The organism is Providencia sp. AGC89 (genome assembly GCF_053543535.1).
Genome location: NZ_JBIXLP010000060.1, coordinates 230,687 through 461,372, shown reverse-complemented (window position 1 = coordinate 461,372; position 230,686 = coordinate 230,687). Strand labels below are relative to the sequence as shown.

At 40.2% G+C, this 230,686-nt stretch carries 225 protein-coding genes, 3 tRNA genes and 1 pseudogene (2 of these 229 cut by a window edge); 144 read left to right on the top strand and 85 right to left on the bottom strand.

Going from position 1 to position 230,686, the window contains the following annotated elements; translation table 11 throughout:
* The 11 genes from nuoC to nuoN form a co-directional block, all read left to right on the top strand.
* Nucleotides 1–1,420, top strand: partial view of an NADH-quinone oxidoreductase subunit C/D gene (gene nuoC / locus ACIPUA_RS10530; protein ID WP_370661202.1) — the 3' portion only. 383 nt of this gene lie to the left of the window's left edge; 1,420 of the gene's 1,803 nt are visible here — the last part of the coding sequence; the start codon falls outside the window, past its left edge; it ends in the stop codon at nucleotides 1,418–1,420.
* A 2-nt stretch (nucleotides 1,421–1,422) separates the two neighbouring features.
* Entirely contained in the window at nucleotides 1,423–1,962 is a 540-nt protein-coding gene (gene nuoE, locus ACIPUA_RS10525; protein WP_042844444.1) for an NADH-quinone oxidoreductase subunit NuoE, read from the top strand.
* Entirely contained in the window at nucleotides 1,959–3,317 is a 1,359-nt protein-coding gene (gene nuoF / locus ACIPUA_RS10520) for an NADH-quinone oxidoreductase subunit NuoF (RefSeq protein WP_042844442.1), read from the top strand. The genes nuoE and nuoF overlap by 4 nt, the downstream gene beginning before the upstream one ends.
* A gap of 98 nt (nucleotides 3,318–3,415) precedes the next feature.
* Nucleotides 3,416–6,139: an NADH-quinone oxidoreductase subunit NuoG gene (nuoG, locus tag ACIPUA_RS10515; RefSeq protein WP_173424803.1), complete on the top strand. Its 2,724-nt coding sequence runs from the start codon at nucleotides 3,416–3,418 to the stop codon at nucleotides 6,137–6,139.
* Nucleotides 6,139–7,116, top strand: a complete 978-nt coding sequence (nuoH, locus tag ACIPUA_RS10510; protein ID WP_042844440.1) for an NADH-quinone oxidoreductase subunit NuoH — start codon at nucleotides 6,139–6,141, stop codon at nucleotides 7,114–7,116. Before nuoG ends, nuoH begins: the two co-directional genes overlap by 1 nt.
* Nucleotides 7,117–7,130: 14 nt before the next feature.
* Nucleotides 7,131–7,673, top strand: a complete 543-nt coding sequence (gene nuoI, locus ACIPUA_RS10505) for an NADH-quinone oxidoreductase subunit NuoI (RefSeq protein WP_042844439.1) — start codon at nucleotides 7,131–7,133, stop codon at nucleotides 7,671–7,673.
* Between the two features lie 12 nt (nucleotides 7,674–7,685).
* The gene (nuoJ, locus tag ACIPUA_RS10500) at nucleotides 7,686–8,228 is read left to right on the top strand and encodes an NADH-quinone oxidoreductase subunit J (RefSeq protein WP_048607509.1); all 543 of its coding nucleotides are present in this window, start codon (nucleotides 7,686–7,688) and stop codon (nucleotides 8,226–8,228) included.
* Nucleotides 8,225–8,527: an NADH-quinone oxidoreductase subunit NuoK gene (gene nuoK, locus ACIPUA_RS10495; RefSeq protein WP_008910727.1), complete on the top strand. Its 303-nt coding sequence runs from the start codon at nucleotides 8,225–8,227 to the stop codon at nucleotides 8,525–8,527. Before nuoJ ends, nuoK begins: the two co-directional genes overlap by 4 nt.
* Nucleotides 8,524–10,380 carry an NADH-quinone oxidoreductase subunit L gene (nuoL, locus tag ACIPUA_RS10490; RefSeq protein ID WP_449059646.1) on the top strand — a complete coding sequence of 619 codons (1,857 nt, stop codon included), beginning with the start codon at nucleotides 8,524–8,526 and terminating at the stop codon, nucleotides 10,378–10,380. The genes nuoK and nuoL overlap by 4 nt, the downstream gene beginning before the upstream one ends.
* 19 nt (nucleotides 10,381–10,399) lie before the next feature.
* Complete coding sequence (gene nuoM / locus ACIPUA_RS10485) at nucleotides 10,400–11,920, top strand: NADH-quinone oxidoreductase subunit M (RefSeq protein WP_042844434.1); 1,521 nt, start codon at nucleotides 10,400–10,402, stop codon at nucleotides 11,918–11,920.
* 6 nt (nucleotides 11,921–11,926) lie between these two features.
* A complete protein-coding gene (gene nuoN, locus ACIPUA_RS10480; RefSeq protein WP_042844432.1) occupies nucleotides 11,927–13,387 on the top strand; it encodes an NADH-quinone oxidoreductase subunit NuoN in 1,461 nt (486 codons plus the stop codon).
* A gap of 56 nt (nucleotides 13,388–13,443) precedes the next feature.
* Here nuoN and ACIPUA_RS10475 read toward each other — a convergent pair whose 3' ends face one another.
* Together ACIPUA_RS10475 and ACIPUA_RS10470 are read right to left on the bottom strand one after the other, a co-directional pair.
* Nucleotides 13,444–14,454 (bottom strand): alpha-xenorhabdolysin family binary toxin subunit B, encoded by a 1,011-nt coding sequence (locus ACIPUA_RS10475; protein ID WP_449059645.1) that lies wholly within the window; start codon nucleotides 14,452–14,454, stop codon nucleotides 13,444–13,446.
* An 11-nt stretch (nucleotides 14,455–14,465) separates the two neighbouring features.
* Complete coding sequence (locus ACIPUA_RS10470; RefSeq protein ID WP_042844430.1) at nucleotides 14,466–15,674, bottom strand: alpha-xenorhabdolysin family binary toxin subunit A; 1,209 nt, start codon at nucleotides 15,672–15,674, stop codon at nucleotides 14,466–14,468.
* A gap of 655 nt (nucleotides 15,675–16,329) precedes the next feature.
* Here ACIPUA_RS10470 and ACIPUA_RS10465 point away from each other — a divergent pair.
* The 6 genes from ACIPUA_RS10465 (at nucleotide 16,330) to menE (ending at nucleotide 23,465) form a co-directional block, all read left to right on the top strand.
* A complete protein-coding gene (locus tag ACIPUA_RS10465) occupies nucleotides 16,330–17,664 on the top strand; it encodes an isochorismate synthase (protein ID WP_449059644.1) in 1,335 nt (444 codons plus the stop codon).
* Nucleotides 17,665–17,783: 119 nt separating this feature from the next.
* Entirely contained in the window at nucleotides 17,784–19,457 is a 1,674-nt protein-coding gene (gene menD / locus ACIPUA_RS10460) for a 2-succinyl-5-enolpyruvyl-6-hydroxy-3-cyclohexene-1-carboxylic-acid synthase (protein ID WP_129466094.1), read from the top strand.
* Nucleotides 19,457–20,221, top strand: a complete 765-nt coding sequence (gene menH, locus ACIPUA_RS10455) for a 2-succinyl-6-hydroxy-2,4-cyclohexadiene-1-carboxylate synthase (protein WP_449059643.1) — start codon at nucleotides 19,457–19,459, stop codon at nucleotides 20,219–20,221. Before menD ends, menH begins: the two co-directional genes overlap by 1 nt.
* Before the next feature lie 12 nt (nucleotides 20,222–20,233).
* Complete coding sequence (menB, locus tag ACIPUA_RS10450; protein WP_449059642.1) at nucleotides 20,234–21,091, top strand: 1,4-dihydroxy-2-naphthoyl-CoA synthase; 858 nt, start codon at nucleotides 20,234–20,236, stop codon at nucleotides 21,089–21,091.
* Nucleotides 21,091–22,062: an o-succinylbenzoate synthase gene (gene menC, locus ACIPUA_RS10445; protein ID WP_042844424.1), complete on the top strand. Its 972-nt coding sequence runs from the start codon at nucleotides 21,091–21,093 to the stop codon at nucleotides 22,060–22,062. The genes menB and menC overlap by 1 nt, the downstream gene beginning before the upstream one ends.
* On the top strand, nucleotides 22,050–23,465 hold the full coding sequence (menE, locus tag ACIPUA_RS10440; protein ID WP_449059641.1) for an o-succinylbenzoate--CoA ligase: 1,416 nt from the start codon (nucleotides 22,050–22,052) through the stop codon (nucleotides 23,463–23,465). Before menC ends, menE begins: the two co-directional genes overlap by 13 nt.
* Nucleotides 23,466–23,499: 34 nt before the next feature.
* Here the strand turns inward: menE and ACIPUA_RS10435 are convergent, their stop codons facing one another.
* Nucleotides 23,500–24,942 (bottom strand): catalase, encoded by a 1,443-nt coding sequence (locus ACIPUA_RS10435; protein WP_042844421.1) that lies wholly within the window; start codon nucleotides 24,940–24,942, stop codon nucleotides 23,500–23,502.
* Nucleotides 24,943–25,276: 334 nt separating this feature from the next.
* Here ACIPUA_RS10435 and ACIPUA_RS10430 point away from each other — a divergent pair, with 334 nt between their 5' ends.
* A complete protein-coding gene (locus ACIPUA_RS10430; protein ID WP_042844420.1) occupies nucleotides 25,277–25,819 on the top strand; it encodes a YfaZ family outer membrane protein in 543 nt (180 codons plus the stop codon).
* A gap of 186 nt (nucleotides 25,820–26,005) precedes the next feature.
* Here ACIPUA_RS10430 and ACIPUA_RS10425 read toward each other — a convergent pair whose 3' ends face one another.
* Together ACIPUA_RS10425 and tyrP are read right to left on the bottom strand one after the other, a co-directional pair.
* Entirely contained in the window at nucleotides 26,006–26,932 is a 927-nt protein-coding gene (locus ACIPUA_RS10425; protein WP_042844419.1) for an Rpn family recombination-promoting nuclease/putative transposase, read from the bottom strand.
* 267 nt (nucleotides 26,933–27,199) lie between these two features.
* Nucleotides 27,200–28,408, bottom strand: a complete 1,209-nt coding sequence (gene tyrP, locus ACIPUA_RS10420; protein ID WP_042844418.1) for a tyrosine transporter TyrP — start codon at nucleotides 28,406–28,408, stop codon at nucleotides 27,200–27,202.
* A gap of 412 nt (nucleotides 28,409–28,820) precedes the next feature.
* Between tyrP and ACIPUA_RS10415 the strand changes: the two genes are divergently transcribed.
* On the top strand, nucleotides 28,821–30,161 hold the full coding sequence (locus ACIPUA_RS10415; RefSeq protein WP_048607497.1) for an anaerobic C4-dicarboxylate transporter: 1,341 nt from the start codon (nucleotides 28,821–28,823) through the stop codon (nucleotides 30,159–30,161).
* 78 nt (nucleotides 30,162–30,239) lie between these two features.
* Here ACIPUA_RS10415 and yfaE read toward each other — a convergent pair whose 3' ends face one another.
* The 4 genes from yfaE to ubiG form a co-directional block, all read right to left on the bottom strand.
* Nucleotides 30,240–30,503, bottom strand: a complete 264-nt coding sequence (gene yfaE / locus ACIPUA_RS10410; RefSeq protein ID WP_449059640.1) for a class I ribonucleotide reductase maintenance protein YfaE — start codon at nucleotides 30,501–30,503, stop codon at nucleotides 30,240–30,242.
* A gap of 2 nt (nucleotides 30,504–30,505) precedes the next feature.
* Nucleotides 30,506–31,642: a class Ia ribonucleoside-diphosphate reductase subunit beta gene (gene nrdB, locus ACIPUA_RS10405; protein WP_042844414.1), complete on the bottom strand. Its 1,137-nt coding sequence runs from the start codon at nucleotides 31,640–31,642 to the stop codon at nucleotides 30,506–30,508.
* 11 nt (nucleotides 31,643–31,653) lie between these two features.
* A complete protein-coding gene (nrdA, locus tag ACIPUA_RS10400; protein ID WP_042844413.1) occupies nucleotides 31,654–33,945 on the bottom strand; it encodes a class 1a ribonucleoside-diphosphate reductase subunit alpha in 2,292 nt (763 codons plus the stop codon).
* 358 nt (nucleotides 33,946–34,303) lie between these two features.
* Entirely contained in the window at nucleotides 34,304–35,026 is a 723-nt protein-coding gene (gene ubiG / locus ACIPUA_RS10395; protein WP_181468593.1) for a bifunctional 2-polyprenyl-6-hydroxyphenol methylase/3-demethylubiquinol 3-O-methyltransferase UbiG, read from the bottom strand.
* 290 nt (nucleotides 35,027–35,316) lie between these two features.
* Here ubiG and gyrA point away from each other — a divergent pair, with 290 nt between their 5' ends.
* Nucleotides 35,317–37,932, top strand: coding sequence for a DNA topoisomerase (ATP-hydrolyzing) subunit A (gyrA, locus tag ACIPUA_RS10390; protein WP_105881096.1), 2,616 nt, complete (start codon nucleotides 35,317–35,319; stop codon nucleotides 37,930–37,932).
* Between the two features lie 161 nt (nucleotides 37,933–38,093).
* A complete protein-coding gene (rcsC, locus tag ACIPUA_RS10385) occupies nucleotides 38,094–40,937 on the top strand; it encodes a two-component system sensor histidine kinase RcsC (RefSeq protein WP_449059639.1) in 2,844 nt (947 codons plus the stop codon).
* A 68-nt stretch (nucleotides 40,938–41,005) separates the two neighbouring features.
* Here the strand turns inward: rcsC and rcsB are convergent, their stop codons facing one another.
* Both rcsB and rcsD read right to left on the bottom strand, forming a co-directional pair.
* The gene (gene rcsB, locus ACIPUA_RS10380; RefSeq protein WP_004259923.1) at nucleotides 41,006–41,656 is read right to left on the bottom strand and encodes a response regulator transcription factor RcsB; all 651 of its coding nucleotides are present in this window, start codon (nucleotides 41,654–41,656) and stop codon (nucleotides 41,006–41,008) included.
* A gap of 1 nt (nucleotide 41,657) precedes the next feature.
* Nucleotides 41,658–44,357, bottom strand: a complete 2,700-nt coding sequence (gene rcsD, locus ACIPUA_RS10375) for a phosphotransferase RcsD (RefSeq protein ID WP_449059638.1) — start codon at nucleotides 44,355–44,357, stop codon at nucleotides 41,658–41,660.
* Between the two features lie 212 nt (nucleotides 44,358–44,569).
* On the opposite strand from rcsD, the gene ACIPUA_RS10370 reads away from it, so the two are divergent.
* The 3 genes from ACIPUA_RS10370 to ACIPUA_RS10360 all read left to right on the top strand — a co-directional run bounded on the left by ACIPUA_RS10370 (nucleotide 44,570) and on the right by ACIPUA_RS10360 (nucleotide 46,077).
* A tRNA-Ser gene (locus ACIPUA_RS10370) sits at nucleotides 44,570–44,657 on the top strand.
* Nucleotides 44,658–44,662: 5 nt separating this feature from the next.
* Nucleotides 44,663–44,738, top strand: a tRNA-Thr gene (locus ACIPUA_RS10365).
* 169 nt (nucleotides 44,739–44,907) lie between these two features.
* Nucleotides 44,908–46,077, top strand: coding sequence for a tyrosine-type recombinase/integrase (locus ACIPUA_RS10360; protein ID WP_449059637.1), 1,170 nt, complete (start codon nucleotides 44,908–44,910; stop codon nucleotides 46,075–46,077).
* Here ACIPUA_RS10360 and ACIPUA_RS10355 read toward each other — a convergent pair.
* The 3 genes from ACIPUA_RS10355 to ACIPUA_RS10345 form a co-directional block, all read right to left on the bottom strand.
* Nucleotides 46,074–46,271, bottom strand: a complete 198-nt coding sequence (locus ACIPUA_RS10355) for a helix-turn-helix transcriptional regulator (RefSeq protein ID WP_449059636.1) — start codon at nucleotides 46,269–46,271, stop codon at nucleotides 46,074–46,076. The genes ACIPUA_RS10360 and ACIPUA_RS10355 overlap by 4 nt on opposite strands.
* 130 nt (nucleotides 46,272–46,401) lie before the next feature.
* Nucleotides 46,402–46,563: a hypothetical protein gene (locus ACIPUA_RS10350; protein ID WP_449059635.1), complete on the bottom strand. Its 162-nt coding sequence runs from the start codon at nucleotides 46,561–46,563 to the stop codon at nucleotides 46,402–46,404.
* 4 nt (nucleotides 46,564–46,567) lie between these two features.
* Complete coding sequence (locus tag ACIPUA_RS10345; protein ID WP_449059661.1) at nucleotides 46,568–47,953, bottom strand: SNF2-related protein; 1,386 nt, start codon at nucleotides 47,951–47,953, stop codon at nucleotides 46,568–46,570.
* Nucleotides 47,954–48,012: 59 nt separating this feature from the next.
* On the opposite strand from ACIPUA_RS10345, the gene ACIPUA_RS10340 reads away from it, so the two are divergent.
* On the top strand, nucleotides 48,013–48,717 hold the full coding sequence (locus ACIPUA_RS10340) for a hypothetical protein (RefSeq protein WP_449059634.1): 705 nt from the start codon (nucleotides 48,013–48,015) through the stop codon (nucleotides 48,715–48,717).
* Nucleotides 48,718–48,720: 3 nt separating this feature from the next.
* Here ACIPUA_RS10340 and ACIPUA_RS10335 read toward each other — a convergent pair whose 3' ends face one another.
* From ACIPUA_RS10335 to ACIPUA_RS10320, 4 genes are all read right to left on the bottom strand, one after another.
* Nucleotides 48,721–48,990 carry a VRR-NUC domain-containing protein gene (locus tag ACIPUA_RS10335; RefSeq protein WP_449059633.1) on the bottom strand — a complete coding sequence of 90 codons (270 nt, stop codon included), beginning with the start codon at nucleotides 48,988–48,990 and terminating at the stop codon, nucleotides 48,721–48,723.
* Nucleotides 48,974–49,201: an ANR family transcriptional regulator gene (locus tag ACIPUA_RS10330; protein WP_449059632.1), complete on the bottom strand. Its 228-nt coding sequence runs from the start codon at nucleotides 49,199–49,201 to the stop codon at nucleotides 48,974–48,976. The genes ACIPUA_RS10335 and ACIPUA_RS10330 overlap by 17 nt, the downstream gene beginning before the upstream one ends.
* Nucleotides 49,202–49,268: 67 nt before the next feature.
* Nucleotides 49,269–49,805: a hypothetical protein gene (locus ACIPUA_RS10325; protein WP_449059631.1), complete on the bottom strand. Its 537-nt coding sequence runs from the start codon at nucleotides 49,803–49,805 to the stop codon at nucleotides 49,269–49,271.
* Between the two features lie 130 nt (nucleotides 49,806–49,935).
* Entirely contained in the window at nucleotides 49,936–51,993 is a 2,058-nt protein-coding gene (locus ACIPUA_RS10320) for a DNA polymerase (RefSeq protein ID WP_449059630.1), read from the bottom strand.
* Nucleotides 51,994–52,012: 19 nt separating this feature from the next.
* Here ACIPUA_RS10320 and ACIPUA_RS10315 point away from each other — a divergent pair, with 19 nt between their 5' ends.
* Nucleotides 52,013–52,660 carry a hypothetical protein gene (locus ACIPUA_RS10315; RefSeq protein WP_449059629.1) on the top strand — a complete coding sequence of 216 codons (648 nt, stop codon included), beginning with the start codon at nucleotides 52,013–52,015 and terminating at the stop codon, nucleotides 52,658–52,660.
* Nucleotides 52,661–52,674: 14 nt separating this feature from the next.
* Here ACIPUA_RS10315 and ACIPUA_RS10310 read toward each other — a convergent pair whose 3' ends face one another.
* Both ACIPUA_RS10310 and ACIPUA_RS10305 read right to left on the bottom strand, forming a co-directional pair.
* A complete protein-coding gene (locus tag ACIPUA_RS10310; RefSeq protein ID WP_449059628.1) occupies nucleotides 52,675–53,226 on the bottom strand; it encodes a DUF2815 family protein in 552 nt (183 codons plus the stop codon).
* A gap of 15 nt (nucleotides 53,227–53,241) precedes the next feature.
* The gene (locus tag ACIPUA_RS10305) at nucleotides 53,242–54,375 is read right to left on the bottom strand and encodes a DUF2800 domain-containing protein (protein ID WP_449059660.1); all 1,134 of its coding nucleotides are present in this window, start codon (nucleotides 54,373–54,375) and stop codon (nucleotides 53,242–53,244) included.
* Here ACIPUA_RS10305 and ACIPUA_RS10300 point away from each other — a divergent pair.
* From ACIPUA_RS10300 to ACIPUA_RS10290, 3 genes and pseudogenes are all read left to right on the top strand, one after another.
* Nucleotides 54,329–55,111, top strand: a pseudogene (locus ACIPUA_RS10300) (baseplate J/gp47 family protein); the annotation flags it as partial. The gene ACIPUA_RS10305 and the pseudogene ACIPUA_RS10300 overlap by 47 nt on opposite strands.
* Nucleotides 55,108–55,767 (top strand): DUF2612 domain-containing protein, encoded by a 660-nt coding sequence (locus tag ACIPUA_RS10295; protein WP_181468581.1) that lies wholly within the window; start codon nucleotides 55,108–55,110, stop codon nucleotides 55,765–55,767. The pseudogene ACIPUA_RS10300 and the gene ACIPUA_RS10295, both read left to right, overlap by 4 nt.
* 4 nt (nucleotides 55,768–55,771) lie before the next feature.
* Complete coding sequence (locus ACIPUA_RS10290; protein ID WP_449059627.1) at nucleotides 55,772–57,202, top strand: phage baseplate protein; 1,431 nt, start codon at nucleotides 55,772–55,774, stop codon at nucleotides 57,200–57,202.
* 30 nt (nucleotides 57,203–57,232) lie between these two features.
* Here the strand turns inward: ACIPUA_RS10290 and ACIPUA_RS10285 are convergent, their stop codons facing one another.
* The 3 genes from ACIPUA_RS10285 to ACIPUA_RS10275 all read right to left on the bottom strand — a co-directional run bounded on the left by ACIPUA_RS10285 (nucleotide 57,233) and on the right by ACIPUA_RS10275 (nucleotide 60,042).
* On the bottom strand, nucleotides 57,233–58,771 hold the full coding sequence (locus ACIPUA_RS10285) for a phosphoethanolamine transferase (RefSeq protein ID WP_181468579.1): 1,539 nt from the start codon (nucleotides 58,769–58,771) through the stop codon (nucleotides 57,233–57,235).
* A 119-nt stretch (nucleotides 58,772–58,890) separates the two neighbouring features.
* Nucleotides 58,891–59,811, bottom strand: a complete 921-nt coding sequence (locus tag ACIPUA_RS10280; RefSeq protein ID WP_449059626.1) for a lipopolysaccharide core biosynthesis protein RfaZ — start codon at nucleotides 59,809–59,811, stop codon at nucleotides 58,891–58,893.
* A gap of 105 nt (nucleotides 59,812–59,916) precedes the next feature.
* Nucleotides 59,917–60,042 carry a hypothetical protein gene (locus ACIPUA_RS10275; RefSeq protein WP_272537537.1) on the bottom strand — a complete coding sequence of 42 codons (126 nt, stop codon included), beginning with the start codon at nucleotides 60,040–60,042 and terminating at the stop codon, nucleotides 59,917–59,919.
* A 117-nt stretch (nucleotides 60,043–60,159) separates the two neighbouring features.
* Here ACIPUA_RS10275 and ACIPUA_RS10270 point away from each other — a divergent pair, with 117 nt between their 5' ends.
* Nucleotides 60,160–60,597 (top strand): hypothetical protein, encoded by a 438-nt coding sequence (locus tag ACIPUA_RS10270; protein ID WP_181468577.1) that lies wholly within the window; start codon nucleotides 60,160–60,162, stop codon nucleotides 60,595–60,597.
* A 598-nt stretch (nucleotides 60,598–61,195) separates the two neighbouring features.
* A complete protein-coding gene (gene lpxL, locus ACIPUA_RS10265) occupies nucleotides 61,196–62,119 on the top strand; it encodes an LpxL/LpxP family Kdo(2)-lipid IV(A) lauroyl/palmitoleoyl acyltransferase (RefSeq protein ID WP_048607488.1) in 924 nt (307 codons plus the stop codon).
* 522 nt (nucleotides 62,120–62,641) lie between these two features.
* Here the strand turns inward: lpxL and gltP are convergent.
* Both gltP and ACIPUA_RS10255 read right to left on the bottom strand, forming a co-directional pair.
* Nucleotides 62,642–63,949, bottom strand: a complete 1,308-nt coding sequence (gltP, locus tag ACIPUA_RS10260) for a glutamate/aspartate:proton symporter GltP (protein ID WP_048607486.1) — start codon at nucleotides 63,947–63,949, stop codon at nucleotides 62,642–62,644.
* 485 nt (nucleotides 63,950–64,434) lie between these two features.
* Nucleotides 64,435–65,100, bottom strand: coding sequence for a GntR family transcriptional regulator (locus ACIPUA_RS10255; RefSeq protein WP_042844405.1), 666 nt, complete (start codon nucleotides 65,098–65,100; stop codon nucleotides 64,435–64,437).
* A 403-nt stretch (nucleotides 65,101–65,503) separates the two neighbouring features.
* Here ACIPUA_RS10255 and ACIPUA_RS10250 point away from each other — a divergent pair, with 403 nt between their 5' ends.
* From ACIPUA_RS10250 to ACIPUA_RS10230, 5 genes are read left to right on the top strand one after another with little or no spacing between them, the layout of a single operon-like run.
* Nucleotides 65,504–66,745, top strand: a complete 1,242-nt coding sequence (locus tag ACIPUA_RS10250) for an NRAMP family divalent metal transporter (protein WP_449059625.1) — start codon at nucleotides 65,504–65,506, stop codon at nucleotides 66,743–66,745.
* 14 nt (nucleotides 66,746–66,759) lie between these two features.
* Nucleotides 66,760–67,536 carry a LamB/YcsF family protein gene (locus tag ACIPUA_RS10245; protein WP_449059624.1) on the top strand — a complete coding sequence of 259 codons (777 nt, stop codon included), beginning with the start codon at nucleotides 66,760–66,762 and terminating at the stop codon, nucleotides 67,534–67,536.
* Nucleotides 67,536–68,342, top strand: a complete 807-nt coding sequence (locus ACIPUA_RS10240) for a putative hydro-lyase (RefSeq protein ID WP_042844401.1) — start codon at nucleotides 67,536–67,538, stop codon at nucleotides 68,340–68,342. Before ACIPUA_RS10245 ends, ACIPUA_RS10240 begins: the two co-directional genes overlap by 1 nt.
* 9 nt (nucleotides 68,343–68,351) lie before the next feature.
* Nucleotides 68,352–69,956 carry a 5-oxoprolinase subunit B/C family protein gene (locus ACIPUA_RS10235; RefSeq protein ID WP_048607482.1) on the top strand — a complete coding sequence of 535 codons (1,605 nt, stop codon included), beginning with the start codon at nucleotides 68,352–68,354 and terminating at the stop codon, nucleotides 69,954–69,956.
* A complete protein-coding gene (locus ACIPUA_RS10230) occupies nucleotides 69,934–71,694 on the top strand; it encodes an acetyl/propionyl/methylcrotonyl-CoA carboxylase subunit alpha (protein WP_449059659.1) in 1,761 nt (586 codons plus the stop codon). The genes ACIPUA_RS10235 and ACIPUA_RS10230 overlap by 23 nt, the downstream gene beginning before the upstream one ends.
* Nucleotides 71,695–71,735: 41 nt before the next feature.
* Here ACIPUA_RS10230 and ACIPUA_RS10225 read toward each other — a convergent pair whose 3' ends face one another.
* The gene (locus ACIPUA_RS10225; RefSeq protein ID WP_048607480.1) at nucleotides 71,736–72,005 is read right to left on the bottom strand and encodes a hypothetical protein; all 270 of its coding nucleotides are present in this window, start codon (nucleotides 72,003–72,005) and stop codon (nucleotides 71,736–71,738) included.
* Between the two features lie 361 nt (nucleotides 72,006–72,366).
* Between ACIPUA_RS10225 and ACIPUA_RS10220 the strand changes: the two genes are divergently transcribed.
* On the top strand, nucleotides 72,367–72,909 hold the full coding sequence (locus ACIPUA_RS10220) for a DUF924 family protein (protein ID WP_042844397.1): 543 nt from the start codon (nucleotides 72,367–72,369) through the stop codon (nucleotides 72,907–72,909).
* Between the two features lie 75 nt (nucleotides 72,910–72,984).
* Here the strand turns inward: ACIPUA_RS10220 and ACIPUA_RS10215 are convergent, their stop codons facing one another.
* The 5 genes from ACIPUA_RS10215 to ACIPUA_RS10195 form a co-directional block, all read right to left on the bottom strand.
* On the bottom strand, nucleotides 72,985–73,578 hold the full coding sequence (locus ACIPUA_RS10215; protein ID WP_048607478.1) for a TorD/DmsD family molecular chaperone: 594 nt from the start codon (nucleotides 73,576–73,578) through the stop codon (nucleotides 72,985–72,987).
* Nucleotides 73,579–73,835: 257 nt separating this feature from the next.
* Entirely contained in the window at nucleotides 73,836–74,612 is a 777-nt protein-coding gene (locus ACIPUA_RS10210; RefSeq protein ID WP_042844395.1) for a dimethyl sulfoxide reductase anchor subunit family protein, read from the bottom strand.
* Between the two features lies 1 nt (nucleotide 74,613).
* Nucleotides 74,614–75,231, bottom strand: a complete 618-nt coding sequence (locus ACIPUA_RS10205; RefSeq protein WP_042844394.1) for a DMSO/selenate family reductase complex B subunit — start codon at nucleotides 75,229–75,231, stop codon at nucleotides 74,614–74,616.
* Between the two features lie 11 nt (nucleotides 75,232–75,242).
* The gene (locus ACIPUA_RS10200) at nucleotides 75,243–77,672 is read right to left on the bottom strand and encodes a DMSO/selenate family reductase complex A subunit (protein WP_449059623.1); all 2,430 of its coding nucleotides are present in this window, start codon (nucleotides 77,670–77,672) and stop codon (nucleotides 75,243–75,245) included.
* A 300-nt stretch (nucleotides 77,673–77,972) separates the two neighbouring features.
* The gene (locus ACIPUA_RS10195; RefSeq protein WP_042844392.1) at nucleotides 77,973–79,223 is read right to left on the bottom strand and encodes a mechanosensitive ion channel family protein; all 1,251 of its coding nucleotides are present in this window, start codon (nucleotides 79,221–79,223) and stop codon (nucleotides 77,973–77,975) included.
* 331 nt (nucleotides 79,224–79,554) lie between these two features.
* Here ACIPUA_RS10195 and ACIPUA_RS10190 point away from each other — a divergent pair, with 331 nt between their 5' ends.
* On the top strand, nucleotides 79,555–80,079 hold the full coding sequence (locus ACIPUA_RS10190; protein WP_048607476.1) for an anti-virulence regulator CigR family protein: 525 nt from the start codon (nucleotides 79,555–79,557) through the stop codon (nucleotides 80,077–80,079).
* 439 nt (nucleotides 80,080–80,518) lie between these two features.
* Nucleotides 80,519–81,367: a D-amino-acid transaminase gene (locus tag ACIPUA_RS10185; RefSeq protein WP_129466357.1), complete on the top strand. Its 849-nt coding sequence runs from the start codon at nucleotides 80,519–80,521 to the stop codon at nucleotides 81,365–81,367.
* 26 nt (nucleotides 81,368–81,393) lie between these two features.
* Here ACIPUA_RS10185 and ACIPUA_RS10180 read toward each other — a convergent pair whose 3' ends face one another.
* The 3 genes from ACIPUA_RS10180 to ACIPUA_RS10170 all read right to left on the bottom strand — a co-directional run bounded on the left by ACIPUA_RS10180 (nucleotide 81,394) and on the right by ACIPUA_RS10170 (nucleotide 84,086).
* The gene (locus tag ACIPUA_RS10180; protein ID WP_042844391.1) at nucleotides 81,394–81,969 is read right to left on the bottom strand and encodes a cysteine hydrolase family protein; all 576 of its coding nucleotides are present in this window, start codon (nucleotides 81,967–81,969) and stop codon (nucleotides 81,394–81,396) included.
* A gap of 94 nt (nucleotides 81,970–82,063) precedes the next feature.
* On the bottom strand, nucleotides 82,064–83,425 hold the full coding sequence (locus ACIPUA_RS10175) for a sensor histidine kinase (RefSeq protein WP_048607474.1): 1,362 nt from the start codon (nucleotides 83,423–83,425) through the stop codon (nucleotides 82,064–82,066).
* Nucleotides 83,415–84,086, bottom strand: coding sequence for a response regulator (locus tag ACIPUA_RS10170; protein WP_042844387.1), 672 nt, complete (start codon nucleotides 84,084–84,086; stop codon nucleotides 83,415–83,417). Before ACIPUA_RS10170 ends, ACIPUA_RS10175 begins: the two co-directional genes overlap by 11 nt.
* A 170-nt stretch (nucleotides 84,087–84,256) precedes the next feature.
* On the opposite strand from ACIPUA_RS10170, the gene ACIPUA_RS10165 reads away from it, so the two are divergent.
* Complete coding sequence (locus ACIPUA_RS10165; RefSeq protein WP_129466086.1) at nucleotides 84,257–84,499, top strand: hypothetical protein; 243 nt, start codon at nucleotides 84,257–84,259, stop codon at nucleotides 84,497–84,499.
* Between the two features lie 207 nt (nucleotides 84,500–84,706).
* Here the strand turns inward: ACIPUA_RS10165 and ACIPUA_RS10160 are convergent, their stop codons facing one another.
* Nucleotides 84,707–84,964, bottom strand: coding sequence for a DinI-like family protein (locus ACIPUA_RS10160; RefSeq protein ID WP_042844385.1), 258 nt, complete (start codon nucleotides 84,962–84,964; stop codon nucleotides 84,707–84,709).
* Nucleotides 84,965–85,200: 236 nt separating this feature from the next.
* Here ACIPUA_RS10160 and ACIPUA_RS10155 point away from each other — a divergent pair, with 236 nt between their 5' ends.
* On the top strand, nucleotides 85,201–85,734 hold the full coding sequence (locus tag ACIPUA_RS10155) for a GNAT family N-acetyltransferase (protein ID WP_129466085.1): 534 nt from the start codon (nucleotides 85,201–85,203) through the stop codon (nucleotides 85,732–85,734).
* A 9-nt stretch (nucleotides 85,735–85,743) separates the two neighbouring features.
* Here the strand turns inward: ACIPUA_RS10155 and ACIPUA_RS10150 are convergent, their stop codons facing one another.
* Both ACIPUA_RS10150 and ACIPUA_RS10145 read right to left on the bottom strand, forming a co-directional pair.
* Nucleotides 85,744–86,172: a GNAT family N-acetyltransferase gene (locus ACIPUA_RS10150; protein ID WP_449059622.1), complete on the bottom strand. Its 429-nt coding sequence runs from the start codon at nucleotides 86,170–86,172 to the stop codon at nucleotides 85,744–85,746.
* 526 nt (nucleotides 86,173–86,698) lie between these two features.
* Complete coding sequence (locus ACIPUA_RS10145; protein ID WP_042844382.1) at nucleotides 86,699–87,223, bottom strand: hypothetical protein; 525 nt, start codon at nucleotides 87,221–87,223, stop codon at nucleotides 86,699–86,701.
* A 398-nt stretch (nucleotides 87,224–87,621) separates the two neighbouring features.
* Here ACIPUA_RS10145 and ACIPUA_RS10140 point away from each other — a divergent pair, with 398 nt between their 5' ends.
* Nucleotides 87,622–87,954, top strand: coding sequence for an MliC family protein (locus ACIPUA_RS10140; RefSeq protein WP_042844381.1), 333 nt, complete (start codon nucleotides 87,622–87,624; stop codon nucleotides 87,952–87,954).
* 234 nt (nucleotides 87,955–88,188) lie between these two features.
* Here ACIPUA_RS10140 and ACIPUA_RS10135 read toward each other — a convergent pair whose 3' ends face one another.
* Nucleotides 88,189–89,724, bottom strand: coding sequence for a phosphoethanolamine transferase (locus ACIPUA_RS10135; protein WP_449059621.1), 1,536 nt, complete (start codon nucleotides 89,722–89,724; stop codon nucleotides 88,189–88,191).
* Between the two features lie 594 nt (nucleotides 89,725–90,318).
* Here ACIPUA_RS10135 and ACIPUA_RS10130 point away from each other — a divergent pair.
* Together ACIPUA_RS10130 and ACIPUA_RS10125 are read left to right on the top strand one after the other, a co-directional pair.
* On the top strand, nucleotides 90,319–90,627 hold the full coding sequence (locus tag ACIPUA_RS10130) for a hypothetical protein (protein ID WP_254178443.1): 309 nt from the start codon (nucleotides 90,319–90,321) through the stop codon (nucleotides 90,625–90,627).
* Between the two features lie 577 nt (nucleotides 90,628–91,204).
* Nucleotides 91,205–92,383, top strand: a complete 1,179-nt coding sequence (locus ACIPUA_RS10125; protein ID WP_449059620.1) for a hypothetical protein — start codon at nucleotides 91,205–91,207, stop codon at nucleotides 92,381–92,383.
* A 412-nt stretch (nucleotides 92,384–92,795) separates the two neighbouring features.
* Here the strand turns inward: ACIPUA_RS10125 and ACIPUA_RS10120 are convergent.
* The 3 genes from ACIPUA_RS10120 to ACIPUA_RS10110 form a co-directional block, all read right to left on the bottom strand.
* Nucleotides 92,796–92,872: transfer RNA gene (locus ACIPUA_RS10120), tRNA-Pro, on the bottom strand.
* Between the two features lie 73 nt (nucleotides 92,873–92,945).
* Entirely contained in the window at nucleotides 92,946–94,661 is a 1,716-nt protein-coding gene (gene yejM, locus ACIPUA_RS10115) for an LPS biosynthesis-modulating metalloenzyme YejM (RefSeq protein ID WP_042843396.1), read from the bottom strand.
* A 21-nt stretch (nucleotides 94,662–94,682) separates the two neighbouring features.
* Entirely contained in the window at nucleotides 94,683–94,910 is a 228-nt protein-coding gene (locus tag ACIPUA_RS10110) for a YejL family protein (RefSeq protein ID WP_004911940.1), read from the bottom strand.
* Between the two features lie 242 nt (nucleotides 94,911–95,152).
* Here ACIPUA_RS10110 and yejK point away from each other — a divergent pair, with 242 nt between their 5' ends.
* Nucleotides 95,153–96,154, top strand: a complete 1,002-nt coding sequence (gene yejK, locus ACIPUA_RS10105; RefSeq protein WP_042843397.1) for a nucleoid-associated protein YejK — start codon at nucleotides 95,153–95,155, stop codon at nucleotides 96,152–96,154.
* A 136-nt stretch (nucleotides 96,155–96,290) separates the two neighbouring features.
* Here yejK and rplY read toward each other — a convergent pair whose 3' ends face one another.
* The gene (gene rplY / locus ACIPUA_RS10100; RefSeq protein WP_217008343.1) at nucleotides 96,291–96,572 is read right to left on the bottom strand and encodes a 50S ribosomal protein L25; all 282 of its coding nucleotides are present in this window, start codon (nucleotides 96,570–96,572) and stop codon (nucleotides 96,291–96,293) included.
* A gap of 165 nt (nucleotides 96,573–96,737) precedes the next feature.
* Nucleotides 96,738–98,495: a DEAD/DEAH box helicase gene (locus ACIPUA_RS10095; protein ID WP_042843400.1), complete on the bottom strand. Its 1,758-nt coding sequence runs from the start codon at nucleotides 98,493–98,495 to the stop codon at nucleotides 96,738–96,740.
* Nucleotides 98,496–98,718: 223 nt separating this feature from the next.
* Between ACIPUA_RS10095 and rsuA the strand changes: the two genes are divergently transcribed.
* The 3 genes from rsuA (at nucleotide 98,719) to ACIPUA_RS10080 (ending at nucleotide 101,652) form a co-directional block, all read left to right on the top strand.
* The gene (gene rsuA / locus ACIPUA_RS10090; RefSeq protein ID WP_449059619.1) at nucleotides 98,719–99,426 is read left to right on the top strand and encodes a 16S rRNA pseudouridine(516) synthase RsuA; all 708 of its coding nucleotides are present in this window, start codon (nucleotides 98,719–98,721) and stop codon (nucleotides 99,424–99,426) included.
* Nucleotides 99,427–99,444: 18 nt separating this feature from the next.
* Complete coding sequence (locus ACIPUA_RS10085) at nucleotides 99,445–100,629, top strand: Bcr/CflA family multidrug efflux MFS transporter (protein ID WP_042843402.1); 1,185 nt, start codon at nucleotides 99,445–99,447, stop codon at nucleotides 100,627–100,629.
* A gap of 681 nt (nucleotides 100,630–101,310) precedes the next feature.
* Entirely contained in the window at nucleotides 101,311–101,652 is a 342-nt protein-coding gene (locus tag ACIPUA_RS10080; RefSeq protein WP_042843404.1) for a hypothetical protein, read from the top strand.
* Between the two features lie 280 nt (nucleotides 101,653–101,932).
* On the opposite strand, the gene mepS is transcribed toward ACIPUA_RS10080, so the two are convergent.
* Nucleotides 101,933–102,517: a bifunctional murein DD-endopeptidase/murein LD-carboxypeptidase gene (mepS, locus tag ACIPUA_RS10075; protein WP_449059618.1), complete on the bottom strand. Its 585-nt coding sequence runs from the start codon at nucleotides 102,515–102,517 to the stop codon at nucleotides 101,933–101,935.
* 704 nt (nucleotides 102,518–103,221) lie between these two features.
* Entirely contained in the window at nucleotides 103,222–103,821 is a 600-nt protein-coding gene (locus tag ACIPUA_RS10070; RefSeq protein WP_048607453.1) for a YrbL family protein, read from the bottom strand.
* 326 nt (nucleotides 103,822–104,147) lie between these two features.
* Between ACIPUA_RS10070 and ACIPUA_RS10065 the strand changes: the two genes are divergently transcribed.
* A complete protein-coding gene (locus ACIPUA_RS10065; protein WP_042843408.1) occupies nucleotides 104,148–104,492 on the top strand; it encodes a hypothetical protein in 345 nt (114 codons plus the stop codon).
* A 120-nt stretch (nucleotides 104,493–104,612) separates the two neighbouring features.
* Here ACIPUA_RS10065 and yeiP read toward each other — a convergent pair whose 3' ends face one another.
* The 3 genes from yeiP to ACIPUA_RS10050 all read right to left on the bottom strand — a co-directional run bounded on the left by yeiP (nucleotide 104,613) and on the right by ACIPUA_RS10050 (nucleotide 107,180).
* Nucleotides 104,613–105,185, bottom strand: coding sequence for an elongation factor P-like protein YeiP (yeiP, locus tag ACIPUA_RS10060; RefSeq protein ID WP_042843409.1), 573 nt, complete (start codon nucleotides 105,183–105,185; stop codon nucleotides 104,613–104,615).
* Between the two features lie 151 nt (nucleotides 105,186–105,336).
* Nucleotides 105,337–106,581 (bottom strand): tryptophan permease, encoded by a 1,245-nt coding sequence (gene mtr, locus ACIPUA_RS10055; protein ID WP_042843410.1) that lies wholly within the window; start codon nucleotides 106,579–106,581, stop codon nucleotides 105,337–105,339.
* 161 nt (nucleotides 106,582–106,742) lie between these two features.
* Complete coding sequence (locus tag ACIPUA_RS10050; protein ID WP_129466077.1) at nucleotides 106,743–107,180, bottom strand: nucleotide triphosphate diphosphatase NUDT15; 438 nt, start codon at nucleotides 107,178–107,180, stop codon at nucleotides 106,743–106,745.
* 164 nt (nucleotides 107,181–107,344) lie between these two features.
* Between ACIPUA_RS10050 and fruK the strand changes: the two genes are divergently transcribed.
* A complete protein-coding gene (fruK, locus tag ACIPUA_RS10045) occupies nucleotides 107,345–108,280 on the top strand; it encodes a 1-phosphofructokinase (protein ID WP_042844300.1) in 936 nt (311 codons plus the stop codon).
* 95 nt (nucleotides 108,281–108,375) lie between these two features.
* Here fruK and nfo read toward each other — a convergent pair whose 3' ends face one another.
* Both nfo and ACIPUA_RS10035 read right to left on the bottom strand, forming a co-directional pair.
* On the bottom strand, nucleotides 108,376–109,221 hold the full coding sequence (gene nfo / locus ACIPUA_RS10040; RefSeq protein ID WP_449059617.1) for a deoxyribonuclease IV: 846 nt from the start codon (nucleotides 109,219–109,221) through the stop codon (nucleotides 108,376–108,378).
* 100 nt (nucleotides 109,222–109,321) lie between these two features.
* Nucleotides 109,322–110,401 (bottom strand): YeiH family protein, encoded by a 1,080-nt coding sequence (locus ACIPUA_RS10035; protein WP_048607451.1) that lies wholly within the window; start codon nucleotides 110,399–110,401, stop codon nucleotides 109,322–109,324.
* A gap of 193 nt (nucleotides 110,402–110,594) precedes the next feature.
* On the opposite strand from ACIPUA_RS10035, the gene yieE reads away from it, so the two are divergent.
* The 10 genes from yieE (at nucleotide 110,595) to dld (ending at nucleotide 123,471) form a co-directional block, all read left to right on the top strand.
* A complete protein-coding gene (gene yieE, locus ACIPUA_RS10030) occupies nucleotides 110,595–111,458 on the top strand; it encodes a DNA-binding transcriptional regulator YeiE (protein WP_042843414.1) in 864 nt (287 codons plus the stop codon).
* A 282-nt stretch (nucleotides 111,459–111,740) separates the two neighbouring features.
* On the top strand, nucleotides 111,741–113,231 hold the full coding sequence (locus ACIPUA_RS10025) for an amino acid permease (protein ID WP_071548173.1): 1,491 nt from the start codon (nucleotides 111,741–111,743) through the stop codon (nucleotides 113,229–113,231).
* 253 nt (nucleotides 113,232–113,484) lie between these two features.
* Nucleotides 113,485–114,624 carry an ABC transporter substrate-binding protein gene (locus tag ACIPUA_RS10020; protein WP_042843416.1) on the top strand — a complete coding sequence of 380 codons (1,140 nt, stop codon included), beginning with the start codon at nucleotides 113,485–113,487 and terminating at the stop codon, nucleotides 114,622–114,624.
* Between the two features lie 100 nt (nucleotides 114,625–114,724).
* On the top strand, nucleotides 114,725–115,735 hold the full coding sequence (locus ACIPUA_RS10015) for a FecCD family ABC transporter permease (RefSeq protein WP_370661204.1): 1,011 nt from the start codon (nucleotides 114,725–114,727) through the stop codon (nucleotides 115,733–115,735).
* Entirely contained in the window at nucleotides 115,729–116,517 is a 789-nt protein-coding gene (locus ACIPUA_RS10010; protein WP_094301210.1) for an ABC transporter ATP-binding protein, read from the top strand. The genes ACIPUA_RS10015 and ACIPUA_RS10010 overlap by 7 nt, the downstream gene beginning before the upstream one ends.
* Before the next feature lie 260 nt (nucleotides 116,518–116,777).
* Nucleotides 116,778–118,799, top strand: coding sequence for a ligand-gated channel protein (locus ACIPUA_RS10005; RefSeq protein ID WP_048607446.1), 2,022 nt, complete (start codon nucleotides 116,778–116,780; stop codon nucleotides 118,797–118,799).
* A 360-nt stretch (nucleotides 118,800–119,159) separates the two neighbouring features.
* Nucleotides 119,160–119,372 (top strand): hypothetical protein, encoded by a 213-nt coding sequence (locus ACIPUA_RS10000; protein ID WP_042843419.1) that lies wholly within the window; start codon nucleotides 119,160–119,162, stop codon nucleotides 119,370–119,372.
* The gene (locus ACIPUA_RS09995) at nucleotides 119,362–120,747 is read left to right on the top strand and encodes an APC family permease (RefSeq protein WP_042843420.1); all 1,386 of its coding nucleotides are present in this window, start codon (nucleotides 119,362–119,364) and stop codon (nucleotides 120,745–120,747) included. Before ACIPUA_RS10000 ends, ACIPUA_RS09995 begins: the two co-directional genes overlap by 11 nt.
* Nucleotides 120,748–120,893: 146 nt before the next feature.
* Nucleotides 120,894–121,568 (top strand): hypothetical protein, encoded by a 675-nt coding sequence (locus ACIPUA_RS09990; protein ID WP_129466073.1) that lies wholly within the window; start codon nucleotides 120,894–120,896, stop codon nucleotides 121,566–121,568.
* A gap of 163 nt (nucleotides 121,569–121,731) precedes the next feature.
* Nucleotides 121,732–123,471: a D-lactate dehydrogenase gene (gene dld / locus ACIPUA_RS09985; protein ID WP_048607443.1), complete on the top strand. Its 1,740-nt coding sequence runs from the start codon at nucleotides 121,732–121,734 to the stop codon at nucleotides 123,469–123,471.
* A gap of 55 nt (nucleotides 123,472–123,526) precedes the next feature.
* Here dld and sbcB read toward each other — a convergent pair whose 3' ends face one another.
* Entirely contained in the window at nucleotides 123,527–124,954 is a 1,428-nt protein-coding gene (sbcB, locus tag ACIPUA_RS09980; RefSeq protein ID WP_449059616.1) for an exodeoxyribonuclease I, read from the bottom strand.
* Nucleotides 124,955–125,287: 333 nt separating this feature from the next.
* Here sbcB and ACIPUA_RS09975 point away from each other — a divergent pair, with 333 nt between their 5' ends.
* Nucleotides 125,288–126,571 (top strand): oligosaccharide MFS transporter, encoded by a 1,284-nt coding sequence (locus ACIPUA_RS09975; RefSeq protein WP_449059615.1) that lies wholly within the window; start codon nucleotides 125,288–125,290, stop codon nucleotides 126,569–126,571.
* Nucleotides 126,572–126,694: 123 nt separating this feature from the next.
* On the top strand, nucleotides 126,695–127,027 hold the full coding sequence (gene tmaR, locus ACIPUA_RS09970) for a PTS system regulator TmaR (protein ID WP_042843427.1): 333 nt from the start codon (nucleotides 126,695–126,697) through the stop codon (nucleotides 127,025–127,027).
* A 138-nt stretch (nucleotides 127,028–127,165) separates the two neighbouring features.
* Here the strand turns inward: tmaR and ACIPUA_RS09965 are convergent, their stop codons facing one another.
* Nucleotides 127,166–127,858, bottom strand: a complete 693-nt coding sequence (locus ACIPUA_RS09965; protein WP_042843428.1) for a helix-turn-helix domain-containing protein — start codon at nucleotides 127,856–127,858, stop codon at nucleotides 127,166–127,168.
* Nucleotides 127,859–128,065: 207 nt separating this feature from the next.
* Here ACIPUA_RS09965 and ACIPUA_RS09960 point away from each other — a divergent pair, with 207 nt between their 5' ends.
* Genes ACIPUA_RS09960 through ACIPUA_RS09950 form a run of 3 tightly spaced genes read left to right on the top strand, consistent with a single transcriptional unit; the run spans nucleotide 128,066 to nucleotide 131,765 of the window.
* Nucleotides 128,066–130,396 (top strand): molybdopterin-containing oxidoreductase family protein, encoded by a 2,331-nt coding sequence (locus tag ACIPUA_RS09960; RefSeq protein WP_449059614.1) that lies wholly within the window; start codon nucleotides 128,066–128,068, stop codon nucleotides 130,394–130,396.
* A gap of 2 nt (nucleotides 130,397–130,398) precedes the next feature.
* Nucleotides 130,399–130,947: a 4Fe-4S dicluster domain-containing protein gene (locus ACIPUA_RS09955; RefSeq protein WP_173424793.1), complete on the top strand. Its 549-nt coding sequence runs from the start codon at nucleotides 130,399–130,401 to the stop codon at nucleotides 130,945–130,947.
* Between the two features lie 2 nt (nucleotides 130,948–130,949).
* Nucleotides 130,950–131,765 (top strand): dimethyl sulfoxide reductase anchor subunit family protein, encoded by an 816-nt coding sequence (locus tag ACIPUA_RS09950; protein ID WP_048607437.1) that lies wholly within the window; start codon nucleotides 130,950–130,952, stop codon nucleotides 131,763–131,765.
* A 215-nt stretch (nucleotides 131,766–131,980) separates the two neighbouring features.
* On the opposite strand, the gene ACIPUA_RS09945 is transcribed toward ACIPUA_RS09950, so the two are convergent.
* Entirely contained in the window at nucleotides 131,981–132,271 is a 291-nt protein-coding gene (locus tag ACIPUA_RS09945; protein ID WP_042843432.1) for a putative quinol monooxygenase, read from the bottom strand.
* Nucleotides 132,272–132,493: 222 nt separating this feature from the next.
* Between ACIPUA_RS09945 and ACIPUA_RS09940 the strand changes: the two genes are divergently transcribed.
* Nucleotides 132,494–132,784 carry a colicin E1 family microcin immunity protein gene (locus ACIPUA_RS09940; protein ID WP_048607436.1) on the top strand — a complete coding sequence of 97 codons (291 nt, stop codon included), beginning with the start codon at nucleotides 132,494–132,496 and terminating at the stop codon, nucleotides 132,782–132,784.
* A gap of 18 nt (nucleotides 132,785–132,802) precedes the next feature.
* Here ACIPUA_RS09940 and ACIPUA_RS09935 read toward each other — a convergent pair whose 3' ends face one another.
* Both ACIPUA_RS09935 and rne read right to left on the bottom strand, forming a co-directional pair.
* Nucleotides 132,803–133,174, bottom strand: a complete 372-nt coding sequence (locus ACIPUA_RS09935) for a colicin-like pore-forming protein (protein WP_301538071.1) — start codon at nucleotides 133,172–133,174, stop codon at nucleotides 132,803–132,805.
* A gap of 202 nt (nucleotides 133,175–133,376) precedes the next feature.
* Nucleotides 133,377–136,667 carry a ribonuclease E gene (gene rne, locus ACIPUA_RS09930; RefSeq protein ID WP_048607433.1) on the bottom strand — a complete coding sequence of 1,097 codons (3,291 nt, stop codon included), beginning with the start codon at nucleotides 136,665–136,667 and terminating at the stop codon, nucleotides 133,377–133,379.
* 540 nt (nucleotides 136,668–137,207) lie between these two features.
* On the opposite strand from rne, the gene rluC reads away from it, so the two are divergent.
* On the top strand, nucleotides 137,208–138,167 hold the full coding sequence (rluC, locus tag ACIPUA_RS09925; protein ID WP_449059613.1) for a 23S rRNA pseudouridine(955/2504/2580) synthase RluC: 960 nt from the start codon (nucleotides 137,208–137,210) through the stop codon (nucleotides 138,165–138,167).
* A 55-nt stretch (nucleotides 138,168–138,222) separates the two neighbouring features.
* Here the strand turns inward: rluC and ACIPUA_RS09920 are convergent, their stop codons facing one another.
* Nucleotides 138,223–138,807: a Maf family protein gene (locus ACIPUA_RS09920; protein WP_129466068.1), complete on the bottom strand. Its 585-nt coding sequence runs from the start codon at nucleotides 138,805–138,807 to the stop codon at nucleotides 138,223–138,225.
* Between the two features lie 143 nt (nucleotides 138,808–138,950).
* On the opposite strand from ACIPUA_RS09920, the gene yceD reads away from it, so the two are divergent.
* The 22 genes from yceD to umoD all read left to right on the top strand — a co-directional run bounded on the left by yceD (nucleotide 138,951) and on the right by umoD (nucleotide 160,257).
* Entirely contained in the window at nucleotides 138,951–139,475 is a 525-nt protein-coding gene (gene yceD, locus ACIPUA_RS09915; protein ID WP_048607428.1) for a 23S rRNA accumulation protein YceD, read from the top strand.
* A 12-nt stretch (nucleotides 139,476–139,487) separates the two neighbouring features.
* Nucleotides 139,488–139,658: a 50S ribosomal protein L32 gene (rpmF, locus tag ACIPUA_RS09910; RefSeq protein WP_006660802.1), complete on the top strand. Its 171-nt coding sequence runs from the start codon at nucleotides 139,488–139,490 to the stop codon at nucleotides 139,656–139,658.
* Between the two features lie 12 nt (nucleotides 139,659–139,670).
* Entirely contained in the window at nucleotides 139,671–140,711 is a 1,041-nt protein-coding gene (gene plsX / locus ACIPUA_RS09905; protein WP_071548163.1) for a phosphate acyltransferase PlsX, read from the top strand.
* Between the two features lie 9 nt (nucleotides 140,712–140,720).
* Entirely contained in the window at nucleotides 140,721–141,671 is a 951-nt protein-coding gene (locus ACIPUA_RS09900) for a beta-ketoacyl-ACP synthase III (protein ID WP_042844304.1), read from the top strand.
* Between the two features lie 18 nt (nucleotides 141,672–141,689).
* A complete protein-coding gene (gene fabD / locus ACIPUA_RS09895) occupies nucleotides 141,690–142,622 on the top strand; it encodes an ACP S-malonyltransferase (protein WP_071548162.1) in 933 nt (310 codons plus the stop codon).
* A gap of 7 nt (nucleotides 142,623–142,629) precedes the next feature.
* Nucleotides 142,630–143,364, top strand: coding sequence for a 3-oxoacyl-ACP reductase FabG (fabG, locus tag ACIPUA_RS09890; protein ID WP_048607423.1), 735 nt, complete (start codon nucleotides 142,630–142,632; stop codon nucleotides 143,362–143,364).
* A gap of 155 nt (nucleotides 143,365–143,519) precedes the next feature.
* Complete coding sequence (gene acpP / locus ACIPUA_RS09885; RefSeq protein WP_042843441.1) at nucleotides 143,520–143,756, top strand: acyl carrier protein; 237 nt, start codon at nucleotides 143,520–143,522, stop codon at nucleotides 143,754–143,756.
* Nucleotides 143,757–143,833: 77 nt separating this feature from the next.
* Nucleotides 143,834–145,084 carry a beta-ketoacyl-ACP synthase II gene (gene fabF / locus ACIPUA_RS09880; protein ID WP_042843442.1) on the top strand — a complete coding sequence of 417 codons (1,251 nt, stop codon included), beginning with the start codon at nucleotides 143,834–143,836 and terminating at the stop codon, nucleotides 145,082–145,084.
* 150 nt (nucleotides 145,085–145,234) lie between these two features.
* Entirely contained in the window at nucleotides 145,235–146,065 is an 831-nt protein-coding gene (pabC, locus tag ACIPUA_RS09875) for an aminodeoxychorismate lyase (protein ID WP_166685754.1), read from the top strand.
* Between the two features lie 52 nt (nucleotides 146,066–146,117).
* Nucleotides 146,118–147,140 carry an endolytic transglycosylase MltG gene (mltG, locus tag ACIPUA_RS09870; RefSeq protein WP_042843444.1) on the top strand — a complete coding sequence of 341 codons (1,023 nt, stop codon included), beginning with the start codon at nucleotides 146,118–146,120 and terminating at the stop codon, nucleotides 147,138–147,140.
* Between the two features lie 7 nt (nucleotides 147,141–147,147).
* Nucleotides 147,148–147,774, top strand: coding sequence for a dTMP kinase (gene tmk / locus ACIPUA_RS09865; RefSeq protein ID WP_042843445.1), 627 nt, complete (start codon nucleotides 147,148–147,150; stop codon nucleotides 147,772–147,774).
* A 29-nt stretch (nucleotides 147,775–147,803) separates the two neighbouring features.
* Nucleotides 147,804–148,796, top strand: coding sequence for a DNA polymerase III subunit delta' (gene holB / locus ACIPUA_RS09860; RefSeq protein WP_042843446.1), 993 nt, complete (start codon nucleotides 147,804–147,806; stop codon nucleotides 148,794–148,796).
* A 12-nt stretch (nucleotides 148,797–148,808) separates the two neighbouring features.
* Complete coding sequence (locus ACIPUA_RS09855; protein ID WP_042843447.1) at nucleotides 148,809–149,600, top strand: metal-dependent hydrolase; 792 nt, start codon at nucleotides 148,809–148,811, stop codon at nucleotides 149,598–149,600.
* Between the two features lie 48 nt (nucleotides 149,601–149,648).
* The gene (hinT, locus tag ACIPUA_RS09850) at nucleotides 149,649–150,002 is read left to right on the top strand and encodes a purine nucleoside phosphoramidase (RefSeq protein ID WP_048607414.1); all 354 of its coding nucleotides are present in this window, start codon (nucleotides 149,649–149,651) and stop codon (nucleotides 150,000–150,002) included.
* Between the two features lie 18 nt (nucleotides 150,003–150,020).
* Complete coding sequence (locus tag ACIPUA_RS09845; RefSeq protein ID WP_042843449.1) at nucleotides 150,021–150,419, top strand: YcfL family protein; 399 nt, start codon at nucleotides 150,021–150,023, stop codon at nucleotides 150,417–150,419.
* Nucleotides 150,416–150,994: a penicillin-binding protein activator LpoB gene (gene lpoB, locus ACIPUA_RS09840; RefSeq protein ID WP_042843451.1), complete on the top strand. Its 579-nt coding sequence runs from the start codon at nucleotides 150,416–150,418 to the stop codon at nucleotides 150,992–150,994. The genes ACIPUA_RS09845 and lpoB overlap by 4 nt, the downstream gene beginning before the upstream one ends.
* A complete protein-coding gene (locus tag ACIPUA_RS09835) occupies nucleotides 150,987–151,859 on the top strand; it encodes a phosphotransferase (RefSeq protein ID WP_042843452.1) in 873 nt (290 codons plus the stop codon). Before lpoB ends, ACIPUA_RS09835 begins: the two co-directional genes overlap by 8 nt.
* A gap of 54 nt (nucleotides 151,860–151,913) precedes the next feature.
* Nucleotides 151,914–152,936, top strand: a complete 1,023-nt coding sequence (gene nagZ, locus ACIPUA_RS09830) for a beta-N-acetylhexosaminidase (protein ID WP_042843453.1) — start codon at nucleotides 151,914–151,916, stop codon at nucleotides 152,934–152,936.
* 1,379 nt (nucleotides 152,937–154,315) lie between these two features.
* On the top strand, nucleotides 154,316–155,668 hold the full coding sequence (locus tag ACIPUA_RS09825) for an OprD family outer membrane porin (RefSeq protein ID WP_042843454.1): 1,353 nt from the start codon (nucleotides 154,316–154,318) through the stop codon (nucleotides 155,666–155,668).
* A 39-nt stretch (nucleotides 155,669–155,707) separates the two neighbouring features.
* Nucleotides 155,708–157,327 carry a bifunctional metallophosphatase/5'-nucleotidase gene (locus tag ACIPUA_RS09820; RefSeq protein WP_129466064.1) on the top strand — a complete coding sequence of 540 codons (1,620 nt, stop codon included), beginning with the start codon at nucleotides 155,708–155,710 and terminating at the stop codon, nucleotides 157,325–157,327.
* Nucleotides 157,328–157,737: 410 nt separating this feature from the next.
* Nucleotides 157,738–159,042: an NAD(P)/FAD-dependent oxidoreductase gene (locus tag ACIPUA_RS09815; RefSeq protein ID WP_042843456.1), complete on the top strand. Its 1,305-nt coding sequence runs from the start codon at nucleotides 157,738–157,740 to the stop codon at nucleotides 159,040–159,042.
* A 618-nt stretch (nucleotides 159,043–159,660) separates the two neighbouring features.
* Nucleotides 159,661–160,257: a UmoD family flagellar biogenesis regulator gene (gene umoD, locus ACIPUA_RS09810; protein WP_042843457.1), complete on the top strand. Its 597-nt coding sequence runs from the start codon at nucleotides 159,661–159,663 to the stop codon at nucleotides 160,255–160,257.
* A 74-nt stretch (nucleotides 160,258–160,331) separates the two neighbouring features.
* Here the strand turns inward: umoD and mfd are convergent, their stop codons facing one another.
* On the bottom strand, nucleotides 160,332–163,775 hold the full coding sequence (mfd, locus tag ACIPUA_RS09805; RefSeq protein ID WP_449059612.1) for a transcription-repair coupling factor: 3,444 nt from the start codon (nucleotides 163,773–163,775) through the stop codon (nucleotides 160,332–160,334).
* Nucleotides 163,776–164,052: 277 nt separating this feature from the next.
* Here mfd and lolC point away from each other — a divergent pair, with 277 nt between their 5' ends.
* The 3 genes from lolC to lolE are packed head-to-tail and all read left to right on the top strand — an operon-like array spanning nucleotide 164,053 to nucleotide 167,196.
* Nucleotides 164,053–165,255: a lipoprotein-releasing ABC transporter permease subunit LolC gene (gene lolC / locus ACIPUA_RS09800; RefSeq protein ID WP_042843460.1), complete on the top strand. Its 1,203-nt coding sequence runs from the start codon at nucleotides 164,053–164,055 to the stop codon at nucleotides 165,253–165,255.
* On the top strand, nucleotides 165,248–165,949 hold the full coding sequence (lolD, locus tag ACIPUA_RS09795) for a lipoprotein-releasing ABC transporter ATP-binding protein LolD (RefSeq protein WP_042843461.1): 702 nt from the start codon (nucleotides 165,248–165,250) through the stop codon (nucleotides 165,947–165,949). Before lolC ends, lolD begins: the two co-directional genes overlap by 8 nt.
* Nucleotides 165,949–167,196 carry a lipoprotein-releasing ABC transporter permease subunit LolE gene (lolE, locus tag ACIPUA_RS09790; RefSeq protein ID WP_042843462.1) on the top strand — a complete coding sequence of 416 codons (1,248 nt, stop codon included), beginning with the start codon at nucleotides 165,949–165,951 and terminating at the stop codon, nucleotides 167,194–167,196. Before lolD ends, lolE begins: the two co-directional genes overlap by 1 nt.
* A gap of 55 nt (nucleotides 167,197–167,251) precedes the next feature.
* On the opposite strand, the gene ACIPUA_RS09785 is transcribed toward lolE, so the two are convergent.
* Together ACIPUA_RS09785 and ACIPUA_RS09780 are read right to left on the bottom strand one after the other, a co-directional pair.
* On the bottom strand, nucleotides 167,252–167,803 hold the full coding sequence (locus tag ACIPUA_RS09785) for a class IV adenylate cyclase (protein WP_449059611.1): 552 nt from the start codon (nucleotides 167,801–167,803) through the stop codon (nucleotides 167,252–167,254).
* A gap of 168 nt (nucleotides 167,804–167,971) precedes the next feature.
* Complete coding sequence (locus ACIPUA_RS09780) at nucleotides 167,972–168,460, bottom strand: TIGR00645 family protein (protein WP_042843464.1); 489 nt, start codon at nucleotides 168,458–168,460, stop codon at nucleotides 167,972–167,974.
* Nucleotides 168,461–168,871: 411 nt separating this feature from the next.
* Here ACIPUA_RS09780 and cobB point away from each other — a divergent pair, with 411 nt between their 5' ends.
* A complete protein-coding gene (gene cobB / locus ACIPUA_RS09775) occupies nucleotides 168,872–169,705 on the top strand; it encodes a Sir2 family NAD+-dependent deacetylase (RefSeq protein WP_042844305.1) in 834 nt (277 codons plus the stop codon).
* 48 nt (nucleotides 169,706–169,753) lie between these two features.
* On the opposite strand, the gene ACIPUA_RS09770 is transcribed toward cobB, so the two are convergent.
* A complete protein-coding gene (locus tag ACIPUA_RS09770; RefSeq protein ID WP_042843465.1) occupies nucleotides 169,754–170,464 on the bottom strand; it encodes an SDR family oxidoreductase in 711 nt (236 codons plus the stop codon).
* A 387-nt stretch (nucleotides 170,465–170,851) separates the two neighbouring features.
* Between ACIPUA_RS09770 and pepT the strand changes: the two genes are divergently transcribed.
* Nucleotides 170,852–172,087: a peptidase T gene (gene pepT / locus ACIPUA_RS09765; RefSeq protein ID WP_042843466.1), complete on the top strand. Its 1,236-nt coding sequence runs from the start codon at nucleotides 170,852–170,854 to the stop codon at nucleotides 172,085–172,087.
* Nucleotides 172,088–172,180: 93 nt separating this feature from the next.
* On the opposite strand, the gene ACIPUA_RS09760 is transcribed toward pepT, so the two are convergent.
* The 9 genes from ACIPUA_RS09760 to rluE form a co-directional block, all read right to left on the bottom strand.
* Complete coding sequence (locus ACIPUA_RS09760; RefSeq protein ID WP_042843467.1) at nucleotides 172,181–172,780, bottom strand: LysE family translocator; 600 nt, start codon at nucleotides 172,778–172,780, stop codon at nucleotides 172,181–172,183.
* 343 nt (nucleotides 172,781–173,123) lie between these two features.
* Nucleotides 173,124–174,248, bottom strand: coding sequence for a ribosomal protein uL16 3-hydroxylase (locus tag ACIPUA_RS09755; protein WP_042843468.1), 1,125 nt, complete (start codon nucleotides 174,246–174,248; stop codon nucleotides 173,124–173,126).
* A gap of 262 nt (nucleotides 174,249–174,510) precedes the next feature.
* On the bottom strand, nucleotides 174,511–175,968 hold the full coding sequence (gene phoQ / locus ACIPUA_RS09750; RefSeq protein ID WP_173424794.1) for a two-component system sensor histidine kinase PhoQ: 1,458 nt from the start codon (nucleotides 175,966–175,968) through the stop codon (nucleotides 174,511–174,513).
* A gap of 1 nt (nucleotide 175,969) precedes the next feature.
* Nucleotides 175,970–176,644 carry a two-component system response regulator PhoP gene (phoP, locus tag ACIPUA_RS09745; RefSeq protein ID WP_048607402.1) on the bottom strand — a complete coding sequence of 225 codons (675 nt, stop codon included), beginning with the start codon at nucleotides 176,642–176,644 and terminating at the stop codon, nucleotides 175,970–175,972.
* 251 nt (nucleotides 176,645–176,895) lie between these two features.
* Nucleotides 176,896–178,266, bottom strand: a complete 1,371-nt coding sequence (gene purB, locus ACIPUA_RS09740) for an adenylosuccinate lyase (RefSeq protein ID WP_042843471.1) — start codon at nucleotides 178,264–178,266, stop codon at nucleotides 176,896–176,898.
* 17 nt (nucleotides 178,267–178,283) lie between these two features.
* Complete coding sequence (hflD, locus tag ACIPUA_RS09735; RefSeq protein ID WP_042843472.1) at nucleotides 178,284–178,910, bottom strand: high frequency lysogenization protein HflD; 627 nt, start codon at nucleotides 178,908–178,910, stop codon at nucleotides 178,284–178,286.
* A gap of 2 nt (nucleotides 178,911–178,912) precedes the next feature.
* Nucleotides 178,913–180,016, bottom strand: coding sequence for a tRNA 2-thiouridine(34) synthase MnmA (gene mnmA / locus ACIPUA_RS09730; RefSeq protein WP_042844306.1), 1,104 nt, complete (start codon nucleotides 180,014–180,016; stop codon nucleotides 178,913–178,915).
* Nucleotides 180,017–180,156: 140 nt separating this feature from the next.
* A complete protein-coding gene (locus ACIPUA_RS09725) occupies nucleotides 180,157–180,606 on the bottom strand; it encodes an NUDIX domain-containing protein (RefSeq protein ID WP_042844307.1) in 450 nt (149 codons plus the stop codon).
* The gene (rluE, locus tag ACIPUA_RS09720; RefSeq protein ID WP_181468562.1) at nucleotides 180,599–181,258 is read right to left on the bottom strand and encodes a 23S rRNA pseudouridine(2457) synthase RluE; all 660 of its coding nucleotides are present in this window, start codon (nucleotides 181,256–181,258) and stop codon (nucleotides 180,599–180,601) included. The genes ACIPUA_RS09725 and rluE overlap by 8 nt, the downstream gene beginning before the upstream one ends.
* Nucleotides 181,259–181,801: 543 nt before the next feature.
* Here rluE and icd point away from each other — a divergent pair.
* Complete coding sequence (gene icd, locus ACIPUA_RS09715; protein WP_131680733.1) at nucleotides 181,802–183,055, top strand: NADP-dependent isocitrate dehydrogenase; 1,254 nt, start codon at nucleotides 181,802–181,804, stop codon at nucleotides 183,053–183,055.
* A 122-nt stretch (nucleotides 183,056–183,177) separates the two neighbouring features.
* Here the strand turns inward: icd and ACIPUA_RS09710 are convergent, their stop codons facing one another.
* The 12 genes from ACIPUA_RS09710 to ACIPUA_RS09655 all read right to left on the bottom strand — a co-directional run bounded on the left by ACIPUA_RS09710 (nucleotide 183,178) and on the right by ACIPUA_RS09655 (nucleotide 189,373).
* Entirely contained in the window at nucleotides 183,178–184,311 is a 1,134-nt protein-coding gene (locus ACIPUA_RS09710) for a phage integrase Arm DNA-binding domain-containing protein (RefSeq protein ID WP_140178369.1), read from the bottom strand.
* Complete coding sequence (locus tag ACIPUA_RS09705; protein ID WP_181468559.1) at nucleotides 184,286–184,537, bottom strand: excisionase; 252 nt, start codon at nucleotides 184,535–184,537, stop codon at nucleotides 184,286–184,288. The genes ACIPUA_RS09710 and ACIPUA_RS09705 overlap by 26 nt, the downstream gene beginning before the upstream one ends.
* Nucleotides 184,537–184,743: a hypothetical protein gene (locus ACIPUA_RS09700; RefSeq protein WP_226693439.1), complete on the bottom strand. Its 207-nt coding sequence runs from the start codon at nucleotides 184,741–184,743 to the stop codon at nucleotides 184,537–184,539. Before ACIPUA_RS09700 ends, ACIPUA_RS09705 begins: the two co-directional genes overlap by 1 nt.
* Before the next feature lie 72 nt (nucleotides 184,744–184,815).
* On the bottom strand, nucleotides 184,816–184,989 hold the full coding sequence (locus ACIPUA_RS09695; RefSeq protein ID WP_195698853.1) for a hypothetical protein: 174 nt from the start codon (nucleotides 184,987–184,989) through the stop codon (nucleotides 184,816–184,818).
* Nucleotides 184,986–185,156 (bottom strand): hypothetical protein, encoded by a 171-nt coding sequence (locus ACIPUA_RS09690; protein ID WP_192575037.1) that lies wholly within the window; start codon nucleotides 185,154–185,156, stop codon nucleotides 184,986–184,988. The genes ACIPUA_RS09695 and ACIPUA_RS09690 overlap by 4 nt, the downstream gene beginning before the upstream one ends.
* Nucleotides 185,150–185,743, bottom strand: coding sequence for an HNH endonuclease signature motif containing protein (locus ACIPUA_RS09685; protein ID WP_239979076.1), 594 nt, complete (start codon nucleotides 185,741–185,743; stop codon nucleotides 185,150–185,152). Before ACIPUA_RS09685 ends, ACIPUA_RS09690 begins: the two co-directional genes overlap by 7 nt.
* Complete coding sequence (locus ACIPUA_RS09680; RefSeq protein ID WP_226693444.1) at nucleotides 185,740–185,970, bottom strand: hypothetical protein; 231 nt, start codon at nucleotides 185,968–185,970, stop codon at nucleotides 185,740–185,742. Before ACIPUA_RS09680 ends, ACIPUA_RS09685 begins: the two co-directional genes overlap by 4 nt.
* 25 nt (nucleotides 185,971–185,995) lie before the next feature.
* A complete protein-coding gene (locus tag ACIPUA_RS09675; RefSeq protein ID WP_195697286.1) occupies nucleotides 185,996–186,175 on the bottom strand; it encodes a hypothetical protein in 180 nt (59 codons plus the stop codon).
* Between the two features lie 44 nt (nucleotides 186,176–186,219).
* On the bottom strand, nucleotides 186,220–186,720 hold the full coding sequence (locus tag ACIPUA_RS09670; protein WP_042844832.1) for a siphovirus Gp157 family protein: 501 nt from the start codon (nucleotides 186,718–186,720) through the stop codon (nucleotides 186,220–186,222).
* Nucleotides 186,720–188,756 carry a hypothetical protein gene (locus ACIPUA_RS09665; RefSeq protein WP_239979078.1) on the bottom strand — a complete coding sequence of 679 codons (2,037 nt, stop codon included), beginning with the start codon at nucleotides 188,754–188,756 and terminating at the stop codon, nucleotides 186,720–186,722. Before ACIPUA_RS09665 ends, ACIPUA_RS09670 begins: the two co-directional genes overlap by 1 nt.
* Before the next feature lie 12 nt (nucleotides 188,757–188,768).
* Nucleotides 188,769–189,101: a hypothetical protein gene (locus ACIPUA_RS09660; protein ID WP_239979079.1), complete on the bottom strand. Its 333-nt coding sequence runs from the start codon at nucleotides 189,099–189,101 to the stop codon at nucleotides 188,769–188,771.
* Nucleotides 189,102–189,223: 122 nt separating this feature from the next.
* Complete coding sequence (locus ACIPUA_RS09655) at nucleotides 189,224–189,373, bottom strand: hypothetical protein (protein WP_239979080.1); 150 nt, start codon at nucleotides 189,371–189,373, stop codon at nucleotides 189,224–189,226.
* Between the two features lie 458 nt (nucleotides 189,374–189,831).
* Here ACIPUA_RS09655 and ACIPUA_RS09650 point away from each other — a divergent pair, with 458 nt between their 5' ends.
* The gene (locus ACIPUA_RS09650; RefSeq protein ID WP_272677171.1) at nucleotides 189,832–190,038 is read left to right on the top strand and encodes a hypothetical protein; all 207 of its coding nucleotides are present in this window, start codon (nucleotides 189,832–189,834) and stop codon (nucleotides 190,036–190,038) included.
* 34 nt (nucleotides 190,039–190,072) lie between these two features.
* Here the strand turns inward: ACIPUA_RS09650 and ACIPUA_RS09645 are convergent, their stop codons facing one another.
* Complete coding sequence (locus ACIPUA_RS09645; RefSeq protein WP_239979082.1) at nucleotides 190,073–191,230, bottom strand: type I restriction endonuclease; 1,158 nt, start codon at nucleotides 191,228–191,230, stop codon at nucleotides 190,073–190,075.
* A gap of 9 nt (nucleotides 191,231–191,239) precedes the next feature.
* On the bottom strand, nucleotides 191,240–191,932 hold the full coding sequence (locus ACIPUA_RS09640) for an XRE family transcriptional regulator (RefSeq protein ID WP_239979083.1): 693 nt from the start codon (nucleotides 191,930–191,932) through the stop codon (nucleotides 191,240–191,242).
* 105 nt (nucleotides 191,933–192,037) lie between these two features.
* Between ACIPUA_RS09640 and ACIPUA_RS09635 the strand changes: the two genes are divergently transcribed.
* From ACIPUA_RS09635 to ACIPUA_RS09445, 39 genes are all read left to right on the top strand, one after another.
* Entirely contained in the window at nucleotides 192,038–192,247 is a 210-nt protein-coding gene (locus tag ACIPUA_RS09635; RefSeq protein ID WP_239979084.1) for a helix-turn-helix domain-containing protein, read from the top strand.
* Between the two features lie 111 nt (nucleotides 192,248–192,358).
* Nucleotides 192,359–192,814 (top strand): toxin YdaT family protein, encoded by a 456-nt coding sequence (locus ACIPUA_RS09630; protein ID WP_239979085.1) that lies wholly within the window; start codon nucleotides 192,359–192,361, stop codon nucleotides 192,812–192,814.
* 17 nt (nucleotides 192,815–192,831) lie between these two features.
* On the top strand, nucleotides 192,832–193,056 hold the full coding sequence (locus ACIPUA_RS09625; RefSeq protein ID WP_166264698.1) for a hypothetical protein: 225 nt from the start codon (nucleotides 192,832–192,834) through the stop codon (nucleotides 193,054–193,056).
* Between the two features lies 1 nt (nucleotide 193,057).
* A complete protein-coding gene (locus tag ACIPUA_RS09620; protein ID WP_371007004.1) occupies nucleotides 193,058–194,002 on the top strand; it encodes a replication protein in 945 nt (314 codons plus the stop codon).
* Nucleotides 193,992–195,410 carry a replicative DNA helicase gene (locus ACIPUA_RS09615; protein ID WP_239979086.1) on the top strand — a complete coding sequence of 473 codons (1,419 nt, stop codon included), beginning with the start codon at nucleotides 193,992–193,994 and terminating at the stop codon, nucleotides 195,408–195,410. Before ACIPUA_RS09620 ends, ACIPUA_RS09615 begins: the two co-directional genes overlap by 11 nt.
* A 52-nt stretch (nucleotides 195,411–195,462) precedes the next feature.
* Nucleotides 195,463–195,636 (top strand): palmdelphin, encoded by a 174-nt coding sequence (locus ACIPUA_RS09610; RefSeq protein ID WP_213914360.1) that lies wholly within the window; start codon nucleotides 195,463–195,465, stop codon nucleotides 195,634–195,636.
* A gap of 2 nt (nucleotides 195,637–195,638) precedes the next feature.
* Nucleotides 195,639–195,869: a hypothetical protein gene (locus ACIPUA_RS09605; protein ID WP_105881078.1), complete on the top strand. Its 231-nt coding sequence runs from the start codon at nucleotides 195,639–195,641 to the stop codon at nucleotides 195,867–195,869.
* Complete coding sequence (locus ACIPUA_RS09600) at nucleotides 195,866–196,162, top strand: hypothetical protein (RefSeq protein ID WP_105881077.1); 297 nt, start codon at nucleotides 195,866–195,868, stop codon at nucleotides 196,160–196,162. The genes ACIPUA_RS09605 and ACIPUA_RS09600 overlap by 4 nt, the downstream gene beginning before the upstream one ends.
* The gene (locus ACIPUA_RS09595) at nucleotides 196,155–196,688 is read left to right on the top strand and encodes a hypothetical protein (protein ID WP_213914324.1); all 534 of its coding nucleotides are present in this window, start codon (nucleotides 196,155–196,157) and stop codon (nucleotides 196,686–196,688) included. The genes ACIPUA_RS09600 and ACIPUA_RS09595 overlap by 8 nt, the downstream gene beginning before the upstream one ends.
* 404 nt (nucleotides 196,689–197,092) lie before the next feature.
* Nucleotides 197,093–197,266: a DUF7167 family protein gene (locus tag ACIPUA_RS09590; protein WP_239978835.1), complete on the top strand. Its 174-nt coding sequence runs from the start codon at nucleotides 197,093–197,095 to the stop codon at nucleotides 197,264–197,266.
* 10 nt (nucleotides 197,267–197,276) lie between these two features.
* Nucleotides 197,277–197,531, top strand: a complete 255-nt coding sequence (locus ACIPUA_RS09585) for a hypothetical protein (RefSeq protein ID WP_239978834.1) — start codon at nucleotides 197,277–197,279, stop codon at nucleotides 197,529–197,531.
* Complete coding sequence (locus ACIPUA_RS09580) at nucleotides 197,524–197,778, top strand: hypothetical protein (RefSeq protein ID WP_239978833.1); 255 nt, start codon at nucleotides 197,524–197,526, stop codon at nucleotides 197,776–197,778. The genes ACIPUA_RS09585 and ACIPUA_RS09580 overlap by 8 nt, the downstream gene beginning before the upstream one ends.
* A gap of 83 nt (nucleotides 197,779–197,861) precedes the next feature.
* Nucleotides 197,862–198,200 carry a hypothetical protein gene (locus ACIPUA_RS09575; RefSeq protein WP_449059610.1) on the top strand — a complete coding sequence of 113 codons (339 nt, stop codon included), beginning with the start codon at nucleotides 197,862–197,864 and terminating at the stop codon, nucleotides 198,198–198,200.
* 76 nt (nucleotides 198,201–198,276) lie between these two features.
* Nucleotides 198,277–198,870, top strand: a complete 594-nt coding sequence (locus tag ACIPUA_RS09570; protein WP_449059609.1) for a DUF1367 family protein — start codon at nucleotides 198,277–198,279, stop codon at nucleotides 198,868–198,870.
* 11 nt (nucleotides 198,871–198,881) lie between these two features.
* Nucleotides 198,882–199,196, top strand: a complete 315-nt coding sequence (locus ACIPUA_RS09565; protein WP_226693456.1) for a Ref family recombination enhancement nuclease — start codon at nucleotides 198,882–198,884, stop codon at nucleotides 199,194–199,196.
* Nucleotides 199,197–199,230: 34 nt separating this feature from the next.
* Nucleotides 199,231–199,782 carry a DUF1133 family protein gene (locus ACIPUA_RS09560; protein WP_226693457.1) on the top strand — a complete coding sequence of 184 codons (552 nt, stop codon included), beginning with the start codon at nucleotides 199,231–199,233 and terminating at the stop codon, nucleotides 199,780–199,782.
* Nucleotides 199,783–200,080: 298 nt separating this feature from the next.
* Nucleotides 200,081–201,097: a nucleoid-associated protein gene (locus ACIPUA_RS09555; RefSeq protein WP_226693458.1), complete on the top strand. Its 1,017-nt coding sequence runs from the start codon at nucleotides 200,081–200,083 to the stop codon at nucleotides 201,095–201,097.
* A gap of 2 nt (nucleotides 201,098–201,099) precedes the next feature.
* Nucleotides 201,100–202,311, top strand: coding sequence for a hypothetical protein (locus ACIPUA_RS09550; RefSeq protein WP_226693459.1), 1,212 nt, complete (start codon nucleotides 201,100–201,102; stop codon nucleotides 202,309–202,311).
* Between the two features lie 81 nt (nucleotides 202,312–202,392).
* Nucleotides 202,393–202,806 carry a putative holin gene (locus tag ACIPUA_RS09545; protein WP_147675574.1) on the top strand — a complete coding sequence of 138 codons (414 nt, stop codon included), beginning with the start codon at nucleotides 202,393–202,395 and terminating at the stop codon, nucleotides 202,804–202,806.
* Nucleotides 202,806–203,174 carry a hypothetical protein gene (locus tag ACIPUA_RS09540; RefSeq protein WP_226693460.1) on the top strand — a complete coding sequence of 123 codons (369 nt, stop codon included), beginning with the start codon at nucleotides 202,806–202,808 and terminating at the stop codon, nucleotides 203,172–203,174. The genes ACIPUA_RS09545 and ACIPUA_RS09540 overlap by 1 nt, the downstream gene beginning before the upstream one ends.
* Nucleotides 203,171–203,560, top strand: a complete 390-nt coding sequence (locus tag ACIPUA_RS09535) for a M15 family metallopeptidase (protein ID WP_226693461.1) — start codon at nucleotides 203,171–203,173, stop codon at nucleotides 203,558–203,560. Before ACIPUA_RS09540 ends, ACIPUA_RS09535 begins: the two co-directional genes overlap by 4 nt.
* Nucleotides 203,557–203,934, top strand: a complete 378-nt coding sequence (locus ACIPUA_RS09530; RefSeq protein ID WP_226693462.1) for a hypothetical protein — start codon at nucleotides 203,557–203,559, stop codon at nucleotides 203,932–203,934. The genes ACIPUA_RS09535 and ACIPUA_RS09530 overlap by 4 nt, the downstream gene beginning before the upstream one ends.
* Nucleotides 203,819–204,079: an Rz1-like lysis system protein LysC gene (gene lysC, locus ACIPUA_RS09525; protein ID WP_425054109.1), complete on the top strand. Its 261-nt coding sequence runs from the start codon at nucleotides 203,819–203,821 to the stop codon at nucleotides 204,077–204,079. Before ACIPUA_RS09530 ends, lysC begins: the two co-directional genes overlap by 116 nt.
* Nucleotides 204,080–204,140: 61 nt before the next feature.
* Nucleotides 204,141–204,719 (top strand): hypothetical protein, encoded by a 579-nt coding sequence (locus ACIPUA_RS09520; protein WP_226693463.1) that lies wholly within the window; start codon nucleotides 204,141–204,143, stop codon nucleotides 204,717–204,719.
* A 313-nt stretch (nucleotides 204,720–205,032) separates the two neighbouring features.
* Complete coding sequence (locus ACIPUA_RS09515; RefSeq protein ID WP_226693464.1) at nucleotides 205,033–206,028, top strand: terminase small subunit; 996 nt, start codon at nucleotides 205,033–205,035, stop codon at nucleotides 206,026–206,028.
* Complete coding sequence (locus ACIPUA_RS09510; RefSeq protein WP_226693465.1) at nucleotides 206,006–207,313, top strand: terminase large subunit domain-containing protein; 1,308 nt, start codon at nucleotides 206,006–206,008, stop codon at nucleotides 207,311–207,313. The genes ACIPUA_RS09515 and ACIPUA_RS09510 overlap by 23 nt, the downstream gene beginning before the upstream one ends.
* Nucleotides 207,314–207,316: 3 nt before the next feature.
* Nucleotides 207,317–208,702, top strand: a complete 1,386-nt coding sequence (locus ACIPUA_RS09505) for a DUF4055 domain-containing protein (protein ID WP_226693466.1) — start codon at nucleotides 207,317–207,319, stop codon at nucleotides 208,700–208,702.
* Between the two features lie 3 nt (nucleotides 208,703–208,705).
* On the top strand, nucleotides 208,706–209,818 hold the full coding sequence (locus ACIPUA_RS09500) for a phage minor head protein (protein ID WP_449059608.1): 1,113 nt from the start codon (nucleotides 208,706–208,708) through the stop codon (nucleotides 209,816–209,818).
* 116 nt (nucleotides 209,819–209,934) lie between these two features.
* The gene (locus tag ACIPUA_RS09495) at nucleotides 209,935–210,699 is read left to right on the top strand and encodes a DUF6651 domain-containing protein (protein ID WP_449059607.1); all 765 of its coding nucleotides are present in this window, start codon (nucleotides 209,935–209,937) and stop codon (nucleotides 210,697–210,699) included.
* 92 nt (nucleotides 210,700–210,791) lie between these two features.
* Nucleotides 210,792–211,925, top strand: a complete 1,134-nt coding sequence (locus ACIPUA_RS09490) for a P22 phage major capsid protein family protein (protein ID WP_449059606.1) — start codon at nucleotides 210,792–210,794, stop codon at nucleotides 211,923–211,925.
* A 44-nt stretch (nucleotides 211,926–211,969) separates the two neighbouring features.
* Complete coding sequence (locus ACIPUA_RS09485; RefSeq protein WP_449059605.1) at nucleotides 211,970–212,140, top strand: hypothetical protein; 171 nt, start codon at nucleotides 211,970–211,972, stop codon at nucleotides 212,138–212,140.
* 9 nt (nucleotides 212,141–212,149) lie between these two features.
* Nucleotides 212,150–212,542, top strand: coding sequence for a protein singed (locus ACIPUA_RS09480; RefSeq protein ID WP_449059604.1), 393 nt, complete (start codon nucleotides 212,150–212,152; stop codon nucleotides 212,540–212,542).
* 2 nt (nucleotides 212,543–212,544) lie between these two features.
* Complete coding sequence (locus ACIPUA_RS09475) at nucleotides 212,545–212,931, top strand: glutamate 5-kinase (RefSeq protein WP_449059603.1); 387 nt, start codon at nucleotides 212,545–212,547, stop codon at nucleotides 212,929–212,931.
* A 1-nt stretch (nucleotide 212,932) separates the two neighbouring features.
* The gene (locus ACIPUA_RS09470) at nucleotides 212,933–213,346 is read left to right on the top strand and encodes an HK97 gp10 family phage protein (RefSeq protein WP_449059602.1); all 414 of its coding nucleotides are present in this window, start codon (nucleotides 212,933–212,935) and stop codon (nucleotides 213,344–213,346) included.
* Entirely contained in the window at nucleotides 213,343–213,738 is a 396-nt protein-coding gene (locus ACIPUA_RS09465; protein ID WP_449059601.1) for a phage tail terminator-like protein, read from the top strand. Before ACIPUA_RS09470 ends, ACIPUA_RS09465 begins: the two co-directional genes overlap by 4 nt.
* 8 nt (nucleotides 213,739–213,746) lie before the next feature.
* Nucleotides 213,747–214,679 carry a phage tail tube protein gene (locus ACIPUA_RS09460; RefSeq protein WP_272657004.1) on the top strand — a complete coding sequence of 311 codons (933 nt, stop codon included), beginning with the start codon at nucleotides 213,747–213,749 and terminating at the stop codon, nucleotides 214,677–214,679.
* Nucleotides 214,680–214,731: 52 nt separating this feature from the next.
* Complete coding sequence (locus ACIPUA_RS09455) at nucleotides 214,732–215,166, top strand: hypothetical protein (RefSeq protein WP_272519504.1); 435 nt, start codon at nucleotides 214,732–214,734, stop codon at nucleotides 215,164–215,166.
* An 83-nt stretch (nucleotides 215,167–215,249) separates the two neighbouring features.
* Complete coding sequence (locus tag ACIPUA_RS09450; protein WP_449059600.1) at nucleotides 215,250–215,498, top strand: hypothetical protein; 249 nt, start codon at nucleotides 215,250–215,252, stop codon at nucleotides 215,496–215,498.
* Nucleotides 215,499–215,567: 69 nt separating this feature from the next.
* Nucleotides 215,568–215,798, top strand: coding sequence for a hypothetical protein (locus ACIPUA_RS09445; protein WP_449059599.1), 231 nt, complete (start codon nucleotides 215,568–215,570; stop codon nucleotides 215,796–215,798).
* On the opposite strand, the gene ACIPUA_RS09440 is transcribed toward ACIPUA_RS09445, so the two are convergent.
* Nucleotides 215,775–216,659 carry a TIR domain-containing protein gene (locus tag ACIPUA_RS09440; RefSeq protein WP_449059598.1) on the bottom strand — a complete coding sequence of 295 codons (885 nt, stop codon included), beginning with the start codon at nucleotides 216,657–216,659 and terminating at the stop codon, nucleotides 215,775–215,777. The two genes, ACIPUA_RS09445 and ACIPUA_RS09440, sit on opposite strands and share 24 nt — an antisense overlap.
* Before the next feature lie 144 nt (nucleotides 216,660–216,803).
* Between ACIPUA_RS09440 and ACIPUA_RS09435 the strand changes: the two genes are divergently transcribed.
* The 9 genes from ACIPUA_RS09435 (at nucleotide 216,804) to ACIPUA_RS09395 (ending at nucleotide 230,252) form a co-directional block, all read left to right on the top strand.
* Nucleotides 216,804–217,304, top strand: coding sequence for a hypothetical protein (locus ACIPUA_RS09435; RefSeq protein WP_449059597.1), 501 nt, complete (start codon nucleotides 216,804–216,806; stop codon nucleotides 217,302–217,304).
* A gap of 62 nt (nucleotides 217,305–217,366) precedes the next feature.
* Complete coding sequence (locus ACIPUA_RS09430; RefSeq protein ID WP_449059596.1) at nucleotides 217,367–220,855, top strand: tape measure protein; 3,489 nt, start codon at nucleotides 217,367–217,369, stop codon at nucleotides 220,853–220,855.
* A 121-nt stretch (nucleotides 220,856–220,976) separates the two neighbouring features.
* Nucleotides 220,977–221,762 (top strand): hypothetical protein, encoded by a 786-nt coding sequence (locus tag ACIPUA_RS09425; RefSeq protein WP_449059595.1) that lies wholly within the window; start codon nucleotides 220,977–220,979, stop codon nucleotides 221,760–221,762.
* A complete protein-coding gene (locus tag ACIPUA_RS09420; protein WP_449059594.1) occupies nucleotides 221,753–222,148 on the top strand; it encodes a hypothetical protein in 396 nt (131 codons plus the stop codon). The genes ACIPUA_RS09425 and ACIPUA_RS09420 overlap by 10 nt, the downstream gene beginning before the upstream one ends.
* A gap of 66 nt (nucleotides 222,149–222,214) precedes the next feature.
* Nucleotides 222,215–222,679: a hypothetical protein gene (locus ACIPUA_RS09415; RefSeq protein WP_449059593.1), complete on the top strand. Its 465-nt coding sequence runs from the start codon at nucleotides 222,215–222,217 to the stop codon at nucleotides 222,677–222,679.
* A complete protein-coding gene (locus ACIPUA_RS09410; RefSeq protein ID WP_449059592.1) occupies nucleotides 222,676–223,176 on the top strand; it encodes a DUF1833 family protein in 501 nt (166 codons plus the stop codon). Before ACIPUA_RS09415 ends, ACIPUA_RS09410 begins: the two co-directional genes overlap by 4 nt.
* 9 nt (nucleotides 223,177–223,185) lie before the next feature.
* Nucleotides 223,186–223,566, top strand: a complete 381-nt coding sequence (locus ACIPUA_RS09405) for a nitrite transporter (RefSeq protein ID WP_449059591.1) — start codon at nucleotides 223,186–223,188, stop codon at nucleotides 223,564–223,566.
* Entirely contained in the window at nucleotides 223,563–226,655 is a 3,093-nt protein-coding gene (locus ACIPUA_RS09400) for a host specificity factor TipJ family phage tail protein (RefSeq protein WP_449059590.1), read from the top strand. Before ACIPUA_RS09405 ends, ACIPUA_RS09400 begins: the two co-directional genes overlap by 4 nt.
* Before the next feature lie 66 nt (nucleotides 226,656–226,721).
* Nucleotides 226,722–230,252, top strand: coding sequence for an SGNH/GDSL hydrolase family protein (locus tag ACIPUA_RS09395; RefSeq protein ID WP_449059589.1), 3,531 nt, complete (start codon nucleotides 226,722–226,724; stop codon nucleotides 230,250–230,252).
* 226 nt (nucleotides 230,253–230,478) lie between these two features.
* On the opposite strand, the gene ACIPUA_RS09390 is transcribed toward ACIPUA_RS09395, so the two are convergent.
* Nucleotides 230,479–230,686, bottom strand: the 3' portion of a protein-coding gene (locus ACIPUA_RS09390) for a hypothetical protein (protein ID WP_449059588.1). The gene runs 71 nt beyond the window's last position; 208 of the gene's 279 nt are visible here — the last part of the coding sequence; its start codon lies off the right edge, out of view; it ends in the stop codon at nucleotides 230,479–230,481.

The window sequence follows — 230,686 nt, the reverse complement described above, 5'->3', positions numbered from 1 at the left end:
GGTTTCGCTGTTCCCAAATGCAAATTGGCATGAACGTGAAGTGTGGGATATGTTTGGGATCACCTTCCAAGGTCACCCAAATTTACGTCGCTTACTGATGTCGCCAAGCTGGGAAGGTCACCCACTGCGTAAGGATTATCCTGCGCGTGCAACTGAGTTCGACCCCTTTGTTCTGACTAAACAGAAACAAGATCTGGAAATGGAAGCTTTAACTTTCAAACCAGAAGAGTGGGGCATGGCACGTGGAAATGAAAATGAAGATTTCATGTTCCTGAACTTAGGGCCAAACCACCCATCATCACACGGTGCATTCCGTATTGTACTGCAACTTGATGGTGAAGAAATTATCGACTGTGTGCCTGATATCGGTTACCACCACCGTGGTGCTGAGAAAATGGGCGAGCGCCAGTCATGGCACAGTTACATTCCTTACACTGACCGTATTGAGTACCTCGGTGGGTGTGTGAATGAAATGCCATACGTGTTAGCCGTTGAAAAATTGGCTGGCATTGAAGTGCCTGACCGCGTAAAGACCATTCGCGTCATGCTGTCTGAATTATTCCGTATTAATAGCCACTTGCTATACATCAGTACTTATATTCAAGACGTCGGCGCAATGACACCTGTATTCTTTGCGTTTACTGACCGTCAAAAAGTGTACAACGTGATTGAAGCTATCACTGGGTTCCGTATGCATCCAGCTTGGTTCCGTATTGGTGGTGTTGCACACGACTTACCGCGCGGTTGGGAAAAGTTGCTGCGTGAGTTACTTGATTGGCTGCCGAAACGTTTAGAGTCTTATGTCACGTCTGCACTGAAAAACTCCATCTTAAAAGGCCGTTCTATTGGTACAGCAATGTACAACAAAGAAGAGGCATTGGCATGGGGTGTGACAGGTGCGGGTTTACGTGCTACAGGCGTTGATTTTGACGTGCGTAAATGGCGTCCATATTCAGGTTATGAAAACTTTGAATTCGATATTCCTATCGCTCACAACGGTGACTGCTATGACCGTGTGATGATCAAAGTTGAAGAGATGCGCCAGAGTATCCGTATTCTTGAGCAATGCTACAAGAATATGCCAGAAGGCCCATTCAAAGCCGACCATCCATTGACGACGCCGCCACCAAAAGAGCGTACGTTACAGCACATTGAAACCCTGATTAACCACTTCTTGCAAGTGTCTTGGGGGCCAGTGATGCCTGCGAATGAATCATTCCAGATGGTTGAAGCCACGAAGGGGATCAACAGCTACTACCTGACCAGTGATGGCAGCACGATGAGCTACCGTACACGTATTCGTACGCCAAGCTATGCCCACTTGCAGCAAATCCCTGCGGTTATTCGCGGTAGTTTAGTTTCAGACTTAATCGTCTATCTGGGTAGTATCGATTTTGTAATGTCGGATGTGGATCGCTAACCATGCATAATGAACATGATAAACACAATCAACTCGATGTGGTGAATGTATTCGAACCCCAAGCTCATCATGGCTTTGTTTTAACTGACGAAGAGCGTGCAGAAATAGAAGGTGAGAAACATCACTATGAAGATGCGCGAGCAGCATCTATCGAGGCACTGAAAATTGTGCAAAAAAACCGTGGCTGGGTTGAGGACGGTGCGATCTATGCTATCGCTGACGTCTTAGGTATCCCCGCTAGTGATGTTGAAGGTGTGGCAACATTCTATAGCCAAATCTTCCGTCAACCTGTTGGACGCCATATTATTCGCTATTGCGACAGTGTTGTTTGCCATATTACTGGTTATCAGGGTTTAGAAGCTGAAATCATTAAACAGCTGAATATTCGCCCTGGCCAAACAACAGCCGATGGTCGCTTTACATTGCTGCCAACCTGTTGCTTGGGTAACTGTGATAAGGGTCCGACGATGATGATCGATGAAGATACTCACAGTTATGTGCAGCCTGAAAATATTCAAAAATTACTGGAGCAGTATCCATGACAAATTCTGTTAATCCAGTGATCCGTACTGCTGAAACTCATCCCCTAACATGGCGTTTGCGTGATGACAATCAGCCTGTTTGGTTAGATGAGTACCGCAGTAAAAACGGATACAAAGGTCTTGAGCGTGCGCTCAAAGGCATGGCACCGGATGAAGTTGTTAACCTTGTCAAAGACGCTGGCCTGAAAGGGCGTGGTGGTGCGGGGTTCTCAACAGGCCTGAAATGGAGCCTGATGCCAAAAGACGAAAACATGAAACTGCGTTATTTCTTATGTAATGCGGATGAAATGGAACCGGGCACCTACAAAGACCGCTTATTGATGGAGCAACTGCCTCATTTGTTAGTTGAAGGGATGATCACGGGAGCATATGCACTAAAAGCTTATCGTGGTTATATCTTTCTACGTGGTGAGTATGTTGAGGCAGCTCAACACTTGCGCCGTGCCATCGAAGAAGCGAAAGCTGCGGGCCTGTTAGGAAAAAATATCCTCGGTTCGGGGTTTGATTTCGAGCTATTTGTGCACACCGGTGCTGGGCGTTATATCTGCGGTGAAGAAACTGCACTGATTAACTCTTTAGAAGGTCGTCGTGCTAACCCGCGTTCTAAACCACCATTCCCTGCAACATCAGGTGCTTGGGGTAAACCAACTTGCGTAAATAACGTTGAAACTATCTGTAACGTGCCGGCTATTTTAGAGCATGGTGACCAGTGGTACATCGATTTAAGCGCAGGTAAGAGTAAAGACGCGGGCACTAAATTAATGGGCTTCTCTGGGCGTGTGAAAAATCCGGGTCTATGGGAATTACCATTTGGTACAACGGCACGTGAAGTATTAGAAGATTACGCAGGTGGTATGCGTGATGGTTTAAAACTTAAAGCATGGCAGCCGGGTGGGGCAGGGACAGACTTCCTGACCAATGACCACCTCGACTTACCAATGGATTTTGAAAATATTGCCAAAGCCGGTAGCCGTCTTGGTACTGCATTAGCAATGGCGGTTGATCATGAAATCAACATGGTTTCGTTAGTTCGTAACTTAGAAACCTTCTTTGCACGTGAATCCTGTGGTTGGTGTACGCCATGTCGTGATGGATTGCCGTGGAGCGTGAAAATTTTACAAGCACTGGAAAAAGGCGAAGGCCAACCGGGTGACATCGAAACATTAGAGCAACTTTGCCGTTTCTTAGGTCCGGGTAAAACATTCTGTGCTCACGCACCGGGAGCAGTCGAACCGCTGCAAAGTGCCATCAAATATTTCCGTGATGAATTTGAAGCGGGTATCTCGCAAAAAGATCTGCGTAACATCGTGCAGATTGCGGGTATCCAACCAAACCTGCTCAAGCAGCGTTGGTAATTATTTAGCGATTGAGCAACCGCTAAAGAGATTTTTCACGAAGAACGTATTTTTGATTAACGCCTGCTTTATGCGGGCCTTTGGGAAGCATGCTGACTATGGCTACAATATATGTAGACGGCAAAGAATATGACGTAAACGGGTCTGAAAACCTGTTACAAGCCTGTCTTTCTCTCGGGCTAGATATTCCTTATTTTTGCTGGCATCCGGCGCTGGGAAGCGTTGGCGCTTGCCGCCAGTGTGCGGTTAAGCAATATCAGAACGCGGATGATACTCGCGGTCGCCTAGTAATGTCTTGTATGACACCGGCAACGGAAGGTACCTACATCTCAATTGATGATGAAGAAGCCAAACAATTCCGTGAAAGTGTTGTGGAATGGCTGATGACCAACCACCCTCACGACTGCCCAGTCTGTGAGGAAGGCGGTAATTGCCACCTACAAGATATGACGGTGATGACCGGTCATAATATGCGTAAATATCGTTTTACGAAACGTACACACATTAACCAAGACTTAGGGCCGTTCATTAGTCATGAAATGAACCGCTGTATCGCTTGTTACCGCTGTGTGCGTTATTACAAAGATTACGCAGATGGCACGGACTTGGGGGTTTATGGGGCACATAACTATGTGTATTTCGGTCGTACAGAAGACGGTACGCTAGAAAGTGAATTCTCAGGTAACCTAGTTGAAGTCTGTCCGACAGGGGTCTTTACCGATAAAACGCACTCTGAGCGCTATAACCGTAAATGGGACATGCAATTTGCCCCGGGTATCTGCCAACAGTGCAGTATCGGTTGTAATACTAGCCCAGGTGAGCGCTATGGTGAAATCCGCCGCATTGAGAACCGTTATAATGGTTCAGTAAACCACTATTTCCTATGTGACCGCGGTCGTTTTGGTTATGGCTATGTCAACCGTAAAGACCGTCCACGTCAAGCTGTGCTAAATAAAAATGGTGTAAAACAGGTTATATCGGCTATTGAGGCAATGCAAAGCGGTGCGCAAATTATCAATCAAGCGAAGAAAGTGATTGGTATTGGTTCACCACGTGCAAGCATCGAAAGTAACTATGCGTTACGAGCACTTGTCGGTGCAGAAAACTTCTATTCAGGTGTTTCTTCGAGTGAGCAACGCCGTTTAGCGCTGATGCAAAATATCCTGCAAAATGGCGGTATCTATACGCCAACACTGCGTGAAGTGGAGGGTTACGATGCGGTGCTGGTACTGGGTGAAGATTTAACTCAGACAGGTGCGCGTATGGCGTTATCTGTACGTCAAGCGGTGAAAGGTAAAGCACGTGAAATGGCGGCAGCGCAAAAAGTCGCTGACTGGCAAATCGCGGCAATCATGAACATTGGTCAACATGCGAAATACCCACTGTTTATCACCAATGTGGATGATACCCGCTTAGATGATGTCGCCGCATTTAATTACCGTGCTCCTGTGGCTGACCAAGCACGTTTTGGTTTTGCTATTGCCAACATGATTAATGGCGATGCACCAGCAGTGAATGACTTACCTGCAGACCTCAAAGCGAAAGTTGAAACTATCGCACAAGCGCTTTCAAGCGCGAAAAAACCACTGATTATCAGTGGTAGCCATAGTGCTAGTGAGGCGATGATCCAAGCCGCGGCTAACGTGGCATTTGCACTAAAAGCGAAAGGTGCGCAGGTGGGCTTATCTTACTTAGCCTCTCATGCAAACAGTTTTGGTTTAGCAATGATGGACGCACAGCCATTAGACAGCGCATTAGCTCGCATTGAAGCGAACGAAGCGGATGTGGCTATCGTTATCGAAAACGACCTGTACCGTCATAGCAATGTAGATGCGGTTAATAGCGCATTAGCGAAGCTGAAGCATTTGATTGTTGCTGACCATCAGCAAACCGACATCATGGATAAAGCAACATTAGTTCTGCCAGCAGCAAGCTTTGCTGAAGCAGACGGTACGTTGATTAACCAAGAAGGTCGGGCACAACGTTTCTTCCAAGTCTTCGACCCAACTTATTACGACAAAGCTATCGTGATGAACGAAAGCTGGCGCTGGATGCATTCATTGCAAACTGAAGCACAGGAACGTGATGCAGACTGGTCGCAACTTGACCATGTGATTGCTGATTGTGTTGCTACACTGCCACAATTTGCAGGCATTGTTGATTCTGCACCAAAAGCCTCTTTCCGTATCCGTGGTCAAAAACTGGCACGTGAACCTCATCGTTACAGTGGTCGAACAGCGATGCTGGCCAACCAATCTGTTCATGAGCCTCGTCAACCGCAAGATATTGATTCTCCATTTGCTTTCTCAATGGAAGGGAACAACAGCCCAACGGCACCACGTCAGCAAATTCCATTTGCTTGGGCGCCGGGTTGGAACTCACCACAAGCGTGGAATAAATTCCAAGCAGAAGTGGGGGGCCATTTGTTATTTGGTGACCCAGGTGTGCGTTTGTTCAATTCAACAGAAAGTAAATTGGCTTACTTCACTGATATTCCAGCAGCTTACCAAGCGACTGAAGCTCAATGGGTGGTGGCGCCGTATTACCATCTGTTCGGCAGTGACGAAATGTCACAGCGTTCAGACGTGATCCAACAGCGTATGCCTGAGCCTTATATCATGCTGAATGCGCAAGATGCAGAGTCACTTGGTTTGACAGCAGGAACAAAAGCTGAATTTAGCCATGCAGGTCAAGCATTTAACTTAACTGTACGCCTCAGTAATCACCTATCGACTGGTCAAATTGGCTTACCATTAGGGATGCCGGGTATCGCACCTGTTCTGGCTGGCGTGTCAGTCAATAATCTGCGGAGGGGAGCATGATGGATTGGATTTCTCCTGAAGTAATGGAAGTCCTTATTTCCATACTTAAATCTGTCGTCATTTTATTGGTTGTTGTGACTTGTGGAGCCTACATGAGTCTGGGAGAGCGCCGTATTCTCGGTCTGTTCCAGAACCGTTACGGCCCTAACCGTGTTGGTCCGTTTGGGATGGGCCAGTTAATCGCGGATATGTTCAAAATGCTGTTTAAAGAAGACTGGATCCCACAGTTCGCGGATAAGAAAATCTTTACGCTAGCGCCAGTTATCGCATTTTGCTCATTATTCCTTGCATTCGCCATCGTACCTGTTAGCCCAACTTGGCACGTGGCAGACCTGAACATTGGGATTTTATTCTTCCTGATGATGGCGGGTCTAGCGGTGTATGCGGTGTTATTCGCTGGTTGGTCAAGTAACAATAAATACTCTTTATTGGGGGCGATGCGTGCGTCAGCACAAACCGTGAGTTACGAAGTGTTCTTAGGCCTTTCTTTAATGGGCGTGGTTGCACAAGCAGGTTCATTCAACCTGATTGATATTGTTAACTCCCAAGAAGGCATGTGGAACATCATTCCTCAGTTCTTCGGCTTTGTAACTTTTGCGATTGCAGGTGTTGCGGTATGTCACCGTCACCCGTTTGACCAACCAGAAGCAGAGCAAGAGATTGCGGATGGTTATCACGTTGAATACTCAGGGATGAAGTTCGGTCTGTTCTTCGTTGGTGAGTATATCGGTATCGTAACGGTCTCTGCTCTGATTGTGACGCTGTTCTTTGGTGGCTGGCATGGACCATTCTTGCCGTCATTCTTGTGGTTTGCGATTAAAACTGCGTTCTTCATGATGATGTTTATCTTGATCCGCGCTTCTTTGCCGCGTCCACGTTATGACCAAGTGATGTCTTTCGGTTGGAAAATTTGTCTGCCGTTGACACTGCTTAATCTGCTGGGTACCGCAGCAGTGATTTTATACAACGCTCAGTAAGGGGTGATTGAACCATGACATTAAAAGAGTTATTGGTCGGTTTCGCCACCCAAGTACGTAGTATTTGGATGGTCGGCCTACATGCGTTCGATAAACGCGAAACGCAAATGTACCCAGAAGAGCCGGTTTATCTACCACCCCGTTACCGTGGGCGTATCGTATTAACACGCGACCCTGACGGTGAAGAGCGTTGTGTAGCCTGTAACTTATGTGCGGTGGCTTGCCCTGTGGGTTGTATCTCACTGCAAAAAGCTGAACATGAAGACGGCCGTTGGTACCCCGAGTTTTTCCGCGTGAACTTTTCGCGCTGCATTTTCTGTGGCTTGTGTGAAGAGGCTTGCCCAACTACGGCAATCCAATTAACACCTGACTTTGAAATGGCCGATTGGAGACGTCAGGATCTGGTTTACGAAAAAGATGACCTACTCATTTCAGGTCCGGGTAAATATCCTGATTATAACTTTTACCGTAAATCGGGTATGGCGATTGCAGGTAAAGACAAAGGTGAAGCGGATAACGAAGCGAAACCGATTAACGTCAAAGACCTGTTGCCATAAGGAGCGATATTCATGGAATTTACATTTTATATCGCCGGCCTAGTTGCCATATTAGCAACTTTGAGGGTGATAACTAATACCAACCCGGTGCATGCACTGTTGTATCTGGTTGTTTCTCTGCTGGCTCTGTCGATGGTGTTTTTCTCTCTCGGTGCGTATTTTGCTGGGGCTTTGGAAATCATCGTTTATGCAGGAGCCATCATGGTCTTGTTCGTATTCGTCGTCATGATGCTTAACTTAGGTCGCTCAGTGCAAGAACAAGAGCGGGCTTGGTTAACACCAAAAAACTGGATTGGTCCCGCGGTGTTGTCTGCCGTATTACTGGCCATCTTAGTTTACGGTATTACCTCTTTGTCTTACGAAGATGGGATTAAAGGTACCGTGATTGGGGCGAAAGAAGTGGGTATAAGCCTATTCGGGCCTTATGTTCTAGCTGTTGAGTTGGCTTCATTGCTATTACTGGCCGGTTTAGTTGTCGCATTCCACGTTGGGCGTGACCGTAAAGAAAACGGCGCTGACCTTGTCAGTGTACGTAATGCGGAGGAGCAAAAATGATACCTCTTCAACATGGTCTGATTTTAGCAGCGATTTTATTTGTAATGGGACTGAGTTGTCTCGTTATTCGCCGCAATTTGCTTTTCATGCTGATCGGACTGGAAATCATGATTAACTCTACTGCTCTGGCATTTGTTGTTGCAGGGAGTTTTTGGGGGCAGCCAGACGGCCAAATTATGTATATTTTGGCGATTACATTGGCTGCAGCGGAGGCGAGTATTGGATTGGCGTTGTTACTGCAACTCCATCGTCATCGTCAGAACCTGAATATTGATAAAGTCAGTGAGATGCGCGGATGAACCTACTCTATTTAACTATTCTGTTGCCTCTACTTGGGTCGGTGTTACTTGCCTTCTCTCGCGGACGCTGGTCAGAAAACGTTTCTGCCATTATAGGTGCGGGGTCGGTCGGCTTAGCGGCGCTCGTAGCACTTTATGTTGGCAATGAATTTTTAGCTCAACCTGTTTTATCAAATGGTGGATATGAACCATATTCACAACAACTTTGGACTTGGATGTCGGTTGGTACTTTCAACATTCCATTTACCTTAGTCCTTGATGGTCTGTCTCTTACCATGCTGGGTGTGGTAACGGGGGTGGGCTTCCTTATTCATGTGTATGCCTCTTGGTATATGCGTGGCGAGGAGGGTTACTCACGTTTCTTTGCCTACACTAACCTGTTTATCGCGAGTATGGTGGTTTTAGTTCTCGCCGATAACATGATGCTGATGTATCTCGGTTGGGAAGGGGTAGGGCTGTGCAGTTATCTGCTGATTGGTTTTTACTATACCAATCCAGACAACGGTAAAGCTGCGATGAAAGCCTTCTTCGTGACCCGTATTGGTGATGTGTTCCTTGCCATCGGTATGTTTATTCTGTGGAATGAACTGGGCACGCTGAATTTCAGCGAAATGGCAGTATTAGCACCTCAGAAATTTGCTGAAGGTTCGAGTGCTATCAACTGGGCTACCTTAATGTTATTAGGTGGTGCAGTCGGTAAATCAGCACAGTTACCATTGCAAACATGGTTGGCTGATGCGATGGCAGGCCCAACGCCTGTTTCTGCATTGATCCACGCCGCAACCATGGTGACCGCGGGTGTTTACTTAATTGCACGTACACATGTTCTGTTCCTGTTAGCACCTGAGGTTTTACATTTAGTGGGTGTCGTTGGTGCGGTCACATTAGTACTAGCTGGTTTTGCCGCATTGGTACAAACGGATATCAAACGTGTTCTTGCTTACTCAACCATGAGCCAGATCGGTTATATGTTCTTGGCTCTGGGAGTACAAGCTTGGGATGCGGCGATTTTCCACCTGATGACACACGCTTTCTTTAAAGCGCTATTGTTCCTCTCAGCAGGTTCGGTGAGCCTCGCATGTCACCACGAACAAAACATCTTCAAAATGGGTGGGCTACGTAAGCAAATCCCATTCATTTATGCTGTGATGTTAATCGGCGGAAGCGCACTGGCTGCATTGCCATTGTTTACCGCAGGTTTCTACAGTAAAGATGCAATTTTGTGGGGTGCGCAGCTTGATGGGCAAACGGTGTTGTTATGGGCAGGTATCCTTGGTGCATTAATGACTGCAATTTATACCTTCCGTATGATTTTCATCGTGTTCCACGGTGAAGCAAAAATCAAAACGCACAAGGTTAAAGGCATCACTCATACATTGCCACTTGGCATTCTGGCTATCCTTGCAACGTTTGTTGGTGCATTAATTCACCAACCATTAGAAGGGGTATTCCCTGCTGAAGCCGTGGGAAGTGAAGACGGTAAAGTCTTACTTGAAGCGATTTCTGGCGGGTTTGCAATCGCGGGTCTGTTGATTGCTATATTCCTCTATCTATTCAGACGTTCCATTGTTGATGCTATCGCGAAAACAGCAGTTGGCCGCTTTTTCAGTGCATGGTGGTACCAAGCATGGGGATTCGACTGGCTGTATGACGTAGTCTTTGTGAAACCTTTTAAAGGTATTGCATGGCTATTGGAGAGCGATCCGATTAACTCACTGATGAATATCCCTGCACGCTTATCAAGTTTAGCGAATAAAGGGCTTGCTGTGAGTCAAAACGGCCAGATCCGTTGGTATGTTGCCTCATTGGGGCTGGGTGCAGTGCTGATTCTTGCTCTGCTGCTTTTGGTTTAATTAAGGGACACATTGCGCCATGCTATTACCTTGGCTAATACTTATTCCCTTTATCGGAGGCCTGCTAAGTTGGCAGGCTGACCGGTTCAGTCACCGCGCTCCACGCTGGATTGCGCTGGCGACAATGGGATTAACACTTATTCTTTCTGTGCAATTGTGGTTACAAGGGAACTATTCTCTGGTTAATCCACAAGGCGTTCCACAATGGCAGTCTATTTTCTTTATGCCGTGGATCCCAGCACTGGGAATCAACATTCACTTAGCGATTGATGGTTTGTCACTATTAATGGTCGTATTGACGGCTATTATGGGCGCGTTTTCGATTCTGAGCTCATGGAGTGAAAACCAAAAGAACCAAGGTGCATATCACTTTAACCTGCTGTGGATTATCACAGGGGTGATGGGGATTTTCACTGCGGTTGACTTGTTCTTATTCTTCTTCTTCTGGGAGATGATGCTGATCCCGATGTATTTCCTAATTGCCAATTGGGGGCACAAAGGGTCAGAGAGTAGAAAACATATCAACGCAGCTACCAAGTTCTTTATTTATACGCAGGCGAGTGGTTTGATTATGTTAGTGTCCATCATTGGATTGGCACTGGCACACTTCAACTCAACAGGCACATTAACATTCAATTACGACCAACTGTTAGGCACACAAATGTCTAGTAGCGTCGCATTTATGTTGATGTTAGGTTTCTTTATTGCTTTTGCCGTTAAAATGCCATTAGTGCCATTCCACGGTTGGATGGCGGATACGCAAGAACAATCCCCAACCGCAGGTTCGGTGGACATTTCTGGTATTATGCTAAAAACCGCGGCTTATGGTTTGTTACGTTTTACTTTACCACTGTTCCCAGAAGCTTCTATCCAGTTCACGCCAGTTGCGATGACACTGGGTGTGATCAGTATCTTCTACGGTGCATGGTTAGCGTTCAAACAAACCGACATTAAACGTCTGGCGGCATACAGTAGCTTATCCCATATGGGGTTTGTGACAGTAGCGATTTATGCAAGTTCAGTGTTAGCGTACCAAGGTGCTGTGATCCAAATGATCACCAACGGCCTGTCAGGTGCAGCGCTGATTATCATCAGTGGTCAACTGTATGAGCGTACACAAACGCGTGATATGCGCATGATGGGTGGGTTGTGGAAACGCATTAAATGGTTACCAGGAATGTCCCTGTTCTTTGCCGCGGCAACGTTAGGCATGCCAGGTACAGGTAACTTCATTGGTGAGTTCATGATCCTGTTCGGTAGCTTCAGCCAATTCACATTAGTGACCTGCATTATGGTATTTGGTGTGGTGTTTGCTTCTATCTACTCGTTGTGGATGATGCAACAAACTTACTATGGCACACCAAAATCAGAAAAAGAAATGAAAGGGTTAACTGCGCGTGAATTCGGTGTGCTGCTGGCTCTAGCTGCTTTACTGGTTATTATCGGTTTCTATCCACAACCAATTTTAGATACTTCAATTGGTTCAATGGAAACATTGCATAACCTGTATTCTGCTTCACTTACAACATTAGGGCTGTAATTCGCCATGACAATAACTCCTCAAGAACTGATCGCAATATTACCACTGATGATCGTCGGGTTGACGGCAGTGGTTGTGATGCTGTCCATTGCGTGGCGACGCGATCACCTGACCAGCGCCGCGCTGACAGTATCTGGTTTTATTATTGCGTTGCTTTCACTGATTTGGGTGGCTGATGGCTACCTGATGGATGTGACTTCGCTTATCCGTGTTGATAACTTTGCACTATTCTACAGTGCATTAGTCTTAGTTGCAGGTATCGGTACTAGTATCTTTGCTTACCATTGGCTAGAAGGCTTTGGTGACAATAGAGATGAGTTTCACCTTTTAGTCGCTATTGCTGTGGCGGGTGGTGTGCTGTTATCTATGTCAAACCATATGGCGTCAATGTTTATCGGTATTGAACTGATTTCATTACCATTGTTTGGCTTAGTTGCTTATACCTTCGAACGTCGACGCACCTTAGAAGCAGGGATTAAATACATGCTGTTATCCGCAGCAGCGTCTTCATTCCTGTTATTTGGTATTGCATTACTGTATGCAGAGTCAGGCAGTTTAAGCTTTGCAGCGGTCGGTCAAAGCTTATCTGACAGCCAAATCCATGCGCCATTAATTATGATTGGTTTTGGGATGCTGATTGTGGGCTTCGGTTTTAAATTATCGTTATTCCCATTCCAGTTATGGACACCAGATGTTTACCAAGGTGCTCCTGCGCCAGTATCGGCATTTTTGGCAACAGGCAGTAAGATTGCTATCTTTGCCGTGCTAGTGCGTATTTTTATGGAAGCGCCAGTGACCAATAGCGACACTTTATCGATTGTTATCTCTGTCATTGCCATTGCCTCTATTTTATTTGGTAACTTGTTGGCAATTAGCCAAAAAAGTGCAAAACGCTTACTAGGTTACTCATCTATCTCTCATATGGGGTATTTGTTGGTAGCACTTGTTGCTTTACGTACCGTACCGGAATACGCCCAAACAACCATCGCTATTTACCTTGTAGGTTATCTATTTGCAAGTTTGGGGGCCTTTGGGGTAATCAGTATCGTTTCCAGCCCTTACCGTGGTGATGACCAAGATGACTTCAGTGCGTTCCGTGGCCTATTCTGGCACAAACCTGTGTTAGCAACGGTCATGACTATTATGATGCTATCACTGGCAGGTATTCCAATCACATTAGGGTTTATTGGTAAATTTTATGTGATTGCATCCGCAGTGAAAGCTGAATTATGGTGGTTAACTGGAGCTGTGGTGGTGGGTAGTGCAATAGGTTTGTATTACTACCTACGCTTTATGGCAAGCCTATATAGCCGTGATGCAGAACACGCAGAACGTTATACAGGCCCTGAAAAAGCGACATTGGGTACTGTGGTTGCCGTTATTTGTGCCATTGCAGTTATTGCATTTGGGGTTTGGCCACAACCACTTATCGATATCACATCAACAGCTCTTGCTGTGATTAACTGACGGTTAAACACATCATGTTGATGAAAACCGGTTACCTCAACAGTAACCGGTTTTTTTTAATCTGGAAGTTGCAATTGGTATTGATATTCCACCTCATTTAAATAGGTCATAAATATCTTACTTGCGACATGAATATGCGGCACATTCAGCGTTTGTTCAGATACATGTTCATTAATAAAGTCGCACCAAGACTCTAAATAGTTCCTCAGCAGGTTAGCTTGAGTAATGACTGACTGTACATTTAGAACGATAGTGGAGATTTCTTCTGATAGACTGATGAGCTTAGACACCCTGAAAATATTCGTATCAATCGCATTCATTTCCCCTTTCAATTCGATTATTAGGTCACTTAAATAGAGCCTAACATCAACAAGTTGCAGAAATTCTAAACCGTCATCAACCACAGCTAAGAGGTTTTTAATATAGCGTAGAGCCATCTTTAAAATCTGTTTTTTGTTTTTCGGTATGTCAATAGAATCTATCGATTCTTGATTTAAAAAGTATTTTTCAAAGAAATCGGTAATTTTTGTTTTTAAAATAATATCTTCAGCGGCTTTAATAATAGAGTGTTGTTGATTAACCTCATTAATTTTCATTTGAATATTTTTTTTGGTGGAGCTTAACAACCCTTTTTGGTTATTATATTCTTGAAGTTTATTCTTATTTGGCTTATCAATATTAAATGTTTGCAATGAATCGGTGGTGAATCGTATTTTATAAATGAATTTTTCTAATTCTAATTTTAGTTCAATGAGGTCTTCTATAAAACCAACTGTTAATATCTTATTCTTTAAATTCTCAATGTTATCAAGGTGATGGTTGTCATTATTGTTTTCATTTAAATCATTAAATATTATATAATCTAATTTTATTTTTATAATTGGGATTGAATTTCTAATAAGTTGATTAAGACTTTCTGTTTTAATGGCGATTTTATTTATTTTATCATAAATAACATAGTCATAATTTTTAATATTCTTATTAAAATCAATGATGCTATTTGATATACATCTTAATTGGTATACATCAATGGAGGGCAATACAGGGATTTCGTTGTTATCATGCATATTCGTACCTTTTATTTAGAAGTGTTGTCATTTATTTGTAATTCATCAAATAATGTAATTAAATGAACTGAGTATTCTTGTATTTTATTCCAAGAGCTGATAACACGTTTAAATTGGGAGATAAACCTGATTAGTTTGTCTGCGTTATTAATTCTTTGAAAAACTTCAATTGATTGAGTAACTTCAGTTAAAATAACCAACCACATATAGTCTAAGTGGTCGATGGCTAGCCTCGCATCCTTGATAAACCCTTCAATTTTATGTAGGTTAATTTGCATATCAAACATCGTTTTTTGGATGAGTTTTTCTTGGTTAATTTTAGTGTTGATTTCTTCTATTTCTTTTAGGATGTTATTCCTTTTTATTCTTATGACTTCTGCTTTTGAACCAAAAATGCTGCTTGTAATAATAAGACCTATCACCCCACCAGCAAGCCCTGTAAAACAGAGTTTCACAAAATGGTTATATTCCTGATCAAGTTGCTGAACCTCATTTTTTTTAATTTCAATCATTTCTTTTAAGAAAGGTTCTGAGCTTTCATTATTACTTGGGTCAAGTTGCTGATAGAGACCTTTAATATTGAACAGTAATGATTCAACATGCTCGAAATTAGAAAGGTACCCCCCTGTAATATATGCCCTAAAATCAGATACGATATTTTTTATTTTTATCGTTTTAATTGACTGGTTTTTTATATCACTTTTAATTAAATTTAAAATGCTTACAAGCTCAGTCGCAATTTGTTGGTCATCGCTTTGATAAATGATTTCATCAAGTTTATTTTCTGCTAGGTCATCCAAATTATCAGACACTCTTTGTAAAATTGGCATGTGATTAATATACTCAATGACCTCATTACCAGTCTGAATGATATTTCGGCTAGTGAGTGAAAGATTAACAGATTGTTCTTTAACATGTTGTTCAACGTTATCCCATGAATTAGCATGGTCGCGAATATTTATAATTGCCGTGGCTATATCATTAGAGTTAATAGGTAATACAGTTGAATCGGTAATGCCAAACCATTTTAAAATATCAGGTTTTTTCAATGGTAAAGAAAGGGCAAATTGTACATGCTGATGGATGTTGAGTAAATCTTCTAAAGTAAAAATGCCTGCAGACCGAGTGGAAAGTGAATCTTGATTTGTTAATAATGCTAATGTTGCATTACCTATATTTTCTTTTTCGATAATTCGGTCGTAATTTTCATGTGTATTCATTATTAATTCCAATTTAATTAAGTTAAAGGAGAAAGTTGAATTTAGTATTAATAACTATAATTATGATTGTAATACCGGTTTATAATGGTCAAGTGATGAAGATTTTATAACCATTAACCTACAAGAAACTGGAAAAAAGGTTGATAATAAAAAATGAAAATCAGAGACAAAAAATAATTTATAGCTATAAACAATAATATTCTGTTAAACAAACTCCCATTAAATGGGAAAGAGAGGGTTGTTACCTAATACAAGGCAATATTCATTCAAAGGGGAATTCCTGATGGAATTGTTAATTTAATCCTGAAGGTAAATATTGGGGTACAAGATGTTTCAAAATGAAATAGACAAAGGGGGAAAGTGCCAATGGTTTAACCATAGTCAGCAAAAGATAAAATGACTGTTATCAATAGATTAAATTAATATGTAATCACCTAATATATATAATAAACTATACTCATAAACTGAGAGATTTAGCGGTCAACAAGTAACAACATGAATGTCTTAAATTCAACCCTTTTATACTGTCTGTGTGATCGCTGGTGGTTATTTGGTGACATGGTGCTTACTGTGGGTCATCAATGTATTAAAAAATTACATTGCGCTATATAATAATTCAAAGTGAATCTGTGTGATGTAGCTGTAGGGATCGAAAGTGGCATATAAAAAAATTGATAAAGTGATAACGGAAATTTTGGATCATTTGTCTACATTGACACTCAAAACGAAAGAGCATACTCGTCTTACTTGGCAACTGGATGGGCAACTTACTTTTCCAGGGCTTCCATGGTTATCTGAGCAAAACTGTTATCCGCAGTTCTATTGGTATCAAAGAACTGGCGCACAGGAGTGCAGCGCGATTGGAATGGTGAAATCATTTCATTCGATTGATGATGCACAAGCTTTTTTATCGCAACACCCTGAAAACCCGGATATGCGTTTGTGGGGGCTAAATGGTTGGAATGCAGTCGGGGAAGGTATTCCCGAAACCTTAAAGCAACAGGCCACGTTTTGTTTTTTGCCTCGTCTTGAGATCCATCGATTTCGTTCAAGCGTTCATATAAGCGTCAATATAGATGGGGAAGAAGACCGACTGAATGCACTCAGTTTTGTACAACAATTAACGTTAACGGCTGAAACGACATTAGCTCTTACAGCAGATATTATTGCGCAGGAACATATTCCTATGCGTGATGAATGGTGCCGTTTATTAAATTGTGCAATTGAGGATATGAAAGCAGGGAAAATGGAAAAAGTGGTGATGGCACGAGAGACTAAATTAACCCTGTCTGAACCGATTGCAGTCGCTGAACTTTTATCAAAAAGCCAGCAGGTTAATCATCATTGCTACCATTTTATGATGGCTTTTAATCAGCATTCAGGGTTTATTTCTTCTACGCCTGAACGTTTATACCTACGTCAAGGTGAGCAGCTTAATTCTGAAGCCTTAGCGGGAACGGTGGCAAATGACCCTGATGATGTTATTGCTGCTGAATATGCAAAATGGCTAATGGAAGACAAAAAAAATCAACATGAAAACCTCGTTGTAGTTGATGATATTTGCCAGCAGTTACAAGGTGCAGTGACAGGGGTCGACGTTTCTAGTGCGAAAGTCATTCGTTTAAGAAAAATTCAGCATCTTTACCGTTCGATAGTTGCAACTCTCGTCACGCCTTCTGATAGTGACTGTTTACAACGTTTACAGCCAACCGCTGCTGTTTGTGGGCTACCCAGAAATGTTGCGCGGCAATTTTTGGCTAAAAATGAACCTTTTTCACGTGGTTGGTATGCGGGAACAGGTGGGTTTATTAGTCTCAATAAAAGTGAGTTTGCGGTGTCTTTACGTTGCGCACAAATTGAAGGTGAGCATGTTTCTCTGTATTCAGGAGCCGGTATTGTGAGTGGTTCAGACCCTGAGCAAGAATGGATAGAAATAGAGAATAAAGCGGCTGGGTTAAAATCTTTATTTGGAAATAACGAAAAACCATAAAGTAAAAGTGGTTATTTTCTTTTTATTTTCAATTAGTTCATCAAAAATTGTCCTGAGATCAAGAAATTTTTCTTAGTCAGTTTAAACTGATTGATAATTAATAATTTGCTGAGCATATTATGTCTAATTCTGCTTTTAATATCCGTTGGGCTGAAGTGATTATTGAAGCGCTTGCTCGTCACGGTATGAAACATATTTGTATTGCGCCAGGCTCACGCTCTACGCCTTTGACTCTTGCGGCAATTAATAATGCAAAATTACACTGCCATACGCATTTTGATGAGCGTGGTTTAGGGCATTTGGCCCTAGGTTTAGCGAAAGCGAGCAATGAACCCGTTGGTGTTATTGTCACCTCAGGCACTGCTGTCGCTAACCTTTATCCTTCATTAATTGAAGCGGGCTTAACGGGGGAGAAAGTTATCTTCCTGACCGCAGATAGGCCTCCAGAATTAATTGATTGTGGTGCTAACCAAGCTATTCGCCAAGCCCATATTTTTGCTTCACATCCCGCTCAGTCATTAATGTTACCGCGCCCAACGCGCGATATTTCAGCCAAATGGCTGGTGTCAGCGGTGGATAACGGTATGAATCAACTCCATCATGGCGCTTTTCATATTAATTGCCCATTTGCTGAGCCGCTTTACGGTGAAAGTGAAGGCGATTATGAATGGCAGCAGACATTGGGTGACTGGTGGAACTCAAATCATCCATGGCTAAGTGAACCCTTAACTAATTCTGTTGCGCTCGTAGCTGATTGGTATTTTTGGCGACAGAAAAAAGGGGTTGTTATTGCTGGGAGAATGAATGTAAATGAGGGTGAAAAGGTCACTAAATGGGCTGAACAATTGGGGTGGCCAGTATTAGGTGATGTATTATCACAAACAGGGCAACCTTACCCTTGCGCAGATTTATGGCTTCAACACCCCGATGCTATTCGTATTTTAAAGCAAGCAGAATTAGTCGTGCAGTTTGGCTCAAGCCTGACAGGAAAACGGTTATTGCAGTGGCAAGCGAGTTGTGAACCACAAGAATACTGGGTAATCGATACAATTCCACAGCGCTTAGACCCTGCAAATCATACTGGTCGCAAATTAACATGCTCAATTAAAGGTTGGTTAGAAAACCACCCCGCACAACCACGCAGCTTATGGTGTGAGGAGCTTGTTACCTTAGCGCAGAAAGCACAACACTACGTGCATCAACAGTTAAGCGAGCAATTTTCAGAGGCCGCCATAGCGCATCAGTTGCCCGAATTATTGCCATCTCGCGGGCAGTTATTTGTTGGCAATAGCTTAATCGTACGCTTAGTCGATGCTCTAGCTCAATTACCGATGAACTACCCTGTGTATAGTAATCGTGGCGCAAGTGGCATTGATGGGCTGATTTCAACAATGGCGGGAGTGCAGCGAGCAACGGCAAGGCCAACGCTCGGGATTGTTGGGGACCTTTCTGCATTATATGATTTAAATAGCTTAGCATTATTACGTTCACCTTCAGCACCAACTGTTCTGATTATTGTGAACAATAATGGTGGGCAAATTTTTTCTATGTTGCCCACACCGGAAGAGGCAAGAACAAACTATTATTGTATGCCGCAAAACGTGAGTTTTGAACCTGCCGCAAAAATGTTTGGTTTACAGTACTGCGCCTCAACGGATTGGCATTCGTTGAAAGAGACTATCCAGCAATTTTGGCACAATCAGCACGGTACATTACTTGTGGAACTGGTGGTTGATAGCGATGAGGGTGCTCGTACTTTAAAACAATTAGTCAGCGATATCTCGGAGTTATAATGCTGTCAGCTCAACGTTATCACACGAATGCTTCAGGCCCTTGGTTAGTGTGGTTACATGGGCTACTGGGCAGCGCAAATGATTGGCTTCCAGTGATTGAGCAATTCAATAACTACCCATCATTAGCGGTCAATTTGCCGGGTCACGGCGCGTCGAAATCGGAAACTAATCATGGTTTTTTGCATTTTGACCAACAACTTAGTGCTGTATTACAGTATTATCAAATCCATGAATATTACCTAGTTGGTTATTCATTAGGTGCCCGCCTTGCAATGCATTTTGCCTGTTATCATCAGCCAAAGGGGTTATTAGGCTTAGTGATAGAAGGGGGGAATGTTGGTTTGAGCAGTGAGCAAGAACGGGTAGAGCGCAGAGCAAATGATGCTGCATGGGCACAGCGTTTTCGCTGCGAACCGATGAAACAAGTTTTGGATAGCTGGTATCAACAAAACGTGTTTGCTGACTTATCACTACTGCAACGCCAACAGTTAGTTTTATTACGCCAACAAAATAGCCCACAAGGAATTGCTGATATGTTAGAAAATACATCATTAGCAAAGCAACCTTTTTTGGCTGACAAATTGCACCAACTGGGTTGCCCTTATCGCTATTTCTGTGGCGATAGAGATCAAAAGTTTCGAAGCGTTTCGCAACAATACGCTTTGCCGTTAACGCTGATTGAAAATGCAGGGCATAATGCTCATCGGGAAAACCCAATAGGTTATGCGGCTGCACTTCACCATTTTTTATCACAATGTGGTTAAAGGAATCTGATAATGATTTATCCAAGCGAAGAAAAATTATACGCGCCAATTGAATGGCAAGATTGTTCTATAGGGTTTGAAGATATTCGATATCATAAATCTCCTGAAGGGATTGCAAAAATTACGATTAACCGCCCTGAAGTGCGTAATGCTTTCCGCCCACAAACTGTGAAAGAGATGATCCAGGCATTATCTGATGCACGTTATGATGACCAAATAGGCACTATTATTTTAACTGGTGAGGGTGAAAAAGCTTTCTGTGCAGGGGGCGACCAAAAAATTCGTGGTGACTACGGTGGGTATCGCGATGAAAGTGGCACACACCATTTAAATGTCTTAGATTTCCAACGCCAAATACGTACCTGTCCAAAACCAGTTGTGGCGATGGTCGCCGGTTTCTCTATCGGCGGCGGTCATGTTTTACATATGATGTGTGACTTAACTATTGCGGCTGATAACGCCATATTTGGTCAAACGGGCCCTAAAGTTGGTTCATTTGACGGTGGCTGGGGCGCATCGTATATGGCACGTATTGTTGGGCAGAAAAAAGCACGTGAAATTTGGTTCCTATGCCGCCAATACAATGCACAGGAAGCATTGGAGATGGGGCTAGTCAATACTGTAGTTCCTTATGCCGATTTAGAAAAAGAAACGGTACGCTGGTGTCGTGAAATGCTAGAAAATAGCCCGATGGCATTACGTTGTTTGAAAGCTGCCTTGAATGCAGATTGTGATGGCCAAGCTGGCCTGCAAGAACTGGCGGGTAATGCAACAATGCTATTTTATATGACAGATGAAGGTCAGGAAGGGCGCAATGCTTTTAACGAAAAACGCGCGCCAGACTTTTCTAAATATAAGCGTAATCCATAATGCGTAAAGCCACACTCTATTCGTTCAGCCTGCCAATGGAGGCAGGCGTCATCCTTCGTTATCAGCGTTTAAAAACTCGTGATGGGTTATTAGTCTGCTTAAAAGAGGGCGATAACGAAGGTTGGGGGGAGATTTCCCCTCTACCAGAGTTCAGTTCAGAAACATTAGAACAAGCAACCGCCGAAACTATTGTTCGATTGAATGAATGGATAAAACACGGCAAAATTTCTGAAAGTCTATTGCCTTCTGTTGCATTTGGTTGCAGTTGTGCACTTGCAGAATTGACTGGTGAATTGCCTGAGTCAGCGGATTATCGCAAAGCTCCTTTATGCAGTGGTGACCCCGATGATTTAATTCTAAGCCTTGATGCGATGGATGGTGAAAAGGTGGCTAAGGTCAAGGTTGGGTTATATGAAGCGGTACGTGATGGAATGGTCGTTAACCTATTATTAGAGGCAGTACCCGAGCTTAAATTGCGTTTAGATGCTAATCGGAGCTGGACTCGTGCGAAAGCTGACGGTTTTGCGAAGTATGTTAATCCTGACTATCGAAGCCGTATTGCATTCTTGGAAGAGCCCTGTAAAACCCGTGAAGAATCGTTGAAATTTGCAATGGATACGGGGATTAACATTGCTTGGGATGAAAGCGTGCGTGAAGACGGCTTTAAAGTCGAAGCGCAGGAAGGGGTTGCGGCAATTGTGATTAAACCAACATTGACGGGTAGCCTTAATTATTGCCGCTCTTTAGTTGAGGATGCGCATCGTTTAGGCTTACAAGCTGTGATTAGCTCATCCATTGAAAGCAGTTTTGGTTTAACACAATTAGCGCGTGTTGCACAGTGGTTAACACCAAACACTATTCCTGGTTTGGACACCGTTTCATTGATCCAATCGCAATTGATCCGTCCTTGGCCCCAGTGCGAAATAGCTGTTCAGCAACTCGATGAATTAACGGTCGTATGGCAGAGTTAATCCATTTTAATGACTGGCCTTGGCAACATTGGGCCAGTCTTTACCCCGACTCAATCGCATTATTGACGGATTCTGAGCGTATTACTTGGAAAGCCTTAAGCCAACAGGTCACCGACCTTGCCAATTACTTTTCAATGCAAGGGGTCAATCAAGGGCAATGTGTTGTCTTACGAGGTAAAAACTCTGTCGAATTGTTGCTAAGCCAGTTAGCTCTTATTGCTTGTGGTGCAAGGGTGTTGCCTCTTAACCCGCGCCTACCAGAAAGGTTATTAGGGGAACTATTACCACACCTTGATGTGAGTGCTGCTATTGATTTTACTGGTGAATCAGGTGTCTTAGCTGAGTATCGAAACTTAGATTATCAGCAGTATTACCATTTTATTGATGATAATGCTTTTCAGACAGTTGATTTTTTGACCGCATTAGAACAACCCGCAACACTCATATTAACTTCCGGCTCAACCGGCTTACCAAAAGCCGTCGTTCACAGTGTATTTGCCCACTTATGTAGTGCAAAAGGGGTTGTCAGTGTGATGAGTTATCAACAAGCGGATTGTTGGTTGCTTTCTTTGCCGCTATTTCATGTTTCAGGACAAGGTATTATTTGGCGCTGGCTACTCCAAGGGGGCAGTTTAGCGTTGAAAACCTCACCATTGGCCGAAGCCTTGCAGGATGTTACGCACGCATCCCTAGTTCCAACACAATTATGGCGTTTATTAAACGAAGAAACTGCCAGTCAGCTTGTGTTAAAAGAAGTTTTGTTGGGGGGGGCGATGATACCTACGACACTCACAGATTTAGCAGAAAGCCGCGGAATTGCTTGCTGGAGTGGTTATGGGATGACTGAAATGGCATCCACTGTTTGTGCTAAACGTGCAAATGGTAAAAAAGGTGTCGGCTTACCATTAAAAGGTAAGCAAGTACGTATTATTAATGATGAAATCCAAATCAAGGCAGATAGCCAAGCAATAGGGTATTGGTTTGATGGTGAGGTCAAGCCATTAAACTGTATTGACGGCTGGTTTAAAACCAATGATAAAGGCGCTTTTACTGAAGGTGAGTACCAGATATTCGGTCGATTAGACAATTTATTTATCAGTGGCGGTGAAAATATTCAACCAGAAGATATCGAATCCGTCATAAACTCTCACCCTGATGTCAGCCAAAGTTTTATTATTCCTGTTGATGATGAACAATTTGGTCAACGGCCAGTCGCAGTCATTGAAATTAATGAAACAACGGATTTAAATAAACTGGCAGATTGGTTGAAAGATAAACTCGCCTCCTATCAATATCCTACAGCGTTTTATTATTTAGCTCCTGAGCTGAAAGCTGGCGGGATCAAAGTTTCTCGCCAACAAGTAAAACACTGGCTATATACAAAGGCAGTGTTTAGTCATTAAAAAGTGGCAGGGATTCTCCTGCCACTCAAGCGAATTATTTTTTCAGAGCGTTTAATGCTTTTTCCACGCCTGCACCATACTCAGGGTGAACTTGTTTAAATAACCCAATTTGGCGTATTTGGGTTTCTTCTGTTGCGTCAATCAGTTCCCCCGCAATACGTTTAAACATTCTTTGATGTTCTGCATCATCCAGTAGTTCATACAAGGCGCGAGGCTGGCTGAAATAGTCTTGGTCTTCACGATGATCCCAATGGTCAGCAGCACCTTCGATAGATAATGGCGGCTCACTGAAATCCGGTTGTTCTTGGAATAAGCCTGCTTCATTTGGCTCATAAGTGACATTATTGCCACTATTGCCATCCACACGCATAGCTCCATCACGATGGTAATTGTGGAATGGGCAGCGAGGCGCGTTTACAGGGATTTGGTGGTGGTTGACGCCAAGGCGGTAACGGTGCGCATCGCCATAAGAGAATAAACGCCCTTGTAACATTCTATCTGGTGAGAAACCAATACCCGGGACGATATTTGCTGGGCTGAATGCTGCTTGTTCGACATCAGAAAAATAATTATCTGGGTTACGGTTAAGTTCAAAATAGCCAACATCAATTAATGGGTAATCCTTATGTGGCCAGACTTTAGTTAGGTCAAATGGGTTATAAGGAACTTGCGATGCTTCTTTCTCAGGCATGATTTGAACTTGTAAGTTCCAGCGAGGAAAGTCACCTTTTTCAATAGATTCAAATAAATCACGTTGTGAGCTTTCTCTATCTTTACCGACTAATTGTTCTGCTTGCTCATCAGAGAGGTTTTGGATGCCTTGTTGGCAGCGGAAATGGAATTTGACCCAAAATCGCTCGTTATCACTATTGATAAAGCTATAAGTATGGCTACCAAAACCGTGCATATGACGGTAACTTTGAGGGATGCCTCGATCACTCGCATCAATGGTCAATTGGTGCAAAGATTCAGGTAACTGAGAGAAAAATGCCCACTTATGTTCCATAGTACGTAAATTAGAGCGTGGGTCGCGCTTAACCACGTGGTTTAAATCAGGGAATTTCAAAGGGTCACGGAAGTAAAAAACTGGGGTATTGTTACCAACCATATCCCAGTTACCTTCTTCTGTATAAAATTTCAGTGCAAAACCTCGGATATCACGTTCTGCATCTGCGGCGCCACGCTCACCTGCAACGGTAGAAAAGCGGGCAAACATTTCGGTTTTTTTTCCAATTTGTGAGAAAATTTTTGCCCTTGTGTAACGGGTAATATCATGTGTCACCGTAAAGGTACCGAATGAGCCTGAACCTTTTGCATGCATGCGTCTTTCTGGGATCACTTCACGGTCAAAATGAGCCAGTTTTTCTAAAAACCAAACATCCTGTAATAACATAGGGCCGCGTTTACCCGCGGTCATGACATTATTATTATTGGCGACGGGAGCGCCAGAAGCGGTAGTAAGCCCTTTCTTTTTCATCAAAATACTCCTAATTCTGGATTAAATGACTACACAAACCTAACTAATAAGTTAATCTTTTGTAAAAAAATAAAATCATTACTACAATGAACCTATAAACCAGTATAATTACCATGGTATTAATAATCTAATTAATATGACCAATTACTGTGATTAACATGGCAATAGTGGTATTCATATTACTGTTATTGAATGATATACCTTTGATTTGATAAAATTATTTGAGAATTTGTCGTATTTTATGTATAGCTTGAGTAAATCTGAGTAATAAAGACTGAGGATTACGTAAAATTCGCGTAGTATCCGCATGTAATAATTTGAAGAGGATAAGATAATGCGCAAAGTATTGTTATTAGCAGCGGCCATGTCGCCATTTTTTGTTGGTACTGCACAGGCAGTTTCAGTTAGTGCTCAAGCAGGTAAACATTTTACGGAATTGTCCGCTGGGTTGGGTAACCCAAATGCCGGTTTAGCGTTTAATGGTTCTTGGGCGCGCAGTGACCATGATGGTCAAATGGGGAGCCTCGGCGCTACATTTGGTTTGCCAATTGGGCCTTTTTCTGCTCATGTTGGTGGTAAAGGGTTATATTTATCGCCTGATAACAATAGTAATGGTGCTGCATTAGCTGTTGGTGGTGGGGTAAATTGGCAAGCTTTGCCTTCATTAAATATTTATGGTGAAGCTTATGGTGCTCCTGAGCAACTGACATCAGGTAGCAAATCGTACGTAGAAGCTAAAGCGGGCGCACGTTACACGGTATTCAAGCCGCTATCTATTGATGCTGGGTATCGGTTAATTGAAATGAAAGGTAGCCATGGCAACAACAGTGATAAAGTTGCAGATGGTTGGTATGTGGGAGCAGGGCTTTCATTTTAAAACTTTTCTCGTATTTTAATCAGTTCCTAATCCGGGATTAACCCCTTAGATTGGGAACTGATAATTCCACCTTATTTTTTATTATCATAAATATTCTTTATTTAAAAGCCGCTTGAAACAAAATAATAACTAAGCTTATTTATTACGATGTTGCTCACATTGCACATACTAATAGCTGTTAGAGGGTTACTGTAATGAAACCAGTACTTCACGGCTTAACCCCGTGCTTTCCATAATAATTTCTAGGCTAACCCCTTGTTTAAGTAAATTACTCGCCAAAACAATTGTTGCCTCTTCACGCCCTTTTTCTCGCCCTCGCTCAATGCCTTCAAGTAGACCTTCTTGGCGGCCTTTATCCTGTAACCGCTGTGCAATATTCATTATAGTTTCCTTATGTTTTTCGGTTTGCTCCCCCAATGCCTGCACAATATGTTCGAAATTAGTGGAGTCCAACGCAATGAACAAATAATTCAAGATAGTCACGATATCATTATCGCTATTATAGTGTTGATTAAGTGCCTGTGCCAAGAGCGGCAGAACTTGCTGAAATTCATCCCGTAAATACTTATGTTTCATCGCCAGCTCCATGACAGCGACTTTCCGATGATTAACCAATTGACTATCCTCTATTACCGTGACATCTACCAATGGGAATGGCTGTGTGTATAGCCCATTAGCGATATCTGGGAGTGTAAAACAATCCGTCCATAATTGCGTATAGGGGTATGGAGACCGCCCACCGTGATAAAAAAGAACTGGCACCACAAGAGGGGGCGTCTTATTACCTTGTTGCAGATGTTGGTTCATCGCTAAAAACGCATAATGCATTAAACGCCAAGCCATAAGTTTATCTGGGGTTGACTGGTGTTCGACTAAAAGATAAAGGTAACCTTTTCCGTGGGTTGTTTGCACTGAATATAAAACATCGGATAAACGTGAGCGCAGTTGTTTATCAATAAATGAAGAGTTAGTTAGGGCTAGCGTATTAAAATCACATAATGACTTAATATGATTAGGGAGGTGAATATCAAAAAAGTCTCGGGCATTCTCAATTTTCGTCATAAAGCCTTTAAAAGCGGCATCATGTGCAGTAGATATCCGTTTTTTCTGCATCCAATTATCCTTATTGGCAGCCAATGATAACAAGCAGTAACGTCACTACACCACAATAGAATAAGCAGACAAAGTTGTCTGCTCGGTATTATTTACTGATAAGGGGTGATATTTTGGAGGTAAATTTTAAGAGGTGTATTAACGCAGAGTAAAATATAGGAATGATGAATGATTGGGTTAATGGATAAAGGTAATAACAATAAAACTCAATCCTGAGTAAAAGACTTCAAATGGCATGATATTGAAGTCTTTTACTTTATCGAGAGCTTACCCAACGTTTGGTAAAAAACCAGCAACAATAGCAAATTGGATAGCGATGACAGCGATACCGCAAAGTAGCACTAAACCTAATATTGGTGTGCCACCCTTAACTTGGTATTCACCTTGCGTTTCAACTTTACGCACCCGTAAGGTTAAGAGCGCAGGGATAATCAGTGCAAGAACAGACAGTGCAACAGCAGCATAAGTTAAGGCCTGCACGAAACTGCTAAAAAATAAGGCAGCTAACAGCGGCGGTATGAAGGTTAATAAACCTGTTTGAATGCGACCAAATAGGTGGTTACTGCGCTTAAATAGGTCGGCAAGATAATCAAATAGGCCAAGGGCAACACCTAAAAAGGAAGTCGCTAAGGCTAAATCCATAAATAAACTAACAGCGATATTTACACGGGGTGTAGCCACAACATCACGGATTGCAGTCAGTAGCCCGTTTAGGCCAGATTGTTGCGCAAGGATCCCGATAAACGTATGAGAGGGAATTGACCCAAGCGTTGCGATTTGCCACAGAATATAGGCGACTAGTGGGATAGCACTACCCGTAATAAAAATCATACGTAATTTACGCACATCACCATTCATATAGTTCACCAAGCTAGGCACGCTTCCATGGAACCCAAATGAAGTGAATATAACGGGCACGGCAGCAAGAAGTAGGCCTTTTTCAACTGGCATTGTGCTTAAGTTAATAGCTTCGGCATGGGGCATCATCACGACTAACATAATCACTAAAAAAACAGTTTTTGCAGTGAATAAAATTCGATTAATAAAGTCTACAGAGTGGGTGCCTATGCAGACAATCGCACCCCCGATAATTGTGAACGCAATAATGGCAGTATCCGTCGAAATGTTAATACCCCACCATGAAGAAAAACTGTCTGAAATTAGAACACCGGCACCGCCAATATATGCAGTCGTTAAGGCGTACATTAATAACAGCATACTGAGGCCTGTTACTATTTGCCCTGTGGGACCTAGATATTTCTTAGCAACAGACCCTAATCCCATGTTGGCTGGGTTATGTTGATATACTTCAACTAATAGCAATGAGGTATAGCTCATTAACATCCACAAACCAACAAGCAAACAGACGATGCCTGTGAAACCGACACCTGCAGCAGCAAGTGGCATTGCCAGCATCCCAGCCCCTATTGTTGTTCCTGCAACGATTAACACACTGCCAAGCGTACGATTCTTCACAAGTTCCTCTAATTGAAATTAATTTATTAATAAGTGCAGCAGATTATGCGATCGCACGTGCGCTGTCAAATGTAAATTACAGGTGGTGTATATATATATTTACACCTTAAATTTAGTTGAGACTAAAAGAATAGCTAAATAAATACAGGTTAATTAAATGAAAAAATAATGAGAGATAAACGTAAATTCAAAGAGGAGGCATATGTTAAAAAATAGAGGGTAATTAATTGATTTTTCTATATGGACTAATTAACTGGGCAGTATGGCAGTTACTTAAGGTGAATTGTGTGATGGGGCTATAACAAAAGCATAAAAAATAAAATTAAATTGATTTTGAAATTATCATAAATCAAATTAATGAATATAAATCATCCGGATAATATAGGCAGACATATCTATAAAGGATGAAACTATGGACTTCATGATACAACTTGCCATTATCCTTGTTTGCTTGTTTTACGGAGCAAAAAAAGGTGGGATGGCGTTAGGGCTTTTGGGTGGTGTTGGTCTCGTAATTTTAGTTTTTGGGTTTGGCTTACCGCCAGGAAAACCGCCTGTTGATGTTATGCTTGTTATCATTGCTGTTGTTGCCGCATCAGCAACGTTACAAGCATCAGGCGGTTTAGATGTCATGCTGCAAATTGCAGAACGATTACTACGGAAGAACCCTAAATACATCTCTATTGTCGCACCATTTGTGACATGCATTTTAACCATTTTGTGTGGTACAGGGCATGTTGTTTATACTATTTTACCTATCATTTATGATGCAGCGATTAAAAACAATATTCGTCCAGAAAGACCAATGGCTGCAAGTAGTATTGGTGCACAAATGGGGATTATAGCTAGCCCTGTATCAGTGGCTGTTGTTTCACTCGTTGCAATGTTAAATGGGGTGACGATAAACGGGCAATCTCTTGAATTTCTAGATTTATTGGCCATTACTATCCCATCAACATTATTAGGTATTTTAGCTATTGGTATCTTTAGTTGGTTTAGGGGGAAAGATCTTGATAAAGACCCCGTATTCCAAGAGTTTATTTCTGTCCCTGAAAACCATGATTATGTATATGGTGACAGTGTGACATTACTGGATAAAAAACTGCCTAAAATTAATTGGGTAGCGATGTGGATTTTCCTAGCATCTATTGCAGTCGTTGCATTATTAGGCGCTTTTTCTGAATTAAGACCACTAGTGAATGGTAAACCACTTTCTATGGTATTAGTGATCCAGATGTTTATGTTATTGGCAGGAGCGCTAATTATTATCATCTGTAAAACTAATCCAGGGCAAATATCGAAGAATGAAGTTTTCCGCTCAGGGATGATTGCTATTGTCGCGGTATATGGTATCGCATGGATGGCTGAAACCATGTTTGGTGCACACATGGATGAGATCAAAGGAACACTTGGTTCTTTAGTTAAGGATTTCCCATGGGCATATGCGGTTATTTTACTATTGGTGTCTAAATTCGTTAATTCACAAGCAGCGGCATTGGCAGCGGTTGTGCCTATCGCATTAGGAATTGGTGTTGACCCTGCTTATATTATTGCTTCTGCGCCAGCTTGTTATGGTTATTATATTTTACCAACTTATCCTAGTGACCTTGCAGCGATTCAATTTGACCGCTCAGGAACAACACGTATCGGTAAATTTGTTATCAACCACAGTTTTATCTTGCCGGGGTTAATTGGGGTGGGCGTCTCTTGCGTATTTGGCTGGGTATTTGCCGCTTTATATGGTTACCTATAAACCGATAGCAATCTCATAAGATGAAAAGCGATTGCATGGAAAGTCAATTACCATGCAATCGCTAACGATATTAAACTATCAACCAATTTCAATGTCAGAAAGCGGGTGGCAACAACAAGGTAATATTTCACCTTCTTGAACAAATGCCAAAGGTTTACTCTTATAGCCGACTTTTCCACGTAATAACATCACACGACATGAACCACAGTAGCCTTCACGGCATTGATATTCGACAGGAACACGACTATCTTCGAGAGCTTCCAATAAACACGAATGGATTTCAGTATGGAAGGGGACTTGAACACCCTGCGTTAATCGCAGGGTGATTTTATGGCTAGCCATAATTACAGTTCGAAGTCGCTCAGGTCGTCGGTATCGACTTGAGAGTCAATTTGACCAACTAGGTAAGAACTAACTTCAACTTCTTGAGGTGCGACCTGTACGTTATCTGAAACTAACCATGCGTTAATCCATGGTATCGGGTTGGAGCGCCCTTCGAAAGGTAATTTCAAACCTACCGCTTGCATACGGATATTAGTAATGTATTCAACGTATTGGCATAAAATATCTTTATTTAAACCAATCATTGAACCTTCACTAAATAGGTAATCAGCCCACTCTTTTTCTTGTTCCGCTGCTTGTACGAACAAGTCGTAGCATTCTTGTTCACATTCCGCTGCAATTTCTGCCATTTCAGGGTCATCTTGACCTGAACGCAATAGATTAAGCATGTGTTGAGTACCGGTTAGGTGCAACGCTTCATCACGCGCAATTAGCTTGATGATTTTTGCATTCCCTTCCATCAGTTCACGCTCAGCAAAAGCAAATGAACAAGCAAAACTAACATAAAAACGGATGGCTTCTAGGGCATTGACACTCATTAAGCACAGGTAAAGTTGCTTTTTAAGTTGGCGTAGAGAAACGGTGACTTGCTTGCCATTACAATTATGAGTGCCTTCACCAAACATATGGTAGTAGTTAGTCATTTCGATTAGGTCATCATAAAAACCAGAAATGTCTTTTGCACGCTTTAAAATTTCTTCATTTTCAACAATATCATCAAAAATGATGGCAGGGTCATTTACGATATTACGAATAATATGCGTATAAGAACGTGAGTGAATAGTTTCAGAAAATGCCCACGTTTCTACCCAAGTCTCTAACTCAGGAATTGAAATTAATGGCAACAGAGCCACATTTGGGCTGCGACCCTGAATAGAGTCAAGCAGCGTTTGGTATTTCAGATTACTGATGAAAATATGCTTTTCGTGTTCTGGCAATGCATTATAGTCAATGCGGTCGCGCGACACGTCAACTTCTTCTGGTCGCCAGAAAAATGACAGTTGTTTTTCAATCAGTTTTTCAAAAATAGGGTATTTTTGCTGATCATAGCGTGCCACGTTAACCGGCTGGCCGAAAAACATCGGTTCCAGCATTTGGTCATTTTTCTTCTGTGAAAACGTTGTATATGTATGTGACATAACCATTCCTATTAAATTTTACACGCGCCGCCTTCGCAATCGGAATCTGCTGACTCAACAACTTCTTCCAGATCACCTTGCACATCTTCCGCGCCATCGCGGGTGTTGTGATAGTAAAGTGTTTTCACACCAAACTTATAGGCGAGCAATAAATCTTTTAGCAATTGGTTCATTGGTACTTTACCGCTCTCGAAACGAGTTGGGTCATAGTTTGTGTTTGCAGATATCGACTGGTCGATAAATTTCTGCATGATACCAACGAGTTGTAAATAACCGCTATTTGAAGGCATTTGCCATAACAGTTCATAAGCACTTTTAAGATTTTCGTAATCAGGGACGACCTGACGTAAGATGCCATCTTTAGATGCTTTAATACTGATGTAACCACGTGGCGGCTCAATACCATTGGTTGCGTTTGAAATCTGGGATGATGTTTCAGAAGGCATCAAAGCAGATAATGTAGAGTTACGCAGACCATGTTGTTTAATGTCTTGGCGAAGTGCTTCCCAATCATAATGTAAAGGCTCATTAGTTAACTTATCGAGTTCTTTTTTATAAGTATCGATCGGTAACACACCTTGTGCATAAGTGGTTTCATTGAACCATGGGCAAGCGCCTTGCTCTTTTGCTAGTTCATTTGAGGCTTTCAACAGGTAATATTGAATTGCTTCAAAGGTTTTATGCGTTAGATTATTTGCACTGCCATCGGAGTAACGAACACCATGTTTTGCCAAATAATAAGCATAGTTGATCACGCCAATACCTAAGGTACGACGGCCCATAGACCCTTGCTTCGCTGCAATAATTGGGTAATCTTGATAATCGAGTAGGGCATCTAACGCACGGACAGCTAACGTGGCTAATTCTTCTAACTCATCAAGGCTTTCAATTGCACCTAAGTTGAAAGCAGAAAGTGTACATAGCGCGATTTCACCATTTTCATCATTAATGTTATTTAATGGTTTTGTCGGTAATGCAATTTCTAAACACAGGTTCGATTGACGAACGGGTGCAACTTGTGGGTCAAATGGGCTATGTGTATTACAGTGGTCAACGTTTTGAATATAAATACGACCAGTAGATGCACGCTCTTGCATCATTAATGAAAATAGCTCAACGGCTTTTACGGCGGTCTTGCGAATATTTTCATCTTGTTCATATTTCACATACAAGCGTTCGAATTCTTCTTGATCGGCAAAGAAAGCGTCATAAAGACCCGGCACATCAGATGGGCTGAACAACGTGATATCTTGGTTTTTAATCAAGCGTTCGTACATCAATTTATTTAACTGAACGCCGTAGTCCATATGACGAACACGGTTACCTTCAACACCACGGTTATTTTTTAGAACCAATAAGCTTTCAACTTCTAAGTGCCAGATTGGGTAGAATAATGTTGCTGCACCACCGCGGACGCCACCTTGAGAACAAGATTTAACCGCTGTTTGGAAGTGCTTATAAAATGGTATACAGCCAGTATGGAATGCTTCACCACCACGAATAGGGCTACCTAATGCACGGATACGCCCTGCATTTACACCAATTCCTGCACGTTGTGAAACATATTTGACAATGGCACTTGATGTGGCGTTGATAGAATCAAGGCTGTCTCCACATTCAATTAGAACACAAGAACTAAATTGACGAGTAGGTGTACGTACCCCAGCCATAATTGGCGTAGGTAGTGAAATTTTGAAGGTAGATACGGCATCGTAGAAACGGCGAATGTAATCAAGACGTGTTTCTTTTGGGTAATGTGAAAATAGACAAGCCGCAACTAATATATATAAAAATTGCGCACTTTCGTATATTTCACCAGTTACGCGGTTTTGTACTAAATATTTGCCTTCGAGCTGTTTAACCGCAGCATAGGAAAAATTCATATCACGCCAATGGTCAATAAAACTATCCATTTGCTCGAACTCTGCTTCGGAGTAGTCTTCCAGCAAATGCTTATCATATTTCCCCATTTCAACGAGGTGTTTTACATGTGCATACAGTGCTGGTGGCTCAAATTGGCCATAGGCTTTCTTGCGTAGGTTAAATATCGCAAGACGTGCGGCAAGATATTGATAATCTGGTGTTTCACCAGTAATCAAATCGGCTGCTGCTTTGATCATCGTTTCGTGAATATCAGAAGTTCTGATCCCATCATAAAACTGAATCTGTGAACGTAACTCCACCTGAGAAACAGATACGTTACTGAGGCCTTCAGCAGCCCAGGTTATTACCTTGTGGATTTTATCGAGATTAATGCGTTCTTTATGTCCATCACGTTTTGTGACTAACAGACTCTGGTTCATGAGCAAATGCACCTTGGTTGAACAACAAATAGTGTAATGCAAACATAAAAAAGCCCATGGTTAAATGCCATGAGACTAGTTGTGTTATGTTTTGCCTTACTACTATATGTAGTAGTTTGTTGAGAATACCATAACAAGATAATGTTAATATGCGATTTTATCAAGTGAACAAATTGCGGGGTTCTTGTGGATAACTGGTTGGATAAGAAAATAGATCATGTCGGTAAGCTGCATGGTAAAAGGAACTAATAAAAAAAAAGCTTCCGACATGAGGACTAAAATAAATTTTGTAAATTGCGATCGTTTGCTGCTTTCTTAAACGTACTGCTTGCGATTTATTCTTTTCGCGACTAACAGACTATTCGCTGATCGTGTGCAGCATATAATTGACATCCACATTTGGGCCAAGCCAAAATTTATCAGTCATAGGGTTATAGTGCAACCCTATGATATGTTTATCTTTTAACTGTGTTTCATCGACCCAGCTAATCAATTCTGATGGGCGAATAAATTTATTCGCATCATGAGTCCCTTTGGGGACCATTTTCATCACATACTCTGCAGCAACAACTGCCATCAACCAAGCTTTTTTATTACGATTAATAGTAGAAAAAATAACATGGCCACCTGGTTTAACTAATTTTGCGCAGGCTCTGACGACAGATTGTGGGTCTGGCACATGCTCTAGCATTTCCATGCAAGTTACAACATCATAGGCTTGAGGGTGTTTATCCGCATGTTGTTCAACCGTTTCTTGAACATATTCAACAGGAATACCTGACTCAAGCGAATGCAAACGTGCAACCATTAAAGGTTCCGCGCCCATATCTAGGCCAGTAACCTCAGCACCTTCACGCGCCATACTTTCTGATAAAATGCCGCCACCACAGCCTACATCAAGAATTTTTTTACCGAAAATCCCCTCTACACGTTGCATGATGTACCCTAAACGTAATGGGTTAATACGGTGTAAAGGGGCGAACTCGCCTTCTAAATCCCACCAGCGGGACGCGATGGATTCAAATTTTTCAATTTCTTGTTTATCGACATTAAGATACGCTGGGGTTTGGGTATCACTCATTAAAGAAGCTCCTATTTTGATCCTATTACCCGATAGACCTATTATTGATAGCCTGATTTTAATAGGGGAGGTGATAGGCGCCCGTTTATTATTGAAGGTTAAAATGCAGACAATAACTGAGTTATCGCAGCTATTCATTGCAGAACCTTCAAGTTTCGGACACATAAACTTAATTTTCCGCTATTATACATAGCTTGAAAGACAAATACCCGTCTCTTATTTTTATTAAATTGGCGAATTGTGGTATAGTTCTACTCTTTGAATCCGAAGTTATGAGGGACAGTGGTTCCATGAGCGAGATTGCCAGAGAAATCACACCAGTTAATATCGAAGAAGAGCTTAAAAGTTCGTATTTGGATTATGCAATGTCCGTTATTGTCGGCCGTGCACTTCCGGATGTTCGAGATGGACTGAAGCCAGTACACCGCAGAGTACTATTTGCGATGAATGTATTGGGAAATGATTGGAATAAACCCTATAAAAAATCTGCCCGTATAGTCGGGGACGTCATCGGTAAATACCATCCACATGGTGATAGCGCTGTTTATGAGACTATCGTTCGTCTTGCACAGCCTTTCTCTATGCGTTACATGCTGGTGGATGGTCAAGGAAACTTCGGTTCAGTTGATGGAGACTCAGCTGCGGCAATGCGTTATACGGAAATCCGTATGGCGAAAATTGCTCATGAGCTACTGGCTGATCTTGAAAAAGAAACCGTTGATTTCGTTCCAAACTATGATGGAACAGAGCAAATTCCTGAAGTAATGCCAACGAAAATCCCTAACCTTTTAGTTAATGGGTCGTCAGGTATTGCTGTTGGGATGGCAACTAATATTCCTCCTCACAATTTAGGGGAAGTTATAAATGGTTGTCTTGCCTATATAGAAGATGAAGATATCAGTATTGAAGGTTTGATGGAGCACATACCGGGCCCAGATTTCCCGACTGCTGCCATCATCAACGGTCGTCGTGGTATCATCGATGCATATCGTACAGGGCGTGGTAAGGTTTATATCCGTGCTAGTGCAGAAGTCGAAGTCGATGAGAAAAGTGGCCGTGAAACCATCATTGTCAGCGAAATACCTTATCAAGTGAATAAAGCTCGCTTGATTGAAAAAATTGCTGAACTAGTCAAAGACAAACGTGTTGACGGTATCAGTGCATTACGTGATGAGTCAGATAAAGACGGCATGCGTATTGTCATTGAGGTAAAACGTGATGCGGTGGGTGAGGTTGTCCTAAACAACTTGTATTCATTAACTCAGCTGCAAGTTTCTTTTGGCATTAATATGGTGGCTTTACATCAAGGCCAACCAAAAATACTGAATCTAAAAGATATTATTGCTGCTTTCGTTCGTCATCGTCGTGAGGTTGTTACACGCCGTACCATTTTTGAACTGCGTAAAGCACGCGATAGAGCTCATATACTTGAAGCGTTAGCGATTGCATTAGCGAATATTGACCCAATTATCGAGCTGATCCGTAAGGCACCAACGCCAGCAGAAGCCAAAGCAGGGCTGATAGCAAGGTCTTGGGACCTTGGTAATGTGGCTGCGATGCTAGAGCGTGCAGGTGATGACGCGGCTCGTCCAGAATGGTTAGAAGAACAGTTCGGTGTTCATGATGGTCAATATTTCCTTACTGAACAACAAGCACAAGCTATTCTTGATTTGCGTTTGCAAAAGTTAACGGGTCTTGAGCATGAAAAATTACTCGAAGAATACCGTGAACTTTTAATTCAAATTGAAGCTCTGTTATTTATTTTGCGCAGCCCTGAACGTTTGATGGAAGTTATTCGCGAAGAATTAGAAATTATTCGTGATACATATAATGACCCTCGACGTACTGAAATTACCGAGAATACCGCGGACATCAATATTGAAGATTTAATCAATCAAGAAGATGTGGTCGTTACGTTATCTCACCAAGGTTATGTGAAGTATCAGCCTCTGTCTGATTACGAAGCACAGCGTCGTGGAGGGAAAGGTAAATCGGCAGCGCGGACGAAAGACGAAGACTTTATTGAACGCCTCTTGGTTGCCAATACGCACGATACCATCTTGTGTTTCTCAAGTCGTGGTCGCTTATACTGGATGAAGGTTTACCAATTACCAGAGGCCAGCCGTGGTGCTCGTGGTCGTCCAATCGTTAACTTATTACCACTTGAACAAAACGAACGCATTACAGCTATCTTACCTGTACGAGAGTACGAAGAGGGCTACAACGTGTTTATGGCGACTGCAAGCGGTACGGTGAAGAAAACGCCTTTACAAGAATTCAGCCGTCCAAGAAGCGCAGGTATTATTGCGGTTAACCTAAATGAAGGTGATGAACTCATTGGTGTTAATTTGACCGATGGCTCAAATGAAGTCATGTTGTTCTCTGCGCAAGGTAAAGTGGTTCGCTTTGCTGAAGATGCAGTAAGACCGATGGGGCGCACTGCAACAGGTGTTCGTGGTATAAAATTAATGGATAACGATAAAGTTGTCTCTTTAATTATTCCTCGAGGGGAAGGCCATATCCTGACTGTAACAGAGAATGGTTACGGTAAACGTACTGAAGCAGCAGAATATCCAACAAAATCACGTGCAACTCAAGGGGTTATCTCCATTAAAGTGAGTGAACGTAACGGGAATGTAGTTGGCGCCATTCAAGTCGATGACACTGACCAAATCATGATGATCACTGATGCAGGGACGTTAGTTCGTACTCGAGTGTCAGAAGTCAGTATTGTTGGTCGAAATACTCAAGGTGTTACTCTGATTAGAACTGCCGAAGACGAAAAAGTTGTTGGCTTACAGCGCGTTGCTGAAACGGAAGATGATGAAGGTTTAGATGATGAAAATGTAGACGAAAACACCATGGAAAATGGTGTGGATGATGCAGACATCAATGAACAAGATTAATCATTTCGTTTAATCTACTCAACGGGCAGCCGATCACGCTGCCCGTTTTACTTTTCTAATTGATATCTCTCATGGTTTTTATTACTTTTCATGTTTATCGCTTTTTTATCATGTGATCGAGTATAATTAACGGTCATGGTATCGAATATACAGGAAGGCGCTTGAGATATTTACCCTCGTTTAAAACATCACTTAGACTCTCTCGAGATTTATTTCGTATCCTCGGCTTGATGTTGTGGGGGATGGGCGTTTTTATTACTTTATTTTTTCTTTATTCACAATTCAATGAGTATAAATCTGACATACGTCAGCAATTTTATTCAGGGCATGAGAATCTTCAGGCTTATATTCAACAAACCGGTGCGACCTTAAATTCTATTCAGTCAATGACTGAACAATATAAAACTAAATTACAAGAGTCTGGGAATGGAAAGGCTACATCTACAAGTTTTATGGATTTGCCTAGTGCATCAAACTATTCTTTTTATAAATTAAACGCCGATACAGATTGTGATTATTTTAGGAATAGAGCTGAAAATTATTTACATGCTTTCGAACAATTAAATTATTTCTGGAAGGATAGTATTGCGGCTCCACAAGCCTTAAATCATGTATTTTTAGTCGGTTCAAGAAGTTATTGTATGGTGGATTATCCGATCCGTTCTACAATATCCGATATTGAGATATTGAAAAAAGTGAGTTATGAGAGTGTACGCACCTATCAGGGACTAAGGCTGAGAGGCAAAGAGCGTAATTTGTTCACTATTGTGCATGGCGCTCAACCCGATAACGGCCAAGTCTATCTAATTCAACCTGTTAATCATAAAGAGATGTTGCTTGCTTTTATTGGTTTAGAACGCTCAATCAATTTGAATCAATTTAATATAAGTAAAAATAAAGCAGTTGAAATATTGATGGTGAATAATTATAACCAACCTGTTTTATATTCACCGGTAGATATGAATCCTAAAAGTTCAGCACTGTTGAATATCGCAGAGCCTTCTTTTTTTGGCTTTAATTCTGATTATTCAAAATTAATTTTTAAGAAGCGTTTAGCCCCTTCTCAAGTAACGGTTATTTTCTCAATAGCAACATCTCAAATACTCGCGAGCTTAGAAGATACTATCTTCTACGGGGTAATACTTAATATTTTTACTGGTGGGCTTATTTTCTTTCTAATCTGGTTGTTAGAAAGAAAAATGTTGGAGCCAGCTGCGAATACCGCTATTCGCCTCGAAGAACATGAACAATTTAATCATAAAATTGTGGCCTCCGCGCCTGTGGGGATCATTATCTTACGGTTAACGGATGGTGGCAATATTCTAAGTAATGAGCTAGCTCATGATTATTTTCGCTTATTAAGTGATGATGATAAGCAGCGGATTTTGACAATTATTCGCCAGAAAGCGAGTAATTATATTGATGTTGTGACAACAAATGGTACACATTTACAGATCAGCTTTGTGAATTCTCGTTATCAAAATGAAGATGTCGCGATTTGTGTTTTAATTGATATCAGTATCCGTGTGCAAATGGAGAAATCATTGCAAGATATTGCTGATGCTGCAGAGCAAGCTAACCATGCAAAATCGATGTTCTTAGCAACGGTAAGTCATGAATTAAGAACACCGCTATATGGGATCATCGGTAATATTGAATTATTGCAACGTTATGAGTTATCCGAAAAAGCAACGCGTTTAGTGTCCACAATGGATAATTCTTCTTCATTACTGTTGCAAATCATCAGTGATATTTTGGATTTTTCTAAAATTGAATCTAAACAATTGAAAATAGAAAATAAACTTTTTAATTGTCGGGAAGTATTTGCATTTGTATTAGCTAACTATTTGCCATTAGTGACCAAGAAAAAAATATCGTTGTATTCTTATATTGAGCCTGACATTCCTGATTTAATTCTCAATGATTCAGTACGGCTACAGCAAGTGGTTTCTAATATTGTTAATAACAGTATTAAGTTTACGGAATCTGGTTTTGTACTGTTGTATGTTTGGAAAGATGAGAATTATTTGAAGGTCGAAATCCGAGATTCAGGGATAGGCATGACTCAAGCAGTGGTGATGCAATTATTTGACCCATTCTTTCAAGTACATGACCAAAACAATACCGGACACAAAGGAACAGGTTTAGGTTTAGCTATATGTGAAAAACTAATCAACCTAATGGATGGTGATATAGAAGTTAGTTCCCAAATAGGTCTTGGAAGTTCATTCACAATACGTATCCCACTTTATGGGCAAGAGTACATTAAAAAAACGGTTCCCGATTATCGTACAGGCTATCGTATTGCTATTTCGTGCCAAAACGAATTCTTAATGAATTTCCTATCACGGCTATTAGCACATGAAAAATTTATAGTAGTAACTAATAACTCTATCGACAAAACAATCGATTATGACCTGTTGATAACCGATTGTGAGCATAAAGGGGAAGTGAGAAGCACTCATCATATTCAGTTGTCGAGCTTCTACGCAGGTGATCTTTATGAAGCAAAATCAAATGAATGGGTTTATAACACATATCAATTAGATAAGTTACCCGTATTAATTGATAAAGTTATTATGAAAACCGTTGAGAATTCACAGAAAAATGTTAGCTCGAATGAGCAACTAATGGCAGATTTTTCTTTGGGTGAATACCATGTACTTATTGTTGATGACCACCCAATCAATCGGATGCTTTTGAGTGAACAATTAGCCAGCATCGGCTTTACAACGGGTACTGCAGTGGATGGATTAGATGCACTGAAATACTTAGATAGCCATCATGCTGATATTATTTTAACGGACGTCAACATGCCAAATATGGATGGTTATCAATTGGCAAGAGAGTTACGCCGCTTAGAATATAATTTACCTATTGTTGCACTAACAGCGAATGCGATGGCTGAGGAAAAACAACGCTGTATCGATGCGGGTATGAATGATTGTTTATCAAAACCAACCACTATTGCTATTTTGCGCGAGACATTGACCCGTTTTTGCTGAAAAATGAATGGAGTAAAAAATAAAAACCCGTAACCGGGTTTTTATCGTGTAGTAAAAGAACTTAAATATTACTCTGAAGGCGAGTTATCAATGCTGACAGAAGAAAGATAGTTCAGTAAGGCAATATCATTTTCAACGCCTAATTTCAGCATTGCTGATTTTTTCTGGCTACTAATTGTTTTGATACTACGATTAAGCTTCTTAGCAATTTCAGTGACTAAGAAACCTTCAGCAAATAAACGCAGAACTTCACTTTCTTTTGGCGATAAGCGTTTATCACCGTAACCACTCGCATTGACTTTTTCTAACAATTTACTCACACTTTCAGGAGTAAACTTTTTACCTTTCTGTAAGGCCGCTAATGCTTTAGGTAAATCTGCTGGTGCGCCTTGTTTTAACACTATACCTTCGATATCCAGTTCTAGAATTGCACTTAGAATGGCTGGATTATTGTTCATGGTGAGAACAATAATTGAAAGGTCAGGATAATGGCGTTTAATGTATTTGATTAACGTAATACCATCGCCGTATTTATCACCTGGCATAGATAAATCAGTAACTAGAACATCAGCGTTTAAGCGTGCTAAGTTATTAATTAAAGAGGTTGAGTCCTCAAATTCACCTACGATATTCACCCATTCGATTTGTTCAAGTGATTTTCTGATACCGAAAAGAACAATAGGGTGATCATCGGCAACAATGACATTTAGGTTATTCATCTTATTGGTTACCTTCTGGCATTAGTTTTTTGACTGAATTATCCAGCATGCTAATGCATTTTCTTATTTCCAATCCGTTTTCATCTGCTATATAACGCTCTAAATCTTCACAAATTTTATGAAGAACTGTGAATTCGAGCATAGCAAAAACTCCTTTTAAACGATGTGCAGTGTTTTTCAATTCGGTCAAATCCTCAACACTTTCACTATTATACAGTTTATTAATATCTATCGGTACTGTTGTTATGAATAAATCTCGATATCCACTGTTAGCTAAAACTAATTGATAACTTTTAATTGCATTTTCCATTTCTCCATCAGGGTTAGATAATGAAGTTTGAGATTCAACCTCGTTAGGTTCTGGTAAGCGTGAACATTCATCTTCGCTATCCGAATTTTCGATAAGTAATGAAATTGCACTAATAAGCTCATCAGCAAAGTTATAATTAACCTCTATGTAGTGAGGTTGCAACTCGTGCATTCCAGAAAGATTACCATTAATTTTGATAATGTGTTCAAAACATTCTTCATTATTATCAGTGATCAACAGATCCCAATCCGTATGCGGAGAACTTTCATTTAAATCAAGAAATTCTGCGCCATAATTGGCTAAGGTATTTCTGATAATACGCGAAATATCTGCATTATGAATATTTAACCGCACGTAGACATCCTCTAATAAAGCAGGATAATCCTTAACAAGGAGTTCATTGGTCGCTGGAAGTGTAATCTCATAATGTGTGCCTATCGCATCGCTAGTACGAATCGAAAATGTCCCATTCATCCTCTTTACCAATAACTTACATAAATAAAATGTCATACCAGAACGAGTGAAGTGAGATGAATTTAGTATTTTCCCAAGAAAAGGACTTTGCAAGTTATTAAGTTCTTGGTTACTAAGCCCTGAACCACTATCTCTAATGTTAAGTAACACGACTCTTTTTTCTGAATCATAAGATAGCGTGAAAGATATCTTCCCAAAAGAGGTTGTTGCAATAGAATAATCCCAAATGAGTTGTATTAGATGCTGTAAATAAGCCAAATTGGTTTCAATTAATGAATCAGGATTGATATTGTTATGAAAATAAAGGGCTAACCCTTTATTATTAAGACGCGATAGGTTTTGTTTCAAAAACTGATTAACGACATTTGCAATCGAAATTTTTTCACTTTTTAGTGGAGTTGTTTCTGATTCTAGCTGATTTAGCAACCCTATATTTTCAAACCAACGGTTAATATAAAATAGCTGACTTTCTATTTCTAAAACAAATTTTTGGTTATTTTCATCTGAAATTTTAGCTAATTTAGTTAATTGGTCGTCAACTTGGATGAGGGCAGGAAGTATTTCACTACACATATTTTCAAATACAACCTTGCGCATTTGGATATTCTTTTTATATTCACGGTTGGCTAGTTCTTGGCGTTTTTGAGTGAGAGCTTCCTTGTCTTTATCTACAATAATAAACATGACAGTATTTGCTTTGGTTGCACTTTCAACAAGTACGATCTCATAAACAATATTTTCAATCGAAACCTGAATAACATCATGATTTTCGATTGCCATCTCTTTTATATGAACCAAATCCATTGAAGGTAGTAATTGATTTGCAATGTTATTGCTAAGGATTTTTTTGTTGGCATTAAAGTCGTAGACTAAAATACCATAGGCAATATGGTTAATCAGGGCATTGTTTAGCGCTTCGTTAAAATGGAGTTCTTGTAGCATGTTGGTATTGGGAGAAATAAGCCGTTTACGAATAAAAGCCATGATCAACAAAGCAAGGAAAATCATGATGAGCATGCCTGTCATTAACCAAAGGTTAAAGCTCACCATATTAAAAATAATGTTTTTTAATGAAGTATGATAATAAAGCTGATAGCTAGTCCCTTCAATAGGTTGCGAAAATATTAGGTTTGTTCCAACCCAAGAGGTATGAGACTCATTACTGCCAGTACTTGATGGGCGTGTATTAATGGTGAAAAAATCCCCATTAAGGCTTGCTGGGATCAGCGAATTAATGGAAATATCAAACGAAATAACACTGGTTAGCTGCCCTGGAGAGTTGAACATCAAGCGATAAGTATAATAGAAGAGGTTATCTGGAGAATACTTTTGTATATTAGATATAATTTCTCGTCTATCTAACAGTGTCGATTGAGTCAACATATCCGCACGCTTTTCTTCAGCAGTTAGAGTCAGATAGCTTTCCTTAAAACGTAGTTCAGGCTTAAGTATTGAATGAGTAGTTACTAAAACTAAAGTATTATCTAGCCCATTAAGATAATACATTGAGTTATATTCATTGCGTGCACCCCAGACAATCTCCATATAATCAGCTAGCTTAGTGGCTAATACATTATTCGCTTTTTTATTATTCCCAAATACAATCGCATCAATAGTTTGGTTTGCACTACTTAACCAAAAAATATCATGGCGCATTTCTGTCACGGAAAGTTTATCTATAGCAGTGGGAGTTGTTTTATCATTGGCAAGCTTATAAATGTGGCTAGCTTGGTAGCGGTAGTCTTCGATTTGATACGCTAACCTAGTGGCCATACTACTTAATGAGGTCTGGCGGTTTTGCACCCATGCTTGATAGTAGTTAAATAGTGATAAAAACAGCATCACAATTAACAACAGAATAAACGCAGCAAAAATACGTGAAAGAGTGCTTGGTTTTAATGATGATTGTTTGTACATACTGTAGCGTGCGTTCCCATAGGCTAAAAATTATTAGGTTAAAAATCATACGCCTAGAGAAATGATAGACACCGATTTTGCACAGATATTACCATTATTTTTCGCAAATAGAGAGTAATTGAGTGAAGATTAGCCAAACGAAGTAAAAAAATCAATTTTTTTACTTTCAGGGGTAGACAAGGCGTCGGGATTCCTCCATAATCGCGCCCCATGGAGAGATGGCCGAGCGGTCGAAGGCAGCGGTCTTGAAAACCGCCGATGGGAAACCATCCTAGAGTTCGAATCTCTATCTCTCCGCCATATTCGCCGGCTTAGCTCAGTTGGTAGAGCAACTGACTTGTAATCAGTAGGTCACCAGTTCGACTCCGGTAGCCGGCACCAAATAAGAACCCGTTATTTTCCATAGTAATATGAAAGATAACGGGTTTTTTCTTATTTTAATTAAATTTAACTGTGTTTTTATCCAGTAAATTCCAGCCTAATCCGTTGCAATCGTCTGCATAAATGGGTACAAAGATGGGTATCTGAGTTAGGAAACTGGGTACCTATTATGAAATTATCCGCTCGCCAAGTAGAAACTGCGAAACCTGAGATAAAAGACTATAAGCTTTCCGATGGTGCAGGGCTTTTTTTACTTGTTCGAACCAATGGCGCAAAATATTGGCGTTACCGCTATCAATTTGCGGGTAGAGAGAAAATGTATGCTATTGGTGTCTACCCTGAAATTACTTTAGCAGAAGCAAGACAAAAACGTGACGAAGCAAGACGTAAAGTCTTAGACGGTGTTGACCCCGTTAAAGCTCGGCAAGTTAAAGCTGTTTCTGATGTAGAGAACACATTTCGAAAATTATCGATTGAATGGCACGAGTTTAAAAAATCACGTTGGTCAGCAGGGTATGCTTCGGATATTCTCGAAGCATTTAAGATGGATATTTATCCGGTTATCGGTGATTTGCCTGTTGATAGCATTGAACCTATTTATGCTCTGAAAGCTTTATCTGCGATAGAGCAACGTGGCGCCACTGAAAAAGCGAGCAAAGTTAGGCGTTGGACAAGTGAAGTATTTAAGTATGCAATTGCAACGGGTAGAGCGAAGTATAACCCAGTCGCCGAATTGAAAAGCGCAATGAAAGGGCATGTATCTAGCCGTTTTCCTTTTTTGACAGCTAATGAACTACCAGATTTTTTATCGGCGGTGTCTGATTATAGTGGTGACCCAACTACGGTACTGGCAACACGAATATTAATGCTTACTGGGCTAAGAACGGCAGAGCTAAGATTTGGCGAATGGTCAGAAATAGATTTTGATGCCCGGCTATGGTCAATTCCTAGAGATAAAATGAAGAAAAGGAAAGATCACCTTGTTCCTCTGTCTGACCAAGTAATTGTTTTATTGAAAGAGTTAAGTCGATTATCGGGCCGCTTTAAATATATGTTCCCTAATCGTTCGGACCCAATGAAGGTGATGAGCGAGAACACTATTAATGCGATGATAAAAAGAATAGGTTGGGAAGGTCGAATTGTTGGGCATGGTTTTCGTCATACAATGAGCACCATTCTAAACGACCAAGGGTTTCCCGCTGATTGGATAGAATTACAGTTAGCTCACGTTGACAAGAATGTTATTCGAGGAACATATAACCATGCCCAATATTTAGAAGGGCGGAGAGAAATGTTGCAGTGGTACGCAGATTATATTGATAAGCTTTGTTTGATTTAAGATGCAGTTCGTTGTTGTTTCCATTCATTAATTTCCTTTCGTAACCAGCGTGCTGCACGCACACCAATTTTATGTTGCGAGGGGAATTCTTTCCGTTTGATCATTTCATAAATAGTCGATTTTTTTAGAGTCACTAATTTTTCGACTTCCCTCATTGTGAGTAAATCGTCGTCACGTTCTTTAGCTTCAATCATGTTAGTATCCTATTTACTTATTATCTAATTTAAATAATTCAATGATATTTGCATCAGGGCAATATTCTTTAACGAGCTCGATTTGCTTTTTGTCTTTGGTAAAGTTTAAGCCCCGAGCGTTCCGATATTCTCAAGCGTAGGGGATAAGTTGTTGGTACTTGAGCAGTTCATCACATATTCTATAAATCAGCTCGGCAGGGAATGAAATATAGTCATCATCCATACTGTTCATGGCATCGCGTGATTCATACTTAATTTGCCGTGTAGCTTTAATTAGCTCATCTTTTTTCACGGTATTATTTCCTCTTCATTGCTTCTAAAAGAAGGTCTTGTATTTCGCGCTTAGAATTACGGCGTTCCATAACAACTTCATCCATAGTTCCCGCTGCGATAAGATGGTGAATAAATACAGGACGGTTATAACCAGCTTGAATTTGTCGAGTAGGGCCGATACGTTCAATGATTTGTTGGTATTGTTCCAAATCCCACCAATGTGAGAAAAAGACCAAAATATTCCCACCATCTTGCAAATTTAAGCCATGTCCGGCACTAGCAGGGTGTGCAAACAGAATCGATATTTTGCCTGCGTTCCAATCGCGTAATGTTTGGGGATCAGCATCTAAATTCTTGCCTTTAGGAAAGGCTTTTAATAGGCGTTCTAGGTCATGTTTCCAGTGATATGCAACGAGAATTGGCATACCGCCTGATTCGCTAATAATACTTTCCAACGCCTGAATTTTGGCATCGTGCAGTTCGACCCAATTTTTACTGTCATCGGTATAGATAGCGCCACTGGCAATTTGCAAACATTTTACCGTCTTAGCCGCTGCATTTAGCGCTTCAATGCCTTCATGCTCCAGCTCAAGAAACATCTCTTTTTCCATTTCTTGATATTGTTTTCGGGCTTTGGTTGGAAGTTCGAGTTTAATGATATTGTGGATAGGCTCTTCAATATCAAACCAATCAGCGGCATCTAGCGATATCGTGACATCTCTTAAAGCGTCTTGCATTTGTTCTTGAGCAAAAGGCCAAGGCTCTAACTTAGACCACTGTTGACCGGGGAATTGAATGTTATTGAACCAGCGAGAAGTAAAAGCGCTATAGGTTCTACCTAAGCGTTGACCTTGGTCGACAAACCACGCTTGCCCCCACAAATCAATCAATCCATTAGGGGAAGGTGTTCCTGTCAAATTAACCCATCGATGCACATGTTTGTGAGCCACTTTCGCCAGTGTTGCAGCACGTTTGCCTCCTTTACGAAGTCTAAACGACTTTAGCCTTGTACTCTCATCCGCAATGATGGTCCCAAAAGGCCAATGTTCACCAAATATTTCAACTAGCCAAACTAAGTTATCGTAGTTAATGGTAAATACACTGGCATTGGTATTTTTGATAGCGGTCATACGTTCTTTGGAAGTACCAATAATCGGTTGAACATCAATATTACGTAAGTGATTCCATTTAACCGCTTCATCTGGCCATGTTGAACTTGCTACCCGTAAAGGCGCAAGTACTAAAGCCGGTTGGGTTTCACTCCCCGCCATAAACAAATCTTCTAAGGCGGTGAGCGTTGCTACTGTTTTGCCCATACCCATACCCGCCCAAACATTTGAGCGTTTAATATCAATTTCGTGGCTGAGGATGAAATTTTGGTAGGGGCGTGGGATAAAGTTTTTAGATATCATAAGATAATCCAGTTATAATTTATAGTAACTATTTTATTTAATATGGAAGTGGATATATGTCTGGACGGTTTCAATTAATTAAAAGTGAAGTCCCGCTAATAACTCTAGTTACAGCGATGTCTTATTTTTTAATTTATTTTTATCACTATGGGTATGCTGACTTTTGGGGGTATCCTAAAGAATTTATTTCTATCGATATTTCATCTATATTAAGTGTAGGTGTTGGCTTTTTTTCGGCGCTACTTATAGCATTTTTTAACTTGAGATTTTTTTCTGAAAGTCCTAAACCAACTTTTCTGGAGGGCGCGATATACTCATCTATGGCGTTAGTTGCCATCTGTTTTGTATTTGGGTATTATTTATTTAGAATTAATGATGACTTCTATAATAGTAAAATATTATACCTATGTGTTTTTTTTATAGTTATAACTCCCTTTGCTTTTTATGGTTCTTTTAAACAGTTTTTTTCTGAAGAAAGAAATAATATATTTGTTTATATATCTTGTTTATTCTGTTTAATGGTCTTATTTTCTTATTCTGTTGGGTGGGTTTTCGCGTTATCCAAACCTGATATATATTCATATGGTGGAGGTACATTAATTTCGAGATATGGAGATTATTATGTTGTTGGCTATTGCAATAAAGAAAAAGCTAATTATGAATTAGTATCAATAAATACTCCACTTAAATTAAAACCACTATTGCATGAGGGAAAGGAACAGATAAAAATTTGTTTCAGGAATTCAACGATAATTCATTGATAGTTATAAAATTCTAGTTAAATCCTTACTATCCAAAACGACAACCTGAAACCCTAATGCAAAAAGCCTCGCGTGTTCCCTTAGTTGATCGGGGCGGGGCTTTTCACCGGGGGCCTTACACTCAACAAAAATGATTTTGCCATCGGGCAAAAGTACGATCCTATCTGGCACACCTCGACGGCCCGGTGAAGTAAATTTATAAGCGATGCCACCGGCTTTTTTCACTTCATTTACTAAATGCCTTTCGATTACATCTTCACGTACTTTGCTCATTACTAGTGCCTTTGTACATTTCGCGTTTAAGTTGTTTCATACAAAAATCAGAGCGTCGCTCACTCCAAATTTGATTGTTTCTTGCCCGTGCAAGTCGGTGTGCTTGTAACCAAGCGGTAGCCGCCTCAAAGTATTTACCCGCTTGCTCAAGACGAATAGCATCCCGAGCCGCGCGGAAATACAACGGGCTATCGTTGTTTTTGAAGGTCATGAAGATATTTCCTGAATTTTAGGTATAAAAAACCCTGCAATAGCAGGGTGATACAGACGATGTGAAATTAATTAATTGGAATGGCATTTACCGAAAATACAGCTTCTTTTCTGAGTTCTTCTAATTTTATATCTACGGTATTTTCGTGACCAATTTGCAGTGTTAAATATATTTTTTCATTTATACTGATAGGTAGTGCTTTGAATGGGTATTTTTTATATTCAGATAGATTTTCCGTGCTCATGGATAACAACTTATTTATTTGTTTTTGATTAAATGCATAACCTAGTGGTACTTTAACGAGTAGATTCGGTGCCCCCCGTATCAAGCAAATACAATCAAACATATCTAAATGCCCATCAGCTATAAAAAAAGGTTTTTTTATAGGACTAAAATTTATATTTCTCTCAGCTAAACACTCTTCCAAGATATTGACAAGGTTAGACCAATCACTATGAATATCTGTACCGCAATAATTCATAGAGTTGCGAAACTGTTTCTCAGATAAATATTTATCATGCGTATAAACATTACTTATGTGCTCATGTTTTTCTTTTAATTTTTCATTGGATAATGTACTAAATTGTTTTTTTAAATCGTTCATATGGATATTTCCTTAAATATTATTTTATATTTAATTTATATTGAGATGTATAGGATTGTTTTCAAGTGTCAAGATGAATTAAAATATTATTATTTATAATAATCTAACTTAGTTGTCATTATAATAAAGGTTAATCCTTCCTATAATGATAAGCCTCAAAGCCCCCGGCACTAAGTGGAAGGTCTAAAGCCCATTCGGGGTTAGCGGCGAGTAACTCAGATAAGTGCTCATGGTTGAATGCAGGGTTATCGAGTGCCTCGGTCAACACCTCATCGTGAACAGTGAGCACAATGTCATAACCGTGATCTTCAATTGTAGGCATGTTACCTGCGAGAACATCACGCGCTGCAGCTTGGGTTACGTTCTCCACCAATTTCCCACCGTAGGTTTTCAAACGCTGCCATTTGCGGCTATAAGGGTTAACGCCCATATAGCTGATTTGACCGTTATCATTACGTGGGGATGGGTAGCAAACCGCACGACCCGAAGGTAAAACGATACGTAACCATGCTTTATCGCGTCTAACTTTAAGCTTACGGCAAGAAAAGGTGATCCCCGGAGACGCAATCGCCCGACGTACGGTATCTTCTAATTCGTACCAGAAAGAGACGGTTTCAGGATGCGCATTACGCCACATGCGTTTTAATGAATCGCAGGTGATAAACACGGTTTCACTCAGGCCGTATGTTTTCTTGGTTTCAACCGATTTTTTATACCAACTGAGCGCATCGTGTTTAACCTTTGGTGGAATATTAGATAATGCAGCTTCGGCAAGTTCATCTAAATCTAAACCATAGGTGAGGGCGAATGTTAAGAATGCCGCGACACCGCCGCCGTACCCTAAGCCTAATTCCATTACTTTACCGATTTGGCGCATATGCTTATCAACATCTTCGGGGCTAATATTGAATGCTCGAGCATAGGCTAATTTATAGAGGTCAGCGCCGATACCTTTATCGAATTCACTGAACGCAGTAATCTTCCACGCTTCACCGGCTAACCAAGCGAGCGTACGGCCCTCGATATTCGAAAGGTCAGATACGACAAGTTTTTTACCCTCTGGTGCCATAATGCAACCGCGCAAAGCCGAACTGGTCAGTTGCATAATGTCATCATAAATGAGGTCGGCACATCCTGCTTTTAACGCTTCAATACCGTTATCAATGGTGTCTTGGTCAAGTGTTGGTCTTGGTAAATTTTGCGGCTGAAACAAGCGACCCGCCCAACGCCCAGTACGTGAAGCACCGCAAAATTGCAATGTTCCTCGCAAGCGACCGTCTGAACTCACACCATTCATCAGCGCTTTATATTTACTGGTGCTAGTGGTACTCGCTTGTAATCGTATGGCTAATAGCTCACGTAACGGCAAAGGAATATCCGGATCATTGATACGACGCTCTAATGTGCTTTTTTGCATATCAGGCAGGTCAACACCAAAAGCGGCAGAGATATGTTGTAGCAGAGCATCACGCTGTGTTGCCGCTTGTACTTCATTATCTGTCAAATCTTGGGTAAGTTTGGCTAAGCGCTTTTGTTCAATATCAACCGCTTCAATGGCTGCGGTGGCTAATTGAATATCCATACACACACCGCGATCGTTAATTCGTTGGTCACGGTGCCAGTGTTCTAACTCATTGCCGCGATAGTTCCAACTTGGTAGGCGGCGGTGTACTTCGCGCATAGCTTCGATATCTAGCCCTGCGTAAGCAACAAAACGTTTCCATTCTTCGGGATGCGTTTTGTTGGTGGCGCGGCGTAATGCTGAGTTTTTAGGGCGAGGCTTACAAAATAGCTGTATTAATGCTTTACCTTCTTTATCTTTGGCCTTATCCAAAGGAACACCAAGCACTTCGCATAATGCGCCTAAAGCACCGGGTAAACCGTGCGCTAGTGCTTGTACCATGGTATCGCGCCAGCGGCTAACATCAATTTTAATACCACTATGATTAAGCATCGTGCGGTCAAAATGGCTGTTATGTGCATAAATAATAGTGTTAGGGTCTGTTAACGCTTGCTTTAATTCAGTAGGCATAGGGGATTTATCTGTAATATCCCAAATGTTAACGGAATCATTGTTTAAAGCCCAAGCAAAAAGCATAATTTCAACAGTTTCCGCATAAGAATGCGTGCCGTATTTAATTGGCTTTTCACTGAATGTCTCGAGGTCGAGCCAGAGTATATTTTTCATAATTTATAGGGGGATTGGTATGGAGTTAAATATTCAAAATATAGGTGTTTTAGTCGCCGCAATATCTGGGGTGATTGTTATTTTTAATTACATTAGAAAAGGATTTTACTATCTTGATAATAAAGAACTAATATTAGCTTTGGATTTGATAAGTAAAGATAAAGATGTAATAAATGGTGAAAATAAAAAGTATATAGGTGAAATGGTTAATTATTATGTTTCAAGGCTAATAACAGGGGTTTATGATAAAGAAAAAAGAACTTATTTGTTACGGTTAATTAATTACAATGCTGGTTATGACTTGGTTTCGAAATTAAAAAATAAAAAAATAAAATTGGTAGAGCTGGATGGTATGGTTAAAGTTCATATTGATGGGAAATATAAGATTTTTAGAATTATATATTTAGTTTTTGCAGTACTATGCGGTATTATCATGTGCTACACATTATATTTTATAGTGACAGACCTTGTTATCGGTACTGATTTTAAAAAGTTTATATTTTTAAATGTTATGCTGTTTATTTTAGAAATCATAGGCTTATTAAGTTGGAAAGCATATCCTAGCATTGAAACTATAAATTATTTAAATGAAGAGCTAGAAAGTATTCATGCAAATGCAAATGCAAAGATAGAAAAAATAGAGCCTCCTATGGAATCTACATGCTAGGAGGCTATCTGTATTTAAATCAATGATTCTTCCTCTTCGGCGACACTTAAGTCGTCGAAGTCATCTTCACTCGCAACACCGCCACCTGCGAAGGCGTCACCATCACGGAAGAACTGAACCCCACCAAGTGAAGCTGAAATGCCTTTGCCTTGGTTGTCATATGCAAAAATAGTGATAGTTGCGTTGACGTAGCAGCCGGAGTAAGGGCGACCGTCTTGTGCGGTTAACGGAGTGCGGTCACGGTCAATAACCAATGGTCGCGCTTTGTTACTTGCACCGATGTACATATGGTCTGCATAGCCATCATACTCAATTTTCTCGTCACCATCGCGGAAGTTAAAGCGCATTGAGTTACCGCGAATGGACTTGAGAACCGCATCAGCTTTGGTTCCCCATTTAGCCGTAGCCACTTGCTTAATGGCATTTTCAATCGCTTCGATTAAATCCGTGCGGTTTTTCGGGATAAGAAACGTTCCACGGAATTTGTAATCGCCTTGCCCGTTAACTTGGGTTGCTTCGAATAAATCAGGGAATGCCAAACGGATGTTGGATAATTTAACTTTCATATTAGGTACCTTTAATTAAATGAGGTCAGCGGCGAGTGACTCGTCGGTCACATCGTCGAAATCGTTTTCTGGGTTGATGACAAGAGCAGGACGTGGGTCTGATTCGAATGTAACGACAGGCTTACCTTCAGCTCGGGTAATGAGCGACTCTAATTTTGTCCAGCGGCGAGGGTTATCCTTCTTGATTAGCTTTTCGGCTTGAGTTGGACTAATCAACTTCATGCTGTACATTTCTTCGCGCTTAAGCCTAAAACCTTTTAATGTGGCTTCGGCTTCGGTTTCATCACCCCAAGCGCGGTTACCTAGTTTACCTGTGACCAGTTTTAAGCCCGGTACGGTATGCCCTGCATTAAGTTCATCAGCGACACGAGCACGTAGGTTCTTACAAAAGCTTTCAACAAAATCGAGGCCTTTGTAAATTTCGGCTAACTGCGAGGGCTCAAGTACAGTAATACGCTGTGGTGCTTCGCTAAGTTGACCCTCAAGTGGCGCGGTTAAATCAACAAAGTCACCTTTCACCAGCTCAAGAGCGTGTTGTGCTTCGGCTGCACATAAACCGCCTTTGGCCTTGCAAAATCGACACTGTTTTTCACCAGGGTTAAAACAGGTTATTGGTAGAGTATCAGCACCCTCGCACTCGGCAATTGAGCAGACAACAACGGCTTCCGCAGCGGCTTCTTTTGCTCGTTCACCAAAAGCAATTAGCTCATCAACTGTTAGCGCCCATTCTGAAACGTGATTTAAGCGTGGCTGGTGGATGAACAGACGAACTGTTTTGAAGTCATAGAGCATACTGAATTGGTCTAAAGCACCTAAGGCATAAAGCTGTAGTTGCTCATTATTTTCAGCATCAACCTTAACGCCTTTGCCGTATTTTAAATCGTGAATTTGCAATTCATCAGGGGTTAAAATAACAGCATCAGCGGTACCGAATGAGTTCTCAACACCAATGACGTCAGAGAAATCAACTCGCTGTTCGACTAGTAATTCTTTACCTGTGGCTAGTGACCAAACGGTTTCAACATATTGTCCAACAGCTTCTACCATTTCCTCATCAACTCGAGGTGTTCCAGCTTTAAGTAAGGGGTATTTACCAAGGTAAGACGGCACCGCTACAGGCGATATGCGTTCCCTTGAGACTGGTGCAATTGAATGTGGTGTTGGACAGCTTGATAAAGTGGCCAGTTCAGTGCTTGGCTGGGAAACAGTGAATAACCCGACCTCTGCGATGTTAGGGCGAACTGAAGAGTCTGATTTGCATGCCCGACGCAGACGCAAACAAACATTGGCAAGAAATACGGTGAGTGTCGGAGAGGCGATTACATCAGCACTCTATGAGTTGGAAGGCGTGCGTTTTTTGGCATTCAGGGAGAACTATGGCGATACGCCAGTCATTATCGACGGGATCACCTTGGTGCCTCATAGCGTTTACGTTTGTGTTGAGGGCGGCGATAAGAATCAGATTGCGCAATCCTTACTGAGAACAAAAACACTCGGTGCGGCCTTTAACGGCAGTGAAGAAGTTGAGGTACTGGAGAAAATTAGCGGTCAAACGTACCCTGTGAAATTTGATAGAGCAAAAGAAATCGTGTTGTTTTGCCGGGTAACAGTAAAAAAAGCCACGGTGGATGCTCAGACTATTATACCCAAGGCGGTCGAGTCCTGGTCAAATGGTGATGTCGAGGGCGACGGTGGCCTAGTGGTTGGTCGTGATGTTTCCCCCTTTGAAATTTCAGCCGGTATTAACACCGTAGAGCCAAGACTGTTTATTGCACGCGTGGAGCTTTCAACAGATGGTAAAGCCTGGTCATCTGATAATTACACGATAAAACTCAATGAAGTTGCTCGAATAAAAGGCAGTGCTGTACAAGTGGTGATCGTATGAAATCAGTACAATTATTTGATTTTCATTCGGATTTATTAAAAGCCATTCTTTGGCAATATGAAGATGCAGACAATTTAAAAGCATTAGCTGGTTACAAATCTGCTTATTTTGATAAGTCGACAGTGCAGTTTTGGCGTAACTGGTACCGTGATGTTTTTAACATCGATACAGCGAATGAGTTCGGGCTCAACATCTGGTCACGTATCCTCGATGTACCGTTAGGGATTGATGTTCCGCCGAGTGATAAAACGAAAGTAGGGTTTGGTTTTGGTAAAAAGAAAGCCAATTTCAAAGCTAATTTTCGGCGTAATTCGGATTACAGGTTGTCACTGACGGTAGAGCAAAAGCGGCTGATTATCCGCATGCGTTATTTCAATCTCACTCAAAGCCCTACAGTGACCAATATTAATGAGTTTCTGCGGCGATTTTTCTGGCAAGCAGACAGCAAAGTCTTTGTGTTAGATCCGCTAGACATGACTTACATGTATTACGTCTTCAACTACAACCCTGACGAACGTCTAAGGCTTTTGCTAGAAAACTTCGACCTCATGCCGCGCCCATCGGGTGCTGGTGCCAAATATCGCATAGTAACGAAGAAATCCTTCGGCCACGGAAAATTCCGCAAAAACTTCCTGAGCAGTAATTTCGGAGCATAAAACAATGACTAAAATTTTTAAAGTTCCCTTTGCAACACAAGGGGATCGAACTTTTATTCCCAATGAAGTGCAAGCCGATGGCGCAGTGTCTTACACGCAAGGCTATGGATATGACTATGAGCGTGACCAAGTTTCAGATCCAGCAGCTAAGGATATCGAACGTGAAAAAATGAACGGGATATTTCACGATATCACCGAGGCGGTTGGGGAAGTTCAGATGTTCGGGGTATCAAAGTGGAGCGAAGAGGGTAAACCATACCCAATTCGCTGCTTAGTTCATCATAAAAACAAAGTGTGGCAGTCCAAAGTTGAAAATAACGAGGTAGAGCCCGTTGCCGGCGCTCAATGGGCTGAATTAAAAGCTGATTTAACTGCTGGTGATATCAATGTTTATAACAAGACAGAATCAGACCAACGTTTTCAACCGCTAGGTAATTATCTAGTTGCGGGATATAGCTACTCTAAGCAAGAGTCTGATACCAATTTCCAGCCAAAAGGCAATTATGCGCCAGCAGGTAATTATGCTCTGAAAGGTGATAGTTACACTAAAGCAGAAGGGGATGGACGCTATCAGCCGAAGGGAAATTATCAGGCTGATGGTTATAGTTATTCAAAAACAGAAACTGATGGAAAGTATCAACCAAAAGGCAGCTATTTAGCGGCAGGTTACAGCTATTCTAAAACTGAGAGTGATGGCCGATATCAACCAAAAGAGAATTACCAGCCGTCAGGAGATTATGCAACTAATTCGGCACTAACCAGCGGATTAAATACAAAACTCAATACAAGTAATGTAGCTCAGGGAACAGGGAGTTCAACAGCCAATGTAATGAGTCAGAAAGCGGTTACCGATGCCTTACAAAATGCCGTTAATCTCAATACTATCTACCCTGTCGGTATCGTAGTTTGGTTTGCTCAAAATAAAAACCCTAATACTTTGTTTCCTAATACTAAATGGCAATATATTGGTGAAAATAAAACCATTCGGTTAGCTTCGTCGAGTGGTAACAATGTCTTATCTACAGGTGGATCTGACTCGATAACTTTAAATGCATCTCAAATGCCAGTACACAACCATAGTTTCTCAGGCACGACTGCTTCCGCTGGAGGTCACACGCATTCGCGAGGTACGATGAACATAACTGGTGCATTTGCATTAGGTGGTGGAAAGTCAGAAGGTGAAGCCCCCGGATTTGTGGAAGGTGCATTTAGTAAAACTACACGTACATTAAAAGTGAATACTGCGTCTGGCACAGTGAATAGTTCTGTTTCGCAAGTTAATTTAGATGCGTATAAAACGTGGAGTGGAGAAACTTCAAATAGCGGGGCTCATACACATACGATAACAGGAGCGATTGGCAACGCTGGTGCTGGCTCGGCAATAACAGTAACTAACGCATATATCATGTTGATGGGATGGTATAGAATTAGTTAATGGAAATGGGGCAATTGCCCCATTTAATATTTATAGATGAGGAATTATATCATTAGGTAATTTATCAAAACTGACTACATTATTTTTAAAATTTAAAATACTGTCGCTAAATTTGCAGTCTTGATTTGAGATAAATTGACAGTTAGCTTTTTTATACAAACTAATACCAAGCCACTCAGAGTAGAGAGAAAGAAAGTTCATGCCACTGATTCGTGCGGTAATGAACTCTCTATTTACATCATTATAAGATGTAATAAAAAAAGGAACCGCGTAGTTTTCTTTATATTCATCCCCGTGAATTAAATCGAGTTTAGATGGCATGTCTCTATTTGAGAAAGAGACACCGTGATCGGCAAAATACATCATAGACCATCGTTCATTGCTTAACTTCAAATCATTGTAAATGGTGCGCAGTAAGCGATCTGTATTCTTCACTGATTTAACGTAGCAAGAAACTCGGTTACTAAGATAGAAATCATCATACTGATTGTTTGTTCTTTCACAGGCTGGCGTGTGGCTTCCCATTAAATGAACAACGATCAGCTTTTTACCTTTCACTTGTTGCTTAATAGCTGTATCAATATAAGGGATAAGTTCGTTATCATTTTCATTAGATGTGAAAGAACCTTTTTTGATAAAAATTGGGTTATCTGCTCGCTTGCCTATGCTGGCAATAGGAGTATCTGCACCACTGATGGAGCCTTGGTTCGAGATCCAATAGGTATAAAAACCGGCTTTTTTAGCGAGGGTAATGATGTTGTTCTGAATTTTCACATGCTCTGAAATGGTGTGTGTTAAAGACGGAACTGTGGATGGTGCAGCTGATATATAATTAGTGAAAATATTCCCATTTACTTTATCTAAAAACGGGGTGTTCTCTAATTCAAATCCATAGGAATGTAGCAAGTCTTTTCTAACACTTTCGCCGATAACAATAACATAAGTATCATACTCTCCAGCGCTGGTTAATTTTGGGTAATCATCATCTTTAGCTAGCATTTCACTAATGCGCTTGTGCTCTTCAATTGTTGAAGAGATGGCTGCTACTGATTGCTTTAAAAATTTAACTTCTGGAATGCCTGTATCTAATAATGAAAAATGATGATCGCTAATGGCTGTCTTTATAGGCGCTTGAAGGAAAATAATAGTAAAAATTGAAATAAAGACTAGTCGAAATTTATTTGAAATTTCAAATCTGAAACGGGTCGAAGCATAACCAAGCAGTAATATGAGAAATGACACTGCATAGTAGTAATAGGGGATATTAGAAACAAATTCGAATGATTCTTTTCTATCGGTGTATAGCATTGCTGTTGCAATATTGAAGCTCGGCTCGCCGTATAACATGGCTGTTGGGTAATAAATTGCGGCGATAAATGCTAAAAGGATTATGGATGTTAGGTATATAAATTTATTGGCGTTTACGGCGAGCAATAATAAAAACACAGCGAATGCATAGATAGCCTTAAATTCATATCCAAGAGCAATATGCGACAAACAAACAAAAAATAATAAAATACAGAAATTTAGAATGTTAATCTTCTTTAAATTTTGTAACGCAAAGCGCATTTAACTTATCTCACTTGGTAATTATCTTTTGTGATCATAGCGTTAATGCAAAGGCGCTGCAATGGTAAAAAAAGACAATCACATATAGCTACAAGCAATGTGCGAATCGCTTACTTATCTTAATTTTCTGTGCTTTTATTCTTCATTAACGCATTAATATTTTCTTTTTGAAAAGAAGTAATCGCACTATTAGGCGATAAATTAATAACGTTAACTCCAGCTTCCGCAAGGAAATGTGATGCGGAATTAAAGGCATTTTGGATTGTAATGAAATGATGGTCTAACGATGTTGGAAGCATATTTGAACGATTTTCATAAAACCGAGGCTTATCGAAATTATTCATATCTAAGCCGACAAAGTACAATTTTTCATAACCTAGAGAATATCCGATTTGCAACGCAGGATAAGCTACAGTGCCATAATCAAAAACGAATTCATTTATGTTAGATGAAAAGCCATAACCATTAAACCAATAGTGGTTATCGGATATGTAATCTTCATTAATTACTTTTTTCTCATCCATAAATAAATAACCTATACCACCAGTGATTAAATCTAATATCTTAAAAGAGCAGTTTATATCAGAAAAATCAATGAGTTTTAATATTTCGTATAAAGATAAGTAGTTGCAAAACAATGTTATTTCATCATCACTAACAATTTTTCTCACTAAATCGATTCTTTTGTTAACAAATGATTGGTCAATGATACAGTAAAACTGGAATTTAATTTCAGGGAGGGAGATTGCACCATTTACACCGAGAAAATCGTATTGCTCTTGGTCAAAGAAATCGGTAGGTACCTCATTCACGGATGGGCCGGTAGTCACAATAATCAATTTTTTGTGTGTTTTTGAGCTAGCAGGAAACATGTTTATCTTTAAACTTTTATTTTTATACGTAATTTCCGTTGTTTCATTGTTTTTATTTCTAGAAACATCAAATAAATACCAAATATTTTTATTATGGTGGTATTTTTTACTGCGAAACAGTCGGTACAGTGTTTTTAAAAACCAAGTTTTAAGCTTGTTTTCTGACATGTGAATGCTCATATGGATAATGAATATACTAATGCTTTATGCGGTAAAAAATTTCATTTTAGAGTATCAAATTATTGAATCAGAACAACGTATGAAAAATGCGGTTTAATAATATTTCTCATCATCTGTTTTAGTGCCACTGATAGTCAGTGACTGTGACGAACTCATGGCGACACGTAAACTCAATGGACCAAATCGCTCACCAATTCTTTTTATGATTTGCTCTTGCAGGGCATCACGGGTTCTATCGTTAGGCTTTTGCTTTAATTCTTTGACTTATAAATAGCCTTGCGAGAACATATTGAAATATTCAATTATTTTAAATATTCGATAGTAAGGGGGAATACTATGTTTTGTCGAATGGTATCATTGGTAGCGGGAATTCTTTTAAGTGGCTGTGTGTCTTCAGGAGTACCCTTTAATGAACCTGAAGAACGCCCGAAAAAGGTAGATATACCAACAAAAGTATTAACAATTAAATTGGACATCGGCAAAACAAGTCAACAGGAAACGATAGAACAGCTAGGAGTGCCAACTGACACTTCGTCATATGACGCTAATCTTTATGGTGAAAATATGAACGTACAGGAAAGTCATGTTGGAAAAAACTATGAGTATAAGGTCTGTGAAATGAGTCAGGCAGAAAAGACCCGTATTGTGATAAAAACGCTACAGATAGACAGAAATGCACCTGATTTGGAATATATTGTTGCATGCGGGACTACAAGGGAGAGAATATCGTTATCTTTCTTTGATGGAAAATTGAGCCAATATTCATACTATTAAGCTTTCTGTGTTCGCATGTTTTTGGGTATCTAGTTGGGTATCTTATTCATCGTTCATAAATCATTTCATTATAAATCAATAAATTAAAACCAACAATATTACTCCGGTAGCCGGCACCAAATAAGAACCCGTTATCTCTCAACCAGATAGCGGTTTTTTTCTTGCTTGTCATTCAGGTCATTCTACTGCTTTAAATAGTCGATGGGACATATTTGAGCCATCACAGAACATTAGCTTGTCGACCTTCATTGCATACTCAGTTAGATGATTTAGTACTAAATAGGTATCGCTTCCCACTCTCATTTTTCCAACGTTAGCCGTTGGTGCCTCATATTTCCTCTAATCACTGCCATGCTTTAATATGAGTAGGTAAAAACTATTAGTGTTTATCTGGTAAAAGTATAACGTGAGAAAATATTTGGTTGCTTATTCATAGCTGAGGGTAGTGTTTATACGGATTATTGATATAATACTCACTGTTTAAGTCAGCTTATATTGTTGTGGCATTCATTCGTTATGGCATTCATGTTGAATTTAACAGACGAAATGCAGTCTAAAATAGCGTGCATTCTGCAAAGGCGAAGTATTGGGAGATATAATGTACGCCACAAACCCGTTTTCACTGAAGTTGTTCCATCCAAAATATGCAGTAACATGGTTAGGGGTATCTCTTTTATATTTATTGGTACAGTTACCTTATACATGGCAAGTTTGGTTAGGGGCCTTCTTGGGGAAAAACTCAAGGTATTTTATTAAGCGAAGAGTCTCAATTATAAAGCGTAATTTAGAATTATGTTTTCCAAATAAAAGTAAAAAAGAAATTGATGATCTAGTCACCGAAAATTTAAAATCATTAGGTATTGCTCTATTCGAAACTGGAATAGCATGGTTCTGGAGTGATACAAAAGTTAAAAAACTGTTCCAAGTTAAGGGAATGTCAAATTATTTGGATGCAGTGGCCAAAAATAAAGGTGTGATTATTGTTGGTGTGCATTTTATGTCGCTAGAGCTAGGTGGTAGGATCATGGGGCTCTGTTTTCCTGTTAATGCGATGTACAGGCCACATAACAATAAAGCAATGGAATACATCCAGACTCGAGGCCGCTGTCGCTCCGGCAAAGGAATGATTGACCGGAAAAATCTCAGATTCATGGTTCAAGAATTAAAAAGCGGTAAAGCAATATGGTTTGCTCCAGACCAAGATTTTGGTAGAAAAGGAACTATCTTTGCCCCATTTTTCTCGGTTAAACATAGTTCCACATCAAAAGGGACATCAACCCTTGCTCAACTGTCACATTCGCCAACTCTTACTGTTACGTTATTAAGAAATAAAAGCGGCGTTAAATATGACTTAATACTGGGAAAGGAAATACTTGGATATCCGACGACAGATGCTTTGCTGGATGCTACAACGATTAACTCAGTGTTAGAAGCTGAAATAAGAAAGGCTCCTGAGCAGTATCTTTGGGCTCATAGGCGTTTTAAAACTAGACCTGAAGGGGAGGCTTCACTGTATTTATAAATTTGCTATTCAGTAAATTTAAATCAAACAGTGAGATAACCTGTTTAAATATTATGATTAGTAAGTGGTGAGTATTTTTTGATGCTATTAAAGCAAACCCACCAAATATATGACTAATGATTTTATTGTAAGAAAGCCTCGTATTATACGAGGCTTTCTTATTAGAACCAGTTGTGTAGTAATAAAAATGATAATGAAAATATAAAAAGTACCATAAGATGCTGGAGTAATTTTAAAAATAAAAGGAATCTTCTTAATTGGTTCATTCTTTCCTGCTTGTACTAATTAAAAATGACTTATTTAGCGTAGTAAAGAAATGAACAAAAAACGAATATAAAATAATTTTTTTGAAAAAGTGTGATGTAAATTAAATTTTATTAAGTAAGAGATAAGTATAAATAACTAAATTAAGCAAGTTTTATAAGGGATTTATATTAGTTGATTAATGGTGATATAAAAATAATAAAAATGCTCTCTATAAATTAATATAAAGAGCATTATCCTTTTTATATATTGAAATGGCTAAAAGGATTGTTCATATTCAAGTGCTTTTTTCTTATCATATTTGTGTTCCCATTTTGCAACTACTAGTGCAGCAAGAGCATTACCTACCACATTAAGGGCTGTCCGGGCCATATCAAGAATACGGTCGACACCAGCGATGAATGCAAGGCCTTCTAATGGGATACCCACACTGCCTAAGGTGGCGAGAAGAACAACAAATGATACACCAGGAACCCCTGCAATCCCTTTAGAAGTGATCATTAATGTGAATACAAGTATTAATTCTTGCCCGATAGAAAGCTCAATACCATAGAGTTGGGCAATAAATATCGCAGCAATACTTTGATATAATGTTGAACCATCTAAATTGAATGAATAACCAATTGGAATGACAAAACTGGTAATCGATTTTGGTGCCCCATATTTTTCCATTTTATCCATAATACGAGGGAGTACTGTTTCAGAGCTTGCTGTTGAATAAGCAAGCAATAATTCGTCTTTTAATATTTTCATTAAGGTGAAAATATTTATTCGACAGTAACGAGCGACTAAGCCCAATACAACCACCGCAAAAAATATAATTGCGCAGTGGACAAGTATGACTAATTTTAATAGTGGGACTAATGATGAAAAGCCGAAATTAGCGACAGTAACTGAAATTAAGGCAAATACACCGATCGGGGCATACATCATGATCATGTTAGTTACACGAAACATGGTTTCAGAAAAAGTCTGTAGCACATCAAGTAATGGTTGTTTTTTCTCTAAAGGCAAAGAAGAAAGCCCTAAGCCAAATAAAACAGCAAAGAAAATGACTGGAAGCATATCACCACTTGCCATTGCTGAAAAAATATTACTAGGAACTAAAGTCAGGATAGTATTAATAATCCCTGAAGGGTGGCTTGCAACTTCTTGGGTTGTTTTTTCATACTGGGATATATCGACTTGTGTTAATTGTGACATATCAATACCAACACCGGGTTGGAATATATTGGCGAAAGAGATCCCGACAATAATAGCAATGGTAGTAATAACCTCAAAGTAAACGATAGTTTTAAACCCAAGGGACCCTAGCTGCTTTGTATTTCCAACCCCGGCTATCCCTACTATTAGAGTAGAAATAACAATAGGAACAACGATCATTTTAATTAATTGAATAAAAATCTTACCAGCTGGAGACAGAATATTCAGAATAAGCCAATCTTTGTATTCAGTATTATCATGTAAAAGCGCCCCAGCAATAACGCCTAAAATGAGAGCTACCAATATTTGCCACCCTAGGCCAAATTTAAATGGTTTCTTTTTAGTTACTTGGTTTAATGTCATAGTGGAATCTCATTATATAAATAATATTTATGTATATGCTTTTTTATTATCATAAATTTTATAACCAATATTCGATAAAACTACAACTATTAACTCGAAAAAATAGAGTGATTACATTGGGTGATTTATTTCATTATGTATATTTTGTTATTATTTTATGTATAAACAAGTAATTGTGTAAAAATATATGACTAAATGTATCTTTTAAGGAAAGGGAGATGTTAGAGACGTGTGTTGTATTTAAGTAACTATTGGTTATTATTTTTTTAATTAATTATGTTATTAATGTTAATTAATTTGTCATAAGACTTAATTATGGGAAGGTAATGACTTAAAGTGTTTGATTTGTTGCAGGGAATAGAAAATATAATATAAAAAATAAATTTGAGGATAATTATTAATTAACAATTAGTTTTTGGCGATTATCTAACTGCTGAAAAATTAATCGAATCTATGTTGTATTATCCCGTAAAAAATATTCTGCATTAATTTGTTGAGGATTGGCTGCGCTTATATGCTGCAAGTAATGTGCGCTCTGATAAATCAAGGTAGCTACGTAGGGCACTGGCTGCTTCTACATTACGACCAGAGTCTAATAATTCAAGAATAGATTGGTTTTTATCAATATAAGGGGCATAGAGAATTTTGGGGTCATTAAGGTGACCAAATGCTAAGCGTAATTCTGCTGAAACATTACGATACAGCTTAATTAGGCGTTCGCTATCTGATAACTCGACAATCGCGGTATGAAACTGCATATTTGCGGTTCCTACACCAACCCAATCTTCTATTTTTTCATGCTCACGTGCACAGCTGACTGCCTCTTTCATTTTTTGAACTGCGGGGTGTAAAGCATATGCATGAGTGAGTGCGTCACACTCGATTAAGCGGCGTACTTGATAGATGTCAATAATAGCAGCCATATCAGGCACAGAAACAAATACGCCCCTATTTGGTGCGTAGGTGAGTAAGCCTTCTTGAGTGAGAACCCTAAACACTTCCCGCAAGGTGTTGCGTGAAATATCTAACACTTCACTTAATGTTGCTTCAGATAAGCGCTGACCTGGAGTGATTTCTCCCGCCGTAATTTTATAGCGAATAGTTTCTGCAATAGTCACGGATAAGGTTTGTGCAACAGGTTGTTTTTTCATAAAAAGAATAGTTTTAATTTAGCGATTAAATGAGTCGCTATATTCACATATTCGAGTTAGAGCGGCAAGTTTCCTTGCACAATGAGCACACTAGACTCATTTTTTGCACTGATATAGTGAAATTAAATAATTTTGCATCATTTTGGTGCTGATTATTTTGTAAGAAAGTAGACCGACCTCAATAATTTGTTAAAAAAGTGATCACGTCTTGGTTTTTAAATCATCAATAACGATTTTTATTGATTGTTTATTCAGCATCTCATATTAATTGTTCAACAATCCATTAAAGATGGATTAACAATATCTATAACAAGTAGAACAATGGCACGATAATTGCCTCAGTGATCATGACATCAACAATCACATCAATAATTAAAACAATAACTATTAGAGGAGTATGCATATGGCCGCTCAAGAAAGCGCATCAACGACCGCAGAGTATGTGAAAAGCCGCCGTTCTTCATTAATAAGTGCAATTTTTTTGATGGCAACTTCTGCCATAGGTCCTGGATTTATTACACAAACAGCAACCTTTACTGTCACATTAGGTGCGGCATTTGCGTTCGGTATTTTAGCGTCTATCGTGATTGATTTTGTTGTTCAGCAAAATATATGGCGAGTCGTGACATTAACGAAAATGCATTCATCAGAAATTGCTAATGCCACAATCCCAGGAAGTGGCTATTTACTTGCCATATTGGTTATTTTTGGTGGGCTTATTTTCAATATTGGTAATATTGCTGGTGCAGGTTTAGGGCTAAATGTACTTGTTGGTCTCGACCCAAAATGGGGAGGGTTAATCAGTGCATTGCTGGCGATTTATATTTTCTCATCCCGTAAAGCAAGCACATTTATTGACAGGCTCATTATTGGGTTAGGTGTAGTGATGATTGGCCTAACGTTATTTGTGGCTATTGCATCAAACCCACCTGTTGGCGAGGCTCTACGTCAAAGCGTATTACCGGATACGGTTGATTTTGCCATGATAACCACCATTGTCGGGGGAACCGTTGGGGGATATATCTGCTATGCAGGGGCGCACCGCTTATTAGATAAAGGTGCAGTAGGGATTGAAAATATAAATATTGTGTCGAGTGCAGCAACCAAAGGCATCTTAGTTGTTGGTTTGATGCGCTACATTTTATTCCTTGCGATCTTAGGTGTGGTTGCAAGTGGTGTAACGATTGATATTTCAGGGCATGCGGCTAACCCTGCATCTCAAGCATTTCAGGCAGCAGCAGGTAACTTTGGTTTACGTATTTTTGGCTTAATTTTATGGGCTGCGGCACTGACCAGCGTGATTGGTGCAGCTTATACATCAATGAGTTTTTTAACGGCATTTAAATCATCAATTACCGAAAGGCAGCGTAATGTCGCGACCATCCTATTTATTGCTATTTCATTAATTGTTTATTTATTTATGGGAACAGCGCCTGCCGCATTATTAGTATTTGCAGGTGGTTTCAATGGGTTAATCTTGCCTATTGGATTGACCTTGTTTGTTTATATTGGTTGGAAAAGAACTGATTTGATGTCGGGGTACCACTATCCACGTTGGTTATTATGGTCTGGGGTTATTACCTGTGCCTTAACTTGGTATATGGGTGTTATGTCTGTCAGTACAATCTTTAATTATCTGAAGTAACCCAAGGGGCGATGATGAAAAAACAAATCGATTTAAACAGTGACCTCGGGGAAAGTTTTGGTCAATGGAGTATGGGGAATGATGCAGCGATCCTTCCCGTGGTTAGCAGTGCTAATGTTGCTTGTGGGTTCCATGCGGGGGCACCAGAAGGCATATTAAAAACACTGCAAGCGGCTCAAGATAATGGGGTTGTGGTCGGTGCTCATGTTGGTTATCCCGACTTAGTTGGTTTTGGTCGTCGTAATATGGATATTGCTACTGATGAATTAATGGCGGATGTTATTTACCAGATTGGCGCTCTGCAAGGGCTAGCTACCGCCGTTGGGACTCAAGTACGTTATGTTAAGCCCCATGGGGCACTGTATAACACGATTGCTCACGATAAGCGCCAAGCGATGGCTGTGATTAATGCAATGTTAGCTATTGATAATCAATTGATATTAGTCGCATTAGCGGGCTCGCCATTGATTGTATGGGCAAGAGAAAGTGGGTTGAATGTGGTGGCTGAAGCCTTTGCGGATAGGGCTTATAACAGCGATGGCACGTTAGTTTCACGTCGATTAGAAGGCGCAGTTTTACATGACCCGCAATTAGTTGCACAACGCATGTTGCAACTGGTTAACGAAGGCGGGGTGATGTCAATTGATGGCCAATTTACTCCGATTGAAGCTGGGTCGATTTGTGTACATGGGGATAGCCCCGGTGCGTTAGAAATGGCACAGGAAGTACGTAATGTATTAGAAAATCAAGGCATTGAAATTCAGGGTTTTGTGCATAGAAGGGATAGCTAATGACGCAACTTATGAAGGCATCGCAACAAGCGATTGATGCGGCACGCGCCGCCAGAGAAGCTATTCGTAGTGGTTATGATAAACCAACAGCAGGGCTTGCCCGCGGAATGACACAAGCCAATATGATAGCCTTGCCCCGTGACTGGGCGTTCGATTTTTTATTATACGCACAGCGTAACCCTAAGAGTTGCCCAGTGCTAGATGTATGCGAAGCAGGGAGTTGGCAAACAAGCCTTGCAGACGGAGCTGATTTACGGACAGATATTCCACGTTACCGTGTTTGGGAAAATGGGCAGTTAGCCGCGGAAATTACAGATGCGACAGAGATTTATCAACAACATCCAGATTTAGTCACCTTTCTTATTGGTTGTAGCTTTACATTTGAAACGCCAATGATTGAGGCGGGTATTGATATACGGCATATCACTGATCAATCGAATGTCCCCATGTTTAAAACGAATCGATTATGTCGCCCCGCGGGGCGTTTGCAGGGGGAATTAGTTGTTTCAATGCGCCCAATCCCCGCTGACCGCATCGCGGATGCCGTGAGTATTACTGGGCGCTTTCCCGCGGTTCATGGAACGCCTGTTCATGTTGGTGCACCTGAGCAGCTTGGTATTCAGGATATTATGCGCCCTGATTTCGGTGATGCCGTCAGAATTGAAAAAGGGGAAATTCCGGTATTTTGGGCATGCGGAGTGACGCCACAAGCGGCAGTAATGAAGTCCGGTGTTCCTTTTGCTTTGAGTCATGCACCCGGTTATATGTTTATTACTGATGTTCCTGATGCTGCATATCATATATAGAGGTGCCCATTGCGATTTTTACCCGTCAATTTAAGTGCCTTCATGGTTGAATTGGATAGCCTTGAACAAACAATGGCACTGACAGACTCTTTAACAGAGATACCAATTCATGGGGTTGAAGAAATAATCCCCGCAGCGCGAACCATTTTAGTCCGCTATAACCCGTTTATTGCGGAAGAAGACAACTTGGTTAAATTGATTTCCTTGAGGGATATCACCAAAGCTAAAGCGAAGGCTAGCAAGCTTGTGACAATTCCTGTCCATTATAATGGACAGGATTTACCTGATGTTGCCCAGTTCCTCGGTGTTTCTGTTGATGAGGTGATCCGGCGACACACACAAAATGAGTATCAAGTTGCTTTTAGTGGTTTTGCGCCGGGTTTTGGGTACATGGTTTCTAAGCATGCTCAGTTAAATGTCCCAAGGCGCCAATCACCTCGAGTGCGGATACCCGCAGGTTCAGTGGCTTTGGCTGGGGAGTTTAGTAGTGTTTATCCGCAAGCAAGCCCCGGGGGCTGGCAGTTAATTGGTGTAACCGAGTTATCAATGTGGGATATCAACCGCCCTGAACCAGCCTTAGTGCAGGCAGGGACCCGGGTCAACTTTGTTGATGCACAGAAAAGTCAGGTTAGTTATAGCTTACCCACAAAGAACCTAAGCATAGAGCAACCTGAAAATACGAAAGCAGACATAATCGTGTTGGCTACGGGTTTACAGACGTTATTCCAAGATTTAGGTCGAGTAGGCCAGTCAGCATTAGGGATTTCAGAATCCGGTGGTATGGACAAATCAGCACTACGTAGTGCTAATCGTATTGTGGGGAATTTATCTGACGCAGCGGTATTAGAAATTACTCAAGGTGGCTTTAAAGCTCAAATAAATAGAAATTTAGTAGTTGCTGTTACAGGCGCCTCCTGTGTGATTGAGGTGACAACCGCTAGCAATCAACAATATCAAGTTAATCCTTATCAACCTGTACATTTAATCAAAGGGGATGTGATTAAACTTGGGAGTCCAAATAAAGGTGTACGCAGTTATTTAGCTGTACGGGGTGGGTTTAATGTTAAACCTATTTTATCCAGTTGTTCATTCGACACTTTGGCACAGGTTGGTCCTGCGCCTCTTAGGGTTAATCAGGCACTAAGCATTAAGACGAGCTCACCGATATCAGCAGTTTCTTTATCAGAAACCCCTGCATTTGATTACCCAGATGCAGATGATGTTGTTGTGCTTGATGTGGTTTTAGGCCCTAGAACTGATTGGTTTACAGAGCAAGCTATTGATAAGCTAACAAATCAATTGTGGCAGGTAACAGCCGCATCAAATCGTATAGGTTTGCGTTTGTCAGGTGAGAAACCTTTTGAGCGTAAAAAATTACAAGAATTGCCGAGTGAGGGGACTTGTATAGGCGCTATCCAAGTTCCAGCGAATGGCCAGCCAGTTTTATTTTTAAATGACCATCCATTAACCGGAGGGTACCCAGTTATTGGGGCCGTATGTGAATATCATTTAGATTTAGCAGGGCAAATTCCTGTCAATGCAAGAATACGCTTTAATCCACTTGGTGAATTTAAAGAATTACATGGGAGTGATGGTACTGATGAACAAGAATAAAAAGACACACAAAGTATTGATTGCAAACCGAGGTGAAATCGCTGTTCGTATTATTCGTGCTTGCCGTGATTATGGTTTCCAGTCTGTTGCGGTGTATGCAGACAGCGATATTGATGCATTACACGTTAAAATGGCAGATGAGGCATATGGGCTAAACGGGAACTCACCTGCACAAAGTTACTTAAATATTGAAAAGTTAATTGAAGTCGCTCAGAAGTCAGGTGCGACGATGGTGCACCCAGGTTATGGCTTTTTGTCTGAGCGTGCGGAATTTGCCCGTGCGGTGAATGATGCGGGTTTAATATGGATAGGACCAAGTGCGGAGAGTATTGATATCTTAGGTGATAAGGTTCAGGCTCGCCATATTGCTATGCAAGTAGGAGCCCCACTGGTTGTGGGGACAAAAGACCCGGTTATTGATGCGCAGGAGGTAGTTAAATTTGCTCATCAACACGGTTTGCCTATCGCAATAAAAGCTGCGTTTGGTGGAGGTGGTCGAGGTCTCAAAGTCGCGTGGCAATTACATGAAGTTGAAGAACTTTATCATTCTGCTGTACGCGAAGCGGTTGCCGCTTTTGGGCGTGGTGAGTGTTTTATTGAACAGTTTTTGCATAACCCGCGCCACATTGAAGCTCAGGTGATTGCAGATACACATGGTAATGTACTGGTGGTGGGGACAAGGGATTGTTCATTGCAGCGTCGTAATCAAAAATTGGTCGAGGAATCACCCGCGCCATTTTTATCTGAGGAACAACAGCAACAAATTATTAAATCCTCAACAGATATTTGCCGTAAAGCTGGCTATGTTGGCGCAGGCACCGTTGAGTTTTTACTGAGTCAGGACGGGACGTTATCATTCTTAGAGGTGAATACTCGGCTACAAGTTGAGCATCCGGTAACTGAGGAAACGGCAGGGATTGATTTAGTGATTGGGCAATTACGTATTGCCGAAGGTTTACCTTTAAGTATTAATGAGACTCCGAAGCCTCGCGGTCATGCTTTTGAGTTCCGAATTAATGCGGAAGATGCAGGTAATGGTTTTTTGCCAACACCAGGGACAATTACAACTTTTGATGTTCCAACAGGGCCTGGAGTTCGTATTGATAGTGGTGTTGCTGCTGGTACGACGATCCCAGGGACATTTGATTCGTTAATGGCAAAACTGATAGTGGTGGGAAATACGCGAGAACAAGCTATTTCACGCGCCCGTCGCGCTTTAGCAGAGTTTAAGATTGAGGGGGTCGCATCGGTATTACCGTTCCACCGCGCGGTCATGGAACAAGCCGACTTTTGTGACCGTTTTAATGTACATACACGTTGGATTGAAACAGAATTTAGTGTGGAGATCCCCCCTGCAAAGCGCCAAATTCCATCTGCAAACCATCAATTGACTCGCACCTTTATTGAAATTGATGGCAAACGTTGTGAATTAGGCTTACCGGCGCAGTTAATGTCCGGCCTTACCGCAAATAGTGTGCCTCCAACTAATATGATACCACCTAACGGTGAGCTTCAAGCTGCTAGCAACCCTGATGTGGTGAATGCGCCTATCTCCGGTGTGTTGTTTAACTGGTTGATCCCTCAGGGGGACAATGTCGTAGAAGGGGATGTTATTGGCGTAATGGAAGCGATGAAAATGGAAGTGCAAATTATTGCTCATCGTACTGGAACGCTGAAATACCATGCAAATAAAGGTGAGTTTATTGAAGCGGAATCTCCAATTGCTGAAATTATCTAACATGTAATAGTTGTATGGCTTGGGCTGGAAAACGGCTCAAGCTAACGAGACTGGCGCTTAGGTAACGACCTTAATGGTGGGTGTGGTGCAGGAACCGCATGTTGTTCTTCAACGGCCATCTCTTCACTATCACGATAAACCTCACCGCAGAGAAAATAAAGGTTTGGTCGTTTTGATTCTAAGTATTTTTTTCGGCTGACACATTGCTCTTGTGTGAAAATGGTTTCAGTCACGGGCAATGCATCACATGAATCTGTGCCGCAAGGACTAACCCATAATGCCCAACCAATAAGTACCATATGTCCTGCCATTTACATTGCCTTCCTTAAATAAAACCAATATGAAACGCTGATGAGTTATTACGACTATTGAGTATCGGCGGCACCTGATTTACTCACACATTATAAGTGGAATTCTAACATTGAGTTAAATAAATGTATGTATTTAGACATGAAGAATGGCTATATTGACACTAAACAACAAATAGCCAGTGGTAAAAATAACGGTTACAAAATTCACGAGTAGTCAGTGCATGATTTTTTAGTGATAGCACGCAAAGAAACAAAATAATTATCTGCAAATAGCCATTTTTAGAGCTCAAGCCTATTAATTAAAGTGATTTTTAACTAGGATTTAAATAACCTCTATTAAGAAAAGTGATAGGAATAAATTATGAATACCATGGAAGACGTGCTTTCCTTTTGGTTTGAGGAATCTACGCCCAAACAGTGGTTTGAGAAAAGTGCTAAATTTGATTTGGCGATAGCACAGCGTTTTTCGCAAATCTGTGAGCGTGCAGCTAAAGGTGAGTTGGCTTATTGGCGAGCGTCTATACGGGGGCGGTTAGCGGAAATCATTGTGTTGGACCAATTTTCACGTAATTTATGGCGCGATACGCCAAGGTCTTTTGCTCAAGATGGTATGGCATTAGCTTTAGCTCAAGAGGCGATTAAACAGCATGATTATAATTTGCTGACCTTATCACAACGTAAGTTTATTTTGATGCCTTATATGCATTCGGAATCTAGCTTTATTCATTTGCAGGCTGTTGAACTATTTCGCATGTTAGGTGATGACGCGACTCTGGATTATGAAATGCGCCACAAGGCTATTGTTGATAAATTCGGGCGTTACCCGCATCGCAATAACATTTTAGGTCGGGTATCAACACCAGAAGAAGTTGCATTTTTACAAGAACCTAACTCTTCATTTTAGAGGCACTTGAATAAATGCATTGCTAAATGGGCTCTCAGCTATCTATTGAGAAGCTCATTTAGCAACATTAATCATTTAGCGAAATAATTCAACTTTCGCGGGGGATAACCCTAATTCTTGTTGTAGTGATTTTAAATATATCTCAGTGATTTGGGCTAGGCATGGATAGAACAGTGTTTCTGTTTTGGACTGCTGAACGAGAGCTAAGTAACGGTACGCCCAAGGTAATAAATGTTGCTCAAATAATACCGTGATTGCGGCTTCTTGCCCTTGTTCTGCTAAAGCTGAAATTGCCATCATTATTAAACCAAATTGGTCTTCAGGCTCACGGACCCCAGTGTTTGTCACTAACCCTTTGCTTTGTAAGAAATTACGATATTCTGCCGTTGATTCACCCATGACAGTATTGTCATGCTCTAAGTATACTGACCCCCATGGTGGAGCTGGCATACTACCTTGTCCTTCAAATAGGATTGAATAATCATAGCTAATTTCATCAGCTTGTATTGCTGATAATTTGGTGCAAAGTTCTTGTATTTGTTCTGCGTCTTGCCATGAATATAGGGTCGGGATTTCAGGTAACACGGGGAATAAGTTTTTTAAAGTTTCGGATTGGGGTGAATAATAGAAGCAAGCACCCAAAATGCGCAGTAATGTCGTATCAATCATTTTATATCCGTTAATTTATCCGTCATATTTTGAGCTACAGCAGTGTTGACTGCGCTCGTCTATTCAGGCCGCATACTAATGTATGCTTTCTCAGTTATATTCATTTGTCTCCTAGCTGTCATTCAAACTATTTAGGGTAAACGAGTTAAAGCAAAATATATCTGGCAGCTTGAATTTAGTCAGGGCAATGAAATTAAAGTAAAGAACCCCAAATGGGGTTCTTTGATAAACAACTATAACATAGTAACAACAATAGGTTACATGGTGATTTGCCACAAGTTGTAGAACGCAATACGACCGGCAAGTTCAGCTAGTAATACTGCTGCTGCACAGGTGGCTAAAGTCGCTTTTGGTGCGCGTTGCTTTAAGGCCATACCAACGAAAGCCGCTAAGGCGATTGCCAGTACAACAACTTGAAATCCCCAAAAACCAGTTTGTTCACTACTCAGTGCCGGACCTGTTTCGGTTAAGAAAGCTTGGTAACTAGCTCGGCTTGCAAAAATAGCAAATGTACCGACCAGAAACGATGCAATACCTAAACCTCGAGCACCAATAACAATAGCTAACGCACCGCCACCGACTAACATGGTCATCCACATTTGTAAGGTGGTGTAGCCCGTATTCCAGTTAGCAATAGTTGCGATATTGTAGACTTGCGGGATTGACCAAACAAAAGCAAGCCCTGAGATCACCGCAGCAATATTTGCCAGCTCACGTAATAGCGTGTGCTTGAAAAATAAGGTGAAAAACAGTGTTGCGGCAGCACAACCAACAAAAACGCCACTTAAGAAGGCTTCATTACTCATTGGTGAACGACCAACGCCAAGCAGCATATTGAAGAAACGTAGGGGTTGCCCTACGTGTAACCCACCGATACCTAAGCCGATGATCATGATGATAAAGGCAATAATATTGGCTGTTTTTAATTGGTTATCGTCAATCGAACCCATTTTACGGCTTAAATAAGCAAGCAAGAAAAGCCCAGCGGCTGATTGTCCTAAGACAGTGAAAAAAACCAGTGGTAATTCATGCATTTTACACCTCCGCAGGGTTTTTTAGTTCGCCACTTTTATCGCCAAATGGCTTCGCATCTTTATGTGGCTTAATGACAATATTTGGGTTTGTTAGGCTAGGATCTGGCATTGGAGCAATACCACATTCAGTGCCATGTAGTTCACGTAGAACATTAATATCATCAAAATCTAAAGCACGCTGTGGGCAAGACTCAACACAAACGGGTTTCATTCCTTGTGCCACTCGTTCATAACATCCGTCACACTTGCTCATCAATTTTTTCTTTTCATCAAATTGCGGTGCACCATATGGACATCGCAATTCACAGTAGCGGCAACCAACACAAATTGATTGGTCAACAACGACTAAACCATCTTCTTCCCGTTTATGCATGGCGCCTGTTGGGCAACCCGCGACACACGTTGGGTTTGAGCAATGGTTACATGAAATAGAAAGATAGTAATTGAAAACGTTTTGCTGCCATATACCATCTTGTTTTTGCCAACTACCACCACCAAACTCATAAACACGACGGAATTTGGGGCCTAAATCTAAATCTTTTTCATCCTTACAACTGACTTGGCAAGTTTTACAGCCAGTGCATTTTGTGGAGTCAAAGTAAAAGCCATATTGTTTCATCATTTAACTCCTTAAGCGCGTTTAACTTCAACAAGGTTGGTATGTTGTGGCGTTCCTTTTGCAAGTGGCGAAGGAACATGTGAGGTTAGCGTGTTGATACAACCGCCTATATCTAACCCCTCATTATTGAGAGCTCGCCATGCACCTTGTGGAACAGCGATAACACCGGGTAATACACGCTCTGTAACTTTCACTTTGATTTGAATACGACCACGGTCATTAAAAATTTCAGCAATATCACCATTGTTCAATCCACGTTGTTGTGCATCGATTGGGTTAAGCCAAAATTGGTGAGGAATCGCTTCACGCAGCATGGCAACGTTATAATAAGACGAATGCACATGGCCTTTATCGTGGAAGCCAGTCATTAATAACGTATGTTTTTGTTGCGCTGCTTGTGCTTCAACGCCTTCTTTATTCACACAATATTCTGGAATTGCAGGAATACGCTGACCTTCTGGTAATTCCCAGTTTTTCACACGTTCAGCTAATTGTTCCGAGTAGATTTCGACTTTACCTGACGGTGTTTTCAACGGGTTGTTTATTGGGTCTTCACGGAATTTCTGTAGTGCGACATTTTCTGCACTATTCAGGAATTTACGGTCGATGATACCCGCACCATCGGTTTCACTGAACTCAGGTAAATGCGGCATTTTTTCACGCGTTTTGTTATAGCAGAACTCAATCCACTGTGCGTATGTACGCCCTTCGGTAAATTGTTCTTTAACGCCCATTTTTTCAGCAATTTCAGCTAGGACATCATAGTTAGGGCGGTTTTCCCATAGTGGCTCAATTGCATTTTGTAGGCGAACTAAGTAATGGTAGGCCCCACTTGCATAGGAGTTATTAATCAAATCGTTAGTTTCAACGGTTGTTACATCCGGTAATAGCAAGTCCGCATATTTTGCTGATGGGGTGTCATGGTTATCCCAAACTAAAATGAATTCACATTTTGATTCATCTGCAAGAATTTCATGGGTTTTGTTTAAATCACCATGTTGGTTACCAATCACATTACTTGAGTAACACCACATAAACTTGATGTCGTTATTTAATTTATCGACACCTTTGATACCTGCGTTTTCAGCCGTAAGCTCTTTACCCCTTACAATGGCTTCAGACCACATATAAGTTGGGATCAGTGCCTTGACTGGGTTAGGTAAGCCAAAACCCGCTACAGGATATGCATAGCTATTACCCCATAAACCAGTATTGGTACCTGCACGACCGATATTGCCAGACATTAGCGGTAACATCATAATTGAGCGACAGGCTTGCTCACCATTTTCGGTGCGTTGTAAGCCCCAACCTTGTGAAATCCATGCGTGATTAGCATTACCAATTTCGCGAGCAAGTTGTTTTATCCGCGCGACTGAAATTCCAGTCAGTTTGCTCGCCCATTCTGGCGTTTTAGCTATTCCGTCAGGGCCATTACCTAAAATATAATCTTTGTAAGATGCATTGCGTGGCGCAGAAGCGGGTAATGTAGATTCATCCCAGCCAACACAGTATTTATTTAGGAACTCTTCATCCGTTAGCCCTTCTTGGATCATTACATAGCCCAATGAAGCAACTAATGCCGCATCAGTTCCCGGGTAAATAGGGACCCATTCTGCGCCTAGTGTTGTCACACTATCGGTGCGGCGAGGGTCAATAATAATCACTTTTGCTTTGCTTTTGTCCAAGGCATTTAGCATTTCATAGAATTGACCACCACCTGACATACGAGTTTCTGCAAGGTTATGACCAAACATGACAACTAAATCTGAGTTTTGGATCTCAGATAAATAAGACTCTTCAATGCCGCCATACACATAAGGAGTAATTTCCATTAATTGAGCGTATGAATAAGTCCCATAGTCACCTAAGAAGCCACCCGTTAAACTTAATAAACGTTTACACGCTGCACGCCCGTGCAAGTTCGCCCCTGTAGAGCCGGAGCCATACTGATAATAGATGGCATCACTACCATACTTATCAATGGTATATTTCAACTTCTCAGCGATGATGGTAGTGGCTTCATCCCATGTGATTTTTTTGAATTTCCCTTCACCACGTTTACCAACGCGTACCATTGGGTATTTTAAACGATCAGGGTTATAGGTTTTCCAACGAACTGAGCGACCGCGTAAGCATGGACGAATTTGGTGTTCGCCTAAAGTAGAGTCGTCATACATGGTCTCATTTGAGATACGGCTGATAACACCATCTTTAACATGAACCTTTAATGGACAACGGCTACCACAGTTAACTAAGCATGCGCTATAGCTGATTTTTTCGCTGACTTCGTCAGGCATAATTGCTGGTGCTTTTGCTTGTGCAGCAAAGGGAAGGGTGATTGAGCCAGCAACTGCGGTGACACCCGCAACTGTTGCAGAGGTTTGTATAAACTCCCTCCTGCTCAGTTCTCCAAATTGAGTATTTTTTTTAATTTTATGCATTGACATTGCCTATATGTAAATAACAACATTACTATCTTGTTTTATATGTTAAAAAAAGTTTCTGCTGAGTTACATGACTTACATCAATGTTACCCCTGATAAGTAAAATGTATTTATATAATTTATAAGGCTTTTTTCTGTCAAGAAGAGGGTGGTAGTTCTGTTTTAATTAACTATCGCTATATTTAATTTCATATAATGGTAGGAGGGGAAAGCAGGCAAAAGAGGGATTTCTCCCTCTTTAAATTACTACTTTAGTTGTAGATAAATAAGAAATATTAACTAATCACTAAGTGTTAACTATTTTTCTGTAGATTTACCTATCATTCTAACATCATTTCCGGTAGGTGATTGATGTACCGCTAAATTAAATTGTGGCAGGATAGAAAATATATGGTCAAAGATATCGGACTGAATTCGTTCATACTCGACCCATACCGTTGTATTGGTAAATGCATATATTTCTATTGGTACACCATTTGAATCTGACTCAAGTTGCCTAACCATAATCGTCATATTTTTATGAATATTCGGATGGGATTTCAAATAGGCTTCAATATAAGCACGGAAAGTCCCAATATTGGTTAACTTACGTTGGTTCAATGGGATAGCTTTATCATCAGGAATATTAGAATTATAAATTTGAATTTCTGATATCTTCTTATCGAGATAAGGCTCAAGTAAATTGGCTTTAATGAACAGCTCTGTTTCATCAGGTTGTAAAAAATGCACGCTGTTGGCATCTAATCGGACACTACGCTTAATACGGCGGCCACCTGAATCTGTCATTCCTTTCCAGTTTTTGAACGAATCGGAAATGAGAGCATAAGTTGGGATTGTTGTAACGGTATTATCCCAGTTTTGTACTTTCACAGTCGTTAAACCAATATCGATGACTGCACCATCAGCGCCATATTTAGGCATTTCTAACCAATCACCAATGTTCACCATATTATTGGCTGAAAGTTGGATCCCTGCGACTAAACCCATTATAGGGTCTTTAAAGACTAACATCATGACCGCAGTCATTGCCCCAAGGCCACTTAAAATAATTAGCGGAGATTTGCCAATTAATAGGGCGATGATCATGATACCAATTAGAATAGAAGCAATTAGCTTAATACTTTGGAATATGCCCCGAAGTGGCAGGTGGGCTGTTCTTGCAGCCCGCTGCAATACACCGAGGATAATATCAAGAATAGAGTAAAGCGTTAATAAACCAAATAATAAACACCACGCCTGTGAACCGACTTTAAGAACAGCTTGTGCCGTTGAACCAGGATGCAACCATAAAGTTGCTTGGATATTGACGACCACCCCTTGAATAACAAACGCAAAGCGATTGAAAAGGTTATGTTGAGTAATTAAGTGAGGCCAACTACCTGCAAATTTTTGCCCACGCTTTTCTAACCGTGGAAGTAATAGTTTATGCAAGATAAGGTGTAATACACAGGCAACTATGAGAATTAACCCGAGCACCATGAGTAAAGAGGCGAGGTTAGCATAATCTTGGTTGAATTGACGTACCCAGTCTAGCAGTTGCTGCTGCATGTTTTCTCCTTTTATGTCGTTCTGAGATATGTTCCGCTATAAATTCTTTTTTAATCGATAAACCTTATCATATGTATAGTAAAATTTCATCATTGGTAATATTAAACACTGTCCTAATTTTCATAAGTAGTATTAAGTATGAGTAAATGTATTACTGAATATAAGGGCTAAAGGGCATCAATTATAAATGAAGGTATTCTGTAAGTTAGGTGAATGGATAACATTTACATAACATTACTTACGATAAGCATTATCTGATTGTGGTGGTTCATTACTAAGCATAATGTTCTATACATTACACGACGTAGGTCTAATTCTGTAGGAGCTTGTTATGAACACATTTAAATTGAAAAAATCGGCATGTTTGTTTCTCTTGCAGTTCATCTTATTGCCTGCGGTCTTTATTACGCCATTAGCAGCTAACTCATCCCCGAATGGTAATCAGGGACAAGGAAATGGTAATCATGGCGCCGGAAATGGCAAGGGACATCAGAAAATCCATGGTAATAATAAAGGGGCTCATGTCCAAGCAAAAAATAATGCTAAATCCAATAAATATTATGACAAGCAAAGAAATGCTAATGTTAATTTTACCGTGAGTTTTGGTAACGTTAGGCCTTTAGCAATTGAATATGGTTTAACCGGATATCAAGGTTTACCACCGGGTATTGCTAAACAAGTTAGTCGGGGGAAACCACTTCCTCCAGGTATTGCTAAGAAATCACTACCAGCGGGTTTCACCTCTCAATTACCAGTGTATGTAGGTTATGAATGGAAAATAAGTGGAAGAGACTTGCTTCTTGTTGCGGTCGGAACAGCAATAGTCGCGGAAGTTATTGAAAATGTTTTTGAATAAAAAAAACGACCTTGATTTCAAGGTCGTTATGCAAAAACGATGCAAATTAACGCTAATGATGAGGTAAATAAACGGTTCGGTTGATTAAAAAATAAGTTACATAAAACGTTTTGACAGCAATTCAACAACTTCTTGTATACTACTGATAAATTCTTTAATGCTATTCATCATTGACTCCGAATATGAAAATGTGATCCAGATCACTTAAGGCTATTTTAGCTTTCAGCGTGTTAATGTCAAGGTGATATATAAAATATATTTTAATTTTTAAACATATTTTTAAGCTGAAATGGCGTAAATGGGTTCAAGTGTATTTGCCTGCAAACCTACGAGAAATAATCATACAAAAATGAAATATGTGAAGGGATAAAAAGCATTAATTTCAATATGGTGTATGGTTAATCTTATAAAAGATAAAAGTTGATTGATAAAGGAATCTATCTCAATGATTACTTATGTTAACGGTCAGTTCTTACCTGAAGAACAAGCGTCTGTATCGGTTTTTGACCGGGGGTTTCTCTTCGCAGATGCCGTGTATGAAGTGACGGCCATTATCAATGGTAAGCTAATTGATTTTGAACATCACATGGCTCGTTTACAGCGCTCATGCAAGGAGCTACAACTTTTAATGCCTTGTAGCGTAGCGGAGTTAAAACAGATTCATTTGCAGTTAATTCAACAAAATAGCTTACAAGAAGGGCTTATTTATTTACAACTGACTCGTGGTAATGCAAAAGTACGTGATTTTTTATATCCAGAGACAGGTACTAAGCCAACCTTAGTATTATTCGCACAACAGATGAATATTATTGATAGCGTAAAAGCTAAGACTGGAATTAAAGTGGTCACAGTGGAAGATATTCGTTGGCAACGTTGTGATATTAAAACGGTTTCATTGCTTGCGGCGTCAATGGCAAAAGAATTTGCTAGGCAGCAAGGCGCTGATGATGCTGTTTTTATTAAAGATGGTTATATTACAGAAGGAAGTTCTAGTAATTGTTTTATTGTGAATCGTGATAATCAACTACAAACTCGAGGCTTGAGTAATATAATTTTACCTGGAATTACTCGCCGGGCTGTTATTGAACTTGCTGGGGAGCAGGGAATAGAGCTTATTGAAAAGGCTTTTACACTAGATGATATGTTAGCAGCAAAAGAGGTATTTATTACTTCAGCGACAACATTAGTTTGGCCTATTGTAAAAGTAAACAATCAAGTTATTGGTAAAGGTGAGCCGGGAGAAATTGCAATCCGGCTACGTGAAATTTACCTACAAAAAACCCAATAAAATAAGCAGATATGGAGGTGGATTGATTATTTTATTTGCATAAATTCTTTAACAGAAGAAATCGATATCAATCCTTCTAATGCCTCAAGACTTTGCTCATGAAGCTCAGGTGTTGGGGCTGCGCATAAGTCTTCTAAAACTGTGACATAGTAACCTAAGTCATGAGCTTGTCTGGCACTACTTTGAATCGCTTTTACTGTACTGACTCCTCCAATAAATAGCTGTGTAATGTTATTATCCGTTAGCCATTTATTTAGCTGGTTACCAGCAAATGCGGATACACCTTTTTTAATCATTACTAGGTCGCGAAAATGAACTTCTAAGTCATTTACCCAATTACAGCCATTTTCACTTAATTTTAGAGCGCCTATGTTTTTAGCGTGCTGAAACATGGGGGAGCCGGCAGGTATATCATGGTAATTATCCGCAAAGCCAACTTTAACCCAAATAATCGGGATATTATGATTACGTGCATGGTTTGCTGCTTGGTTTGCTTTTTCGACTATTTTACGAGATTGAGTTTGTTGATAACTTGAGTTAGATAAGCCATTTTTACCAATTATTTCTTCGATAAGATCAATAATTATTAATGCATTGGACATTATTGCCTCTTTATATTGTAAGTATATTAACTTAAAGAGGCTATTGTAAAGGTTAAGTAGAAGCTATGCTGTTAAGTCAATAACATAATTGGATTTAGGGTAAGTCAATAATAAACCCGATACCCTTATCTTCTAATCCATCCGTTACTCTGATCACTGCGCCTATTTTTGTTGCTAAGTTATGGGCTATGGATAAGCCTAACCCACTCCCAATTTCCATTGTTCCCGGTACTCGATAGAAACGGGAAAAAATAAGCTGTCGACTTTCTTCGGGAATGCCGCGTCCATTATCTTGAACTAAAATAGTGGCACCAAAGGGAGTAAGGTCTTTTAGGGTAACTTTTATTTTCCCATCTTTAGGACAATATTTAATCGCATTTTCAATCAGGTTAGTAAAAATATTACTCAAAGCAAGCTTGTCGGTGAGTATATTAAAGGAATCAGAGCTTTGAAGCTCGACATCAATATTTTTGTTAATAGCATAAGGTACATGAGTGGCAATTAAGTTACTGATGAGCATAGGTAGGTCGATATTTTCTTTATTTAATAAGAAATCCTCAGTCTCTAAACGGGCAAGGTCAATTAGTTGATGGGAAAGTGACGCTGCACGATTTAATGTTTCTTGCATGTCATTAATAATTTCTTCTTTTTCTTTCGGATGGTCGATCTGCATTAATAAGTGTAATTGGGCGATAACGGCTGCAATCGGAGTACGCAATTCATGAGCAGCATCTGCCATAAAGCGTTTTTCTCGTTGGTTTGCGGCATCAACACGTGCCATTAAATTATTAATAGCAGCAATAATAGGGCGAATTTCTTTGTATTGTTCTTTGGTTTCTATCGGCGTTAAATTACCGGGCTGACGGCTAGAAATAAGTTTTGCGGATTGCCTTAAAGGACGCAGGCTAAAATATGCGGTAATTAACATAGCAAGTAGCATGATCCCTAAAATAAAAGCGAGTGGAATAGCCGTGCCTTCAGCAGGAGTACCTAACAAAGATTTTCTATCACTATAAGATTCAGCAATGACGATTTCAAACGTGTTATTTTTATTCCATGCAGAGGTAAAATGCCAATCTTTATGTAAAGCCGTTAGTTCGGCTACTGATTTAAGAGATGGGACAAGCAGTTTATCGTTATTGCGATAATAAACATTTCCTTGTTTATCCCTTACTAACATGAATGGGCGATAGCTTATATCATCCCCATTTTCCATGGCTTCCATATATAAGGCTTGTAAGCTATCAGCTATTTCATTGAATTGTTCAGGGTCATCGGAAACCACGCTGAGTGTTCTAGCGAAACCTTGTGTAATTATATTTTGTTGTTCATTTAATTCGTCATGAATAGCTGGCCAATAATAAAATTGTAACCAGCCAACTAATAACAACCATAAAAAAATGACAGAGGTAATTTGTAAACCGAATGTATAAATAAAAAATGATTTAACCTTCATGGCTGTACTTCTTTTTTAATAAGTAACCAATACCTCGGATAGTAATAATACGCTCTTTTCCTATTTTACGGCGCAGATTATGAATATGAACCTCTAAGGAGTTGCTTTCTATATCATCTACACCAAATAGACGTTGCTCTAAGTCGACTTTTCTAACAACGTTATCGGCATTTCTTATTAATTCATACAATAGTAAATATTCTTTACCAGATAGAAAAAGTAATTGACCATTAAGTGAAACTTGGTGATTAACTGGATTTAATTGTAGGTTATCTAATTGCCATATTTCAGACGAAAACCCAGCCATACGGCGGCTAACTGCTTTAACTCGAGAAATAAGCTCTGGCATTGCAAATGGTTTCGTCAAAAAATCGTCCGCCCCTGAATCTAAACTGGAAACCAAATTATCCATTTGATTTCTAGCCGTTAGAATAATAATTGGGATAGATTCCCCCGCATTACGCCATGCAATTAACTCCTGATGACCATCACCATCTGGCAAGCCTAAATCTAATAACATCAAATCAAAATTCCGAGAAGCGAGTTGTTGCTTTGCATCAGCCAGTAGTCGTACCCAACATGGATTGAATCCAGCAAGTTCCAGCCCTCGGCAAAGCGCCTTCCCCAGTTGGAGATCGTCTTCTACTAAAAGGATATTCATTTTATCACCTCTGCTTACAAGTATAAGCATTCAAACACTGACAAACAACATATCTAACTCTTGGCTTAACTAGATTTAAGCTTATCTTAAGGATAGTTTAACCGCTCTTTAAGGTATAAAAAAATAGTCTGTTTATGATTATCCTACATACTAAGAATAAGGGCATTAAAATGAAAAAAACCTTATATGGAGTAGCAATATTCATTGTAATTATCCTGATAACATTGACTTTTATTACTAAAGATTATAATAAAATGCCAGTTGTAAGTATTTCAAATCTAGCGATAAGTGAGATCTCAACTTGTACAGAACTAAAAAAATGTATTTCTCAAATTAAGATTGCAGATAATAAAAAAGATAAAACAAGTTTATTAAAAGTTATTAAGGATTTTTTAAGGAAAAAAATTTACTAATAATAAATGAATGTGATTACGGTATGAATGGGGCTCATGCTAAATACTGGGATAGGGCGTTATAACTTAATTGGAATATAGGCAAAAAGTAGGTTAACAGGCCAATGATTGGGATAAATAGCTTAACAAGCTTTAGTACGAATTTTAGCTTTATAAAAATAAAGGAATGAGTTAGTAGTAAACAGCATTCCTTTATTTAGGTACCGATTATTCTGTAATTTCTTCGGGAACCCAGCCGTCATCCATCCAAATTTCCTCCAATATTTCTTCAATACGAGTTTTATCCTCCGATATTTTTGTACCTGAAATATTTACACGTTGTTGAGAGCTAAAGCCAACTCGAGTGACCATATCTGGATACTGATTCTGTAGTTTACGTAAGATCTCAGACTCAAGAGCATGTAAAACAGTTGAACTTGGTTTCTGTGGTGCATTTTTATCAAATAACACTTCAATCCGTAACATAATGACCTCTAGTAAGGACTGTATTAATATACAGTATTTTTAAATGTATCAGTGTGAAAAGTCAATATCGATAAGTAAATATTTTATTGGTAAAAATAGAGTCAGAATAATATTAATATAAAACAAAAAGTTAATGTTACTTCTTTCGCTGCTTAGGGCAATAAACGGGTTGTCAGGCAACAAAAAATCCGTATTCTTAAGAAAAAACAGGGTTTATTAAAGTGAGTTTAGTCTAAATGTTACGATCTAGCCGTATGTCGAGGGAAAATATTGAGGAAATAAATGCCATTAATCAACTTTATGATAAGGCATTTCCTTTGTACGAACAGAGAAGTTATCAAGGGCGTAAAGCAGTATTAGGCCAAGATGACTATTACTTATATTACTTTGCTAATAGCTCTATTTTTGTTGGTTTTATAGGTTGCTGGAAAATTAATGATTATTTCTATATTGAGCACTTTGCTATTTCCGCAGAATTAAGAGGGCAAGGATATGGTCAAAAAGTATTGAAACAATTTTGCGGGAATGTAGGTAAAGTTATTCTTGAAATTGACCCTGTAATTGATGAGATAAGCAAAAAAAGGCTCAATTTTTATCAACATTGCGGGTTTCAACGAAATCGATACTCGCATACTCATCCAAGCTATTACCCAGAAAATAAGCCTCATCAGCTCGAAGTATTAAGTTATCCTAGCGCCATTAGTGATGACGCATATCGGCTTTTTGCTCATCAGTTACAACAGACGATTATGGATAATTCGTTGTTATAATAAGGGTACCTAGATAGTTTTAACTCGGTTATAGTAGTAAATGAGTTCTGGGTCATTATCGTCTAGGTTATCAATATAGCCGCTAGGAACAAAGCCAGTTTTCTCAAGGAGCTTTTGTGTAGTCAGATTTGACTGATTAGTCGATGTGAAAATTTTATCCGTTTTGCTTTGCTCTTTTAATTTATTAATCAGTATGTGACCAAAGCCTTGACGTCGATATTTGTTATTTACCATTAATAATTCAATAAAACCATGTGAATAAAAATGATGGGTTAATACACCATAAGCCAATATTTCATCATTTGCTTCTAATACAAAACACGCATTTTGCTTTACCCACTGCGTGATTTCCAGCAGTCTTTCTGGTGTTGCTACAGTATCAATAAGAAAAATAGCGCTCACATCATGAGATGTGGTTAATCTGAAATTTATATTCATTAGCTATTGTGAGCCTGCCTTTGTGTAAATGGAATCACAGTTTAGTCTTTAGTCGCATGAAATCAATAGGTTGTTATCAATCTATAGAATTATTGTTTTTGGTGACAAGACTGATTATATGATTAAAATAGCAAATAAACACGGCTATAACTATGAGTATTGAAAGCTATAGCGGGTATTAATATCCCCTGATTAACTCACCAACAGATGAATCAATAGCGGATTCGATACGCCAACGCTTTATGGATATGTTCCCAAAATATCTATCGATAAGATTGATTTTTAACATTTTTCTCTCACCTTGATCTTGTTTTTAGTACTGTTCTAATTATTTTCACTGTATCGGCTATTGTTAAGTTTAAATACTTACTGTATTTGTATTAATAAAATCTAATATGGTTAAAAACAATATTACAAGATAAGGGGGCTGACAGATGATTAAACTGGAAATAAAACAATAAAAACGCGCCTTATACAATGTAGACCGTTTTTATTGTGAGAGTAAAAAAAACAAGGAATAAATCAGTTATTTTACAGGTGGTACTTTTACATCTAGGTCATATAGCCTTAGTATTGAAGGAGCATCATCTACTTCTGAAAACTTAAGCTTCACTTTAGATGCCGCTCTTTTGGGAATACTAATATCACTTTGAACCCCATTTAAATAAGATGTAAACCCATCTTGGTCTAAGATATAAATGTTATTTTTATCATCAAAATTTGTTAAGCGAATTGCTGACTCTGATTTATTTTTTATAGCTAATGTCAGCAGATACTCAGTATCAGCAGTTTTTTCAGATTTTAATACTTTTATCTCAGTGTATTTATTCAGGTTTTCCAAGTCGTAAATGATAATAGCACCATCAACGCTGCTCCCAGAAGCTCTCCCTTCATCAATACCTTCCTTGAATCCGGATAGTGCATCTTTACTTGAACTTGTTATTGATGATGTTATTGATTTCATGCCATCTTTAATGAGGCTAGTGTCATTGTTACTATCAGAGAGAGCGTATGTGGATATAAGTAAAAACATATATGCTAATTTTTTCATTGGTACCCCAAAAAGTTTTTTCAAATTATAGCAATAGCATATGATAAATATATTATGTAATGAGTAGTCTTATTCTTAGATTAATCAGTTGAACAGTCAGCTGTTTTTGAAATGCTCGCATTTTTTCGACACATTGGTTTATTATGTTGGATAATCAACCTCCTACACCTAGTCACATTTAAATAAGCGGAGCTATGTAGAATTTAAAAAGATGCTCACCTAACTAATTAGTCTGAACTTACTAAACCACTAAGGTATTTTTTGTTCTTTTGGGGGGCTTGATTCTGAATATCGAATATAATGCAGATCTTTGGTTACGGAATTGTCTTATTATTTTACTCAATATAGGAGTTTAAAATCATTAACGGATTTAATACTTTTATATGATGGAGCATTACATGAGTAAAATTAAATTTATCCCTGCTATTATTTTAGCTTCTATTTTCATGGCACAGCCTGCACTGGCCGCTAAAACAGATACTTATAACTGTGAAGGTCAGAAAATTAAAGCGTCATTCCCAAATGATAAAATCGCAGTAATCTTATATTCCGGTGAAATTATAGTCTTGAATGAGGCACCAAGTGCAAGTGGTGCAAGATATACGGGTGAAAGCTTTCAATTGTGGTCTAAAGGTAAGAATGAATTTAATTTAGCAACCATATCAGAGGATGATATTGTAAACGGAAAAACCTCTGACGATAAAGGCCGTACGTGTAAATTGGTTAAATAAATTCAATTACTTTATCAATAACCTTAGTAATAAGGACTACTCTATTAAGAGCCCCCAATTACTGGGGGCTTTATTCGATCGTGTAAAATCTTACCTGTCTATAGACCTAATTGAAAAGTATTCTAAACTAGCCTAGTCAAGGCGAAAATTTCACGTTTTGAAGTACTAGGGTTACCCAGCCGACTAGGCGTTGAACTCATCGACTAAAAACATAAACTAATGGCTACGAATATTTTAGTGATACTGATATGGGTATTTTATATCATCATTTGGTAGTTTATTAAAATCAATAATGTGTTGATCAAAATCGATCACATTACTTTGCCCTTTGCAATCATTATTGGATAGCATTTTACATGTGGGTTTTATATTATTAGCATTAATATCCAACCACTCTGCAAATAATTGAAATAAATTAAGCCCATTTCTTTGTGCTGATATTATTTCACGGTCAACAGAATTAGAAGATGTAATAAATAAAGGGACTTCAAAATTTTGTTTACGTTTATCACCATGAATTAAATCTTGTTGATTATCAATAAAAGACAGACCGTGATCTGCAAAATAGAGCATAGACCACGAGTTTTTGCTCTTTAATAATTCTGAATATATCTGAGACAGTAGTAGATCAGTGTTTTTTATACTTTGTACGTAGCAAGATAAATCTTTGCTTTTATAAAACTGCTGATATGAATTTGAAATTCTCGCACAAAATGGTGAATGGCTACCAATCAAATGGATCACAATCAGTTTTTTCTGTGTGGGGTTATCTAAGGAATGTATAAACTTATCAATAACAGGTCCATCCTCAGATGATACATTTGTAGCAATATTTGATTTTCCGCCTACAAAGTAAGTTTGTTCTGCTCTCTTTGCTATAGTTGCAACAGGGCCATCGTGTTTTCCACTTTGTCCTTGTCTAGAAATCCAAGTGGTATAAAACCCAGCCTTATTTGCTAGTGTAATAATATTATTGGGCATTTTGGGATATATTGAAAGACTTCTCGATAACGAGAGATTTGTAGAACCAGCGGCAGAAATATAGTTATTAAAAAATACACCGTTAATGCTATCCATAAAAGGAGTATTGTTGATTGGGAAACCATAATTATGCATAAAGTCACGGCGAACGCTTTCACCAATAATGATAACATAAGTATCATACGGATTGTTTGCACTAACATTGCTAAAAGAATCATTTCCTTCGATAGATTTTTTTTCTTTTGCTAAGTAATCTAAATAATATAAACTTTCAGTGAAAAACCGAATTTCAGGCAACCCTGATGTTAAAACCAGTTTAATACTATTATTATAAACCGCTTTAACGGGCTGTATTATCGTTATAATTACAAAAATTGATAATGATATAATATTTGTTATTTTCTTTGTATTTAGCTTAAGTTGACATATTAGTATGCCAAAGACAAGAATAAGTACAGATAGGATATAATATTTTAAATTTATATTAGTGATGAAGCCCTTAGCTTCTTCAGTATTTGTATAATAGAAAGATGAAAAAATATTATAATCAGGAGGTCCGTAAAGTACACCAACAGGAAAGTATAAACATGCAATGAAAGAATAGAACAATATGATAGCTATATATAGTTTACGATACTGATTCAGGTATACCATCAGCCCAGTAATTGCGATGACGTAAAATGGCTTAAAATGATAACCCATAGAATAATGTATAATTGAAAAAAATGTAAATAAAACTAATATGCTTAATACCGTTTTACTTTTTAAAAATGACATTGTTTTGCTCATTAATTGTTCAACTAAATAGTAACAGTATTTGTAGTTTATATATCTACATTTATAAAAATAATAAGTAACCTACTATAGTGTAAATTATAAACTGTTCAGTGTTACTTATGTTAGCAAATAAAGTAGCTAGCTAAAAGTGATAAGTTATATTACAGATAAATTTGTCACTTTTGGTGCCTTATCATAATGTTTATCTTATGCTCTCTTATCTCTTTTTAAAGCTGTTGACTTGAAATGACAAGCAAATCTAAAAATGACTTTTAATCAAAGTTATATATAAATCAGCACTATTTATGTGTTATGTGATGGTCAGTACCGGTGAGTATATCTATATACTAGAGATATACTGAGGCTGAGAGTATTCAGAGATGGAAAGGAAATTGCCACTTTATCAGCTAAAATAAATATTGAAGTGGTTTTACTAGGATTTACCATTAGTAAACTTTAGGAATAAGGAGATAACTATAAGTAATTGGTTTATATATAAAAAACATTATGATAGGGGTTGAACCTTAACACTTTAAACTCGTTAATTCGTTTTTTATCGCTAAAAGTAAATCAATACTAATTCTTAATGATAATTAAAAATTAGAAGTGACAAATTGGATTGAATCACAAGAAGGCGTGAAACTGCTGGTGGGTCCAATTGAGAATGAACATTACCGTACAACAAGCGCAATTATCTATCGCCACTTTGAGTGGCTTGATAACAAAATGAACGTAGGCACACCCGAGTCTGATATCACTCATCCTTCTGATGACTTATTAATGACGATATCTGTGTGCTACTTATTGAACGGTAGGGAAGGTGTTGGTGAGTTGAATGCGAAAGATAGAAAAGTTGCCACTGAACTAGGACAAGAAGAATCTGAACATGTGGAGGAAATAGTAAAAAAGCGATAGAAGCTCAAAAGTGGTTTACTGAGTTTGGGCGCTACAAGGCGGTAAAGCCAAGTGGAAGAGAATATAATTAGAGCTTCCCGATATCCCGGTCCTTAAATTTAATGGTGCTACTAACGAGCTTTTAATTACCTACAGTGTTATTAGTCGCAACTGTCGACATGCTGTAATGACCGCCTGCCTATACCTTTATCCCTCTGAGATATCGACCATTATCTTTGTTAAAGCTTACCGCGATAAGTTGTAGAGAGTTTTATGTGGCTATTTTTCACTTGATGAGCAATTCCGTGAAGAATAGTTGAAAGAGCAGGAAATGAAGGGGAAAAATAGGGCACAGGCTCTAGGGTTATTGTGTATGGGCGGTGTTTTGGTGTTATACAGGCCGGTCTTTAAGTGATTTTTCAATGTTGTTATTTATAGTGTATGTACTATTTTTAATTATTATCTTGGTGTTTAATTCTGTTATAACGCATGATTGGTGTAATTTTTTGTTGTAACTTATGTGGTTATTTCATGCTCAAATAGGAAAAGAGCCATATAATTAATAAAACGTGAAATTATTAAAAATAATAGGTCATCTATGAATAAGTGTATAAATGGTTTGTTGTCGGCGGTGGCATTAATACTAGGAGGAATTATAGCTACTTCTCATGCTAATGATTTACGTGTACCTGTGGGAGCAATCGGGTATTTAGGTGAGGTTTCCCCACCTGTGCGTACTGTTTATTTTGAACAGGTTTTAAATAACAGTGATATACTTCCAAATTTCCCATTTATTGAGTTGATTACATGGAAGTGGAGGGAAGGTCCTGATTCAGCATTTGTCTACTATCCTCAAGAAGGAGCCTATGGGATCTCGTTATTTAATGAATTTGATGAGAGCAACCGTATAATATTATTGATAAATGGGGTGTTTTCCACTACATACGCTAGATATAATATTCCTTATGATTGGAGTTCAGGAGTGCGCTGGGAAACTGCATCGTTTTCATTAAGGCATTCTAAAATAAGCTCATCAAAAGGTATGTACCATGTGCCGTACGGTATAAACTATAGTGGTTATTTTGATTTTGGGCTCGAACCTAAGTCAGGTACACCTGGAGTTTTATATACTACTTTTACTCACCCCGCTAAATTTACAGGTGTTATAACAAGTTATTCAGCATATGCTCCACAGCCCTTAAAAAAAGGGCGCTACCTTGCAGATGATACTATTATGATGGCCCACCGAAATGGGTATGGAGATGGATACCCTAAAGATAAATCTGAAGCGGTATTTATTGGTGAGCATCAGTACATGGGGATATTTGTTGTTGATACATGTAAAGTATCCGCAATAACAAACACGAAGATTGATTTCGGGGTACAGTTAGCGGGGACTTATCCAAGTCCTAAGAATTTAGCTAATGCTCTTGCTCAGGTTAATGTTAATTGTCCAGATACTGGTAAGTATTTGATCTCTATTAAGCCAAACAATACTCTAGTGGATGGAAATTATACTGGAATGGTGCTGGACCCGTTAGATGGAAATTCAGATGATTTGCCTTATATAGCCACATCGATTGATGCGACTGCTAAAGGTGATGAAGTTTGTATTGCTGACTCTTCTCAAGCCATTAATTATACGAAAAGTAAGCAGGTTTATAGCTCCGTTGGGGGAAATTTTATCCAAGGGTTAAACTTTGCTTTATGCGTTAATGGAAAAATAGCTCCAGGAAAATACCGCGGTAGCTTAGATGTCAATTTTCTGGTTGAATAATACAGTTTCTGTATAGCTTATATTCCGTATTAGGCCGCTTATGCGGCCTTTTTGTTCACTTCAATTTGTACTCTTGCTAACCTAATACTCAGTGGGAATCTATCACTTCTAGGCTTGTAATCTTAATACGCTTCTTAATTGGGGATTTTGGCTTTATTTTGGTCTTTACGGTTAGTTACCATGAATTAAAACCAGCAGGGGAACGTGAAGCAAATCTTATTAAGTACTTTTTTGTATTAGGTTCATTCCTATCAATGTCTGCAAATAAACACTAATGCGCCAGCTTGAGTGGTTGGGGCACTTTGATATTGAAATAGAAACTATTGCGATGGAGTTTTACCCCCATTTTACCCCGCTTAAAATTTAGGTATAAAAAAACCAACCTTAAGTGGTTGGTTTTCCTAGAAAAAGTTGGTCGGCATGATAGGATTTGAACCTACGACCCCCGACACCCCATGACGGTGCGCTACCAAGCTGCGCTACATGCCGAACTTTGTTTTATACTACTCAATTTGTCTCTAAAAGCAATAGACTAATGATACGACTGGTTGATATTTAAGCATTAATTCTCATTAAAACGCTTTAATTCTGTGAAAATTTTCAACAGCTCAGCCAAATCTGGTTTTTCGTCTTTTTCGATAGCCCCTTGTTTATCGTAGATATTAAACTGACCATTATGATCCATATAGAGCGTGGCGGTATCGGTAGTAATAACGACATCATCATTGTCACCAGTGATCACCCATGGATAAACGCGTTGATTACTAAACAAATCCTCACCCTGACTATAATCATCAGGCGGGTTGTTTACATGTAATAAACGCTGCATTAACGTGGTCATTACATCTTGATGGCTTGTAAGCTTATCAATCTGTTGAGCGGGTGTATTTGGCCAATAAATAAATAATGGCACTTGCATTTTGTCACGATTGAAGCGTTTATTATTCAACCATTCATTTTCTGCTTTTCCATTATTATTGTAATTTGCAGTCACGATAACAATGGTATTTTGTAAGCGACCATCACGTTTTAATGTAGCCATCACACTGTTAATTTGTTCATTGGTTTTTGCGCTACCAGGGGCCCCTTTAATATTAAGGAAAGAGAACCAAGGGGAATCGTGTTTCAAATTACTTAGCCAGTGATTCCATTGTGAGATGGTTAAATTGTCGTTATCTGCAGTTTTTGCAGGTAACGAGTAGTCAGATAAAATAGCTTGCCTAAATAAAGGTGAATTGAATCCATCGGTCGAGAATAAACCAAATTGATAACCTTGGTGTTGCAGAGCCGAAATTAAAGCGGATGGATGCCTACCGTTTAAAATGTTATCAAAATAAGTTGATGATATTCCATAGAATAAGCCAAATAATGCGGTATCGTTACGCAAACCCGTTGTATAGTGGTTGGTAAATTGCGTACTAATCTCTTTAAACGCATTAAGTGAATTCATTGAATCCTGCTGGGACTTGTCCCCGAGGTCATCAATCACTAACAACAATAAGTTATAGCCAGCACCTTGGTCATAGTAACTTAACGGTTTTAGTGGGTAGTTTAGTTTCAATGCCGTAGGGCTACCTTGTTGGAATACGCGGTTTTGATGTTCGGTTAAGTTTAATAAACCATACTTATCAAGTAGCTTACGTGCCGTCATTGGTTGCGATAATGGGTAATTATAGCGTTGCATAGTAATAGGGCGATAAAAGTTGGCATCAGCCCAAGCATACATAAGGTGCGACATAATAAAAGTCACAATAAAAATACTCGCAAGCGGTTTACCAAAAGTTTGCCGGTTTAGGCTACGAAGTTTTTGCCAGCTCCAAGTGGCAAATAGCATCTCAAGTAGAAAGATAATAGGGATGCTAATAAACATTAACTGCCATTCACGGGCCATCTCCCCCTTGGTTGGGTTGATGACGAGATCCCAAACTTGTGGTGTTAGGTGAAGGCCGAACTGACTAAAAACACGTATATCAAAAATTAACAGTGTCATCCCTGCTGTCGCAAGGGCAACACAAAGTAGCCTCAGTAGCCTCTGAGACATCACAATAAAGGTCAGTGGAAAAATAATGAGTAGGTAAGCGGCAAAGACCACAAAACTAAAATGACCTAACCAACTGACGAAAGCATAAACACGACCAGTTAAGGTATCTGGCCAATCAAAAATAAACAGATAGCTACTGCTTAGTACAAGACTAAGCAGTATATTGAATAGTGCAAACCAGTGTCCCCAACCAATCATGGCAGAGACTTTGTCACGGTAGCGCAGGTGGGTGACCATACTGTTTATTTCATTAATCAATTAGTGTGATTGATCTTCTTTAACAGAAGAAAGTAATGCGTTTGCAAAGGATTCTGCAATCATTTTACGTTGCGCTGGCGCAACAGAAGTATTGAGCAGATTCGTTACCATATTACCTAACACCATAAGGGAAAGGTCAACAGGTGTATGGTTTTTTTCTAACACACTCACGAGGTCAGAAAGTAAACCTTCAACTTTTTCATCACTATAGCGAGATGATTGTGGCATAAATTGAGACATCCTAAATTAATGAAAGCTCCATATCATAGCGTATAGCTGCTGTTTTTTCTTCTTTCTTCGCAACAAATTTTCGTTTAAGTGATAATAATGTTTATTCAGATTCGTAAAGTGCGTATTAGTTCAGCATTTTGAGGTTGAAAAAAGAACAAATGATAGTTTCTATTGCAGAGTGATAATATCAGTGTTTGAATACGCGCGACAATATTTCTGCTATAAAAAAGGAGCCAACAATGAGTCTGGAAATTACCCAGATAGCTTTACATCAGTTGATTAAGCGGGATGAACAAACCCTTGAGGTGATGTTACGGGATTCTTTATTAACAGCGGATGATGTCGTACAGGACATGATGGCAGAATTACACCGAGTCTATAGTGCAAAAAGTAAAGCATTCGGTGAGTTTAATGAAGAAAGTGAACTGGCTGATGCTTTAAAGTTACTGCGTAAAGGTGAAGAAGAGTTTTTAGGTTTCAGCCGTGCGATGACGGTACGTTTAAAGGATGAACTCGCTAAATACCCTTTTGCTGAAGGGGGGATCGTTCTTTTCTGTCAGTATCGCTACCTTGCTGTTGAATATCTTTTGATTTCAGTTTTGAGTAGTTGCGATAGCATGTTTGTCACGGACACTTTAGATTTAGGAACGACACATTATTTAGATATACCTCATGCGGATATTGTCGCTCGTATTGATTTAACCGAGTGGGAAACAAACCCTGAATCAAAACGTTATTTAACCTTTTTAAAAGGGCGGGTAGGGCGTAAAGTCTCTGATTTCTTTATGGATTTCTTGGCGGCTTCTGAAGGGTTAAACGCAAAAGTACAAAATAAGGGGTTAGTTCAAGCGTTAGATGATTTTTGTGACAATGCTCAAATGGATAAAAATACGCGCCAAGCGTACCGCCAGCAAGTCCATAGTTATTGTACTGAACAACTTCAATCAGGCGAGGAAATTGAATTGCAGGCATTGGCAAAAGAGTTGCCAATGGTGGAAGAGCAAAGCTTTGATGATTTCGCACGTCAAAATGATTATCAACTAGAAGAAAGTTTTCCTGCTGATAGAGGAACACTAAAGCAACTGACCAAATTTTCAGGAAGTGGAGGGGGGATCACTATCAGTTTCGATGCTATGTTGATGGGGGAGCGTATTTTTTGGGACCCAGTAACTGATACATTAACTATTCGTGGTACCCCACCTAATTTGCGTGACCAGTTACAACGACGTGGTAGTAAGTAAAATTACTGAAGGGAAATTAGTTCTTTGCCAGAATAGCGAAAGCTAAAAATAAATACCCTAGAAATAAATAACGCCGCAATTGCGGCGTTATTTACTCGGCGTCCCGAAATTTCTAAAGCTCGGCTGTGGGCTTTAATTAAGCGCGCAGGAAGTCAATGTGCGTCACTTTTGGCTTAAATGGGTGACGTTGAACAGCCTGAACTTTTACTTTAGTTTCTTTACCATCGATAACCAGATTCAGAACTTCGTAAAATTCTGCTTTGCTTTCTTGGTTAATGATTTCATCGTGGCTTAAAGTCACAGAGATAGGCTCTTGGTTGCCACCGTAAACGATAGCTGGAAGTTGGTTATCTCTGCGCAGGCGGCGGCTCGCACCCTTACCCTGCTCTTTACGTTCAATTGCATTGATAGTTAACATTACTATTTCTCTATAAAAAGAAAAGATAAATCCTGCTACAGGCGACCCAGCAGCAGGTTCGAGATTTGGCCTAAGAATATTTCATTCAGAGAATGTGATATATGAAGGCGGGCGGCATTTTAACGAAAAATCCGCCATCCAGCAATCATTAAGATCGCCTTAGCTTTAAGATAGGCTGTCAGCAACGCGAAAACGCCCTTGATAATCGAAGATTTTTTCACGTATTTCCCAATAGCGTTCTTTTTTCCGAGCCACGATAAATTGTGGATAACGTAATAATGATTGTTGTAATAAAATATCATTAGCATTATTCCACTTAAATGGAACTCCAGGCGCACGTTGATGTTCGCGTAAAAATCGAAATTCAAAGGCTTGTCGCTGAGCTGGTGTTGTTAAACGAAACCTTTCAGAAACGCTGGTTCCGTCCTCATCATAATAATTAATCTTAAGCCATTCACCTTTTGCATCATGCCCTGTCAACAGTTGCATCCCACCGCAACGTAAAATTAGGGCATCCTTTAATTTAAGTGCAGCTTTTAGCATATCATCAGGGTCAGTGAGGACTTCTTGGCATTGTTGGCAACGACGTGCGGCAATATCATTTTCTGCGCCACAATGGGGGCACTGTTTAAATCGAAAACGGAATTCACATTGTTGTTTTTGTCCGTGTTGATTTTCTTCCCAACCTTGGCAGCGACGACCATAGTGTTCGATAATTTGCCCATCAGAAGTGCATTTCCCCCAAAAAGTATTGGCAAATTGGCATAATGGGCAAAAAACTTGCACGGGTACACTCGTTGAATTGGGTTTACTTGAGCCGACTTCCGGTCGAAATAGGTCATGAGGGTTGCCTGCATAATCTAAAATGAGGCATTTTGTTTTCCCGGTGGCAAGTCGCAGGCCTCTGCCGACAATTTGTTGATACAAGCTTACGGATTCGGTAGGGCGTAAAATAGCTATTACATCAACATGGGGGGCATCGAAGCCCGTGGTTAATACAGAAACATTGACTAAATAATGTAATTGCTTGTTTTTGAAACGTTGAATGATGTCTTGCCTATCAGCAGCGGGGGTATCTGCCGTCACAAGCGCAGCCGTATTTTTAGGTAGATAACCCAGTATTTCCTTTGCATGTTCTACTGTTGCCGCAAAAATCATACAGCCTTGTAATGGCGATGCATACTCAACAATTTGAGAAACGATTTTTGGCGTGATCCTTTGTTGCTTTTTAAGTGATAAATTGAGCTCTTGTTCATTAAAAATACCAGATGAGCTCAGTGAAACCTGACTAAAGTCATATTGCAAAACGGGCATATCCAACCGTTCAGGAGGGACGAGAAACTTATTTTTAATCATATAATGTAGTGGCAATTCATAAATACATTCACGGAAAAAACAGTTTTCATCGCCCCGCACCATACCATGATAGTGGTATTGGTAAATCCAGCCACTGGCAAGCCTATAAGGCGTCGCTGTTAACCCCAAAATACGTAACGTAGGGTTATGAATTTGTAAGGCTTGAATAATTTGCTGGTATTGGCTTTTGTCATTCAGGCTGATACGGTGGCATTCATCAATGATAATTAAAGAAAAGTGAGTATTGAAAGCATCAAGGTTCCGGGCAACCGATTGTACACTCCCAAATACGACCTTACTTTGTGAATCTTTTTGATTCAGTCCAGCGGCAAAAATATCAGCCTGTAAGCCATAAGCGAGGTATTTTCCATGGTTTTGCTCAACGAGTTCTTTAACATGGGCTAACACAAGAACACGACCACGCGCAAGGCGAGCTAACTCTGCGATGACTAAGCTTTTCCCCGCGCCAGTAGGTAGAACAATAACCGCAGGTTGGGTGTGCTTGCGGAAATAATGCACTGTTGCATCAACGGCTTCTTGTTGATAAGGACGTAAAACAAAAGACATATTATTCAGTATAGAGTTAATAAGTTGGGAAAAAGGCGTTAAATTTAATTTAAAACCATGGCTCTGTCTAAAGATCTGAGTTGCTGCTAGGAAACTATCCCTTCACTAGGGTTATTGATATAATGAATTATGTGATAATAATCACAGCAACCTTTCATTCTATATTCTGACAGTTGAGTGCTATTGTACGCCTCACTGGCATTCCATCAAGTTAAGAGAATCTATGCGACTGGATAAATTTTTGTCCCAGCAATTAGGGATAAGCCGCAGTTTGGTAGCGCGTGAATTGCGCTCAGGGCTGGTGACAGTTGATGATGTAATCGTCAAATCGGGAGCCTTTCAAGTTACGACCGACCATGAAGTCGCTTATGATGGCAATGTTCTTGTGCAAGTAACGGGGCCTCGTTACTTTATGTTGCATAAACCCCAAGGGTATATTTGCTCGACAGATGACCCAACGCATCCCACTATACTTTATTTTATCGATGAGCCGCTCGCTCAAAAACTTCATTCAGCAGGGCGCTTAGATATTGATACGACAGGGTTAGTATTGCTAACTGATGATGGGCAATGGTCTCATCGGATTACATCACCAAAACATCATTGTGAGAAAACCTATCGTGTGCAATTAAGTGACGATATCGCAAATGACGTGGCTGCACAGTTTGAGCAAGGTGTAATGCTTAACGGTGAAAAAACCGTCACTAAGCCAGCCAAACTTGAAATCATTAGTCCGCGTGATGTTAGATTGACGATTAGCGAAGGGCGCTACCATCAGGTAAAACGTATGTTTGCAGCGGTGGGTAACCATGTTTGCGGCTTGTATCGGGAACGAATCGGGGAAATATGGCTCGATGATTCGCTTGAGCCCGGTGAGTATCGGCCGTTAACTGAAGCTGAAATTAACAGTATTAATGTATCACGTAAATAAAATGCAGGAGTTTAAAGAGTGCAACAGCAGCGTTCATCCTATTTGGGGCTGATATTAATTTTAGGTTTATTATCGATGTTAATGCCATTGGCTATCGATATGTACCTACCTAGCTTTCCGACGATGATGCATTATTTTAATGTAGATGAAGGGCGTATTCAGATGACGCTTAACAGCTACATTTTTGGTTTTGCTATTGGGCAACTATTCTATGGTCCGATGGCGGATAGCATTGGGCGTAAGCCAGTAATTTTAGGTGGTGTAATTGTCTTTGCTATTGCATCTGCTGCCTGTGCAATCACGGAATCCATTGAATCATTGATCTGGTTACGGTTCTTACATGGGTTTGCTGCTGCGGCTGCGAGTGTGGTGATTAACGCATTAATGCGCGATATGTTCACTCGTGACGAATTTTCAAGAAGCATGTCATTTGTGGTGTTAGTCATGACGATTGCACCATTATTAGCCCCGATCCTTGGGGGAGAACTAATGCGTTGGTTCTCATGGCATGCGATTTTTTGGAGCATTGCAATCGCAGCAGTGATAGCGGTTATTTTAGTGAGTTGTTTTGTGCGAGAGACACTACCTGCCGCTAAACGGCAGAAATTCCATGTCGGCACTACACTCAGGCAGTTTGCGACGTTATTTAGAGCTAAACAGGTTTTGTTCTATATATTAGCTAGCTCATTTTCTTTCGCTGGTATGTTCTCGTTCTTAAATGCGGGCGCATTTGTTTATATTGATTTAAATGGCGTGTCACCGCAGCATTTTGGCTACTATTTTGGTATCAATATTATTTTTCTATTTATTATGACCACAATAAATAGCCGCTACGTTAGGCATTTTGGCGCGGAAAAAATGCTGTACTTTGGCATTATTATCCAATTTGTGATGGGGTTATGGTTGTTAGCGACGACTGCTTTTGCGCTGGATTTTTGGACTCTAGTCATTGGTGTGGCCATTTATGTTAGTGGGATAGCGATGATCACATCAAACGCAATGGCTGTTATCTTGGATAATTACCCACATATAGCAGGGACTGTCTCCTCCTTAGCTGGAACCATTCGTTTTTCAATTGGGGCTCTGGTCGGAACATTGTTATCTTTGATACCCGCTAAAAATGCATGGCCAATGGTTGGGTCAATGGTGGCTTGTGTTGCATTATCCATGCTATTTGTTTTATTGGCGAAAAGAACAAAGTAATTTCATTAATTTTTCAGTTTCACGGATGAAACTGAAAATGTCATAGATGTCTATCCTTCCTTTTGTCCGATTATTCCGAATTGATTCAGTTCATCTCATAAGATACAGCTATTCTCAATGTTTATAGCTACCTTTAACTCGTTAAATACGAATAGTAAAGTAGGGGGATTAAAATATTTGGTGAAAAATGATCTAAATCAATTACCGTTAGTAGGTAATTTGTTAAATTTATGTTTTTTATCACACCGTATTCTTTGCTGTAACAAGTTGGCAAAAATTTGTGCGTACTTCAAAAAATAGCTTAGTTATTGCGGTTTTTATGTCAAAGATGTAAAAAAAAGTTAGGTGTTTTGTGGTGAATGTTGAGTTCAAATATCAAAAAAAATTTAATATTTAATTAATTTACCATAAAAATTGATGTGCAATGATTTGTGTCACAAAAATTTAACGACATGTTGTATTTTTAATGTTATATTTAGGTTTTAGAATTTAACATTACTGTTACTTTTGTGGTTGTTAAAAACTCGGTTTGAACGATGAGTTAGTTTAAAGAGGGTTTTATTCACGTTTAAATAGTATATAAGCGTAATAGGGTTGGTTCGATCCTCGTGTTAGGTCTAGTGGGGCGGTAACCCCCGGGTCACTTGGCTAAATACTAAAATGTTTTAATAGGATATCTTTGTGGAAAAATCAGGTCTTTCGGTGGTGCACAGGCTACCGCAAAGCTACCGCTGGTTATCAGGCAAAATAGGGACTGATGTTGAAGTCGTACCTATGAATGATGTCGATAGCGATAAGCTTGTGGGGCTAAAATTACTTAGTCATGACTGTGCAACAGATTGTATTGCGATGCAGCAGTTATCTGAGTCGTTATCGGATATGCAAATTGCTAATGCTATTTTGGAGTGGCAGAAAGAAGTGTGCTTGTTCATTCACGCAAATGATGAATTAGCAGCTATGTGTCGTTTGAAAGCCTCTGGTGTGGCTATTGCAGAGCTATCATCTGGTTTTTATTGTGCTTAATTTGAGTGCAAATAAATATATATGGGTTATTTATTGATTTACGTTATTGCTAATGTATCGGTGATAGGCGGTGGCGATTTGCTCTGCTGCTAAGTTGCTTTACTAAAATACAGACTGATATTATTAGGCACTTTTGCGTACAGCGTCTCTCATTTTTTTGATGGCGTTAAATAACAACCGCTAGGCTCAGAAATTAAATATGAATTACCAATAAAAAAGCTTCCAGTATCTATTACTTGGAAGCTTTTTTATTGGTAAGGGGATAAGGTATGGCAGAAAGTTAGGACCCGTTAATGATCCGACGGCTAGCGTAGTACCTTTTGCTCCAGTAGGAATTCGTCATTTCAGAAACAATAACGCCACTGCTTGTGGAGGCGTGAACAAATTTTTGATCGCCGATATAGATCCCAACATGCTTCATTGTGCGACCTGTTTTAAATAAAACGATATCGCCAACTTTTAAATTATTACGTTTTACGCTTTTACCCGAGTACTCTTGTTCTGAGGTTGTGCGAGGGAGTTCCACACCAAACTGTTCAAAAAATGTGCGCTGAACAAAGCTTGAACAATCCACACCTTTTTTGGTTGTGCCACCGAGGCGATAAGCAACACCTTTCCAGCTTGCATATTGGTTCATGATTTTGGATTTAGTATCAACACTTTGTACTAGCTCTTCGAATTCATCTTGAGATGCCATAGTTAAAGAGTCCCCCGCGGAACCATTTAACATACGTACATCTGATTTAGCAGTATTTTGTGTATTCTTAGCTGACTTAGGATTGGTACATGCTGAGAGTGTCACGGCGATAGCAATTGCCGGTACAATGCGCCAAGCATAGCGCTTAAGTTTTTCAGATGTTAACATTCTTATATATATCCCTTACCATTCTTTTATCGCATTATCGTGTAAATAGACACGACAAAATTAAACCTATCCTTGTGAAAAACGCATTTGGCGATAAGAGTGTGTTTTTCGCAAGAAATGTTTATGACAACAATTTATAGCAAACAACCCAAACTAGGTGTTGTACGCTTTAGCCATTTTCAATGACTTATTGAGTATAGAACAGATACCAATATTTACTAAAATAATTTTACGTGAATTGGTAGCCTAACAAGCCTGAAAATAAACCTTAAAGAGCATACATAAACAAAGCCGAAATGGCGAGGCAATAGGTCTATAATTTACAAAACATTAGATAGAACTGCCTATTCACTATTGGTTTATGTGATTTCTATCATATGTAAGGGCATTTTGCGCGGTATTGCACCGTTTTGAGTAAATAAAGTATGAACTTGTTCACATTTTCTTACGTCTTGTTTCAGTCTATTTACGAAGTAAATGCCTAACATCTACCTCTAATGTAAAGAAGTTTAAATTTATCTAAGTTAGAAAGGTTTTTAGTCATCAAGTCATGCACTAATTATAGGTGGCCGTTAGGTGATTGACTTTAAAAAATCATAGCTACTGTTTATTTATCAGTATTCTGATAACAAAAAATACTTATATTGAAGTTTTGATTAATTTTAAATCTAAAAAATGAATGGTAGTAAGACAGGTATTGAAAACTATATTTTGATTTGAAATTCTCTATAAAGCCGATTTTCAAAATCTGCGAAACGACGATTTAATGTTGAACGCGCAATAGTGGCTGAAAAATAATCTAGGGGGATCAAATTGGCTGAACCAAGGTTATCAATAATAAAAAATTGGCCGTGAGGTTTATAGCCTAATTGATAAACAATATTATAAGTTTTTAGTGCCATTGTTGCTATGGCTTCTTCATAGATTGTTTTTTTAAATTGTTCATAGGCAATTCTCATATTTTTTTTATGTTTTAAAAGTATGTTTTTATTTTTTAGGTAATACTCTAATGTATGTGAAACATTCCCTGTTTTATCTTTAATGAGTTGGAAAACATACCCTAAGCCGAAATTAGTTTCTTGGGTTCCATAATAATGAGAAATAGTGTTGGTACTTAAACTTTTTTTATATAACCGCTTGTAATAGCGTATTTCTCGTAGCGTTTCTTTATCACTTCTCCCATTTAAATGCACTTTGATGCATAAATCATCATACTCTGGATGTTGATAGCAAGCACGTTGCCGACCCGCAGCTATCAACTGTTTGGGGGATAGGTAAATTTTAGTAGCAAGGTTTTTTTTCATATTAATAAATACTTATTTTATAAGTTAAATACAAAAATGATTTGTAAACAATAAATATGACGTTTTTTACAATATATAGGGCTGATTTTAATAGATAAAATTCTAAAGATGTTGCATTTCGTGTGGTAATAAAAAAGTCATTTAAATAGGTGATTTTATTTTGAGTAATAACGATTCAAAAAAATAAAAAACTACGACTATAAATGAAATCACTAATATTTCGTTGAGATTAGTATGTCGTCCTCAGTCACGCAGAGTGAAAAATATTTTAAGTATAAATAAATCACGAAAAGTGACGATAACTTAACTTTAAGAGGGCGATTCTTATGGATAACTCAGTAAAAAAAATTGTAGCGACTATTTTTACAGTAACAGTATTGGTTTCAAGTTTTTCGGCAGTAGCATCAAAAAATAGTGGGATGAAACGTGCTAGCTCTGGTGTCATTTTATTTACAGGAGCGATTGTCGCGCCACCTTGCATGATAGAAGCAACGCCTAAAAGTGTGATAACCAAATGTTGGAGTGATACTGGAGATGAAAAAACGACGTCTGTTGATATTCGAAAACTCAGAGGGCAAACAACACTACTTCCTAATTCAAAGGGAACTCAAGAGTTTAATTGGATAAACAAAGACCATACATTGGGAATCTATACGATTAAATATGATTAAACATGAGTGAAGCCGAAGAGCAGGTCGTTAGGAGGGGATAATGCTAAGTGATTGTGGCATATGCCTATGAACAATTAATTCATAGGCATATAAGGTCATAGGTTAGATAACATATTGTAATTAATCACAACGCCCCATATAACGGCGTTCAGGGATATGGATACGAATTTTTTCGCCACTCGATAAATACTCAGGAACTTGGATAGTAAGCCCTGTAGCCATAGTCGCAGGCTTAGTTCTGGCACTAGCTGATGCACCTTTAATGCTAGGTGTTGTTTCCATTATGACCATATCAACGGTTTGAGGAAGTTCTAAAGCCAAGACTTGACCTTCTATGGTAAGCACTTGCATTCCGGGCAAACCCTCTTCAGGGATGAACAATAGGTCTTCTTCAATATCTGATTTTTTGAACATGTAAGGAGTGTAGTCTTCATTATCCATAAAAACATATTCATCACCGTCAATATAAGAAAAAGTCACTCCACGGCGTGTTAACGAAATCGTTTCTAAAATATCATCTCCTTTGAAACGTTCCTCAACTTTTTGGCCAGTTTTGATATCTGTAAAACGCATTTTATACAAGGTACTTGCGCCACGAGCACTAGGTGCTTGAATATCAATATCTTTTACAAGTAGTAATTTGCCATTATAGTTAACTGCTAAACCGCGTTTAATTTCATTGGCCTTGGCCATAAATAACCTTCTTTGGGATTGTCAAAAAGAGTGCGACAAAATTACTCGCAGATAAGCGATTAGGCAAGATGTTGCGGTTAATTTTCGGTGAAAAATTTTATGGGAAAGGGAATGGTGAATATTGCGTAAAAGCGATATTCACCAAAGGCCGTTAATAAATAGGGAGTAAACCAGCTAAAGATAACAAATGTGCTACAGCATTAATCACACCAAATAAGATAACGAAAACAATAATAAATGTTCCACCAGGTGCTTTATAACTATTATTTGGATAGCGTACACGGCTCGCTTTTGCCATTAGAGCAGGGACAATTACCGCCCAGATGGTTGCTGCTAGCCCTGCAAAACCAATGGCATAAATAAAACCATTTGGAAAAATTAACGCAAGGATGGTAGGCGGTACAAAGGTGACTAAAACAGATTTGAAACGCCCTTGTTGATTGTCCTTAAATTTAAAGAAGTCTGCAATAAAATCAAATAAGCCAAGAGAGACACCTAAGAATGAGCTGGCTAACGCCATATAAGAAAACAAGTTTAGGAATTGTGAAATAAAACTGTTTTTCGTCGAGATATTCATTTGAGTCAACAGGGCATCAATATTATTGCCACTTTCTCTTATCTCAATAAAGGCAGAGCGTGGGATATTGCCTTGGATGGCATACTGCCACAAGATATAGATAACAACCGTAATGGTTGCTCCAAACACTAAACTCATGACTACACTGCGACTGTCTTTATTATAATATTTAACTAGCCCAGGTACATTGCCATGATAACCAAAAGAGGTTAATAAATAAGGTAATGCGGCGAGAGCGTAAGGTAAATACTGATGATCACTTTGTTCAACTTGGTTAAATAAAATGGCAGGAGATGCCGTTGAGATCATCCCACCAATTGACATGATAAATGTGATAACCATACCACCGATTAAAATAGTACTTAACCTATCTACAGCACGAGTAGAAAGCCAAACAATAAAAGCGACGATGAAGGCAAAAATAAAGCCTGCACCCGCTTGTGGAATTTGTATATGACCTGACAAGTTTGCGGTAATGATAGAACTACCCGCGGAAATGTAGGCGTAAGTCAGTATGTAGAGAACAAAGGTGACGGATAAGCTATTAATTGAATTCCAAGTTGTTCCCAACAGGTCTTTGACCATAGTGTGAAAACTGGCTCCAGCAGGGTAATTCATATTTGCTTCTAGGATCATTAATCCCGAAAGTAACATACAAATAAATGTATAGATTAATAACACGACTGAGCCTGAAAACCATACACCTGAAGTCACCATTGGAATTGAAAACATACCCGCACCGACTGCAGTCCCTGCGATAATCATTGCACCACCCAAGATGGAAGGGCGTTTGTGTTGTGTTGTAGTATCAACGGCCATGGTGGCTCCTAATAGAATGTTTCACTGTACTAGCTAAATGATACGGTAAGCACATGACGTTGTAAATATGGTAAAGGCAATTAAATAGGAAAAAGCGAGTAATAAGAAAGAGATGAATAAAAAACGTACAAACAAAATCGTTTATACGTTAAAGGTTAATATTAGGCTTTATGGTGATAAAGATTCTGGTTTAGCCAAAGGTCAATGGCATTGCGGCTGGCTTCAAAGTGAGGCTCAGGTAATGCATCAGGTGAAACCCACATTAGGCTTTCACATTTGTCTGTTTCCATTATTTGAGGTGCAACTTCACCATTGTATTCAACATGCATACAAATAGAGACCGTATGCTTCCCTTCTTGTTGATAAGTTTGCAAGTTATTACTGATACCAAATACGGTTGGTGCTTGAATATCAATACCGATTTCTTCTTTTATTTCACGAATAGCGCAATGTTCGAATGTTTCCCCAGGGTCAACATGCCCCCCAAAAATTGACCAGTAAGGGGCATGTTTACTGCTGCGTTTACCCATGAGTATTTGCCCGTGCGAATTGGTGATGATCACACCGACACCGACGACGACGTTAACAGGCTCAGACATATTTTCTCCTGATTATTTTATTTTTTAGCGCGCTGATTTTGCCATGGTACAACAGAAAAACAAGCAGGGAAAAATACAAATATCACTGAAAACAATATGCTTTAATGTTATAACTATGATTATATTTTAAGATACGATAATCATGATAAGGGAGATTAGTGGTTATGACTCGCCGGGTTGCTACAATTACATTAAATCCTGCTTACGACCTTGTAGGGCTGTGTTCTACAATCGAAGTTGGTGAAGTCAATTTAGTCAAAACCGCTAGCCTCAATGCGGGTGGTAAAGGTGTAAACGTAGCGAAAGTGCTGCGTGATTTAGGCATTGATATCACAGTTAGTGGTTTTATGGGGAAGGATAACCAAGAAGAATTCCAACATTTTTTCAGTGAAAATGGGATGGCTAATCGCTTTAGTATGGTACCGGGACGTACACGTATTAATGTAAAACTTACTGAAAATAATGGGGAATCAACAGATTTTAATTTTTCAGGTTTTGATGTAAGTAAAGAGGATTGGAACCGCTTTTCTACAGAGTCATTAAATTGGCTAGGCCATTTTGATATGGTTGTCGTTAGCGGCAGTTTACCAAATGGTATTGACCCTGAAGAATTTACTCGTTGGATGACCAGACTTCGGCAATTATGTCCATGTATTATTTTTGATAGTAGCCGAGAGGCCTTGAAAGCCGGTCTTAAAGCATCACCTTGGTTAGTAAAACCGAATAGACATGAATTAGAGAGCTGGGTTGGTAGAAAACTTCCTGATTTAAAAGATGTTATTGCAGCAGCCCATGAATTACGTGATAAGGGCATTTCTCATGTTGTCATTTCATTAGGAGAAGAAGGGGCTTTGTGGGTAAATGCCTCAGGGTCTTGGTTGGCCAAACCACCTCATTGTGATGTGATAAGTACGGTAGGGGCTGGGGACTCAATGGTTGCTGGGCTTGCTTATGGTTTACTCAATGGGGAGTCGAGTGAGCATACATTACGTATGGCGACGGCTATTTCCGCGTTATCAGTTTCTCAGCCCGATGTTGGGTTAAAAAATCGTAATAAATTAGCGGATATGATGGCTAAAATTGAGATGAAATCATTGTAATTGGTGAAAAATAGCCAGTTCGCGGCATTAACAATGTGGTGTTTTCGATATTATAGTCAAGCTCTAGGGCTAACCTAGAGCTTAACAATAAAGTATTAGTTTTGTTGCTGAGATTTCAACCATGCAATTTCTTGCGGCCAAATATCTGGGTTGATCGTTTCTAAAATCAAAGGGATACCATCAAAACGCTTATCTTGCATAATGTAGGTGAATGGTGTGAAGCCAATATTTCCCTCACCTAAACTATGATGGCGGTCAACACGGCTGGCGAATTCGCTTTTTGCATCATTAAGGTGCATTCCTTTCAGAAATTCAAAACCGACAATGTCAGAAAATTGTGTAAAGGTGTTATCGCAATCTTCAATCGTGCGTAAATCGTAACCTGCTGCGAACGCGTGGCAAGTGTCAATACAAACGCCAACACGGCTTTTATCTTTTACACCTTCAATAATTTTAGCTAAGTGAGTGAAGTCAAACCCCAAGTTAGTACCTTGCCCTGCCGTATTTTCAATAACAGCAGTGACACCTTCTGTTTCAGCAAGAGCAATATTAATCGACTCGGCAATTCGAGCTAAGCAGTCATCAACCTCAATTTTTTTTAAGTGGCTTCCTGGATGAAAGTTAAGTAAACCGATGCCTAATTGTTCACAACGTTGCATTTCATCAATAAATGCAACCCGTGATTTTTCCAAAGTTTCAAACTCTGGGTGACCTAAGTTTATTAAGTAACTGTCATGGGGGAGAATTTGCTGTTTGCCATAACCGTATTTTGTACAGTTATCTTTAAACTTGCGGATCACTTCTTCACTTAGTGGTGCGGCTTTCCACTGGCGTTGGTTTTTAGTGAATAACGCGAAAGCCGTTGCTTCGAGTTCATGGGCGCGAATAACAGCCTGATCAACGCCACCAGATGCGCTGACGTGTGCTCCAATATATTTCATTTTTGACTCCTTTTTGTGGGAGTATGCCATTAATAAGCTAATAAATGAAATCAACAAAAAAGCCACCGGTTAAGGTGGCTAATAATAAGAATATAAATCGTTAAAAGATATTTTGGATCATCACATTAATTAATAACCCACCCACAATTAACCAAACAAATAAAATCAATGCCATCAGTAACGGCTTAATACCTGCTTGGCGAATGGCACTAACATGGGTGGTTAAGCCTAATGCGACCATCGCCATTGCGAGTAAAATAGTATCTAATGCGATGATTTGTTGAACTAATACACTAGGCAATAAGTGTAATGAATTAAAACCTGCTACAACGATAAAGAATACAGCAAACCAAGGAATAGTAATTTTGCTTTTTTGGTTGCTTGCCGTTTGATTGTGGCTTGCTTTTCGACTCAAAAAGGCAGATAAAATAATTAAGAACGGTGCAAGCATCATGACACGGATCATTTTAGCGATCACGGATGCATTTTCTGCGTCAGTACCTATGGTGTGACCAGCAGCAACAACTTGTGCAACTTCATGAACCGTTGAGCCAATATAAATACCAAATGTTTCTTCAGTCGCAGGGAACCAACCAAAGTGGGCATTTAATTGGTACATCCAAGGGTAGACAAATATACAGATTGTCCCGAATATGACGACAGTTGAAACGGCAACCGCGACTTTACTTGCGGAGGCTTTTACCACCGGTTCAGTTGCCATGACTGCTGCAGCACCACAAATACTGCTTCCTGCACCAATCAGCAATGTTGTTTCTTCATCAAGACCGAATACTTTTTTACCCAGCCAATAAGCTAATAAGAATGTCGATGTTAATGTTAAGGCATCAATGATGACGCCTGTTGCACCTACATCAGTAATTTGCTGAAAAGTAAGACGGAACCCGTACAGAATGATCCCCGCTCGAAGGAAATAGTGCTTAGCAAATTTAATACCACTGTCACAAGATTTGCTCGCAACAGGATAAAAAGTATTACCAACAACGATGCCTAATAAGATAGCAAGGGTTAATGCACCTAAACCGATATCCATAAACCAAGGCTGTTCGCCGAGGTAAATTGAGATAGCCGTTAAAATACCAGCTAAAATAATGCCTGGTATTAATTTAAAAATAGGATGCAGGCTATTTTGCTCTAAGCTGTTAGCTTCACTTTTATTCATGACAATGCTCTTCATTACCGCTTATAAGATTTGGTAATAAGCATATAATAAAATCAATAATAATTTAAATTCATTATTTGTGTATAATCTATCGAAAAAATTGATTATAAGTTTCTTCTGGAATATTGCTAATAAATCATTAATATTAACAATATTATTACAAATACTAAAAATCACGTTGGGGCTTACCTTTATGCGAATTACACTTAGGCAACTTGAGGTCTTCACGGAAGTATTAAAAAGTGGCTCCACGACGCAAGCATCTCAATTATTAGCACTTTCTCAATCTGCAGTAAGTGCGTCGCTAACGGATTTAGAAGGTCAATTAGGTGTTCAGCTATTTGACCGCGTGGGTAAACGACTTGTTACAAACGAGCACGGAAGGCTTTTATACCCTAAAGCATTAGCATTATTAGAACAAGGGTTAGAAGTCGAGCAATTATTTAAGAAAGAGATGGGCGCCGTGCGTCTCGCAGCAAGTACGACGATTGGCAACTATATGCTACCGGAAATTTTAGCGGGTTATCGTCATGACCACCCTGATATTCCTTTGGAACTGTTTATTAGTAATACAGAAGAAGTTATCAAAGGTGTCATGGAGTTTAGAGCCGATGTCGGTTTAATCGAGGGGGTTTGCCATAGCCCTGAGTTGATTTCTAAACCGTGGTTAAAAGATGGATTGGTTGTTTTTGCTTCACCACAAAACCCACTAGCAAATAAAAAAGTATCACTAAAAGATTTACAAGATGCTCCATGGATTTTGCGGGAAAGGGGCTCAGGGACAAGAGACGTTCTTGACCAACTATTATTTGCTCACCTTCCCGGGTTTCATATTTTAATGGAGCTTGGAAATTCAGAAGCGATTAAACACGCTGTTCGTTTCGGTATGGGGATCAGTTGTTTATCAAGGCGTGTTATTGAAGAACAATTGGAAAATGGTTCATTAGTGGAATTAGAAATAGAAGAACTGCAATTAGAAAGAACCTTATATTTGATTTACCATCGTCAAAAGCACCTTTCGAACGCGATTACTAATTTGCTAGCCTACTGTAATTAAAAATCCTCGTCATCTTTTAACTTGTCGCGTTGTTGGCTGTAATCGACTATCCAAGTCACATACTGGTGTATGCTCCTTGGATAGTCTCATTTGCCGTCTAGCGACAAGCCAAAATATTTAGAGGATTGCAATGAATGTGTTGTGATTGCGATAACGCGTTTTACTTATAATTTGCTACGGATTATGAAGGTATCTTATAACAGCAAAGAGTTGCTTAGTTCTGGCAGTCTATTTTGCTAGAATTCCTCCGATATTAGCTGAATAATAAAATACAGGGAACAAATGTCAGAACAACATACCAATACTATCTCGCAAGGCGGCCCACAAAAGCTACGCCGTGAATTAAAAGCACGCCACCTTGCGATGATTGCTATCGGGGGCTCAATCGGTACCGGTTTATTTGTCGCATCAGGTGCAACCGTTGCACAGGCAGGTCCTGGTGGGGCACTTCTTTCATACGCTATCATCGGTTTAATGGTTTACTTTTTAATGACCAGCTTAGGTGAGTTAGCTGCTTATATGCCAGTTTCAGGTTCATTTGCGACCTATGGTGCTAAGTATGTTGATGAAGGCTTTGGTTTCGCATTAGGTTGGAACTATTGGTATAACTGGGCGGTCACTATTGCGGTTGACCTTGTAGCAGCGCAATTAGTGATGACTTATTGGTTCCCAGATACCCCCGGCTGGATTTGGAGTGCAATATTCCTTGCTATTATTTTCTTGCTAAACTTTATTTCAGTTAAAGGGTTTGGTGAGGCTGAATATTGGTTCTCCTTAATTAAAGTCACTACCGTCATTATTTTTATTGTCGTGGGCGTGTTAATGATTTTCGGCATCATGAATGGTGCAGAAAATGCAGGATGGCATAATTGGGAAATCGGTGATGCACCTTTTGCTGGTGGCTTTTCAGCGATGATTGGTGTTGCAATGATTGTTGGTTTCTCCTTCCAAGGTACTGAACTAATCGGTATTGCTGCAGGGGAATCAAAAGATCCGGCAAAAAATATTCCAAAAGCGGTACGTAAGGTTTTCTGGCGTATTCTGTTATTTTACATTTTTGCAATTCTGATTATTAGTTTGATCATTCCTTATACCGACCCTAATTTATTGCGTAATGACGTTAAAGATATCAGTGTAAGTCCATTTACATTGGTATTTGAAAATGCAGGTTTACTCTCCGCAGCGGCAGTAATGAATGCCGTCATTTTAACCGCGGTTTTATCGGCGGGTAACTCAGGGATGTATGCATCCACCCGTATGTTGTATACCTTAGCGCGTGAAGGTAAAGCTCCGCGTATTTTTGCCCGCCTATCAAAAGGTGGCGTACCACGCTATGCTTTATTAGCTACAACAATTATTGCCGGTCTATGCTTTTTAAGTTCGATGTTCGGTAATCAAACCGTTTATTTATGGTTATTGAATACGTCGGGAATGACGGGTTTTATTGCATGGTTAGGAATTGCGATTAGCCATTATCGTTTCCGTAGAGGGTACATCGCACAAGGTAAAGATCTTAACGATTTACCATATCGCTCAGGCTTCTTCCCGGTCGGCCCTATTTTTGCATTTATTTTATGTTTAACGATTACGTTAGGTCAGAACTATCAAGCCTTCTTAGAAGATAGGATTGATTGGGTTGGGGTAACAGCGACTTATATCGGAATTCCGCTATTTTTAGCCATATGGTTTGGTTATAAAATTGCCAGAAAAACCACATTTATTCGCTATAAAGACATGAACTTTCCAAGTTACAAAGAAAATTTAGATAAATAAAATTCGTATCTTGTTTACTAAAATAGCACCTCCATTGAGGTGCTATTTTTTTATCACGCCAGAATAAAATGTTAGAAGTGCCAAATTAGCAGGTTAATTTGGCAAGATGCATAACTTTTCGATATGGCTCACACAATTTCATTGAGTTAAGTCATGTTAGATTCAATAATCGTATTGATAAGTATTCTTATTTGCTTTATTGTTACCGCAATAAAAAATTCAGTCAATGAGGTTGATGGTGGAGCTTAATACTATGTCGTCGGTAGCCAAGAAATCAGTAGCTAGGTCGGTAGTAAAAGGAATAAGTTTAGCATTATTAGTGAGTGCAAGTTTGAACTCGTGGGCCGCTACTGTAACTGATGTTGCAGGCCGTACTGTTGAAGTTCCTGATAATGTTAATCGTATTTTACTTGGCGAAGGGCGTTTATTTAGCGCTATAGCTCTCCTTGAAGGTGATAAACCCATTGAACGTATCGTAGGCTGGCAAGGGGATTTGCGTAAATTAGACCCGCAAACGTATGCGGTTTATAAAGCGAAATTTCCAGAAATTGATAATATTCCTCTAATTGGTAATACCAGTGCCGATAGTGTCAGTTCAGAAAAAGTATTAACACTAAATCCCGATATCGCCATTTTTGGTCTGTCAGGGCATGGTCCGGGCAAAAATAGTGAATTAGTGAACCAGTTAGAAAAAGCGGGTGTGCCTGTCATTTTTGTCGATTTCCGTGACAACCCATTGAAAAATACATTGCCGAGTATGCGTTTACTCGGTCAAGCGTTAAATCGGGAACAGGTAGCCAATAAATATATCGATTTTTATGAAAAAAACCAAAAGCTAGTCACCGATATTACCGCTAAAGTTCCGGAAGATAAAAAACCGACGGTGTTCATTGAATTAAGAGCCGGTGCTTTTGAAGATTGTTGTGGTACTGCAGGTGACGGTAACATGGGGAACTTTATTGACTTAGCGGGTGGGAAAAATATTGCTAAGGGGGTATTGCCCGGCGCATTAGGTACAATGAACCTTGAGAAGGTCATTGCATCAGACCCCAGTATTTATATCGCATCTGGTGTCAAAGCACCGGGTAGCAAAGATGTTGGTGTTCAATTAGGCGCTCAAGGTACTTTAATTGATGCGAAAGAAAGTCTAAAAAGGGTCACAGAACGTAAAGGCATTAATTCATTATCAGCCATTAAAGATAAGCAAGATTACGCTATCTGGCATAACTACTATAACTCTCCATACAATGTGATTGCGACACAAGTATTTGCTAAATGGTTTTATCCTGAGCAATTTGCGGATTTAGACCCGCAAAAAACACTTGAACAGCTGCACAGTGAGTTTCTCGCAGTAGAACCAAGTGGTGTATATTGGGTCAGCGAAAAGCAATGAGAGTAGGTGGGAATTAATGAGTATTACAAGTGAACCGATAGCAGCTGCAGAGCAAGCCATCAAACAAGCTGATAATGGTGTGAAGCAGCATTATCAAAATATGTTACGCCGTAGGCTAACATGGATTGGGGTTATTGTTGCTGCAATTTTATTATCTTTAATTATTGATTTTACGTTGGGCCCTTCGGGCTTATCTCTTGAACGATTGTGGCAAACCTTGGTAACACCAGAAACGGTGGATGCAGGGACTCGGGTTATTGTTTGGGATATTCGGTTGCCATATGCATTGATGGCTGTTGTTATCGGTATGTCATTAGGGCTTGCTGGGGCAGAGATGCAAACGATTTTAAACAACCCGCTGGCGAGCCCATTTACTTTAGGTGTATCAAATGCGGCGGCTTTTGGTGCTGCTCTAGCCATTGTTTCAGGTATCGCAATTCCAGGGGTGCCTGACCAATGGGTAATATCGGCAAATGCCTTTATTTTTGCACTACTAGCAGCGTTGATGCTAGATGCGGTTACCCGCTGGACTCGAGTTGCTACTTCCGGTGTGGTTTTATTTGGTATAGCTTTGGTATTTACATTTAATGCATTGGTTTCCATGATGCAATTTATTGCGACGGAAGATACCTTACAAGGGCTTGTTTTCTGGACGATGGGGAGCCTTTCAAAAGCGACATGGGTAAAACTGGGCGTGATGGCGCTAGTTTTCGCCTTAGTTTTCCCAATTGCGATGATGAGTTCATGGAAGTTAACGGCCTTAAGGCTCGGTGAGGATAGGGCTATTAGCTTTGGTATTGATGTCCGGCGGCTAAGGCTGACAACGTTATTGCGGATCAGTATTTTGTCTGCATTGGCGGTTGCGTTTGTTGGGCCGATTGCCTTTATTGGGCTGGTTGCACCACATATTGCCCGTTTGATATTTGGTGAAGATCACCGCTTTTATCTGCCAGCAAGTGCATTAATTGGAGCATTAATTTTATCGATGGCATCTATTGCCTCGAAGAACATTATTCCAGGTGTGATTATTCCTGTGGGTATTGTGACATCGTTAGTGGGTGTTCCGTTCTTCTTAAGTATTATTTTACGTCATCGGGGTAATGTATCATGAGTGGCTTGATTATTAACCAATTTAATGCAGGCTACCCAAAACGTGCAGTGATTGAAAACTTATCGACCGATATTTTACCCCGAGGAAAGATCACGGTATTACTTGGGCCAAATGGGAGTGGTAAATCAACATTATTACGCTCTTTAGCTGGCTTAAATAAGGCAACGGGGCAGTTATTATTGGACGGCTTGGATCTCACGCAGCAGAATTTTGCTCAACGTGCGCAAAATGTGGTGTATTTACCGCAAACATTACCTGCGGGGGTTCACTTATATGTTTTAGAGTCTGTCATTGTTGCTCAGCGTGCCTCGGGTGGTTTGAGTAATCAAAATAATAAAGACGAAGTCATGCATTTATTACGCCAACTTGGTATTGAACATTTGGCATTAAGTTATTTAGATCAACTTTCAGGTGGCCAAAAACAATTAGTCGGTTTGGCACAATCATTAATTCGTCAACCAAATTTATTATTATTGGACGAACCTTTAAGCGCTTTAGATTTAAATTATCAATATCATGTGATGGATTTAGTGGCAAAGGAAACTAAACGTCGAAATATAATTACCGTTGTGGTTGTTCATGATATTAATATTGCGTTAAGACATGCGGAACATGTATTAATGCTTAAGCAAGGGAAACTCATCGCACAGGGAGAGCCTGCTGAGGTTATCACGCCTGAAAGCCTTGCAGAGGTTTACGGTGTAAGAGGGCGTATTGAAAGGTGTTCGCAAGGGGTACCTCAAGTGTTAATTGATGGGCTAGTTGATAAATTAGCAAGTTAATACCGCACAATAAATGATGTGCTTGTGGCGTCGTGCGGCAAGCACATTAATAAAGAAAAAGGGGCAATATAAAAAAACAAACGAATTAAATATTAAGATTAATTACCCACAGGAAATTTAATTGATTTATAAATGGTTTTTTACCATGAATTTCTTATGGGTATTTAAATATCCAAATAATAAAAAGCGTTTTAAAATTTAATGCAATCAATGTGAGCAAATCAATTCATATATAAAAAATATCTCTTGGAGAGTTGGGAATGGTTGTTTTTAATAAAAGAAAAGTTGCAATTAGCATAATTGCCGCTATCGCTGCGACACCTGCATTTGCTGATGACAGTAAAGATAAAATCTATGTAACGACTGCATCAGGTTATCAGCAAAAAATTGAAGATGCCCCAGCATCCATTTCAGTAGTAACGCGCGAACAACTTGAAACTAAAGCTTACCGTGATGTGACTGACGCTTTAAAAGATCTTCCTGGGGTACAAGTCACCGGAGGAGGAAGTAAAGCTGATATTAGTATTCGTGGTATGGATGCTAAATACACCATGATTATGGTTGATGGAAAACGAATTGACTCACGTAGTACCCGCCCAAATAGTGACGGTTCAGGTATTGAACAAGGCTGGTTACCGCCATTACCAGCTATAGAACGCATTGAAGTGGTGCGCGGACCAATGTCTTCACTATATGGCTCTGATGCGATGGGCGGTGTCATTAATATTATTACACGTAAAGTAGGAAAAAAATGGAACGGTAGCTTGCGTGCAGATACGACAATTAACTCTCATCGAGACTCAGGGAATGAAGGACAAGGCAGTTTTTATGCATCAGGTCCATTAGTTGATGGTTTGTTGGGAATGAAAGTGAATGGAATTTATTCAAAACGTTGGGAAGATAAATTTGTTGGTGGATATAATGAGCAAAAGATAGGAGCTATTGGAACAACTCTGACATTAACGCCGGATGAATTTAACACCTTTGATTTTGATTTCAAACATGATGAACAAGAAAGAAATACAACAGCTGGAAAGTCAGGTAATTTAATTTGTACTAAAAAAGTAAATGAAATTCCAACAAAGTACCGTTGTGAAGATTCAAATGTAACATATCGTAAAAATAATTACGCATTAACACATAATGGTATTTATGATTGGGGGGCAATGGAAACATTTGTTCAACGTGACGAAACCAAAAACCCAAGCCGTAAAATGGAATATAACGATACATTGGTTAAAAACCAGACAGTCTTTAATCTTGGTGACCACACCTTAAGTATTGGTGGCCAATATCGTTATGAAGATTTGCGTGATAAAGGTAACAAATTAGCTTCGGCAGGGGGAATTGATTCGTTAACTCGTTATAGCTGGGCATTATTTGCTGAAGATGAGTGGATGATGACCAATGATTTAGCGTTAACAGGCGGCATCCGTATGGATAAGGATGAAAACTTTGGGTCACATTGGACTCCTAGATTATATGGAGTCTGGCATGCTACTGATGAGTGGATTATAAAAGGAGGGGTTTCTACGGGCTATCGCTCTCCAGAATTAAGGCAAGTTGCTCCTAATTGGGGACAAGGTACAGGTGGTGGCGGTGACCCCGCTGTTATCATCGGTAATCCAGCCTTAAAACCAGAGAAAAGTGTTACTGAAGAAATTGGTTTTATCTGGAATAACCAAGATAATTTAAATGTTGGTGTGACATTCTTTAATACAGAATTTAAAGATAAAATAATGGAAATTCGCAAGTGTACTGATTCTACGGGGGATAAACCAGGGACAGTTGCAAGTGGCGAATGTATGTATGATGGTGAAGCTTATAAATTTATTAGCAGCCGTGAAAACGTCGATAAAGCTAATCTAAGAGGGGCAGAACTGACTTTTAATTGGGATATTACCAGTGACCTCATTTTTGCCGCTAACTATACCTATTCTGATTCTGAGCAAAAAAGCGGAACATTTAAAGGGAAGCCACTGAGTCGGACACCAAAACATATGGCGAATGGTTCGTTAACTTGGCAAGCAACTGAAGACCTTCAATTGTGGAACCGTGTCAACTTTAACGGAAAAAGTAGCTCTTATCTTTCTAGAACAAGTATGAGTGAAGAAAGACCTTCTTATACGTTTGTTGACATAGGCGCTAGCTATAATATCGATAAAAATATTAATTTAGTGGCGGGTATGTACAATATCTTTGATAAGCGCTTGACTGTTGAATCAAATGATAAAGTTCTTGATGGTCGTCGTTACAACTTTGGTATCAACTACAACTTCTAATCGTATAATTAATCTCGATTAATCCAAACCCTTTGGCTTCTACCAAAGGGTTTTTTGCTGATTAAAACCTGATTAAAACCATAAGAAAAAAAAGTTATAAGCAGATAGGGCAAAAAGTCAGAAATAATCAAAATTTCTCATCGAAAATAGGGTGATTTGTTAACAATTTAACTTGCTATTTGTGGTTATGGCGTGCAAAATGCGCGAACTAAAAAATAACTGATGCTTAATCAAATGAAGCATCGGTTTTTTTGTTTTTAGGAACGTTCATTCTAGCGGGGCCGGACATAGAGCCGGAGAGATAATTTTAATATTTACGTGTAGCAAACATTTTACGCTACCGATTTGAGGAATGCTTTTATGGCTTACTTTTTCGCATTCGCAGCAGGGCCAGGCGCTGGCGGCTGCCGTATCGATGACTACGGGGCTCTCGGTGGCTTCGCTCACACGCCTTTCTCCCTTTCTTCGTTTTTCTCTGCCTATAGGCAGATGCAAAGTCTTCCCAGTAACTGTCGATTAAGCCGAAGTAGTATGCAATCGAAAGTTATGGGAGGGCTTGATAATGTCAAATAATACTCCAATTCCATTAGACATTGGTCACAACCAAACCGGTGCGAATAATCGCGTACAACTTGCAAAAACGTTAACGCTTGTACAAGTGGTCATGATAGGTATCGCCTATATCCAACCGATGACCATCTTCGATACTTTCGGTATGGTATCAGATAAGACCGGTGGACACGTTCCAACTTCATACATTATTGCATTAGCGGCGATACTGTTTACGGCTCTGAGCTACGGTAAGCTGGTGAAACGCTTCCCATCTGCTGGCTCAGCGTATACTTATGCTCAAAAATCAATGAGCCCGCATATCGGCTTCTTGGTGGGCTGGACATCTTTGTTGTCCTACATTTTCATGCCAATGATTAACATATTATTGGCTAAAATTTATTTGCAAGACATTTTCCCCAATGTGGAGCCAGCGATATTTGTCGTTGGGCTGGTTATTTTAATGACCGCGGCTAACTTACGTGGTATCAACGTAATCGCCAACCTAAGTACAGTCATTGCGATTATCCAAATTGGGGTAATGGCCGTGTTTACAGGCTTAGTGATCCACGGTGTTTCAAATGGCGAGGGGTCGGGAGAAATTTGGACCTTTAACCCATTTGGTAATGAAAAAACTGAAATGATCCCATTGATAGCTGGGGCTACCATTTTGTGTTTTTCATTCTTAGGCTTTGACGGTTTAAGTTCATTGTCAGAAGAAACGCCAAACGCAGGTAAAGTGATCCCTCGTGCTATTTTCTTAACGGCACTTATTGGGGGGGTTATCTTTATTACGGTTTCCTTCTTCTTACAACAATATTTTCCAGACGTATCACGCTTTAAGAATATCAATGAAACTCAGCCAGATATTATGCGCTTTGTTGCTGGTGCATTCTTCCAGTCAATTATTTTGGTATTCTCATGCGTGACAGTATTAGCTTCAGGAATGGCAGCCCACGCAGGTAGTGCTCGTTTAATGTATGTAATGGGCCGCGATGGGGTATTCCCAGAAAAAGTTTTTGGCTATGTTAGTCCAACATGGCGTACACCGGCATATAACGTATTGATGGTCGGTTTCTTAGCGTTAGGGGCAATTTGGTTTGAAATGGATTTTGCGACTGCATTAATCAATTTCGGGGCATTAATTGCATTTACCTTTGTTAATATTTCTGTGATTAGCCAATTCTTTATCCGTGAACGTCGGATGACAGGCTTCAAAAATATTTTGAATTACTTAATTTTACCCGTTATAGGTACACTAACAGTGTGCGTTTTATGGTTAAATATTGAAGAAGATTCAATGGTTTATGGACTGATTTGGACAGCAGTTGGTTTAGTTTATATGGCTATACTGACTCGCATGTTTAAGAGACCGATGCCGCAGATGAGTGATATCTAGTTATTTTCTACTAATGGAATAGCGCCTTTTGGCGCTATTTTTGTTTCAATAATGTATGCAAGTTGTAACTTGTTATCGCGAATATTCTTATTGACTGATATACCCAACTCCTCATAATTCAACTATAAGAATTTTAAGGAGAATTTATGAATCCCTTCCATTTTGATGTTACTACACAAGAACAGCCTTTTTACAAAATTGATATTCAATACACCCCTTCAAGTTATAAAGAAATGATAACTGATTTTAAAAATAACTTAATTCGTAATTATAAAAGAAAGTTTAAACTTATTAGGTGGGTAGTATTTATTGAGTTATTTTTAATCGCAGCATCATTTATACGCTTTACGTTTGATGACCCGCAATATTTTCATAAAAACATACCTTATTACCACACAATAATGCAAACAGTGGGTATCACATTTATTATTTTTGGGTTGTTTATATTAGCGTTTAAAATTGGGTTAAAGGGGGCTGTATCATTACAAGAATCGTATCTTAGCAAAGGATTAATTAAAGAGGAGGATATTAATCACTATACTTTTTACCCTGAAGGCTTTGTATTTAATGAATTTAATCAAAATATGAGCCTTTACTGGGATGCTTTGCACTATGTTGCAGTCTACGATACTAGCTTAGTCTTTGCTTTTTGCCCCCCTAAAACTGAAAAAGGTAAATATACCGCAGAGTATGATGAAGTCATCATCCCATTAAAACTGATCCAAGAGAAAGATTACCTTATCAATGCACTAAAAGAGTTGGGTAAACACCATTTTGATTTTGAAGATCAAAGAAAACGTGGAACTAAAAATGTGAACTGACATACAGTGATAGCGTAAATAGGCTCAGGTATTTTTTGCCTGTTAAGAATTATTTAAGATAAAACGTGTAGCCTATCAACATCATAATATTATGTGATACTGTTGTTACAATGAATAGTTCACAAATCATCATAAACATGAATTCGATTAAGAAGGCACACAAATGAATGATGTAAAAAAACCTGAGAATCAACGATTATTACTCACCCTCAGGAATATTGTTGGTAAGAAAAACATTCTAACAGAACCTCATAAGACAGAACGTTATCGCAAAGGTTTTCGATCAGGCGTTGGGGATGCAATAGCGGTTGTATTCCCTACAACACTGCTTGAGCAATGGCATGTATTTAAAGCGTGTGTTGAAGCCGATAAAATTGTTTTAATGCAGGCGGCAAATACCGGGCTGACAGAAGGCTCAACACCAAGCGGTTATGACTATGATCGCGATATTGTGATCATCAGTACACTACGTTTGAACCAAATACAAGTCCTTCCTGAATTCAATCAAGTGGTTGCGATGCCGGGAAGTACGTTATATGACTTAGAGAAGATTCTTAAACCCTTGGGGCGTGAACCACATTCGTTGATTGGCTCATCTTGTATTGGTGCATCTGTTGTGGGCGGGATTTGTAATAGTTCTGGTGGCTCCTTAGTGCGTAGAGGCCCCGCTTATACCGAGCTTGCGTTGTATGGCCGAGTAAATGATGATGGTAAAGTGGAACTTGTGAACCATTTAGGTATTGATTTAGGGAATACCCCAGAAGAAATACTGACTAACTTACAAAACCGGGGTTATAGCAGCGAAGATGTCCATGTTAGCGAAAAACTAGCTTCTGATCATGAATATGCACAGCGTGTTCGTGATGTTGATGCAGATACGCCGTCTCGCTTTAATGCTGATGAACGCCGTTTATTTGAAGCATCCGGTTGTGCCGGTAAATTAGCAGTATTTGCAGTTCGTTTGGATACTTTTCCAGCGGATAAAAAAACACAAGTATTTTATATTGGCTCAAATAACCCCGATGTTTTAGAAGATATTCGTCGCTATATTTTGAGTGAGTTTAAAAATTTACCCGTAGCGGGTGAATATATGCACCGTGGTTGTTTCGATATTGCAGAAATTTACGGTAAAGATACCTTTTTAATGATAGATAAATTTGGCACGGATAAAATGCCAATGTTTTTCACGATAAAAGGCCGTATTGATGCGGTATTAAATAAAGTCCCATTTTTACCCTCTAATTTAATTGACCGTACTATGCAAGTACTGAGTAAATTATGGCCATCCCATTTGCCGCCGCGAATGAAAGAGTTTCGTGACCGTTATGAACATCATCTAATGCTAAAAATGGCAGGTGATGGGATTGATGAAGCTAAAGTTTGGTTAAAGTCATATTTCGCAACCGCGGATGGTGGTTATTTTGAATGTACCCCAGAAGAAGGTGCGAAAGCTTTCTTACATCGTTTTGCAGCTGCGGGGTCAGCAGTACGATACCATGCGGTACATAATAAAGACGTAGAAGATGTTTTGCCGTTAGATATTGCGTTACGACGCAATGATAGAAACTGGTTTGAAACGTTACCACCGGAAATTGAAAAGTTATTAGTCCATAAACTGTATTGTGGTCATTTTATGTGCCATGTTATGCACCAAGATTATGTGTTGAAAAAAGGTGTGGACCCAAAAGAATTAAAAGAAAAAATGTTAGCGCTATTAGATGAACGAGGGGCGCAATACCCAGCAGAACACAATGTTGGTCACTTATATAAAGCGGCACCACAGTTAAAATCATTCTATAAGCAAGCGGACCCAACGAATACGATGAACCCAGGTTTAGGGAAAACAACGAAACGGAAAAATTGGGAAGGGGATTGCGGTTGTAGCCATTCTAATGAACATTAAAACCACATTAATCTAAAATAAAAATGGGCAACGATTTTGCCCATTTTTTTACAGTTTAGCTAGCCAACTCCATTGCATAATTCACCAGTGCTTTTAATTGCTGGCAACGCTTTTCATCGTGCTGATGTTCAGCAAGTAACATCTGTATTTGTTGCATATATTCTGTTAAGCGTGCTTCACTAAAGTAATCTCTGCGATGTTGTAACCAGCGTTGTTGCTCATCATAGGATAAGGTCGTTGGGAAATTACGTGCTTTATAACGAAAAAATAATTCCTTCATTCGCTTATCTTGAAAACTTAAATCTAAAGCAGGTAATTTTTGTGGAGGTGTTTCACGAATAATATCCATGGTTGACCTGTCCGACGGGCTAAAGAAACCATTATATATTTGTGCATCGACATCAGTGACTTCGTCATAGATTTGTGGCTCACTAAATAGCTCTATTAGTTTATTACGAATATCAGGGTTTTTACGCAGGGTTTCTAAATTACGCATGCAGAGGTCACGGTCTATCCCTGTGCGTAGTGCATCATTGGGTCGAAGCGTTTTTTCTGGTGCTAATATTGGGCACTTATTAATATGCACAAGTTTGACTGGGACAGGAGACGCTCCCGCAAGTTCGGCCTTAGGCGTATACAGGCGGGTACGTAATTGCTGCACATCTAATTCGAGTAATGGGGAGATATCCGCAGATAAGTCACACATAATCACGGCATTGCGGTTGTCTGGGTGCCATGCGAGAGGAGCAACTAGGCTTATATAAGAGCGTAATGCACCGAACATTCCAGAAACATGAACAAGCGGGGAAATATCAATAATATCAATTAGTTGGCTTATTTTGTTTTTGTTTCTCATCTGATAAAAATAATCAAACATCCGAGGCTGAGCGGCTTTCAATAACTTGGCCATATTGATTGTAGCCAGTACATCAGACATCGCATCGTGAGCATTTTCATGGGCAACCCCATTGGCTTTGGTTAGGTGCTCCAAGCGCATGCTTGGTAGGCCATCTTCATTTTCTGGCCATTCAATTCCTTCAGGGCGAAGTGCAAAGCAAGCTCGCAAGGCATCAAGTAAGTCCCAGCGAGAGTTTCCTTGCTGCCAACTATAAGCGTATGGGTCATAAAAATTACGGTAGAAAATATTACGAGTCACTTCATCATCGAAACGAATATTGTTATAGCCCATAATACAGGTATTCGGCACACTGAAAGCATGGTGGATACGCTTAGCAAATTCAGCTTCATTAACCCCTTCGGATAATGCAAGTTGTGGCGTGATACCTGTGATCATGACGGCTTCTGGTTGTGGCAGATAGTCATCAGCAGGTGCACAATAGAAAACCTCAGGTTCTTCAATGATATTAAACTCTAAATCGGTACGAACACCCGCAAATTGGGCCGGCCTATCTAATGCAGGCCGTTTACCAAAGGTTTCATAGTCATGAATAAAAAAAGTGGGCTGTTTTTTATTATCTTGCAACGTTTTCACCGTTTTGATGGGTTATAAGTTGGTTCTGATAGTGATGATTTTGTTGGTATTCACTATGCTTTGTGAGTTAATGATACCTTATCTGCTGTGAAAGCTAAACTCAGACCGCCTGATTTAGTGTGGGACAATGAGGTCATGCCACAATGGGATAATGCTATTTAGTACTCGAACTTCATTCTATTTTTATTGTGAATTTAGTCACGAATATTGATTGTTAACGTTAACAAAAGTGAGTAACATCACAAATGGCAAGGTTTTTTGTAGTTTCATGAAAATGTTAACCTTAACATTAAGACAATAAAAATTATTGATAGGTGATTAGATATGAATAGTGGCTCAAAAAAGTATTATGCCTCTTTGAGTGCATTATTGTTTTTTTTCTTTTTTACATGGTCATCTACATTTTCGGTGGTTGCAATATGGCTACGTAAATATGTGGGCTTAGAGGGGTCAGATACGGGGTTTATTTTTTCTTGTATCTCGCTTGTCGCTCTCTGCGCTCAACCTTTATACGGTTTTATACAGGACAAACTAGGGCTACGGAAAAACCTACTATTATTTATTGCTATATTATTAATCGCTTCTGGGCCATTTTTTATGGTTTTTGGGTCGTTATTAAAATGGAACCTAGTGCTTGGTAGTATTCTTGGCGGGCTATTTATTGGGATGACATTCCATGCAGGGATCGGCGTTCTTGAGTCATACACTGAAAGAGTGGGGCGCTTACGAAATTTTGAATACGGTAAGGCAAGAATGTGGGGGTCTTTAGGGTGGGCTGCTGCGACCTTTTTTGCGGGGCGTAATATTAATATTGACCCTGACTATAATTTCATTATGGCGACCATTTCTGGGTTAATATTTTTAGCCATATTACTTAATTTAAAGACAGCTAATGCGGATGCATATAATAGCCTTGAACATGGGAAACCTTCAGCAATAACGGTAGGTGACGCATTGCAATTATTGGCTTTACCCCGTTTTTGGGCATTGATACTGTTTGTCTTGGGGACCTGTATTTATAGTGTTTATGACCAGCAATTTATGGTGTATTTTGCCCATCAATTTCCAGATGAGCAATTTGGCAATGAGATGTACGGTTATCTAAATTCGTTGCAAGTTTTCCTAGAGGCTGGGGGGATGTTTTTAGCGCCGTTTATTGTTAACCGTATTGGTGCTAAAAATGGCTTGTTATTTGCGAGTTCAGTGATGGCTTTGCGGATCATAGGTTCTGGCTTAGTTGACGGACCAATCATGATATCAGCAATGAAGCTATTACATGCGGTTGAGCTTCCCATCTTGTTAATCGCTATTTTTAAATATAACAGCCGCCATTTTGATAAACGTTTATCATCAACATTGTATTTAGTTGGGTTCAGTTGTGTAACTTCGATTGTTGCAAGCATTTTATCGCCATTAGCAGGATGGGGCTATGACAAAATTGGCTTTGCGGATACTTATCTTGTGATGGGGACTTTTGTGGTGGTGACAACGATATTGTCTGCTTTTTGTCTTAGAAGTGACGATATTGGCGATCAACCCATAGATAATGCGCAACAATTAAACGCCCAAGATAAAAGCGATGACGAAAATTTAGTGCTAAAAGTATAAATCAAGGTACTTTTCGAACGAATAATTAGATAAATATGCGAAACGTACTTGTAACGCGGTAGGATTAGAATGTATTGTGTTAATAGATAATAGGTTTTAAATATTGACTAGAGGGTTTTAAACATGGACAACGCTAGCAAGCCGTCTTTCCAAAATGTACTGGAATTTGTGCGTATGTTTCGTCGTAAAAACAAGATCCGTCGTGAAATTACTGACAATGAGAAAAAAATTCGTGATAACCAGAAACGAGTTTTGTTACTGGATAACTTAAGCGAATATATTAAGCCTGGGATGTCAATTGAAGAGATCCAAGCAATTATTGCAAATATGCGTAGCGACTATGATGACCGTGTTGATGATTATATCATCAAAAATGCAGAGCTCTCCAAAGAACGCCGTGAAATCTCTAAAAAGCTAAAAGAGATGGGGGAGTTACCGAGGATTGATGTTAAGTAAGTGATATTATAAGTGATAAGCCGAGGCAACCTCGGCTTATCAAAGTAACATATTGAATATAAATAATATGTTACAGTATGGTCACTTTAGCATGGGGGTGAGTTAAAAACTAAGTAGCCCCAAGTATTTATCGTTGAACTACTGTAAAATCAAAGTATTAACTTGTTTAATCAATTCTTGAGCTAATCGCTCCATTTCATTTTTATCGATAAAACCCATCGTTACCGCAGCTGCAATCAACTGACCTTCACTATTAAAGACAGGGCATGCGATTGATTGCGCCCCAGGGATCCCCTCTGTTGGTTGATAGCGCACGGCATAGCCTTGCTTGATGATTTTTTCCAACTCTTGCGGGGAGTAATAATTTGATTGAAATTGGTTATCGAACGCAGAGTAAATCAGCCCTGCCGCGCTTTTTTCTATCGGTAATGGGGTGTTGGGTAAAAAATCAATCTCAACATTTTTAAAGCTACGGTTGTACGTCACTAATGAGAGTGCTTTTCCTAAACGTGTGGCGACACCAGTCGAAACGTTTTGCTCATCACGAAATTGAATCAAGCTTTTATTGATGGTTTCTAGATAAGAACTCTCAGGTTTAACAAAATTAGCTAAAAAAGTTAAGTTACGCCCTAAGCCATACCGGCTTGTTTGTGTGTCTTGATATAACATTTGTGTGCGACACAATGAAACCAAGTATTTATGTAAACGGCTTTTCGATATGTCACAGCCTTTTGATATATCAGCTGCGCGCGCAATGCCCCCATTTTGAGCAATATAATTTAAAATGCTCACCGCTATATCAACAGAATTAACACCTTGCAGAGAATACATAGATAAACCTCAGTTTAACAAGTCCTCATATTTTACCATGAGTTGCCCTAAGCCGCTAACAACCATCACGCATAGAATACTAATACTAAAGAAGTAGTTAATTTTTACTCATAAATAATGAGTGTATTTGATATTACTCAAGTTCACCATTTGTGAATAAGGTATATATATAGTGAACTTTAAAAAGCAATGTCGAGGTTTACTATAATGAAAACAATAAATGAATTACGAATAAAACGCCGAACTCTATTAAAAGGGCTCGGCGTGGTTGGTTTAGCTACCATAGCTCCTTGTTCTTTCGCTGAGGCGAATAATAATCAACCTTTACCTAGGGTGAGATTAAAACTATCTGACTACAAAACCTTTCGATCAACTTGTGCTATGGAATGTTTGCACTGCAACCTTACAGCGTATACATACCAAGGTAAGTTGATGAAAATACAAGCAACTGAAGGGTTTAATGTTAAATGTTGTTTAAGAGGAATGAGCCGGACTAAATGGGTTTATCATGACCAACGCATAACAACACCACTATTAAGGGTCGGTGAAAAAGGGAAAGCTGAGTTCAAACCAATAAATTGGGATGAAGCTCTCGACCTTATCGAAAAAAATATCAGAGAAACGATTACCAAATATGGAAATGAAGGGCTATTCATATCGACCCATGCCGGAAATATGGATTCTATTAAAAATGATATGGGTAAAGCGTTTTTTGATTATTTAGGTGGCTCAACAAAGCAAGCGGGCTCTTTATGTTGCTCGGCAGTCACTGCTGCGATGATACCGATGCTAGGGCTACGTTATGCCGATACGCGGGATACCATCGCGGATAGTCGTTATATTTTGTGTTGGGGGAATAACCCAGCAGTGACGATGCAAGCCTATTTTAAAAACTATAACCAAGCCCGAAAAAATGGAGCTCGGCTGGTGGTGATTGACCCTCGTTTTAATGAAACCGCAGCAAAAGCAGATGAGTGGATACCGATTATACCGGGTACTGACACCGCACTTGCTTTGGGAATGATCAAAATTATCATTGAAGAAAACCGTATCGATGAGGATTTTCTCAGGGCTCATACTGGAGCCGTGTACTTAGTTGATGATAAACAACAGCAAGTTAGGCAAGATAATAACGATAAAGACAGTTACTTAGTGTTTGACCTGTTAAGTGGGCAATTGGCTCGCCATGACACACCGAATATCAAACCCGCATTATTCCAAAATGAATTACCGGATAACCTGGGTTACACCACGGTCTTTGAGCAAATTTACCAGCAGGCAAAAGGTTGGGATGTCAAACGTGTTAGTGAAGAAACCGATGTTCCCGTTGAAACTATCGTACGCCTTGCTCGTGATTATTCATCGATTACACCTTCAATGATTGTACAAAATATGTCCGGTGCTCAGCGCACAGAACATGGGGCTTATGTGGCTGCTAGCCAGTTTTATCTTGCACTACTGACAGGGAATATAGGTAAGCGCGGGGCAGGTGTTTGTGATGCGGGTGGTGCTCGGCAAATGGCGAATTTTAGCCCGATAGTGCCACCTGCACCGAATGCCAAAAAAATTACCCCTATTCCTGTTGCTAAAGTCGGCGACTATATTGTGAATGATAAACCTCATCCGATTAATTTTTGGTGGATTATGACCATGGGGGTAATGACGCAATTACCTAACACGAATAAGGTTCGAGAAGCATTGAAGAAAGTCCCATTTGTTGTGGTAGCGGATAATCTAATGAGCTCCACGGCACTGTATGCAGACCTTGTATTACCCGTCACTACAATCTTCGAAGATACCAGCCTAATGGCCGGAGTTCGCAGCCAATATGTACAATTAATGGAAAAAGCCGTTGAACCAGCTGGGGAAGCAAAACCTGATTATTGGATTTTTGCCCGCTTAGCAGAACGATTTGGTTTTGGTGAGGTATTTAATCAACCGATTGAACATTATATCGATGCTTGTTTAGCTGGTTCTGGGATCACTCGTCAGATGCTGGAAAAAGGGCCTGTACGGCCTGTTGAAGGGGATTGGATACCGTTCAAAGATGGTGTTTTTAGAACATCAACCAAGAAAGCACATTTGTTTATTGAAGATTGGCAAAAGAAAAATTTCTCACCTGTCGTTGCTTACTACCAAGTGACTGAATCGGTGAAAGGTTCCCCTGAGTTAGCTAAAAAATATCCTTTAATGGCGGTGCAACGTAAGTTGGCGCGGAGTGTACACTCAAGCCATGGCATGAATGAATGGATACTTGAGGTTCAGCGCAACCAGCCTAATGTGTTAATCCACCCAGAAGATGCAAAACAACGAGGTATTAAGAATGGTGAATGGGCAATTACATTCAATGACCGAGGCGAGCATCGCGCTATCGCGGTAGTGACTACTCATATTAAAAAAGGGGTTATTTCTCTCGATAATGGCTGGTGGGAGCAGCAAGGGGGAAGTAGTAGTCATGTCACGAATGACCAAGTGGAACATTTAGGAACCGGGCATTGCTGCAATAGTACGTTGGTTGATGTGAGAAGGGAGGCTTAGTCATGGCTAAACAATATGGTTTTTTAATCAATACTAAAGATTGTTACGGTTGCCGTACTTGTTCAATGGCGTGTAAGTCGGAAAATGTGACACCACCAGGAGTACTTTGGCGCCGAGTTCGTGAGTTTAATAGTGATGCTCCAAATACCCAAGCATTTATTACGATGTCTTGTAATCACTGCGATGACCCTCAATGCTTAAAGGTTTGCCCTGCGGATACCTATACAAAACGAGCAGATGGCATAGTCGTCCAAGACCATGAAAAGTGCATAGGTTGCCAGATGTGTATTATGGCATGCCCATATCACGCGCCTGTATTTGACCCAGTAGAAGGTAAAACCAGTAAATGTAATATGTGTGCGGAACGGTTAGATGAAGGGTTATTACCAAGGTGTGTGGAATCTTGTCCAACAGGGGCTATCGAATTCGGTGAAATTACAGAACTACGTAAAAAACACACAACAAATTGGACGCTGTTAGAACAACGTTACAATATGCCAGACCACACTATCAGCAATCCAAATATTGTGATTATTGGTATGGAGGATTAATCATGGATATTAAATATATGGAACTTCCTCTGGTATTTTTTACGGTAATGAGCCAGTGGGGAATTGGCGCTATTCTTGCATTAACTATTTATCAAATGAATGCTAGCAAGGAAAATGTTTTATCAGGCGGAGTGCTACGCAGAGCAGTATTAGCGATTTGGTTAATCGAGGTGATCGGCTCTTCTATGTCAATGGGGCATTTGGGAGTACCACTAGAAGCGTATCGCTCCATACTTGGGTTAAGCCATTCATGGTTGAGCCGTGAAGCGGTGACATTTATTTTATTAAATGGTCTTGTCACGTTATGGGCACTCTCGTGTTGGGTATCACCCCAAGTGAATGTGCGAAATCAGTTACTTGGCTGGTTAAGCGCTCTTGGTGGTATTGCGGCTATTTTTGTAACTGCACAAGTGTATTATCAAATGGTTGCGCATCCATTATGGCACACGCCAGCGACGCAAATCGCGTTCATTGGTAGTGCGATTGTCCTTGGTTTTAGTCTAGTTGCCTTATTCGTTATTGGACAAGGGAAACCATTACTATCCATTATCAAAGTAGGGGTGCTGATAGGTGTTATGTTGGTATTAGCTGCGCAAATCATTCGCTTGCAATTACCCGCTAGCCAAGGAGGAAGCTATTTACTGTGGTGGCAAGTTGTAATGAGTATGCTATTGCCATGTATTGTGGCAATGAAAGCATATAAGGAACGACCATCGGTTATGGTAATGGTTTTGGTGATGTTGGCGATTTTTAGCGGAGAATTGGCCGGCCGTGCGCTGTTCTATGGTTCGGTGATGATCCAAGCACCTTGGTTCTAAAAATCCTCGTCATATTTCACCTTGTAGCGTTGTTGGCTTCACACACTCGCCCTAGTCACATACTGATGTATGCTCCTAGGGCCTCGTTTAGTTTGCCGCCTAGCTACAAGTCGAACTATATAGAGGATTATCTAGGTTTTGTCGATATTAGAATTCGGCCTGTAGTGTTGTGCATGGGTTCTCGCCATATGCTGGGGTATGTTTAGCTCATGCACTTATTCAAAGGCACCATTCATCAGTATGATAATAGGATCAGAACGTTTATAGCTGTTGATTAGGGGAACGAGACGTTTGAAATGTTCGCTGGCACAGTGAATATCTAGCGCTTCTTGGTTCGGCCACTCCTCGATAAAAATAAAGTGCCCAGGATCTTTTTGGTCAACATAAAGGTCATAGCTGATACACAATGGTTCTTGTTTGGTCGCAGCGACCAATTCACGGTATAGCGGCATAACAATCTCAATCGCTTCGTTTTGGATAAAATCTTCTGCAATGACTTTCAACATAATGCCATCCTTTGTAATGAATGATAGGTAATCACACATTAACACAAAGTAATTATTAAGTGCTGATGAATCAGTGACTTTAAGATATCAATATATACTAATAACTAGAGTTAATATGAGTTCTTATTCTCATATGGGATTTGCCATCATACTCCAAAGTAAAGTAAGGAAATGGTTAATGAATAAAAAATATTATATTCAAAATATGTGTTGGGCTGGTTTATGGGGGATTTGTTTTTATATTCTTATTTGGGTAGTGAACTCAAATATAAGTCACTGATGTTATTTATTAGTGTTGTTGGTATTATCATTTTCCCATTTGCAAAATGGGCAGTTGAAAGCTTTTTTCTAATGTTTACCACTAGAGAATTTTGGAATAGAGGCTTATTTATGGACACAGCGGGTAAGGCTGGAGGATTAGCCATATATGGTGGTGTCGTATTTTTATTATCTATTCCAATTACGTTGGTTTTTATTATAACTCTATTTATAACAAGATTGTCAGCGAAGTAAATAGCATCTATTTTATGGCTAAATACCAATCAAATTATTTGCTTCTTCGACTAAACTATCATTAATTAATGCGCCTGTCCCTGCAATAATTAAGCCATATCCTAGTATACCAATAGGCCCGCCAAGCAATGCATTAAAAGCGAATCCAGCAAGAGCTGTAGCTGTCATTCCAGCCGCTATTGTTTCTGTTTTAACAAAAAAAGGTCTCCAATTATTAGTGTCGATTGCTTTTATTAATTCATTTGACCAATCAATAAAGTTAATTGCTCGGCTTTTGTATAACATACCCTTACTAGATTTCTTGAAATTTTTTGCAATATCTTCAGCTTTAACTGACTTTAATGCTGCTGTAATGGCTTTGCGATCTTTTGCATCAATTTTCCTACTGATATTATTGATATACTTATTATAAGCTTTTAATGCATCCTCAACATCACGGTCTTTTTTCCTTTAGCTTGTCTTCCATAGCTTTAGCCAATTTCTCTGCATTTTCACCGTAAGTATTAAAAACTTCTTTATAAAAATCAGCTGTAAATAAGAAAAGCCTTGATAGTTTCCTATCAAGGCTTTTATGTTTACAGCTAGCTAGTTCTTAGAAATCAGCAGGTTTTGCCATTTCAGAGGTTGCGACGTTTGAAGCAACATGGCCACCTGCGCCACCTTTACCTTCAAAGGTTGAGGCATCGCGTAGGTATTCTTTAATTTCAAATGGCGCACCCGAAGTTTCAGGGGCAGGCGCTTTAGTCATTGGTGAATACGCATGGCGTTTATGTAAGCTTACAGCGACAACAGTTGATTCGGTGACCTTAACGGGTTCAACCTCTTTAACTATTACGGGCTCTTTTGCTGTCTCAACGATAACCTCAGACGTTGATGTTTCTTCAACGAATTGAGTCACAGTTTCATCAACAGCTTCAGTTTGAGCGGGAGCTTCTTCTACAACGAGCTCAGTTGTTTCTGACTTAACAACAGATTCAACAGGAGACTCAATCACTTGCTCTGTTGTTTCAGGCGCTTTCTCGACGATTGCTGTAGTTTCAGTTAGTGTGTTTTCAGATTGAGTCACTTCAACGGCCTCAATCTCAACAGGTACTGCTTCTACTGGTTGTTCATCGGCAGGGGCTTTAACTTCAGCTTCCACAACAGGGGATGCAACCGTTTCTGATACTTCTACCTGAGTAACCTCAACAGCGGTAGCCGTTACAGCAGGAACAATAACCTCTGGTTGTGACGCTGTCACTTTTGTTTTTTCAGCCGAAGAGGCTTCATCAACACTTTGTTGTTCCAGCATTTCTTCATTAGTAATGATCGCCATACCTTCTTGTTGTGGTTGGGCGATAGGATAATGAATAAATACTTTACCTGATGCTAGTTCAGGTGAGGCAACCGCAGCGATTAATGGCATTGGCGACTTATTCAAATGACGCTCATCACGGTAGCGACGACGACGTTGCCCACTTACGCGTAAGTGGCGTGGCGAACGACGTGAACGACGAGGAATGATGGTGTCTTGCTTTTCTTCGTCATCTGCATGAGTGTTTACGCCTTGCAGGTCTTCTGTTTTAACTTCACCTTCAGACTGATTGACAGGCGTTACAACGACAGGCAATGCGGCAAGAGGTTGCGTAGCCACCACTTCCTGTGATGTTTCAACCGAATCTACAACTTGGTCGTTATCGGTAACACGGATTTTCTGTGATAACTGGCGACGTTGGCGACGAGGTGTAACAGGGCGTTGTTGTTCCTCTTTCTCCGCAACATTTTCGACGTTATCTTGTTGAGCATCTTGTTGTGCTTTTGCAGCTTGCTGCTGACGTTTTTCGTCCTGACGGCGACGACGCTCTGCACGTTGCTCACGACGTTGTTGCTGATTATCGCGATTGTTGCTATCAGTTGTTTGCTCATCTTGTTGGCTCGTATTTTTATTATTACGGCCTTTATTACGATTGTTGGTTTCATCCGCAGTCGCATTACGATTATTGCGATTGTCGCGATTGTCACGAGTTTCGCGATTTTCATTATCATCGCGGTCACGACGGTTATTATTACGGCGATCATTGTTACGACGACGATCGTTATTACGGCGGCGGTCATTATTATTGCGAGGTTTCGGTGCTGGTTTCTCAACCACCTTTTCTTCTTCCTCACCAAATAGCTTCTTGAAGAAGGCCGCAATTTTACTGAATAAGCCTGGCGTTGCCTGCTCTGTTGTCACGGGTTTTGCTGGGGTTTTTGAAACGGTTTCTTTAGGTTTCACCGCAGGCATGTCGACAGGTTCTTGCAGGGCAAAAGCCGAAATCGCTGGTTGCTCAGGAAGTTTACGCTCTGCAGTCGTTTCATCAATTTGATTTAACGTTTCTGTCTCATGATATTGCGCTAAATTGTAGCTTAGAGTGTTAACTTCTTCGCCTTTACGAATACGGATCACATGGAAGTGAGGCGTTTGCATTTGGTCATTAGGGACAATCACCACACGCACATGGCTTTGGCGTTGTTCAATATCACTGACTGCTTTGCGTTTTTCGTTTAGTAGATAAGACGCGATTTGGACTGGCACAATCGCGTGTACTTCATGGGTATTCTCTTTTAAGGCTTCTTCTTCAATAAGACGAAGCACAGACAACGATAGTGACTCGTTATCACGAATTGTCCCTGTCCCCATGCAACGAGGGCAGACGTGATGGCTTGACTCACCAAGAGAAGGGCTCAAACGTTGACGTGACATCTCCAGTAAACCGAAACGAGAAATACGTGCAATTTGAATGCGCGCACGGTCTTGTCGCACGGCTTCACGTAGACGATTTTCAACTTCACGCTGATGGCGAACCGGTGTCATATCGATAAAGTCAATGACAATCAAACCGCCCAAGTCACGTAGACGTAGCTGGCGAGCAATCTCATCAGCCGCTTCTAAGTTGGTATTGAATGCAGTTTCTTCGATATCACCGCCACGGGTTGACCGTGAGGAGTTGATATCGATAGCGGTTAATGCTTCAGTCGTATCGATGACTAATGCGCCACCTGAAGGCAAACGAACTTCACGTTGGAATGCAGACTCAATTTGCGACTCGATTTGATAATGGCTAAATAAAGGAACATCACCACTATAGTGTTTAATTTTGCTGGCGAAATCACCGCGACCGATAGCTTCAATATGGTTACGAGCCATTTCGACCACTTTCGGGTTATCAATAAGAATTTCACCAATGTCAGGGCGTAGATAATCACGGAACGCACGAACAATAACGTTACTTTCTTGATGAATAAGGAACGGTGCAGGGCGGTTTTCAGCCGCTTTTTGGATAGCATCCCAATGGCGTAAGCGATAAAGTAAATCTTGTTGCAGTGATTCTGCTGATTTGCCTACACCTGCAGTACGGACAATTAACCCCATACCGTCTGGAATTTCTAAAGAAGATAAAGCTTCTTTAAGTTCTGTACGGTCTTCACCTTCAATACGACGGGAAATCCCCCCTGCGCGAGGGTTATTTGGCATTAAAACTAAATAGCTCCCAGCCAAACTAATAAAGGTCGTTAGTGCTGCACCTTTATTGCCTCGTTCTTCTTTATCAACTTGGACAATAACTTCTTGGCCTTCCTTTAACACATCTTTAATGTTAGGACGGCCCTGAGAGTGGTAGTTGCTTGGGAAGTATTCACGAGCGATTTCTTTGATAGGAAGGAAACCGTGCCTTTCAGCGCCGTAGTCAACAAATGCGGCTTCAAGACTGGGTTCAATGCGGGTGATTTTACCTTTGTAAATATTGGCCTTTTTTTGCTCATGACCTGGACTTTCGATATCCAGATCATAAAGACGTTGCCCGTCAACAAGGGCAACACGCAACTCTTCCTGTTGAGTTGCGTTTATTAGCATTCTTTTCATGTTATTACTTACTCAATTATTTTCTTTAAATAAAGAGCAGCGAAAGAATGAGCTACTGTAAACCGATGGCCTCGTGATTTTTACAAAACCGTCTGCCTCGCGGCAGTCGTTCGTATAGAGACGCGCAGTATTCGGTGAACCTGATTTTTAGATTAAAAATTCAGCGTTCTTAATCAGGATGCCGTATGTTATTGAAAACGGAAGTTCCTAACCCAATAAGCTAAAATTCGTTGCTCGCTAATTTATTTGATGTTGCTAAATGTCTTACGCCATTGCTGCATTGTTACGTCATCAAATAAGAAATCCTATATAACGCCAATTTTCGTTTTTTAAACATTTCGGCGACTTCGTATTATTCCATTGCCATAGACATTATAGCAAGTCGATACGGAAGTTATATGGAAATTTTATTTAGAAATAGGATAAATCAGCCAGAAAATAGACAAATTAAAAAAAAAGATAAAAAATTTTGTGGAGTCGGTATGATAGAGAGAGCGAATAAGAGCATATTTTAATCAATTAGAGTTAACGCATTCCCGAATGAATATACAAAACCAAGTTCAATTTATTGAGATCAGCGATGACGAAGCTGGGCAACGCATCGACAATTTTTTGCTCACCAAACTCAAAGGTGTGCCAAAAAGTATGATTTATCGCATTATCCGTAAAGGGGAAGTGCGTGTTAACAAAGGGCGGATAAAACCAGAATATAAATTGCTGGAAGGGGACCAAGTTCGCGTACCGCCAGTTAGGGTTGCTGAGCGTGAAACAGCGCCAGTATCAGCTAAATTAGGGAAAGTGGCAGCGCTTGCTGACTGTATTTTATTTGAAGATGATTATATCTTAGTGCTGAACAAACCTTCTGGAACGGCGGTACATGGCGGAAGTGGGCTCAGTTTTGGGGTGATTGAAGGGCTTAGAGCGCTACGCCCAGAAGCTCGTTTTCTTGAGTTAGTTCATCGCCTTGATAGGGATACATCAGGTATTCTATTGTTGGCCAAAAAACGCTCAGCCCTTAGGGCATTACACGAACAATTGCGCTTAAAGCAAATGCAAAAAGATTATTTAGCGCTAGTTCGAGGAAATTGGCAGTCGCATACTAAGGTCGTTCAAGCGCCGCTACTAAAAAATATCCTCCAAAGTGGTGAGCGAGTAGTAAAAGTTAACAGTGAAGGTAAGCCTTCAGAAACGCGTTTCAAAGTTGAAGAGCGCTTTGAAAATGCAACCTTAATTAAGGCTAGCCCAGTGACAGGGCGTACTCACCAAATCCGTGTACATACTTTATACGCGGGGCATCCCATTGCATTTGATGACCGCTATGGTGACAGGCAATTTGATAGCCAATTGGCGGATACAGGTTTAAACCGTTTATTTCTGCACGCCAGTGCGCTGAAATTCACACACCCAAATACAGGGGAAGAAATGCGCTTACAGGCACCTATGGATGCAGGGTTAACCCGTTGCTTAAAAGTGTTGCGTAACCGTAAAACAGCAATTTAATAGTTTTGGCAGTGACAGAGAGTGAACCCCTGTCACTGCGCCATGCTCTATTTAGTTAATCGCTTAGGGGGTTAACACCGCACTTTCTCAACATTTCTAATAACAATATGATAGGTAACCCGATTAATGTATTAGGGTCTCTTCCTTCGAGCCGTTCAAACAAAGCAATGCCCAATCCTTCAGATTTAAAACTACCAGCACACTGGAAAGGTTCTTCTTTATGCAAATAATGAGTGATTTCGTCATCCGTTAGTTGGCGAAAATAGACATCGAATAATTCACATTGCACATCAAACTTACCTATTTCAGTATCAAGTAAACACAAACCGGTATAAAAGGTAATTTTATTTCCTGATGCGGCTTGTAATTGTTTGAAGGCGTTATCAAAGCTATGAGGTTTGCCAACTATTTTTCCATCAATGACACAGACTTGGTCGGAACCAATGATGAGGTGTTGTGGGTATTGGTTCGCCAAAGCGGCGGCTTTTGCATGGGCTAACCGCATGACCAGTTCTTGAGCCGACTCATGTAAAATAGGCGATTCATCAATGTTAGGTGGAACCGCTAAAAAAGGTAATCCTAATTTTTTTAGCAAGGTTTGTCGGAACTCTGAAGTTGACGCCAAAATAATCGATTTCATGATTTTTCTCGAAACTCGTAGCCAAAAGGGTTAACTCATTTTAAACTATAAAACGCAAAACCTGCGATTTTTTGGTGAAAAGGCGAGTTTACCCCGCCTTTTTCTTTGACTATAGCTCATTACAAAGTTAATATGCGCGCCTTATGCAAAAGGTAAAATTACCCCTGACTATCGATGCGCAGCGTGCAGCTCAGAAAAACCTCGACTATGTCGGGAGTTATACACCTGAGCAAGTTACACGTATTGCCGAATCAGTAGTCAGTGTAGATAGTGATGTAGAAACCGAATTATCATTTAAAATTGATAATCAGCGTTTGACTGTCATTGAGGGGAAATCCCAAGTGGATGTCACCTTAAAATGTCAACGTTGCAGAACTGATTTCAAGCATCATGTCTACGTATCGTATTGTTTTAGTCCTGTCGTCAATGACGAAAAGGCCGAAGCATTACCGGAGCTCTACGAGCCAATTCAAATTGATGAATTTGGTGAAATAGATTTGCTGGGAATGATAGAAGATGAAATAATTCTTTCCTTACCAGTGGTTCCGGTTCATGATTCTGAACACTGTGAAGTGTCCGAAGCGGATATGGTCTTTGGTGAACTGCCTCCTGAGGCAGAAAAACCAAACCCATTTGCCGTATTAGCCAGTTTAAAGAAAAGTACTTAAGGAGTAAGGTCAATGGCCGTACAACAGAATAAACCAACTCGTTCAAAACGCGGTATGCGTCGTTCACATGATGCACTGACTGCTACCCTAGTTTCTGTAGATAAAACTTCCGGTGAAACTCACCTGCGTCACCACGTGACTGCAGATGGTTACTACCGTGGCCGTAAGGTTATCAGCAAGTAATTTGTTGTTACCTTGGCTAATCTAACCATTGCGTTAGATGCTATGGGCGGGGATGTTGGTCCCCGCGTCACGGTGCCTGCTGCATTGCAGGCACTGGCATCTAATCCAGCGCTAAAATTACTGCTAGTCGGTCAACCCGATGCCATTCAACCTTTGCTTGCACAATGCCGTGCAGAGCAACTTTCGCGTGTCGAAATAATCCCTGCGGACGGTGTTATCGCAAATGATGCTAAGCCATCGAATGCCATAAGACAAAGTAAGGGGACGTCAATGCGAGTGGCTTTGGAGTTGGTAAAAACTGGGCAGGCACAAGCGTGCGTGAGTGCAGGCAATACCGGTGCACTGATGGGGTTAGCTAAATTGATGTTAAAGTCGATAGACGGCATTGAACGTCCTGCGTTAATGACCATCTTACCTAATCAGCAAAAAAGCCAAACGGTTGTGCTTGATTTAGGCGCTAATGTCAATTGTAGTAGTGATATGTTAGTGCAATTTGCTGTAATGGGTTCAGTTATGGCCGAAGAAGTGGTCAATATTTCTAAACCTAGAGTCGCTTTGCTCAATATTGGCGAAGAAGAGAGCAAGGGGCTAGATAATATCCGCGAAGCCGCCTCCGTGTTAAAAGAAACAACGTCAATTAACTATATTGGTTATGTAGAAGGTAATGAATTACTGACAGGCAAAACTGATGTATTAGTATGTGACGGCTTCGCAGGTAACGTCTCTTTAAAAACAATGGAAGGTGTCATCCGAGTGATCCTTTCATTGATAAAATCATCAAGTGATCAAAATAAAAAACGCAGTTGGTTGATGCAACTGGCGAAAAAATGGCTAAAAAAACGTTTAATGAAGCGTTTTGGGGATATGAACCCCGACCAGTATAATGGTGCGACTCTGTTAGGATTAAAAGGTATTGTCATCAAGAGTCATGGTGCAGCGAATGAAGGCGCTTTTAAAGCCGCAATTGACCGCGCAGTACAAGCTGTTGAAAAGCAAGTCCCAGAAAGAATAACAGCGCGACTAAATATTGTTTTACCCAGGAGTGATCAATAACCTATGGCTATGTACAGTAAAATCTTAGGAACAGGCAGCTACTTGCCAGCGCAAGTGCGCACCAATGCTGATCTGGAGAAAATGGTTGATACTTCTGATGAGTGGATTGTGACACGCACTGGAATACACGAAAGAAGAATTGCAAACGAAGACGAAAGTGTCTCAGTGATGGGGTTACATGCTGCAAAAAATGCGCTAGAAATGGCTCAAATTGAGGCGGCTGAAATAGGCTTGATTATTGTTGCAACAACATCAGCGACGCATGCCTTTCCAAGCGCAGCTTGCCAAATACAGCAACTGTTAGGTATTAATGATTGCGCTGCTTTTGATGTCGCCGCAGCTTGTGCTGGTTTTACTTATGCAATCAGCATTGCGGATCAGTTTGTCAAAACAGGTATGACGAAGAAAGCCTTGGTGATTGGCGCTGATGCATTATCAAAAACATTAGACCCTGAAGACCGTGGTACTATTATTTTATTCGGTGATGCAGCAGGGGCTGTAGTTATTGGTGCATCTGAAGAGCCGGGTATTATTTCTACTCATCTGCATGCGGATGGTCGTTATGGTGATTTATTAACATTGCCTAACCGCAGTCGCTGTTCTGAAGACCCAGCGTATTTAACGATGACGGGTAATGAAGTATTTAAAGTTGCAGTGCGCGAATTAGCCCATATTGTTGATGAAACATTGACCGAAAGTGGTATTGCAAAAGAAGAACTTGATTGGTTAGTGCCACATCAAGCAAATTTAAGAATTATATCTGCGACGGCTAAAAAGTTAGATATGACAATGGATAAAGTTGTTGTCACCCTTGACCGTCATGGTAATACTTCTGCAGCATCAGTTCCAACCGCTTTGGATGAAGCGGTTCGAGATGGCCGTATTCAACGTGGTCAACTGGTGCTTTTAGAGGCCTTTGGTGGTGGTTTCACTTGGGGCTCTGCATTAGTTCGTTTTTAATTAACTGAGAAAATAGACATGACACAATTTGCTATGGTATTTCCCGGACAGGGTTCTCAGTCTTTAGGTATGTTAGCGGCACTGGCTGAGGAAAATCAGCTAGTTGAGCAGACATTCGCTGAAGCATCGGAAGCATTGGGTTACGATCTTTGGGCACTAGTACAAAATGGGCCAGAAGAAGAATTAAATAAAACATGGCAGACTCAGCCCGCATTGTTAGCCGCATCCGTGGCTATCTTCCGTGTTTGGAAAGACAAAAATGGTGCGATGCCAGCGATTATGGCGGGTCATAGCTTAGGTGAATACTCCGCGTTGGTTTGCGCAGGGGTTATTGATTTTAAACAAGCAATTAAACTTGTTGAATTACGTGGCAAATTAATGCAAGAAGCTGTTCCTGAAGGGACGGGTGCGATGTATGCCATTATCGGTTTAGATAACGAATCCATTAAAAAAGCTTGTCAAGAATCTGCACAAGGCCAAGTTGTTTCTCCGGTTAATTTTAATTCACCTGGGCAAGTCGTTATCGCCGGTGAAAAAGCTGCAGTAGAACGTGCAGGGGCTGCATGTAAAGAAGCAGGAGCAAAACGTGCATTGCCGTTATCTGTGAGTGTTCCTTCTCACTGTGCATTAATGAAGCCTGCTGCTGATAAATTAGCCGATGCGTTAGAAAAAATTGATTTTTGTGAGCCAGACTATCCAGTTATCAACAATGTTGATGTTAAAATAGAGCAATCGGCGCAAAATATTCGTGATGCTTTAGTCCGTCAGCTGTATAATCCAGTCCGTTGGACGGAAACAGTAGAATTGATGGCAGATCAAGGTGTTGAACACCTTATCGAAGTAGGGCCGGGTAAAGTATTGACTGGTCTTACCAAGCGAATTGTCTCTAATTTAACTGCCGTAGCAATCAATGATCCTGTATCATTGAGCACTGCTTTAGAAAATAGCTGAGGAAGACATGGGCTTTGAAGGAAAAATTGCACTGGTAACAGGTGCTAGCCGTGGGATAGGTAAAGCGATAGCTTTAACCTTAATCGCACGCGGTGCAACTGTTATTGGGACAGCAACAAGCGAAAAAGGCGCAGAAGCTATTACCGCTTACCTTGATGGTAAAGGTAAAGGTTTAGCGTTAAACGTGACTGATGCAGCATCAATCGAAGAAACTTTGACCAAGATCCGTAAAGAATTTGGTGAAATTGACATTTTGATTAATAATGCAGGTATCACACGTGATAACCTATTGATGCGTATGAAAGATGATGAATGGCAAGATGTTATTGACACCAATCTTTCATCCGTTTACCGTTTGTCTAAATCCGTTTTGCGTGCCATGATGAAAAAACGTTATGGTCGTATTATTTCTATCGCATCTGTTGTTGGGGTGATGGGAAATGCGGGGCAAACAAACTACGCGGCAGCGAAAGCTGGGCTGATTGGTTTTAGTAAATCATTAGCTCGTGAAATCGCTTCTCGTGGTATTACTGTCAACGTCGTTGCACCTGGTTTTATCGAAACTGATATGACTAAAGCATTGACAGATGAACAGCGTGCAGGCATTTTATCTCAGGTTCCTGCTGATAGACTGGGTGATGCACAAGAAATTGCCAGTGCTGTAGCGTTTTTAGCTTCTGACGAAGCGGCTTACATCACAGGTGAAACATTGCATGTCAATGGTGGCATGTACATGATCTAAAGAAATGATGGAACTATTTGCATTATTAGTGTTATCCAACGCTAAATAATGCAAAATAATGGTTCCAACAGTCGGGATTGGGTTGTATCTTTTCCTGTATTTCATAAACTACGAAAACCATCGCGAAAGCGAGTTTTGATAGGAATTTTAATAGTATGAGCACTATCGAAGAACGCGTTAAGAAAATCATCGTTGAACAACTGGGTGTTGAAGAGAAAGAAGTTGTAAATACAGCTTCATTTGTTGATGACTTGGGCGCTGATTCTCTTGACACAGTTGAGCTGGTTATGGCTCTAGAAGAAGAGTTCGATTGCGAAATCCCTGACGAAGAAGCTGAAAAGATCACAACAGTACAGGCAGCGTTGGATTACGTCGGCAACGCATCTAAATAATTGTACGAAAACTTATCTAGGCGATCACTCGATCGCCTATGTTTCCTTTGTAACTTTTCCCTCCTTGGAGGAAATACGTGTCTAAGCGTCGTGTAGTCGTAACCGGACTGGGCATGTTATCTCCTGTCGGCAACACAGTTGAGTCATCATGGAAAGCTGTTTGTGACGGACAGAGTGGTATCAGCCTAATTGAGCATTTTGATACTATTAACCACGCAACTAAATTTGCTGGCTTAGTAAAAGATTTCAATTACGAAGATTTTGGCATCTCTCGTAAAGATGCGAAAAAAATGGACCCATTTATCCAATACGGCATCGCAGCAGGCTTTCAGGCCTTTAAAGATGCAGGGTTGGAAGTAACAGAAGCCAATGCTACTCGGATTGGTGCAGCGATTGGTTCTGGTATTGGTGGGTTAGGGTTAATTCAGGATAACTGTGAATCTCTATTACACGGTGGTCCTAGAAAAGTTAGCCCATTCTTCGTACCGTCAACCATCATTAATATGGTGGCTGGTCATTTAAGTATTATGTACGGTTTCCGTGGTCCCAGTATTTCTATTGCTACAGCCTGTACATCGGGTGTGCATAATATTGGTCATGCGGCGCGTATGATTGCTTATGGTGATGCAGAAGTAATGGTTGCAGGCGGTGCTGAAAAAGCAACAACCCCGCTTGGTGTTGCGGGTTTTGGCGCAGCAAGAGCGTTATCAACTCGTAATGATGACCCACAAGCAGCAAGTCGCCCTTGGGATAAAGACCGTGATGGTTTTGTTCTTGGTGATGGTGCAGGTATCATTATTCTTGAAGAATATGAACATGCCAAAGCGCGTGGTGCGAAAATTTATGCCGAAATTGCAGGCTTTGGGATGAGCAGTGATGCCTACCATATGACTTCGCCTCCAGAAAATGGGGAAGGCGCAGCGCTTGCAATGGAAAACGCACTGAAAGATGCAGGTATTCAAGCAAGTGACGTAGGGTATATTAATGCTCACGGTACTTCGACACCTGCGGGTGACTTAGCCGAAGCACAGGCTGTTGTGTCTGTATTTGGTGAGGGTACTGATGTACTCGTTAGCTCAACCAAATCCATGACAGGGCATCTTTTAGGTGCAGCGGGTGCTATTGAGTCAATCTTTACCATCTTATCATTGTGTGATCAAACTGTTCCACCAACCATTAATCTGGATAACCCAGATGAAGCATGCAAACTGGACTTTGTCCCAGGTCATGCACGCAAGGTTGAGAACATGGAGTATGCTCTGTGTAACTCATTTGGTTTTGGTGGTACAAACGGTTCATTGATTTTCCGTCGTTATCACGGCGAGTAAATAATCTATCACCGTTATTAATTAGCCCTAGTCGCTGAAAGTGACTAGGGCTTTATTTTGCCCATCTCTTTGCACAGCCATTCGCTTTAGTTTATGATGACTCATCTTGTTTACTGTCTGATTTATCAGCTTTTATTATAAGTATTATCAATGTCATATTGGGTTAATGGGCAAGTTTGCCAGCAAATAAGCGTAACTGATCGTGCAGTCTCTTTTGGGGACGGCTGCTTTACGACCGTACATGTCGTTAATCAGCAAGCTAAAATGTTAGATGAGCACATTGCACGTTTGCAGCATGACAGCCAGCGGTTGAAAATAACTCAGCCTGACTGGGGTATGCTGAAACAGCATTTATTGCATATTTGCGCGCAGCAAGTAGAAGATGAACTGGTGCTAAAGGTGATAATTAGCCGTGGTGCAGGGGGGCGGGGTTATAGTTCTAGAGGCTTTAATTCACCAACAGTGATTGTCAGTGTTTCTTCCTTTCCACAAAACTATGTTCAACTACAATGTAAAGGGGCTGCGTTAATCTTAAGTGAGATCCCATTGGCACGTAGCCCATTATTAGCAGGTATGAAACACCTCAACCGGTTAGAGCAAGTTCTTATCAGACAAGAAATTGATGAGTATAACGCGGATGAGGCCATCGTACTTGATACCAACGGCGTTATCGTTGAATGTTGTAGTGCCAATGTCTTTTGGCGAGTTGGTCAAACAGTCTACACCCCAAAATTATCTCATTGTGGTGTGAATGGATTAATGAGACAAAAGATCATAGCACTACTGCAAGATAGTCAGTACCATTTTCAAGAAGTTGAGCGGTTTGCCTCTATTTTGAATTATTGTGATGAAGTGATTATTTGTAATGCATTGATGCCAGTGTTACCTGTACAAAGCATTCAGTTAAGCAAAGGGCAGTCGCCATTACAATTCATGTCGCGTGAATTATTTGAGTATCTCTTTTTGCGCTGCAAAATCTAGTATCTAAAAACTATATCACTATTACCTAAACACTTATTGAAATGGTCAATAAATGAAATTAGCCAAAAAAATCATTCTGATTACTGTGACTCTTACTGCTGTTGTAGCCGTTGCCGTATATTTACAATATCGTCAAGTCATGAACTATGCGAAAACCCCCATTAACTTGACTCAAGAGAAAATTTTAACGGTTCCTACAGGGACCGGGCGAGTTGCATTTGAAGCCTTGCTAGTCAAAGAAAATATGATTGAGCAGGGGAATGAGTTTCAATGGTTATTAAAATTACGGCCGGAACTCGCTCAATTAAAAGCGGGGACATACCGTTTACAACCTGACATGACCGTAGAACAATTATTATCGTTAGTGGTTAGCGGTAAAGAAGCTCAATTTTCTATTCGTTTTATTGAAGGTAACCGATTGAATGATTGGGGTAACATTTTACGTGATGCCCCTTACTTAGAACATACATCGACAGAGATGACACCAGCAGAACTTCATGCGTTTATCGGGTTCAAAGGTGAAGGTACACTAGAAGGGTGGTTATACCCTGACACCTATTTATATACGGCGGGGACAAAAGATACGGAAATTTTAAAGCGTGCATATAAGCGCATGCAAAGTAGCCTTGAAGAAGAATGGCAAGGGCGAGATAGAGACCTACCTTATAAAAATGCTTATGAAATGCTGATTATGGCTTCAATTATTGAAAAAGAAACCGGTGTAGAGAGTGAAAGGTCGCAAGTTGCATCGGTGTTTGTTAATCGTTTGAAGAAAAATATGCGCTTACAAACCGACCCAACAGTTATTTACGGCCTAGGTGATAAGTATGATGGTAAGATTTATCGTAGTGATTTAGACAATTACACACCGTACAATACTTATAAAATTGATGGGTTGCCGCCAACACCGATAGCAATGCCAAGTTTGGCATCAATAAAAGCGGCTGCGCACCCAGCTAAAACGGATTACCTCTATTTTGTCGCAGATGGTAAAGGCGGTCATACTTTTAGTCGCAACTTGAATGAACACAATCGGGCGGTCAAAGTTTATCGCCAATTTGAACAGCAAAAATGATAAAAAAATGAAAAATCAATTTATTGTTATTGAAGGATTAGAAGGTGCAGGCAAAACGACTGCAATCAATACGGTGGTAGATACACTTAATCAGGCGGGTATTACGGATATCGTTTTCACTCGGGAACCGGGTGGGACGCCACTAGCCGAAAAGCTACGAGAGCTGATCAAACAAGGGATTGAAGGCGATAAAGTCACTGATAAAGCTGAGTTATTAATGTTATATGCAGCGCGAGTTCAACTCGTTGAAACAGTGATTAAACCGGCTTTAGCCGCAGGTAAATGGGTTGTTGGTGACCGCCATGATTTGTCATCACAGGCGTACCAAGGCGGCGGAAGGGAAATCGACCACCAGTTAATGAAGTCGTTACGTGATTTGGTACTTGGTGAGTTTAAACCATCATTAACCTTGTATCTTGATTTATCGCCAGAATTGGGCTTACAACGTGCAAGGTCCCGCGGTGAGTTAGATAGAATCGAAAAAGAATCGTTAGCCTTTTTTGAAAGGACCCGTCACCGCTACCTTGAACTGGCAGCGGAAGATGAAACAATACTGACGGTTGATGCGAGCCAAAATATTGAGCAAGTACAATATGATATTCGCCAAACACTGACCCAATGGCTAGCTAAATAATGATAGGCAAAAAGTAAGGTGTTAATAACATGAATTGGTATCCTTGGTTAAATGAACCTTACCGGCAAATTATAGCGAACTATCAAAGTGGGCGAGGGCACCATGCCTTACTACTTCATTCTTTGCCTGGAAATGGGGCCGATGCACTTTGCTATGGTATTAGTCGTTGGCTTATTTGCCAAGAGCGTGAAGGGCTGAAAAGTTGTGGGAAGTGCCATAGCTGCAGATTAATGCTAGCAGGAACACACCCCGATTATCATGTTATTGACGTTGAAAAAGGTAAATCAACGGTCAGTGTTGATGCTGTTAGGAAATTAATTGAAACCTTGAGTAGTCATTCTCAACAAGGTGGCAATAAAGTGGTGTATATTCCTAGAATTGAAGCTTTCACTGATGCTGCGGCGAATGCGTTACTAAAAACGCTGGAAGAGCCTGCAAAAGACACTTATTTTCTATTAAGTAGTGACAAACCAGAGAATTTACTTGCCACAACTCGTAGCCGTTGTTTAAGTCATTTTTTGCCAGCTCCTGACCCACAAATTGCGTTGTATTGGTTACAAAAACAACAGCCAAATGTAGTTGTTGATCACGCAATAACCGCATTGAAACTTTGTCAAGGTGCTCCAGTAGCCGCTCTGGCTCTGTTAGAAGAACATCTTTGGCAAAAACGGAATGCATTATGCCAAAGTATCTCTACAGCATTACAAACGCGGGATATGCTAAGTTTATTGCCACGATTGAATATTGAAGAAGCTTCAGCTGCCCTAAGTTGGTTATTAACCTTACTTTCCGATGCAGTTAAAGTACAGCAAGGTGCGACAACGTTTTGTATTAACCAAGATCATCTTGCACAAGTTATGCAATTGGCCAGTACCATGAACCGTTCTCAATTATTGGAGGCTTATGAACAGTGGCTACATTGTCGTTATCAATTATTGACAGTTCCTGCGCTTAATCAGGAACTTATTCTGACCAATCAATTATTACAATGGGAAGCCTTATTGGCTTCACCTTCATTTTAAAAAGAGTTAAATATGTTTGTTGTTGATTCACACTGCCATCTCGACTGTTTAGATTATGAAAAATTACACACTAATGTCGATGATGTTATCGCTAAGGCATCGGCTCGTGATGTCCGTTTCATGCTTGCCGTGGCAACAACGTTGCCCGGTTTTGAACAGATGAAAAAGCTCATTGGGTTACGTGACAATATTGCTTTTTCATGTGGTATTCATCCACTTAATTTAGACGAAGGCTATGATTTTGAGCGCTTAGCACAATTAGCCGCCGGCCCTGAGGTTGTGGCACTTGGTGAGACAGGGCTTGATTACTACTATCAACAAGAGAATGCTGCATTGCAGCAAGAGTCTTTTCGTCAGCATATCCGTATCGGCCGAGCAGTAAATAAACCCGTGATCGTACATACGCGTGCTGCGCAAAAGGATACGCTAACAATTTTACGTGAAGAACAAGTTAGTGAGTGTGGTGGGGTATTACACTGTTTCACTGAAGACAAAGCGACAGCTAGCGAATTGCTCGATTTAGGAATGTATATTTCATTTTCAGGGATTGTGACATTCCGCAATGCTGAACAAATCAGAGAAGCGGCGCGTATTGTGCCCCTAGATAGAATCTTGGTCGAAACAGACTCCCCATATTTGGCCCCAGTACCGCATCGTGGAAAAGAAAATCAGCCTGCATACGTACGTGATGTGGCTGAATACATGGCGGTGCTGAAAGGGGTTAGCGTTGAACAAATGGCTGAAATTACAACACAAAATTTCAATCGTTTATTTCATTTGAATGTTGGCTCGAATAACGGGTAACTTGTTAACAATATATAAACTAACTATTGGATTAGTAAGGGAATTGATATGGCAGAAGAAACAATTTTTAGTAAAATCATTCGTCGCGAAATCCCTGCGGATGTCGTTTACCAAGATGAGCTTGTCACGGCATTTCGTGATATATCGCCACAAGCGCCTTCACATATTTTAATTATCCCCAATAAATTAATCCCCACAGTAAACGATGTGACGGTGGATGACGAACTGGCGTTAGGGCGTTTATTTACGGTGGCAGCTAAAATTGCCAAAGAAGAAGGCATTGCTGAAAATGGCTATCGTTTGATTATGAATTGCAATGAGCATTCTGGACAAGAGGTATTCCATATTCATATGCATTTAGTGGGTGGTCGCCCATTAGGACCTTTATTGGCTAAATTATAATAGGAAGGGGCTCATACAATGAACCGCATAGTAATACTTGGGCTGATGGCTGTGTTATTAACTGGCTGTTTAAATAACAAACCTCAAGGGTTAGTTTTTAATGAGCAGCAGCGCGTTATTATGGAACCAGCAGTTTTAGCCCAAGGGGTCATTGTTGAGTCCCCCGTGATTAGTGTTGAAAACCACCAAACTGTTGCCACGCTTAGTATGAGTAATTTGCAGCCTGATGCCGTAGAGATTGCGTATCGTTTATATTGGTACGATAAACAAGGGTTGAAGGTGGATACTTCGAGTATCTTACATCAGCAAATTGCAGCGAATTCAACAGAAACTATTCAAGCCATGACCTCCTCATCACGCGCTAGCAATGTGCGTGTCCATGTGTTTTTATCACCTAAGGCCGGAGAAAAACAATGAAACGGATCTTAATGGTTGCGGTAGCAGCTTTAATCTTAGCAGGTTGCCCATCATATCCACCTCAACAGCCGGGAACACAACCACCGATTGTTCCTGTTGAGCCGGATCAACCACCAGAAGTGACACCACCGCCAACGGATGTCGTTCCGACACCGCCAAAACAGCAAACAACTGATTGGGCTGCATCGATAACACCTTTGGTTGGCCAAATGGTTGCTGCGGATGGCGTGGAAAGTGGCAAAGTGTTATTAGTTGATTCAGTGAAAAACAATACGAATGGCTCATTGCCTGTACAGACTATTACATCAACAATGGCTAGCGCAGTTGAAAATACCAATCGTTTCAAAGTAGTCCCTCAAAGTGTGGTAAGTTCTGCACGTAAAACATTAGGTTTATCACAAGAAGATAGCTTAGTGACGCGTAGTAAGGCGATTGGTCTAGGGCGTTATGTACAAGCTGATTACGTGATTTACAGTGTTATGTCAGGTTCAAATAAAGATAAGAGCCTTGAAATGCAACTAATGGAAGTGCAAACAGGCGAAATTATTTGGACTGGAAAGCACAGTATTGATTAACAGACAGTCACTTATTACGCTGTTATCTACCTATTTCCCAGAGATTAAATCAAGTCACTGGGAAATAACGCCGTTAACAGGGTTGTCAGGCGGGAGTTATTTATTGCAGTGTGTGCAGTCTAATCGCACACTTAAATTAGTGGCTCGTGCTAATGGTGAGACTCAGTCTTGTCTATATGTGGATCGCCGGAGAGAAGCGCGTATATTAAGACAATTGCAACCATACACATTTGCACCGACTGTCGTTGGTTATAACGCTCAATGGTTATTGTTGGCGTGGTGTGAAGGCTTGCATCCGGGCCCATCCACATTTTTATCCGCTCATTTTCAATGCCAACTAGCAAATACGCTTGCACAATTACATTGCAGCGCACTATTCGGCTACCGCTTGCAACTGCGCGATGAAATTGCGCATTATGGTTATTTGGTTGATACCAAACGTTTGTCACCACGTTGGAAAAAACTACATCGTCATTTCCTTTCTACTGCATTGCCAAAAACGTTGAAGTTGGCCCCTGCACATATGGATGTTCATCCTAAAAATATCATTAGTACTCATACAGGGGAGTTAATGCTATTGGATTGGGAATATGCCGCAAATACTGATATTGCATTTTCGTTAGAAACCTATTTTCAATTTAATAGTCTGACAGATAAACAGCGTCATTTTTTTCTCATGCAATACTGTGATGTGCGAAGTGCTTATCGGGATAAACAACAATTAGCTCAGCACTGCCAGTTATGGGAACCATGGGTAAAATATATGACGTTAATGTGGTATGAAGTGCAGTGGAATAAAAGTCAATTATCGCATTTTTTGGTACACTCGCAGTCATTACGCCACTACTTCGGTTTGTTGGGTTGATAATAAAGTTATCAACGAATAATTTTTGATTTAGTTAAATAAGTGAGGCATGTTATGGGTCCGATAATGCTGGATGTTCAAAGTTATGAATTAGATAACGAAGAGCGCGAAATATTGGCTCACCCATTAGTGGGGGGCTTGATTTTATTTACCCGTAACTTTCATGATGCTGCACAATTACGAGAGCTTGTGCGCCAAATACGTGATGCGTCAAGGCACCGTCTGCTGGTTGCTGTTGACCAAGAAGGTGGGCGAGTACAACGCTTTCGTGATGGTTTTACTGCGCTACCTTCGGCACAGGCTTTTGCTGAGCTAAATAACCCTATGGACGGTGCTAAGTTGGCACAAGAAGCGGGGTGGTTAATGGCAGCAGAAATGATAGCGATGGATATTGACATTAGTTTTGCCCCAGTGTTGGATCTTGGCCATCAAAGTATCGCGATTGGGGAGCGTTCGTTCCATAAAGATCCTGAAATGGCAATGATGATGGCAGAACGTTTTATTAAAGGAATGCACAGTGCGGGGATGAAGACAACAGGGAAACATTTCCCTGGGCATGGTGCAGTTAAAGCTGATTCGCATAAAGAAACACCTCGTGATGACCGTACATTGGAAACTATCCGAGGTAAAGATATGTCGATTTTTAAAGATTTTATCCAACGTGAATTACTTGATGCAATTATGCCAGCGCATGTCATTTACACTCAAGCTGATGAACGCCCTGCGAGTGGTTCGCCATTTTGGTTAAAATCAGTGCTACGGGAACAGCTTGGTTTTAATGGTGTCATTTTCTCTGATGATTTATCGATGGAAGGGGCAGCAATTATGGGGAGCTATCCAGAAAGAGCACAAGCGTCTTTAAATGCTGGGTGTGATATGGTTTTGGTGTGCAATAACCGCGAAGGTGCGGTAAGTGTACTTGATAACTTACCTAAACAGCATGATAGCCAAGCCTCTAAGTTATATCACAGTGGCCGTCAATACAGTTTGACCGAGTTACAAGGGTTGGCTCGTTGGCAAGAAAGTCATCGGCAATTAGTGGATTTACACCAAAGATGGCAAGCACACCGTCAATAACATTAAGGTGAATAAAATATAGCCGGTAAATTAAACTATTTACCGGCTATTTTGCATAAATACGCATTGAAGTGAAAAATAACGACGTATAAGTAGTATGAAAGGGAAGTATAACCACTTTGAAAGTTACCCGTAACGTTATTAATATAATGATTAAATCATCATATTATTATATTAAAAATGTGATGGTAAATTATCTAGCATAATGGTTACATTCAAAAAAATAATTAATTATTCTATTCATTTAAGCTGTAGTCTTTTAAAGGTCAACTCAAAATAATAATCCATAGTTTATTTGTAATGGATACATATATTGATATTGCTAGGTGTTTTTTCAATATAAACAGCCGGATATTTGTCTTATGTGTCATTTTCTTTTGGTGAGAGCGCCTATAAGTAAAAAGAAAATGATAATAGCTATTAATGATAAAAGTTAAGATAAATTTAAATTAGTGGATAGCTAAATAAAACCGATTAACCCTAATGCTTAAATACTCTTATCTTTTTTGTAATATTATTAACATTAATTTTAATGTATAAAAAAACAGTTTCATTCAAATTTTTCATGTCTAGATAAATTAACAGTAAATTAATTATACAAGTATTAAAAAAATCTATGCATATGAGTTTTTTTTAATCAGTATCTAAAGGTTATTTAGGGACAATGTCTATTTTTTAACTATTCACGGTGTACTGCGCTATCAAGTGTCCCCTCATCTTTATTGTCAGTAATGCTTACAGTGATAAATAAACACCAAAACAAGTGTGATCTTAATCACTATTAGTTGGTTTAAATAATGCAATTTATGTAACGTGTTGTGACAGTGATCGTTTTAATTGACGTAAAATTACGTTAGCATCCACATTATGAATTTTTTATGACAATTTAGAGCAATAACTAATCGATTATAAAAATAACAATAAACTGGATGGTGGCGTTTTAAGTTAAATAATGTTTCTTTGATTGAGATAAGCATTTCTCAGACTATGACTCTGCCTATTAAATAAGAAAATAGAAGCACAACATATAGTGGCGTGTGTATTAACGATTGTTTAAATAATATCTGAAATATTGTTTCTTAACTAAAATTAACGCGGAATTTGAGTAAAGTAATGGTAGTGAATTATTAAAGGCTATTAGGTCTTTACTATAAGTAGAACGCCTTATTTATGGTAATTAAGTAAACACTAATGCAGTGAAATATCTGTATTGAATTTTTTATTTTAAAAATTGACTTATGTGTTTGAAAGGGATGTATCAGTTTGACTTTAAGTAAAGTTGTTTTATTAAGCTAAAAATAAAAATGGTGTTTTGTTGTTCATGGTTACATGACGCAGCATAAAATTAATTCAAATAATCATTAACTAGGTTAATTTCAATGAAAGTTAAAAATATTGCGCTATTAATGCTTTCTCCTTGCTGTTTAGCAGTCGCAATGGCAAATGCCAGCAATTGGGAAAACACAATTAAAGAAAATTCATTTATTGCGGATTCTGAGTTAGAACTGTCAACTCGTAACATGTGGAAGTACTTAAAAACCGAAAATCGTTTTGATAAAAATGAGCAACGCTATAGAAAACAAGTTGCTAACGCTTGGGGTCAAAACTTCCAAGCTGATTTCAAATCAGGTTATTTTGCTGACGTAATCGGGTTTGATGCTTCTTACTATGGTGGTATTAAACTCGGTGCAAGTAAAGACTTCGCCTCCCGTGCAATTTTATATAACGACGATGGTCACGCTAAAGGCTATAACAAAATCGGACAACGTTATGCGAAAGTAAAATTCGACCTTGACCCTGTTCAATTCCACGGTAAAGCGGGTTGGTTCACACTGAAAAACAAAGGTATTTTTACTAATTCACAACGCCTTTCATTAAACAGTTATAGCGGTTATTACACCAATACAGCAATTGATGACTGGAGCCTAGATTTACTCTATCTCGACAAAAAAGTAATGCGTCGTGATAGTCCAAATATTGATGCTATGTATTTTACTGATGCTAATGGTAAACGACATAAGGTTAATCATGTGATCACTGGTGGTATTAATTACAATACTAAGCCATTGACTGTTCACTATTTCTATGGGCAGGCAGATGATTTATTTCGTCAGCAAGGTCTCGAAGCTAAATATAAGTTAACTTCAGATGTTACGCTTGGAACGCAAATTTACAATCATGAATATGGTAGTGATGGTAAGCGCACCGAAAAAAATGATGCTATCGGTAAGCGTAATTTCGACAAACGAGCATGGCACTATGCAGGAACCGCTGACTGGCGTATTCCAGAGTCACCTTGGACACTCCGCGCTGGTTTAACTTACACTCAAGCAAAAAAAGCAAATGGTGTCGGTCAATTCGCACGTAACCCAATTGGTAATACGCGTGGTCGTTTTAACTCGCCAGCTTATGCGGATATCGATTACGTTCGTGATGGGGAAACTATGGTCGCGATGGCTGCCGAATATCGTGTAAGTAAAGAGCTTTCTGTTGGTGCTCGTACCAATTACTCAGAATTTAAATATGAAGGTGAAAGGTTAAAACAAGGTCAATTGGGTCTGTTCAGCTATTGGAAACCAACTGAAAACCTATCCGTGTCATTAAGCGGAGGTTTAGGCTGGCATCACCGCCAAGAGAACGATTATACAACGCCTAAGCTATATGATGGCCATTCACGCCGTGCGCACTCCTTATCTGGTTCAATGACAACCACTTATCGGTTCAAAATGTAGTTGCCAGCAGAGTGAAATTTACAATAAAAGGTAAGATAAATGAAACATAAAATTGGGCTACTCACACTGTTAATTTCAGGTGCTTTACTGGCCGGTTGTGCTCAGAAAACATCGGATACGGTTAAAGTTCAGGTCATTGGTATCAATGATTTCCATGGCGCACTAAAAGCGCCAGGAGATGGTAAGTTAGGTGGAATAGAATCAATCGCCACCTTAGTAAACCAGTTAAGAGCGCAGAATGATAAAACTATTGTTGTTGGTGCAGGGGATTTAGTTGGTGCAAGCCCATTATTGTCATCGATGTTCTATGATGAGCCTACTATTGAAGCATTAAGTGCAATAGGCATGGAAACCAGTGCAGTTGGTAACCATGAGTTTGACAAAGGCAAAGAAGAGCTATTAAGAAAGCAAAATGGTGGCTGTCATCCAACCGCGGGTTGTGTTGGTAAAGACTCATTTGCAGGTGCCGATTTTAACTATTTAGCGGCTAACGTTATTGTAAAAGAAACAGGTGAAACTCTGTTCCCATCATATTTCATTAAAGAATTTGATGGTATTCCAATGGCGTTTATTGGCCTAACTTTAGAAGGCACACCTGCTATTGTAACGCCAAGCGGTACCGCTGGATTAGAGTTTAAAAACGAAGTTGAAACTATTAATAACCAAGTGAAGCTATTGAAGGCACAAGGTATTAATAGCATCGGTGTTCTGATCCATGAAGGGGCGACACAGCAAGTTGATACGAAAGTTAAAGATATTAACCGTTGTGATAATATCAAAGGCCCAATTGTTGATATTGTAAACCAACTAGATGGCGCTGTAGACTTTGTGGTCAGTGGTCATACGCATCAAGCGTACAATTGTGAAATCAATGGTAAAACCGTGATTTCTGCACAATCAAATGGCGCATTGCTTTCTCAGTTAAATATTGAAATTGATAGAAATACAAAAGATATTGTTAGCATCAATGCGAAAAATATTCCTGTTGAAACAAAACGTTATGAGAAAAATCCAGAGTTAACGACTTTTGTTCAAAGATATGAACAAATTGCGTTACCTATTTCACAACAAGTGATGGGAACTTTGACGGAGAGTTCAGACAAAAAATTATTGCCAGCGGGTGACTCTACATTAGGTAAAATTATCGCTGATGGTCAACTCTATGCCGCTTCAAGTAAAGAAGCTGGTGGTGCGCAAATCGCCTTTATGAATAGTGGTGGTATTCGTGCTGATCTGAAAGCCGGTGAACTGACCTATGGTGATATTTTTACTGTTCAACCATTCTCAAATGTTGTCGTGACTCAATCTTTAACGGGTGAGCAAATCAAACAGGCGTTAGAACAACAATGGGATCGTGCGCGTCCACAAGTAATGCCTGTTTCTAAAGGTTTTTATTACGAATGGGATGATAGCCGACCTGTTGGTGATAAAGTCATTCAAAAATCAATGAAGTTAAATGGTAAACCGTTAGACATGAAAAAAAGCTATCGAGTTGCAGCCAATGAGTTTTTAGCAACGGGTGGTAGCCGATTCAGCGCGTTTAATCAAGGTAAAGACCGTGTTTACAGTGTGCCTGATAACGAAGCATTGATGCATTATTTTAAAGATAACTCACCAGTTTCAGTCCCAACTGATGTACGTATCAAAAAAATTAACTAGTTAAATCGAACGATATAACAACTAAAAACCCGAAGTGTTTAATCTCTTCGGGTTTTTTCTTTGTTTCAGCATTTATCTCAATCCTTTTTCTTTGGGTTAACAATTAACGGTAGCGTCTATATCAAAAACAATGAGATAATAATTCTCATTATCGTTAATTCGTTGTGAACTTAACTGTTTGAACGATCTCAAGCTGATTCGATTCATTCCTCGTTAAAAATGATTTGACGAATGTGATGGTTGTCATAATAATCAACTAAATTGATATGGATCAATATTTGGTATTACCAATTATCCAGTCATGTTATTCTATTTCATTCATAGTGTAAGGCATGGCTAATTAATGTTATCTAAGTTTTTTATCATAAAAGTGCTTAGATAACATTAATATATTTTGTTTCGAGGGATTTATGACCTTATCTCAACCAAAAATCATCGTCGTCGGAGGTGGTGCCGGTGGTTTGGAATTGGCAACACGTTTAGGGCGCAAATTAGGCCGGAAAAAACGAGCACATATCACACTCGTTGACCGTAATCCAAGCCATTTATGGAAGCCATTGTTACATGAAGTTGCTACTGGTTCATTGGATGATGGGGTTGATGCGATTAGCTATCTTGCCCATGCGCGCCATAATGCATTTAATTTCCAGTTAGGTTCATTGACTAATATTGACCGTGATAATAAAAAAATAGTGCTTGGTGAGCTATATGATAAACATGGTGAATTATTAGTTCCTTTACGTGAGCTTGAATATGATATTTTAGTGATGGCACTGGGAAGCAAGTCGAATGATTTTGGTACCCCAGGTGTGAAAGAACATTGTATTTTCTTAGATAATCCACAGCAGGCTCATCGCTTTCATGATGAAATGCTAAACCTGTTCTTACGCTATTCTGTACGTGATAATGCAGAAGAAAAAGTGAATATTGCCATAGTTGGGGGCGGGGCAACAGGTGTTGAGCTATCCGCTGAATTATATAATGCAGTTGAGCAACTCACTAGTTATGGGTTTAAAGGGCTAGATACCGATGCTCTCAATGTTACTCTGATTGAGGCTGGGGAGCGTATTTTACCTGCTTTACCTCCGCGGATCTCTAGCGCTGCGCATCAGGAGTTAAACAAGCTTGGTGTCAATGTATTGACTAAAACTATGGTCACTAGCGCTGATGCTGATGGTTTGAATACTAAACAAGACGGCAAAGTATTTGCTGATCTAATGGTTTGGGCTGCTGGCATCAAAGCGCCGGATTTCATGAAAGACATCGCAGGTTTAGAAACAAATCGTATAAATCAACTGGTAGTTAAGCCTACGTTGCAAACTACACGCGATGATATGATTTTTGCGATTGGTGATTGCGCCTCTTGTGCTAAACCTGAAGGGGGCTTTGTACCGCCAAGGGCGCAGTCTGCACATCAAATGGCAAGTCGTTGTTATGACAATATTTTAGCCATGATGAAAGAAAAACCATTAAAAGATTATGTTTATAAAGACCATGGCTCATTAGTCTCACTATCACGCTTTAGTACCGTGGGCAGTTTGATGGGGAATTTGATGCGTGGAGATATGATGGTCGAAGGGCGTATTGCACGTTTTGTGTATATTTCTTTGTATCGTATGCACCAGATAGCTTTACATGGTTATATCAAAACGGGCTTAATGATGTTAGTAGGGAGTATTAACCGAATTATACGACCCAAGTTGAAATTACACTAGCCGCGATTTGTTAACATATCTAATTGATCTTCATCAAATTTTATGCACCTAGTTATTAATTTGATTAGGTGCATTATTTTTTAATGTGGTTAAATTAACCAATAAAATCAATGATAAAAGAATCATATTGATATCGTATATGAGAGTATTTTTATTTAGTAACGTTAATATTTGTAATAAAAACTATTTAGATCAATTTTAGTTGGTTGGTGATCGATTATATTACAGGCATTACTTATAGAGGTCTAAGTTACTTTATACGGATAATAAAGATGAGTTTAAAACCATATATTGAGCTCATATTATAATCAGTTGCGGTAACATTTTTTATTGATGAAAGATGTATGTTGTAAATATATTGGTATAACTCAGAAAATTTAGAAATCAATAAACTATAATGTATTGATTAATATAGTTAATTTAACCTATTTTATTTATCGCTGAGTCATATCATGGATATTAAACCTCACATTTAATTAATTTAAATCTTATATTAAGTAAAATTTAACAATTATAATTTCGGATAAATCTAAAAAATATATCTAATGCATGTAATGCATCGAATTATCTTGAGTAGCCGTTACAATAGGTCAGTATTAATTTAATAAGGATTGTACTATGAAGCTAAAATTTAAGTTGTTATTAGCAGCTATAGTGGCATGCCTTATTGTATTGTTAGTTGTTATCTTCACGCGTGAGCCTGAAATTAAATTAGCAACCGTATTATCGGTTGAGCCTATCAAATCTAACCGGCTTGTTGAGTACCAAAATTGTACGGTAACTGGGGTTTTAGGTACTTTTGACCAACAATCACTTTCTCGTTTTCACCCTGCGCAAAGCGAATGTAAAATGGTCTTTATGATAGAAGCGCTACAAGGTAAGGGGTTCCCATCCTTGTTTTATGAGCGTGACCCAACCTGTGTATCAGCGCAAAAAATGGAATTAGTTGTGGTTGGCTATGATGTTGTCTACCAAATTGGTAAAACAGTGGGGAAAGTGAGAACTTCCTATGCACCTTCTATGTTTATTCCGTTAAATGAGGAGGGGCGTTTGGTTTTGACATCATCAGCTTCTGTATGCGAAACAATCCGCAGTGATGTCAAAAGCTTATTGCCATTTTATTGTTTACAACCAAATAATTTACCAATTACTGGAAACCCGTCTGCAATATTAGAATTGCAACCAAACCAAAATACTTTTGGTTTTATGGAATAGGTTTAACCAATTTGAATATTCTATTACAGGCAATCTTAATTGATTGCCTGTAACATTTTTACACCTTGGGTTTTTTAGGTTAATTGGTGTTCTTCAAAACTGGTTAATAGTTGTTTTATAAACTCAAGCCGAGTTGTCCTTTCCGCTAAATCATGGAAAAACTTCAGTCGGACGGGACCCTCTAAGCGATAAGTTTGTGGTTGATTTTGTAACAAGCTGATCAAGAAGCCCGGTTCGACTTTATTTTTCTCACTAAACTCAATAAAACCCCCTTTCTCATGGGCTTCAATACGCTTAATACCTAAAGCTTGAGCTTGCAAACGAATTGCAGCAGACGTTAAAAGGAACTTGCCTGCATCAGGGAGGGTGCCAAAACGGTCAATTAACTCGGTACGTAATTCGTTTAATTCTTGATTATCTTTTGCACTGGCTATCCGTTTATAAAAAGACAGTCGCATATTTACATCGTGTATATAATCGTCAGGCAAAAGAACCGGCATCCGTAGCTCAACTTCAGTTTGTTGGCTAGTTAAGTCTTCCAGTGAAGGTTCACGCCCTTCTTTTAGGGCCTCGACCGCGCTTTCTAACAGTTCCATATATAAGGTAAAGCCAACAGTTGTCATCTGCCCGCTTTGGTCTTCGCCAAGTAATTCTCCTGCACCTCGAATTTCTAAATCATGAGTCGCAAGTGCGAACCCAGCCCCTAAATCTTCAAGTGAAGAAATGGCTTCGAGACGCTTGTGGGCATCTGTTGTCATTGCTTTAGGATGCGGTGTGAGTAAGTAAGCATAAGCTTGGTGGTGTGACCGGCCGACTCGACCACGTAATTGATGCAATTGTGCTAACCCAAAATGGTCAGCTCGTTCAATGATAATGGTATTTGCAGTAGGAATATCGATACCCGTTTCGATAATAGTCGTACATATCAAGACATTAAAACGTTGATGATGGAAGTCGGTCATCACCCGTTCTAATTCCCGCTCCCGCATTTGGCCATGACCAACAACGAAACGAGCCTCAGGGACTAGTTCTTCAAGGCGCGCTTTGGCTTTTTCAATATTTTCAACATCATTGTATAAGTAGTAAACTTGGCCCCCACGTAGTGTTTCACGTAAAATGGCTTCACGTACCACGAGCTCGTCATATTGGCGAACAAAGGTTTTTACAGCTAAACGGCGTGCTGGCGGCGTGGCGATAATGGATAGATCGCGCATACCACTCATTGCCATATTCAGTGTCCGAGGAATAGGAGTTGCTGTAAGTGTTAAAATATCAACGTCTGCACGCATAGCTTTTATTCGTTCTTTATGACGGACGCCAAAGCGGTGCTCTTCATCTACTACCAATAAGCCCAAATCTTTCCATACTAAATCACTTTGTAGCAGTTTATGAGTGCCAATTAAAATATCAACTTTGCCTTCTGCAGTCTCAGCAATAATCTGTTGCTGCTCTTTCGCCGTTTTAAAGCGAGACAACATTTCTATACGCACAGGCCAATTGGCGAATCGGTCTTTGAAATTGTCATAATGCTGTTGTGCAAGTAAGGTGGTTGGAACTAAAACAGCCACCTGCTTATCATTGTTGATAGCTAGGAATGCTGCACGCATAGCCACCTCGGTTTTACCGAACCCAACATCACCGCATACCAACCTATCCATAGCTAATGGTTGGCACATATCACTGAGTACAGCATTAATTGCCATCTCTTGGTCAGGGGTTGTTTCGAAAGGAAAACCTTGGCAAAACTCTTGGTACTGTTCTTTATCATGTTTGAAGGCAAAGCCCGCTTTGGCTGCACGCTGTGCGTAAATATCCAGCAGCTCTGCTGCAACATCACGTACTTTTTCAGCCGCTTTTTGGCGGGCACGTCCCCAGCTATCACTGCCTAGCTTATGTAATGGCGCATTTTCATCCGCACCACCCGCATAGCGGCTAATTAAATGCAGTGACGAGACCGGAACATAGAGTTTATCTTCACCTGCATAAGTTAAGATTAAGTATTCTGCTTTAATGCCACCGGCTTCTAGGGTGATTAACCCTTGATAGCGACCAACGCCGTGTTCAATATGGACGACGGGTTGCCCCGGACGTAATTCAGCTAAGTTACGGATCAGTGTATCGGTATTAATTGTTCGGCGGTTATCAGTACGACGACGAACAACGCGTTCACCTAACAGGTCGCTTTCGCATATCAACGCTTTATGGGCATCGACTTGAATAAAACCATGCTCAGCTGCGCCGATAGTAATAGCAAAACGGCTATCAATGTGACTTGCGTAATGATCAATAATTTCAGGGCGAATTTTCAAGCGAGCTAACAGTTCTGTGACTGTTTCACGGCGACCTTCACTTTCCACAGAAAAGATGATCTTGCCATCAAACTGTTCCGTGAATTGACGAAGTTTGTCTAAAGGGGCCTTGCTTTGGCCTTGAGTACTGATGTCCGGTAGCGGTAAATAGTCTAAATTCGTATTAGCGGCTTTGGGAGCTAAAGATTCAGCGGATAATTGAACACGAGGCCATTGTTTTAATGATTGGTTGAGCTGTTCAACGGTTAACCATAAGTCTGTAGGGGGGAGTAATGGCCGCATTGGGTCAACCCTACGGCTATCATAACGTTGCAACGTATCGAGTTGAAAGCGTTCTGCGGCTTCTTGTAGATTTTGTGAAACCAATAAACTAGATGACGGTAAATAATCAAATAACGAGGGCAGAGGCTGTGAAAAAAATAAAGGCTGCCAATATTCGATACCAGTTGGTAACGTATTTTTACTGACTTGCTGGTAAATGTGCTCTGGGTCACGGCGAACGTCAAAGCGTTCCCGCCACTGGCTACGGAAACGTTCAATTGCGTCTTTATCTGTTGGAAACTCGTGAGCAGGGAGGAGATTGATATGGCTAACTTCCTCAAGTGTTCGTTGTGAGTCAACGTCAAAAGTTCGCAAACTATCAATTTCATCATCAAAGAAATCAATACGAAATGGTAATGTACTGCCCATTGGGAATAAATCTAATAACGCCCCACGGGTTGCATACTCGCCATGCTCTAGAACTTGCTCAACATGGCGATAGCCTGCTTTGTCTAATTCGGCACGTAAATTATCACGGGAAAGTTTATCGCCTTTTGCCATGACCAATGCATGGCTAGTTAAAAAATCAGGGGGACAAACTTTCTGCATAAGCGTATTAACCGGAAGGATTAATGCGCCTTTTTGCATAGATGGTAAGCGGTATAGTGTTGATAAACGATGAGAAATGATTTCTTGATGTGGGGAGAAATTGTCATAAGGCAATGTTTCCCAATCAGAAAGGGTTTCAATAGGATGATGTGTAAATTGTTGAATTTCATCACGTAAGCGCAAAGTATTTTGCATATCACGAGTGACAATAACAACAGGCCCTTGATGACGTTGGATCATTTCTCCACATTCAAGCGCACCAGCCGCCCCGATAAGGCAACCTAAATGGCGGACATCGCCACTACGACTAGGGAGTTCATAACGAAATTTTGACGACATAGAAATCTTTGGTATCTCACAGCGATTAGTTAAGCAATTAAACAAAATTCAATATAATGATAGCCAGTTTTTTTATGATTAATACTTAAATTAACCAATAGATAGTTAAACAATAAAATTCACAATAATACAATCGGTTTTAACTCGTAATTTGTCTGAAAGTCAGACAAAAAGGCACTCAAATAAGAAAAAATACCCGTGAGTGGTTCCATTCATCAATCGTACCCTTTATTATCGCTGAACACTTCGCTTTGGCAACAGGGGCATCATAGACTTCATGCACCAATCTGTCTCATTATTTATAGGTCTACGCTATTTACGTGGACGCGCTGCCGATAAATTCGGGCGCTTTGTTTCCAGTTTGTCAGCAATCGGCATCACACTGGGCGTTACGGCATTAATTACGGTTACATCAGTGATGAATGGTTTCGAGCGATCGCTACAAGATAGCATACTTGCTTATATGCCGCAGGCAATTTTAACCTCAGCATCTGGAAATATCGACCCAGCCCAACACCCCATAAAGGCCTTACAGAATTTAAAAGGGGTTAACCACATAGCTCCCATTGTACAATCTGATGTCGTACTACAAAGCCGCACCAATGTTGGTGTTGGAATGATGGGGGGAATCGAACCAGCAGAACCTTCTTTGCTATTAGACAAACTGATTAGTGGCCAACGAGAGGACCTAAAAGCAGGTAGCTACAATGTGTTTTTGGGGAATAAACTGGCGGAAAATTTAGGAGTTAAGCGGGGGGATGAAGTCCGTTTAATCATTCCGGGTGTGAGCCAGTTAACGCCAATGGGGCGTATTCCAAGTCAGCGTTTGTTTAACGTCGCAGGTATTTTCCAAACCAATGGCGAAGCGGATACCAGTGAATTGATTGTTGCGCAGCAAGATGCAGCACGTATGTTGCGTTATCCAGCTGGTCGTATTACTGGGTGGCGTTTGTATTTAGATGAACCTTTAAAAGTGGATGAACTAAGTAAGCAAGCATTGCCTAGCGGGTTGGTATGGACGGATTGGCGAGAACGCAAAGGGGAGTTTTTTCAAGCTGTACGCATGGAAAAAAATATGATGGGTTTACTACTTAGCCTAATTATTGCGGTGGCAGCTTTTAATATTATCACTTCGTTATCACTTCTGGTGATGGAAAAACAAGGTGAAGTTGCAATATTAAAAACCCTCGGTCTAAAACGCTGGCGTATTTTAGCCATCTTTATGATCCAAGGCGCAGGCGCAGGGGTGATTGGCTCACTAGTGGGGACGGTACTTGGTACACTATTGTCTAGCCAGTTAAATTTTATCATGCCACTGATTGGTTTATTACCAAAAGGTGTATCTCTACCGATTGTACTTGATTACTCAGGTATTTTAATTATTGCACTAAGTGCGATGCTGATTTCACTGCTTGCGACGCTTTATCCTTCTTGGCGTGCAGCAGCAGTCCAACCTGCTGAGGCTTTACGTTATGAATAAACAACCACTTCTTGTCTGTGAAAATTTAAATAAAACCTATCAAGAAGGGGCATTGTCTACGCAAGTGCTAAAAAATGTCAGCTTTTCTATGGGGCTTGGCGAAATGATGGCCATTGTGGGGAGCTCCGGGTCTGGTAAAAGTACCTTATTACATTTACTTGGTGGTTTAGATACGCCATCTGAAGGGAATGTAATTTTTCGTGGGCAGCATATTAATCAATTGTCTTCTGATGAACGCGCTGCTATTCGAAATAAGGATTTAGGCTTTATTTATCAATTCCACCACCTACTACCTGACTTTACGGCACTTGAAAATGTGGCTATGCCACTGTTAATTGGTGGTGCTGCAAAAGAATTGGCATTGACTAAAGCGACAGAAATGTTAGAAGCGGTAGGTTTGGCACATCGTGCAGGGCATAGGCCTTCTGAGTTATCAGGGGGGGAGCGTCAACGGGTGGCAATCGCCAGAGCGTTGGTTAATGAGCCCGCTTTAGTATTAGCTGATGAACCAACGGGGAATCTTGATTTACGTAACGCAGATGCCATTTTTGAGTTATTGGGGGAGCTAAATCGTACACAACGTACTGCTTTTTTAGTTGTCACTCATGATATGACATTGGCGCGCCGTTTATCCCGCCAATTGGAAATGCGTGACGGGCACTTACAACAGGAAGTTACCTTGGGGGCTCGGTAATGTTTAAAATGCCTCTTACATTATTAACAGCGTTACGCTTTAGTCGTGGTCGCCGTCGGACGGGGTTGGTTTCTTTGGTGTCGATAGTGTCGACATTGGGTATTGTGCTTGGCGTTGCTGTTTTAGTCATCGGCTTGAGTGCCATGAATGGTTTTGAGCGCGAATTAAATAACCGCGTGCTATCTGTGGTCCCACATGGCCAGATATATGCAGTAAAGCCCCCTTATAAAGATTTAGATTTTGCCGAACAAGTCATTCGCAAAACCCCAGGTGTGGAAGCCGTGAGCCCATACATCAATTTTACAGGGTTGCTTGAGCGGGGGGCGAATTTAAAAGCAATCCAAGTGATGGGAGTTTCTCGCGAAACGCAATCGCAAGTTAGTGCATTGCCACAGTTTATCCTTAACGATGCATGGGAGCATTTTGAAGCAGGAAAACAATCCATTATTTTGGGGCAAGGCGTTGCTAATGCGTTGAATGTTAAGGAAGGGGACTGGGTTACAATCATGATCCCCAATACGGATGAAAGTTTGAAAATCCAACAGCCTAAACGTATTCGTGTTCAGGTAACGGGGGTGTTTAAGCTTAGTGGTTTATTGGATCACCAACTTGCTTTAGTGCCGCTTGCGGATGCTCAAGAATACCTTGATTACGGTGATGGCGTGACAGGTTTCGAAATTAAAGCAACAGATCCTTTTATCGCCGATAAGGTGGTTTATGATGCTGGGTTAAAGACAATGCATCATGTCATCGTTAAAAGCTGGATTGGTGATTACGGCTATATGTACAATGATATTCAAATGGTTAGAAGTATTATGTACTTAGCTATGATCCTAGTGATTGGCGTTGCATGCTTTAATATTGTATCGACTCTTGTGATGGCAGTTAAAGATAAAAGCAGTGATATTGCTGTACTACGGACGCTAGGGGCTAAGGATGGGCAAATCCGTGCTATTTTCTTATGGTATGGGTTATTAGGTGGCTTAGTTGGCTCTTTGATTGGTGTTGTATTAGGTATAACGATATCCTTAAATTTAACAACTATAATCAAAGGGATAGAAAAAGTAGTCGGTCACCCAATTCTATCTGGAGATGTTTACTTTATCGATTTTCTGCCTTCTGAATTGCATATGATGGATGTGGTCTATGTTTTAATCACAACGATTATTTTAAGTTTGGTGGCAAGTTGGTACCCAGCTCGCCGAGCAAGCAAATTAGACCCAGCTCGCATCCTTAGTGGTCAATAATCAGTGCACACTCAGCCAATCACCTTAGCAATAGGCTTTAAGGTGATTGGCTTCTTTATTGGGTTTGTGTTTCTAAGAACATTTGTTTATAGCTACGCTTTTCAATCATCGCTTCCGTGAAACCATATGTCATCGCAACACTTAATAATTTGTTATATAAGTGTTTGAGTAAACGACTATCGTCCGTCATGATAGCGAATTCGGCAAACCAACCGATGCCAGCAAGATGGTCTATGGTGATATGAACATCATTCAGGAAGTAAATACTACGAACTTTTGTTGTCACCAAACTACAGTGATAACCTAGTGTTACTAACATATTTTGCACATGTTGGCAGTCATCAATATTAATTGCTTTACATTCGGAAGAACCTGGGCCCTTGACTATCCATAACTTAATCCCTGACGGAACCATCTCACGAACACACATGCTAATATTATTCGCTACAAGTGGCGAATTTTCACTGTCATAGAAATAATCAGTTTCTGAATTATTTTCAGTAAATGGCTCAGCTTGGTCGGCTTTTATTTTTTGTAGAAAACTCTCAGGGTTTGGTAACCGAAATTTAATTTCAGCTTCATATTTACCGACAAAGTGCTCGCTCATTAAAATATTCCTTATAATCAATAGGCAAGTAGGTGGTTAGGATAGCATAAATGGCGAGTATTCAGTGTGTTAAAGATGCGTTAGAGGGGGCGTTTAATAGCCTATTATTGATAAAATAGGCTATTAAATTAGTTTTAATCAGAGCTGTAGCTATAGGCGGTCATGTTGCTATTTTTTAGTCATTTTATCTAAATAGCCCATGACAAAAGCAGATAAAACAAAGGTTAAATGAATGATCACATACCACATTAGTTTATCGTTCGAAACGCTTTTTAAGTCCATAAAAATTTTCAATAAGTGAATTGATGAAATTGCGACAATAGATGCAGCCACTTTATTCTTCAGTGACGAGGCATCCATTTTACCTAGCCAACCTAACTTTTCACTTTCTTCTGGGATATCCATTTGGGAGACAAAGTTTTCATATCCTGAAAACATCACCATCACTAATAACCCACCGACTAATGCCATATCAATTAATGAGAGCAATGTGAGGATGAGATCTGCCTCTGGTATTGCTAAAATATTCGGTAAAATATGGAACAGTTCTTGAAAGAACTTAATAGTTAATGCCAACAGTGTCAGTGAAAGCCCGAAATAAATTGGCGCTAAAATCCAGCGTGAAGCATACATTGTTTTTTCGAAAAACTTTTCCATGCAATCCCTTTTAATGGTGAATAATCATTACAGCAAAATCGACGAGCGGTATATTAACCGTAGGTAGTCATATCAAGAAGGTTTTTTTTATTGTTTTACAGTTCTAGGGATATTGGGGATTAATATGAAAGAAAGATGTCAGTTTTATGAAGAAAAAGTGACAAGTTCGATGCCCTCGATATTTTTATTTGCATTCGTCATTGTGATGAGTTCTAGTGTGTTAACATTAAGATAGTGCAAAGTTGAATATGTAAATATGAAATATACTAATAAAAATATATAGAAGCATATTTATTTGTACACTAATGATAAATCAGAGAGTAGAGCCGCTAAATACAGCGTTAAACAAGTACTCGGTCTCGTCTAGGTGTCAAGTTTATTAGTTACATGGATGAAAGGAAGTTTTTGATGTTGCGATTTCGTTATAGATTAAAAAAAGCTCGTAAAAATAAATGTGTACGTCGCCAGCGACTTCGCAACCGGTCTTTTTATATAGATAACAGATTAAATAATATGAAAAATGTGAATATTGTCGTATTGACTGGTGCGGGGATTTCAGCTGAGTCAGGGATCCAAACATTTCGTTCTGCGGATGGTTTATGGGAAGAGCACCGCGTTGAAGACGTTGCAACGCCGGAAGGTTTCGAACGTAACCCTAAACTGGTTCAACGTTTTTATAATGAGCGTCGTCGGCAATTACAGCAAGAAAATATCAAGCCTAATGCGGCGCATTATGCTTTAGCTCAGCTTGAAGAGTTACTTGGCGATCGCTTTTTATTGATCACTCAAAATATTGATAATTTACATGAAAGAGCCGGGAGCCAGCGTATCATCCATATGCATGGTGAATTATTAAAGGTACGTTGTAACTGGTCAAATCAGGTTGTCGAGTGGAAAGGGGATTTATCAGTGGAAGACCGTTGCCACTGCTGTCAGTTTCCACAGCCATTACGTCCACATATTGTTTGGTTTGGTGAAATGCCTATTGGCATGGATTATATTTATCAATCTATTGAATCAGCGACTATTTTTATTTCAATTGGTACATCAGGCCATGTGTATCCGGCAGCGGGCTTTGTTCATGAAGCGAAGTTACATGGTGCACATACAGTTGAATTAAATTTAGAACCGAGTCAGGTAGAAAGTGAGTTTGATGAAAAGCACTACGGCTTAGCCAGTAAAATTGTAGTGGAATATATTAATAAGCTTATTACAGAATTACAGGTAAAAAGCACAACGAAATAAGTCAACTTCAGGCTAAGGGAAACGGTCATTTCCCTTAGCTATTCCTCTTTATACATTTAAATCCATCATCGCCGGCATTGTGATTTCCTTAACACAGGTAGCATTACTGGTGCTTAGGATAAAACGTACTGCATTGACAACATCTTGTAATGGGATCAATTGCCCGTGACTCTTCTCAATAACCTCAGCCACAGGGACAGACAATGGGTATTCTGTAGCAAGATAACCTAAGTTTATGATAGAAATGCCAATTTTATCTTCACGTAATGTTTCCCTTAGCGATTGCACTATTCCCCTTAAGGCATATTTTGTGGCGGAAAATGCAACTTCTTTACCATTATGATTATCTAGCCCCCATGTAGAGCCAATTAAAATTATTTTACTGTTTTCAGCTGAGCGTAAATTAGGTAATAGCATTTTTAAATTTAATAAACAGGCGCTGATATTCGTCTGGATAATATTGAGTAACTCAAGGTCATCAGTTGTTTCAAACTGGTAATCGTCACTAAAAGCCAAGTTTTCCCAAATTCCTACATTGTAAATTAAGGTGTTAATCGGTTGTTCTTTAACCTTATCTTTAATGATATTAGCAGACTGGCTATCATTTAGGTCAGCGGGGAGCCAAGTAAAATTACTTTGCTCAAACGGGGGTTTGGAACGAGAGACACCGTAAACCAGCTCTTCATTTGTGGGAATACCTTCAACAAGTGCTTTGCCCAATCCTTTACTCACACCATAAATCAAATATGTTTTTGACATAAACGCCCCGATAACTTGAATAAAAATTACATTAATTATTATAAAAAATAATAAACGAAATAATAATGCGTCAGATATAGCACAGTATTAATAAATAATAATAGGTAATTAGTGCAATTGATAAATGATATTTAACTTAATTCACTGTTTTAACTAACAAATATAGGGGGGCTAATAAAATAATACAATTTAATTATTCCCCTAACTAGTCTTAGGTATTAAAAATGGTTAGTTGCAAGAGAAAATCAAAATAGTGTGTAAAAAATAAATTTCATTAAAGATTTATTGCGAAAACCTGCAAGCATTAACAGCAAAGCTGATTTGAGACAATAATTGAATCTGTGATCTTTCCCATAATACAGACATTGATATTTGAGGGGGAAGGGTATGGACAAACTCTTGGAGCGGTTTTTTGAATATACGGCTTTTGATACGCAATCAAAATTGAATGCTAAAACAGTGCCTAGTAGTGCCGGTCAGCTAAAGTTTGCACGCGCATTAATGAAAGAACTGATTGACTTAGGTTTCGAAAAGGTAACACTCAGTGATCAAGGTTGCTTGATGGCCTATTTGCCGTCAAACGTTGATTGGGATGTTCCAACTATTGGTTTTATTTCACACTTAGATACGGCACCTGATTTTTCGGGGAAAAATGTTTGCCCACAAGTACTCGAAAATTACCGAGGTGGTGATATTGCCCTTGGGATTGGTGATGAAGTGTTATCCCCTGTCATGTTCCCAGTTTTACATGAAATGATTGGGAAAACATTAATTATGACTGATGGTAAGACGCTACTTGGTGCTGATGATAAGGCGGGTATTGCGGAGATTATTACAGCATTAGTGCGCCTAAAAGGTAACAATATTCCACATGGTAAAATTTGTTTAGCATTTACCCCAGATGAAGAAATTGGGCGTGGCGCTCGCCATATTGATTTCAAGCAATTTGATGCATTGTGGGCTTATACTGTCGATGGCGGTGGTGTTGGTGAATTAGAATATGAAAACTTCAATGCGGCGAATGTATCAATCAAAATAGTCGGGAATAATACACACCCTGGAAATGCTAAAGGGGTGATGGTAAATGCTTTAGGGCTAGCTAACCGTATTCATTCGATGTTACCCGCAGATGAAACTCCCGAAAAGACGGATGGATATGAAGGTTTCTATCATTTAACATCGATGAAGGGAACGGTAGAAAAAGCAGAACTGAACTATATTATTCGTGACTTTGACTTGGTAAGCTTCGAAGCAAGAAAGAAAAATATTATTCGAATTGCTGAAAAAGTAGGGGAAGGCTTACACCCGAGCTGTTATATCGAGCTGACATTGGACGATACCTACTACAATATGCACAAAGAAGTAATGAAATACCCACATGTGGTTGAATTAGCAAAACAGGCCATGATTGATTGTGATATTAACCCTATTATTCAACCTATCCGCGGTGGAACTGATGGTGCTCAGCTTTCACATCGTGGCTTGCCGTGCCCAAATATTTTTACTGGGGGGTATAATTTTCATAGTAAACATGAGTTTATCACCCAAGAAGGGATGGAGCAGGCCGTTAGTGTCATTATGCGTATTGCTGAACTTACCGCAATACACGCCCGCCAGTCATGAGGGGCTTAATGAACCTGTTAAGCTCAGTACAATAAGTACTGAGCTGAGGTTATTGAGCAAGCGGGGTAATTTCCGTTTTATGTTATGGGTATTTCATTGCAATAGCACGGATATACCACTTAGTGCGAGTAAAATACCCATCACTAAGTTAAAACGTTTTAATGTACTAGGTTGCTTCAGTTTTTCTCTTAATTTACTACCAAACATTGCCCAAATAGCCACACATGGCCAGTTTATCAAAGCAAATATGATGGCAACTAATAATATTGAGATATAAGGTTCTATCGTATTGGTATACATTGCCATCCCTGATATCGCCATCATCCATGCTTTAGGGTTAATCCATTGAAATAATGAAGCCTCAAGTAATGTTAATGGCTTTATGTCTTGCTGATTTACTTGAGCAATAGAATGGCTGATGGTTGTTTTCCATGCGAGCCAAAATAAATAAATAATACCAATGTATTTTAATGTTGAATAAACAAGTGGTAATGATTGAATGAGTGCACCAACACCTAAGCCAACAGCAATAAGCATGATGAAAAAGCCAATTGAAACACCAAGCGAATGTGGTAACGTTTTTTGAAAACCAAAGTTGACCCCTGAAGCAAGTAACATAATATTATTAGGGCCTGGGGTAATGGATGTTACAAATGAAAACAGGGATAAAGCTAAAAAAGTTTCTATATTCATAAAGTTATAATCATTGAAAGGTTATTAATTATTCGCCCAAGCTTAATCGGTCTAAGCAAAAATATTCTAGAATTAAATTTTAAAAACACTTTATCTTTGAGTGCCTATTTGTGGGGCTTAATCTTTTATCAATGTTATTGATACGGAAGTAAAATAAACAGGAAAGCAAACTTTATAGATATTCATAAAGATATCTAAAGGGAAAGGGGGTGGCTTCGGTTTAACTGGGAATGATAATAAAAGTTATATGCTAACTAGAATGTAATGAGTAAAATTTAACCCCCAATAATTGTTTTACCAATATTGGGGGTGTTTTCGGTAAATTTAATGTTTATAAAATGGACTAATCATCAAAATACCAATAACCATTATTCACTAATGCGGTAATGAGCGCGATAAAGTTAACGTCATCGATAGCATCAGCTAAAATTTGGCTGTTTACCGCATCATAACGACATAGGCTATCAGCAGCTTCATAGCACTGGGTCTCTAAACATTCACCATTAACAAAAAATTGGTCACCAACACGCAATGCTCGGAGCCCGTTTAGTTTGTATAGAGTTTCCTGTTGTGTTTTTAGCAAGTCATAGATTTCGTCATGCTCATAAGGCGGCTCTGGTGGTGCAATGTCTAGTTCATGGCGAGATTGTGAAATGAATTCACCAAGCCATTTACGGAACAGGTCAGGGTCATTAATCAGAGACTCCATCATTTCGCGTAATTTAATTTGTTCCCCTTGTAAAATTTCCGCAGGGTTATCACGGAATGATAAATCAGGGTCGCTGTAACGGTAGCTGCCTAAATCATTCGAAATTAAATGGTCGGCAAAACTACTGATTAACTCACGCGTATTAGGGGCTCGAAAGCCTACTGAATAGTTTAATGATGGCTCAATTGCATAGCCTTCATGCGGGAACCCTGGTGGGATATACAAAATATCACCGGGCTCCATTTCTTCATCAATGATGGCATCAAAAGGTTGAACTTGTAGTAAGTCAGGGTGAGGGCAATGTTGTTTCATCGGGATTTTTTCCCCAACACGCCAACGACGACGACCTTCACCTTGAATAATAAATACATCGTATTGGTCAAGATGAGGGCCTACGCCACCACCAGGAACCGAATAGGAGATCATTAAGTCATCCATTCGCCAATCAGAGAGAACACGAAATGGTTTCATTAGAGCGGAACTTGGATAGTGCCAATGGTCAACGGCTTGGACTAAAATAGACCAATTTTTCTCACCGAGATGATCATAACTCTCAAATGGGCCATGACTTACTTGCCAAATTCCTTCTTTATGGCTGACTAAACGGCTATCAACCTCATCTTCCATCGCCAAACCTGCAAGTTCATCAGGTGAGATAGGATCAATAAAATTTGCAAACCCTTTTTTGATAAGCAGTGGGCGCTTCTGCCAGTGGCTATCCAGAAAACTTTGCCAGTCTAGATTTAGTTTGTAATCCATCTTATTGTCCCTTGGAGCTGTTGAATATTGCTGATGGTGTTACGGCAATACCACAGGCCATAATGGTACGAAATGACCTTTATATATGAAGTAAGTCACTTAGTACTTCTTTTAAATAAATTAGGTTAGCCATAATTATTGAGGGCTGCTATTTATATGAATATAGATAGCAGTATTGGAGCAGCCCCTAGTAATAAGACTCCCTAAATAGTATACCGGAAACGTATCATAAAATAGGGAATAAGTGGGTTAATATCACAGATTAACTATCTTCGATCATAGATTGCTGCCTAAATGTGACGGCTAAGCGAGCACCACCGAGCGGGCTATCACTAATTGTGATCTCCCCATCATATTGGTCAATAATGTCGACCGCGATGGATAAGCCGAGACCTTGGCCTGGACGAAGGGTATCGGCACGTTGGCCTCGAACGAAAATTAAACTGCGTTTGCTTTCCGGGACGCCAGGGCCGTCATCATCAACAATTAACGTTAGGCTATCAGGCCCAGTCACCGCAGTGACTTCGACAAATTCTAGGCAATATTTGCATGCATTTTCCATAATATTACCCATGACTTCCATAAAGTCATTAGGCTGACCGAGCCAAGTGATTTCTGGAGAAACTTCTACTGTGATAGCAACTCCTTTGTGCTGGTAAACTTTATGCAAGGCGCTCGCTAAGCTATCTAATATTGATGGAACAGATGAAATTTCACGCAACATCATGTTTTCATCACCTTGTGTGGAAGCGCGGTGCAAATAGTAGCCGACCTGTTGTGAGATCCTGCCAATTTGTTCAAGCATAATAGGTTCTGCTTGGTCAATATTCATCTGTTTACCCGAACGTAACAAGCGTAGGGTCGATTGTAATACTGCCAATGGGGTTTTAAGGCTATGGGTCAGGTCAGAAAGCGTGGTTCGGTATTTACTATAACGTTTCCGCTCGTTAGTTAATAAAATATTGAGGTTACGGACTAACCCTCGAAGTTCTGAAGGCGGGTTTTCATCGAGTGTATCTCGTTCCCCCTTTTCTAAGCTACCAAGCTGTGAAACTAATGATTTAATTGGGCGTAAGCTCCAATAAGCCGCTAGCCATAATAATGGGATAACTAAAATTAAATTAGCAAGTAACACATAGCCAAACCATTCCCAGACTAGACCTGTATTTTGCAAGTCTTGTGGAAGTGTATCCACCACGACAATGGTTAGGTTTGGTAGGTTTTCGCTGGCGGCATATTGGCTGACTGATACAGAATGGGTGAGTGGCTCATCATCATTGTCCATATCATCCAGTTTATTATTTAGCTCAGGGTTATCATTAAGCAGTTGACGGGTTTCACGGATGTCAGTATCAATCTCATATAACCCTTCCTTTTTTAGCCAATCATTTCGGATCAGCCTTTCAACGCTAGGCACATCGCGTTGACGCCATAATACTTGCCCTTGATCATCATAAATAATCACTAATGTGGGGTTATTTAACGTGAAGTTAGGGGGAACACGGATATCAATTTTATTATTTTGCCACTGTGCCAAGCTATAAATTAAGTTACTTTGACTACGCAAAAGGGTGTAAGTTGTTTTATCAAAGCTAATTAAATAGCCCAATATGGCAACGATACCGTAAGACAAAGTGAGTGCCAAAATGACCGCAGAGGTTGCACATAAAAAACGTGCTCGAAGCGAAAGGGGCTTAAATTTAAATTTACCTAACTGCATATTAGCCATTCACATCAAAACGATAGCCTTGACCACGAACGGTGACAATTACATCATCACTATGAAATTGCTGTATTTTTTTTCTTAATCGCCCCATTAATACATCGATTGTATGGCTTTCTCTTAGTTCAGCATCGGGGTAAAGTTGGCGCATTAATGAATCTTTGCTGACGACTTTGCCATTGTTGCGTAGTAAGGTTTCGATGATGGTATATTCAAATGCGGTTAATTTGACGGCTTCACCGTTAACGGTGAATTCTTTGCGTGATAAATCAATAACAAAATTACCTAGTTCTAATACCTGTGAGGCTAGGCCGCTATTTCTTCGCATCAGTGCCTGCATTCTTGCGACGAGTTCTTCTAATTGGAAAGGTTTAGTGACGTAATCATCAGCGCCGCTGTTTAAAGCTTGAACTTTTTCTTGCCAGCTTTCACGTGCAGTGAGAACTAAAATTGGGATATTTACATGCGCACCGCGCCAGCGTTTGATCATTGAAAGGCCGTCTTCTTCAGGTAAACCTAAGTCGACAACTGCAATATCAGGGCAACTTTCATGCAAAAAGTAATCCGCTTCTTTTGCGTCTTCAGCGGAATCAACTTGATGACCAAGCTCTTTCAGCTGAACCGTTAGATGGTGGCGAAGTAATGCATTGTCTTCGACGATTAAAATACGCATCTGAAACCCTCACAGTAAGGAAATGATAGTTGCTATTAATGATAATAGTAGCACTATGGTAAAAAGAGTTCTGAATAACAACAAGCGTTTAAGTAAATATAAGTCAAACAAACCCTAAAAATAGCGTATTCTTAGTAAGTCAGCGCGTTTTTGACGTAGGTTATCGACGAAGTTGGCTTTTGGAATTAAGAGGTAAGACAAATCAGTAAAAAAAGGCGGCACAGAGGCCGCCGAAATAGTCTAAATCAGTTTTATTTAAGCTCATCAATAAAAGTGACAGCGTAACCAATATAGTTAGCAGGTGTCATTTCTTTGAGGCGCGCTTTTTCATGCTCTGGCAGTTCTAAACCATCAATAAACTGTTTCATCCCCTCAGCGGTAACACGCTTACCTCGGGTAAGTTCTTTCAGTTTTTCATAAGGTTTTTCAATGCCATAGCGGCGCATAACGGTTTGAATTGGCTCGGCTAAGACTTCCCAATTTTGGTTTAATTCATCCAACAGGTGCTGTTCGTTCACTTCCAGTTTGTTTAAACCTTTCATGGTCGATTGATAGGCTATTAAAGCATAGCCTAAACCTACACCTAAGTTACGTAATACTGTGGAGTCTGTTAAGTCACGTTGCCAACGAGAAACAGGCAGTTTACTGGCTAGGTGACCTAATACAGCATTAGCTAAACCTAAGTTACCTTCAGAATTTTCGAAATCGATAGGGTTGACTTTATGTGGCATTGTAGAAGAACCGATTTCACCAGCTACTGTTTTTTGTTTGAAATGGTTTAATGCGATGTAACCCCAAATGTCACGGTCGAAATCTAACACAATCGTGTTAAAACGTGCGACACAATCAAATAGTTCCGCAATATAGTCATGAGGTTCGATTTGTGTGGTGAATGGGTTCCACTGGATACCTAAAGAGGTTACGAAGGTTTCACTAAACTCGTGCCAGTTAACTTCAGGGTAAGCTACCATATGGGCATTATAGTTACCGACAGCACCGTTAATTTTACCTAAAATCTCAACCTGTTGTAACTGACGATATTGGCGCTCTAAACGATAGGCGACGTTGGCGAATTCTTTACCAATAGTCGATGGTGTTGCTGGCTGGCCATGGGTGCGAGATAGCAACGGCAAGTTGCGGTACTCATGTGCCATCGCTTTAACTTTATCAATTATTTGGCGCCATTGTGGTAATAAGACTTCTTCACGCGCTGTTTTTAACATTAAAGCATGAGAAAGGTTATTGATATCTTCTGATGTACAAGCAAAGTGAATAAATTCAGAGACGGCGTGTAGTGCAGGGATATTTGCCACTTTTTCTTTTAGGAAATATTCTACTGCTTTAACGTCATGGTTAGTTGTACGCTCAATCTCTTTAATGCGCATTGCGTCTTTTTCACAGAAGTTCGCGACAATTTCATCTAAGTAAGCGATTGCGTCATTATCAAATGAAGGAACTTCTTTGATTTCAGCGGTTGCAGCCAGTTTTTGTAGCCAACGAACTTCAACTTGCACACGAAATTTCAGTAAGCCAAACTCACTAAATATAGTGCGTAAAGCGCTGACTTTATCACCGTAACGGCCGTCAATCGGGGATACAGCGGTCAGTGAGGATAATTCCATTGGTAGCAACTCCAGATTTAAAGGTGAGACAAAATATCTTTCGCCTGATTAGCCAGACGATTGCGAGAGAACATTAGTTGGATACGGCTTCCACCTACTTGCTGCCAAAGTACTGCGCAACGAATACCCGCGAGTAAAGTGGCTCTAACTTTAGCCTGTACTAAGGTATTTTTCAGGATGTCAGGGGAGCCTGTAACTTGAATTCGTGGGCCAGCAGGGCTGACAACATCGACATAAATACCAGCAAGCGCATTAAATACACCTTCTGATAGAGGCTCAAAATAGCTAGCTTGCCGTTCAAATTGCTCAATACGTTGACCCAGTTGATTCATCGCTTCCTGGTTTTTATTGAGACGGCGTTCAAGCACCATAATGCTCAACATATAGCGGGTCATTTCAGCAGATAAACCACTATTTCCACCCGTTAACATGCCCAACATAGCATTTAGACCAGTTTTTAAGTTTGCTTCATCATTACCAAATACATCCAATGTTGATTTTGGATTCATATTGGTGAGGCAATTGACCATGGTTTCGGTGTCTTGGTCTTGACTAATGCCTTCGTGAGCAAGCTTCTGAACCATTGCGCTTGCTTGGCAGATACCCGCTAACGCAAGCGTGATATCATAGTAGTTTTTAGCCACATTTACTCCTGAATACGGGCTTCAATGATGCCGCCGCCGAGACAAACTTCATTTAGGTAAAAGACAGCAGATTGCCCTGGCGTAACGGCTGCTACAGGGGCTTCAAATATAACCTCTATGCGGTCTTCGCTTAATGGTGTAATAGTACAAGGGATATCCGCTTGGCGATAACGGGTTTTTACTACACAGCGTAAAGGCTGGGTTAATGTTTCTCTGTCAACCCAATGCAATTGTTGGGCGATTAACCCGACGGACATTAGACGAGGGTGTTCATGCCCTTGTGCAACGATAAGGACATTATTTTGAACGTCTTTATCGACGACATACCAAGGTTCTTCAGAACCTTCTTTAGTCCCACCAATGCCTAAGCCTTTACGTTGCCCTAATGTATGATACATCAAGCCTTCATGCTGACCTATGGTTTCGCCATCTACTGTAACGATAGGGCCAGGCTGTGCGGGCAGGTAGCGGCCTAGGAAATCACGGAATTTGCGTTCACCAATAAAGCAGATCCCTGTAGAGTCTTTTTTCTTTGCAGTAATTAAACCAATTTCTTCTGCGATGCGACGTACTTCAGGCTTTTCAAGTTCACCTACTGGGAACAAGCTTTTAGCAACTTGTTGGTGACTTAAGGTATATAAAAAATAACTTTGGTCTTTATTGCCATCTAAACCACGTAATAACTGGCTTTTGCCTGCAATATCACGACGACGGACATAATGGCCCGTAGCGATGTAATCTGCCCCTAAATCTTCAGCGGCAAATTCTAGAAATGCTTTAAATTTGATTTCTTTATTACATAAGATATCTGGGTTTGGTGTACGACCAGCTTTATATTCAGTCAAAAAATGTTCGAATACGTTATCCCAATATTCTGCTGCAAAATTGATGGTATGTAATTCAATGCCTAATTTGTCACAAACGGCTTGGGCATCGGCGAGGTCGGCTGCGGCAGAACAATATTCCGTGTCGTCATCTTCTTCCCAGTTCTTCATAAACAACCCTTCAACCTGATACCCTTGCTGTTGCAGCAAATAGGCGGATACAGAGGAGTCAACACCACCGGACATACCGACGATGACTTTTTTTAGGCTGTTGTCTGACATGGTACTGTTATTTGACATGGAAATAGTCTCAATGCGGAAAAATCAAGCCCCATACTTTAGCATGTTGTGACCTTGTTGCACCAGCGTTTGAGGGGAATATTATTGCTTGATGAAGATTTCACCAAGCAATATGTGGGGCGTTAAAGGTAGTCCTCACCATATGCAGCCAAGATATCAAGGGGGTAGTGGGTTCCTGTCAAGAAACAGCGTAGACTTTCTGCAACTAAGGGCGAACGCAGATATTGGCTTTCTAATATTTCCTGAGCACTAACCCAGTGACAAGCGCTAATATCGCTATCTTGTGGTTGTGTTTCACATATGGACTCTAGCTCGACAGCAAATAAAACACGGATAAACTGAGTCTTATCAGGTGCAATCCATTGGTGGATTTTAATTAACTGTGAGGGGCAAGCGTCAATTCCTGTTTCTTCATATAACTCACGTTTTGCGGCTTGCAAAAGTGTTTCATTTGCTTCTAAGTGCCCAGCGGGTTGGTTCCACGTTGGCTTTTCATTTACCCATTCTTCAACGACTAAATATTTGCCTTGAGCATGTACGATAGTTGCAACAGTGACATTAGGTTTAAACAACATTTACCTCCTTCCATTCACCAACAGAAAGGTTCCCCAAACTGAATTCACCCACTTGGTAGCGGATCAGTCGTAATGTAGGGTAACCAATATTTGCTGTCATTCGGCGGACTTGTCGATTTCGTCCTTCATATAAAGTGATTTTTAGCCAACTTGTTGGGATGTTTTTTCGTTCTCTGATTGGTGGGTTTCTTGGCCATAACCAATCTGGTTCGTTGACGAGTTCGACCCCCGCAGGCTGAGTTAGCCCATCATTTAACTGTAAACCTTGGCGAAATTTGATTAATGCGGTTTCCTCGGGGATACCTTCGACTTGAGCATAGTATATTTTCCCTGTTTTTTTCTCAGGCTGTGTTAAGCGTGCTTGCAATTTGCCATCGTTAGTTAAAATTAATAACCCTTCGCTATCCCTATCTAAGCGGCCAGCAGCATAAATGCCAGTAATAGGAATATAGTTTTTTAATGTGTCTCGACCTTGTTCATCAGTAAATTGAGGCAAAACATCAAAGGGTTTATTAAATAAAATAACTTTACGAGGAGACTGATGGGAAAATGCGTTAACTGAAGTTGATTTTCGTTTATGCCTTAAATCAGTTGGGCGTTGATTGTATTTATACTTGTTGGTCGCTGATTTATTATTTGGCTTATTCATAATGGCTTTATGGCAGTTTATTGGCATGAATTGGTTCAATGGATATTGATTAACATTAGTGTAGGGGATTTACCCGTAAAAGCCTAGGGATGGATTTTACGTTTTAATGCAATATTTAATTAACAACTTTAAAATCATTTAAAACGATAAAGCCAATTTTCCATTTAAAAATAAACACCTATGATATAATTAAGGTGGCAATTGTGTGATGAGAGCGTGTTTTTAATTTCGGTTAATTTGTTAGTATTAATTAGGTTAAAGAAAGCGTTTATAGCATATTAAGCTATTAGAATTAGTTACCTTAAAAGAACTTTTATCATAATCAATTTTTTCTTTAAATAGGGATAATAAAACTAATCAATTGATTTCAAAGTAGTTATAAATATGTATCCCTTCAACTTATAGGATTGAGCAGTACGTTAAATGCGATCCGCATTGAAGCTTAGATGAGTAATCATTGGCGTTCGACGCAGATTGAAGTAGTATTGACACGTCTCTTACAAAAAATTAACAAGCAAAATACGCAAGTGAAAGGAGAGGTTAATGGAAAGCAAAGTAGTAGTTCCGGCAGAAGGCGCTAAAATTACCATTGATGCAAAAGGCAAACTGAACGTTCCAAACAATCCAATTATCCCTTACATTGAAGGTGATGGTATTGGTGTTGATGTGACACCCGCAATGTTAAAAGTGGTTGATGCGGCAGTTAAAAAAGCCTACAACGGTGAGCGCAAAATTTCGTGGATGGAAATTTACACCGGTGAAAAATCTACACAAATTTATGGTAAAGATGTTTGGTTACCAGAAGAAACCCTCGATTTAATCCGTGATTACCGTGTTTCAATTAAAGGTCCTTTAACAACTCCAGTTGGTGGTGGTATTCGTTCACTGAACGTTGCTCTACGTCAGCAACTTGATCTGTATATCTGTTTGCGTCCAGTTCGTTATTACAAAGGAACGCCTAGCCCTGTTAAGCAACCTGAACTGACTGATATGGTTATCTTCCGTGAAAACTCCGAAGATATCTATGCAGGTATTGAGTGGAAAGCAGGTTCAGCAGAAGCTGATAAAGTTATCAAATTCCTAAAAGATGAAATGGGTGTAACGAAAATCCGTTTCCCACAAGACTGCGGTATTGGCATCAAACCTTGTTCAGAAGAAGGAACAAAACGTTTAGTGCGTGCAGCGATTGAATATGCAATTGATAATGACCGTGATTCAGTGACCTTAGTTCATAAAGGTAACATTATGAAGTTCACTGAAGGTGCATTTAAAGATTGGGGTTACCAATTAGCACTAGAAGAATTCGGCGGTGAATTATTAGATGGCGGCCCATGGGTTAAAATTAAAAACCCTAAAAACGGTAAAGATATTATCGTTAAAGATGTGATTGCAGATGCTTTCTTGCAGCAAATCTTATTGCGTCCAGCAGAATATGATGTTATTGCTTGTATGAACCTGAATGGTGACTATATTTCTGATGCATTAGCTGCTCAAGTTGGTGGTATCGGGATCGCGCCAGGAGCAAACATTGGTTCTGAATGTGCATTATTCGAAGCAACACACGGTACTGCACCAAAATATGCGGGTCAAGATAAAGTAAACCCAGGGTCTATCATTCTTTCTGCTGAAATGATGCTGCGCCATATGGGCTGGACTGAAGCGGCTGACCTAATCGTTAAAGGTATGGAAGGCGCAATAGAAGCTAAGACTGTAACGTATGACTTCGAACGTCAATTAGAAGGCGCTAAATTACTGAAATGTAGCGAATTTGGTGACGCAATCATCAAACACATGTAATTTATTACGTGATGTGATTAATAACGGGAGCTTAATAGTTCCCGTTTGTTTTTTGTACAATTAAAATCTTCCCCAAAACTCCCCCAAAACTCTTCCCCAAAACGGTTCGAAAAGTAGGCTATTTAAATAGCGATGATCTGCCATTCTTTGCCTCGGTCATCATTATATTTGTCGGTCATTTTCTGTGATTTATGACCAAGGAGCTTCTGAGTATTGATCCCTTGCTCTCGATAGAGTCTTTCCGATAAAGAACGCTGTTCATGAAATGAAGGTGCCGATCTTTCCGGCCATGTTAACCCGCATTTATCTCTCGCTTTTTTAAAGGTTGTGGTTAATGTGTTTGCTGTAACTTGCTCACCTCGCTGTGCTTGAGAGGTCGTATGGCGATAGTGCACGAGATATTGGCTAAGAACGGCATCACGACATTTTGAAATGACTTGTTTAAGTGTCATATCAATCGCGTCACACTTAATCGACAGAGGAATGGCTAATTTAGAACCTGTCTTTTCTTGCTCTATATGCAACATATCATCCCAAATATCTGAAAACTTCATTTTGGCTATATCACCGATACGCTGACCAGTGACAATAGCCAGCAACATACCGCATTGTAAGTAAGGTGGGTGATTTTCGGCTTGTTCATAAATAACTTTCCATTCTTCGAACGTTAGGCGTTCACGTTTAACTCTATTACGTGGCTGTTTTGTTGCAAGTGCAGGGTTATAACCAGGAGGAACGTGGCCTGCATGTTGCGCTTCCTTAAATACGTCGATTAAAACCATACGTACTACTTGAGCCATTCGATCATGGCCTAATGCTTTAACTGAGTCAGTTATTTTTGCTATTTCCAACGCTGTGATGTCTTTAAGTGAAAATAACCCGCAGTGTTGTTTAAACAAATTAACAGGCTTAATTTTTTGCTTGTATGAATTAAGCTTTAATTCGCCGAGGTCAACGCGCTCTTGTTGTATTTCTAAGTATTTATCTACCCAATTAGAAACGCTGATCCCTACTTTTTTATTTTTGATATTTGATAGGCGATCATTAATGCTTAAAATTTGTTTTGTTTGTTGTTCTGCAATAATTGTGTTTGCCTGTGATGCAACAAGAGCTGCTTCATCGGCATCCGTACCGAGGCTGTGAAATACGCCAGTTAAAGGGTGTTTGTACTGCCAGTATGTTTTTCCATTTCGCTTATCTAATTTTCGGTATAGATTTGGAATGGTGATTTTATGAGAACGTGGTCTTGCTGCCATCTGATAAAATCCTTATTAATTTTTCATTTGCCTGTGTTGGTAATTGAGGTTTAGAAACTAAACCTACGTACCTTGAATCACGATCAATCATCCAACGTTTGCCAACCTTTAAAGCAGGAGGGATCATCATGTTGGCTTTGGCGTATTTAATCAAAACTTGCTGGGTTGGGGCACTATCGCCAAATTCTAATTGCGCCCATGCCTCTAGCTTAATCATTCGAGACATCATAGCCTCCTGTGATATTTTTTCTCATCCTGGTCTTGCCTCATCATAGATAAAATAATTTTATCTGCAGTATCACAAGCATGTTTTATTTCAGCTTCAGTGCATGGTCTGTTTTTTACACTGGCAGCTAACTTGCCTAACTTAATATCGAAATCAGTTAATAATTTTACCCTTGGTGCCCAAGGAATTAATTGTGGTCCTTTCATGGTGGTTACTCATTGGTTTTGAATAAACCACCATGCTAATAGTAAATATAAAATAAAACTGATTATGCTTAATCAATTATTGGCCCGAATAATCGCTTCGATGGGATAGCATTCAGACAAAATACCTTGTTGAGTTAGGGCGTCTTTATCCATTAAACAATTTTGCTCATCGGGATATGTATAGCCGTATGGTTTATACAAACAATCAGCACCACTACAAATTAACAAAAACAAAGCATATATCATGATGCTTCCCCTTTAGGTTGAGGCTCTTTTACTGGCTCAATCTTGATGTTCTTAGGTAGGTCATAAATGACATAGCAGCGGTCAGCTGTTGTTATAAAACCTACAGAGCCATCAGGCATAGTTAATTTAACAGTGGGTCGTTGGTTACTATGAAAATGTCTTAGCATTGGTCTTGCCTCTTAGTTTCTATACCTCTAATTGCAATCTTTATTCTGGCCAATTGTAAGACTGCATCTTTATATTCAGGGGGAGCACCTGAGAAAAAACGATTAACAACCCCGTGTTCTGATCTTGTAATAGCCATTAAATTATCAATGCTGCAATTCAGTGGATTGCAATCGATGAATTTAATAATATGTCCTTTTGGAACAGGGCCGTTATGTTCCTCCCATACTAGAATATGTTTGTGTTTCCATTTTCTAGGGTGTCCGATTTTGACTTTTATGTATCCATCAGTAGTAATAACCTCGGTACCAATAGGTTGGTAATTATGAGGTATATTGTTCTTTTTGAATGATCCTGCGTTAGCACCCTTTAACCCTTTTTTCCCTTTATTTGCAGGAATGTGGCCTCTAGTGAATGCTCCGGAACGGCCTGTTTTTAATTTCAGTCGTTTGCGTAGCCCGTTTATTGCATCCTTTGATCGTGATGTGCCAAAACTTTCATTGAAACTAATTGTGAGTTGGTCTAGTGGTAATAAATAGTTTTTACGCATCCAATCGCACATATCATCAGTATAGGAAAAACGCTTCATTCTTTAACCTCTAAATACTTTGGTGCGTCTCTTATGTATCCCGCGCGGGCCATACGTTTAACATTAATTGCCAATTGACCATTACTGACGATTTGAGATGCAATTGCGGACATTGCTTTCGCTCGGCCTATTTCCTCTTTGAGTTCATCACCCTTAATGCTTTCATCTGAAAGTCTTTCAAGTTGCATGAATAGGTGGTTATGTAAATCCTCTAAATTATTTTTCATAATTAATCGCCCGTGACATGTCACATTAGTGAATAATTGCTACAGAAGGTGGGTAGCCCAGCTGCAGTAAAACTGCTTTCTTTACCATCGATAACGTTTTTTCTTCTTGGCTGGTGGTGTGTTCGGTTGTATCAACAGACCACTCAACGCTACATTTATTGCTTGCTTCATCGTGAGTGATGATAACTTCCAATTTCATGGCCATAAAAATATCTCCTGATATGCGCCCATTGCTGGGCGCTATATTGATTAACGAACCATTAATGAACGGTCACCGACTTCTAGGTGAGCACCAGGTATTTCAATACCGTTTTCAATCGCTTCTTTAATCCGTTTTTTATCGGGGGCAGTGATGGTCTGAACATCCACTAATTCATCGGGCAAAGCTGCTTCATTATCGATAATGACGCGCACAACACCGGCACGAGCTGTAAAGGTATTTTTCGTGGTTTTTAATTTGTCTTTGCCTGATGTTAACAAGCAATCCAATGCATATTTTTTTAGGTTCTTAACTTGGTTTTCAAATGATTTTTTACGGTCAGCCAAGCGCTTAGATTCCTCATCCAGCGTTTTGGCTTGCCCCTCTAAATTACGGGCGTGAAGCATAATTGCATCTAGTTTATCGCCCAGCTCACACTCGATACCCTCTAAAGTATCGGCAACATCTTCTGCAGTGAATTCACCTGTTTCGACGAGTTGTTGTAATTTGCTGTAGTCAGCAGCCATTGCAATAGCAGTTGTCTTGGTCATTAGATTGCCTCTTCTTTTTGTTTCAGTTGGTCTAAACACTCTTTTTCAATTTCATTTAGCCGGCGCAAGCGGCCGTTTAAATATTTTTCATATTCACTGTCGCCACGTTCTTTGGCTAATTTTGCATGCGTTGCTATTTCACGGGTAAGGGTGGATGTGATACCTCGTAATTCGTTTGGCGTCACCGCACTGCGCATAGTTTCAGTGTGTCGCGTGAACTTCTCATCTAACTCTTTGCGAATGCGGGTAGCATCTTCAGCGTTATCGCTGGCGGCTTTGATTTCATACTCGAGCTTATTGCTTGCAACATATTCAGGGTTATCATGCATACCCATGAATACATCAGAACTAAAGCCAAGCATAGATAAGGCTTTTTTGATTGCATCGGTGAGAGATTTCTTAATGGCTTCACCATCAACTTTCATGCCGTATTGAGTTTGGTACCGGTAAGGGGTGGCGCCATAACTTTCAAATTCGCCACGGGTTTCACATTCGATGATGTACCAAAAACGGATTTTGATTGAATGGTTTTGTTCGCAGAATAAAGATCCGTCACCATCACGTAAGAATCTAGTCGCGACTTGTTTGTTTCGCTCATCAAGAACAGGTTCTACAAGTGGCTTTCCATCAATCAGTTTTTCTTCAATAACTTCATATCCCCAACCTTCGCCAATAGGGCCGAATATCTCGGTAGCACGCATGAACATGTAAGTACTGTTTATGCTAGTACCAACGAACCCCATACCTTCTAAAGGCTTGGTAAAACGTGCATCGGTACGTTGTACACGCTTCCAAATGCTGAGATTATCGCTATCGCCTTTATTAAGAACTTCATCTAATACAGAGGCACGCTGTTGGAAATCATCTTGTTGAACATTGACGACCTCAACTACAGGCTCAATATGCTGGTTAACTACAGGTGCTTGAGCTTGTTCGGTTTCTACGATAACTTCCTTCACAGGCTCTTTTTCTGTTTTAGTCGGTGAATCTTTTTTCTTACTCGAGCGTTTTGTTTTTTCTGATTTAGCCGGTTCAATTTCCTCTTTTGTTGTTTCATCGTTAGCTGGCTTAGTATCTAAATTGTCAACTGCAAAACGGCCACTACCGAGAGAAGTTATCTTGGGGTTATTGGTACCAAGTTTTGAATCAATAAACGCTTTGCGGGCATTAGCATCATCAAATAGTTCAGGCTTCTCGCGTGCTTCTGTTACTAGTGCAAATATGTTTTCACGTGGGATATCTAGAACGCTTGGGAATGTACGCAAATCCATTGATAAGCGTTTCCATGCTTTATCTTCAGAGCTGATGAGTTCTTTCGCATTACGAATATCTGCACTTTTTGCATCGCTTGGTTTAATGTCCAAGAGTGCGAGGGCAATTTCGAGATCAAGTGCGGCATAATCACGCTTTAGTATTGGTTCTTCAGGTGCCGTTTCTATTTCAACAGTTTCGACTTTTGGCTCATCCTTCAACCAACTTTCACCGAGTGCGGTAGCTTCTTCGACGGTGACATTATCATCAGCATACTCATAAACTGCCTGCGCAATTTCCATTGTTTCATCGGCATCCATTAATGACACTTTAGTAATTTCAGCAAGGCCAGTAGCAATATTACGAACTTTTGGGTCCTCTGTACTTTCATTGAGATACTTCAATGTGAAAGTGTATTGCTTATCAGTAATTTGAGTTTTACCAAACATCAGCAAAGCAGCTACGCGAGGTTTAGTAGCAAGCTTTTTAAATTCTTTATACTTAACTGGTTGCCATTTCTCACCGTCAAACTCATTTTCAACAGCAAATTTTTCATCGAACTGATCGAGTGCAGGGCGGGGGGAACCTACAGCGTCTTCACAAATGATAGGCTCATCAACGTTGAAGTTATCCATCGAATCAGGAAAAACCTCAGATAGCTTAATCATTGCAGTTGCAGCAGCAATTTTAGCATTTGCAGCATTGAGAGCTATTGTTAACGGTACTGCACCGTTGTTAGTGCGAGCCTCGGTCGTAGGCTCAAATACACAGATAAAAGTTGTCATTGGTCTTGCCTCTTAATAAGGGATTTGTTCGTCAGTTTTAGAAATGGGCTTGCCCTCTAAGCAGAGAAGCATTTGGATCTGGTCTTCCAGTAAGCTTGATTTCACCTGCGCATCAGCAAGAATTTTGTTTTGCTCGGCTTTGAGTGAATCAATCTCTAATTGAACTAGCTCAGTGTTTGACGGAGCAGTAAAGGGAATGTCGATAGTATGCTCAGCAATGACAAAGCCTAAACCAGATTCAATATCATATTTGAATGGATAAGGGCGGTATTTGTATGAACCGTCAAGTTGCTTCTGTGCATGAATGTAAAGGGTGACGCTTAGAGTTTTAGGTTGTGCTTTCATAGCAGCTCCTTTAAAATAGTGGTGATCAGTGATTTATCATTGGTCTTGCCTCTTCTAGCGTTTGGTCGCGCTAGTAGAACTCCAGATAGCTTTGGTCGGCGATTCTGGGTAAAAGAGCCCACTTAGGTGGGTTTTTTTACGTCTGTATCAAATTCAAGCGTTGCTGTTTTATTATCACCACAACAATTAATGATTGTTTCTGGAAATGCTTCGAATAAAGCAATGATTCTGTCTAATTTGATGTTTTTCATTTCATTTTTGGCTACACACATAATAGTCTCCTGTCATTTATGATGTTGCCCGTCTTTCCGAGCTGTCAGGTCAGTTCTTGCCTCGAACTTGGTCAATGGTCTTGCCTAGCTTTGGTCTAAATAAATTCCCTGGTACTGGTAAAAAAATCTGCCGTTATGTCGTGGTAATCATGGTCAGTCGCGATGAGGGTGACGGTTCCCCTACGACATAACAGCAAAACTAAATTTGGTTTGAACACCTATCAAAACACTTGCTGTGATTCTTTTCTTGTTTCGATGTTTGTAATATACAAGAAATATTGTTTGATTGTAAACAGGTAAACTTGTAATTATTTGTATTTTGATCGATAATTAGTTGTAATATGTTGTTTTTAGTGATGATTTATTTTTTATTATTTTTGCTTATTAGATTTTGATCACTTCTTTGAGCACAAAAAATAGGTTAATGTGCCCATTATTTATTTTTAGTTGGGGTGATGATGAATACTAATAGGCAAGAGGAAAATCGCGAACACTATGAAAAAGTGATGGGATGGATCGGTAAAGTTATGTGCTATATGTTACATAGCCGGGAGGTTTTTTGTCGAGACGATATAATTGATGAGCTGAAACAACATAAGCGAGAAGCGCCTACAGCGGAAATTAAAAGGTTACTCAGTGATGCAATTAAAACTATTCAAAAATAAGCCTTCTAGATTGGAAGGCTTATTTATGAAGCAACTATTCCCCTGATTGTTTTTTCCTGAAATTCTCATCATTTTTTACATATTCAAATGAGTCAAGAATGATGCCAGTTATTCTTAATATATCTTCAGGGGATTGAACGGTGATTCGGTTATTTGTTAACTCTAAACCAGCACGTTTTATTTCATTACCTAGTAGGTCAGTGATTTCTATCGGAACCATGATATAGGCACTATTTTTCTTATCGTAGAATCTAACTATCCAACGATTAACTTTACCTTGATATAGGACACCAAAGTAAGACTCTGTATCTTTATATTCAATTTCGTCACACCCAGTGATCTGCTTTATTTTCTCAAATAAAGTTAATTCAGTTGTTGTGGTAATAATATTTGGATTATCTGGGTCAATAATATCTTTTAATTCACTAGACTCTTGAGTTTCTTCTATCGCCGTTTCTACAGGTTCCTCACCATAAGTGAACTTACCAGATAATCCTGAAACCACCATTGCACTGACAGAGCGTTCAACGGCTTGTTTGACTAAAGGGGTTATAGAATCGATAAAGCGCTGATTTAATTGTCTTTCGACATTAGAACGGCTAGCGACATATCGAACAAATTCACTATCAACATCCCTTAGGCTTGAACTAATAGTTTTAGTGAAAGCAGATAAATAGACACTCTCTTCTGCGAGAGTTCTTAATGCTTCAGGTTTGAATTTATCGTGCCTAAAACGGAATAATTGACTTGCATCTGAATCGCTAATCTCATCCATTCTAATGCGTAAGAATGGTGTTGGATCCATAACGTTTTTTTGTTTTAAATCAGTAAAGAAACGCCATTCTAATCCGTTAGTTATAGCGGAGATGGTTACTTCGGGTGTGGAGTTGAAATATCGAGAAAGTTGCGGGCAGTGGTTATCTAATTTTTCAAAATAACATTTAGCTTCAATGAACATAACAGGAACATCTTGGCAAAATAGCGCATAGTCAACACGTTCATTTGCCTTTACACCAGGGAAATCTGCGCCATATTCTGCTTTGACTTTTTGTGGGTCATAAGGGCTAAAACCTAGAATATCAAGAAAGGGTAGTATTAACGCCTGTTTTGTCGTTTCCTCGGTTGAACAGTGTTGCCCAACCTGCTTTACATGGTCCACATGATTTTTTAGCTTTAACTTGAAATTTTCCATAGAGTTACCTTAGTAATCAAGGACAGAATACCAAAACATTCTGCCAATAATCGTCACGCTGTCTTCATCAGCTTCTTCGTCTTCATATTCATCACGGTTATAACTGCGAATAATTAGTTTTCCACCCGGTCTTCTATATAACATTTTTAAACGTTTTAGACCGTCTTGGTCTATAGCGTAGACTTTGCCATCAATTATTTTTTTATTTGCCATATCAATAGCTACAGCAGCACTATTCGGTATCACTGGCTCCATGCTATCCCCATTTGCTGGAAAGCAGGCTATGGTTGATCCGTCAGTAGGTGCGCCAATTCTGCGTAGTGTCGACTTAGAAAATCTCAATTTAAAGCCGTTGTAATCAACATCAATACAATTGCCATTACCACAAGCAAACTCTATATCTTTGTAGAAGGGCACTTCAACCTCATCTGATTCTAACGGAGTTTTGCTATCCCATGACTTTATGCTCCCCCATTCGTTTTCTGGGGGGAGAGATTCATTATTGTTCTCTCTTCCTGTAACAAGCCAATCGACAGAGCAAGATAATGCTTTTGCTAATTCAGGTAAAAATCTAGGGCGCTTAGTTTTTCCGCTTTCTAGTTGCTCTATAGATTGTTGAGTAGTCCCAACAGCCTCGGCTAACTCTGATTGAGTCAGATTGAGAAGAATTCTTTTATTTTTAACTCGTTCAGAAATCGACATATAACCCCCTAAAAAATACAGGTAGATAATTACAAGAAAAACTGTAATTGACAAACAAAGTATTTTGTTTTTAAATACAAGAAACTTTGTTATAAGGAGACGCAAATGAATATGCTTTCAGAAAGAGTTAAGAGTCGCCGTGTTGAACTTAACTTAACTCAATCAGAACTTGCAGGCATGGTTGGGTTGAAGCAGCAATCTATCCAGCAAATTGAATCGGGGTTGATAAAAAAACCTCGATTTATAATTGAGATCGCAAATGCTTTAAAGTGCGATCCATCTTGGTTAATCAGCGGTGGTAAGAATGTCGCATAAAAGTGATGTAGTTACTCTAACCATGTTCAACTCTATGTTTATTAGTGTATTTGAGGCAAAAAATAAAAGCTGATTCTTAATAATCAATTTTGCGACAGGAGACGCGAGTAGATGAATTTTGATATCGATATTGTCCGATCCGAAATTGAGGACTGGGCGGCGGAGCAAGGTCAAGAGCATGTAGCTATTGAAGTAAGCCGTGCTTATTTACGCATTGTAAAAAACAGGTCAGAAGGGCGTTTGCATGTGATTGAAGACGAATTGGGTAGGGCTGATTGGAAAGCGATTAATAATAACCGGCAACAGATATTTCGTTGGTTGCGTGGTGATTCTCCCGCATCTGTCAGAAAAATAGCTGAGTTAATGCCGGCAATAGAAATTGCATTACCGGCTTCACGACTCGCCCGGGTTCGAGGTGATACGAAAAATTACTTAGCTTCAATTGCTATACAGCGATTTGCCGAGGCAATTAGCGAAATTTTATTAGAGGGTCGTGACATGTCACACCATATTAATAATGCAGTCATTGCGTTAAATGCGATACCACGCCAGACCAGCGTGCATTAATTCAAGAGGCAAGACCAATGCTAAGAACAATTGAGAAAATTACCTATCGCAATGGTTTTTTGTTGAACGGAAAACCGGCTGATAGAGAGAAAGTCGAAGATGTTTTCGAAGGTAGAAGAGCAGCTGCGCTAAGTGTTTGGGAACAGTACGAACAACAAAAACAAAAGCTGCTCTCAAAAAAGCTCACGCCTGAGCAATATCAGAATGCTTGTCGTGATATTGCACGTGCACTGGGGGTGTAAGGTGAATAATTTATTGATAACAGAAACCGTTAATCAAATAGGGCGCATGAACATAACGGGTAATGTGATCCCCGCGAACTGGTGGCATCACATCAAAATGCCAAGTGGCAAGCCTGATAATATTGGGATCATATTGCTTTCAGAAATTATTTACTGGTACCGGCCAGCAGAAATTCGGGATGAGTTTACTGGCGAACTTCAAGGGTGGCGCAAGCGGTTTCAAAGCGATAAGTTGCAACGTAGCTATCAATCATTTGCTGATCAATTTGGCTTTACAAAACGGGAAGTCACCGAGGCGATAAAACGGTTGAAAGCAAAAGGTGTTATTACACTCGAATTTCGTACGATTAATACAGTAAGTGGGCCGTGCAACAATGTGGTATTTATTGAGCCAGTTGTTGAATGTATTCATGAAATAACAAACACTATCCCATTGATTAATAATCAAACAAAAATAGAGCCTGTTTCTGTGACAGGTCTCACTTCTAAACGTGATAGGGGGTACGTTGAAACGGAACAGCCCCCACATACAGAAGTGATAGCCCCCACTTCTAAACGTGAGACAAATACAGAGATTACTACAGAGACTACTACAGAGATTATTGATGGTACGTCAGGTGAACCTGACGACAACAAACCATCGCCAAAAATTAAATTAAATTATGAAAAAATTATCGATTCATATCACGAAATTTTACCTGATATGCCAGCTATCAAAGTGTTGACTGATGAGCGTAAGCGTAAAATCAAAAACTTTTGGATTAAATTTAAATTCAATCAAGAGCGTTGGGTAAATTATTTATCGTATATCGCAATACATTGCCGGTGGATGATGGAGGATCGTGATAATGGGCGTGGTGGTACATGGCGGCGTAAAAATTTGGATTATTTAGCCACTGAGCGTTGTTATGTTGCCGTCAAGGAGGAACGTGCTAATGACAAATAATCTCTTTGTTCCACCCAATAGCGCTGAAGCTGAGCAAGCTGTGCTAGGTGGCCTTATGATTAGCACTGACGAAGATAAACGTCAGCGAGTTATTTCACTGATAAAACCCGAGTCATTTTATCAATGGGCGCACAACCGAATTTTTTCGGAAATCGTAAAGCTAATTAAAACTAATCAGCCTACTGATGTAATCACAGTGAGCGATGCGCTAACAGCGAATGGTGATTTAGACAACGTTGGGGGTTTTGCCTATGTTGCTGAGCTTTGTATGTTACCCACGGCAGCAAACATAGTGAATTATGCACGGATCATTCGTGACAAAGCTATACAGCGTTATGCAATTAATAATCTCAATACCTGCGTTGAAATGTTGATGACCAATGATGGTCTTGAAGTCAATAATAAACTGGCCAACGTCCAGCAAGTGGTTTCAAGTATTATTGAACACGCTAAAACAGGTAAGAGTAAAGGCCTTAGACCTGCTCGTGATGTCGTAGGAGACTGGGTTGAGGAAGTTGAAAGGCGTTTTGATGATCCGACGAATGCAGCTGGTTTTACGTTAGGTATCGAATCGCTTGATGATTTAATGGCTCCCAAGCAAGCGCTAAGAGGATCTCTAATTGTCGTAGGTGCTAGACCTAAAATGGGCAAAACCGCGTTCTACAACCGTGTAGCGACTCATTTTGCTTTAAATCACAGATTACCTACATTGTTATTCAGCCTTGAAATGACTGACCGAGGGATTATTGAGCGCATGATAGCTCAAGAGGGTGGTGTTTCAGCGGATATATTCTATACCGGTGCGCATGATGATATGGAAATGGCTCGAGCATTAGCAAGAGCTGAAGAAATTGCAGAATCCAACATGTATATCGATAGCACTCCTGGTGTTGATTTGCACCATATTATTGCCGAGTGTCGAAAGATAAAAAGAGTTAAAGGGAAAATTGGTCTTATTGCTGTGGATTATCTGACATTAATCAAAGCTGCCCCAGCAGAACGTCGCGATATTGCCTACGGTGACATTACAACGGGTTTAAAAAACTTAGCCAAGGAAATGGATTGTGTAGTCCTGTTACTTACCCAGCTTAACCGTAAACTGGAAGAACGAGCAGATAAACGACCAACACCTGCAGATAGTCGAGATACAGGGCAAATTGAGCAAGATTGTGATGTATGGATAGGCTTATACCGTGATGCGGTTTATAACAACAATGCAGATAAATCGTTAATGGAAATTATTCTTCGCTTAAATCGTGATGGGAATACTGGCACAGCCCACGGGCAACTGGTTAATTCGTACATTAAAAATATTAGCCAAAGCGAAGCGGAAAGGCTGTCAATGAAAGGCCAAGAAAGTAAGCGTAATTACTCACAAAAAGTAACACAAGCTACAGAAGCATTTTAAGTCGTTAATAAGGCTAGACCAAGCCGTGACCATTAATACAGAGGCAGACCAAATGACAATTAAAGACCCAATCACCGGCGAGTCACTCGTCCGGAGCAATCATCCTATATTGCCCGATGATGGTTTGGACCATTCTCCGTGCCACATTGAACGCTTTAATTCTGCTGCAAGGGCAAGAACCAAAGCACCTTATCAACCCGAGCTAAAACCTCAAAAGCCGAGGTGATTATGTCGGGTAAATATTTACCTGATGGATTACCGCATAACCGTGCTTTATGGCCAGAAGAATATCGCGAACTGGAGCAGCTTGATTTATTCGCTAGCCGACTAATTCGGCAACTGAAAAATCGAAAGATTCATAGGGAACGAATACTGGTTGAAATTGAAAAAGTACCTGAGGTACATCGGGAATTTTTTAGAGATAGGTTAAATCATTGGCGTGAGGAGATGAAGGTATGAGTAGCAAACCAACCAAACTATTACAGCATTTTAAATATGATAAATGCGTCAAAATGTGCGAGGAAGGCTGGCGGGTAGTTCGTGAACAAGAAGAGTCCACGGTATGTAAGGTTCACTCACTAACAGGGAAAAAACGCAGTTTAATACAGAAGAAAAATCGCTACTTTTTAGAAAATAGTGAAGGTAAACAAGTTTATATATCAAAGCAGACTGCAGAGTCATTGTGTTTTTTACAACGTACAACTTTATCAAAAATTCCTATGACCAACACAGGGGTAAATATCGATGAATAACGCCAGTATTACTCATGAAAGCTTTGATTTTAAGAATATGAATTGTTCACTCCATGGACTGAATGAGCATTGCCAATCATCCGATAGCCTTATTGCTGTTATTGATGGAGATGCACAACAAGTGGTCATGATTGAATGCCACCCTGTAAAAACTAACGAGGTAAGTATGAAAAATAAAGTACAAATTGGCTGTGATTATCAAGGCCATGACTTTGGCGCACATTATTTAGATAGTCAGTGTTTTGATGGCTACTTATGGGATATGGACGCTTGCGATGGTAGCGGTAATTTATATGAACCAATGGAAACTATTCCATGCCCTAAATGTAATTCAGATGCATGGTTAGAAAATTATCGCTGGTTGTTTATCAATGATGGCGCTAACCATGGCTGTACAGGTTTACCATTCAACAAAATTGGACGCCTATATATTAACGAAGAAATTAGAGCCAAGCCCGGCGCAGTTAAGAAAATATACCGCTGGTTAAAGCGTGGTTATTACTATGGATTAAAGAATCGCCACTAGCTCGCAGGGATGCAATGAAAAAAACCGCCGACTTAGACGGTATAATTACTACAAGGGAATTAATCATTAAATGAAGCTTACACGTGGCTTCGATAACCAAATTACACTAATACAAACAAATAGATACTTTTATTTGGATAATTCGCAAAAAAATGCCGCCACGGAGCGGACGGCAAGGGATTGTCTAGATATGTTTATAGTTTCTCTGTGTAAGCAATTTAAGCATAGTTAAGGCATGGAATTTAGCAAGGAAGCTAGATAAAAAAATGCCGACACAGGGAGGTCGGCGAAAATTGCACAGCTTGTTACTACTCTTTCGGGCTTAAGTGTAGAAGGTAAATAAGTGTTTGCCATGAAACGTTTTAATCCTATCGATTAAATAGATGCAATGAAGAGGAATGAATATGAGTAAGCAAATGGTTTTAGTTGCAAGGACAAATAAGGTTGGCTCTGACTCTGAAACAGGTTTAGGAATGACCGAAGATGAATGGAACCAATTAACTGAATCTGAGCAGGGTGTAATTGTTAGTGATGCAATAGAGTCACTTATTGATTACTGGGTACAGCCAGAAGATTAAAGGTGGAGTGATGGATAAATCAAGGCAGCAATTTGATAGGGAACAAATGAAATTAGGCGTTCTATATGCTCGCAATCATTTGATAAGTGCATACTTTGCAAACTTTATTAATTGTGAAGAAAAGCAGTTCGCTTACATGATGGCTCAATTAACTCATGTAGCTAAAGAATCAATTGATATTGAATTAATGATGAGTAGTGTTCTTGCATGTAATGAGCAAGCTGAAGAATGGATTAAAACCGCACTGGAGCAAAAAAATGAATAAAGAGATATTGGAAATAGCGAAGCATTTAAAAAATAAAATAAACTCTGGTGAGGGCGTTGATGAATATAACTGGCAAGACATAATTGATGTATGCAATGAACTAGAGCGCATTAATAACTTAGAGCCTGTTGTTTATGCATCAGAGAAAGATATTTCAGATTTGAAAGTATTCACTTATTTGTTTGCAGAAAAACAAAGTTCAGAATCAGTCAATATCCCGCTCTATCGGCTAGACAAACGATTCTAAAGAGGCAAGACCAATGCTAAAAACATATTTAGTTTTTATATTTATCTGGTGTGTCGTTGTTACTGTAATAGGAGTTTCAGTCAATGGCTAAATCACCAGCGGAACGCAAAGCCGAACAACGTAAGCGGCAAAAGGAATCAGGCGTTACTAAAATAGAGTTATTTCTAGATGAGCAAGAATTAGAAATGGTTCAAAGAAATTGCGCATTACGTAGACCAGGAAGAGAGCCATATGATATTGCGGAATATCTTTCTATGTTAATTAGAATTGATGACCGTTCAGTTATATCGTTAATTACAGAACTAAATAAAAGGCGCTGTAAAAAGTGTAATGAACAACTACCGGTGGCTGAGTGTTGCCTCAATGGTGGTTCTGAATGTTGGGCTACACAAGGCTGGCATGAATTGAAACTGGTTATATAACCATGCTTGTTATATAATTTACTTATTGGTCTGAACACCCAATCTTAACACTTGCTGTGTCTACTGAGAGAAACGTATGGCACAGCATAGCTTTATCAAAATGTCTAACGACACTCTTGTACCGGCTAATCCAGCGGCAAGGGATTTCTTGCATTCCAAAATCAAGTGTGGTGATGTGCTTTCGGCTGATTTCAAGAAAGCTCGCAACCCACGTTTCCATCGTAAATACTTCGCATTACTCAATCTAGGTTATGAATACTGGGAACCAACCGGCGGTACCATTTCACCTGAAGAAAAAGAGCTAGTACGCGGATTCGTTAAATTCCTCGCTTACTACACCGATAACGACGAGGCCCTCCAATCCGCTGCAGATGTTTACCTCAATGAGATAGCACAGAAACGCGCTCACAATATATCAGCAACCAAATCCTTTGATGCTTTCCGCTATTGGGTGGTAGAGCAATCCGGCCATTATGAAACCTTTGAAATGCCAGACGGTAGCCTACGCCGTGTAGCCAAATCAATCAGCTTTGCCAAAATGGATGACCTAGCCTTTGGCGAACTCTACAAATCAACCCTCGATGTACTCTGGAACTTCATTCTATTTCGCAATTTTCCCACGCAACAAGCCGCTGAAAATGCAGCTGGCCAGTTATTAGATTTTACCTAGAGGCAAGACCAATGACCAAAAAATCAAAGACCAAAGAAGATAAACAGTGGCTATCAGATGTAGCAGAACTTGGCTGTATTTGCTGCCGAAATATGGGATATGGAGCAAGCCTCGCGGAAATCCATCATGTAAGAACAGGGCAGGGAATGGCACAGCGCGCTAGTCATAAAGACGTATTGCCTTTATGCCCGCCTCACCACCGTGCTAGTTATGATACCGGCTTTCATGCGGCACCCAAAACATGGCAAGAAATTCACGGTACGGAAGCAGAATTGCTCGAGCAAACCAAAGTTGAAGTAATGGCATTACGCGCCTGTCGCGTCTAGCAATATTAATAAATAAAGAAGTTGAGGTATTAGCATGATCTATCCAGAGACAAGCGGCAAGAGCGGTGAACATTTAAGATTGCGCACATTAGAGAGTACGTGGATCCGTGGGAGATTAACAATGTGGGGTTGTTGGTCTGCGTTTAGCAAATCACCTAAAGCTGCAGGCATTTTTCAGCGATTATTAGCGGAACCGAAAATTACCAAGAAAGCCCTTAAAGACGCAATGCGAAGAATGAAAAAGGAAGGGCTATCAGAAGAAACCTTGTTGCTTTTCTTGGAAGAGTACCAGGATAAAAAAACACTTAGCAATATGTGGTTCTGCAGTGATATCGAAGGTGGAAAGATGGATAAGGTGATTGGTGCTGCCTTCGCGCGTGAACAAGGGTTGTTAAATGTCTTGAAGCAGCATTATATATACAAAAAATCATATTATGCACTAGCGCTTGAATTACATGAGAGCAAGCCATCTATATCATTATCAACGTGTAGAAGGCGAATTAAGGCCTGGTTGTCTATCGCTGAATTTATGCTTTATCGACCAATGTGTGATGAATTTGATCGGGGTTATCATTATTCTGAATAAATCATTGACTTTTTGAACAATAAAGTTATAGTTTTGGTATACGCTGCGCGAAGCCATACACGCAAAGCAGTAAAGAAATTGAAAACCTCGCCATTGTGCGGGGTTTTTTGTTTTGGATTATTCCAAATACATTAATTATTTTTTAGATATAGTACTAAGTTTTTAACAACCTTTGTTTGCCTTTATTTTTTATGTGGTAACCTACGAAATAATTTGAGTTATGTGATTGATGGTTAAATCTATATAACTCGTTAATAACCACTTAGGTTGATTACGTTATAAATTAAAGGAATTCGATGTGGCCAATGATGAACCTATTGAAATTGAAGTAAGAAATGTAGTTGTGCATATTCTTAATAAAGAACAACATGGTGACGCAACCCAAACTCTTAGCCCAACAATTAGTGCTGTAACGCCCGCATCCCAGAGGTTGATTGATGCTATCTGCGAGCGCTATTCAGGAAGAACCGGTAAAGGCTATGGTCACTTTGAAGGGGACACCGATAATTATCCAATGGAAAGGATTGTTACTGATTATTTAAATGCCCCTGGTTCATTCTATGAAATTTCAGTTCGCATGATGAATCATCTCGTTGATCGCTCACAACAGGAGACTATGTCAACAGGTGGTTATGTTCTGTTTTCTCATATTGTCATTGGACAGCATGAACACATACTTATTGCTATGGTAAATGCTACAACAGGTTCAGCAATTACTGATAATTTTATTATCGAAGACAGTGTATATTTAGATATTGCAAAGTTACGAGTTGCTGGACGTATTGATATAACTGCTTGGCAGAATGGCGCTGAGCGTTATATCAGTTTTCTCAAAGGGCAGACATCAGTTTCAAATTACTTCAAGCGATTCTTGGGGTGTAACGATGTCTTAATAGCAAGACAAGAGTCTGAAAAGTTGAAAGAAGCTCTTCAGGCATTTGTGGATGAACAAGAGCTTGAGGGGGAAGAAAAAGAAAACTTCCTCGGTAGAGCTTTTGAGCATTTGAGAGACTTGAGCAAGGCTGGTGAGCCTTTACATTTAGAAACCTTTGTTAATGCTGTATGGCCACAGGATCCCGATGCTTTATCGGCTAAATTATCTTCAGAAGAGTTTGAGTTATCCGATGGCTTTATTCCAGATGGCCGAGTAATCCGAAGTTTAGTAAGCTTTAAAGGTAAATCACAATACTGGGAATTGAAGTTTGATCGAGCAGGCATTAATGATGGCTCTGTAGAATACAATGAGGAGACCAATGAAATTATCCTCAGAAATATTTCAGATGAGCTTCGGCAGATATTTTTAGATGAGGTTTAATTGTGAGCAGTTCGGTTTCATTTGAGCAACTTATAGAACTATATAGAAGAATTGAGTTTGTTGATAACTCAATGACAGGTTCTTTTGTGCTTGAAAAACAAACTGATTGCGATTTTATCGACCAGCTACGAGAAGACGAGCAAAAATTTGGAGTGATCCTTGATTCAGGGAGCTTGGTTGTAGGGGAAACACTTCGTTTAACTGTCGGTTTGCCAAGAACATCATTTGGGCGTCTTTTCTGTAATGTCAAGGAAATGTTGCAGGCCCCCAAGAACCAGTGCACTGAATTGGATAACTATTTTGTTTTTGATATTCAGTTTTCAAAAAAGGATACGGAAGTTCCGAAAGATATTAAAAATTACAGGATGGTAATTAGTTTTTTATCTCTCTTAGAAGAAGGAGCTGCATATGTTGATAAAACCACATATCAGTATATTTTTCTAGGTACTGAAGTTTTTAAACTGTCTCCTCGCTACTCCTATGAAACCATAAGAGATTTAGATAATGCTTCTTTAGAGAATTTAATGTCATGCTTTAAAGAAGAAACTCATAGAGAGCAAAAATTGGATATTTTAGTTAAGGGTATTCAATCGGTAACAGAGGATGTTGATGAGCAAGATAAGTTTGAATACATGCTGAATAATCTTCAAAAACTTAAAGAACAGTTTTTGAAGGGCTATAAGATTTTTGCGTCAGGGTTCTCATACGATAAGATTATGGATCAACTGCGTACTGCTAAAGTAGAAGAAATGGGGAAAATACATAAAGCATTTTCGGATATCCAAAATCACATACTTGGCATTCCAGTTGCTTCAATTATAGTTGCCACTCAGTTCAAAGAGGCATCGACATGGCAAGGACAAGGAATAACTAATACTTTTATTTTATTTGGATGCTTTACATTCATTTGTTTGGTTTTCTTAGTGTTATGCAATCAAAAGCAAACTCTTAAGGCTATAAGCGAAGAATTAGCCCATAAGAAAAAGCAAATAAACAAGGAATATTCATTTATTAAGGATGATATTGATGGCGTTTTTGAGTCAATAGATAGCCGATTAACTATACAACGTAGGGCATTCATAGCTATAGGCGTTATATTAGTTGTGGGATTGGTCTCGACAGTGTTAGCTTACATCTTAGTAACCAAACCCGTTCTGACTTATGTTACAGCTCATTGTAGTTGGTTTGCATCATTTGTAGAGCTACTTAATTAATAATCAACAACATCATTTTATTGTAAAGGTCACTTCGGTGACCTTTTTTATTATCTAAATTCCATAGAGAACAAATAATTTATGAGCACATCAATAGGGATAACCCTCGGTGCTGCTGGCGGTGGCGCGATGGGCGGTTTCCTTATTGGTGCCGACTATGGTGTTGTGCTAGGGGCAGTTATTGGCGCTTCAGTTTCCGTCATTGCATCTAAAGATAATAACCGACGAAAGATATTCCATTTTATTTTGGCGCTCGGTGCGGGGATCCTCATTGCTAAAGAGGCTTCTGAATTTATCGCTCAAGTCTGGTCATGGGAAATTAGCCCGAAGATTACAGCCATTATTATTTCGGCTTTGTTAATCCCCGTTTTGGTGCTAGCTGCAAATAAAGACAATCTTAGAAAGTTGTTTAGTCGTATTGCAGCATCAATAGATCGAAACTTCAGCAGTATCGTACAGGCCATTAAAGATTGGCGAAATAAAGGGGGTAACTGATGGACGCCTTCTTAACAGTTTTTACCACCGTGACGCGCTGGATAGATATCAACCCTCTAGGTTCCGCTGATATTTTATTTAAATCAGCCTCGGTAATCACAGTGTTTTTGTGTCGTTATGCTAAGCGCCGAGATTCGATTGTCGGTACGGCCTTATTTATTTGCTGGGTTTATCAAATATACCAAACCGTTTCAGGCGACCGAATAGCAGCATCATCAGATGTATTGCTCAGCGGTATTTTGTTTATCGTCATATTCTCAGCGGGTGGCAACATTATGTCGGTTGTTGTCATCAGTAAGCTAATGTCCCGAATTAAATCAATCTGGCTGCTAATTAAGCGGCCTTTTACTTTTATGGTGAAGAAATGAGTAAATTCAAATTTAGCAATCGCAGTGAAGAAAACCTGCGAGGCGTTCATCCTGACCTAGTCAAAGTTACCCGTCGAGCCATTGAATTAACCAGTATTGATTTTATGGTCATTGAAGGTAAGCGAACCGAAGCTCGACAACGCCAATTAGTGAAAAATGGTGCTAGCCAGACCATGAATAGCCGGCACTTAACTGGACATGCTGTCGATTGTGCCCCGCTAGTAGGCCGCGAAATCCCTTGGGATGATTGGTCTAAGTTCAAATTAGTTGCTGACGCTATGCTGCAGGCGGGTGAAGAACTGGGTATTGATGTTGAGTGGGGCGGTAACTGGACAAGCCTTAAAGATGGTCCTCACTTCCAACTCTCACGCAAGTCATACCCATGAATACGCTTACTAAAGCATTAATGGCCGCTTGCGCCATTTTGCTGTTTTGGCTTATCTGGGTTGCGAATGATTACGACAAGCTGAGTGAGAAGTTTGATAAAAAATCAAATGAACTTGCTGCCAATCAATTCATATTGTCCACCGTTTTAGAACTTTCGGTAACGTTTAATGAAATCTCACGAAATAACCTTAGGGAACGCGACGCGGCAGCAGTGGCTTCTGAAACGGTTAAAACTATTATCAAAACCGTTATTGTGGATGATAAGTGTGCTGCTATTGATGCTCCTCGTGATGCTACTGTCGAGTTGCACAACCACGCGAATAGAATACGTTCAAACGCCATCAGTGCCCATTCCAGCCCATCTACTCAATGATTGTTTACCTGAATACATTCCTGAGACATTAACTTGGGGTGATTCGCTATTGCTGAACGAGTCGCTATTGACGGTGATTGAGCAGTGCAATATGGATAAAAAGGCAATTAGAGAGATTGAAGAAACAAGAGAAATATATAAATAAAATGTTTAATATAATCAATACTAATGTGGGTTATACACGCTAATTTCTAGAGGGTATTTTAATGAATAACTTAAGTATTGATAAAACAACAGTAAAATTAAGAGGGTATACAGCTAAGTTGGGCGCAGCTCAAGGTAATATAGACCTTAATGAGCCTCTATATCTATCAGTCGAACTGGTAGAAAAACCTAGTTTCATCAATGATGAAATAAAACTAGAATGGAAGACAGTCTTTTGTAATATTATGAATAATATTAAAGCATGTTACTTTTTTAGTGGTCATGATGAGAAAGAAAATAAAAAAATTAATGATAACATTCAAAGTAAGATAGAAGAAAACCTGTCAACTTTCGAGGCTAAATTTCCAAATTTGAAATTTTCTGGTTTTCTGGTAGACGGTAAGGATATTCTATTCAAAATTCAGATTGATTCATTCGATGAAAGTCAAAATCGGTACATGAAAATAGTGGAGTATGTAGAATATATAATAAAAAAAATTTCTGATGTCATTGACTTCATTAATTATAATCAGAGTATGTATTTTGCTGAGAAAATGGAGAACACCCTAAAAAGAAATACAAAAAAAGAGATAGAAGAAACAATGCTAAAGCATTTCCTATCAACTCATACCTTTGAGTAACTATATAACTAGTTTTACTAGTTGAATATGCCATCAGTTAGCCGCTGATGGCTTTTTTATTTGACGAGAAAGTAATAACAACAGCGGGTTTCAGAGCAACAACCTACAATCATTGAACGAGTTAATCATGAACTATTAGGTAAGCCATTAAATGAGGAGACCGCAAAAGAAGTTCGTGAATTAGCGATAAAGTATGCAACAGATATGATTTCAGTCGAGTCTGAGCTGACGTATTAGTATTCATGTGAATAACTTTCTACAAACGTCATTCACCGAGTGGCGTTGATAGAGATTTATATAGGAGATAAACACGATGGCTAAACCGGATTGGGGGACGCTACAGCAACAGTTCCTCACCGAACATGCTAAATCAGGAATATCCCCTAAAGAATGGTGTGAAGACCAGGGACTTAATTACGTAACTGCAAGGCGATATATTAAAAAGCCGGCTGCGCAATCTGCGCAAAAAACTGCGCACAAGAAATTGCGCACTGCGCAGACAGAGAATAGTGCAAAGTCGTTATCAAAAGACAAAGAGCTTACCCCACAACAAAAGCGTTTTGTTGCTGAATACCTGGTAGATGGTAATGCAACGCAAGCAGCAATAAGGGCTGGGTATAGTGAGAAAAGTGCTAGAAATATTGGGCAACAGCTACTAGCCAAAACTAGCCTTGCAAATGAAATTGCGCACCAACAACAACAGTCTTTATCGCGCACATTAATTAAAGCTGATGAAGTGCTTGCTAAGGCATGGAGCCTTGCAACATTTGATGCGAATGAATTATCTCAATATCGACGTGGTTGTTGTCGTCATTGTTGGGGGTTCGGTTATCAGTATCAATGGCGTGACGCAGTAGAATTCGAAGAAAAACGATTTGAAGCAACTGAAAGAAAAAAGAGAGCTCCTGATGATAAGGGTGGATATGGTTACAACCACACTAAGGAGCCTAATCCCCTATGCCCACGATGTAACGGTGAAGGTATTGGACAACCATTCTTTCCTGATACTCGAAAACTTAATGCTGATGCAGCTTTGGCGTATTCAGGCGTTAAATTGGGTAAAAACGGTGTTGAGATACTTTCGATTAATCGAGAGCGCATGTTTGATGCGGTAATGAAACGTCTAGGCCTTGCTGATAGTGAGGCAGCTCAGCGTATTCTCGAAATAGAATTGGAGCGCAGGCGATTAGAGGTTGAGAAGCTGCGCAAAGAGCTTGCTGATAATGCTGACGATGATAACCCAACTCCAGTAGCGATTAATATTAACGTTGTCGATGCGAGGGCGGATGATGATATCACCGACACTTAATATCCCTCAGGCACGATTCTTGGCAATGCCTCATAAGTTTAAAGCATACGTAGCTGGGTTTGGCTCGGGTAAGACTTGGGTCGGTTGCGGTGGCATATGCAAGGGAATGTGGGAATTCCCTAAAATCAATCAGGGGTATTTTGCACCAACCTACCCACAAATACGGGATATCTTCTATCCAACGATTGAGGAGGTCGCCTTTGATTGGGGTCTTAAAGTTAATATTGTTGAAAGCAATAAAGAGGTTCATTTTTACGAGGGTAGGAAATTCCGAGGCACGGTGATTTGCCGTTCTATGGAAAAACCCGAAACTATCGTTGGTTTTAAAATAGGTAATGCTTTAATTGATGAGCTTGACGTCATGAAGTCTGACAAAGCTCAAAAGGCATGGCGAAAAATTATTGCTCGTATGCGTTATAACGTTACTGGCTTACGAAATGGTATTGATGTAACAACGACCCCAGAAGGGTTTAAGTTTGTTTATCAGCAATTCGTAAAAGAGGTGAGAGACAAACCTGAGCTAAGTACGTTATATGGTCTTGTTCAAGCCTCTACGTTCGACAATGAAAAAAACTTACCGCCTGATTATATCCCTTCACTGATGAGCTCTTACCCGCCTGAGTTAATTAAGGCTTATTTGAGGGGGCAATTCACTAACTTAACAAGCGGTACCATTTATCACACCTTTGATAGAAAACTGAATAATTCAGAGGAAGAAGAGCAGCCCGGGGAAACGCTTTATATCGGCATGGACTTTAACGTTGGCAAGATGGCGGGAATTGTTCATGTACTCCGTTTGGGCTTACCTCATGCTGTTACTGAAATCATTAATGCCTACGACACACCCGATATGATCCGAATCATTAAAGAACGTTTCTGGCTCTACGATGGTTCAAATTATAAAAAAGTCCGAGAGATTTATATTTATCCCGATGCTTCGGGGGATTCACGTAAATCGAATAATGCGAGCTCAACAGATATTGCACAGCTAAAACAGGCAGGTTTTCACGTTATCGTTAATAACACAAACCCACCCGTAAAAGACCGGATTAACTCTATGAACGCAATGTTCTGTAATGCTGATGGAGCTAGGCGTTACAAAGTGAATGTCAAACGCTGCCCTGTATACAGTGAATCACTTGAGCAGCAAGTTTGGGACCCTAAAAGCGGGGAACCGGATAAAAAATCCGATAACGATCACCCGAATGATGCTGGTGGATATTACATCGTCAAACAATTCCCGATTATCAAGCCTACCGGAACGGTAACTAAACTTAGGATATAAACCATGCCTGATATTTCAACTCCCAACCTTGACTATAACGATATGGTTGAGGCTTGGGATATCAATGATGCCTTAATGGGCGGGACGTTGTACATGCGCACATTAGGCGAGCAATACATGCCTAAGTGGCCTAATGAAGAGAATGACTCGTACAAGGAAAGGTTAGCGACAGCAACATTACTCCCCGCGTATGAGGAAACCATTAATCAGAACGTAGGGCGTGTTCTTGCGGCACCTATTGTATTAAGTGAAGAAACTCCGTCGGAAGTTGTTGAAATCGCTACCGATGTTGATATGGAAGGGAGCCGCCTTGACGTATGGGCACAACAATTCTTCAATATCGGATTACAGTATGGTTTGGCGCATGCATTGGTTGATTATCCGAGAGTGGATTTGGACGTAGTCAAAACCAAAAGTGATGAAAAGAAGCTCGGGGCTAGACCTTATGTCACCATGCTCAATCCTCGGCAAGTGATCGGCTGGAAATCCGCAACCAAAGGCGGGAAAACATACCTGACTGAATTGCGAGTGAAAGAAATTATCACGGTAGATGGTGATGACTTCGGGCAAACAAAGGTGGAGCAAATACGCCACATTATGCCCCGTCAGGTTGTCATTTATCGTCGAAGTAAAGGCAATAACGGTAGTGATGTGTGGGTGCCACATGAAGAGTGGAAAACGTCACGTGATGATATTCCTCTCGTTACACTTTATACAAAGCGCACTGGGTTTATGCGTGGCTCTCCACCGCTTTTAAATCTTGCAATACTCAACATCAAGCATTGGCAGAGCCAAAGTGAACAAGACAACATCTTGCACGTTGCGCGGGTTCCTTTGCTGGTTGCCTATGGATTGAATGACGGTGCAGAACTCACTATCGGCTCATCATCGGCCACTAAGTTTGACGATAAGACGAAAGCGGGCCTTGAATATGTTGAACACACTGGGTCTGCAATTGGAGCTGGTAAAGAATCCATTGCCGATTTAGAGCAGCAAATGCGCCAAGCCGGCGCAAAGCTAATTAAGGGTGACAACACATCAACAAAATCTGTCGAGCAAACCAACGAAGAGAAAATGCAAGAAAACTCGCCACTCTACACGATGGCGATTTCGCTCGAAGATGCGCTTGATAACATTTTGCAAATCTTTGCTGAATATAAAGGTTTGCCAAGCGGCGGTAATGTGGATGTCAGAACCGAGCTAGAAATCAGCGACAAAGAGATTAACTCAACAGCCGCGCTGGCGGTTCAAGCCTTGCGTCAAGGCGGTGATATTCGTCGTATTGACGCGATTCGTGCATTACAAGCGTTAGGTTTAATTGACCAGGATACTAAGCCAGAAGAGGTTATTGATGAGTTAAAAAATCAAGACCCCTCATTCATGGAGTAGCGTATGGCGACAGCAAATGACTTTATCCAAAATGAAAGCATTGCCCACGCTATTTGGGTCAGTCGGTACAGCACTGGCGTAGCTAAGCGAATAGTTAACTTACTTAACCAGAGTGATGCTGAGCTAGTAGCTCGGCTTTTAGTGGCAATGGATGGATTAGATGCTAATAACTTCACTGTTGAGCGACTAGAAAGCCTGTTGGGTAGTGTGCGAGAAGTTAATAAACAGGCGATTGATTCTATTCAGGCTAGCTTGTCTAGTGAAATGCTGGCTTTTGCACAACACGAAGCTGGTTATCAGTTGTCGTTATTTGCTACTGCTATCCCTGAGCACGTTATTAAGCAGGTTTCCCTGCAAAGTATCTCTGCACAACAAGCCTATTCCGCTGCAATGTCTCAACCCTTTCAAGGGCGATTATTGAAAGGTTGGATGAAGAACCTTGAAGCGGATCGGATGGCCAGAATATCAAATGTGGTGAGACAAGGCTTTTTGTTGGGTGATACCACCGAGCAGATAGCCCGAAAGGTACGTGGTCATGCCAATAAAGGCTATCAGGATAGTGCGTTACAATTAAGTCGTTCAAATGCGATTAGCATTACCAAAACGGCGTTAGGGCATATGGCGTCTGTGAGTCGTGACCATTTCGCTAATGCAAACAGCGATATCGTCAAAGGTAAACGCTGGATATCAACACTTGATAATCGAACGACGCCAGAATGCCGAATTCGTGATCAGCTTATGTACACGATGGATAATAAACCGATTGGTCATAAAATTCCGTATCTGCAAGGACCCGGAAAACTGCATTTTTGTTGCCGTTCGACTGAGGTACTTATTTTGAAATCCGCAAAGGAGTTAGGCCTTGATATTCGCGATATTCCTAATAGCTCTAGAGCCAGTATGGATGGACAAATCCCCTCTGAGATTAATTACTCGGATTGGTTGAGAAACCAAAAGCCAAATAGGCAAGATGAAATACTGGGTAAAACTCGCGCCTCACTTATGCGTGACGGTGGCTTATCGTTTGATGAGTTTTATACCGACAAAGGTGAGTATTTATCACTAGAGCAACTTAAACGAATAGACAGTGAGGCGTTTCGTCGCGCTGGGCTGTAAAAGCCAATTGATTACCAAGACTCCTAACGGGGTCTTTTTTTATATCTGTTATTGGGTGGATGCCACATAACGAACGGTCGGATGACCTTTTAAAGCCGGAAGGCGAGGAAGATAAAATGAAGTTAAAAACAGTCGAAATGAATGGTAAAAGTTACGCTGAAATTGATGATAAAGGCTTTCCGATTTATCAGCACGATGATGGTAAAGAAATCGGTTTCGATGCGGCGCAAGCGGTTAGCAAAATTGCTTCATTGAACGGTGAGGCCAAATCACACCGAGAAGCCAAAGAAGCGGCGGAAGCGAGTCTGGCCAAATTCGCGGGTATTGAAGACCCCAAAAAAGCATTAGAAGCCATTGAGACGCTAACGAAAATTGACCAGAAGAAACTGATTGATGCAGGGGCGGTTGACCAAGTTAAAGCTGACATTACAAAGTCATTCCAAGCCCAATTAGATGAAGCAAACAGCAAGGCTAATACACTTCAAGAACAGCTTTATAACTCAATGATTGGCGGCAGCTTTGCGGGCTCTAAATTCATCGCTGACAAAATGGCCATTCCTGCTGACTTTGTTCAAGCTCGTTTCGGTCAGTCATTCAAAATTGAAGACGGCAATGTCGTGGCTTATGACCCGTCAGGTAACAAAATCTATTCTCGTGCTAAGCCGGGCGAATTAGCTGGGTTTGATGAAGCGCTCGAATTCTTAGTGGAGCAATACCCGCAGAAAGACCACATTTTAAAAGCTTCGGATAACAGTGGCATGGGTTCAAAAGCAAGTCAGCATCAAGCAGGGCAAAAGACAATGAAGCGCTCAGCGTTTGATTCACTTGATCCAGCAGCTAGAAACGCAGCGCTTGCAGATAAAATCACCATTGTTGATTAATTCTCTCCTGATGCCTTTCGGATGATGGGCATCGTTAGGTCTGGATAGGCCATTCAAATACAAATCATATTTAACTCCATAAGGAACAATACATGTCCAATACATTAACAGGGCTTATCCCGACTATTTACACTGCGTTAGACACTGTCTCTCGCGAACAAGTCGGTTTAATTCCCGCGGTATCACGTAACGCGAAAGCAGATGCAGCAGCCAAAGGCCAAACCGTTACAGCACCAGTAGCACCGATTGCAACTACGGTTGATATCACTCCTGGTGCAAATGCGCCAAATGATGGCGATCAATCAATCGGTAACGTTGAAGTTAAGATCACTAAATCAAAGATGGCACCGGTCAAATGGAATGGTGAAGAACAACTCGCATTGGGTCCTGCGGGAACCTATAACACCATTCTTGCCGACCAGTTTACACAGGCATTTCGTGCGCTATCCAATGAAGTGGATTCTGACCTTGCCGCACTTTACTACGCGTCTTCTCGTGCGGTAGGTGAAGCAGGCAAAGCGCCATTTGGCGTGGCGGGTGATTTAAGTGATGCGGCGAATGCCCGTCAGGTGATGAGCGACAACGGGGCACCAACCACTGATTTACAGATGGTGCTCGGGTCTTCTGCAATTGCTAACTTACGAGGCAAGCAATCTGTTCTGTTCAAAGTGAACGAATCCGGTACCGATACATTATTGCGTGAAGGCGTCATCGGTCGCTTAGAAGGCTTCAATATTCACGAATCCGCGAATATTAAAAAACACGCTTCTGCTGCAACCGGCTATTTGGTGAATGGCGATAAAAAAGAAGGCGACATCATCATTGCGGTGGATACGGGCACGGGGGCATTTAAAGCCGGAGATATCGTTACATTTGCGGGTGACGCTCATCAATACGTTATTGCTGCAGCGACAGCATCAACCATCACTCTAGCGGCTCCGGGCTTGCGCCAAGATTTAGCCGATGACACGGTTATTACGGTACTGGGTACTTATACGGCGAACATGGCCTTTGATCGTGGAGCCTTCCTGCTAGCAGCGCGTACCCCTGCAATGCCAGAAGGTGGCGATACCGCTGATGATGTCATGAATGTGACAGATCCAAAATCAGGCATTACCTTCCAAGTGGCGCTTTATCGCCAATATCGCCAAGTGCGTTATGAAGTCGGTCTGTCATGGGGTGTTGCGCCTGTAAAGACAGAGCACAGCTGCATTATCTTAGGTTAAATCATAAAGGGGCTTCGGCTCCTTTTTTCTTTGGAGAAATGAATATGGCCAAGGCACCGAATAAAAAAGCGGATGTAGAACAGTCCAATGAAACGCCCGATGAACAGCAAGAAAAAAGCATTGAGCTGGTTGTGATGACTCGGGGGGGCATCGATGCGGATGTTCACCCCAATGAAGTTGAACGCTGGGCGAATGAGGGCTGGCAGGCTAAATAGGGGCATTTCATGGTTGAATATATCACGATTGAGGATGTCGATTTAAAACTGGGGGCCGATTGGACTGATGAGGCTAAAAAGCCTAAATCCGTACTATCAGCCAACGCGTGGCTAACCTCACTGAACCTTCGTGATTTTGGTCATGGTGATATTCCTGATGAGGTAAAACAAGCGGGTGCTTATGCGGCGGAGGTCGCTTCTAAAGACAAACTTTATCAGCAATCGGATAGCGGCTCACTGACCAGCAAAACGGTTAATGCCGATGGCGCTTCAGTATCCAAATCCTATGCGGAGTTGAATTCAGGCAGTACCGCACGCTTAGATCCCGATTTGCAACTGGCGTTAGCACTACTTAGCCAATACGGGGTTAATACTCATCAAGTTCGATTGCGTAGGGGGTAATGATGGGACTTCGTGACGAACTGCAAGCTGAATTAGCTGCTGCATTTGATGAAGATCTCGCGGACGCTGTCAACGCTTTTGATGGGAAATATATCATCAAAGGTGATGATTGGAACCCCGTGACTGAGACCAGTACCGATACGGTTATTGAGTATTCAGGGCGGGGTGTTTTATCGCGCTATGCGACCTCAAAAATTGATAACGTGAATATCCTCATGGGGGATTTAAAACTCACCGCATTAACCAATGAAGTTACTGGTATACCTCAAATTAACCATACCATCACGACAAAAGATCTCGTCACTCACGAGTTGAGAGCGTACACCGTTAAATCGGTGGGGACCGACCCAACAGGCGCAACCTACTCCATTCAATTAAGAGGGGGATAATATGGCGAAGCAAAGCTGGTCTATTCCTCCCTCCGCATTTGCGGGGCTTGTTGAGGCCGATGTAAACCGAAAAATGCGAGTTATCGCCATACAGTTACTGACTGAGATTGTGCAACGCTCACCGGTTGATACGGGGCGGTTTCGCAATAACAATGCGGTGAGCATTCAACATCCTGATTATAGCGAAACGGGGTTTACGGGAGGAGCAAAGTTAGAGCGTGGTTCAAGTAGTGGGGTTCAGGCTTACTCGATGGGGGTAGGTAAAATAGGCGAAGCCAGTCGAGAGCGTTTTCCTATCATCTATATTCAAAACAATCTTCCCTATGCTTCAAGTCTTGAAAATGGTCATTCTGGCCAAGCGCCTGAAGGGGTTTATCGGTTGTCGTTCGAAAGCATAGCACAGGCATACAAATGACATTAACGGAAATTAGAAACGCCATCATTCAACGCATGACGGCACAAACCGCTATTGCCAAAAGTGATGTGAGATACCCCAACGATAAGCCATATGACCCAACGGGGAAACCTATTTGGGCGCGTTTAACCATCAAACATGGCTTATCAGGTACACAAGAAATAGGAAGTGGCCCCGTAGTTCATCGTACCGGCATAGCATTTGTTCAATTATTTGTTCCCTTGGAAACAGGCACGCTTTTTATCACTCAAACAGCAGACAAACTGAAAGACTTATTCGAGAACCAAACCGACGGTCAATTGGATTACTTTTCGGTGTCTGCTGATGATGTTGGTGATGAAGGGCATGGCTGGTATCAACTCAATTTATCTATTCCATATCGCGCACTATAGGAGGCTAAATGTCATCAGGTGCTAAGGTCATCACGGCGTTTATCCGTGAGACAACAACGGGCGTCACTCCGACAAGTGGCAAGTGGGATTTATTAACACGAACTAGTTACGGCGTAAAACCTACACAAAACACGTCTGATAATGACGAAATTGGCGGCTCTCGCATGGCGCAAGGCAAGTCACTCACCACCGTCGATGTGGGCGGCGATATCGGGGCTAAGTTTCGCTATGGGCAACATGATGCATTTTTAGCATCTTGCTTTGGCGCTGAGTGGGTAAGCAATACCTTAACAATGGGCAATGAGCGGATCACTTTCTCATTAGCCACATTTGCCGCTGACATTGGTGTCGCGTCAATTGCTCGCGGTTGTCAGGTTGGCGCAATGCAACTCGAAACGCCTGCGGATGGTGACGTAACAGTCTCGATCACCTTTGCTGGGCTTGGGTTCGATTCAAAAGGTGATGGGACTAAATACCATACTGAACCGGTCGATAATGCAGGCAAATTGCGTTACAGCTTTAAAGAGGTCACTAATCTTAAGCTTAATGGTATTCAAGGCGGTAATGGCTTCTGTGTTGATTCCTTTAGCTTGAACTTTGACAACAATATGCAGGTTCAGCGCTGTATCGGTACCGGAACGCCATTTGCGGGCGCTAATATCCCAACCACCTTTACCCCTTCAGGTAGCATTACGCTCTCCTGGTCTAAAGCCGCATGGGAAATTTGGAAGAAAACATTAACCGGTGAAACCATCCCGTTCGAGTTCACGCTGCAAAATGCAGAAGGGGGTTATACGTTTTTATTCCCAGCCGTGCAGGTTGATGGCGATTGGCCCGATGGGGGCAACACTGACATTATTCAGGTTCAACTTAATATCACCGCTGCAGACACACCGCCAACCATTACACGTATCCCGCCGGTGGTCGAGCCGGGTAAGTAATTTAACACCTTAAGCCCGTTAATTCGGGCTTTTTATCGCTAAAGGTAAACTAATGCTAATTCTCAATGAAGATTCAAAATTAGAAGTAACAAAATGGATTGAACCGCAAGAAGGCGTCAAATTGCTCGTGGGTTCAATTGAAAATGAAAATTACCGCACAACAAGCGCAACTATCTACCGCCATATTGACCGACTTGATAACAAAATGAACGTAGGCACACCCGAGTTTGACATCACCAAAATTGATATCACTCAAACACCTGACGATTTATTAATGGCCACAACAGCACGTTATTTGTTGAAAGATTGGCAAGGAGTAGGGGAACTGAATGCGAAAGGTAAGCAAGTCGCCATTGAATACACGCCTGAACGTGGGGCGATATTATTAAAACAAAACCCCGAGTTTTACTGGAAAATTCTTAATGCCGCGATTGAGTTAGGTAAAGAAGAATCTGAGCATGTGGCGGAAACAGTAAAAAAGTCATAGAAGCTCAAAAGTGGCTCACTGAGTTTGGCGGGCTGCAAGGAGAGAAAGTCAAGTGGAAGCGAAAGCAATTAGGGCTTCCCGACGTGCCAGCCCCTAAATTTGATTGTGTTATTAACGAGCTTTTAATTGCCTATAGTGTTATCGGTCGTAACCGTCGATATGCAGGCATGACCGCCTGTCCATTACCTTTATCTCTTGGGGATATTGAACAGTATCTTTCATCAAAACCGACAGCGATAAGCCGTAGAGAGTTTGATGCCGCCATTTTTGTACTTGATGATCTATTCCGAGAAGAGTGGATGAAAGAGCAGGAAAGGAAAGACAAACAGTAACGTAGTTTTTGAATTGATGAGTAATTCAATATGTCTGGAACGGTAGATGAGGTTATTTTAGGGGGTAATATGAGTGAGGATAGGATCCAAAAGCTTGAAAATGAAATCTTCCAATTAAAGTATCAACTCTTAATTATTAACCAAATTATTTCTCCAAAAACGCCAGAATGGGCAACTGAGGCATTAGAAAAAGCTGAAAGGCTGGGGTTGAAACCCTCATCTTATGGTGAGGGTTATGATACTTATCGGATTTTAGATTTACTAGATAGGCTTGGTTTACTCCTTGAGCATCGGCAGTAGTTGCTCGGCCATTTCATCAATAGTGTAGTCTGACGTGGTTAACGCTTTCTTATCAGCTAAAGACGGACTGAATTTTAGGACTTCGGATTTAGATATTTCGTGCCATATAGGTAGAATTCGCCCGGAACCGTTAATTTCTTTAGCAACCAAACCGTTTAGCTCGTACTCTGTCCAATCTTTTTTTATGAATGCTTTAGATATGACTACAATACCAAATCTAGAGTTTGCCAAACCTTTATCAATTTTTTTTCTTAAGCTATCGCCCCATTGAAGAGAAAACTCATCGTACCAAACCTTGATGCCAAGCTGTTTTAGGTGCTCAGCGAATGGTCTTGCAAATGATTCTTTATCTTCACTAGCATGTGAAACAAACACATCATATTCAGGAGAGTCGATATGTTCTTTATGGGGGGCTTCATTTAGGTGTTGCTTGGCTAGCGATATTTGAGATTGAATAGCCCTTGTTTTCGCTTCCATTTCTCGGGTTAGTTTGCGTTGGAAATCGAGCTGCTCTCGTTCTTGTTTCTTTCTTTCAGATTCAAGTTTTTTTCGTTCGTTTTCTTCATCTTTAGCTAGTTGGGTTTGATACCTATGTAATTCAGATGTTTTACGAGCGATATCTTTAGCTAGATCCGCTTTTTTAGAATTACAACGAGCTATATCTTCATTATATCGTGCTACTTGATTCAATTTAGACGATATGGTCGATGCTGAACTACTTTTTGTTATTGAGCTATGTGCTTGTTGAATTTGCTTTAATAAAGTTGCTTCTTTTTTACTTTCATCCGCAACTTTTTTTTGTAAGTTAGCAATATCATTTTGAATTCTGAGAATCGCACTTTGATTTGAACTAATAGACATTACGTGCCCCGAATTAAGTTAAATATATTAGTCGGTAATTTATACCATCGATTTGATATTTATGCCCCTTAATTAGTATTTTAGAATTTAATTGCTGAAACTATTTGCTAATATTCAATCATTGATAATAAAAAGGTATTGATGATGAAAAAAATATTAGCAGTGGTTGGGGTGGTTGCTTTGCTAGCAGGGTGTGACAGTAAACCAGACGCACCGTTCGGTTTGAAGTGGGGGCAGAGCATCGATAGCATCAGTTTTATTAAAGATGGTGATTGTGAGAAAAAACCAGAAACAACGGTGTGCGTGTTTGGTGCAGAACAACCATTTAGTGAACTTTCATATTACAATTCATTAAAATTTGATAAAGCCGGATTATTTGAAGTGGAGTCGATGTTTATTGGAGGTCAAGATTATCTACCTGATTTTAAAGAGTTTGGAAATAAACTGAGCCAAGAAATTGATTACTTAAAATCTATAGGGTTTAACCAAGATGCACTAACTAATATCTCTGATAAATGCAAAGAATCAGATAGCTGCAATAATATTAAAGAAGCTTCTGAAAGTAGCTATGGAAAATCAGAGGTATGGATATGGGAAGAACCTAGCCGAAAGGTTCACCAATTAACAGTTATTTTTAATAAATAACTAGCAAATCAATCAAATTAACCCTGCCAGTTGGCGGGGTTTTTTCGTTCTAGGAGATAGAAATGACTGAGCAGACCTCAAGGCTAGCAATAATTCTAGACAGCACGGGAGCTAAGCGTAACTCAGACACTTTGGCTACATCATTAGAACGATTAACCGCACAAGGTGAAAAAGCCACAGGGTCAACTGATGAACTAGGATTTTCCTTTAAACGCTTAGCAACGTCAGCCGCAGGGGCTTTATCGATTGGAATTGTGATTAAAACAGTCGATGAGTGGGGGCAGGTTGCTGCGCGTATGAAAAACGCCTTGAGATCTGTCGAAGGTGATATTAAAAATTACTCAGCTATTCAAGAGCGATTTTTAACTATTAGCAACCGCAATGGTAAAGATATTGCCGATACGCAACTACTCTACATTGGTGCAGCCACAGCAATGCAAGAGCTTGGCTATAGCACAACTCAAACAGTTGATTACATCGAATCCCTTTCATCCGCAATGACCGCCAATGCTTCAAGTGTCAATGAAGTTCTATCGATGCAAAATGCGTTAAACAAATCGATGGTTGCAGGTAGAGTTGCAGGTGAAAACTGGAACTCAATAATGAATGCTACACCTACCTTACTTGGCGATATTGCAAAAGAGTTAGAAAAGCAAAATGGCGGCATTAAAGTTACGGAGATGGAAGTTAAAAAGCTGGCTGCTGACGGTAAGATTTCTTTTAAGTTGTTCGCTGATGCGGTAATGGCTGCGAAGGATGCTAATAATGCACTAGCCGATAGCATGGATAACACTGTTGCAGATGGTCTTACTCGGGTTACAAACTCGGCAAAAGCCTATTACGGTGAGCTAAACCAAAGCTTAGGAATAACTCGATCCATATCAGCTAGCTTGGCAACGGTCAGTGATAACTTTGCTTCAGTTTCTACGGTATTAACTGGCATTGTTGGTATTGGCGCAGCTCGTTACTTTGGTAATCTGTCTAGCAGTATTTATGATTCAACCAAAAAAGCCGCTGAGAACGCATTAACAAATCGTAAGCTTGCGGTGGATAAAGTTAATACTGCAAGGGCAACACTGATTCAGGCTCAGAATGAAAAAGCGGCAGCAATAGCAGCAATTGAATCCACTAAAGCACAGCAAGCAGCCGCGACTACGGAAGTTCAGCGTATTTCGCTAAAGACACAATTAGCCAACCAAACAGCAGTACTTACAGCGGTAACTCAAGCAGAAACAGTTGCAACTACTGAGTTGGCAGCAGCGCAGGGTAGGTTGAGCGTTGCCAATAATCTAGTTAAGGGCGGCTTAGCGTTAGTTGGTGGGCCTATTGGATTAGCTATGTTGGCGGCAGGTGGCATGTATGCATTTGCTACGAGTATGCAGCAGGCAAAAGCTGATGCAATAGATTTATCGCGTGGGCTTAGTGGATTAATTGAAAAGCTCAAGGAGATGACTCGTGAGCAAAAGCTTATCAAGATTGGTGATCTTGAAAACTCCTATGTCGCTTTAGAGTCTGCAATAAGAAAAGCAGAGCAAGCAAAGGCGGAGGCTTTCAGAGGAACTTTTGGTAAGGCTCAAGCGATAGAGAAAGAGACTGTTGGCACTAGAGAGCACACAAAGGCTGTTGAGGAAGCTGAACGAGCGCAAAGGAAATATGAGGCTGCATCTGCAAGTCTTTCTGTAGCTAAGGATGATCTGAGTCGAGCGCAAAACACAGTCAAAGTAATTCAAGCTGATTTGAATGGTACGTTACAACAAGGCGCTGACTTATTAAGAGCGCACACACAAACAACTCTTCCCAATGGAGCCGCGGCATTTAAAAGCTTTGGTTTCGATGTAGGAGTTGCAGCCAACGCACTAGGTCGATTTAATGCGGCATCCTTACAGCTTAATTTTACTGATGGCGGTGCAAGGCTTAAGAAACAGCTGGAGCGTGATATCGCGTTAGCTAAAAAAACAGGGGAGGCAAGGGAGCGATTAAGGGCTCAGTATGCAGCTGAGGACGCAGGAGAAACTAAGCCTGAAAATATTAAGGTTTTAGAAGACGCTGCCGCTGAATTGTATAACCTTAATCAAGCGAATAGAGAGCTCAACAAAACCACTACTTATTCTGAATCAGCCGCCCAGAAAATGCTATCAAGCCTCAAAGAACAGCAGATGGTATTAATTCAGCAGAGAGATACCAACAGCAGCTTAGGTAGCCAGCAACAAGCATTAGTTAAATGGGAGCAGCAGCTCGCCGACATAAAGTCTAAGAAAACCCTCACCGCAGATCAGACGTCATTACTTGCTAATGCTGAACTGATCACCCTTGAAATGAAGCGCAATGCAGAAATAGAGAAAACTATTCAGTATCGTGAAGCCGAAGTAAAAATTGCATCATTCCATAAGCAAATGATGGAGGAAGCCGAACAAGCGCAGAAACGCTATAACCAGACAATAGAAATGGCGGGTATGGGGACACTAGCACAAGGCAGGATGCAAGAACGTTTCCAAATCGAAGCGGAATTTGAGCGTAAGCAAGCGGACTTACAAAAGCAGTTTCAAGATAAGTCCACTGGTATGACAAAGGCGATGTATGACGAAGAAACGCAGTTTATTTCTGATGAGCTACAAAAGCGCTTAGCAATGCTGGAAGATTTCCATGTGAAGCAAAACGCTATGCGGGGTAACTGGACGCTCGGTGTGCATATGGCATTGCAGAACTATATTGATGATGCAATCAACTATAACCAAATTGCTGCTGATTCAGTGACCAACATTCTGAACAGCACTACAAGCGCTATTAGTACAGGCTTTACCGATATGATTAATGGCACCAAGTCGGTTGGTGATGCATTTAGTGATATGGCCAGCGGTATGGGGCAAGCAGTTATTCAGCAATTAACCCAGATGGCGGCTCAATGGCTAGTCTATCAAGCGGTTCAAATGATGGTGTCTAAAACGACTCAATCAAGCGCCTCAGCAGGCCTTACTGCCAACGCTCAAGCGGCTAGCCAAATGGCGGGGCTTAATGCTTATGCATCCACAGCAGCAATTCCAATATTTGGTCCCGCTATGGCACCAGCGGCAATGGCAGCAGCTATTACCGCCACGCAACCGTTAGCACTAACCATAAGTGCATTATCTACAGCTGGACTTACTGGTATGGCGCATAGCGGTATTGATAAGGTTCCACAAACGGGCACATGGTTATTGGAAAAAGGTGAACGAGTTATGACTCAAAACACCTCGGCACGACTAGATAAGATGTTAGAAGACTTATCTAAATCGATGACGCCAGACCAGTACGCCATGAAGAACATTCACCCAGCTAACCAGACGACGAATAATAGTAATCAGGAGTCAATGACACAAAATAATATTACTGTGCATTCAGCACCTATCACTATACAAGGCAACCCCGATAATAAAACTATCGCATTAATAGAGCAGTCGCAGAAAAAGGCCATAAAGGAAGCTATTGATGTGGCAGCGGCGCAAGTTATTAAAGGTGATGGCAGATTGGGAAATGCTATGCGTGGGAAATACAGTGGACGTAAACTTGATTAATTAGGATCGGGTCACTCTCTTTTATAAGGGAGTGATCACTTTTTCCATGTTGAGAATTCAGCGTAAAAATCATAAGATAAGCAAAGTTTTTTAATTGCCCACAGAGAAAGAAGATAAATGTATGCAACCAATTCATAAATCAGAAGAATTAATGCACTCTCTTCAAGACAGAATTTCAAATGAAGAAGTATCTAATGAAATTGAATTAATGCAAACACTTAGGGAAATTGATAAGTATAGTAGTGGGTTGGAGAAAAACCATCTAAAAGCTTTAGCATATAGCCTGAATAATAAAATTGATAAAGCTTGTGATTTTTTTGAATTATCCCTACAAGTAAATAACTTAGATTACGCTAGAAATTATTTAGCAGTGATTAATCAACGCTCATCAAATGTTAAATACTTACAATTACTTCACCGTTTTGCGGATGAGTATGAGTCTCCTACACTTGCCTTTTTAGCATACCAATCATGCCTTAATATTGCGGATTTACGTAATGCTGAAAAATTTATCTCAAAGGCTATCAAGTTATCAGAAGAAGATAAAAGAAATGTCTATATAAATGAGTTTCAAAATGCAAGGCTTGCATTGATGAAATATCTCATGCTGTCCGGTTTGAGCGAAGAAGAGCTAATGAACTTGGCAAATATAGTTATTTCTATCTTAGATGAGTGGAAGGTTCAAATAGTAGCTATAAATTACACAAACACGTCAGCTCATGATGAACAATCTAATTTATTCATGATGACGGCAGAGTGTGATGATCCAGAAATATTATCGGATATGAATATAGCATTGGCATATAAACTAGCTGAACATGACGAATTTATAGGTAAAAACTTCAGCGTATTTATTGGTGGGATTAATGATTTATCCGAGTTAAGGGAGCGATTACAGTGGCTGTAACATATCTAGATATACTTAATTTCTCTAAAGATTGCATGAAAGCGGAAAATGAAATTGGGTACCGAAATGCAATATCTAGGGCTTATTATGCGGCATACCACTGTGTCTATCCATCAATGGCTTATGGTCCGCAAGATAGCCATCAAGGACTGATAGATTACTTGGCTCGTTCAGATACTTCCGCAAGAGAGCAATACGATAAAAAAGATTTACTTGCTCTGCATTACGCCTTAAAGAATATGAAAGGGATGAGAGTAGTGGCTGATTATAGTTTGAATAATGGCGGAATGACTATGATTAATGCAGAGGCAAATATAGCTACAAGTGAAAAAACAATTAACAGAATGCTTGAAATGAAATCAATCAAAAAATCAAGTAAATGCTAAATAAATCATTATGTAAAAATAGACCTGCTACGGCAGGTTTTTTATTATCTAAAATTCGAGGATAGCATGACAGAAATAACCTATCCGTATGAGTATCTACCGCTACCTGAACAAGAAGGTTATGCATTTAAGCCGCTATCACCACTAAGGCGAACGCAATTAAGTTCAGGTCGAGCAAGGCAACGGCGGGTATATACATCAACACCAACGAATCTATCAGTCTCCTGGTATTTCGAAGAAGAACCGCAAGCGCAATTATTTGAAGCATGGTATCGGGATGCTTTAAGTGACGGTGCTGCGTGGTTCATGATGAAGCTACAAACACCACTCGGCGTTGAATTATACAAATGTCGGTTCATGGATATTTACGATGGGCCTACTTTAGCACCCCCTAAGCATTGGAAATTCTCAGCGACATTAGAACTGTGGGAAAAACCCTTGTTACCCAAAGATTACGGCTTATTTCCAGATATCGTTGTTAACGCCGATATTCTCGATATTGCATTAAACAGAGAGTGGCCAGAAGCATGACAATATTAAATCGGCTGTATGCCTCGGGCGGTTCTGAGGTGGAAATTGAAACCTTGCAAATCAGAGTCAATGGTGAAGATTACTGGTTAACCAAAGGTTGGGATGATATTGAGGCAAAATTAGAAGATGGGCGGCTAGTGACGTTTATTGCATGCGGGATGGATATTGCACTACCGGCACGCAATGAGGACGGCACCCAAGACCTCAAGTTTGCGATCAGCAATATCGACGGTATCGTGTCAGGTGCGATACGGGAAGCTATTGACAAGTATAACGAAAACCCTAGCGGTACACTCGCAGAAGTCACTTATCGGCAATACCTTGATATTGACCTCACCACACCCATTAAACCGCCGTTTACTTTAACGGTTAAGTCGGGACAATGGACATGGGTCGATGTACAAATCACCGCAGGTTATATGAACATTCTCGATACCGCATGGCCTCGCCACCGTTATAACCTCGCTGAACACGCAGGGCTTCGCTACCTCTCCTAGGGGCATTCTATGTTTAATATTGATAAATACCGTTCTGTCATTTGGCAGAAGGGCGGACGCGCTTACCCTCATTTAGACTGTTATGGCATCGTTCACGAAATTCGGCAGGATTTGGATTTACCCGCATGGCCAGCTTTTGAAGGCGTAACCAAAGACGATAACGGGCTAGATAAAGAAGCTAAGTTACTGGCGAAAACCGTCACCCGCTGTGAGCCTGTACAGGGGGCAGTCGCCGCTTGTTATACCAGCAGCATGATCACCCACGTTGCCATTATTGTGAATATTAATGGGTTACTTCATGCCATTGAATGTAACCCAAAATCCAATGTTACCGTTTTGCCCTTATCCCGATTTGAGCGACGCTTTTCTCATGTGGAGTACTACCAGTGACTATTCGCATTTATCCCTCACGTCTGCAGGGTGAGCCGTTAGAAACTCACCAACATGGCAATATCACTTTGCACCATTGGTTAACGGACAAGGTGAACGGGTATCATAATGAGGGTGCCCAACCTATTTGCATTGACGTTAACGACTCCCGCATTCATCCGAACGATTGGCCACTTACTTTTATTCGCGCTGAAGATGACGTAAAAATCTATCCGGTACCGTTTGGTCTTGAAGCCGCGACTATCGGTTGGATTGCCGTGGGGATCGCCGTTGCAACTGCCGCATACTCTATCTTTATGATGCGCAATATTGATGTTGGCGGCTATTCATCTTCGGGCAATGGTGACCAGCTCGAGCTAAACCCTGCGAAAGCCAACAGTGCTAAATTGGGTGATCCCATTCGTGAAGTGTTTGGACGTTTTCGGGTGTTCCCAGATTACTTAGTCCAACCCATTAGCCGCTTCGATAAAGCCGATCCGAAAATATACCGTACGCAAATGTTTTTGTGTGTAGGGCGTGGTAATTTTGCGATCAATGCATCTAACATCAAAATTGGTAATACCCCGATATCGTCATTTGGTGATGATGTGAATTATGCCATTTATCAACCGGGTGTTGATATCACTGGCGATGTTCGTACAGAAAACTGGTACAACTCCACGGAAGTCGGTACCACAACTGCGGGTACCACAGGGCTTGATTTGAGCTCTAGCGCACCAAAAAGTGTCAGCGTGAATGCTGAGGCGGTGGCGGTTTCGGGTGCGTCCATTTCGATGATCAACACCGAGTCGAGCGACGAAGAAACGCCTAATGATTCGACAATTCCCGCCTCGTGGAAGGTGGGGTCCATTATCACCATTGAAGCCCCAGACACGTTTACCGTAAAAACGGAAAATAGCCACAGCGTGATTTATGGTGATATGAGTGAGTTAGTACCGTACGTTGGACAGCCAGTTACCTTAGTATTTAACGACAACCACTATGATTTATTTGTAAAAAGTTATACGCCGCGTCAACCTGCCGTCCCCGGTGTTGGGGGAATTGCAGCCTCAATAGAAGCGAATGAGTCACCCCGAACGTATGATTTCACGCTCGAGCCTGAAACCTTTTCAATAGGCTGGCAAGGTGCAGTGTATTACATTTCACTATTAACCGACTATGTGACTATGAGCGGCTTAGTCAACACGATTACAACTCAACTGGTGGGGTCGGGGTTAGTTGCATGGGATGTATCAGGACGTATTGTCGTAACCGAAGAATCTAGCCCATACATTGGTGGTAATATTCTTGCATCATCACTACCCGATTCAGTATTCGGTGCCGAACCCCGCTTTAATGGTGGCGTTCCATCCTCTGGTGGCACACCTGCTATAGAAGCACATATTTCGCTGGCTTATAACAGTGCAACTGGTTCGGCTTTTTCAGGTTTACCGGAAGGCACTCAACGTCTTAGCCTTGGCCTTAAAGGTAATCAGTATAAAATTACGGAAATTGACGGGCTCACTCTCAGTGTCGAACGCTTCACCATCGAAAAAGATGAGTCAGGGAATGATGTTACAGTTATTGATGCAAATTGGCAGGGCTTTCGTGAGCGTACGTTGTTGGATTTCAGTATCACCGGCATTAATGACGAACAAAACTGGATAGGACCATTTTTAGCTTGCCCCAACGGGGAAACCACCAACCGCATGGAGCTCAATATTGTTTTCCCTGCAGGGTTGGCGTCTTATGATAAAAAAGGGCGTCGAGGTTCACGTGAAGTGAAAATAGCGGTTCAGTACCGTGGCGTTAATGATACAGAATGGACCACGAAAGAGTTTCGCTATAGCCGCAGTACCGAAGATCAAATCGGTTTCACGGAAGTCTTTGAACTACCCCAACAAGCACAATACGAGGTTCGTGTTAGGCGCGTTTCTGATGTGGGCGGAGGAAGTACACGCGATCAGTGCCATTGGCAAGCATTGCGTGCATTACTAACATCAAGGCCAACACATTACGAAGGGCTCACCACGATTGCATTAACGGTGAGGACAGGAAACCGATTAGCGGCGCAATCTGATCGCCGCATCAATGTGGTGGCAACCCGACTGTATGGCACTCAGCCCTCACGCAGTATTAAAGGGGCGTTTTACCATGTGTTGAATAGCCTTGGCATGAATAATGCGCAAATCGACAATATGGCCATCGAGGAGTTACACAATACCTATTGGTCACCGCGTAACGAATTGTTTGATTGGTCATCGGAAAGTAGCAGTGAATCGGCATTAAAAGTGATGCAGCGAATATGCAAGGCGGGGATGGGCGAGTTTTTATTAACAGAAGGGCTAGCCTCCGTGTACCGAGAGGGCATTAAGCCATGGACGGGGATCATTAGCCCACAAGAAACTACCGAGGATTTACAAACGGGCTTCACGGCTCCCTCGGAGGATGATTATGACGGGGTTGATGTCACTTATATTAATGGAGTGACATGGGCAGAAGAAACCATCCAATGCCGTACTAAAGAGAATCCCACACCAAAAAAGGTAGAAGATTATCAAGCGGATGGTGTATTAAATCCCTCCATTGCCTATCGTATCGGTATGCGTCGACTCATGAAACATCTACACCAACGACTCAGTTATTCAACGGCCACGGAGCTGGATGCGCTTTGTTACAATGTGGGGGATCGCATTGTCTTTACCGATGATATCCCGAGCAATAAAACGATTAGCTGTTTAGTCAGGAATATGAGCCATGACTCGAAGCGAATTATTCTCACGGTTAACGAGCCGCTTGATTGGTCATTTGAGCAACCACGCTGTTTAATTCGACTGCAAGATGGTAGTGCGTCACGGCTTTTGGTGCCCACGCAGATAGATGAATATACGCTAACTATTCCGTTCTCCAGCGAGTTGGAAATTGATTCATGGATAATGGACGACCCGTATATTGAGCCGCCACGGTTGATATTTTGTTCATCTAAATATGTGGGTTATGACGGTATTATGCAGGAAATCACCCCTAACTCAGACGGTACTTGCCAAGTCGTCGCCAAAGAGTATAAAGCTATTTTCTATCAATACGATGACGCTGAATATCCAGCGTAATTAACTCATAACATTAATCACGAACCTCGCCACTGTGCGGGGTTTTTGCATTTATAGGTGTCTGGAATGACAAAATATAATACAAACAATCCTCCTGGTTCTGCATCTCCAAAAGATGTGAATGACAATGCCATCACATTGGATAATTTAGTTAACTCAACGGATATCACCACAAAAGACCGACTAGGCAATGACCGACTAACCATAAAGGGATTAGAAGAAGCAGCTACATCCGCCGGGCCAACCGTTGAAGCAGCCGTGAAAGCCCTTGAGCAAGCTAATTTAGCGAGAGAAGCCACTCAGACTATTGAAGCTAATTCATCAGAATATGTGCAACGCGCTGAATCAGCTTCTAATTTATCAGCGGAATCAGCAAGAGAAAGCGCAATTTATGCTGACAAAGCATCAGCAGTAGTGTCAGAGATTATTACTGATGCTAAAGTCTTTGACACACCAGACGAGGGGATACTAAAAACCATAAATGGTGAATATTTTAGAGTGTGGAAATTTGCGGATAGTGGGAAATCTTTCATTTACTATCAAAATGATAATGGTGCCGCAAAAGAAATAACAAGTACAATAAGTGATGCGGGCGTTATCTCGTTAATTACACCTAACAGGCTATCAAATTTATTTGATGATGGGGGGTTTAAGTCTGGAATTGCACCACGGGTGAAAGGTGAAAAATCATTATTGAATGGTGTACTAATTAAAGACAATGATGCGTATTTATCAAGCATTGGGTGTGAGTATAGACTAAGAAAGCCTGCCACCGACAATTACAATCGAGGTCTATTTTGCGTTATGCGTATCCCTGATTACGCTATCGGTAAGTATGTTATTATGTCGTCGATTGTCATTTCTACCGATGGTGTTTTTGGGGGTAATGACAATTGTTCATTTCTGGCTGACGAAAATAATGCAAACATCATTAGCAATATTAACTATATAAACTACAGAAAAGACATTGATGCAAAAAAAAGATGTTATGCAACATGCGTAAAAATCCCGGAGAATGCAAAATATTTGCATATTGGTAAGGGTGGGCTGACATCAACCGACCCAATTAGTATCACTTCTGTATTTTATGCATTCAGTGACGCTGAAGTTTCGATAGAAAACATCAAGTGGGATGCGCCATATTCAATCTCAGATGCGTACAAACTTCAAGAAGATGAATTGAATTTCAATTTTGAAGAAAATTTGATTCGGTTTGGCGACTTGGATGGGGCTGGCAAAAATCCATTAATTCGCTCGGGCTCTGTTGTTGTTGATTTAACAACACAAAGAACATTAATTCAGCGTGGCTATACAAAAGCAATAAAATGGCGCAATGGGAATGAGTATATCGGGATCACTTCTGAGAAAGTAGGGGAATATGTCGGCGGATACTTCCTTGTTTATGCTGAAGACCCGAGAGACATTCCGAGTGTTAAGCGTGCTGTTGTTTACACGCAAATTGGTACTGTATTGACTGAAGCAGAGTTCATCGATGGCGGAATGAAAGAAGTCGGGAGACATTTGTTCTTGTTTTGGGGATATTTTAAAGTACCCCCTTATTCGGATATAACATGGCTTGGGTCTACAGCTGCGCCAGTGACAAATGAGCGATATGCCACTGCATTTTCATTGTTTTCATCGAATACTCAATTTGACATGTGGCCCATTGTGCGTCGGTTGGCACAGCGCAATAATGCTAAACAGCTCTTTAATCAGTACGTAAATAAGCATCAATCAAATGATAACGTTGAAATTATCTCACTCGTCAACAGTGATAAAATTGTAGTTCTGGGTGATAGCTACACAGAGTCAATGCATACACTGAAAGATAAGTCATATGCGGCAAATGTATCGATGCTAACGGACTGGCGCATAGAGCCCTGTGGCGTGTCTGGAAATGACTGTATCATGATGAATCAGCGTGTGATTGATAATACGCCAACATTTGGGTGGGGTATTCGCGATATGGGTGCAAGCCATGTTATGTTAATGAGTCAAACAAATGATGCGCGCAAGCGTAGCGTTTCATACAAATACTGGCAGAACGATTTACAGCGTGTTATTCAATCTATTTTAGCGATTGGCGCAAAGCCTATTATATCAACAGAGCACCCTAGAATTGATAGTTTTGGGTATGCATCAATATTCAATGCAGCGCGAAATGCGGGCGCGGATTTCTTTGATATCGCCAGTAATGCCCATCATTTTGAATTCAATACAGAGCCTAAACTGTGGAGCGGAACCCACCCAGGAACGCGTACAAACAGCGTGATATGGAATGGTGTATTGAATCACCTGAATCACTATCCTAGGCCAAGAACAAGTATTAAGCTTTTCCGGGCAAGGAACTCAGCAGACTTGTTATCTCAATTACTGTACGACAATATTGCAGAGCGTGCAGAGATTTATAAAGAAATCACGCTCGGGCATTCAGCAATACACGATAAAGATGCGCAATATTTTGATGATGTTAGCGCCCTCAATGCAAAGGACACCTCAAGAACACGTTATAACAGTGAATATGGCAACATAGTAAAAGGCCAACCACTACATGCAGTAAAATACCTGCTTGCAGAGGTTGTGCTCCCTGCATTTGCAAGTGATATTCAATCCTTGAAAGTAGTTATTGATGCAAGCTCACATGAGCTCTATGCAATTAATCGGCTAACCCAACCTGCTTTTACACAAACACTCTACAAGACGTTTATTAGCAACGAAAGCAATGTTGTAATTGGCGATAAGTATACGGACTCAGTGCGTGAGTTCACGGTTGTAGGGAAAGTTGGCGACAAAATCGTTTGCTCACCAAACCGTGACCCAAAAGATAGCTCTGGTACATTAACAAAAATATCAGGGAGTGGCGCAGCTTCGTTAAGCTACACGCGAGTTGAGCAGGGCTTTGACCCCAACTATTATTCACATTTTGATGATAAGAAAGGCGTGTGGGAGAAAGTACAAACTGAGCTCACAGGGGAAGAATTAAGCAAATATATGCAGGGTGATAAGTTGTCACTATTGCTTGTTTCATCAAGCACACTGACACTCAGCGATATTAAATTTGAATACATCGGCGGAGATAATAAGCCTGTCGCGGTTAACAGACAGCACCCGATTGGTAGTACTGAGTTACTCCTCAATACAAAGTTCGATGCAGCATTAACGGGATGGGAGGTAACGGGTGACATAACCGCATATCGACCAGATCAAGGTAATCCACCTCTTGGTATAAGCCATGTAGTGGCCATCGGTGCAGGCAAGTCTATCTCGCAGCTATTCACAGTCCCAGGCTTAAGCCAAGGGGGGCTATTGCAGTTCAGGGTTTGGTGTCGCCGCAAAGTACCCCTATTCAGTTCATCAAGTGATTTCTCAACATCATCAATCACAAGCGACTCATTCGATTTTAGAAAGCTGAGTTTGTATGTCGGAGGGATAAGCACCGAGTTAAATAAATCAACAGAGCTTAATCAGTTAGTCGGTTTAGGCTGGCAAGAAGTCATATTTGATTATTATCATGTTGGAAGTGGTGCAATAGAACTAAAGATGACATTGCAATCTAGTGATGATATTGAAATTGCATTTGTTGGTTTATCTGTATAAGCATTCAATTTTGCACTGTGCGGAATGTATTGCGATTGGCGTTTATTTTCATGCGGAATTGAACGCCAATCCATGCAAAATATTTCGCCGCGCTACACGCGAAGTTATTATCACGAACGGTTGTAAATACCATTGACGTAAACGTCACAACAAACGGAAATAACTATATCATCTTGCGGTTCCATTAAAATGAATGCGCCAGCTCGCGGGTTGGCGCATTTTTAAATTACATCAAGTATTTTTTAACTGGCTCAGGATAATCATCATCCGTTTTTTCTAAATACTCTCCAATTTTAGCATACATATGCTCAGCAATATCACGAGATAAATAGGTACGTTGTGCTGGCCTATCAATATCTTCCCATTTGTGCGTTTCTTTGTTGATAGAGCCATCAGCAAATGTGATTTCCAGCACTAGAACCTCATAAGGGCTA

Excerpts from the sequence above, each read along its gene's own strand:
- nuoE (WP_042844444.1), top strand. The coding sequence starts at position 1,423 with ATGCATAATGAACATGATAAACACAATCAACTCGATGTGGTGAATGTA.
- nuoF (WP_042844442.1), top strand. The coding sequence starts at position 1,959 with ATGACAAATTCTGTTAATCCAGTGATCCGTACTGCTGAAACTCATCCC.
- nuoG (WP_173424803.1), top strand. The coding sequence starts at position 3,416 with ATGGCTACAATATATGTAGACGGCAAAGAATATGACGTAAACGGGTCT.
- nuoH (WP_042844440.1), top strand. The coding sequence starts at position 6,139 with ATGGATTGGATTTCTCCTGAAGTAATGGAAGTCCTTATTTCCATACTT.
- nuoI (WP_042844439.1), top strand. The coding sequence starts at position 7,131 with ATGACATTAAAAGAGTTATTGGTCGGTTTCGCCACCCAAGTACGTAGT.
- nuoJ (WP_048607509.1), top strand. The coding sequence starts at position 7,686 with ATGGAATTTACATTTTATATCGCCGGCCTAGTTGCCATATTAGCAACT.
- nuoK (WP_008910727.1), top strand. The coding sequence starts at position 8,225 with ATGATACCTCTTCAACATGGTCTGATTTTAGCAGCGATTTTATTTGTA.
- nuoL (WP_449059646.1), top strand. The coding sequence starts at position 8,524 with ATGAACCTACTCTATTTAACTATTCTGTTGCCTCTACTTGGGTCGGTG.
- nuoM (WP_042844434.1), top strand. The coding sequence starts at position 10,400 with ATGCTATTACCTTGGCTAATACTTATTCCCTTTATCGGAGGCCTGCTA.
- nuoN (WP_042844432.1), top strand. The coding sequence starts at position 11,927 with ATGACAATAACTCCTCAAGAACTGATCGCAATATTACCACTGATGATC.
- ACIPUA_RS10475 (WP_449059645.1), bottom strand. The coding sequence starts at position 14,454 with ATGCATGATAACAACGAAATCCCTGTATTGCCCTCCATTGATGTATAC.
- ACIPUA_RS10470 (WP_042844430.1), bottom strand. The coding sequence starts at position 15,674 with ATGAATACACATGAAAATTACGACCGAATTATCGAAAAAGAAAATATA.
- menD (WP_129466094.1), top strand. The coding sequence starts at position 17,784 with ATGTCTAATTCTGCTTTTAATATCCGTTGGGCTGAAGTGATTATTGAA.
- menH (WP_449059643.1), top strand. The coding sequence starts at position 19,457 with ATGCTGTCAGCTCAACGTTATCACACGAATGCTTCAGGCCCTTGGTTA.
- menB (WP_449059642.1), top strand. The coding sequence starts at position 20,234 with ATGATTTATCCAAGCGAAGAAAAATTATACGCGCCAATTGAATGGCAA.
- menC (WP_042844424.1), top strand. The coding sequence starts at position 21,091 with ATGCGTAAAGCCACACTCTATTCGTTCAGCCTGCCAATGGAGGCAGGC.
- menE (WP_449059641.1), top strand. The coding sequence starts at position 22,050 with ATGGCAGAGTTAATCCATTTTAATGACTGGCCTTGGCAACATTGGGCC.
- ACIPUA_RS10435 (WP_042844421.1), bottom strand. The coding sequence starts at position 24,942 with ATGAAAAAGAAAGGGCTTACTACCGCTTCTGGCGCTCCCGTCGCCAAT.
- ACIPUA_RS10430 (WP_042844420.1), top strand. The coding sequence starts at position 25,277 with ATGCGCAAAGTATTGTTATTAGCAGCGGCCATGTCGCCATTTTTTGTT.
- ACIPUA_RS10425 (WP_042844419.1), bottom strand. The coding sequence starts at position 26,932 with ATGCAGAAAAAACGGATATCTACTGCACATGATGCCGCTTTTAAAGGC.
- ACIPUA_RS10415 (WP_048607497.1), top strand. The coding sequence starts at position 28,821 with ATGGACTTCATGATACAACTTGCCATTATCCTTGTTTGCTTGTTTTAC.
- yfaE (WP_449059640.1), bottom strand. The coding sequence starts at position 30,503 with ATGGCTAGCCATAAAATCACCCTGCGATTAACGCAGGGTGTTCAAGTC.
- nrdB (WP_042844414.1), bottom strand. The coding sequence starts at position 31,642 with ATGTCACATACATATACAACGTTTTCACAGAAGAAAAATGACCAAATG.
- nrdA (WP_042844413.1), bottom strand. The coding sequence starts at position 33,945 with ATGAACCAGAGTCTGTTAGTCACAAAACGTGATGGACATAAAGAACGC.
- ubiG (WP_181468593.1), bottom strand. The coding sequence starts at position 35,026 with ATGAGTGATACCCAAACCCCAGCGTATCTTAATGTCGATAAACAAGAA.
- gyrA (WP_105881096.1), top strand. The coding sequence starts at position 35,317 with ATGAGCGAGATTGCCAGAGAAATCACACCAGTTAATATCGAAGAAGAG.
- rcsB (WP_004259923.1), bottom strand. The coding sequence starts at position 41,656 with ATGAATAACCTAAATGTCATTGTTGCCGATGATCACCCTATTGTTCTT.
- rcsD (WP_449059638.1), bottom strand. The coding sequence starts at position 44,357 with ATGTACAAACAATCATCATTAAAACCAAGCACTCTTTCACGTATTTTT.
- ACIPUA_RS10360 (WP_449059637.1), top strand. The coding sequence starts at position 44,908 with ATGAAATTATCCGCTCGCCAAGTAGAAACTGCGAAACCTGAGATAAAA.
- ACIPUA_RS10355 (WP_449059636.1), bottom strand. The coding sequence starts at position 46,271 with ATGATTGAAGCTAAAGAACGTGACGACGATTTACTCACAATGAGGGAA.
- ACIPUA_RS10340 (WP_449059634.1), top strand. The coding sequence starts at position 48,013 with ATGTCTGGACGGTTTCAATTAATTAAAAGTGAAGTCCCGCTAATAACT.
- ACIPUA_RS10335 (WP_449059633.1), bottom strand. The coding sequence starts at position 48,990 with ATGAGCAAAGTACGTGAAGATGTAATCGAAAGGCATTTAGTAAATGAA.
- ACIPUA_RS10330 (WP_449059632.1), bottom strand. The coding sequence starts at position 49,201 with ATGACCTTCAAAAACAACGATAGCCCGTTGTATTTCCGCGCGGCTCGG.
- ACIPUA_RS10325 (WP_449059631.1), bottom strand. The coding sequence starts at position 49,805 with ATGAACGATTTAAAAAAACAATTTAGTACATTATCCAATGAAAAATTA.
- ACIPUA_RS10320 (WP_449059630.1), bottom strand. The coding sequence starts at position 51,993 with ATGAAAAATATACTCTGGCTCGACCTCGAGACATTCAGTGAAAAGCCA.
- ACIPUA_RS10315 (WP_449059629.1), top strand. The coding sequence starts at position 52,013 with ATGGAGTTAAATATTCAAAATATAGGTGTTTTAGTCGCCGCAATATCT.
- ACIPUA_RS10310 (WP_449059628.1), bottom strand. The coding sequence starts at position 53,226 with ATGAAAGTTAAATTATCCAACATCCGTTTGGCATTCCCTGATTTATTC.
- ACIPUA_RS10295 (WP_181468581.1), top strand. The coding sequence starts at position 55,108 with ATGAAATCAGTACAATTATTTGATTTTCATTCGGATTTATTAAAAGCC.
- ACIPUA_RS10290 (WP_449059627.1), top strand. The coding sequence starts at position 55,772 with ATGACTAAAATTTTTAAAGTTCCCTTTGCAACACAAGGGGATCGAACT.
- ACIPUA_RS10285 (WP_181468579.1), bottom strand. The coding sequence starts at position 58,771 with ATGCGCTTTGCGTTACAAAATTTAAAGAAGATTAACATTCTAAATTTC.
- ACIPUA_RS10280 (WP_449059626.1), bottom strand. The coding sequence starts at position 59,811 with ATGTCAGAAAACAAGCTTAAAACTTGGTTTTTAAAAACACTGTACCGA.
- ACIPUA_RS10270 (WP_181468577.1), top strand. The coding sequence starts at position 60,160 with ATGTTTTGTCGAATGGTATCATTGGTAGCGGGAATTCTTTTAAGTGGC.
- lpxL (WP_048607488.1), top strand. The coding sequence starts at position 61,196 with ATGTACGCCACAAACCCGTTTTCACTGAAGTTGTTCCATCCAAAATAT.
- gltP (WP_048607486.1), bottom strand. The coding sequence starts at position 63,949 with ATGACATTAAACCAAGTAACTAAAAAGAAACCATTTAAATTTGGCCTA.
- ACIPUA_RS10255 (WP_042844405.1), bottom strand. The coding sequence starts at position 65,100 with ATGAAAAAACAACCTGTTGCACAAACCTTATCCGTGACTATTGCAGAA.
- ACIPUA_RS10250 (WP_449059625.1), top strand. The coding sequence starts at position 65,504 with ATGGCCGCTCAAGAAAGCGCATCAACGACCGCAGAGTATGTGAAAAGC.
- ACIPUA_RS10245 (WP_449059624.1), top strand. The coding sequence starts at position 66,760 with ATGAAAAAACAAATCGATTTAAACAGTGACCTCGGGGAAAGTTTTGGT.
- ACIPUA_RS10240 (WP_042844401.1), top strand. The coding sequence starts at position 67,536 with ATGACGCAACTTATGAAGGCATCGCAACAAGCGATTGATGCGGCACGC.
- ACIPUA_RS10230 (WP_449059659.1), top strand. The coding sequence starts at position 69,934 with ATGGTACTGATGAACAAGAATAAAAAGACACACAAAGTATTGATTGCA.
- ACIPUA_RS10225 (WP_048607480.1), bottom strand. The coding sequence starts at position 72,005 with ATGGCAGGACATATGGTACTTATTGGTTGGGCATTATGGGTTAGTCCT.
- ACIPUA_RS10220 (WP_042844397.1), top strand. The coding sequence starts at position 72,367 with ATGAATACCATGGAAGACGTGCTTTCCTTTTGGTTTGAGGAATCTACG.
- ACIPUA_RS10215 (WP_048607478.1), bottom strand. The coding sequence starts at position 73,578 with ATGATTGATACGACATTACTGCGCATTTTGGGTGCTTGCTTCTATTAT.
- ACIPUA_RS10210 (WP_042844395.1), bottom strand. The coding sequence starts at position 74,612 with ATGCATGAATTACCACTGGTTTTTTTCACTGTCTTAGGACAATCAGCC.
- ACIPUA_RS10205 (WP_042844394.1), bottom strand. The coding sequence starts at position 75,231 with ATGAAACAATATGGCTTTTACTTTGACTCCACAAAATGCACTGGCTGT.
- ACIPUA_RS10200 (WP_449059623.1), bottom strand. The coding sequence starts at position 77,672 with ATGCATAAAATTAAAAAAAATACTCAATTTGGAGAACTGAGCAGGAGG.
- ACIPUA_RS10195 (WP_042844392.1), bottom strand. The coding sequence starts at position 79,223 with ATGCAGCAGCAACTGCTAGACTGGGTACGTCAATTCAACCAAGATTAT.
- ACIPUA_RS10190 (WP_048607476.1), top strand. The coding sequence starts at position 79,555 with ATGAACACATTTAAATTGAAAAAATCGGCATGTTTGTTTCTCTTGCAG.
- ACIPUA_RS10180 (WP_042844391.1), bottom strand. The coding sequence starts at position 81,969 with ATGTCCAATGCATTAATAATTATTGATCTTATCGAAGAAATAATTGGT.
- ACIPUA_RS10175 (WP_048607474.1), bottom strand. The coding sequence starts at position 83,425 with ATGAAGGTTAAATCATTTTTTATTTATACATTCGGTTTACAAATTACC.
- ACIPUA_RS10170 (WP_042844387.1), bottom strand. The coding sequence starts at position 84,086 with ATGAATATCCTTTTAGTAGAAGACGATCTCCAACTGGGGAAGGCGCTT.
- ACIPUA_RS10165 (WP_129466086.1), top strand. The coding sequence starts at position 84,257 with ATGAAAAAAACCTTATATGGAGTAGCAATATTCATTGTAATTATCCTG.
- ACIPUA_RS10160 (WP_042844385.1), bottom strand. The coding sequence starts at position 84,964 with ATGTTACGGATTGAAGTGTTATTTGATAAAAATGCACCACAGAAACCA.
- ACIPUA_RS10155 (WP_129466085.1), top strand. The coding sequence starts at position 85,201 with ATGTTACGATCTAGCCGTATGTCGAGGGAAAATATTGAGGAAATAAAT.
- ACIPUA_RS10150 (WP_449059622.1), bottom strand. The coding sequence starts at position 86,172 with ATGAATATAAATTTCAGATTAACCACATCTCATGATGTGAGCGCTATT.
- ACIPUA_RS10145 (WP_042844382.1), bottom strand. The coding sequence starts at position 87,223 with ATGAAAAAATTAGCATATATGTTTTTACTTATATCCACATACGCTCTC.
- ACIPUA_RS10140 (WP_042844381.1), top strand. The coding sequence starts at position 87,622 with ATGAGTAAAATTAAATTTATCCCTGCTATTATTTTAGCTTCTATTTTC.
- ACIPUA_RS10135 (WP_449059621.1), bottom strand. The coding sequence starts at position 89,724 with ATGAGCAAAACAATGTCATTTTTAAAAAGTAAAACGGTATTAAGCATA.
- ACIPUA_RS10125 (WP_449059620.1), top strand. The coding sequence starts at position 91,205 with ATGAATAAGTGTATAAATGGTTTGTTGTCGGCGGTGGCATTAATACTA.
- yejM (WP_042843396.1), bottom strand. The coding sequence starts at position 94,661 with ATGGTCACCCACCTGCGCTACCGTGACAAAGTCTCTGCCATGATTGGT.
- ACIPUA_RS10110 (WP_004911940.1), bottom strand. The coding sequence starts at position 94,910 with ATGCCACAATCATCTCGCTATAGTGATGAAAAAGTTGAAGGTTTACTT.
- yejK (WP_042843397.1), top strand. The coding sequence starts at position 95,153 with ATGAGTCTGGAAATTACCCAGATAGCTTTACATCAGTTGATTAAGCGG.
- rplY (WP_217008343.1), bottom strand. The coding sequence starts at position 96,572 with ATGTTAACTATCAATGCAATTGAACGTAAAGAGCAGGGTAAGGGTGCG.
- ACIPUA_RS10095 (WP_042843400.1), bottom strand. The coding sequence starts at position 98,495 with ATGTCTTTTGTTTTACGTCCTTATCAACAAGAAGCCGTTGATGCAACA.
- rsuA (WP_449059619.1), top strand. The coding sequence starts at position 98,719 with ATGCGACTGGATAAATTTTTGTCCCAGCAATTAGGGATAAGCCGCAGT.
- mepS (WP_449059618.1), bottom strand. The coding sequence starts at position 102,517 with ATGTTAACATCTGAAAAACTTAAGCGCTATGCTTGGCGCATTGTACCG.
- ACIPUA_RS10070 (WP_048607453.1), bottom strand. The coding sequence starts at position 103,821 with ATGAAAAAAAACCTTGCTACTAAAATTTACCTATCCCCCAAACAGTTG.
- ACIPUA_RS10065 (WP_042843408.1), top strand. The coding sequence starts at position 104,148 with ATGGATAACTCAGTAAAAAAAATTGTAGCGACTATTTTTACAGTAACA.
- yeiP (WP_042843409.1), bottom strand. The coding sequence starts at position 105,185 with ATGGCCAAGGCCAATGAAATTAAACGCGGTTTAGCAGTTAACTATAAT.
- mtr (WP_042843410.1), bottom strand. The coding sequence starts at position 106,581 with ATGGCCGTTGATACTACAACACAACACAAACGCCCTTCCATCTTGGGT.
- ACIPUA_RS10050 (WP_129466077.1), bottom strand. The coding sequence starts at position 107,180 with ATGTCTGAGCCTGTTAACGTCGTCGTCGGTGTCGGTGTGATCATCACC.
- fruK (WP_042844300.1), top strand. The coding sequence starts at position 107,345 with ATGACTCGCCGGGTTGCTACAATTACATTAAATCCTGCTTACGACCTT.
- nfo (WP_449059617.1), bottom strand. The coding sequence starts at position 109,221 with ATGAAATATATTGGAGCACACGTCAGCGCATCTGGTGGCGTTGATCAG.
- ACIPUA_RS10035 (WP_048607451.1), bottom strand. The coding sequence starts at position 110,401 with ATGAATAAAAGTGAAGCTAACAGCTTAGAGCAAAATAGCCTGCATCCT.
- yieE (WP_042843414.1), top strand. The coding sequence starts at position 110,595 with ATGCGAATTACACTTAGGCAACTTGAGGTCTTCACGGAAGTATTAAAA.
- ACIPUA_RS10025 (WP_071548173.1), top strand. The coding sequence starts at position 111,741 with ATGTCAGAACAACATACCAATACTATCTCGCAAGGCGGCCCACAAAAG.
- ACIPUA_RS10020 (WP_042843416.1), top strand. The coding sequence starts at position 113,485 with ATGTCGTCGGTAGCCAAGAAATCAGTAGCTAGGTCGGTAGTAAAAGGA.
- ACIPUA_RS10015 (WP_370661204.1), top strand. The coding sequence starts at position 114,725 with ATGTTACGCCGTAGGCTAACATGGATTGGGGTTATTGTTGCTGCAATT.
- ACIPUA_RS10005 (WP_048607446.1), top strand. The coding sequence starts at position 116,778 with ATGGTTGTTTTTAATAAAAGAAAAGTTGCAATTAGCATAATTGCCGCT.
- ACIPUA_RS10000 (WP_042843419.1), top strand. The coding sequence starts at position 119,160 with ATGGCTTACTTTTTCGCATTCGCAGCAGGGCCAGGCGCTGGCGGCTGC.
- ACIPUA_RS09995 (WP_042843420.1), top strand. The coding sequence starts at position 119,362 with ATGTCAAATAATACTCCAATTCCATTAGACATTGGTCACAACCAAACC.
- ACIPUA_RS09990 (WP_129466073.1), top strand. The coding sequence starts at position 120,894 with ATGAATCCCTTCCATTTTGATGTTACTACACAAGAACAGCCTTTTTAC.
- dld (WP_048607443.1), top strand. The coding sequence starts at position 121,732 with ATGAATGATGTAAAAAAACCTGAGAATCAACGATTATTACTCACCCTC.
- ACIPUA_RS09975 (WP_449059615.1), top strand. The coding sequence starts at position 125,288 with ATGAATAGTGGCTCAAAAAAGTATTATGCCTCTTTGAGTGCATTATTG.
- tmaR (WP_042843427.1), top strand. The coding sequence starts at position 126,695 with ATGGACAACGCTAGCAAGCCGTCTTTCCAAAATGTACTGGAATTTGTG.
- ACIPUA_RS09965 (WP_042843428.1), bottom strand. The coding sequence starts at position 127,858 with ATGTATTCTCTGCAAGGTGTTAATTCTGTTGATATAGCGGTGAGCATT.
- ACIPUA_RS09960 (WP_449059614.1), top strand. The coding sequence starts at position 128,066 with ATGAAAACAATAAATGAATTACGAATAAAACGCCGAACTCTATTAAAA.
- ACIPUA_RS09955 (WP_173424793.1), top strand. The coding sequence starts at position 130,399 with ATGGCTAAACAATATGGTTTTTTAATCAATACTAAAGATTGTTACGGT.
- ACIPUA_RS09950 (WP_048607437.1), top strand. The coding sequence starts at position 130,950 with ATGGATATTAAATATATGGAACTTCCTCTGGTATTTTTTACGGTAATG.
- ACIPUA_RS09945 (WP_042843432.1), bottom strand. The coding sequence starts at position 132,271 with ATGTTGAAAGTCATTGCAGAAGATTTTATCCAAAACGAAGCGATTGAG.
- ACIPUA_RS09940 (WP_048607436.1), top strand. The coding sequence starts at position 132,494 with ATGGGGGATTTGTTTTTATATTCTTATTTGGGTAGTGAACTCAAATAT.
- rne (WP_048607433.1), bottom strand. The coding sequence starts at position 136,667 with ATGAAAAGAATGCTAATAAACGCAACTCAACAGGAAGAGTTGCGTGTT.
- rluC (WP_449059613.1), top strand. The coding sequence starts at position 137,208 with ATGAATATACAAAACCAAGTTCAATTTATTGAGATCAGCGATGACGAA.
- ACIPUA_RS09920 (WP_129466068.1), bottom strand. The coding sequence starts at position 138,807 with ATGAAATCGATTATTTTGGCGTCAACTTCAGAGTTCCGACAAACCTTG.
- yceD (WP_048607428.1), top strand. The coding sequence starts at position 138,951 with ATGCAAAAGGTAAAATTACCCCTGACTATCGATGCGCAGCGTGCAGCT.
- rpmF (WP_006660802.1), top strand. The coding sequence starts at position 139,488 with ATGGCCGTACAACAGAATAAACCAACTCGTTCAAAACGCGGTATGCGT.
- ACIPUA_RS09900 (WP_042844304.1), top strand. The coding sequence starts at position 140,721 with ATGTACAGTAAAATCTTAGGAACAGGCAGCTACTTGCCAGCGCAAGTG.
- fabD (WP_071548162.1), top strand. The coding sequence starts at position 141,690 with ATGACACAATTTGCTATGGTATTTCCCGGACAGGGTTCTCAGTCTTTA.
- fabG (WP_048607423.1), top strand. The coding sequence starts at position 142,630 with ATGGGCTTTGAAGGAAAAATTGCACTGGTAACAGGTGCTAGCCGTGGG.
- acpP (WP_042843441.1), top strand. The coding sequence starts at position 143,520 with ATGAGCACTATCGAAGAACGCGTTAAGAAAATCATCGTTGAACAACTG.
- pabC (WP_166685754.1), top strand. The coding sequence starts at position 145,235 with ATGTCATATTGGGTTAATGGGCAAGTTTGCCAGCAAATAAGCGTAACT.
- mltG (WP_042843444.1), top strand. The coding sequence starts at position 146,118 with ATGAAATTAGCCAAAAAAATCATTCTGATTACTGTGACTCTTACTGCT.
- tmk (WP_042843445.1), top strand. The coding sequence starts at position 147,148 with ATGAAAAATCAATTTATTGTTATTGAAGGATTAGAAGGTGCAGGCAAA.
- holB (WP_042843446.1), top strand. The coding sequence starts at position 147,804 with ATGAATTGGTATCCTTGGTTAAATGAACCTTACCGGCAAATTATAGCG.
- ACIPUA_RS09855 (WP_042843447.1), top strand. The coding sequence starts at position 148,809 with ATGTTTGTTGTTGATTCACACTGCCATCTCGACTGTTTAGATTATGAA.
- hinT (WP_048607414.1), top strand. The coding sequence starts at position 149,649 with ATGGCAGAAGAAACAATTTTTAGTAAAATCATTCGTCGCGAAATCCCT.
- ACIPUA_RS09845 (WP_042843449.1), top strand. The coding sequence starts at position 150,021 with ATGAACCGCATAGTAATACTTGGGCTGATGGCTGTGTTATTAACTGGC.
- lpoB (WP_042843451.1), top strand. The coding sequence starts at position 150,416 with ATGAAACGGATCTTAATGGTTGCGGTAGCAGCTTTAATCTTAGCAGGT.
- nagZ (WP_042843453.1), top strand. The coding sequence starts at position 151,914 with ATGGGTCCGATAATGCTGGATGTTCAAAGTTATGAATTAGATAACGAA.
- ACIPUA_RS09825 (WP_042843454.1), top strand. The coding sequence starts at position 154,316 with ATGAAAGTTAAAAATATTGCGCTATTAATGCTTTCTCCTTGCTGTTTA.
- ACIPUA_RS09820 (WP_129466064.1), top strand. The coding sequence starts at position 155,708 with ATGAAACATAAAATTGGGCTACTCACACTGTTAATTTCAGGTGCTTTA.
- ACIPUA_RS09815 (WP_042843456.1), top strand. The coding sequence starts at position 157,738 with ATGACCTTATCTCAACCAAAAATCATCGTCGTCGGAGGTGGTGCCGGT.
- umoD (WP_042843457.1), top strand. The coding sequence starts at position 159,661 with ATGAAGCTAAAATTTAAGTTGTTATTAGCAGCTATAGTGGCATGCCTT.
- mfd (WP_449059612.1), bottom strand. The coding sequence starts at position 163,775 with ATGTCGTCAAAATTTCGTTATGAACTCCCTAGTCGTAGTGGCGATGTC.
- lolC (WP_042843460.1), top strand. The coding sequence starts at position 164,053 with ATGCACCAATCTGTCTCATTATTTATAGGTCTACGCTATTTACGTGGA.
- lolD (WP_042843461.1), top strand. The coding sequence starts at position 165,248 with ATGAATAAACAACCACTTCTTGTCTGTGAAAATTTAAATAAAACCTAT.
- lolE (WP_042843462.1), top strand. The coding sequence starts at position 165,949 with ATGTTTAAAATGCCTCTTACATTATTAACAGCGTTACGCTTTAGTCGT.
- ACIPUA_RS09785 (WP_449059611.1), bottom strand. The coding sequence starts at position 167,803 with ATGAGCGAGCACTTTGTCGGTAAATATGAAGCTGAAATTAAATTTCGG.
- ACIPUA_RS09780 (WP_042843464.1), bottom strand. The coding sequence starts at position 168,460 with ATGGAAAAGTTTTTCGAAAAAACAATGTATGCTTCACGCTGGATTTTA.
- ACIPUA_RS09770 (WP_042843465.1), bottom strand. The coding sequence starts at position 170,464 with ATGTCAAAAACATATTTGATTTATGGTGTGAGTAAAGGATTGGGCAAA.
- pepT (WP_042843466.1), top strand. The coding sequence starts at position 170,852 with ATGGACAAACTCTTGGAGCGGTTTTTTGAATATACGGCTTTTGATACG.
- ACIPUA_RS09760 (WP_042843467.1), bottom strand. The coding sequence starts at position 172,780 with ATGAATATAGAAACTTTTTTAGCTTTATCCCTGTTTTCATTTGTAACA.
- ACIPUA_RS09755 (WP_042843468.1), bottom strand. The coding sequence starts at position 174,248 with ATGGATTACAAACTAAATCTAGACTGGCAAAGTTTTCTGGATAGCCAC.
- phoQ (WP_173424794.1), bottom strand. The coding sequence starts at position 175,968 with ATGCAGTTAGGTAAATTTAAATTTAAGCCCCTTTCGCTTCGAGCACGT.
- phoP (WP_048607402.1), bottom strand. The coding sequence starts at position 176,644 with ATGCGTATTTTAATCGTCGAAGACAATGCATTACTTCGCCACCATCTA.
- purB (WP_042843471.1), bottom strand. The coding sequence starts at position 178,266 with ATGGAATTATCCTCACTGACCGCTGTATCCCCGATTGACGGCCGTTAC.
- mnmA (WP_042844306.1), bottom strand. The coding sequence starts at position 180,016 with ATGTCAGACAACAGCCTAAAAAAAGTCATCGTCGGTATGTCCGGTGGT.
- rluE (WP_181468562.1), bottom strand. The coding sequence starts at position 181,258 with ATGAATAAGCCAAATAATAAATCAGCGACCAACAAGTATAAATACAAT.
- icd (WP_131680733.1), top strand. The coding sequence starts at position 181,802 with ATGGAAAGCAAAGTAGTAGTTCCGGCAGAAGGCGCTAAAATTACCATT.
- ACIPUA_RS09710 (WP_140178369.1), bottom strand. The coding sequence starts at position 184,311 with ATGGCAGCAAGACCACGTTCTCATAAAATCACCATTCCAAATCTATAC.
- ACIPUA_RS09705 (WP_181468559.1), bottom strand. The coding sequence starts at position 184,537 with ATGTCTCGAATGATTAAGCTAGAGGCATGGGCGCAATTAGAATTTGGC.
- ACIPUA_RS09700 (WP_226693439.1), bottom strand. The coding sequence starts at position 184,743 with ATGAAAGGACCACAATTAATTCCTTGGGCACCAAGGGTAAAATTATTA.
- ACIPUA_RS09695 (WP_195698853.1), bottom strand. The coding sequence starts at position 184,989 with ATGATATATGCTTTGTTTTTGTTAATTTGTAGTGGTGCTGATTGTTTG.
- ACIPUA_RS09690 (WP_192575037.1), bottom strand. The coding sequence starts at position 185,156 with ATGCTAAGACATTTTCATAGTAACCAACGACCCACTGTTAAATTAACT.
- ACIPUA_RS09685 (WP_239979076.1), bottom strand. The coding sequence starts at position 185,743 with ATGAAGCGTTTTTCCTATACTGATGATATGTGCGATTGGATGCGTAAA.
- ACIPUA_RS09680 (WP_226693444.1), bottom strand. The coding sequence starts at position 185,970 with ATGAAAAATAATTTAGAGGATTTACATAACCACCTATTCATGCAACTT.
- ACIPUA_RS09675 (WP_195697286.1), bottom strand. The coding sequence starts at position 186,175 with ATGGCCATGAAATTGGAAGTTATCATCACTCACGATGAAGCAAGCAAT.
- ACIPUA_RS09670 (WP_042844832.1), bottom strand. The coding sequence starts at position 186,720 with ATGACCAAGACAACTGCTATTGCAATGGCTGCTGACTACAGCAAATTA.
- ACIPUA_RS09665 (WP_239979078.1), bottom strand. The coding sequence starts at position 188,756 with ATGACAACTTTTATCTGTGTATTTGAGCCTACGACCGAGGCTCGCACT.
- ACIPUA_RS09660 (WP_239979079.1), bottom strand. The coding sequence starts at position 189,101 with ATGAAAGCACAACCTAAAACTCTAAGCGTCACCCTTTACATTCATGCA.
- ACIPUA_RS09655 (WP_239979080.1), bottom strand. The coding sequence starts at position 189,373 with ATGTGTGTAGCCAAAAATGAAATGAAAAACATCAAATTAGACAGAATC.
- ACIPUA_RS09650 (WP_272677171.1), top strand. The coding sequence starts at position 189,832 with ATGAATACTAATAGGCAAGAGGAAAATCGCGAACACTATGAAAAAGTG.
- ACIPUA_RS09645 (WP_239979082.1), bottom strand. The coding sequence starts at position 191,230 with ATGGAAAATTTCAAGTTAAAGCTAAAAAATCATGTGGACCATGTAAAG.
- ACIPUA_RS09640 (WP_239979083.1), bottom strand. The coding sequence starts at position 191,932 with ATGTCGATTTCTGAACGAGTTAAAAATAAAAGAATTCTTCTCAATCTG.
- ACIPUA_RS09635 (WP_239979084.1), top strand. The coding sequence starts at position 192,038 with ATGAATATGCTTTCAGAAAGAGTTAAGAGTCGCCGTGTTGAACTTAAC.
- ACIPUA_RS09630 (WP_239979085.1), top strand. The coding sequence starts at position 192,359 with ATGAATTTTGATATCGATATTGTCCGATCCGAAATTGAGGACTGGGCG.
- ACIPUA_RS09625 (WP_166264698.1), top strand. The coding sequence starts at position 192,832 with ATGCTAAGAACAATTGAGAAAATTACCTATCGCAATGGTTTTTTGTTG.
- ACIPUA_RS09615 (WP_239979086.1), top strand. The coding sequence starts at position 193,992 with ATGACAAATAATCTCTTTGTTCCACCCAATAGCGCTGAAGCTGAGCAA.
- ACIPUA_RS09610 (WP_213914360.1), top strand. The coding sequence starts at position 195,463 with ATGACAATTAAAGACCCAATCACCGGCGAGTCACTCGTCCGGAGCAAT.
- ACIPUA_RS09605 (WP_105881078.1), top strand. The coding sequence starts at position 195,639 with ATGTCGGGTAAATATTTACCTGATGGATTACCGCATAACCGTGCTTTA.
- ACIPUA_RS09600 (WP_105881077.1), top strand. The coding sequence starts at position 195,866 with ATGAGTAGCAAACCAACCAAACTATTACAGCATTTTAAATATGATAAA.
- ACIPUA_RS09595 (WP_213914324.1), top strand. The coding sequence starts at position 196,155 with ATGAATAACGCCAGTATTACTCATGAAAGCTTTGATTTTAAGAATATG.
- ACIPUA_RS09590 (WP_239978835.1), top strand. The coding sequence starts at position 197,093 with ATGAGTAAGCAAATGGTTTTAGTTGCAAGGACAAATAAGGTTGGCTCT.
- ACIPUA_RS09585 (WP_239978834.1), top strand. The coding sequence starts at position 197,277 with ATGGATAAATCAAGGCAGCAATTTGATAGGGAACAAATGAAATTAGGC.
- ACIPUA_RS09580 (WP_239978833.1), top strand. The coding sequence starts at position 197,524 with ATGAATAAAGAGATATTGGAAATAGCGAAGCATTTAAAAAATAAAATA.
- ACIPUA_RS09575 (WP_449059610.1), top strand. The coding sequence starts at position 197,862 with ATGGCTAAATCACCAGCGGAACGCAAAGCCGAACAACGTAAGCGGCAA.
- ACIPUA_RS09570 (WP_449059609.1), top strand. The coding sequence starts at position 198,277 with ATGGCACAGCATAGCTTTATCAAAATGTCTAACGACACTCTTGTACCG.
- ACIPUA_RS09565 (WP_226693456.1), top strand. The coding sequence starts at position 198,882 with ATGACCAAAAAATCAAAGACCAAAGAAGATAAACAGTGGCTATCAGAT.
- ACIPUA_RS09560 (WP_226693457.1), top strand. The coding sequence starts at position 199,231 with ATGATCTATCCAGAGACAAGCGGCAAGAGCGGTGAACATTTAAGATTG.
- ACIPUA_RS09545 (WP_147675574.1), top strand. The coding sequence starts at position 202,393 with ATGAGCACATCAATAGGGATAACCCTCGGTGCTGCTGGCGGTGGCGCG.
- ACIPUA_RS09540 (WP_226693460.1), top strand. The coding sequence starts at position 202,806 with ATGGACGCCTTCTTAACAGTTTTTACCACCGTGACGCGCTGGATAGAT.
- ACIPUA_RS09535 (WP_226693461.1), top strand. The coding sequence starts at position 203,171 with ATGAGTAAATTCAAATTTAGCAATCGCAGTGAAGAAAACCTGCGAGGC.
- ACIPUA_RS09530 (WP_226693462.1), top strand. The coding sequence starts at position 203,557 with ATGAATACGCTTACTAAAGCATTAATGGCCGCTTGCGCCATTTTGCTG.
- lysC (WP_425054109.1), top strand. The coding sequence starts at position 203,819 with ATGATAAGTGTGCTGCTATTGATGCTCCTCGTGATGCTACTGTCGAGT.
- ACIPUA_RS09520 (WP_226693463.1), top strand. The coding sequence starts at position 204,141 with ATGAATAACTTAAGTATTGATAAAACAACAGTAAAATTAAGAGGGTAT.
- ACIPUA_RS09515 (WP_226693464.1), top strand. The coding sequence starts at position 205,033 with ATGGCTAAACCGGATTGGGGGACGCTACAGCAACAGTTCCTCACCGAA.
- ACIPUA_RS09510 (WP_226693465.1), top strand. The coding sequence starts at position 206,006 with ATGATGATATCACCGACACTTAATATCCCTCAGGCACGATTCTTGGCA.
- ACIPUA_RS09505 (WP_226693466.1), top strand. The coding sequence starts at position 207,317 with ATGCCTGATATTTCAACTCCCAACCTTGACTATAACGATATGGTTGAG.
- ACIPUA_RS09500 (WP_449059608.1), top strand. The coding sequence starts at position 208,706 with ATGGCGACAGCAAATGACTTTATCCAAAATGAAAGCATTGCCCACGCT.
- ACIPUA_RS09495 (WP_449059607.1), top strand. The coding sequence starts at position 209,935 with ATGAAGTTAAAAACAGTCGAAATGAATGGTAAAAGTTACGCTGAAATT.
- ACIPUA_RS09490 (WP_449059606.1), top strand. The coding sequence starts at position 210,792 with ATGTCCAATACATTAACAGGGCTTATCCCGACTATTTACACTGCGTTA.
- ACIPUA_RS09485 (WP_449059605.1), top strand. The coding sequence starts at position 211,970 with ATGGCCAAGGCACCGAATAAAAAAGCGGATGTAGAACAGTCCAATGAA.
- ACIPUA_RS09480 (WP_449059604.1), top strand. The coding sequence starts at position 212,150 with ATGGTTGAATATATCACGATTGAGGATGTCGATTTAAAACTGGGGGCC.
- ACIPUA_RS09475 (WP_449059603.1), top strand. The coding sequence starts at position 212,545 with ATGGGACTTCGTGACGAACTGCAAGCTGAATTAGCTGCTGCATTTGAT.
- ACIPUA_RS09470 (WP_449059602.1), top strand. The coding sequence starts at position 212,933 with ATGGCGAAGCAAAGCTGGTCTATTCCTCCCTCCGCATTTGCGGGGCTT.
- ACIPUA_RS09465 (WP_449059601.1), top strand. The coding sequence starts at position 213,343 with ATGACATTAACGGAAATTAGAAACGCCATCATTCAACGCATGACGGCA.
- ACIPUA_RS09460 (WP_272657004.1), top strand. The coding sequence starts at position 213,747 with ATGTCATCAGGTGCTAAGGTCATCACGGCGTTTATCCGTGAGACAACA.
- ACIPUA_RS09455 (WP_272519504.1), top strand. The coding sequence starts at position 214,732 with ATGCTAATTCTCAATGAAGATTCAAAATTAGAAGTAACAAAATGGATT.
- ACIPUA_RS09445 (WP_449059599.1), top strand. The coding sequence starts at position 215,568 with ATGAGTGAGGATAGGATCCAAAAGCTTGAAAATGAAATCTTCCAATTA.
- ACIPUA_RS09440 (WP_449059598.1), bottom strand. The coding sequence starts at position 216,659 with ATGTCTATTAGTTCAAATCAAAGTGCGATTCTCAGAATTCAAAATGAT.
- ACIPUA_RS09435 (WP_449059597.1), top strand. The coding sequence starts at position 216,804 with ATGAAAAAAATATTAGCAGTGGTTGGGGTGGTTGCTTTGCTAGCAGGG.
- ACIPUA_RS09430 (WP_449059596.1), top strand. The coding sequence starts at position 217,367 with ATGACTGAGCAGACCTCAAGGCTAGCAATAATTCTAGACAGCACGGGA.
- ACIPUA_RS09425 (WP_449059595.1), top strand. The coding sequence starts at position 220,977 with ATGCAACCAATTCATAAATCAGAAGAATTAATGCACTCTCTTCAAGAC.
- ACIPUA_RS09415 (WP_449059593.1), top strand. The coding sequence starts at position 222,215 with ATGACAGAAATAACCTATCCGTATGAGTATCTACCGCTACCTGAACAA.
- ACIPUA_RS09410 (WP_449059592.1), top strand. The coding sequence starts at position 222,676 with ATGACAATATTAAATCGGCTGTATGCCTCGGGCGGTTCTGAGGTGGAA.
- ACIPUA_RS09405 (WP_449059591.1), top strand. The coding sequence starts at position 223,186 with ATGTTTAATATTGATAAATACCGTTCTGTCATTTGGCAGAAGGGCGGA.
- ACIPUA_RS09395 (WP_449059589.1), top strand. The coding sequence starts at position 226,722 with ATGACAAAATATAATACAAACAATCCTCCTGGTTCTGCATCTCCAAAA.